142 protein-coding genes, 2 tRNA genes and 1 riboswitch (1 of these 145 only partly in view) are annotated in these 179,150 nt (G+C 50.2%); of the genes, 65 read left to right on the top strand and 79 right to left on the bottom strand.

All coding sequences use genetic code 11. The features are described from left to right. Window positions 1–133: 133 nt before the first annotated feature. The 12 genes from ADN00_RS01030 to ADN00_RS00975 all read right to left on the bottom strand — a co-directional run bounded on the left by ADN00_RS01030 (window position 134) and on the right by ADN00_RS00975 (window position 14,997). Window positions 134–1,408 (bottom strand): UTRA domain-containing protein, encoded by a 1,275-nt coding sequence (locus ADN00_RS01030; protein WP_075061089.1) that lies wholly within the window; start codon window positions 1,406–1,408, stop codon window positions 134–136. Window positions 1,409–1,536: 128 nt separating this feature from the next. Further along, window positions 1,537–2,529, bottom strand: coding sequence for an acetate and sugar kinases/Hsc70/actin family protein (locus tag ADN00_RS01025; RefSeq protein WP_075061088.1), 993 nt, complete (start codon window positions 2,527–2,529; stop codon window positions 1,537–1,539). After that, complete coding sequence (locus ADN00_RS01020; protein ID WP_075061087.1) at window positions 2,516–3,727, bottom strand: acetate/propionate family kinase; 1,212 nt, start codon at window positions 3,725–3,727, stop codon at window positions 2,516–2,518. Before ADN00_RS01020 ends, ADN00_RS01025 begins: the two co-directional genes overlap by 14 nt. A 109-nt stretch (window positions 3,728–3,836) precedes the next feature. Beyond that, entirely contained in the window at window positions 3,837–5,951 is a 2,115-nt protein-coding gene (locus ADN00_RS20460; protein ID WP_075061086.1) for an acetate--CoA ligase family protein, read from the bottom strand. Between the two features lie 236 nt (window positions 5,952–6,187). Then, a complete protein-coding gene (locus ADN00_RS01010) occupies window positions 6,188–7,264 on the bottom strand; it encodes a zinc ribbon domain-containing protein (protein ID WP_075061085.1) in 1,077 nt (358 codons plus the stop codon). A gap of 105 nt (window positions 7,265–7,369) precedes the next feature. Further along, complete coding sequence (gene htpG, locus ADN00_RS01005) at window positions 7,370–9,229, bottom strand: molecular chaperone HtpG (RefSeq protein WP_075061084.1); 1,860 nt, start codon at window positions 9,227–9,229, stop codon at window positions 7,370–7,372. Between the two features lie 113 nt (window positions 9,230–9,342). Further along, the gene (locus ADN00_RS01000; protein WP_075061083.1) at window positions 9,343–9,891 is read right to left on the bottom strand and encodes a hypothetical protein; all 549 of its coding nucleotides are present in this window, start codon (window positions 9,889–9,891) and stop codon (window positions 9,343–9,345) included. Between the two features lie 19 nt (window positions 9,892–9,910). Next, window positions 9,911–10,927 carry an NAD-dependent epimerase/dehydratase family protein gene (locus ADN00_RS00995; protein ID WP_075061082.1) on the bottom strand — a complete coding sequence of 339 codons (1,017 nt, stop codon included), beginning with the start codon at window positions 10,925–10,927 and terminating at the stop codon, window positions 9,911–9,913. Between the two features lie 198 nt (window positions 10,928–11,125). Continuing rightward, window positions 11,126–12,052: a protein translocase subunit SecF gene (gene secF, locus ADN00_RS00990; protein WP_075061081.1), complete on the bottom strand. Its 927-nt coding sequence runs from the start codon at window positions 12,050–12,052 to the stop codon at window positions 11,126–11,128. 12 nt (window positions 12,053–12,064) lie between these two features. Then, entirely contained in the window at window positions 12,065–13,405 is a 1,341-nt protein-coding gene (gene secD, locus ADN00_RS00985) for a protein translocase subunit SecD (protein WP_075061080.1), read from the bottom strand. Between the two features lie 131 nt (window positions 13,406–13,536). Next, entirely contained in the window at window positions 13,537–14,238 is a 702-nt protein-coding gene (locus tag ADN00_RS00980) for a PP2C family protein-serine/threonine phosphatase (RefSeq protein ID WP_160317447.1), read from the bottom strand. 228 nt (window positions 14,239–14,466) lie between these two features. After that, window positions 14,467–14,997, bottom strand: a complete 531-nt coding sequence (locus tag ADN00_RS00975; RefSeq protein ID WP_075061078.1) for a class I SAM-dependent methyltransferase — start codon at window positions 14,995–14,997, stop codon at window positions 14,467–14,469. Between the two features lie 107 nt (window positions 14,998–15,104). Between ADN00_RS00975 and rpmF the strand changes: the two genes are divergently transcribed. Beyond that, on the top strand, window positions 15,105–15,302 hold the full coding sequence (gene rpmF, locus ADN00_RS00970; RefSeq protein ID WP_075061077.1) for a 50S ribosomal protein L32: 198 nt from the start codon (window positions 15,105–15,107) through the stop codon (window positions 15,300–15,302). A gap of 67 nt (window positions 15,303–15,369) precedes the next feature. Here rpmF and ADN00_RS00965 read toward each other — a convergent pair whose 3' ends face one another. From ADN00_RS00965 to trmFO, 6 genes are read right to left on the bottom strand one after another with little or no spacing between them, the layout of a single operon-like run. Beyond that, on the bottom strand, window positions 15,370–15,579 hold the full coding sequence (locus ADN00_RS00965; RefSeq protein WP_075061076.1) for a phage holin family protein: 210 nt from the start codon (window positions 15,577–15,579) through the stop codon (window positions 15,370–15,372). Further along, entirely contained in the window at window positions 15,580–16,923 is a 1,344-nt protein-coding gene (gene hflX / locus ADN00_RS00960) for a GTPase HflX (protein ID WP_075061075.1), read from the bottom strand. It abuts the gene before it with no gap. Between the two features lie 9 nt (window positions 16,924–16,932). Beyond that, window positions 16,933–18,144, bottom strand: coding sequence for an aminotransferase class I/II-fold pyridoxal phosphate-dependent enzyme (locus tag ADN00_RS00955; protein WP_075061074.1), 1,212 nt, complete (start codon window positions 18,142–18,144; stop codon window positions 16,933–16,935). Next, the gene (locus tag ADN00_RS00950; protein WP_075061073.1) at window positions 18,141–19,388 is read right to left on the bottom strand and encodes a sensor histidine kinase; all 1,248 of its coding nucleotides are present in this window, start codon (window positions 19,386–19,388) and stop codon (window positions 18,141–18,143) included. Before ADN00_RS00950 ends, ADN00_RS00955 begins: the two co-directional genes overlap by 4 nt. 40 nt (window positions 19,389–19,428) lie before the next feature. Beyond that, window positions 19,429–20,367, bottom strand: a complete 939-nt coding sequence (locus ADN00_RS00945; RefSeq protein WP_075061072.1) for a M28 family peptidase — start codon at window positions 20,365–20,367, stop codon at window positions 19,429–19,431. Further along, window positions 20,364–21,725 carry a methylenetetrahydrofolate--tRNA-(uracil(54)-C(5))-methyltransferase (FADH(2)-oxidizing) TrmFO gene (trmFO, locus tag ADN00_RS00940; RefSeq protein ID WP_075061071.1) on the bottom strand — a complete coding sequence of 454 codons (1,362 nt, stop codon included), beginning with the start codon at window positions 21,723–21,725 and terminating at the stop codon, window positions 20,364–20,366. Before trmFO ends, ADN00_RS00945 begins: the two co-directional genes overlap by 4 nt. A 108-nt stretch (window positions 21,726–21,833) precedes the next feature. Between trmFO and ADN00_RS00935 the strand changes: the two genes are divergently transcribed. The 7 genes from ADN00_RS00935 to alaS all read left to right on the top strand — a co-directional run bounded on the left by ADN00_RS00935 (window position 21,834) and on the right by alaS (window position 37,941). Beyond that, window positions 21,834–23,243 carry an RNA polymerase factor sigma-54 gene (locus ADN00_RS00935; protein ID WP_075061070.1) on the top strand — a complete coding sequence of 470 codons (1,410 nt, stop codon included), beginning with the start codon at window positions 21,834–21,836 and terminating at the stop codon, window positions 23,241–23,243. A 2-nt stretch (window positions 23,244–23,245) separates the two neighbouring features. Continuing rightward, window positions 23,246–25,195 carry an ATP-binding protein gene (locus ADN00_RS00930; protein ID WP_075061069.1) on the top strand — a complete coding sequence of 650 codons (1,950 nt, stop codon included), beginning with the start codon at window positions 23,246–23,248 and terminating at the stop codon, window positions 25,193–25,195. Further along, complete coding sequence (locus tag ADN00_RS00925; RefSeq protein ID WP_075061068.1) at window positions 25,192–26,376, top strand: sigma-54-dependent transcriptional regulator; 1,185 nt, start codon at window positions 25,192–25,194, stop codon at window positions 26,374–26,376. Before ADN00_RS00930 ends, ADN00_RS00925 begins: the two co-directional genes overlap by 4 nt. Window positions 26,377–26,450: 74 nt before the next feature. Beyond that, complete coding sequence (locus ADN00_RS00920; RefSeq protein ID WP_075061067.1) at window positions 26,451–26,774, top strand: hypothetical protein; 324 nt, start codon at window positions 26,451–26,453, stop codon at window positions 26,772–26,774. 41 nt (window positions 26,775–26,815) lie between these two features. Continuing rightward, window positions 26,816–32,224: a tetratricopeptide repeat protein gene (locus ADN00_RS00915; protein ID WP_075061066.1), complete on the top strand. Its 5,409-nt coding sequence runs from the start codon at window positions 26,816–26,818 to the stop codon at window positions 32,222–32,224. A 32-nt stretch (window positions 32,225–32,256) separates the two neighbouring features. Beyond that, window positions 32,257–35,013, top strand: a complete 2,757-nt coding sequence (locus ADN00_RS00910) for a C25 family cysteine peptidase (protein WP_075061065.1) — start codon at window positions 32,257–32,259, stop codon at window positions 35,011–35,013. Window positions 35,014–35,205: 192 nt separating this feature from the next. Beyond that, the gene (alaS, locus tag ADN00_RS00905) at window positions 35,206–37,941 is read left to right on the top strand and encodes an alanine--tRNA ligase (protein WP_075061064.1); all 2,736 of its coding nucleotides are present in this window, start codon (window positions 35,206–35,208) and stop codon (window positions 37,939–37,941) included. A 103-nt stretch (window positions 37,942–38,044) separates the two neighbouring features. Here alaS and ADN00_RS00900 read toward each other — a convergent pair whose 3' ends face one another. The 10 genes from ADN00_RS00900 to ADN00_RS00855 all read right to left on the bottom strand — a co-directional run bounded on the left by ADN00_RS00900 (window position 38,045) and on the right by ADN00_RS00855 (window position 49,639). After that, window positions 38,045–39,190 (bottom strand): metallophosphoesterase, encoded by a 1,146-nt coding sequence (locus ADN00_RS00900; protein WP_075061063.1) that lies wholly within the window; start codon window positions 39,188–39,190, stop codon window positions 38,045–38,047. Between the two features lie 120 nt (window positions 39,191–39,310). Beyond that, window positions 39,311–40,774 (bottom strand): aminomethyl-transferring glycine dehydrogenase subunit GcvPB, encoded by a 1,464-nt coding sequence (gene gcvPB, locus ADN00_RS00895; protein WP_075061062.1) that lies wholly within the window; start codon window positions 40,772–40,774, stop codon window positions 39,311–39,313. Further along, window positions 40,767–42,116 (bottom strand): aminomethyl-transferring glycine dehydrogenase subunit GcvPA, encoded by a 1,350-nt coding sequence (gene gcvPA, locus ADN00_RS00890; RefSeq protein ID WP_075061061.1) that lies wholly within the window; start codon window positions 42,114–42,116, stop codon window positions 40,767–40,769. The genes gcvPB and gcvPA overlap by 8 nt, the downstream gene beginning before the upstream one ends. After that, window positions 42,116–42,508, bottom strand: a complete 393-nt coding sequence (gene gcvH, locus ADN00_RS00885; RefSeq protein WP_075061060.1) for a glycine cleavage system protein GcvH — start codon at window positions 42,506–42,508, stop codon at window positions 42,116–42,118. Before gcvH ends, gcvPA begins: the two co-directional genes overlap by 1 nt. A 155-nt stretch (window positions 42,509–42,663) precedes the next feature. Then, window positions 42,664–42,766, bottom strand: a riboswitch (glycine riboswitch). 141 nt (window positions 42,767–42,907) lie between these two features. After that, window positions 42,908–45,196: a WD40 repeat domain-containing protein gene (locus ADN00_RS00880; RefSeq protein WP_075061059.1), complete on the bottom strand. Its 2,289-nt coding sequence runs from the start codon at window positions 45,194–45,196 to the stop codon at window positions 42,908–42,910. After that, window positions 45,187–45,762 (bottom strand): 4Fe-4S single cluster domain-containing protein, encoded by a 576-nt coding sequence (locus ADN00_RS00875; protein WP_075061058.1) that lies wholly within the window; start codon window positions 45,760–45,762, stop codon window positions 45,187–45,189. Before ADN00_RS00875 ends, ADN00_RS00880 begins: the two co-directional genes overlap by 10 nt. Continuing rightward, window positions 45,759–45,977, bottom strand: coding sequence for a DUF2997 domain-containing protein (locus tag ADN00_RS00870; protein WP_075061057.1), 219 nt, complete (start codon window positions 45,975–45,977; stop codon window positions 45,759–45,761). The genes ADN00_RS00875 and ADN00_RS00870 overlap by 4 nt, the downstream gene beginning before the upstream one ends. Window positions 45,978–45,989: 12 nt before the next feature. Next, window positions 45,990–46,343, bottom strand: coding sequence for a DUF1257 domain-containing protein (locus ADN00_RS00865; protein WP_160317446.1), 354 nt, complete (start codon window positions 46,341–46,343; stop codon window positions 45,990–45,992). A gap of 46 nt (window positions 46,344–46,389) precedes the next feature. Next, complete coding sequence (locus ADN00_RS00860) at window positions 46,390–47,979, bottom strand: Hsp70 family protein (protein ID WP_075061055.1); 1,590 nt, start codon at window positions 47,977–47,979, stop codon at window positions 46,390–46,392. A 127-nt stretch (window positions 47,980–48,106) separates the two neighbouring features. Continuing rightward, window positions 48,107–49,639: an AAA family ATPase gene (locus ADN00_RS00855; RefSeq protein WP_075061054.1), complete on the bottom strand. Its 1,533-nt coding sequence runs from the start codon at window positions 49,637–49,639 to the stop codon at window positions 48,107–48,109. A gap of 144 nt (window positions 49,640–49,783) precedes the next feature. Here ADN00_RS00855 and ADN00_RS00850 point away from each other — a divergent pair, with 144 nt between their 5' ends. Next, window positions 49,784–51,946, top strand: coding sequence for an aldehyde ferredoxin oxidoreductase family protein (locus ADN00_RS00850; RefSeq protein ID WP_236691456.1), 2,163 nt, complete (start codon window positions 49,784–49,786; stop codon window positions 51,944–51,946). 65 nt (window positions 51,947–52,011) lie between these two features. Here the strand turns inward: ADN00_RS00850 and ADN00_RS00845 are convergent, their stop codons facing one another. After that, the gene (locus tag ADN00_RS00845) at window positions 52,012–52,677 is read right to left on the bottom strand and encodes a hypothetical protein (protein WP_075061053.1); all 666 of its coding nucleotides are present in this window, start codon (window positions 52,675–52,677) and stop codon (window positions 52,012–52,014) included. Window positions 52,678–53,070: 393 nt separating this feature from the next. Here ADN00_RS00845 and glmS point away from each other — a divergent pair, with 393 nt between their 5' ends. Beyond that, window positions 53,071–54,912, top strand: coding sequence for a glutamine--fructose-6-phosphate transaminase (isomerizing) (glmS, locus tag ADN00_RS00840; RefSeq protein WP_075061052.1), 1,842 nt, complete (start codon window positions 53,071–53,073; stop codon window positions 54,910–54,912). A gap of 62 nt (window positions 54,913–54,974) precedes the next feature. On the opposite strand, the gene ADN00_RS00835 is transcribed toward glmS, so the two are convergent. Together ADN00_RS00835 and ADN00_RS00830 are read right to left on the bottom strand one after the other, a co-directional pair. Further along, a complete protein-coding gene (locus tag ADN00_RS00835) occupies window positions 54,975–56,132 on the bottom strand; it encodes an iron-containing alcohol dehydrogenase (protein WP_075061051.1) in 1,158 nt (385 codons plus the stop codon). Window positions 56,133–56,140: 8 nt separating this feature from the next. After that, the gene (locus ADN00_RS00830; RefSeq protein ID WP_075061050.1) at window positions 56,141–57,481 is read right to left on the bottom strand and encodes a uridine kinase family protein; all 1,341 of its coding nucleotides are present in this window, start codon (window positions 57,479–57,481) and stop codon (window positions 56,141–56,143) included. Window positions 57,482–57,638: 157 nt separating this feature from the next. On the opposite strand from ADN00_RS00830, the gene ADN00_RS00825 reads away from it, so the two are divergent. From ADN00_RS00825 to ADN00_RS00765, 13 genes are all read left to right on the top strand, one after another. After that, window positions 57,639–57,989: a hypothetical protein gene (locus ADN00_RS00825; RefSeq protein WP_075061049.1), complete on the top strand. Its 351-nt coding sequence runs from the start codon at window positions 57,639–57,641 to the stop codon at window positions 57,987–57,989. Between the two features lie 12 nt (window positions 57,990–58,001). Continuing rightward, window positions 58,002–59,075 (top strand): Mrp/NBP35 family ATP-binding protein, encoded by a 1,074-nt coding sequence (locus tag ADN00_RS00820; RefSeq protein ID WP_075061048.1) that lies wholly within the window; start codon window positions 58,002–58,004, stop codon window positions 59,073–59,075. Between the two features lie 5 nt (window positions 59,076–59,080). After that, window positions 59,081–60,004, top strand: coding sequence for a PSP1 domain-containing protein (locus ADN00_RS00815; RefSeq protein ID WP_075061047.1), 924 nt, complete (start codon window positions 59,081–59,083; stop codon window positions 60,002–60,004). A 32-nt stretch (window positions 60,005–60,036) separates the two neighbouring features. Continuing rightward, complete coding sequence (locus tag ADN00_RS00810) at window positions 60,037–60,873, top strand: ABC transporter substrate-binding protein (protein ID WP_075061046.1); 837 nt, start codon at window positions 60,037–60,039, stop codon at window positions 60,871–60,873. 124 nt (window positions 60,874–60,997) lie between these two features. Next, on the top strand, window positions 60,998–61,702 hold the full coding sequence (locus ADN00_RS00805) for a FadR/GntR family transcriptional regulator (protein ID WP_075061045.1): 705 nt from the start codon (window positions 60,998–61,000) through the stop codon (window positions 61,700–61,702). Then, entirely contained in the window at window positions 61,702–63,573 is a 1,872-nt protein-coding gene (locus ADN00_RS00800) for a 2-oxoacid:acceptor oxidoreductase subunit alpha (RefSeq protein ID WP_407944708.1), read from the top strand. The genes ADN00_RS00805 and ADN00_RS00800 overlap by 1 nt, the downstream gene beginning before the upstream one ends. Continuing rightward, window positions 63,574–64,614: a 2-oxoacid:ferredoxin oxidoreductase subunit beta gene (locus ADN00_RS00795; RefSeq protein ID WP_075061044.1), complete on the top strand. Its 1,041-nt coding sequence runs from the start codon at window positions 63,574–63,576 to the stop codon at window positions 64,612–64,614. Window positions 64,615–64,724: 110 nt separating this feature from the next. Next, window positions 64,725–65,195: a low molecular weight protein-tyrosine-phosphatase gene (locus tag ADN00_RS00790; protein ID WP_075061043.1), complete on the top strand. Its 471-nt coding sequence runs from the start codon at window positions 64,725–64,727 to the stop codon at window positions 65,193–65,195. After that, window positions 65,192–66,109: a fructosamine kinase family protein gene (locus ADN00_RS00785; protein ID WP_075061042.1), complete on the top strand. Its 918-nt coding sequence runs from the start codon at window positions 65,192–65,194 to the stop codon at window positions 66,107–66,109. The genes ADN00_RS00790 and ADN00_RS00785 overlap by 4 nt, the downstream gene beginning before the upstream one ends. Before the next feature lie 25 nt (window positions 66,110–66,134). Next, on the top strand, window positions 66,135–68,231 hold the full coding sequence (locus ADN00_RS00780) for an acetate--CoA ligase family protein (RefSeq protein ID WP_075061041.1): 2,097 nt from the start codon (window positions 66,135–66,137) through the stop codon (window positions 68,229–68,231). A 16-nt stretch (window positions 68,232–68,247) separates the two neighbouring features. Next, window positions 68,248–70,089 (top strand): indolepyruvate ferredoxin oxidoreductase subunit alpha, encoded by a 1,842-nt coding sequence (gene iorA, locus ADN00_RS00775; RefSeq protein WP_082389782.1) that lies wholly within the window; start codon window positions 68,248–68,250, stop codon window positions 70,087–70,089. Window positions 70,090–70,101: 12 nt separating this feature from the next. Continuing rightward, a complete protein-coding gene (locus ADN00_RS00770; protein WP_201781124.1) occupies window positions 70,102–70,719 on the top strand; it encodes an indolepyruvate oxidoreductase subunit beta in 618 nt (205 codons plus the stop codon). Window positions 70,720–70,721: 2 nt separating this feature from the next. After that, window positions 70,722–71,093 carry a carboxymuconolactone decarboxylase family protein gene (locus ADN00_RS00765; RefSeq protein ID WP_075061039.1) on the top strand — a complete coding sequence of 124 codons (372 nt, stop codon included), beginning with the start codon at window positions 70,722–70,724 and terminating at the stop codon, window positions 71,091–71,093. A gap of 58 nt (window positions 71,094–71,151) precedes the next feature. Here ADN00_RS00765 and ADN00_RS00760 read toward each other — a convergent pair whose 3' ends face one another. The 11 genes from ADN00_RS00760 to ADN00_RS00710 all read right to left on the bottom strand — a co-directional run bounded on the left by ADN00_RS00760 (window position 71,152) and on the right by ADN00_RS00710 (window position 82,283). Beyond that, on the bottom strand, window positions 71,152–71,811 hold the full coding sequence (locus ADN00_RS00760) for a CBS domain-containing protein (RefSeq protein ID WP_075061038.1): 660 nt from the start codon (window positions 71,809–71,811) through the stop codon (window positions 71,152–71,154). A gap of 80 nt (window positions 71,812–71,891) precedes the next feature. Then, a complete protein-coding gene (locus ADN00_RS00755) occupies window positions 71,892–72,974 on the bottom strand; it encodes an LCP family protein (protein ID WP_082389774.1) in 1,083 nt (360 codons plus the stop codon). Window positions 72,975–73,041: 67 nt separating this feature from the next. After that, entirely contained in the window at window positions 73,042–73,980 is a 939-nt protein-coding gene (locus tag ADN00_RS00750) for a hypothetical protein (protein WP_075061036.1), read from the bottom strand. 8 nt (window positions 73,981–73,988) lie between these two features. After that, complete coding sequence (locus ADN00_RS00745; RefSeq protein ID WP_160317445.1) at window positions 73,989–74,744, bottom strand: GNAT family N-acetyltransferase; 756 nt, start codon at window positions 74,742–74,744, stop codon at window positions 73,989–73,991. A gap of 40 nt (window positions 74,745–74,784) precedes the next feature. Next, window positions 74,785–75,780 carry a tRNA dihydrouridine synthase gene (locus ADN00_RS00740; RefSeq protein WP_075061034.1) on the bottom strand — a complete coding sequence of 332 codons (996 nt, stop codon included), beginning with the start codon at window positions 75,778–75,780 and terminating at the stop codon, window positions 74,785–74,787. Then, window positions 75,777–77,033, bottom strand: a complete 1,257-nt coding sequence (locus tag ADN00_RS00735) for an MDR family MFS transporter (protein WP_075061033.1) — start codon at window positions 77,031–77,033, stop codon at window positions 75,777–75,779. The genes ADN00_RS00740 and ADN00_RS00735 overlap by 4 nt, the downstream gene beginning before the upstream one ends. A gap of 151 nt (window positions 77,034–77,184) precedes the next feature. Then, entirely contained in the window at window positions 77,185–77,631 is a 447-nt protein-coding gene (locus ADN00_RS00730) for an aconitase X swivel domain-containing protein (protein WP_075061032.1), read from the bottom strand. A gap of 2 nt (window positions 77,632–77,633) precedes the next feature. After that, window positions 77,634–78,929 carry an aconitase X gene (locus ADN00_RS00725; protein WP_075061031.1) on the bottom strand — a complete coding sequence of 432 codons (1,296 nt, stop codon included), beginning with the start codon at window positions 78,927–78,929 and terminating at the stop codon, window positions 77,634–77,636. An 18-nt stretch (window positions 78,930–78,947) separates the two neighbouring features. After that, window positions 78,948–81,209 (bottom strand): oxidoreductase, encoded by a 2,262-nt coding sequence (locus ADN00_RS00720; protein ID WP_075061030.1) that lies wholly within the window; start codon window positions 81,207–81,209, stop codon window positions 78,948–78,950. 140 nt (window positions 81,210–81,349) lie between these two features. Beyond that, complete coding sequence (locus ADN00_RS00715; protein WP_075061029.1) at window positions 81,350–81,880, bottom strand: metallophosphoesterase family protein; 531 nt, start codon at window positions 81,878–81,880, stop codon at window positions 81,350–81,352. Further along, on the bottom strand, window positions 81,873–82,283 hold the full coding sequence (locus ADN00_RS00710) for a hypothetical protein (protein WP_075061028.1): 411 nt from the start codon (window positions 82,281–82,283) through the stop codon (window positions 81,873–81,875). Before ADN00_RS00710 ends, ADN00_RS00715 begins: the two co-directional genes overlap by 8 nt. A 182-nt stretch (window positions 82,284–82,465) precedes the next feature. On the opposite strand from ADN00_RS00710, the gene pgm reads away from it, so the two are divergent. Further along, the gene (gene pgm / locus ADN00_RS00705; RefSeq protein WP_075061027.1) at window positions 82,466–84,118 is read left to right on the top strand and encodes a phosphoglucomutase (alpha-D-glucose-1,6-bisphosphate-dependent); all 1,653 of its coding nucleotides are present in this window, start codon (window positions 82,466–82,468) and stop codon (window positions 84,116–84,118) included. A gap of 335 nt (window positions 84,119–84,453) precedes the next feature. Here the strand turns inward: pgm and ADN00_RS00700 are convergent, their stop codons facing one another. Then, window positions 84,454–88,104, bottom strand: a complete 3,651-nt coding sequence (locus ADN00_RS00700; protein WP_075061026.1) for an ATP-binding protein — start codon at window positions 88,102–88,104, stop codon at window positions 84,454–84,456. A 162-nt stretch (window positions 88,105–88,266) separates the two neighbouring features. Between ADN00_RS00700 and ADN00_RS00695 the strand changes: the two genes are divergently transcribed. The 10 genes from ADN00_RS00695 to ADN00_RS00660 all read left to right on the top strand — a co-directional run bounded on the left by ADN00_RS00695 (window position 88,267) and on the right by ADN00_RS00660 (window position 96,370). After that, window positions 88,267–88,479 carry a hypothetical protein gene (locus ADN00_RS00695; protein ID WP_152966205.1) on the top strand — a complete coding sequence of 71 codons (213 nt, stop codon included), beginning with the start codon at window positions 88,267–88,269 and terminating at the stop codon, window positions 88,477–88,479. Between the two features lie 186 nt (window positions 88,480–88,665). Next, on the top strand, window positions 88,666–90,435 hold the full coding sequence (locus ADN00_RS00690) for an alkyl sulfatase dimerization domain-containing protein (RefSeq protein WP_075061024.1): 1,770 nt from the start codon (window positions 88,666–88,668) through the stop codon (window positions 90,433–90,435). A gap of 14 nt (window positions 90,436–90,449) precedes the next feature. Continuing rightward, a complete protein-coding gene (locus tag ADN00_RS19635) occupies window positions 90,450–90,653 on the top strand; it encodes a hypothetical protein (protein ID WP_152966204.1) in 204 nt (67 codons plus the stop codon). Window positions 90,654–90,667: 14 nt separating this feature from the next. Beyond that, a complete protein-coding gene (locus tag ADN00_RS00685) occupies window positions 90,668–91,327 on the top strand; it encodes a hypothetical protein (RefSeq protein WP_201781123.1) in 660 nt (219 codons plus the stop codon). A 41-nt stretch (window positions 91,328–91,368) separates the two neighbouring features. After that, entirely contained in the window at window positions 91,369–93,315 is a 1,947-nt protein-coding gene (locus ADN00_RS00680) for a CASTOR/POLLUX-related putative ion channel (protein ID WP_075061022.1), read from the top strand. 10 nt (window positions 93,316–93,325) lie between these two features. Next, the gene (locus ADN00_RS00675; RefSeq protein ID WP_075061021.1) at window positions 93,326–93,793 is read left to right on the top strand and encodes an MgtC/SapB family protein; all 468 of its coding nucleotides are present in this window, start codon (window positions 93,326–93,328) and stop codon (window positions 93,791–93,793) included. 52 nt (window positions 93,794–93,845) lie between these two features. After that, the gene (locus ADN00_RS00670; protein WP_075061020.1) at window positions 93,846–94,760 is read left to right on the top strand and encodes a DUF333 domain-containing protein; all 915 of its coding nucleotides are present in this window, start codon (window positions 93,846–93,848) and stop codon (window positions 94,758–94,760) included. 566 nt (window positions 94,761–95,326) lie between these two features. Then, complete coding sequence (locus ADN00_RS19630; RefSeq protein ID WP_152966203.1) at window positions 95,327–95,686, top strand: choice-of-anchor Q domain-containing protein; 360 nt, start codon at window positions 95,327–95,329, stop codon at window positions 95,684–95,686. Beyond that, window positions 95,673–96,191 (top strand): hypothetical protein, encoded by a 519-nt coding sequence (locus ADN00_RS19625; RefSeq protein WP_152966202.1) that lies wholly within the window; start codon window positions 95,673–95,675, stop codon window positions 96,189–96,191. Before ADN00_RS19630 ends, ADN00_RS19625 begins: the two co-directional genes overlap by 14 nt. Continuing rightward, a complete protein-coding gene (locus ADN00_RS00660; protein ID WP_152966201.1) occupies window positions 96,188–96,370 on the top strand; it encodes a hypothetical protein in 183 nt (60 codons plus the stop codon). The genes ADN00_RS19625 and ADN00_RS00660 overlap by 4 nt, the downstream gene beginning before the upstream one ends. Window positions 96,371–96,857: 487 nt before the next feature. Here the strand turns inward: ADN00_RS00660 and ADN00_RS00650 are convergent. The 13 genes from ADN00_RS00650 to ADN00_RS00590 form a co-directional block, all read right to left on the bottom strand. Beyond that, a tRNA-Asp gene (locus ADN00_RS00650) sits at window positions 96,858–96,931 on the bottom strand. 89 nt (window positions 96,932–97,020) lie between these two features. Continuing rightward, window positions 97,021–97,884, bottom strand: coding sequence for a RibD family protein (locus ADN00_RS00645; RefSeq protein ID WP_075061016.1), 864 nt, complete (start codon window positions 97,882–97,884; stop codon window positions 97,021–97,023). 79 nt (window positions 97,885–97,963) lie between these two features. Beyond that, entirely contained in the window at window positions 97,964–98,746 is a 783-nt protein-coding gene (folE, locus tag ADN00_RS00640) for a GTP cyclohydrolase I FolE (RefSeq protein ID WP_236691455.1), read from the bottom strand. A gap of 12 nt (window positions 98,747–98,758) precedes the next feature. Continuing rightward, window positions 98,759–99,280, bottom strand: a complete 522-nt coding sequence (folK, locus tag ADN00_RS00635; RefSeq protein ID WP_082389770.1) for a 2-amino-4-hydroxy-6-hydroxymethyldihydropteridine diphosphokinase — start codon at window positions 99,278–99,280, stop codon at window positions 98,759–98,761. Next, window positions 99,270–99,632, bottom strand: a complete 363-nt coding sequence (folB, locus tag ADN00_RS00630; protein ID WP_082389780.1) for a dihydroneopterin aldolase — start codon at window positions 99,630–99,632, stop codon at window positions 99,270–99,272. The genes folK and folB overlap by 11 nt, the downstream gene beginning before the upstream one ends. A 456-nt stretch (window positions 99,633–100,088) precedes the next feature. Then, window positions 100,089–100,161 (bottom strand) — tRNA-Asp (locus tag ADN00_RS00625). A gap of 99 nt (window positions 100,162–100,260) precedes the next feature. Beyond that, entirely contained in the window at window positions 100,261–100,716 is a 456-nt protein-coding gene (gene ndk / locus ADN00_RS00620; RefSeq protein WP_075061014.1) for a nucleoside-diphosphate kinase, read from the bottom strand. 30 nt (window positions 100,717–100,746) lie between these two features. Continuing rightward, complete coding sequence (locus ADN00_RS00615; RefSeq protein WP_075061013.1) at window positions 100,747–103,962, bottom strand: tetratricopeptide repeat protein; 3,216 nt, start codon at window positions 103,960–103,962, stop codon at window positions 100,747–100,749. 139 nt (window positions 103,963–104,101) lie between these two features. Then, a complete protein-coding gene (locus ADN00_RS00610; protein WP_075061012.1) occupies window positions 104,102–105,310 on the bottom strand; it encodes a sigma-70 family RNA polymerase sigma factor in 1,209 nt (402 codons plus the stop codon). A 167-nt stretch (window positions 105,311–105,477) separates the two neighbouring features. Next, window positions 105,478–106,845, bottom strand: coding sequence for a GldG family protein (locus ADN00_RS00605; protein WP_075061011.1), 1,368 nt, complete (start codon window positions 106,843–106,845; stop codon window positions 105,478–105,480). Continuing rightward, complete coding sequence (locus tag ADN00_RS00600) at window positions 106,842–107,564, bottom strand: ABC transporter permease (RefSeq protein ID WP_075061010.1); 723 nt, start codon at window positions 107,562–107,564, stop codon at window positions 106,842–106,844. Before ADN00_RS00600 ends, ADN00_RS00605 begins: the two co-directional genes overlap by 4 nt. A gap of 17 nt (window positions 107,565–107,581) precedes the next feature. Next, window positions 107,582–108,514: an ABC transporter ATP-binding protein gene (locus ADN00_RS00595; RefSeq protein ID WP_075061009.1), complete on the bottom strand. Its 933-nt coding sequence runs from the start codon at window positions 108,512–108,514 to the stop codon at window positions 107,582–107,584. Between the two features lie 185 nt (window positions 108,515–108,699). After that, window positions 108,700–109,386, bottom strand: coding sequence for an RluA family pseudouridine synthase (locus ADN00_RS00590; RefSeq protein WP_075061008.1), 687 nt, complete (start codon window positions 109,384–109,386; stop codon window positions 108,700–108,702). A 20-nt stretch (window positions 109,387–109,406) separates the two neighbouring features. On the opposite strand from ADN00_RS00590, the gene ADN00_RS00585 reads away from it, so the two are divergent. Together ADN00_RS00585 and ADN00_RS00580 are read left to right on the top strand one after the other, a co-directional pair. Next, window positions 109,407–109,712, top strand: coding sequence for a putative quinol monooxygenase (locus ADN00_RS00585; RefSeq protein ID WP_075061007.1), 306 nt, complete (start codon window positions 109,407–109,409; stop codon window positions 109,710–109,712). Beyond that, on the top strand, window positions 109,709–110,869 hold the full coding sequence (locus ADN00_RS00580) for an iron-containing alcohol dehydrogenase (RefSeq protein WP_075061006.1): 1,161 nt from the start codon (window positions 109,709–109,711) through the stop codon (window positions 110,867–110,869). The genes ADN00_RS00585 and ADN00_RS00580 overlap by 4 nt, the downstream gene beginning before the upstream one ends. 73 nt (window positions 110,870–110,942) lie before the next feature. On the opposite strand, the gene ADN00_RS00575 is transcribed toward ADN00_RS00580, so the two are convergent. Further along, a complete protein-coding gene (locus tag ADN00_RS00575) occupies window positions 110,943–111,782 on the bottom strand; it encodes a DegV family protein (RefSeq protein ID WP_075061005.1) in 840 nt (279 codons plus the stop codon). 119 nt (window positions 111,783–111,901) lie between these two features. Then, window positions 111,902–112,897: a P1 family peptidase gene (locus ADN00_RS00570; protein WP_075061098.1), complete on the bottom strand. Its 996-nt coding sequence runs from the start codon at window positions 112,895–112,897 to the stop codon at window positions 111,902–111,904. A 136-nt stretch (window positions 112,898–113,033) separates the two neighbouring features. On the opposite strand from ADN00_RS00570, the gene zwf reads away from it, so the two are divergent. After that, entirely contained in the window at window positions 113,034–114,548 is a 1,515-nt protein-coding gene (gene zwf, locus ADN00_RS00565; protein ID WP_075061097.1) for a glucose-6-phosphate dehydrogenase, read from the top strand. Here zwf and ADN00_RS00560 read toward each other — a convergent pair. Continuing rightward, window positions 114,545–115,057: a zinc ribbon domain-containing protein gene (locus ADN00_RS00560; RefSeq protein ID WP_160317443.1), complete on the bottom strand. Its 513-nt coding sequence runs from the start codon at window positions 115,055–115,057 to the stop codon at window positions 114,545–114,547. The two genes, zwf and ADN00_RS00560, sit on opposite strands and share 4 nt — an antisense overlap. A gap of 129 nt (window positions 115,058–115,186) precedes the next feature. Here ADN00_RS00560 and ADN00_RS00555 point away from each other — a divergent pair, with 129 nt between their 5' ends. Beyond that, complete coding sequence (locus tag ADN00_RS00555) at window positions 115,187–115,816, top strand: SH3 domain-containing protein (protein WP_075061003.1); 630 nt, start codon at window positions 115,187–115,189, stop codon at window positions 115,814–115,816. A gap of 11 nt (window positions 115,817–115,827) precedes the next feature. Here ADN00_RS00555 and ADN00_RS00550 read toward each other — a convergent pair whose 3' ends face one another. Genes ADN00_RS00550 through ADN00_RS00540 form a run of 3 tightly spaced genes read right to left on the bottom strand, consistent with a single transcriptional unit; the run spans window position 115,828 to window position 117,630 of the window. After that, window positions 115,828–116,562, bottom strand: coding sequence for an alpha/beta hydrolase (locus tag ADN00_RS00550; RefSeq protein WP_152966200.1), 735 nt, complete (start codon window positions 116,560–116,562; stop codon window positions 115,828–115,830). Beyond that, the gene (locus ADN00_RS00545; protein ID WP_075061001.1) at window positions 116,475–116,699 is read right to left on the bottom strand and encodes a hypothetical protein; all 225 of its coding nucleotides are present in this window, start codon (window positions 116,697–116,699) and stop codon (window positions 116,475–116,477) included. The genes ADN00_RS00550 and ADN00_RS00545 overlap by 88 nt, the downstream gene beginning before the upstream one ends. A 4-nt stretch (window positions 116,700–116,703) precedes the next feature. Continuing rightward, a complete protein-coding gene (locus tag ADN00_RS00540) occupies window positions 116,704–117,630 on the bottom strand; it encodes a patatin-like phospholipase family protein (RefSeq protein WP_075061000.1) in 927 nt (308 codons plus the stop codon). Window positions 117,631–117,976: 346 nt separating this feature from the next. Between ADN00_RS00540 and ADN00_RS19620 the strand changes: the two genes are divergently transcribed. Genes ADN00_RS19620 through ADN00_RS00520 form a run of 3 tightly spaced genes read left to right on the top strand, consistent with a single transcriptional unit; the run spans window position 117,977 to window position 121,377 of the window. Then, window positions 117,977–118,819, top strand: coding sequence for a response regulator transcription factor (locus ADN00_RS19620; RefSeq protein ID WP_152966199.1), 843 nt, complete (start codon window positions 117,977–117,979; stop codon window positions 118,817–118,819). Between the two features lie 19 nt (window positions 118,820–118,838). After that, window positions 118,839–120,353 carry a sugar transferase gene (locus ADN00_RS00525; protein WP_075060999.1) on the top strand — a complete coding sequence of 505 codons (1,515 nt, stop codon included), beginning with the start codon at window positions 118,839–118,841 and terminating at the stop codon, window positions 120,351–120,353. Window positions 120,354–120,387: 34 nt separating this feature from the next. Then, on the top strand, window positions 120,388–121,377 hold the full coding sequence (locus tag ADN00_RS00520; protein WP_075060998.1) for a GHMP family kinase ATP-binding protein: 990 nt from the start codon (window positions 120,388–120,390) through the stop codon (window positions 121,375–121,377). Between the two features lie 10 nt (window positions 121,378–121,387). On the opposite strand, the gene ADN00_RS00515 is transcribed toward ADN00_RS00520, so the two are convergent. Next, the gene (locus tag ADN00_RS00515; protein ID WP_075060997.1) at window positions 121,388–121,945 is read right to left on the bottom strand and encodes a D-glycero-alpha-D-manno-heptose-1,7-bisphosphate 7-phosphatase; all 558 of its coding nucleotides are present in this window, start codon (window positions 121,943–121,945) and stop codon (window positions 121,388–121,390) included. Between the two features lie 165 nt (window positions 121,946–122,110). Between ADN00_RS00515 and ADN00_RS20455 the strand changes: the two genes are divergently transcribed. The 15 genes from ADN00_RS20455 (at window position 122,111) to ADN00_RS00440 (ending at window position 144,423) form a co-directional block, all read left to right on the top strand. Next, window positions 122,111–122,875, top strand: a complete 765-nt coding sequence (locus tag ADN00_RS20455) for an acyltransferase (protein WP_330218339.1) — start codon at window positions 122,111–122,113, stop codon at window positions 122,873–122,875. 5 nt (window positions 122,876–122,880) lie between these two features. Then, window positions 122,881–124,053, top strand: a complete 1,173-nt coding sequence (locus ADN00_RS00505; RefSeq protein ID WP_075060995.1) for a glycosyltransferase family 2 protein — start codon at window positions 122,881–122,883, stop codon at window positions 124,051–124,053. Between the two features lie 37 nt (window positions 124,054–124,090). Continuing rightward, complete coding sequence (locus ADN00_RS00500) at window positions 124,091–125,746, top strand: B12-binding domain-containing radical SAM protein (RefSeq protein WP_075060994.1); 1,656 nt, start codon at window positions 124,091–124,093, stop codon at window positions 125,744–125,746. Between the two features lie 59 nt (window positions 125,747–125,805). Next, the gene (locus ADN00_RS00495) at window positions 125,806–128,484 is read left to right on the top strand and encodes a sialidase family protein (protein WP_152966198.1); all 2,679 of its coding nucleotides are present in this window, start codon (window positions 125,806–125,808) and stop codon (window positions 128,482–128,484) included. A gap of 212 nt (window positions 128,485–128,696) precedes the next feature. Next, window positions 128,697–129,635, top strand: coding sequence for a glycosyltransferase family 2 protein (locus tag ADN00_RS00490; RefSeq protein ID WP_075060992.1), 939 nt, complete (start codon window positions 128,697–128,699; stop codon window positions 129,633–129,635). A gap of 53 nt (window positions 129,636–129,688) precedes the next feature. Next, window positions 129,689–130,816, top strand: a complete 1,128-nt coding sequence (locus tag ADN00_RS00485; protein ID WP_082389767.1) for a glycosyltransferase family 4 protein — start codon at window positions 129,689–129,691, stop codon at window positions 130,814–130,816. A gap of 4 nt (window positions 130,817–130,820) precedes the next feature. Next, window positions 130,821–132,305 carry an O-antigen ligase family protein gene (locus ADN00_RS00480; protein WP_075060990.1) on the top strand — a complete coding sequence of 495 codons (1,485 nt, stop codon included), beginning with the start codon at window positions 130,821–130,823 and terminating at the stop codon, window positions 132,303–132,305. After that, entirely contained in the window at window positions 132,302–133,954 is a 1,653-nt protein-coding gene (locus ADN00_RS19935) for a hypothetical protein (RefSeq protein ID WP_075060989.1), read from the top strand. Before ADN00_RS00480 ends, ADN00_RS19935 begins: the two co-directional genes overlap by 4 nt. After that, window positions 133,947–135,488 (top strand): glycosyltransferase family 39 protein, encoded by a 1,542-nt coding sequence (locus ADN00_RS00470; RefSeq protein WP_075060988.1) that lies wholly within the window; start codon window positions 133,947–133,949, stop codon window positions 135,486–135,488. Before ADN00_RS19935 ends, ADN00_RS00470 begins: the two co-directional genes overlap by 8 nt. A 14-nt stretch (window positions 135,489–135,502) precedes the next feature. After that, a complete protein-coding gene (locus ADN00_RS00465) occupies window positions 135,503–137,023 on the top strand; it encodes an exo-alpha-sialidase (RefSeq protein ID WP_082389765.1) in 1,521 nt (506 codons plus the stop codon). Beyond that, on the top strand, window positions 137,023–137,931 hold the full coding sequence (locus tag ADN00_RS00460) for a glycosyltransferase family 2 protein (RefSeq protein WP_075060986.1): 909 nt from the start codon (window positions 137,023–137,025) through the stop codon (window positions 137,929–137,931). Before ADN00_RS00465 ends, ADN00_RS00460 begins: the two co-directional genes overlap by 1 nt. Further along, window positions 137,931–139,190, top strand: coding sequence for a glycosyltransferase family 4 protein (locus tag ADN00_RS00455; protein ID WP_075060985.1), 1,260 nt, complete (start codon window positions 137,931–137,933; stop codon window positions 139,188–139,190). Before ADN00_RS00460 ends, ADN00_RS00455 begins: the two co-directional genes overlap by 1 nt. Beyond that, window positions 139,187–140,437 (top strand): glycosyltransferase, encoded by a 1,251-nt coding sequence (locus ADN00_RS00450; protein WP_075060984.1) that lies wholly within the window; start codon window positions 139,187–139,189, stop codon window positions 140,435–140,437. The genes ADN00_RS00455 and ADN00_RS00450 overlap by 4 nt, the downstream gene beginning before the upstream one ends. A gap of 42 nt (window positions 140,438–140,479) precedes the next feature. Next, complete coding sequence (locus ADN00_RS00445) at window positions 140,480–142,102, top strand: tyrosine-protein kinase domain-containing protein (protein WP_075060983.1); 1,623 nt, start codon at window positions 140,480–140,482, stop codon at window positions 142,100–142,102. Window positions 142,103–142,662: 560 nt separating this feature from the next. Beyond that, window positions 142,663–144,423, top strand: a complete 1,761-nt coding sequence (locus ADN00_RS00440; protein WP_152966197.1) for an O-antigen ligase family protein — start codon at window positions 142,663–142,665, stop codon at window positions 144,421–144,423. Here ADN00_RS00440 and ADN00_RS00435 read toward each other — a convergent pair. From ADN00_RS00435 to ADN00_RS00405, 7 genes are all read right to left on the bottom strand, one after another. After that, complete coding sequence (locus ADN00_RS00435; protein WP_075060981.1) at window positions 144,417–147,242, bottom strand: outer membrane protein assembly factor BamB family protein; 2,826 nt, start codon at window positions 147,240–147,242, stop codon at window positions 144,417–144,419. The two genes, ADN00_RS00440 and ADN00_RS00435, sit on opposite strands and share 7 nt — an antisense overlap. A gap of 4 nt (window positions 147,243–147,246) precedes the next feature. Beyond that, the gene (locus tag ADN00_RS00430) at window positions 147,247–150,063 is read right to left on the bottom strand and encodes a PKD domain-containing protein (protein WP_152966196.1); all 2,817 of its coding nucleotides are present in this window, start codon (window positions 150,061–150,063) and stop codon (window positions 147,247–147,249) included. Window positions 150,064–150,127: 64 nt separating this feature from the next. After that, window positions 150,128–150,520 carry an aspartate 1-decarboxylase gene (gene panD / locus ADN00_RS00425; protein ID WP_075060979.1) on the bottom strand — a complete coding sequence of 131 codons (393 nt, stop codon included), beginning with the start codon at window positions 150,518–150,520 and terminating at the stop codon, window positions 150,128–150,130. Between the two features lie 33 nt (window positions 150,521–150,553). Further along, on the bottom strand, window positions 150,554–151,810 hold the full coding sequence (locus ADN00_RS00420; protein WP_075060978.1) for a glutamate-5-semialdehyde dehydrogenase: 1,257 nt from the start codon (window positions 151,808–151,810) through the stop codon (window positions 150,554–150,556). A gap of 19 nt (window positions 151,811–151,829) precedes the next feature. Continuing rightward, complete coding sequence (gene proB, locus ADN00_RS00415) at window positions 151,830–152,939, bottom strand: glutamate 5-kinase (RefSeq protein WP_075060977.1); 1,110 nt, start codon at window positions 152,937–152,939, stop codon at window positions 151,830–151,832. A 102-nt stretch (window positions 152,940–153,041) separates the two neighbouring features. Further along, entirely contained in the window at window positions 153,042–153,770 is a 729-nt protein-coding gene (pgl, locus tag ADN00_RS00410; RefSeq protein WP_075060976.1) for a 6-phosphogluconolactonase, read from the bottom strand. Between the two features lie 16 nt (window positions 153,771–153,786). Next, on the bottom strand, window positions 153,787–154,380 hold the full coding sequence (locus ADN00_RS00405; protein ID WP_075061096.1) for a lysine exporter LysO family protein: 594 nt from the start codon (window positions 154,378–154,380) through the stop codon (window positions 153,787–153,789). Window positions 154,381–154,769: 389 nt separating this feature from the next. On the opposite strand from ADN00_RS00405, the gene ADN00_RS00400 reads away from it, so the two are divergent. Then, window positions 154,770–156,071, top strand: a complete 1,302-nt coding sequence (locus ADN00_RS00400; protein WP_075060975.1) for a glycosyltransferase family 4 protein — start codon at window positions 154,770–154,772, stop codon at window positions 156,069–156,071. On the opposite strand, the gene ADN00_RS00395 is transcribed toward ADN00_RS00400, so the two are convergent. The 8 genes from ADN00_RS00395 to ADN00_RS00360 all read right to left on the bottom strand — a co-directional run bounded on the left by ADN00_RS00395 (window position 156,021) and on the right by ADN00_RS00360 (window position 166,740). Further along, window positions 156,021–156,797, bottom strand: a complete 777-nt coding sequence (locus ADN00_RS00395; RefSeq protein ID WP_075060974.1) for a Mut7-C RNAse domain-containing protein — start codon at window positions 156,795–156,797, stop codon at window positions 156,021–156,023. The genes ADN00_RS00400 and ADN00_RS00395 overlap by 51 nt on opposite strands. A gap of 40 nt (window positions 156,798–156,837) precedes the next feature. Next, window positions 156,838–157,824: a tyrosine-type recombinase/integrase gene (locus tag ADN00_RS00390; protein WP_075060973.1), complete on the bottom strand. Its 987-nt coding sequence runs from the start codon at window positions 157,822–157,824 to the stop codon at window positions 156,838–156,840. A 96-nt stretch (window positions 157,825–157,920) separates the two neighbouring features. Then, window positions 157,921–160,569, bottom strand: a complete 2,649-nt coding sequence (adhE, locus tag ADN00_RS00385) for a bifunctional acetaldehyde-CoA/alcohol dehydrogenase (protein WP_082389762.1) — start codon at window positions 160,567–160,569, stop codon at window positions 157,921–157,923. Window positions 160,570–160,847: 278 nt separating this feature from the next. Further along, complete coding sequence (gene nuoF, locus ADN00_RS00380; protein ID WP_075060972.1) at window positions 160,848–162,506, bottom strand: NADH-quinone oxidoreductase subunit NuoF; 1,659 nt, start codon at window positions 162,504–162,506, stop codon at window positions 160,848–160,850. After that, window positions 162,499–163,005 carry an NAD(P)H-dependent oxidoreductase subunit E gene (locus ADN00_RS00375; protein ID WP_075060971.1) on the bottom strand — a complete coding sequence of 169 codons (507 nt, stop codon included), beginning with the start codon at window positions 163,003–163,005 and terminating at the stop codon, window positions 162,499–162,501. The genes nuoF and ADN00_RS00375 overlap by 8 nt, the downstream gene beginning before the upstream one ends. A 30-nt stretch (window positions 163,006–163,035) precedes the next feature. Further along, window positions 163,036–163,878: a CBS domain-containing protein gene (locus ADN00_RS00370; protein WP_075060970.1), complete on the bottom strand. Its 843-nt coding sequence runs from the start codon at window positions 163,876–163,878 to the stop codon at window positions 163,036–163,038. Between the two features lie 217 nt (window positions 163,879–164,095). Then, on the bottom strand, window positions 164,096–164,773 hold the full coding sequence (locus ADN00_RS00365; RefSeq protein WP_075060969.1) for a response regulator: 678 nt from the start codon (window positions 164,771–164,773) through the stop codon (window positions 164,096–164,098). After that, entirely contained in the window at window positions 164,770–166,740 is a 1,971-nt protein-coding gene (locus ADN00_RS00360; protein WP_236691453.1) for a sensor histidine kinase, read from the bottom strand. Before ADN00_RS00360 ends, ADN00_RS00365 begins: the two co-directional genes overlap by 4 nt. A 738-nt stretch (window positions 166,741–167,478) precedes the next feature. On the opposite strand from ADN00_RS00360, the gene ADN00_RS00355 reads away from it, so the two are divergent. The 7 genes from ADN00_RS00355 (at window position 167,479) to ADN00_RS00325 (ending at window position 176,198) form a co-directional block, all read left to right on the top strand. Next, window positions 167,479–168,519, top strand: a complete 1,041-nt coding sequence (locus ADN00_RS00355; RefSeq protein WP_075060967.1) for a DNA gyrase C-terminal beta-propeller domain-containing protein — start codon at window positions 167,479–167,481, stop codon at window positions 168,517–168,519. Between the two features lie 12 nt (window positions 168,520–168,531). Further along, on the top strand, window positions 168,532–169,779 hold the full coding sequence (locus tag ADN00_RS00350) for a nickel-dependent lactate racemase family protein (RefSeq protein WP_075060966.1): 1,248 nt from the start codon (window positions 168,532–168,534) through the stop codon (window positions 169,777–169,779). A 17-nt stretch (window positions 169,780–169,796) separates the two neighbouring features. Beyond that, window positions 169,797–171,239 carry an MFS transporter gene (locus tag ADN00_RS00345; RefSeq protein ID WP_075060965.1) on the top strand — a complete coding sequence of 481 codons (1,443 nt, stop codon included), beginning with the start codon at window positions 169,797–169,799 and terminating at the stop codon, window positions 171,237–171,239. Window positions 171,240–171,300: 61 nt separating this feature from the next. Further along, window positions 171,301–171,657, top strand: coding sequence for an Asp23/Gls24 family envelope stress response protein (locus tag ADN00_RS00340; RefSeq protein WP_075060964.1), 357 nt, complete (start codon window positions 171,301–171,303; stop codon window positions 171,655–171,657). 6 nt (window positions 171,658–171,663) lie between these two features. Further along, complete coding sequence (nusB, locus tag ADN00_RS00335; protein ID WP_075060963.1) at window positions 171,664–172,107, top strand: transcription antitermination factor NusB; 444 nt, start codon at window positions 171,664–171,666, stop codon at window positions 172,105–172,107. Between the two features lie 82 nt (window positions 172,108–172,189). Further along, a complete protein-coding gene (locus tag ADN00_RS00330) occupies window positions 172,190–174,616 on the top strand; it encodes a hypothetical protein (protein WP_075060962.1) in 2,427 nt (808 codons plus the stop codon). A gap of 25 nt (window positions 174,617–174,641) precedes the next feature. Then, window positions 174,642–176,198, top strand: coding sequence for a phosphoenolpyruvate carboxykinase (ATP) (locus tag ADN00_RS00325; RefSeq protein ID WP_152966195.1), 1,557 nt, complete (start codon window positions 174,642–174,644; stop codon window positions 176,196–176,198). Window positions 176,199–176,224: 26 nt separating this feature from the next. Here ADN00_RS00325 and ADN00_RS00320 read toward each other — a convergent pair whose 3' ends face one another. Next, complete coding sequence (locus ADN00_RS00320) at window positions 176,225–176,977, bottom strand: prepilin peptidase (RefSeq protein ID WP_075060961.1); 753 nt, start codon at window positions 176,975–176,977, stop codon at window positions 176,225–176,227. Between the two features lie 210 nt (window positions 176,978–177,187). Here ADN00_RS00320 and ADN00_RS00315 point away from each other — a divergent pair, with 210 nt between their 5' ends. Beyond that, a protein-coding gene (locus tag ADN00_RS00315; protein ID WP_160317442.1) for a DEAD/DEAH box helicase crosses the window boundary here: on the top strand, window positions 177,188–179,150 show its 5' portion. 482 nt of this gene lie beyond the right edge of the window; the window shows 1,963 of its 2,445 coding nt (coding positions 1–1,963); its start codon is at window positions 177,188–177,190; the stop codon falls past the right edge of the window.

The following is a 179,150-nucleotide window of genomic DNA, read 5'->3' as shown; positions in this document are numbered from 1 at the left end:
AGCAGCGCTACCTGGTTCATTACATAGGGCTTAAACACGGGGTGGGCTTGTTTTCTTCTCATTCCTTTATTGAATCATTGCTTTTTAAAAATGTAAAGGGGCTGTCCTCTACTTTTTGGACAGCCCCTTTTTGTTACTCTTCGAGCAATAAGAGAATATCTTCGCGGGATTTCGCTTTGAGAATTTTGGCTCGTTTGATATCATCTGAGAGGAGCCGGGCAACCAGGCGCAAACCGTGGATATGCTGGCTATCATCCACCGCGGCGATGGCCAGAACGATGGAAACCGGATCGTTCTCGGTATTTCCAAAGTTGACTGGTGGGTCCAGCGTGATCAGAGAGAGGCAGGGTCGCAGGACACCATCTTCTGGTCGGGCGTGTGGAATGGCGACCCCTGGTGAAATGACAATATACGGTCCCAGCTGTTTGGCCATGCTCAACATGCTTTCGATGTACCGTTCTTCCACCGCTCGCGAGTCGACCATTAACCGGCCTGCAATGCGGATGGCATCGTCCGCATCTTCCGCGTATACACGCGTGCGAATACGGTTGGGTGTTAAAAGGTCTTTGATATCCAACGCGGCCTTAGTCTCGGCGCCGGGCTGGGTTTGATTCGCGGGACTGATTTCGCGTTTCAGGCTGGCGTAGAAAGTTTCATTTGGCCGCCGGTGAACAATGGTCCGCATGCGATACCGATCAGCACGGTACCAGCTTCTGGCCAGGTTGACTGGATTTTCCTCACTATCAAAAAGGATGTGCTCATTGTATAGAAGCGGATCGCTGAGCGGCACTTTCAAAGCGTCTGATAAGGAAGCATTCGCCCGCACCACGGCAATCGTGTGAGATGCCCACGCAATTGATATGTTATACCGCTTCTCGAGGGTTTCCATGAGTGAGTCTTTGGTGAAGTCCTCTCCCAGCAGTTCGTGATATTTCTTGCCAGAGAAGAAGTTTTCATGAAGAACGAGCGGGGAACCTTCCACCCGGCGCAGTCGCTTGAGATAAAAAACGGGTTCGCCAGGGTTGAGATTTAGCGCGTCGGCAATATTGGCGGGCGCGGGAATAATATTCTGCTCGAGCACTTCGGTTTCAAAGGGAATGCCCAATAACAGCAATTCTTCAGACACTCCCATCAGGTTGCCTGACCAGGATTGTTCAAATACAAACGGAGAAACAAACGTGCCGCGACCGTGAATCTGAACCAGCAAGTTCTTTTTGATTAGTTGTGAGATGGCCTTGCGCAGTGATCCGCGGCTGACCTCCAACATTCGCGCCAGTTCTATTTCACCTGGCAGGCGGTAATTGGGAGGCCATTCCCCAGTGGTTACTTTTGACTCAATCCAACTGGTGATTTGAGAATAGATCGGAACCGCGCTGGTTTTGTCGACTTCAAAATTGAAACCATTCATGTGATTATCAGCATTTCAAGACAAGATGTTTATAGATGTCCTCAATAAGTTAACATAGATAAGGTGGGTTGTCAAGAAAATGGGCACACTCATAAATCGGCGGGATTTTTGAGCGCAATACCATCCTGCTAGCTTTGGAGCGGTTGCGCCTGACTGAACATTTCATACGCAATTTTCCAGGGTGTATCTTCCATTAAAAAGACTTGAATGCGGCTTGCTGGTGAATTGAGGCGGGTGATTGATTCGCAAGAAATTGTCGAGGTGGGAATAAATCCGAAGGCAGTGAGCGGTTCCAGCAGATCAACCAGCCAGGCGGTAAGGGCAGGGGTGATTTCACCGGAAAAAACGATCGCTTCGAGGGCGTTGAGTGCCGAGGCCATGCCGCCGATCGTTTTCTTCAACTGATGGCTGAGGACTTTTGAAGCCAGCGATTCGGGTTGCTCAAAAATCTGCGAAAAACTGGCTAGCTCCGGCGATACACTGGAAAGTCCTGACTGCGCAGCCAGTAGGTGCTCAATGGCTGCGGGCGGTTCTCCTTTTTCTGAAAGCGTCAGGCACAAGGACGGGTCGATTTCTCCACAAGAGTGAAAACCGGGCAGCCCGTCCATCTGGCTGAACCCTGCGGAAAGATCGACTGGCTGGCCGTTTTTGATGGCAACCGCATTGGGAGCAGAGTTGAGATGAATGGAAATGAGTGATTTGACTTCCGGCAGGATCGATTTGGCTTTTATCCATGCCCATTGGTGGGTAAGTGCATCCCGGCCGGCGCGTTGAAACCGGGTCGCCAAATCAGCGGGCAGGGCGTAGCGCGTACTCAGGGGGGGAAGGTTCTGGTAAAAGCGATTTTCGCTCAATAAGCGGTGATCCGCCCGTGGATTCGCGCGCAGACAATCCCGGAAAATGGTTTGAATGTGAGGGGCTTGCTGCGAGACTGTTCGCTGTTCCTCTGGCGCGAGTTGTAGGTCATTCTGACCAGGTGAGATGAGATAAAGAATGCGTGATTCTTGACGGATGGTTTCCATGGGGATGGGCTTGCTGTAATGATGAATTGAACAGGTACTTGCCGTATCGTCGACGAATGACCATGCAGTTTCTGTGGGGTGAATATTAATGATAAGCATGACGTCCCTCCTGAAGCAATGCGAATCCTTCCTGACCAATTACCCATTCCTCATCGGTGGGAATGACCAACACGCGCGCGCGGCTGTCTGGGGCCTCAATGGGGGTGATGCGGTCATACGGCGCCTCGCGGTTGGCTGTGGGGTCAATGGCGATTCCGCACCAGGTGAGGCCCTGGCACACGGATTCGCGGAGTTGCCAGCTCCATAAGCCGATGTCATCGGTGAAAATCAGTGCGTCCAGCCCTCCCAGCAGTACCGCATAGGCACCAATGTATTTCACCAGGCGGTGCACCGCCATTTCAAAAGCCAGGTGGGCGTTGGGGTCTTGCTCAACCCTGGCGAGAATGTCCCTGAGGTCGCTTGAAAACTGCGAGATACCCAACAAGCCGCTTTTCTTGTTTAACAAGGTCTCGATTTCTTTCGGCGATTTTCCTTCTTTGAGTAATTGAATTGGAATTTGGGCATCCAGGTCGCCTGTGCGCGTGCTCATAATCAAGCCGGGAAGAGGGGTGAAGCCCATCGAGGTATCCAGGGGAACACCATTTTTCAGCGCCACTGCGCTGGATCCACCGGTGCCGAGATGGCAGGCGATGATTTTAGATTCTGAAAACGGGGTTTCTAAGAAAGGACCGGCTGCCTGGGTTACAAAATGGTAGGAGAGACCGTGAAACCCAAACCTACGGTAGGTATGCGTGTCTCGAATGGATTGTGGAACGGCATAGGTATATGCTTCGGGCGGCAAAGCGGCATGGAAAGCGGTATCGAAGGTAACATATTGCGGGCAGCCCGGTTGATGTTCCAGACAGGTGTAGATGACCGACATTGAATTTGGATTGTGGATGGGCGCCAGCGGAAGACATTCAGTCAGGCGGGCGAGGGTGTCTTCGGTGAGCAATGCTGATTCTTTGAAATACGCTCCTCCGTGGACAAAGCGATGGCCAACCGCGTCAATGGGTATCTGATGGTCACGTAAGTTCTGCAGCACGCGTTCAGCAGCCTGCGCGTGCGTTTCCAGTGGCTGAGTTTCTTTCACAGTTTGGTTGGATAGATGATGTTCGATGAAGGAAGGATCGCTCCCTTTGACTCCAACACGGTGAGCCTTGCCTTTCGCGGTGATTTGGGCGGTGCTGTTGGAGTCTCCAGAAAATACTTTGTAGTTGAGGGAAGAACTTCCACAATTGAAAACCAGAAGGTTCATGTCTGACCTCTATGGTATTTGAGCGGTGATCGTACGAGGCTGTTCGTTTGACCGGATAGGAAAGAACCACCTCATTGGAGGTGGTTCTTTGAACTTCTGAAAGGGTGGGTTATTTCTTCTTGAGAATCACGCGGGCGTCGACCACTTTGACGCCTTTGCCTTCTTCATACACCAATACGGGGTTGGCATCGGTTTCGCTGATTTCGCTGGCAAGGTCCACGATCATCTTCGAGTACAGGGTAACCACTTCGGCCATGGCTTTCTTGTCGCGCGGGGCTTCGCCGCGAACACCAGCCAAAATGGGCGCGCCGCGAATCTCACCCAGCATGCGCTCGGCCTGGCCTTTGGTTACGGGAGCGACGCGGAAGGTAACGTCTTTGAGGACTTCCACAAAGATGCCGCCCAGGCCAAACATCATGGTTGGGCCAAAGGTGCCGTCGTTGACGGAGCCCAGGATCACTTCAGTGCCCCAGGGAGCCATTTCTTGAATGGCAATACCGTGAATATTGGCTTCGGCCTTGTAGGCTTTAGCGTTCTTCAGAATGGTCTGATAGGCATCGCGCACGCCGGCTTCGTCTTTGATGTTAACTTTAACACCGCCCGCATCGGATTTGTGCAGGATGTCGGGGGAGACGATTTTCATGACGACCGGGAAGCCCACTTCTTTGGCCAGTTTCACGGCTTCATCTTCGGTTTTGGACAGGAGGGTGGTGGTTACCGGGAGGTTGTATGCGGCAAAAACCTGCTTGGCTTCTATCTCGGTCAGGCTGTCGCGGCCGTCAGCGCGGGCGTCGGCAATAATCTTGAGCGCTTTTTCGCGGTCAACTTTCACGTCAGTAGATCCATCTTCCGCCATCATGGAGCGCATTTCCGCGTATTCGCGCAAGGCAGCCATCGCGTTGATGGCGACATCGGGCGCACCGTAAGCAGGAATTCCGTTTTCAACCAGCCAGCGCATCGCCTCTTCAGAGCGTTCGCCGCCAACGTAAGAGATGCAGACCGGTTTATCGGTGATACCTGACTCATCCATTGCCTGTTTGATGCCCTGAGCGATTTCCAGCGGGTTGGAAACGGCGGTTTCGCAATAGAGCACGACAACACCATCTGTCCACGGGTGGGATAACGCATAGCGGAAAGATTCCACATACCATTCGGTGCCAGCCATACCGGTGATGTCTACCGGGTTCTTGGCAGACCCGAAATCGGGCATGTGTTTCTTTAATTCATCTTGCACTTCTTTGGGAGCAAATTTGAGGGGAATGCCGAAGCGTTCCGCCGCGTCGGTTGCCAATACACCCACACCGCCGCCATTGGTGATGATCAGGAGATTGTCGCCTTTGAGGGCTGGTTGGAGCGAAAGTGCAAGTGCGCGGTCGAAGAGGTTGTCGAGGTCTGAGGCTTGAACAACGCCCGCCTGTTGGAATGCAGCACCGTACACAGCAGCAGCGCCAGCCAGCGAACCGGTATGGGATGCGGCAGCGGCGGCTCCGTGAGCTGATACGCCAGATTTGAGGGCGATGATCGGTTTGGTGGCTTTGCGGCTCACATCCATGAACTGGCGGCCGTCTTTGATGCCTTCGATGTAGAGGGAAATACAGGTGGTTTCAGGATCTTCGCTAAGCCATTCCACGGTATCGCCAATGCTGACGTCGGACATATTCCCGATGGAGATCAGTTTTTCAAAGCCAATCCGGCGGGTATAGGTGGAGGCATCCATGGCAATCAACAGCGCACCGCTTTGTGAAACAAGCGAGGCTTTACCGGAAAGCGGGAGGAAGGGCGCAAAAGAGGCGTTCATCTTGTTCGAGTTGGACAGCACGCCCACGATGTTGGGTCCCAAAATGCGCATGTGGTAGCTGTTGGCCATATCCACAATTTGCTGTTCCAGCTCGCGGTTTCCAACTTCGCTAAAACCGGAGGTAATGATGATGAGGCTCTGAATTCCCTTTTTTCCGCATTCTTCGGTAACACCCAGAACGAATTTGGCAGGCACGGTGACGACAGCGGTGTCAATCGAACCCGGAACGTCTGCTACGGTGGGGTAGGCTTTGATGCCCTGAATTTCGTCTTCTTTGGGGTTGATGGGATAGATTTTGCCCTGGAACTTGCTCTCGATTAAATTCTTGACAACCGAATGCCCGATTTTCCCGGGTGTGTTGGAAGCACCAATGACTGCGATTGAATCCGGCTTGAAGAGACTATCAAGCTGCTTGCGACTTTCCACTTTTATTACCTCCTGATTTTTACTCGTTGAGATATTCAAAAAATAAAGACAGATGCCGTACCAAGCGCACAATACAATAGTATACCTCAATATACCTGATTGTAAGGTGATATTTTTCCTAACCTGCGCGGGTCATTTGTTACCATGGAAGCAGCCTTGATCAGACATTTCAAGACAATCAGCATCCAATATTTGATTGGCCTGGCACTTTTTTCACCCAGCATTGTGGTCAAAAGCTAATCCGCCGGCTGGATGGAAATAATGGAACCCAAAGATGGGTTAACCGTCAATACCCAGCGCGTGCCCGGTTGGCAGGCCTGGAAGAGGCGTTCATCGGAAGTTCGATAAGTGTATTTTTCACCATCCGCTTCAAAAAAAATGGTGTAACTGGCAGAACGTTCTCCCAGGCGCTGGTCAGCACTCAATTGGGGATTGGGCCAAATGGGATTATAGTCTCGTCCCGACAATTCAACCGGGCTGCCTGAATGCCATTCGTTGATCTCGTATGAGCAGTAATCATCATATATGTTATAGACACAATCTTGCACTACCTCGCCCTGACCGGTGCCGGAATCAACGATATATGCGGTTCCGCAGACTTCTTCAGCGCCGGGAACGTACTCATTCGAGGATGTGCGGAAGCGGGTTTCACAGCGCAGGTTTGATGCTTCCACGGGGACTTTGTCCTGCCAGTCCTGCCGGGTTACGGGGCCAAATTCTTCTACCAGAATGGCGCGCTGCCATTCTGCGCCGGTTACCCGGCCGGTCAGGTCCTCACGGCGGCCAAAGATCAAGAACATTCCGATAATCATGGCAAGGAGCAAGATAACTCCACAGCCGATGAAGAAAGGGTTCGCTTTGACTGGCGCCGCCTGCGGTTTTGGCGTCGCGATCTGTTCAGCGGGTTTTAGCGGTGCGCCGCAGTTAGCGCATTTAAGCTGATCAACCGCGTTGGGCTGCCCGCACGCGGGGCAAAGGATTTCTTTTTTGAGCGCATTGGAATAGGCCCCAATGACCTGTCCACTGGTGCGCTTTACACCTTGTGTCAAATCTCCGCCGCATTGTGTGCAAATTTCGGCGCCTTGCGGATTGCGCGCGCCGCAATAAGGGCAATGAATGTCTGGGCCTTTTTTAGCCGCTTCCAATTTCTGTTGGTCGGTGGAAATTTCCTGGCGTTCGGGTAGGATAAATTCGACGTCGGCGGGTTGGGCGGCTCCACAGGACAGGCACGTTTTCTGAGGTCCTGGGTTTCGATTGTTACAATTCGGGCAAATCCATTCAAGATCGATCGTGCCAACGGTTTTCTTTGCCATGAAAAAACCTCTTTGCTGTTATAAAAAAAAATAAAAAAAACAAAGATCCGGTAGTTACTTTGATTATATAGTAGACTACCGGATCTTGCGTGACGAATTCGTTTCTTATTCCAGCGCTGACTGCATAATTTTTTGGATGCGTTCAATCATCCCGGCTGGGTCGGGGTGCAGCCCTTCGATAAGTAATGCATTTTCATAAATCTGAGCAATAACCGCTTTGCCAATTTCTTCGCTCTCCGAAACTTCGGCCAGTTTTTGAATGATGGGATGATTGGGGTTGATTTCCAGAATTCTGGCTGGGGTCTCAACTTCTTTGTCCATCATCTTGTACACGCGCTGCAATTCCGGTGTGAGTGCTCCTTCGGCGTCTATCAGGCGGGCAGGCGACTGCACGAGCTGATGAGTAACGCGCACATCGGATATTTTCTCGCCCAAAACGGTTTTCATCCTGGAGATCACAGTATGAATCTTCTCCTGCGTTTCCGGTTTCTCTTGCTCTGCGTCTTCGGCCTGGGATTCAGATGCGTCGAGTTTTTCTGTAGCCGCGTTGACCAACTCAATGTCTTTATACTTTTTTGCACGCATTAGCACAAATGGATCAACTGGATCGGTGAATAAAAGCACATCCAGGTTGCGTTTTTTGTATACTTCCAGATGCGGGCTGTTGATGATGGAGCGTTCATCGTCACCAAGGATGTAGTAGATTTTTTGCTGGTCTACCGGTTTTGATTCAATATAGTCGTCCAAACTGATCCATTCGGTGGTGTTCTTGAGGGAATGGTAGCGCAGCAGCGGCATAAACTGTTCGTAATATTCTTCATCGGTGGCAATGCCCTCTTTGATGAAGACCGAATATGTTTTCCAGAATTTTGCGTATTCTTCGGGTTTCTCTTTTGCCAGCCGAGAGAAGGTGTCGATCAGGCGGTTGGTGATCAACTTTTTCAGTTGTGCCATCAGCCGGGTGGATTGGACCGATTCACGCGAGACATTTAAGGGCAGGTCCTCTGAATCAACCACGCCCTGAATAAACCGCAGGGATTTGGGCAGCAGATCTTGCGTGTATTCCTGGATGAGAATTTTACGGGCGTAGAGCTTAAGGCCATCTTGCTTACGCGGTGAGAAAATGTTCCGTTCGGGGTTGGCGGGGACAAAGAGAAGAGCGTACATCTGCAGCGGAGCGTCCACAGCCATGTGGAGATGCAGCAGGGGTTTTTCAAAATCCAGTGTGTATTGGCGATAGAAGTCTTCCAACTGGGTCTCTTCAACTTCCTGCGGCGACTGGCGCCACAAGGCTGTTTGCTGGTTGACCTTTTCCTCGCCTTCATTCAGGTAAATTGGATATGGTATGAAATCGGAGTGCTTGCGGATGATTTCGCGAAGCCGAAATTCTTCCAGGAATTCTGCCGCGTCCTCTTTCAGTTTGATTTTCACTTGCGTGCCGCGATGTTCGTATTCGGCCGGCTCTATATTAAACGTGCCGGCGCCTTCTGAAAACCAGGTGGCTGCTGAATCCTCAATACGGTATGAGCGAGAGGTTACTTGAATCCATTCCGCGACCATAAACGATGAATAGAATCCGACTCCAAATTGTCCGATGATATCGGATAGGTGGGCATTTTTCTCTTGAGCCGCCTGGATGAAGGATCGCGCACCCGATTGCGCAATGGTGCCCAAATTCTCGATTAATTCAGCTTCATTCATCCCAATTCCCGAATCGGTGATCACCAGGAGCTTTTCATCGGGGTAGGTGCGAATGTGGATCTTGGGTTCCGCTTCGGCCTCGAAAACTTCGCGGTTGGTCAGCAGTTCAAAATTTAAGCGGGTTAGTGCGTCTGAGGCGTTTGAAATCAGCTCACGCAAGAAGACTTCGCGATCATTATACAGCGAATGGATCAGGATATTTAATAGCTGAATGGTTTCAGCTTTGAATGGAATGGAACGATTGGCAGATTGCGGTTCAACCATTTTCTTCTCCTTAATAATAAATATTCCAAGAATAACAATAAACCATGAATATATGAATTTTATAAATAAAGCTCCACATTTTTGACCATGTGGAGCTTTTGATGGAAGACGAGTTAATTACGGTAGGTGAAGATGGCCGTTTGCTGGCGCGCTATTGCGTAAGGCACCTTCATGCACCCCAAGGCAGGCATGATGGGGCAGGTGATCTCCACGTTGTAAAGAGCGGTGAATGGTTCTTTTACCACATCCAGAAACCGGGCCAGGTTGGTGATGCTGGCGATGCGGATGGTAGCATCCAGGCGGTAATGGGCGGTCATCACGGTGATGGGCTCCATCTTGCGGTTCGGTTCCGATGGGTCGTAGTCCAGCGGGTCTGAATCGGGTGGAACGAGGTGAAAAACCAGGATCTCAGAGGTGGGAATATACAATTCGGGAAAGAGAATGGGTGTGGCTTTGCCGTTTGGCTGAACCTGAATCATGCGCGCGTTGAACATGCACACACGGTCTGGGGCGGCAGCGGTTCGCAACCAGGTGCTGACGCGGAGCTGCTCTTTAAGGATAATTTCCCCCCAGAACAGGCCGGAATTCGTGTAGGCAATCACATTTGAGACTTTTTCATCCGGCTGTATCTTATATCGTTGAGCAGAGAGATTGTTGTACACAATGTTTCCTTTCTGGTGGTCATGCGTATCTTTTTTGAATCACGGGAATCAGATATTCTTGAAAAGCGTTTTCCTGGTTATAATCTGGTTTCCACCCCCAGTCTTTTTGAGCCGCGTCGTCATTTACATCGGCAGGCCACGAGTCAACGATGCGCTGTCGGCTGGGGTGGGGGCGAAAACGGATTTGTGATTGCGGAAATGCGCCTTTTACAATTTCAGCAATTTCTCGCGCGGTTGGGTTAAAACTGGTTACATTGTAGATCAACTGGGAGAGGGATTCTCTTGGCGCCTCCTCCAGCATCAAGAGCGATTTAATCGCATCGGGCATGGCCATAAATGGAAGGCGTGTATCTTCACGGACAAAGCAGTCGTAGTCCTCGTTTTGAGCCGCGGCGTGCAGCATTTCAGGCGCGTAGTCGCTGGTGCCGCCGGTGGGAATTGTATAGGCGCTGATCAGACCTGGAAAGCGGATGCAGCGAAAGTCTATGGTCGCCTGGCCGCTGTCTGCAGCTAACTGGCGGTAATGGCGCGAATAGTAGCGGCCTAAATGCTCACAGTAGAGCTTGTTGCAGCCATACATGGTGACCGGGGCCAGCCATTCATCTTCTTTTACGCGCCCGGCAGCCTCTTTGCACTGCAAGTTTGGGATACCATAGGCAGCAATGGAGCTGGGGTACATGAATTTCACCGGCCGTCCCTGCCACTGCGATTGTTCCACAGCCAGCCTGAGCAGGTTGAGCGTGCCTTCAACGTTAATGCGGTGGGCAGTTTCGGGGTTATACTCCGCTTTGGTTGAAAGGATGGAAGCGAGGTGATAAATGGTGCGGATTTCGTATTCAACTACCAGGCGTCCCAATAACATTTGATCAAGAATATCCCCCTGGATAAAGCGGTGACAATGGTGAGTCAGCTTTTCGTCGAGGGGTTGAACATCCAGCGCAACGATCATGACGTCGCGATGCTTGCTAAGGTGATGGATCAGACCATGGCCAATTTCTCCATTCGCGCCGGTGATTAAAACCACTTCTTTACGCATAATTCTTCTCTCCAGACTATTTCGGATCAGGATGGGTTATCAGAATGGCAGAAGCAGTGATACCTGATATTTATTCTACAAGAAATTTTCTGTATGGCTAATGAGGTTTGTCCCTAAATCGAAAAGAGGTTCTGCTCAAAAAATGAGACAGAACCTCTTTTGTGTCGTTTTCTTAATCGTTCAATCGAACTGAATGGATCAGGCTGCGCTGGTATTCCCTTTTTTGAACCAGGTCTTCCATTCTTTGTTTTCCCAGATAACCAAAGTGGGAGCGGCAATGAAAATGGAAGAGTAGGTACCGCTCAGCAGACCAACCAGCAGGATAATAGCAAATTCGCGCAGGGTAACGCCGCCAAACAGCGCCAAGGCCAGCAGCATGAACTCTGATGTCATCAGTTGGGTATTGATTGAGCGGCCCAGCGATTGAATAATCGAGTGGTTGGCCAGTGTTTCAAAACTAATCTTGCGGAAGATAGCAGAGTTCTCCCGAATACGGTCGAACACCACAATTTTATCTTGAACGGAAAAGCCAATCACAGTCAGCAGGGCGGTAAGCGTGAGGGAATCGAACTGCCAGCCGAAGAATTTTCCACCGATGGCAGCCAGGCTGACAACAATCAAGACATCGTGGATCATTGCGAGAATGGCGCATACGCCATAGCGGAACGCATTTGCCACACCTCGGAAGGCCAGCGAAATGTAGATGATCACGCCCAAGGCAGCCACCGCGATGGCCAGACCAGCGCGGCTGGTTACTTCTTGACCAATGGAAGGACCGACCGAATCATACTGCAACAACGTGATGGTGTCGTTGAATTGTGTTTCCATCTTGTCCATCAGGGCGATCCGAGTTTCATCATCAATAAAAGTTGATTGGATGAGAAGCGCATCCGTGCCGCTGGTTTTGACGGTTACATCGGTGATGCCCATTTCATTGTATAGCGCAATGACATCGGCGGGTTGAGGAGCAGTTCCGGAGTCGAAGCGGACTTCCAGCAGGCTGCCGCCGGTAAAGTCGATCGACATATTCATTCCGCCGCCCAGCAGCAGAATGAGCAAGCCGGGAACGATCAGCACCAGCGAAAGGGCGAAATATAAATAACGTTTTCCAAGAATATCCAACATATCAACTCCTCATTAAGCCCCAAACCATTTACCAATGTCTTTTGGTTTGGTCAGGTTGATGGTTTCGTTAAGCAAGGTGCGGGTTACCACGATGGCGCAGAAAAGACTGACCGCGACACCAATTGCCAGTGTCAGCGCAAATCCTTTGACAATGGTTGCGCCGAAAGCAGAACCAAACCAGAAGAGGATAACGCTGGTGATGATGGTGGCGAAGTTCGAGTCGCGGATGGAGGGCCAGGCGCGCTTCCAGGCCAGGTCTAATGCCTGTTTGATGGTCCGACCTGCCCGCAGTTCTTCTTTCAGGCGTTCGAAAATGAGAATATTGGCATCCAGCGCGCCACCGGTCGAGAGCAAAACGCCCGCGACGCCAGGCAGCGTGAGAGTAACCGGAATGAGTTTGAAGAGGGCAAGGGTAATTAATGCGTAGGTGATGATCGAGATGATCGCGACACCGCCGGGTAGACGGTAGTAAATGGCCATGAATAAGGCGACGATGGCGAAGCCAATCAGGCCGGCGATAATCGATTTGTTGAGTGAGTCTGCGCCCAGGGTGGGACCAACCACGCGGCTTTCAACTACCTTAAAGGGGATGGGAAGCGAACCGTAGCGCAGTTGGATGGCCAGGTTGTTGGCTTCTTCGTTGGTGAATTGACCCTGAATGACACCAGAATCTTCAATCACGGCATTGATCACCGGCGTGGAGATGACAGTTTTATCCAGAACAATCGCCAAATATTTGCCCTGATTCTGGCTGGTGTGATCTTTGAAGATAACGGCGCCTTCTGGCTTCAGTTCAAAGGCAACTTCCGGCTGGCCAAGCTGATTGGCAGTAACCGCAACGGTTTTCAGCATGTCACCAGTCATTACAGTGTGCCAGACTTTGTCTTCCAGATTATCTGATTCAATCGGGTTTTCTGGAATGAGCGCATCCAGGTCGGTTTTAATGACGGTTCCTGCCGGTAATGGGGTGGAACCCATATCGACAAATTCCAACTGGCCGGTTTCTTTCAAAACGGCGATGACCTCGTCCGTGTTGACCAACCCGGGGAACTCTCCGACTATGCGGCGCGTACCAGCGACCTGGAAGGACACTTCGGATACGCCCAGGCCGTTGCTGCGGTTTTCAAAAATCGCGCGGGCATCCGCCATTTCCTGTTCAGTTGCCACGTAATCTTCGGGTTTGTCGACTTCAAGCAGTACCTGCATACCGCCCTGAAGGTCAAGGCCGAGAACAGTATCCAGATTCCGGCTGAAATCTCCGATTTTAATACCTGGATTGGTGGGAAGATCGATCCAAATAACCAAACCGATCAACAGGAGAATCAGAACAAGTCTCACAATGCGTTGATTCATGCGTGTCTAGCCTCCAAAGAACAAACAAATACCAGCCAGTTGATGGCTGGCGCAGGGCACATTATACCGCAAAATTGATTAGGCGCATAAAAAATGCCCTGCCGAAGCAGGGCGAGTGGAGCTTAATTGGGTTAATCGTTTTGATTTTTCAAAACCGGCATGCTGACACACATGCGGCGAATTTGATCCGTAGCTTGGGGAACTACGCGCATCACAACCAGGCTCATGTCTTCTGATGGGCGGTTTTGATCCAGGCGAATGGCCTGTGCCAGGATGGTATCGGCTATTAACTGGGGGGAAGGGTCTTGTTCTTCCAGAAAAGATTCCAGTAAAGTGCAGATGTCGACCGATTCGCTGGTGAGGGCGCCGGCTTTGAGCAGCCCATCGGTATACATCACCACCAGTGTGTTAGGTTCCAGGGGGATCTCGGAAATAGTGGGCTTGACAGAGCGTGAGGCCCCAATCGCTTCTGATTCGGCGTTCAATACCTCAACCCGATCGCGCTGGGCGATAAACATGGGGGTGGGGTTATTGCGTGAGATGACAATCGTATTGGTTTCCAGGTCGGCTGAGAGGATGTTGAGGCAGACGGGCTGGCCGCCGCCGCGTTCGGTAAAGAGATGGTCTGATGCGGCGCGGGATGCGGCGCCATCGCGGACACCTTCAGCCAGCAGGGAAATCACCTTGCGGACAACCATGCTGGATAGCGCCTTCCCTTCTTTGCCAGACAATTGGGCATCCGCCATCACAGCGGAAAGGCCGCCAGTGGGGCGTTCAATGATTTCCAGGGTGTCGCCGCTTTCAAGCGATCCGTATTTTTTGGTTTTTGCCACAGCAATTTGAATTTCCATGCCTAGATTTTAATACAAATTCGGGCCTTTGGAGCCAGCAATTTTGATTGAGTTTTTCTTTGGGCTATGTTTGGCTTGAAGGATCAGAAACGCGCAGTGGCCTGCTTTCACCCATTCCAGCGCAGCGACCAGACCGGCGGAATAGAATCGCTGGTAAATCTTTTCTAGGACCTCCGGGCCTGGAGTGGACTGGCCAAAGAAGGTGTAAATTCATTTCAGAATGACACCTCTGAGCGAGGTCTTTTCAAAATCCACAGCCAGCAAGATAACCATGGATCCGTCGGCTTTTAATATGCGGGCGCAATTCTCGAGCGTGGCGGGGTGAAAGATATACTCGGTGGGAAAGGTGGCGACGATGGTGTCAAACTGGCAGGGGGCAAAGGGCGTGTGCTGGGATATTCCGCGCACCCACGCGATCCGGCTGGCATGTGGAGAGAAGAGATTGTTTCTTCTGGCTAATTTTGACATCTGCGCGCTTTCATCCAGGCCGGTATAGAAAACATTTTGGTTTTGCACGATTTTGGCTGCCAGGTGCCCCGGTCCGTGTCCAAGTTCAAGAATGTGGTTGCCTTTCATGTAAGGAAGAACGCTTTGTCCCCAGCGCTGCCACTCCCCAAAGGAGACGATTGCCGCGACAGCGTCGTACATCCATGCAAATGGATGATATAACCACTGGAAAAATACCCGCAGAAAGGAGGCAAGCCAGTGATGGGATATGGAGTCAGGTGGAATTTGGTTCATGCGCATATCTTGACATAATGGGTGGGTGTTAAGTATAATTCGTTGGCTTTAGAAATAGAGAAAATTCAGCCTTCGCGGCAACAGGTATACTGACAGGAGTAATTAAAATGGCACCTCTTCCTAAAAGGAAATTGTCTAAAGGACGTCGCGACCGCCGACGTGCACACGACGCTTTGAAATCCGTGAACCTTGTAGCGTGCAGCAACTGCGGCGAAATGCGTCTTCCGCATACCGTGTGCCCCAGTTGTGGATTCTACCAGGGTCGCGAAGTCATCGCAGTTGAAAAAGAAAGCAAAAACCGGTAATAGAGTAACTTTTTGGCGGTAATAAAAAATGGGCCTGCGAGGTCCATTTTTTTGTTAACCTGACTCTCTACAGCGCCCAGGCGAGTAGGAATCCCAGCAGGGCAATGAGAGTGCCGAGGTGCAGAAAGAGATCGCTGTCTGCCAGCCACCCGCTGGATAAATGACGGAGAATAAAATTGACCACAATCAGGAGCATGCCCAGAATGGGTAGCAGACCTTTGCGGGCGGCAAAGAAATTAGATAGACGGTCGATCAAACGTGAAAAAACGTGAAGCATTTATTCTTCCTCGGGTTCAAGGTCGCCTGAATGGATAAAGGGCATATAGCGAGTGATATATCTGCCAGGGATGCTGCCGTCAATCATGACGCTGCCGCGCTGGTGTTCAATCCTTTCCACCTGCCCGGATTCGTGAAACAAGGAGATTAGCTGCCCTTCGGTGTAGGGAATGCGGACGGAAATGGGCAGAAGTTCTTCGTAGAGCCTTTTCTGCACCAGCGCTAGCAGTTCATCAATTCCCTGGCCTTTGAGCGCAGAGATGGCCAATGCGTCTGGAAAATTCTGCAGCACCTGCATTGCCGCTTGCGGATCGGGCAAGCGGTCGATTTTGTTTAATACAGTGAGGGCCGGGATTTGGTCGGCGCCAATTTCTTTTAGCGTTAGCTGCACCGCGTTCCATTGCGCCAGGGCGTTTACGTGAGTGATATCGACGATATGGAGAACCAGGTCAGCCTCGGCGATTTCTTCCAGCGTGGCACGAAAAGCCGCGATCAACTGCGTGGGCAGCTTTTGAATAAAGCCCACCGTGTCTGTGAATAAAACGACCTGACCACCGGGAAGTTCCACGCGGCGGGTAGTTGGGTCTAATGTGGCGAACAGTTGGTCGGCAACGTACACACCCGCGTTGGAAAGCCGGTTGAGCAAGGTCGATTTTCCCGCATTGGTATAGCCAACCAGGGCAATCACGGGGATTTGCGAGCGTCGGCGGTTGGCGCGGTAGCGAGAGCGGTGGGCACGAATTTTTTCCAACTCGCTTTTCAAATTGCTGATGCGTCGGCCGATTTCCCGCCGGTCGACTTCCAGCTGGGTCTCGCCCGGCCCGCGCAACCCGACGCCACCAACGCTCCCTGATCGCCCGCCGCCGCCGCCAGCCTGCCGGGCGAGGTGCGTCCAGGCGCGTGTGAGGCGTGGCAAACGATATTCGTATTGGGCCAGTTCGACCTGCAGGGCACCTTCGCGCGTGTTGGCGTGGAGGGCGAAAATATCTAGGATCAGTGCGGTACGGTCGATGATGCGAACGGCTGTGCCAAACTCTTTCTCCAGTTCGCGCAGGTGACGCGGAGAAAGTTCATTGTCAAATATCACCACTTCGGCCAGGCAGTCCTCTACCAGGGCTTTGATTTCTTCCACTTTTCCTGAACCAATATAGGTGTTGGCATAGGGGCGGTCAAGCCGCTGGGTGGCTTCGCCAACCACGACCAGACCAGCAGTATCTGCCAGCAGTGAAAGCTCTTCAAGCGAGTCTTCCAACGAAAGCAAATGTTCTTCGCTGCGAATCTCAACCCCTACCAAGAAGGCGCGTTCTTTGGGGCGGTCGGTTGTTTCTGTGCTTTTTTTTGCCATAGTATTCCGTCAGTTCTGTGTTTTCATCCACCCGGAAAGCCGGCTCATGGCCTGTTGCAAGCGGTCAGCGGGCGTGCAGAGAGATAGACGTACGAAACCTTCGCCATGCTCACCGTAAATGACACCCGGGGTTATGCTCAAACCGATCTCTTCTAATGCCCGATTGCAAAAATCCATGCTGTTGGAAAATTTTTCCGGCAGGCGCGCCCAGACGTAAATGGCGGCGGGGGGTGTGAGGGCAGTAAAGCCAACGGAGCGAATACCCTCAAGGATGATATCGCGCCGCTGCTGGTAAATGTGGTTGCGCTCAACCAGCCATTTTTGATCGTGAGTTAGGGCTGCCACCCCAGCGTCAAAGATGGGCGTGAATTGTGAGGTATCGAGCTGGCTTTTGTAGGTGTGCATGTAGCTGATCACTTTTGGGTTGCCAACCGCCATGCCAATGCGCCAGCCGGCCATGTTGTAGGTTTTTGAAAGCGAGTTGAACTCCACACAGACTTCCTCGGCTCCATCCACTTCCAGGATGCTCGGCGCGACGTACTCATTGAAGCAAACGTCTGTGTAAGGGGCATCGTGCGCGATCATACAGTTGTTACGGCGGCCAAAATCGACTGCCTTCTGGAAAAATGCCAGGTCCGCAACGGCGCCGGTGGGGTTATTAGGGTAATTGAGCCAGAGAATTTTTGATCTCTGAGCGATTTCACTGGGGATTGAATCCAGGTCGGGCAGGAAGCCATTTTCGGCCAGCAGCGGAAGGGTAACAACCTCGGCGCCGGCAATTAGGGCGCTGGCTTTGTATACCGGGTAACCGGGGTCGGGGACGAGGACAATATCACCCGGATTGATCAGCACCTGGGTGAGATGGAACAAACCCTCTTTAGAGCCGATGAGGCCTAATACCTGTGACGATGGATCCAATTCAACATTAAAGCGGTGGTGGTAGTACTCAGCAACGGCTTGCTTGAATTTTGCTGGCCCACCGTTCGGCCCATACCCGTGATGTTCAGTCGATTTGGCCGATTCAACCAGGGTTTCAATGATGAAGTCAGCCGGCGGTAAATCGGGTGAGCCAATATCAATCCGGATGATGTCTTTTCCTTGCGAGCGAAGCTGGTCAATCCGTCGGTTCAGCGTGGCAAAGTAATAGGGTTTGAATCCCGCGATGCGCTGGGCAGGCTCAAAGTTGACTGGGTGGGTGTTTGAAGAATTGGATGGTTTCATTGTAGTTGTTTGGGTACTTCCTGGTGGTAAGTTTTTGGACCGTTGGAAAAAAGATGCGTCATTTTGTCGTCGGAGAGCGCGCTCCGGGTGGGTAAGATCACATGAAAGGCAGATCCGGGTAATTTATCTTCGTCACATTTTTCGGATTCTACCCAGATCGCGCCGCCATGTGATTCGACGATACCCTTGGCAATATACAAACCCAGTCCCGGCCCGCCGCCCTTGAATTTTGTCTTGCCGCTTGAATGCAAGGCCACGTTACCGATGCGGCTGAATTTGTTAAAGATTAATGGCTGGTCTTCGGGATTAATGCCAATGCCTGTGTCGCGCACGATGACCTCGATGAATCCGGGCAGTTGTCTGCCTTCAATATAAATCCAGCCGTGATCGGGGGTGAACTTGATGGCGTTATTGAGAATATTGCGAAATACTTGCTCCAACCGATCAGGCGCTCCAAATGTCATTTCGCTAAAGCCGGGAAAAGGGTCGATTTCCAGCCGGATGAAGCGCTGATCCAACGCGGGCTGCAATTCTGCTTGAAGATGAGCAAACAATTGGTTCAGCCAAACGGGTTGAAAATTAAGCTTGAGCAAGTTGTTCTCAATTAAAGTAACATCGACCATATCATCGATGATCATTTTCAGCCGCCGCGTGCCATTCCGAATGCCGTCGATCAAGCTGGCCTGATAATCGTTGCCGTCGGGAATGATGATTTCTTTGAGCATCATTGAATACCCTTCGATGAGGGTCAGCGGTGTTTTTAGTTCATGGGCGGCCACAGCGATGAAGTCAGATTTGCTGCGGTCAATTTTTTCCATTTGCTGTTTAAGTGTCTCAATTTCTGCGTCCGAGCGCTGCCGCACAGATTTTGTTTCCAGGTCTGAGCTGATTTCAAACGCACGCGTCGTGACCGGAAAAGCGGCATCGAGAAGCTCAAGAAATGATTGCGCGGACAGTGTCTCGCGCCCGGTATGGTAAAAGGTGTCCACAAAGATCTTCAGGAATTGCGATACCTGGTTGGACTTGCCTTCGAGATCGGTGGATGGCAAGGCGGAAGAGAAATTCTCAATTTCCGGTTCAAGGAATGCCGGCTGGCAGTTGATGACAGCCTGGGAGAACTGAGCGAAAAAATGGGATACCAGCCTGATAAGATCCTCGTTGGTTGGGTCTTCAGGTGATAGTTGAATCAATATTTGATGAATCCATTCTGCTTGAATGGATTGGAGAGATTCCTGGATACTCATACCTGGCTTAAGTTTACGACAAGTTTGATCTTTTGGCTAATTATTGGCGCTGAATCAGCCAGAGGCGCAGTGTTTCTCCAACCATATACAGGGACTGCGGATCAATTTTGTCAAGCGTATCTTGGCTGGTGTGCCAATACGGGTAATCAAAATCGATGATGTCTACGGCAGGAATGTTCTTCTCCAGAAAGGGTGTGTGGTCATCCAGGATGGAGAAACCCGGTTCAGAGATGAAGTGCTCGTTCCATCCCGCTTGCGCGGCTGTTGCCCAAATTTCGGCAGCCAGTTCCGCGGTGGAGTTCTGTTCAAAGGGCAGGCGCAGATTTTGGTCTCCTACCATGTCGACGATCACAACTGCCTGGGGGGTAACGCTGAGGTGTTCGGCAAAGTACCGCGACCCTTGAATCCAGTCCCATCCGGTGATGCGGCCCTGATCTTCCGCGTCAAAAAAGACAAGCCACACCGAAGAAGCTACATCTTCCGGGAGGACGCGGGCCAGTTCCAACAGCACCGCCACTCCCGAAGCGCCGTCGTTTGCACCCAAAACCGGCAGAAGGCTTAACGCCGGGTCGGCGTCCTGGTCGGCATAAAAACGAGAATCGTAGTGCGCGCCGAGAATGATCTGCGGGGGCGCGTCAGATTTCTTGGCGATGATATTGATCAGCGGCTGCTGGTTATATTCCCCTTTTTGTTTCTCTACCTGCCATCCAGTTGATGTTAACTCGGAGGATATATACTCAATTACCTGGCTGTGAGCGGTGCTGGAGGGTGTGCGCGGCCCAAGGGCTACCTGCGCCTCCACATGCTGGTACGCGCGGGTCATGTCAAAGGTCAGGGGTTGCTCTGGCGTTATTGCTAAAGGCGCATCTGCCACCTGGGGGAATGTGGGGGGTGTCTCTGCTGGCTGGCAGGCAGAAAGTCCCATGCAGAGAATGGCCGTGAAAAGCAGTGATGTAAAAAAACTCTTTTGGTTGATCATGGTTGGACATCCAATTGATGATCTGTCAACCAGGTCTGCATATCCTGGAGCGCCCGGTCTGCGTAGGCGACAGCCCGCTCACGCTTATTTCGTGAGGGGATGGAAAGGGGCGGCAAGATGCCAAAATTGGCTTTCATGGGCTGAAAGTGATCGATCTCTGCCTGGGTTATATAATTGAGCAGTGCGCCAAGCATGGTGGTGGTGGGGGGGTGTAGCAGGGGCTGGTCGTTTAGAAAGCGAACCGCGTTCATCCCAGCCAGCAAGCCGGTGGCGATGTTTCCCAAATAACCTTCCACACCCGTGATCTGCCCTGCGAAAAACAAGCGGGGTTGTGTTTTGAATTGAAGGTGCGCATTCAACAGTAGAGGCGCGGCAATAAATGTGTTGCGGTGCATTTGCCCGTAACGAACAAACTCGGCATTTTCCAGTCCAGGGATCAGGCGAAAGACGCGTTCTTGTTCGGAAAATTTGAGATTGGTCTGAAAGCCAACCAGGTTATACAGATCGCCGGCAAGATTGTCCTGGCGAAGTTGTACCACCGCGTATGGGCGGTGATTGGTGTGCGGATTGGTTAATCCGACCGGACGCATAGGGCCAAACGCCAGGGCACGCTCGCCGCGCTGCGCGATCACTTCCACGGGCAGGCAAGACTCAAAAAACGGGTGCAGACCCGCACGCACGCCGGTTTCCAATTGAGTTTCAAAACTTTTTAGCTCAATCCGCTCTGCTTTGATCAGCTCAGAAACGAAGAGGTCGTATTGCTCGCGGGTGAAGGGGGCGTTGATATAATCGCCATCTGCTTGCACGCCGCGGTCATAGCGTGAGGCACGAAAGGCAATGTTCATGTCAATGGATTCACCGGTGACAATGGGGGCCAGCGCGTCGAAGAAGAAAAGGCTGTTCATGCCAGCCAAATTCTGAATCTCTGCGGAAAGAGCGGGTGAAGTTAAGGGGCCGCTTGCAATTACCGTCACCCCCGGAGCGATGGTCTTGACTTCCTCTCTGATGAGGGTAATGTTGGGGTGATTGACGATTTTTTCTGTTACCAATCGAGAAAACGCTTCACGACCCACGGCCAGCGCGCCTCCGGCGGGGATTTGTGTCTGTGTGGCGCATTCGAGGAGCAAGCTGTTCAACCGCTGCAATTCTAGCGATAAAACGCCATTTGCACGGTCTGGCAGGCGGGACCCAAGAGAATTGGAACAAATTAATTCCGCCAGGTCCGCAGTGGCATGCGCTCCCGTTTGAACAAAAGGGCGCATTTCGAACAAGTTTACTTTGACGCCGCGCTGGGCAGCTTGCCAGGCTGCTTCACTCCCCGCCAGCCCACCACCGACAATGTTCAGTATTTTTTCCATGCTGTAAGCCTTTATTCTGGTGGGTAATTTTATCACGAATGAGTTGGCACGAACCTTGCACCATACCGAAAAAGTCTATATACTAATCAAAACTCCAGGGGATGCTTCATGTTTCAACTGCACACACAATCCATCCGGCCGCTTACCACAGCGCATCTGGCACAGACAATGACGCTGCTTAGTTTAACCGTCGATGAATTGCGCCAACAAATTGATTCCGAATTGGCTGCCAACCCCGCCTTGGAACTGGTTGAGGAGCGGCGCTGCCCAACCTGTAAGCGGATTCTGCCAGACTCTGGCGCCTGCCCGGTGTGCAGCAGTCCCAATAACCTCGGGCAGGATGAACCTCTGGTGTTCATCTCGCCACGGGACGATTTTTTTAGCAAAGAAAAATCGTCTGAAGACGAGGCAGATTATGGGGCAGACAGCTTTTCAACGGTTGTTGAAGACCTGCCAACGTATGTTCTCCGCCAGATTGCCCCAGACCTTGAAGTCGCAGATCGTCGGGTGGCGGCCCATTTGCTGACGCATCTCGATGATGATGGATTATTGGACAGCAACTCCATTCCTGAGCTGGCTAGATATTATCATATACCCATTTCCCGAATTCTTGAGATTCAAAAACTGATCCAGCACGCGGACCCGATTGGGGTGGGTTCATGTTCACCCAATGAGGCCATGCTGGTTCAGCTTGATGTGCTGCAAGATGTGAGTGATATTCCACCGCTTGCCTATTCTTTAATTGCGGATGGAATGAGCCTGCTCAGCCGGCACCAATACGCTGAACTGGCTAAAAAGTATCACTCGACTGCTGCCGCCGTTCAGGATGCATTCCAATTTATCAGTGAAAATCTGAACCCATACCCGGCGCGGACACATTGGGGGGATGTGCGTCAACCAGCGGCAGACACGGCGGAGGTATATCATCACCCTGATATCATCATTGGGCACATCAATGAAGATACGTCCATGCCACTGGTTGTGGAAATCATTATGCCTATCAGCGGCACCCTGCAAATTAACCCGATGTTCCGAAAAGCTATTAAGCAGGTGGATGAATCCAAAAAAGAGGAATGGAAAAGCGATATTGAGCGGGCGTCATTGCTGGTAAAATGTTTACAGCAGCGAAATCACACCATGCAACGCCTGCTGTTGGAAGTTGTGCAGCGGCAAAAAGAAGCGATTCTGATCGGAGACCGGCACATGGTCTCTCTTACACGCGTCGAGCTGGCCCGGCAGTTAGATGTGCATGAGTCAACCATATCTCGGGCGGTCGCGAAAAAAACTGTTCAGCTGCCGAATAAAAAGATAGTTCCGCTTGCCTCTTTTTTTGACCGCAGTTTGAATGTGAGAACGGTATTGTGTGATTTAATTGCGCGCGAGAACCGTCCGTTGAGTGACGCGGAGCTGGTCAAGATGCTCGCAAAAGAAGGTTTTCAAGTAGCCCGCCGGACGGTTGCAAAATACCGCGCGATGGAAGGAATTTTACCCGCTCTCCTACGCCACAACCCGGTATAACTATGATCCAATCTGGCAATTATGCTTCGCTGCCATCCATTTTTCGGGGAAAACAGCCAACCCTGGAAGACTTTGGCAGTTTGCTCAACCTGATGCCCGAAGCTGCGCTTCTCGTGGATAAGAAGCGCAGCCTTATTCTGTACGCCAACAGCGAGCTATTGAAGGTCAGTGCATTTAGCCTGCGGGACTTAATCGACAGGCCGTTGAGCGATCTGTTTGATAACGCGCGGCTGGAAACCGCTGAACAGGGGGCGGAATTAAGCGCGGTGATGTTGCGGCGAAAACGAGACCCCATCAAAGTCCGCTTGCAGTTGACCGGCGTCGATGCCGCCGGTCAGTGGGCGGTTCTGCAGGTGGATATTCCCAAGAAGACTTCAGAATTTGGCAGCGCTGATCAGGACGCTGATTTACCGAAGCTATTGGAATTAACCCGCCTGGTGGAAAGCTCTGGGTTGGACCATCTGATGCAGGAAATGCTCAGGGTCATTGAGGGAATTTTAAAAACAGATTTGATTTGCGTTTATCAGGCTGTGGGCAGCTATCCGCAGCTGTGCAAAATGGTGAGTAGTGAGGCAGCAGGCATCTTTCCAGACAGTATTCCTTCGACTGATTTAATCCGGCTGGCAGCGACCAATATTTGGACTTCGGGTAAGCGCGTGCAAACCGAGCTGCACCGCGCTGGCCGGATGGCGAACCTCGCCCAAGTGATTTCAACCCGTTTGGGAAATGAGAATGCCAGTTTTGGTCTGCTGGTAGCAGGTTTTACCGAAAGGCAGTCTCGGCAGCAACTTGATCTTTTGTTTGAGTTTGTTGCCAATTATTTGAGCAGCAACCTTCAACACTTCACCCTGGTCGATAACCTGAAAAAAGAGAGAGACCAGTCGGCAAGGAAGTTGAGCATTCGCAACGATTTGCAAGACAATATCAAGGAGGGGGTGCTGGTGTTAACCCCCGATTTGCGTATAGCGGAAATGAATCCGGCGGCAGAATTAATTCTAGGGTATGCTGAAGCAGAGGTGCGCAGTCACCTGGCTGATAATATCTTAATCACCCCCGAAGGATTAATGCCAGCTTTGGAAGCCGCCAGTAGTGGCATGAAGATGCCGGGCTTGACGAAAGTAAGTCTGCTTAAGCGGGATGGGCAGCTTTTCCCCGCAAATATTCAAATCATTCCGACTTTTCAGGCGAACACAGTCCAGGCGATTCAGGTGGTCATAACCGACTTGAGCGAGAATGAACAGATTCGCGCGCGAACCCAGCACCTGGAACAGCAAGCAGCCATTGGTGAAGTAACCGCGGTTTTCGCGCACGAAGTGCGAAATCCCATTAACAACATTTCCACTGGCTTGCAATTGCTGGCAACCCGCATAAACGGTGAAGACCGGAACCAGGAGCTGATTGGACGAATGCAGAGCGATTGTATTCGCCTGAATGATTTGATGGAATCAGTATTATCTTTCTCACGGCCTATGGATATCCGTTTACAACCCGTCAACCTGGATTTGCTCTTGCGGCGGGTGATTGATCGCTGGCGTCCACGCATGACGCGCCTGCGTGTTGAAACCTATTACCAGTCTGTTGACCAGCTGCCGTTTGTAAGAGGTGATTCACGTTCCCTGGAGCAGGTGTTCACGAATCTAATCAGTAACGCGGTGGAAGTCATGCGCGACACCGGTGGAACGCTGGCGATCCAGGTCTGCATCAGCGAGCAAGTGACCAATCCGCCGCAAATAGAAGTTACGGTTACTGACAATGGCCCGGGAATACCGGATGAGATTAAGAGCCGGCTGTTTGAGCCGTTTGTTTCCAACCGTCCGCGAGGAACCGGCTTGGGGCTGGCTATCACCAAGCAAATTGTAACTGCCCATCGCGGCAGCATTTATGCCAGTTCATTCCCTGGGGGAACGGTGTTTCACGTTCTGATCCCCGTTGATAATGGAGAGAATTTATGAGTTTAACAATTTTGATTGTGGATGATGAAGAAAATGCCCGCCGCAACTATGGTGATTTTCTGGAGGCGAAGGGGTATGAAGTGATTGGGGCCGCTACTCTGGCCGATGCTCGAAAGTGCTTGCAGCGCGGCGATATTGAATTGGTGCTGCTGGATGTCCAACTTCCCGATGGCTATGGGCCAAATTTACTCCACGAGACCGCGCATTTGCCGAACAAGCCGCCCATGATCTTAATCACTGCCTATGGCGATATTGAGATGGCAGTGGAAGCGATGAAGAATGGGGCACACGATTTTTTGACCAAACCGATTGAGTTCGCGCGCCTGGAGGCTTCCATTGAACGTGCGGCAGAGCTGATTACCATGCGGCGGGAATTGGCTCATTTTCGGCAATCTGAGCAAAAGAAAGTACAGTTTGTGGTGGGGAAAAGCCCCAAAATGCAGGCGCTTGTCAGCCAGGCGCAGCGAGCGGCAGCGATGTCGGTCTCGGTGTTGATCACTGGAGAGACCGGCACCGGCAAGGAAGTGTTAGCGCGGTTTATTCATCAGAGCGGACCGCGTGCCGGAAAGTCGAGAATTTCTATCAACTGCGCTGCCATTCAGAATACCGTGCTGGAATCAGAGTTATTTGGTTATGAGGCAGGCGCGTTCACCGGGGCAGAACGGCGCAAGCATGGATTGATGGAGGTGGCAGATGGGGGTGTCCTGTTTCTGGATGAGATTTCATCCATGCCGATGGATACTCAGGCCAAGCTGCTGCGGGCAATTGAAGAAAGAGCTTTTCGCCGGGTGGGCGGAACCAATCTGATTCAGGTTGATGTGCAAATTGTGGCTGCTTCGAACCGCGACCTGGTTAAAATGATCCAGGATGGCAAATTCCGAGAAGACTTGTACTATCGCCTCAAGGTTGTAGACCTGGATTTGCCACCGCTGCGCGAACGGAAAGGGGATATTCCTGAATTGGTTGGTTTCATCCTGCGCGAGAAGAACAGCCAGATGGGCATGAATATCACCGATGTTACTCCAGTCGCGATGAAAGCCTTGATGGAGTATGATTGGCCAGGCAATGTTCGCGAATTGAGCAACGCCATCGAACGGGCGCTTTTATTCTGTGATGATGAGTCGATTGATCTGCAGCATTTGCCAGCAGATATTTCCAGCCGTAGTCATACCCAAATCTAAAAATGCCTATCCTGGCATAGTTCTTGCATCATTGCCTCTTGAGAATTCACGCGAATTCATTTCAGGAGGCAATGATGATTCCCATTACTGTACATGATCTGATCCTCACGATGGCCGTCTCGATGTTTGTGATCGGACTGGTTTCAATTGGCGCTGGTGTTTTTTTGCTGGTTACAAAAATTATCGGCGAAGACGTTAAGACAATTGCCAAGCAAACCACCCAGATTGCCCAAAAAGGGCTGGCGGATGATATCGCCGGACTGGTTGGGAACGCGTCTTCGTTGATTGAGGGGCTAAACCAGTTGGTCAAGACGACATCTGGAATTGGCACCTTTCTGGTTGTGGTGGGTATTGTAATTGTGGTTGCTTCCTTCCTGATGGCGTTGCAAATTCTTTAACCGTATAAAAACCTATTCACCCAAGATTAAAGGGGTATTCAATGCAAGAAATTGATTGGATGCGGCAAATTCAACGAAAGTACTCTGCCAGCCAGGCTTCATTTTTGGTTGCTGCGCTCCGGCAAGAAGACCTGATCTGGAAGGCGATCTTCGAGAGTGATTTATCAGACCGTATACTTGCAGCCAGTGAAAATGACATTTCCCGTTGGCTGCCTGCTTCGATTCTGATTGAGCAGATTGGCGAGCCTATTTCGGTGATGGATTTGAAATCCTACCCATTATTGCCCATTGAGCCCAGGTTGCAAAAACAGGCGGTTAGCCACTATGAGACGTTGCTGCGTGAATCTCGTTTGCCTTCCAATCTGACGGAAGCAGGGCTCGCGGCGCTTGCTTTGCGCGAGCGGCGGCGGGTAAAGAATAACTGGACCGGCCTGGTTCAAGAGTTAATCGGCTGGGAATCTGCTCACCAGCCTGAGCGGATTCGCCAGTGGAAGGGCGTGCTGGTTTGCCTGTATGGAATGGTTCCCGACCCGGCAGAGATGTTGATGAGTCTATTCTCAACCTGTCAACCACAGGACGCGGTGGACCTTGTTTTGCATATTCTGCTGGCTAATTGCCTGGATCAGGAAACCTTGATTAATCGGTTGACGGCCTTTCTGGTTGAGATTGAAGAATACCTGCCCACCCGGTGGCTGCGCCGGTTGATCGCTACGGGCCGGCAAGAATTGGCCCGCGAACTGGCTGGCACACTCTTAATGCTGCGAGCCAGACGCACGGAGGCATCGTCATTGAGGATGGATTTATGGCAACCTGCCTCTCAAGTTCTGGATTTGCACGAGAACTCTGGTTTGTTGGCGGCCTCTGGCAATACTGAAGAAGCTGGTTTGCTTCAAAAGAAATTGCAAAAAGACATTGAAAGCTGGCGAAGAGACATATTGCTGGAGGAAATCGCGAACCGGCGGACAACGCTGACACAAAATGAAATTCGAAATTATGTTGAAGTCTTCCAGGCAGACCCCGTGCAGCTTACAGAGCTTCTGATGCAACTGGCAGAGCTTCCAGAGGACAATTTACCCGCTTCAGTTATGGAGTCGATGCCTGCGGTTTTACACTTAAAAAATGCTCTGAATGTGATGAAACGGGACCGGTCGGAAGCAAATGAAGCCAGCGTGCGAAAAAGCCTGGATGATTTGCGAAGAGAAATGGGAATGTCAGGCAAGGCTTACGCCTCGCGATTGGATATGGACTGGCACCCTGAAGAGTTTTTAAATGATCTTCTCGCGTTACAGCTATATCGGGAAGCCGCCACTTTTGGAGAAATGCTGCTCAATGAACGGAAAAGTGATCACAGACTATGCAACGGTCTGTCGGCTGCTTATCAGAAATTAGGAAATCAATTTGACGCAACCAGTTATGGGTATCTTGCCAGTCTGCTCAAACCAGACCGGTTGGAGTATTTACGTTCTCTGGGCAACATTCTAGAGTGCTATGAGGATTGGGAGAGCGCTTATGAAATGCGGTTGCGCCTGGTGGAAACAGGCCAGGATGCGGGTTTGGAAGATTGGATTTGCCTGGCTGAATGTAGTTTGAAAACCAAGCGGTTTGAAAAGGCAGTCGAAGCTGGCCGTCAGGCGCTATTAATGGATGGGCAGAATGGTCAGGCTCACTATGTGGTGGGGCTGGCGAAGTTATCTGCTGGGGAGGTGGAAGATGGCATCGAACACCTGACCACCGCAACTCTGGTAAAGCCCGAAAACCCAGATGCCTGGTTAAGCCTGGCAGAGGCGTATTCCCAAACCAGCCAAACCCAGCACGCCCTGGAAACGCTGCGGTCAGCCGCATTGTCTGTGCCAGAATCAGCGGAAGTCAATTATCAACTGGCGGTTTTATACCAGCAAAACCAGGAATTTAGTGAAGCATTACCCTTTTTGAAAAAAGCGGCTTCCCTCTCTCCCCATTCTGCCGAGGTGGCCAGCCAGTTAAGCCAGACGTTGTTAAATCTTGGGTACCTGGATGAAGCTGAGGGGTTTTTGGAGCAGGCGAGAAATCAATGGCCTGGGAATCACAATATCGCGTATACCCAGGCGAAAGTTTTTATCGCGCAGAATCGCAAGAACGAGGCTTTGCTTCCCCTCGAAGTGGCGGTTAAAGCCAGGAACGCGCCAAAAGAGTGGTTTATGCTCTACGCGGAAACCCTGGTAGGGGATGCGCAACTTGTCTTCGCCCGCGAGGGCAAGGTGGATTACACCCGATTGGTGAACGCCAAGCAAGCGCTCGAGAAAGTGCTGGCGTTTGATCCTGATGACCGTGATGGGCAGATTCTGCTGGCAGAAGTTCTGATTGCTAAAGGCGAGTATGAGCCCGCGCTGGTGATTTACCAATCCTTAATGGAGGGAATGGATTCGAGCTTTAGCGGTAAAGACTGGCGTATTCGCACTGGATTCGGTAAGGCGGCACTTCAGTTAGGCAAGGTTGATGCGGCTTTGGCATCATTGCAAAGCGCGGCGAATAGCCAACCCAATCAGGCCGGGATTCTTCAGTTGTTAGCCGAAGCGTACCGGGCAGCTGTTTTGCCAAAAGAAGCCATGCAAGAAGCGAACCGGGTTTTGAAAATGAACCCAAATGACCCGGATACTTTAATCTGGTTTGCGCGTATGGCCTTGATGTTGGGAGATCATGAATCCGCAATCCACACATTGAAGTGCCTCACAGAACTGCGTCCAGAAAAATCCCATTTTTGGATCGAGCTGGCTGGTTTACAGGTGGAAGTGGGCAGGGTGGAAGAAGCCAAGCGCACGCTCAATCAGATGCTCAGCCACGAGACTGTGAATCTGGACGGGTTCAAGAGAGCAGCGAGTTTGTTCCTTCAAATTCAGGATTATCAGCAAGCGGCTTTCTGCCTGGAGCGAGCTGTGCTTTTGGACAACTCGAAAGACGCCGATTTACTTTTCATTCTGGGATGCCTTGAGTATCTGGCCGGTTATGATAAAGCCGCGCTTGGGCACATTCAGGTTGGTACGGAACTTGAGCCCGAATCAGCGCCGTTCTTTGTATTGGAGTGTGACATACTAAACCGCCTGGAACGCCATCAAGCGGCTGAGGCGTGTTTAGAACAAGCGGCTAAATTGGTGGAAACACAAACCGCTTTGGCAGTGCCGGCAGACGCGATGATTAACCACCTGCCCGAGGTTTTCATTCGATCCATAACGCTGCCTGAATATGTATACTTGCGGAAAGCAGAAGCCTTTCTTGCGGCTGGAGACCAGGTTTCTGGTGAAGGTTATTTGCAGCAGTGCCTGTCGCTGAACCCGGGGTGGTCAACCGCGCGGTTGATGCTGGTGGAAATGCGGCGCAGCCATCTGGAGACTGAAAAGGCTGTTGAATTGATCGATGAGATGGTGAATGACCTTTCCTTTGACCAGATTGTTGAAAGTGAAAGACGCTGGTGGGTTGAGCTGCTGTGCGCGAAAGTTGAAATGGAACTGGAAAAAGGCCATTATCAAGATGCCGCGCGTTCCCTTCAGCCTGCATTGGCTTTTGGTCCCGAATTTCCTCGGGTGATGGCAGCCCAGTCCCGCATTCTCGTTTCACGGGGTGAGTGGAAGACCGCGGAAGGGCTGTACCTAAGCGCGGTGAGGGGATTGGAACAAGGTTTTTCTGGATCAGCCGATTTTGAATGGGTTCTTCGTCACACGCCCAATCTCTTCCGGCTGTTGGATACCACATATTTATGGATGTCGCAGGCGGCAATTGATCATCACCGGTGGAGCCAGGCAATTGCGTGGTGCGAAGAATACCTGGAATCACTGCCAGCCCACCTGGGAGGCCAGCAGATTCTGGTCAACCATATTCTTACGCTTGTTGAGGACCGTGGTTTATATGAAGATCTTGGATGTGATTATCACGCGCCTGTGACCACATTACCCGACGCCGCGTATTCGGCCGCATTTGATCGGGCAGCCGACCTTCTTTTGCAATCCGAAAAATGTCCTCAGATTGAATTTCTGAAAGCGTTGGCAGAAGCGGCGTTCAAGCCATCCGCAGAGACAGTCGGTCTGGCTGTTTCTAAATTAGTAAACCTTGAGCGGGCATCTCTATTGCTGGCGTTGTTGCGGCGGCATGGTAACCAGGCGGGCGCGCTGCAAGTTGCAGTCAAACTACCCCAAACATACCGGACAGTGATCCAACAGGCGTTATGCTTCCTAGAAGAGAACACAGAAGTTGGATTGAAACATCTTGAAAATCGCTTACTGGCTGAACCCGAGAATCCACTCCTGATGGCGGCTAAAGCTGAATTGCATGCTGCCGCTGACCAGCCAGAATTAGCTCTCAGCGCGTTCCAGAGCGCGTTATCCGTTTGGCCTGAGGAGCCGAAATGGCAGGCGAGCGCAGCCCGAATGGCCGAAAAAATGGATGATATGGAACTGGCTTTACGTCACTGGCAGAGCGCGGTGCGCTGCCAGCCAGATGATGCCGGTTACCGGATGTCGCTAGCGGCGGTGTATCTGAGGCGGCAACTGCCTTCAAAAGCATTGGAAGTACTGGATCCCATACAAGAGAAGAACGCCGGGCAGGCTCAACTGTGGGCGCTTTATGCGCGGGCATTTTTGCAAATGCGGTATTTCGAAAAGGCATTGAGCTGCGCGCAAAAAGCGATTCAACTCGAACCGCGGAGTGGTGAGTACTGTCTGTTAGCCGCGCAAGTCGCGCGTGAATCCGAGAATTTGAAATTAGCTCTGAATTTTGGCGTGCAAGCATTTTCTCTCGAGAAAAATTCTCTCCCAATTACACAATTTTTGAGCCAGATTCATACGGAAAATGGTGATTATGAAAAGGCTTTGAAAGTGATTGAACAATCTTCGCCTGCGGTACAGCAAACAACCATGGCACTGCACGCGCGTGCATGGCTCATTCGCAACATCCATGGCGCTGCAGTGGCGCTGCCTCTGCTGGATGAAATCATCGAACGGGAGCCGAGGAATGTTGAGGTGATTGCAATGAAGGCGGAATTTTTGTTGGAAACTGGCGATTTGAAAAACGCAGAAAAGACAGCCATCGAAGCCTTGAAATTGGATCCTCGCCAGTCGCGATTGAATTTGTTGGTAGGGAAAATGAAACATAATTCCGGGCAGCTTGATCAGGCTGTGCAATTCTTGAGCGAAGCGATCCGCCAGAATAATGAGGAGATCGAAGCGTATTTAGAATTGGGGAAAACGTATCAGGAGCGCCGCGAAAATGGCAAGGCTATTCAAATATATCAACAGGCCATACGCGTGTCTCCCAATGATTTCCGTCCGTACTTCAACGCAGGGCTTATTTTGAGAGAAAGCAAAGATTATGTTGAAGCGGAGATCATGTTGCGCAAAGCCGCTGAATTGTCTCCCGATAATGTCAATATCCGCCGCCAACTAGGCGCGATTGTTGCACTGAATCTTGTGCATAATTCTTAGGAGGTTAGCAAGAACCTATGAGGCAACCACAAATGAAAGCATCTCAGACCTTGAAATCCATATCGCGTGAGCGCTTGTTTTTATTGTTGCGCACCGCGCTTTCAACGCAAAGCTATCGATTCGCCCGCCAGGCTTCTTTACTATGGTTATCCGCTTATTCGGGTGATTTGGAAGTTGGTTGTATGCTCGCCCAGGCGTTGAGTGGTGAAGGAAAGAGAGAGCAGGCAATCAAAATTCTGGAGAGACTGGTTGAGGTTGATCCTGAGTTTTGCGAAGCGCAAGACGCGCTATGCAAACTCGGAGATCAGGCTGGAATGGGTGTTAGCCAGCAGAGAAAAGAAATCCTTGCCGCTTTGGATGGTCTTTCCCATCCAACCAGGGCGGAGATGGATTCTTTCTTTACTGAGAGCGGCTTGATTGAAGATGGCATGGGTAAAGAAAGACAGATTGTGGAATTGATCACCCGCTACCCCAGCGAGGTTTTGCCCGCTATTCAGCATTTGTCTCTGGTCTATCAACGGAATAATGATGCCGAGACGGTCAATTTGGCTAAGATTTACCATAAACGCTGGCCCGAGTGCCTACAAATAAAACTCATTCTGGCAGACGCACTCATTGAACTTGGCCAGGATTCGCAGGCCATCCATCTACTGCACGAATCGGTTGCGCGGGATGCTGCCGCACAGGTGGCAAGAAGGTTATGGGGCAGTGATTTTAAGTACCGTCCTTTGTGGCCAGAAACCTTTGGCATAAAATTTGATTTGCAGGTGCCGCCGGAAGTGGCCCGCCAATTAGGATGGAACCAATTGGGGCAGGGTGACGCGCATGCGACAGCGGCATTATTGGTTGAAGAAACATCGCAAGCTCTCGCGCCAGAAGAAACTGTTGCAGACTCCCTGGAAAGTCTTTATGAGGCTGCGCAATCCGACGCCGAACCTGAAGAGGTATTGGAACCCAAGCCGGCTGATGAAGTCCTGGTAGAGATGCCCCAGGTGAGGACGGCGTTTGACCAGCCTGAAACGGCTGCATACGACAAGCAGGACGTGCCTCCTATCAGTTCTGGTGGGCCAAAAAAATCAGCGTCCCGAACTCGCACCGAAAAGAATGTTCGCGTTAACCCGATTGAAGAGACGTTTGAAAAATTGGCCAAGAAGTTTAAGAAACCTGAATTGGTGCGCAATGACTCGCGCTTTCCGATGTATGTCATTTTTTCTTCCAAGCTGGGATTGGAAAAGAAATATGGTTTACAAACCCGCATCGTATTGGAAAAAGAAATGAAGCGCCTGGAAGACGCGATTAAAAAGCGGCCGGGATGGGGGGCGATGGTCTTTATGCCGGATGATATTGAAAGCGCCAACCAGCTTCGGCTTCCCGCGGTGGATGAGATTGACCCATGGAAGTTAAAACTGGCGCTGGCTGACCTGGACCAGGCGCTAAGCAAAAAAGGCGCGATGATTGGCGCATTGCTAATTGTGGGTGGGCCCGATGTAGTGCCTTTCCACAAACTGCCCAATCCAACCGATGACATGGACCGTGAAGTGTATTCCGATAATCCATACGCGACGGTGGATGGAAACTATTATGTGCCCGAATGGCCGGTGGGGCGGCTTGTTGGTGAAGCGGGCACAGATGCCGGCATGCTGCTGGACCAAATCCGGCGGTTGACGAAAGCGCAGGCGCAACAGACATCTGAAATTCCTTGGTGGCAGATGTTCCTTCAGCCGATCATGGCCTTGCTGGAAACAGCTTCAAAATTCAAGCCGAAATCCATGCTCACCCGCAGCCAGCCCTTTGGATATACCGCGTCAGTATGGCGGCGGTCTTCCATGGCTGTGTTCCGTCCCGTTGGCGATGGGAAAACTCTACTTGTCTCACCGCCACAGTTCTCAGGCAGTTTTGAGGCGAAAAAGGTGGTTGAATCGCAAATTGGTTATTACAATCTTCACGGGTTGGAGGATACCGCAGAGTGGTATGGCCAGAAAGACGTCTCTGAAAATTATAACGGTCCCGATTACCCCATTGCGCTTTGCCCGCGCGACCTGGTGAAGAACGGCCGCGCGCCCAGCGTAGTCTTTTCCGAAGCCTGTTATGGCGCGCACATAACCGGAAAAACCGAAGATAAGTCCATCGCGCTGAAATTCCTCTCGATTGGCAGTAACGCCTTTGTCGGCTCAACGGGAATTGCTTATGGATCAGTGACTACGCCGTTGATTGGCGCGGACCTGCTGGCTTATCTCTTCTGGCGCTATATGAAAGAGGGGAAAACCGCAGGAGAGGCTCTGGTGCGAGCGAAAGTGGATCTGGTACAGCAGTTGAAGCGAAGTCAGGGATACCTGGATGGAGAAGACCAAAAGACCTTGATTTCGTTTGTTCTGTATGGAGATCCGCTGGCGACCATCAATGGGCAAAAAGGCGATATGAAAAATTTCGCGCGATCCAAAGAGAAAGTCAGTGTCTTGACGGTCTCGGATAATGGTGACCAATCACACGTCGAAAAAGTTGTGCCGGTTGAAATTTTACGGGAAGTCAAGGAAGTGGTTGAAGATTACCTGCCGGGTTTGTCGGATGCCGAAATTCAGGTGCGGCGGCAAGAGGTGCCGATGGTAATTTCTTCGCAGGGAGAGCGATTCCCGGACCCGGCGGCAAAGGTTCAGAGCGAACAAAGTGAAGAACAGGTATTGGTAACGATGAAGAAACAGGTAACGGTGGCGCATCACGTTCACCATCATTTTGCGCGAGTGACTCTGGATCCGAATGGAAAGATGGTTAAACTGGCGGTTTCGCGCTGATTTCCTCTCAGTAGAAAAGCGGTGAATACGATGGGCGGGTGCGCAGACCGCCCATTCTTTTTGTTTTCAGCGAGTTGAAATTCAAAAGGAGTTTATTGATTGTAAGGAATGGATCGCTTATAATTCTATTTCAGCGGAATTGTACAGGTTTATTAATATTTCAATGTGGAATGGTCAAAAACAGGAGAAAAGATGGAGAAGAAATTGACAGGTGCTGAGATTCGACAGTCCTTTATCGATTATTTCGTTAATCAAGGGCACACCTTTGTGCCTTCTTCGTCATTGGTTCCAGGGGGCGATGCTACCCTGTTGTTTACGAATGCCGGTATGGTGCAATTCAAAGATGTTTTTCTGGGAACGGACCATCGCGCATATAGCCGGGCGGTCAATTCGCAGAAATGTATGCGTGTAGCCGGGAAACACAACGATTTGGATGACGTGGGCCGCGATAATACGCACCATACTTTCTTCGAAATGCTGGGAAACTGGTCTTTTGGCGATTATTATAAGAAGGAAGCTATTACCTGGGCGTGGGATTTAATGACCAATGTGTGGGGGATTGATCGCAACTTGCTCTGGGCCACCTGTTTCAAAGACGAGTATGGAGAAATTCCGGATGATTCTGAGGCCAAAGAAGTATGGTTGAGCCAACCAGGAATGCTGCCTGACCATGTTGTTTTCAGCGGACGAAAAGACAATTTTTGGGAGATGGCGGATACTGGTCCATGCGGACCATGCAGCGAAATCCATATTGATTTAGGACCGCAACACTGCGATAAGAAAGATGATCCCAACCACGTTTGCCGGGTTAATGGTGATTGCAAGCGCTATCTGGAATTGTGGAACTTGGTGTTCATCCAGTATAACCGCAAGAGCCCAACGGAATTGGAACCACTTCCGGCCCGCCATGTCGACACAGGGATGGGTTTTGAACGGATCGTTTCGGTGTTGCAGGGAAAGCAGTCCAACTACGAGACCGATCTTCTTTCTCCATCGATGGACAAGGTGATGGAGTTAACGGGGGATTCGGCTGAAGAACGCGCTGCCAATCTTACTCCCTACCGGGTCATTGCGGATCACAGCCGCTCGGCTTCCTTCCTGATTGCGGATGGCGTCATCCCGGGGAATACGGGTCGCAATTATATCTGCCGGATGATTATTCGCCGGGCGGCACGGTTTGGCAGCAAGATCGGGTTGAATGAACCATTCCTGGCCCAGGTTGCCGAAAAAGTGATTGAGACGTATGGCGAAGCCTACCCGGAACTGGTTAAGAACCGCGAGATCATTCTCTCCAGCCTGACACGCGAAGAGAAACGGTTCAAACGGACCGTGGAAGCAGGCCTTACCTATTTGAATGAACTGGTTGGTGGCATGAAATCGCGCAAAGAAAATGTTCTGGATGGCAAAGAGGCATTTGAGCTTTATGCCACGCATGGACTGCCGCTGGAGCTGACCCGCGATATTTTGCGCGAGCAAAATTTGGACGTGGATGAAAGCGGTTTCCGCGCCGCGATGGAGGAACACCGGATCGCTTCTGGCGGTGGAAAAGCGATGGGTGCTCTGGGCGGTGAAGATGCCGATTTGTTCCGTGAAGTTTTTGAAGAGCTGCAGGCCAACGGAAAAGTTTCCAGTGATGGAATTGCCTATGACCCTTATCACGATTTGAATATGGAGGGCGAAGTACTCGCGCTGGTGAAAGATGGTGCGGTTGTTCCTTCCGCAAAAGTGGGCGAGTCTGTTTCCGTTATTCTCCCGCGCTCCATTTTCTATATCGAATCTGGAGGTCAGGTCAATGACACTGGAAAAATCACCTCACTGGATGGCAGTTCGTGGGAAATAGAAGTGGAAGACGTGCGCCGACCAGCGGCTGGTGTTGTGGTGCATGTAGGGAAGGTGGTTAAAGGCGAGGTGACAGTTGGCGATATGGCCCTTGCGGCAGTAGATGTGCGCCGGCGGCGAAATATCATGCGCAACCACACGGCTACGCACCTGCTGCATTCGGCGCTTCATAAAGTGTTGGGTCATCATGCCCGCCAGGCCGGTTCGCTGGTTGCGCCAGACCGGCTGCGTTTTGACTTTACTCACCCAGATGCGATTTCTGCTGAGCAACTGGAAAAAATTGAGGCGGATGTAAACGCCGCCATTCAAGAAAACCACACGCTGCGCATTGTATGGAAATCTCTCGATGAAGCCCTTCAAGAAGGGGCGATGGCCTTATTTGGCGAGAAATACGGTGAGCGCGTTCGAACCATTTCCATTGGAGACACCAGTACTTTTTCTTATGAACTGTGCGGCGGTACGCATGTGGAAAAAACGGGCGATATTGGCATGTTCCTGATTACCGCAGAATCGAGCGCCGCCGCCGGCATTCGCCGTATCGAAGCGGTTACTGGTGAAGGTGCGTATGAACTGGTCCACAAGCGGTTGAAAGCCCTGAAGTATACTGCTACTTTGCTGGAAGCTAGCATTGACGAAGTTCCCGAAAAAGCGCAGGTTGTCTTGAAACAGTATGAGCTGTCGCAGAAGGAAGTGGGCAAATATAGGCAGCAGCAAATTGCGGCGCAGTTTAAGCAGTACTTGGACGCACCGCAGACAGTCAAAGGGGTGAGTGTGGTGGCCGCCATTCTTGAAGACGCAGACGCGGATACCCTACGGCAGATGACCGATCGCTTCCGCGATCACTACTCATCCGGCGTTGTGCTGTTGGGAAGTGTGATTAAGGATAAACCGATGTTGATTGCGGCCGTTACGGATGATCTGGTCAAGCGTGGGTTGAGCGCGGGCAACCTGGTGAAATCCGCGGCTGAAATTGTTGGTGGAAGTGGTGGTGGGCGGCCTGTGCTGGCGCAGGCAGGCGGAAAAGATGCGAGCAAACTGCCGCAGGCTATCCAATCGGTTGTTGCATATATAGAAAATGCGCTAAAATAAGTACTGGAATCTATCTGCTTCTTTGGCTGCGCCGGTTCAAAGAGGCAAGAAAAAAGCGGTCCCTTGGGAGAGGAACCGCTTTTTATTTTCTACGTGGGTTTGGTTATTGGTCGCTGCCAGAAAGTTCCCAAAGAGTAATTTCTGGGGGGCAAAGGAAGCGCACGCGCGGAGCGCCGGCCCCTTCCAGCCCGATGCCCCGGCTCACGTAGAGAGTCGTCTGATCCAGGTGGTAGCGTCCCGCTTCAAACTGCTTGCCATACAATGAGCCGGTAACAATCGCGCCGTACCAGGGTAGGCGAACCTGGCCTCCGTGGGTGTGGCCGGCCAAGTGTAAGTCGATTTGATGAAGGGCAGCGTCGGGGGCTAAGTCTGGGCTGTGGTGGAGAAGGATGGAAAAACTTCCGTTTTGCGGGCTGATGATTTTCTCCAGGCGGGGAGCGTCTTCAAACGGCTTGTGGGTGCATGTCAGCCCAATGATTTGCAGCCGGGTGCCTTCTATATCCACTTCGGCTGTTTGATCATTCAGCCAGGTGATTGGCAGTCCTTCAATAATTTTTGGAAAGTTTTCTTCCAGGTCAACTGCAGGGCTGCCGGTTACAAGGTATGTGCCGTATGGCGCTTTCCATTTTTCCATGATCTCACGGGCTGAACGCCAGGCCAGATCATCTTTGAGGTAAGAGAGGTTGAGGATATCGCCGGAAAATAAGATCAGGTCGGGTTTTAACTGTTCGACCATGCGGTTGAGCTGCTTTTCGCGGTAAGTGATTCGCTCCACATGCAGATCAGCCAGATGAAGAATTCGTATCGGCCGGGAGGATTTTATTTTGGGGCTGCTCAGTTTTTGAACTCCGAACCGGATGAAATGCGGTTCCACCCAAAAACCATAAATTACCAACATCGCGCCAACCATTTGCGCGACCCAATTCCAGGGGGCGGGAATGAAGTTTAAGATAATGCGTCCAAGCGCAAGAATAACCAGCGGTGGTTTTGGCGGTCCATACGATAGACCGGCTCGCGGTAGTGACCAAAGCATTATCCAATCGAGTATAAAGAATGTGAACAACAGCGCTGCGTTGGTTATATTACCGAGATTGAGCAGGTATGCCAGTAAGAATAGCAGAGCGGCCAGAAGTAATGAGTTAATGTCCTGGATTTTCGCAAAGCGATGCAGCACCACATCGAGATCGTTGCCTGTGGTGCCGGGAAAATTTTTAACGGAACGAAAATCTTTCGGTTTGATGGATTCCATGGTTCACCTGTAATTCATGAGTACTCAATATATATCCAAAAAAGGAATAGATGTCAAATCAAAATAAAACGATAAGCCCGGCCTTGGTTGGGCCGGGCTTGAGGTTGGAATCAGAGTCTTTTAGCCGTAAGGAAGATCGCAGGAACACAGAATCAGGTCTTTGGCAGCTTTGACTTCGTTAAGGCGGCCCACCGGGGTGTTATGCGGCGCGTCTTTCAACAGCGCGGGTTCGTTTTTCGCTTCCTCGGCAATCTTGAGCAGCGCGTCCGCGAAGCGGTCCAGCGTTTGTTTGGATTCCGTCTCAGTTGGCTCTATCATCAATGCTTCGTGAACGATGAGCGGGAAGTAGTTTGTGGGTGGGTGGAAGTTGTAATCGATCAGACGTTTGGCAATATCCAAAGCGCTGACTTCGGGGGCTTCATTCCAATGACCTTCTGCAACAAATTCGTGCATACAGATGCGGTCGTAAGGCACATGATAGACCCCATTAACCAATGCGCGCACATAGTTCGCGTTCAATACCGCGTTTTCAGAAATTGTGCGGAGACCATCTGGGCCGTGCATGCTGATATAGACATAGGCGCGCACCATCATCGCGAAGTTTCCAAAGAAGGATTTCACGCGGCCAATGGAGTGCTCTGGCATGGTGAAGCCGAACAAGGGTGGAACATCTTGACTTCCTTCTTCAACCACCGTCACCACGGGACCGGGGATAAAGGGCGCAAGGTGCTGCTTAACGCCGATGGGACCAGATCCAGGTCCGCCACCTCCGTGCGGGGTAGAGAATGTTTTATGCAGGTTGAAATGCATCACGTCAATTCCCAGGTCACCCGGGCGCGCGATACCCAGCAAAGCGTTTAGATTCGCGCCGTCTCCGTAAACCAACCCACCAGCCTGATGCACAATTTCAATCGCTTCGATAATACCCTGTTCAAACAGCCCCAGCGTGTTGGGGTTCGTCAGCATAATTCCCGCCAGGGTGTCATCACAGGCTGCTTTCAGGGCGGCCAGGTCAACATTGCCTTTTTCATCGGTGGGAATGGCCACTGTTTCAAACCCGCACATGGAAGCCGTCGCGGGGTTGGTACCGTGCGCTGAATCGGGGATGAGCATTTTCTTGCGCTGCGAGTCGCCGCGGTGGAGATGGTAGGCGCGAATGGTCATAACGCCAGAGAATTCTCCTTGCGCGCCGGCGGCTGGCTGCAGGCTGATTGCGTCAAATCCACTGATTTCGGCCAGCCACTGCTGCAGCTCAAACATCAATGCCAGGTTGCCTTGAATGGTTTCGGTGGGTTGGAGCGGATGCGTGAATGCAAACCCAGGCAGGCGGGCGGCTTCTTCATTCACTTTCGGGTTGTATTTCATGGTGCATGACCCTAAAGGATAGAAGCCGGAGTCGATGGAGTAATTCTTTTTCGAGATATTGGTGTAATGGCGGACTACGTCCAGTTCTGAAAGTTCTGGCAGGGGCAGCGTCTCTCGCACCAGTCCTTCAGGCAAGGGCGTGGTGGGAACATCCGGATCGGGGTAGCGCACTCCCTGCCGGCCAGGGGATGACATTTCGTAAATGGTTGGCTCACGCATGGCTGACCTCCCGGAGAACATCGCAGAGCAGGTCGATTTCGCCGCGCGAATTCATCTCGGTTACTGCGACCAGCATAGCGTTTTTCATGTTGGGGTAGGCTTTCTTCAGATCATACCCGCCCAGGATTCCCTGGTCGAGCAGGTACAGGTTGAGTTCATCCACCGGGATGGGGGTTTCGACTATGAATTCATTGAAGAAGGGAGAATCTACCAGCACTTTGAAGCCTTTGATCTGGTTGATTTTTTTGGCGGCATAGTGGGCTTTGTGGTAGCACAATTCAGCCACTTTTCGCAAGCCGTTTTTGCCCAACAAACTCAGGTAAATGGCCGCGGCTAGCGCCATAAGCCCCTGGTTGGTGCAAATGTTAGAGGTGGCTTTTTCGCGGCGAATATGCTGCTCGCGCGCGGTGAGGGTGAGCACGTATCCACGATTTCCGTTTTTGTCTTCAGTTTCGCCAACCAGGCGGCCAGCTACTTTGCGAACCAGCTCCTTTCGGGTGGAGAAAAGCCCCAGATACGGACCGCCATAGGAAAGCGGCAGCCCCAATGATTGGCCTTCTCCAATCACAATGTCCGCGCCGAATTCGCCCGGGGGCTTAAGCAGACCGAGAGAAAGCGGATTAACCGCGACCGCCAATAACGCCCCAGCTTCGTGGACTTTTTCTGCAATTGCAGAATAATCAAAAATACGGCCGAAGAAATCGGGATATTGGACGACCACCAGAGCAGTCTGGTCATCAACCAGGGAGAGAAGATCTGCCGGATCTGACAACGGCGATTCAAGATTCGGTGTAATGACTTGCGCACCTCCCATTCCACATACATAGGTGCATAACACATCTCGATATTGTGGGTTGAGAGCAGGAGAGGCAATGAATTTTGTGCGTTTTCCGCGGAAATGATGGAAGGCCATGATGCCTGCTTCTGCCACGGCGGTTGCGCCATCATAGTGGCTGGCATTGGTTACTTCCATGCCCGTCAGGCCGGCGATCAGGCTTTGAAACTCAAAAATAGCCTGAAGCGTACCCTGCGAAACCTCGGGCTGGTAAGGCGTGTAAGCGGTATAGAATTCACCCCTTCGCAGCAAGTTGTCTACAGCGGCTGGTGTGTAATGATGATAAGCGCCGGCGCCCAAAAAACAAGCCAGGTCTTGGGCTGATTCGTTTGCACTGGCCAGTTCTCGGACTTGTTGGAGCGCTTCCATTTCTGAAAGCGCTTCTGGTAAGTCCAATTTTGGGAAGCGAACCTTTTCAGGAACATCCGTGAAAAGGTCTTCGATCTTGTCCACCCCGATTGTTTTGAGCATTTCTGCTCGTTCCTTCTCGGTGTGTGGAGTAAACATTAGCTTTCGCGCTCCTCGCAATACTTTTCGTAAGCGGCAGCATCCATCAGGGCATCCAGCTCAGCTGGAGCACTCATTTCTACTTTGAGCATCCAGGCACCGGCATAAGGATCGCTGTTGACTGTATCTGGGGCATCAGCAAGCCCTTCATTGACTTCGACTACTTTTCCGGAAACAGGTGCGTTAACGTCCGCGGCAGCTTTGACGGATTCGAGGGTCGCCACTGTGGTCCCGGCTTTGACCATATCATCCACTGAAACGGAGATCTCAACAAAAACTACATCAGAAAGATGGTCCTGCGCGTAATCGGTAATGCCGATAGTGGCAATATTGCCTTCCACTTTCACCCATTCGTCACCTTTTGTGTATTTCAATTCACCTGGTATTTTCATATTATTCTCCTTCTGTGTGATGTTAAATTGAACTGGTTAGATTAAAAAAAGAACGGCGCACGCAGAACACCGGCGTGTGCCTCTGTCGCTGACCTGAGAGATTCACCCCGATCGTGGGGTTTGCACCTTCGGTGTCTTTCGACTTTCCAGAGGGGTTTGATAACAGGGTCCTTTTACCTGAGAGATTCGCCCTGAGTTGCCAGACTCAGAGTTTGCCCCTTCGGTGCCGTGATCGACGGTCTCTTCCCCATCACCATAAAATATTCTTTACGTCTTTGATTTTAAGGAGTGATGTGCGGAATGTCAAGCAATCGGACTATCAATTGTCTGGCAAATTCAAATACCGGTCTGCAAGGCAGTGAAAACGCACACTGTTCATTCCGGCTCTCCAAAGTTTGATTATTCAATTTGGATGTCAAATTCGCCGATCGAAATGGCGGGGCTTTCTGAGATGACAATATCGTGCCGGTGATTATACAAAATCCCCGCCTTGATCAATTCGAGCCAACACTTTTCCTGGCTGGCTACCCCACTATGCTTTAGAAATTGATCCAGCTCTGGTAAAGCTGAAAGCGTCAGCCCGGCCAGCGGAGTTCTCGTCAGCAAAGTGGTTTTTAGCTCCCAGCGGATCAGATTGCCCTCAGCGCCCAGGCTGATTAATTCTGCTCTAAACGGATTGAAAAGCAGACCGGCCACACGCTGAGTGTGCGCCTGCCAGGCTGGTAATACTTCTTCTCCATTGGATAGGTGGTAGATGGCAATTTTTCCGCTGGCGCTGGCAACCACCAGATGCTGGTCTTCTTCGATGAGCTGAAGATGGGTGACTGGCAAAAGGGAGAGGGGAATCTGTATCTGGTTGAGCAGCTTTCCGCTGAGGTAATTCCAAACTTTGAGAACAGGCTCGGATGTGCTGGCTGATACCGCGATTTCACCGCCCAGGGACGCGGCTAAGGCGTGGACGCTTCCCTCATGCGCCGAAATCTCACGGACAAGGTTGGCTTGAGGCAGTTGGAAGATACGAATATTGTGATCTGCTCCAGCCGTCAGCAAGAAACGGCCAGCCCCGCTGATGGCTAACGTGTGCAATTCCTGTGCGGACTGCCACAGCCGTGCTGGCGCGGGCGCGGAAGGAAACTGCCAGGAATATAGGCTGCCGTCAAAGCCGCAGCTATACATCATTCGGCCGGTTGTGTCGATGGCAAGAGCTTTGATCAGGTTGGTATGCCCCTCCAATGTTTTGATGATGCGGCGCGGTTTTAGCTCAATGATGCGGATCTGATGATCGCCGCCCGCGGCTGCCAGGTACGCGCCGGATGGATCAAAATGTAGAGCACGCGTCCCCGGCACTTTTCCGAGAGAGATTGGTGCAGGCTCTGGATCTGATGAATCAATGGTGTGTAGAAAAATCTCTCCCGCGCCACCACCGAGAGCAATGGTCTGCGTGCCGGTATGCATCGCCAGACAGGTGGCGCGGTCTGTGAATCGTTTGGATGCGTGTTGGAGTGGAGAACGTCTGGTGTTGTCGGAGCATTGTTCGCACAACGTAAGCAGGCGCTGGTATTCTTGATTTTCCGATTCAGCCTCTGGATGCCATTGAGCATATTTAAGAACTTCTAGGATTTTTTTGCTCCAAACTGCTGATCCGCGAGTGGACAACTTCCACAGCTCCGCCCAGCGTTTTTGATTGGTGAGTGCTTGAACAACCACTTGCCAGTCGGAGTCGGTCAGTTCGGACGACCACAATGACTTGCGAGCGTTTTGCTGCGACACTTGTTGAATCCAATCCGCGTGTCCGCTCTGGCGCGATTGCTGCAAGATGCGTTTTCGCAGGCTGGGGCTGGCTTTCTGGTATGCCGAAACCAACAGGCGGTGCTCATAATCGGTTTCTTCGTATTCTGTCCAGGCATCTGCGAGAAAGAGGAAGAGCGCTTTCCGGTCATTGTCCAGCGGCCTGTGGCCGGAGCGAAGGATCAGGTTGGCTGCCTGCGCTTGCTCGTATTCAAACCACAGATCAGTTAAGAGTTCCACATACGGTTGCGGCTCTGATTCGCAAAGCCAGGTTTGCGCACGATCAAAAAATAGCTTTTCTTCCTGCGCTGAAAAACCGGGGAAATATTTCACCAGGAGAGAAAAATCTTCTGGAATACGCAGTTCGTGGGCGCGTGAAAGCAAAGCCCATGCGGTCAGGCTGTGTTTTTCGGCCGCGAGAATCAAGCGCGCTTTTTGGGGAGCACCGGCCTGATCAAAGTACGCGTTGAGAAGGGCGTAATGCGGATCAAATGCCAGAAATTGGTCTTTATCTGCTTGCATCAGAAGAAAGGCCGCTTTCCACTCTGGTGTGTCAATCTGGATATCGCGGATGTGGATCAGGTCGCCGGCTGCTGAAAGGTCGTGTTGAAGGTACAGGTCATACAACGCCCGTGCGGCCGATAACTGGCCCCCGGCTGCCATTGTTCCCAATGCCGCGAGTGCCTCACTGCGAATGAGTTGTAGCGGATTGGCAAGAACCGCCTGGGTGAGGATTTCCGCAGCGGTGTCATCACTGCGTCCCTGGAGTTTTGCGACAATTCCGAGATAGATTAACTCCACCTGTTCTGCTGGCTCTAAATGATCGGCGGGAGCGGATCCAAGCAGGCACTGCCGCAACGCTTCTGTATTGTCATACTGGGGAGCGGGTGTTATTTCCATTGGAGGGGGTCAATTCCACTAAATTGTAAGTTGCCGTTGGCGTCGATGATCACCTCAGCAGGGGGGATGGAGAAAAAGTTGGATGCGCGGTAGCGGTTGGTTAGAAAATGGAAAGTCTTGTTGGACGAGCCAGCCAGGTGTTGGGCGGCGCGAAGCGATTGCACAAACGGCCCGGCGATCAGCACGTCTACTTGCTCCAGCAGCGGCTCTACTCCTGGCAGCGATTGGATGTGCGGCCAGGCGTAACCCGAGAATACTATGATGGAAAGGTGGCTGGCTTGACACTTGATTTGCCGCAGCAAGTGGGCAAGCTCTGCCAGTTGCAGAAGCGGCTCGCCGCCGCTGATGGTGATGCCTTCGATTTTGTTTTGGCGGTCAAGGATTTTGCGCGCAATTGTATGGGTTGAAATCCATTTACCGGCTGTGAGCGAATGCGTCTCGGGGTTAAAACACCCCGGGCAGTTGATCGTGCACCCCTGCGTCCAGATCACGGTACGCGTTCCCGGCCCATTCACCTGGCTGAAGGCCTGAATGTGGTGGATGCGTAGTCTGTTTGTTGGGGTCATTTACGCGCCCGGTTTTTCTCTTGCGGACGGATGGCAGCTGCCGATGAGCTGGATTCAATTGCTTCGGGCGTGAGCTCGCGAGAAATCACTTTATTCCCTAAAGCAGCTTCCAGGTCACGGGTTAGGTCCAGGCAGGCTTCGCCTTTCACGCCACGTACGTGGAGTTCGACTTCACCATTTTTGGATATGGTAATTTCAATTTCTTGCAGGTCCATGATTGTATCCTGTTATGCCATGCGGCGCAGCACCAGACGAATGTTTTGGTTGTCTTCTGTTTTTTCTTCCACCAGCGTAAAGCCTTGCTCGGTGAGCCGGGCAATCGCGGCATGGTACGCGTAGCGCTGCTGAAGCTGCTGGGTGAATTCTTTTTTTGTCGTTTTCATCACTCCAAACCAATCGGCGATGATTTCATACTTGCCAGATCGAAAGCGTAAGCCGATGGGATATCCCACATCGAATTTCACCAAAACATCCACTTTACGCTGCGCCCCTTGAAAGCCGTCCAGGAGCAGGTCCTGGCCTTCGATATAGGGTAAGTTCAGGTCTTGCAAAGCGCAAAGCAGGAACTCTTTATCAACCATATTGGTTTTCAAACGTGAAAAATGAGACATGGTAGCCTTTGAGAATTCAGGTAAGGTGGATCACCGGTATTTGGCTCAGCACTAGCTGACCGGTTACCAGGTCGCGAGCGGTAAGGGTTAATTGCTTGTGCTCATCAACAAAGAATTGTACATCAAAATAAGCCTGTCCCCGCGCAACCGGTGGCGTGGGTTGGAGAAAAGTAGGACGGTTCTCGTTCATCCAGAAAAGCGTGCGGTCCTCAACTTCTTGCGGAGTTACCGGTACCATTCTGGCCGCGCCGTTGGGATCAAATACCAGCTCTAGCGACTCTGATTGGAGGAGTGAAGAAAGACCTCTTTCAAAAATGGCAAGTCCCATATTTTGCTGACCATCGTAAGCGGCTTTTATGGTCAGCCGGGCAATAGGACTGGAGGTTGGGTAAGGGGTACCTTTTTTGACTATGTCGCGGTACTCGTGTTCGCCGGTATCTGGGTTGATATAACGAATGGCATAATCGTGTTGGATGTGATCATAAAAGCCGACCCCCGCGACAAAGGCGGCCGCGCCGGTGGCAACTGCGTCCAGCGGGCGGTGTGTTTTGACTTTATCTTTGCCGAACATACGTTTGAGGGTGCGAATCACCGCTGGTATTTGTGAGCTCCCGCCGATGAGCAGGACTTCTGAAATGTGATCTTCGGTAAATCCACGCTCGTAAGCGGCATTGAGCGCGTGGCGGATGGTCTGGTGAATGGAGGTAAATAGTTCATGGTCTTCCAGTATTGCTTCAAAATCATCACGCGAGAGTTGCCATTCCAGGTCTGCGTCGGAGTCGGGATTCTGAATGGAGATGGCAGCCTGGGTTGTTTGAGTCAGTGTCTCTTTGGCCTGCTCGCAGGCCACGAGCAGTGCGTTGCTGATGGCCGCGGCAGCTGCTGAATTGGCGCCTAGCCCCCAACGCTTGAGCGATTCCTGGTAAATCCATTGATCCAGCGTCGCCCCGCCCACTGCGAGGCCGGATTTTCCCAATACCCGGCAGCGGCGGCCAACCAGGCGGGTCTGGTCGTCTTCGATCATGACCACAGAAACATCCATGGTTCCGCCGCCAAAATCAAAGATTAGAAGCACACGTCCGGGCTGAATGTGAATTCCATAGCCAAGAGCAGCGGCGGAGGGTTCGTCAATCAGGCGAAAGCGTGGAGCACCAATTTGAAATGAAATGCGTGATAGCCAGTCTTCATAATGCTCGTAGGCTTCGACCGGTACGGTGAAAGCAATTTCTTCATCGTGAATGCCCAGTTCCTGGACAGCAAACCCCAGCAGCGTTCCAACGAAGTCTTGACCGGCCGTGGAGGGGGTGATTTCCTGCCCGGCTCGTATAATTTTCAATGGGCTGCGCGTGCTGATGTAGCGTTTCATCCAGCGTAACGTGTGGGGCGATGAATACAGGCCGAGTTCCATTACCTGCTGACCAATCCATTTTTGCGAATTCTGGCCATAGTGAATCACGGACGGAATGATGGAGACGGATTGTTCGCCGGAAAAGACACGCTTGCCAAAGCTTTCCAAATGGTAAGAAGACGCCTGCCGGGCACTTTCGTCCCAGAGCGCCAGAATTGTGTTGGATGTGCCAAAGTCGATGGCTAGGCGGCCGGTCATTCTTGATTCCTCATCGCAGAGCGCGAATGATTATTTTACACCAGGAAGGGGGCGATATGAAGCTGATTGAAACGTTCAAAAAGCGCGGCACTCGTCCGCGCTTTTTCAAGTGGCGGCCATGAGAAGGTTAAGAAAGGTCCAGTTGAATGCGCACAAATTGGTCGGCGGCTTCTTGCGCTTCGCGGAAAGATGCGGATTGGGCCCGGCCTTCACGCAGCCAGTTGCGCAACGCTTCCACCTTCTCTCGTTGGGAAATGGAAAGCGGAACCTGTTTGTGGAAGGAAGTGAGGATATCGGCGCTGGTAAACTCGCGTTGCTGGTCGTTAAAGCCCAGGTACATTGCGTCGATGATGGCCTGCTCAATTTCTGCGCCGACATACCCCGCGCATTTTTGGGCTAGTTCTTCCAAATTGTAGTCTTGCGGCTGGCGGCTGCGCTTGCGCAGGTGGACAGAGATGATCTCTTTGCGCTCCTCCAGGGTTGGCAGATCGAGGAAGAATATTTCATCAAAACGGCCTTTACGCAACAGTTCGGGGGGGATGGAAGAAATGTCGTTGGCGGTGGCTACCACAAAAACTGGAGAGGTTTTTTCTTGCATCCAGGTGAGAATGGTGCCAAAGACGCGTGTGCTGGTGCCGCTATCCAGACCGCCATGCGCCAGGGCTTTTTCGATTTCATCGATCCATAAAATACAGGGAGCGACGGTTTCGGCGAGTTGAAGGGCGCGGCGAGCACGCTCTTCGGACTCACCTACAAGGCTGCCGAAGAGAGATCCGACATCCAGGCGCAGAAGCGGCAGGCGCCACAGCCCGCCAATCATTTTTGCGGTAAGGCTTTTACCCGTTCCTGGGATTCCGATCAAGGCTATCCCCTTTGGTGAGGGCAAACCATATTTGCGGGCTTCGGCGGTGAAGGCGCGCTCGCGCAGACGCAGCCAGTCTTTCAGCACGCCCAGACCGCCCACGTCATCGGGTGTTTCGCTGACGGCGTAAAACTCCAGCGCCTCGCTCTCGCGGATGATTTGTTTTTTCTCTTCGGTAACAAGCTCAATATCGCGGTCATCCAGCGAGCCAGACCGGACAATAGCGCGGGCGAAAACACGCTGCGCCTGCGCGGCGGTTAATCCGAGGGCCGCCTGAACCAGTTTTTCGCGTCCCAAATCGGTGAGGTTAATTTTAATACCTGCCGGCTGGGTAAGATCCAGCAGTACTTGCTCCATCTCCTGACTGTTGGGCAAGGGGAATTCTACCAGCACACTTTCGTTTTTAAGTTCTTCAGGGATGATGCCAGCAGGAGTGGTGATGAGGATCGATTTTCGGGTGTATTTGAGTTTTTGGCTCAGTGAACGCAGCTTGCGTTTAATGATCGGGTTCGACCACACCTCGTGGAAATCTTTGAGAATAAAAAGCGAGCAGTGATTCTCGTCTGCGGCCTCAATTTTTTCGAGGGCGGCCAGAGGGTCTTTGGCAACTGGAACGCTGCCAGAGGTTTTGGCTATCCATTGAAAGCCGTCGGCGGTATCCCAAGATTGGCAGCCACGGCCGGTTTTGTCGCACAGGGCGCGAATTGCCTGAATGGCACGCTCTTCTTCAGAACTGACCAAAATAATGAGTGTGAAACGGGCTTTAAGATAGAGGTCTAGCTGTTCAGTAAATATCATGGGTATGTCCAATTATAGGTCTATGGAAGCTAAATGATAAGCATCGTTGTAATCCGTGATAAACCTATCTTCGAATTCGGATGCACCTATTATATAATGACTACAGGTGATTTTAACCGACAGATTCTTAACCGGAGGAATAACATGGCTTATATCCGCCAGGAAATGAGCGAGCAGCGAGAAATTATTCAACAGTATTCCTATGAAACGAGAGCAGTACATCAAGGATATGCAAACCGCACCTTGTATATCAATTTATCAAGTTCTGAAATTAAGGAGCGGCCTGTTACCCAACAAATGAAGGATATTTTTACTGGCGGGCGCGGGTTCTGCTTATGGCTGTTGTGGAACGCGGTGTCTGAAAAGACGCAGTGGAATGACCCGGAAAACGAATTGATTTTGGCTAGCGGGCCGATTGGCGGCATCATCCAATATCCTGGCTCAGGGAAAACCACTGTGGTAACCCTTTCACCGCTCACACATAATGTGTACGACAGCAATGGTGGCGGCTATTTTGGACCATATCTTAAATTCTCTGGCTGGGACGCGATGGAGATCCAGGGTAAAGCCAATGAGGATGTGATCCTTTTCATTGACGGCGATACGGGGACTGTGCAAATTGAGTCCGCTGGAGATTTGCCCTCAGACACGCACCTTCTGAGCGAAATGCTCACCGGACAGTACGCCGGTTCCGAAGAAAACATGCGCAATATTTCGGTTGTTTCGGCCGGTCAGGGAGCGGAGAATTCTCTACTGGGTGGTCTCAATTTAAGCTTTTATGACAACAAACGCGGAGAGATCCGTTATAAGCAAGCCGCGCGCGGCGGGGTGGGGCATGTCTTTCGCGATAAGAAGATCAAAGCTATTGTGGTGAAGTACAGTCACCTAAGCGCGAGCAGCAATGGCCCGGCAAAACCGGAACTGATCCGCGACGCGGGGCGGCGGATCAATCAGGAAATATTGGGGCTGGATAATAAGCAGAATAATATGCGCACGCTGGGCACAACCAACCTGGTTGAAATCATCAACCATACCGATCTGCTACCAACAGAAAATTTTCGCTACGGCAGTGACCCACGCGCGAAGATGATTAGCGCCGAATACTGGCGTGACGTGTTTGATCATACCAGCCAGGATTCGTGCTGGTATGGCTGCAGTATGGCTTGCGCACATAAAGTAAATGATTTTGTATTGAAGAGCGGCCCGTATAAAGGGCAAAAAGTGCTGGTGGATGGCCCGGAGTATGAGACAATTGGCGGAATGGGCTCCAATATTGGCGTTTTTGACCCTGAAGCGCTGCTGGAATTCAACTTCTACTGCGACACCTACGGCCTGGATACGATCTCGATGGGATCTTCAATTGCCTTCGCAATGGAGTGCTACGAGGTTGGCATTTTGGACCAGCAAGTTACCGGCGGATTGGATCTGACCTGGGGTAATTCTGATGCGGTGCTGGAAATTCTGCACCAGATTGCGCGTGGATCGGGATTCGGTTTGGTTATTGGGCGCGGAATCCGCGAGATGAAGAAAATTTTCGCTGAGCAGCTTCATGCCGATCCGCAGTTCTTGCAGGATATCGGGATGGAAATTAAGGGGCTTGAAATATCAGAGTATATGCCGAAAGAATCCCTGGCGCAACAAGGCGGCTTTGCGCTTGCAAACAAAGGCCCCCAGCATGACGAAGCCTGGCTGATCTTTATGGATATGGTTAAAAACCAGATTCCGACCTTTGAGGATAAAGCGGAGGCCTTGCATTTCTTCCCCGTTTTCCGCACCTGGTTCAGTCTGCACGGTTTATGCAAGCTGCCCTGGAATGATATCATTCCAGAAGATAATTACCTGGAAAAAGAACCGGCGAAAGTGCCGTCGCATATTCGTAATTACCTAGCCCTCTATGAAGGGGTAACGGGCACGCCGATCACGCAGAAAGAACTGCTGGAGCAATCGGAGAGGGTGTATAACTTTCAGCGGATTTTTAACCTGCGCATGGGAACCGGCACACGGGCGCATGATTACCCGCCATACCGGGCGGTTGGGCCGGTGACGGAGAAGGAGTATTTATCGCGAGTGGAGCGCTATGACCGCGATCTGCGGGAAAAGGTGGGGGTAGACCCGGACAAAATGACACTCGAAGAGAAAATTCTCACCTTGCGCCGATACCGTATGGATCAGTACGAACAATTGGTGGACGCGGTTTATAAACGGCGCGGATGGGACCATGATGGCGTACCCACCCTGGAAACCGTGCGTAGGCTGGGAATTGACTTCCCTGATGTAGTGGCGTTAATCAAAGCGCACGGTGGATAGGCCGCCAGTAGTTGAATGATCAATCCCGTGATGAGAATTCTCATCACGGGATTTTTCTATTAAGGTTACTTTTCTGCCAAAATTTCGACAGTGTTGACCAATAGCGTGTTGCAGCCTGAGTCTTGCCACCAACCGTCTGACGATCCGTCGGGTTTGAGGGAATCAATGCGCAAGATCTCGCGCCCACTGATAGCGACCTGGTCTCCGCTGCGGATTTGTAGAAGCTGCTCATAAATCTCTTCGCTGGCGGGGACGGTATGCAGGAGGTTGATGGTTCCGCGGGGCTGCGTGCCGCTGTCACAAAACCATGTGAAGTGGTGATTGCTGACGTTGGTTCTGACCAGGGAAGAATCTGCAAAATCACCGCTGGTTACCAGAATATCGTGGGTGAGCATGGGAAACTTCCCCATGCGAATGGGCGAAACATGCCGCACCAGGCCTGAAAATTGAGTCGCGCCCGCAAACTCATAGCTGATTTTCCAGGTTTGTTCTTCAGTGCCTTGAATGGTTTGAAAGTTATCGGAAACGGTGAAGTGTTCAAAATCCGGCGCGGTCAGGCCCCAGAAATCGGTGTTGGTGGAATAGAAAACAATAGAGCCAATAGTGCCGGCTACCAGGATCACCAGAAAAACAAAGAGTGGAGAGGACTGGATCAGGCATCCAATGGGGGCAAAAAGGATGTCTGATAGTGAAAAGCGACGTGGATTTTCAGAACTCGGGGTTGATTCCATAAAAATTTCTGGTAATATTTTGAAAATCAGATATACTTACTTGATGATTATATCTATTATCGGCATAAGCGTCGGTAAGTGGAGGTGAAAGACAACGAAGTTTTTTGGAGCAGAAGGAAAGAAAAGCGCATGGTCCTGGCTCACAGGGGTGAAGCGCCAGGATGACGAGGATGAGGGTTCCCTGCCGCAGGGCGGGGTTAACCGGCTATCGCCGGGAAAATCGAGAGATCAGCGGAAGCCCTCCACATTCAACCAACGAGTGTGAACTTTCCTACCATTTCAAAAAGATTAAATTGCCAGCCGAGAATTTTTACTCGCCTAGCGGCTCAGGCTGCGCGTGCCTGTGTATGGCGCGAACAGGCTGTGTGTTTTTTATCTATCAATGGAGGAACTATGTGTGGAATTGTTGGGTACATCGGCGATAAAGACGCCACACCCATTATCATCAATGGATTAAAACGGTTAGAGTACCGCGGTTATGACTCCGCGGGATTGGCTGTGATTGAAAACTCACATATCGAAGTGCGCCGCGACGCGGGCAAGCTGGCTAACCTGGTTAACCGCGTGGCCGAACGCCCGCTGAAGGGCAAAATTGGTATCGGCCATACACGCTGGGCGACGCACGGCGAGCCGAGCGAGCGCAACGCGCACCCGCACCTGGGGCAAACCGGTAAAGTAGTGGTGGTGCATAACGGCATTGTGGAAAACTTCATGGAGCTGCGCGAGGAGTTGGCAGCCGAAGGCGTGCTGTTTAACTCGGATACGGACACAGAGACGATCGTGCATTTGATCGAGCGCTATATGGGCGCGGGATCCAGCCTGGAACAGGCTGCGCGCAAGGCGCTGGTGCATTTGCAAGGGGCGCATGGCATTGTAGTGATGTCTACTCACGAGCCGGATAAAATTGTCTGCGCGCGGATTGGCAACGCCGGCGGGGTGGTGATTGGCAAAGGTGAAAATGAGATGTTCATCGCTTCCGATATCCCCGCCATTCTTGAGCATACCCGCCGGGTTGTATTCCTCGAGTCGCGGCAGATGGCAGTGGTCACCCAGAATGGGTATGAAGTGACCACGTTGGAAGGCGCGAAGGTCGCTGTGCAAGAGCACACGGTGGGCTGGGATCCAGTATCGGCAGAAAAGGGCGAATACCGCCATTTTATGCAGAAGGAAATTCACGAACAGGTCCGCGCTCTCACGGATACCCTGGCCGGAAGGGTGGATTTTGAAGAAGGCAAGATTCGCATTCCACAACTGAACCTGACGACAGAAAAAGCAAAACAGATCAATAAGATCATCATCACCGCTTGCGGCACGGCCGCCCATGCCGGCATGGTAGGAAAAACCTATCTGGAACGCATTGCGCGCGTCCCGGTTGAAGTGGAAATTGCTTCAGAATTCCGCTACCGCGATCCGATTGTGGATGAAAACACGGTAGTGCTGGCGATCAGCCAGTCGGGTGAGACGGCGGACACGCTGGCCGCCATGGAATTGGGCCGTATGCGCGGCGCGATCCTGTGGTCGATTGTCAACGCGATTGGCTCACAGGCCATGCGCCTGGCAGATGGCTATATCTCGATGCAGACGGGACCGGAGATTGGCGTGGCTTCCACAAAAGCGTTTACTGCGCCGCTGGTGGACCTGTACATGCTGGCGATTGTGCTTGGCGATATGCGTGGATACCTGAGCGACGCAGAGCGCCGCAAACTGGTCAACGATCTTCGCCTGGTGCCCAGTCTGGTGGGCGAATGCCTGAACCGGGAAGATGCCGTGTTTGAAGTGAGCAAGGCATTAAAGGACGTGCAGAATTCGATGTACCTGGGGCGGGGAATCAACATGCCAATTGCCTATGAAGGCGCGCTAAAACTCAAGGAAATTTCGTATATCCACGCGGAAGGTTACCCGGCAGGGGAAATGAAGCACGGCCCAATCGCCCTGGTCGATAAAGAAATGCTGGTGCTGGCTATTGCGCCTAAAGACCCCTGGTACGATAAGATGATCAGCCAGATTGAGCAGGCCAAGGCACGCGGCGGGAAGGTGGCTGTGATCGCCACCGATGGCGACACCCGCGCGGCCGAGATTGCCGACTATGTTTTCTGGGTGCCAGACGCGCCCTGGTATCTGACCCCGATTGTTACGGTTATCCCGCTGCAGATTTTTGCCTATCATATTGCCACGCTGCGCGGGCTGGACGTGGACCAGCCGCGGAACCTGGCCAAATCGGTGACGGTGGAATAAAAAATGGAAAATCAGCGGAGGTAATCAAGACTCCGCTGATTTTTTATAACTCATTTCCCATATTAAACCGCTTGACGGACAATTTCAGCCGACACTTCCGGCGTGATATCCTGGTTTTCACCCCAAACCACGTTGCGCTCAGTAAAGCGGTGCTCAATTTCGCGGGCAGCGGCTTCAGCATCGACGCCAAATTCACGCAAATGAGTGGGCATGCCGATGCTGTTGAAGAAAGCCTCCGTTCGGTCGATGGCCTGACCGGCCAGCGCGCGCGGGTCAGGCATCTTCAAATTCCACAAGCGGCGGCCGTACTGCGCTAATTTCTCCATTTTATCTTCCAGTTTATATCGCAGCAGTGAAATCCAGATGGGCGCCAAAGATTCAGCATGTGCAAGGCCGTAGAGGGCGGTTAGCTCGTGGCCGATGCGGTGGGTAGCCCAATCTTGCGGCGCGCCGCAGCGCAGATGTCCGTTGAGGGCCTGGGTGGCGCACCACATATAGGCGGCGCGCGCGTCGTAATCCGCGGGGGTGCGCAGCGCGTCTTGGGCAATCTCGATCAGCGTGCTGAAAATGGCTTCTGCCTGCCGGTCCACCAGGGGGTTGCGGTTGGGGAAGGTCATGTACTGCTCGCCAGCATGGATAAATGCGTCCACCAGCCCGTTGCGGATCTGCTCGACCGGCAGGGTGTAGGTGGTCTGGGGATCGAGGATTGAAAATTGGGGGTATAGGGCATCAGAGGAAAAGGCGTATTTTTCCTGTGTGCTTTTGCGGGATATGACGCTGATATTGTTCATTTCTGAACCGGTAGCCGCCAGGGTCAACACCACACCTATTGGCAGCGCGCCACGAAGAGGCGCTTTTTTGCTGACAATATCCCAGGCCTCGACCTGCGGATTGCGCGCCACGGCTGCGATGAATTTGGCAGCGTCAATCACCGATCCGCCGCCTACGGCCAAAATGAAGCCGATTTTTTCGCGTAAAACCACGTCGGCAGCCTGCATGCAGACTTCATATTCCGGGTTGGAGGGCACCCCGCCAAATTCAATCACACGATAACCGGCGAGCGCTGCTTTGACATCATTGTAGATGAAGTTCTTTTTGATCGAACCGCCACCGTAGAGCATGAGGATGGATTGATCGGTTGCTAATTGTGTAGGCAGGTTGGCGATAGAGCCTTTGCCAAAAACGATGCGGGTGGGGTTGTAGAAAGAAAAGTTATCCATGCTTACCTCTATTGTTCGTAGATACTTCCGCCAATAAATTCACGCAGGACGGAATCGCCAGGGACGGATGAGTCGTCTGTAACCCCGATAACGCTTGAGAGTAAGCCGCGCACGCGCTCGGCGCGTTCGTAAGCATCCTGGCGCAAGGGGTTACCATGATAATCATGCTCCCACTGAGTGAAATGGGCCAGCAACTTGGGCCGGTAGAGCGCGATTTCGTAGGGCATGGCGGTATTGATAATATAGTCGGTGGTGTTGATGTAAGGAATAATATTCCGCAACTCACTGGACCGCACATAATGCCAGTGCTCTAAAGTCTGACGCGGATCGTAGGCGCGGTGCGTGGCGTCCCGTAGCATGCGGCGAATCAGGCGCAGATCGGTCCAGCGGATGTACTGGTTGTTGTAATCTTTCATTTGAAGCAGAGGTTCAAGGTAGAGGCGGAACTGGTTTTCCAGGGGTATGCCGGCTGTCATTTCGCGATACAGACCGTGAAGGCTGTCGATAAGGATGATTTCATTATTTTTTAGCTGCATAGGGGTGGCTTCCAGGCGGCGAGTGCCGGTCTTGAAGTCATACGAAGGCAGCAAAACCTTCTTTCCGTTAATCAAACTCAATAGGTGCTGGTTTATTAACTCCAAATCAAGAGCCTGCGGGGTTTCAAAATCGTAATCGCCAAACTCATCTTTGGGATGCATGGCTAGGTCGTAGAAATAATTGTCTACATTGAGGGTGGCAAGCTTAAAACCAGCGTGTGACATGCGCTGTGCAATCTTGGTGGTGGTGGTGGTTTTTCCAGAAGAAGATGGGCCGGTGATGATCACCAGACGCAGTTGACTGGATTTTTCAAAAATCAGTTCGACAGCGTTTTCCAGGTCGGCCTGGTAGGCGGATTCAGATTCCACTACGATTTGGGGAAACTCACCACGGCCAATTCGCTGGTTCATAGTAGAGATGGTGTGCAGATTGTGGTTGACTGCCCAATCGAGCACCTTCCAAATTTTTGACCAGGGAATATTTTCTGAAGGCTGTGAAGCCAGCTTAGCGGTTTCACGTCGGCGGCGGGCGCGCTCTTCGCGGTATAGAATGTAGGCTTTCGCGACTCTAGCATGCCCGTTTTCGATGAGGATTTTTTCCACCATATCCTGAATTTCTTCCACGGTGGGGTCTTTACCGGCTGGCGTTGTTTGCTCCAGCATTTGTACCACCTGGCGAGTCAGGTTCTCGGCTGTAGAGCGGTCTCGCCCTCCAACGGCGACCGCGGCGCGATAAATGGCGTTAGTAATTCGATCGGGATTAAACGGAACTCGCGCCCCGGTGCGTTTAATCACAAAATCTAGTTTTGACATAGCTCTTCTCCCTGTTCGCATGCCTTTACTACAAATCCATTATACAGACAAACCGGATACGTTAAATACGAATGGGCGGGTGCGCTTGACTAAAGGTATAAGGGTGATAGAATATACCAGACAGGCAGCTACTATAACGGATAAGGAAAGAACCTGAATGAACAACCCAGACACGGATTTAATCTTTCCCTTGCGAGTGATTCCGGATCTGGCCGATCTGCGTGGAGATAAATGGAACCATCTGGTGGATCAATTGATCACTCCTGATGCGGACCGAGTTTCTCAATGCGGTTTTGTGCTGATGATGGCCAGGCTGGGCGGCTGCGTTACCTGTAATTCGGATTCTTTCCGGGCAATGCGTGGCTGCACACAATGCGCGCAAAGGACGATCCGGCGCTTTAAGGGGGATGACGAAGAGTTGATCAAAGAGTATGAAGCTCATCGTGAGGAATATCGACAGTACCTCAATGAGCAGAGGACGAAAAGTAAACACCGGAAACGGAGTTGAAAGGAAAAAAGAATGTCTACTTCACTACAAGACCGCGTTTTAGACGCATTGCGAACCGTTCAAGAACCGGAGCTGCATCGAGATCTTGTTACCCTCGGAATGATTAAAGATTTAGTGGCTAATGATGGTAAGATCTCTTTCACCATTGAATTGACCACGCCAGCCTGCCCATTGCGCAACCAAATCGAGTCGGAAGCACGCCAGGCCGTGTCGATGGTGGACGGAGTGAAAGAAATCCAAATCAAAATGGGTGCGCGCGTGAGATCGGATGGCCAGAATCGTGATCAAATGGCATTGGCGGTCAAGAATATTGTTGCCATCGCGTCTGGAAAAGGCGGCGTTGGAAAAAGTACCGTGGCGGTGAATGTAGCCGTCTCGCTGGCACAAAGCGGAGCGAAAGTAGGTTTGCTGGACGCGGATATTTACGGTCCCAATGTTCCCACCATGATGGGCGTGGATGGTTTGCCGCCCCAACCCGGCAAGAAAATGATGCCGGCTGAGGCGTATGGCGTGAAGATGATTTCGATTGGCTTCATGGTTAAACCGGATCAGCCTCTGATCTGGCGCGGCCCGCTGCTGCATTCGGCTATTCAGCAGTTCCTGCAAGATGTGGATTGGGGCGAGCTGGACTATCTGGTGGTGGACCTGCCGCCAGGAACCGGCGATGTGCAGTTGAGCCTGGCTCAGCATGTGCCGTTGAGCGGCGGTGTGATTGTAACTCTGCCGCAGGCGGTTTCTTTGGAAGACGCCCGGCGCGGATTAGAAATGTTCCGCAAATTGAATGTGCCCCTTCTCGGTGTGATTGAGAATATGAGTTATTTAGAATTACCGGACGGGCAGCGGATGGACGTGTTTGGCAGCGGCGGCGGTGAAAAACTGGCCGAAGCGGCTAATGTTGATTTTATGGGTGGCATTCCTATGGATCCCTCGGTGCGAATTAGCGGTGACAACGGTGTGCCGGTTGTGGTCTCCAATCCAGATTCGGCGCCGGCTCGCGCGCTGCGGGGCCTTGCGGAGAAGATCGCGGCTGCTTTAAGCGTGGCAGCGATTCAATCGCACGGCGTTTCCATCCATTTAGGCGAGTAAACCTGATGTCTCAAGCGGGAAGTCCAAAACTAGTCGGGCTGCGGTTTTCGAAGGTAGGGAAAATCTACCATTTTGACGCTACCAATTTGCCTGAATTGAAAATTGGCGATCGCGTGGTGGTGGAAACCGCGCGCGGGTGGCAGCTCGGCGAAGTTATTCAATGGGTGAAGGACGATCAAGACGTCGGCGAAGGCCCTTGGAAAGCCATTGACCGCAAAGCCACACCGCGCGATCTGGTCTTGCGACAGGATTGGGCGCGCAAAGAAGAGCAGGTTGTTGAGCTGGCTCGTCAGAAAACCAAAGAGCTGCGGCTGTCTGGGGTGAAGATTGTGGTCGCTGAGTTTAGTTTTGATGGCAGTCGACTTTCGATACTCTTTAGCAACGACACCGAAGAAAAGATTGATGTCAAGAATTTACGCAAGGCTGTGCAAAAATATTACCCAGCCTCTCAGGTCGAACTGCGCCAGATCGGTCCGCGTGATGTGGCAAAAATATTAGAGGGAATTGGCGCCTGCGGGCTGGAAAAGCGCTGTTGCTCGGCATTCTTAACCGATTTCAATTCGATCTCGATTAAGATGGCTAAAGAGCAAGGAATTTCGTTGACCCCTTCGGAAATCACTGGCATGTGCGGACGGCTGCGCTGCTGTTTGAATTATGAATATGAGTTGTATTCCAAACTGCGTAAGACTCTGCCTAAGCGAAATAAGCGTGTCAGTACACCAGCAGGTGAGGGGAAGGTCGTAGAGGTTATGACCCTACGGGAAATGGTTGTAGTCGATATTCCTGAACAAGGCCGCAAGACTTTTAACAAGGACGAAATTCAACGCCTGGATGAGCGGGGCCGCCCGATCGAAAACCCGGTAAGCAGCCCGGAGGATGCTGAGACTGATGACGAAGGCGATGAAGGCGTAAGCAATTTGAACGAGTAATGCGGTTCGAAAGGGCTTTGTGAAAGATGAGAGTGATTTCTCTGGTTCCATCGGTTACGCAAAGCATTGTGGATTTAGGACTCGGTAACACTCTAGTCGGTGTTACCGAGTTTTGCCTTTCATCATCTGCCCTAAATCAACAGGTGATAAAGATTGGTTCACCGAAAAAGTTGAATATTGAGCAGGTTTTTAGCCTGCACCCGGATTTTGTCTTTGGCAACCCGGAGGAAAATTCACAAAAGGATATCGAAGAGCTGCAGGAATTGGGCATCCCTGTTGTGCTGCAATTTCCCAAGACCATCGAGCAGGCGCTTAGCGATTTGTGGGAAATCGCGCGGTTATTAAAGAGCCAACCGGCGGCAGCGCGGGTGGACATGCTAGAGAGAAGCTGGGAGTGGTTTCGGGCCAGCCGGGTTTCTGAACCTAAGCGGCGCGTCTTCTGTCCGATCTGGCAGTCAATTGATGAACTTGCGCAGCCATGGTGGATGGTCTTTAACGGTGATACCTATCCGGGCGATGTGATTCGCCAGTTTGGGGGTGAGAATATCTTTGAGACACGCCAGCGCCTGTATCCGCTGGAAGCAGATCTGGGTCTGAAAAAAGCGGAAGATCCTGGTCTTCGCGATGTGCGCTATCCACGAGTAACGTTGGATGAGATTGTTGAAGGTCAACCGGAGATCATTTTGCTGCCTTCGGAGCCGTTCGCATATTCTTCCGGGCATATTTCATTATTCTTGAAACTGTTTGTGGACACACCAGCTGGTAAAAGCCATCGGATTCGGTTGGTGGATGGCCGACTTTTGACCTGGCATGGAACTTTTTTAGCGCATACGCTGGCGGAACTCCCTGAAATATTTAATATTGAATGAACAAATGTGAATTGTAATTGAAACTACATTACAAACGTCTCATTGAACGGGACGATTAAAGATGTTATACTGGCTGCAGAGCAAATGATCTAATTAATCTGATGATTTGTTCTGAAAGCCAGAAATGATAAAAAAACAACCCGCATCACAGCCATCCCTATCCAATTTTTTGAGCTATCTGGCAATGCATGTGCGCCAGGATTCCCAGCGACTGCCCACTCTGTCTGAATTAAGCCAGGAGATGGGTGTAAGCACCGCCAGTGTGCGGGAGCAGTTGGAAGTAGCCAGAGCACTGAAGCTAGTTGAGGTCAAGCCACGAACGGGTATTAAGCCGCTGCCCTATAATTTTTCAGACGCCATTCACATCAGTCTCAATTATGCTATTGAAGTAAACCCGGAATTATTCCGGGATTTTTCTGATCTACGAAAAAAAATAGAGGCGGCTTACTGGTATGAAGTGGCTGCGCAGGTTACCGGCGAGGATATTCATTATCTAAACCAACTGGTCGATCGAGCGATGGAGAAACTCCGCAGCCGGCCGCCGCAGATTCCGCAATGGGAACACCGTGAATTACATATCACGTTATATAAGCGTCTGAGGAACCCGTTTGTGCTTGGGCTTCTCGAGGCGTATTGGGACATGTATGAGCAGGCCGGATTGAATTCTTTTGTTGACCTGGCATACCTGGAAGCTGTATGGCAATATCACCAGTCGATTGTCAGTGCTCTGGAGAAAGGTGACCTGGTTGGCGGTTATAAAATGCTTACTGAGCATATGAATCTTCTATACCAAAGACCGCACGATGACTCGCGTCAAAAATTTGAGTGATGAATCTATCTAAAAGGAGCAAATTCGAAATGTCTCCAATGAATGAGACTGAACCTTTTCAGGCTACGCCCGCCGAGCGCATTGTCAATGATTTTTCCATCACCTTCAGTACGGTAAATGGGTCCGGCAGCCAGACGGCTAACACAACGCTGCTGAGGGCGTTGTTCAAAATGGGGATACCTGTCTCCGGAAAAAATATATTTCCCTCCAATATTAAGGGACTGCCAACCTGGTACACGCTGCGATTAAGCCGCGAGGGCTGGCTGGCGCGGGTGGAACAGGATGATATTGTCGTGGCTATGAATGCATCCACCATTCAAAAAGAGTTGGATTACATTGTTCCCGGTGGCGTTCTTTTTTATGCGGATGATATTCAGGTACCGCGCACTCGTGCTGATGTAACTTACTATCCTATGCCAATCAAGCAGATTTCAAAAGATTCGAATGTGTCTCCAAAGATGCGCGATTATGTTGCCAATATGGTGTATGTTGGCATTCTGGCTCAAATGTTGGGGATTGACTTAGAAAAAATTCGCGTGGCTCTCGATTTCCATTTCAAAGGGAAACAGGCCGCGGTTGACGGGAATATGGCGATTATTCAATTGGCGGTTGATTGGGCGCGAGATAACCTGGTCAAGACGGACCATTATTTTGTTGAGCCCATGAATGGAACCCAAGATTGCATTATGTCCGATGGAAATACCGCTGCTGCGCTGGGTTCCATCTACGGCGGCGTGCAGTTTTTGGCCTGGTACCCCATTACACCGGCATCCTCTTTGCCGGAAGCGTTGCATGAATACCTGCCGCTCTTGCGAAAAGAGAAAGAAACAAAACGCTGCACCTATGCTGTGGTACAAGCTGAGGATGAACTGGCGGCCATAGGAATGAGTATTGGAGCGGGCTGGGCCGGTCTGCGCGCGATGACGGCCACCTCGGGCCCTGGATTGAGCTTGATGTCTGAATATTTGGGATTGGCGTATTTTTCGGAGGTGCCGGTGGTGGTTTGGGATGTGCAGCGCGTAGGCCCCAGCACAGGGCTACCCACGCGGACCGCGCAAGGCGACCTCACGCAAGCATTTTTCCACAGTCACGGTGATTGTCAATTCATCATTTTGATTCCGGGTTCAATCAACGAGTGTTTTGAACTTGGCTGGAGAGCTTTTGATATCGCTGAACACTATCAGACTCCCGTTATCGTTTTGAGTGACCTTGACATGGGAATGAACCAGTGGATGTCGAAACCATTTCAATACCCAGACGAACCAATAGACAGGGGAAAGATTTTATGGGAAGACGATTTGCAGAAAATGATCGATACGAACGGTAAATGGGGCCGATATTGGGATGTTGACGGCGATCATATTCCATACCGGACAGTGATGGGCAACCAGCATCCCGCGGCTGCGTATTTCGCTCGCGGCACCGGGCATGATGAATTTGCCAATTACAGCGAAACCGGTGAGGATTGGCAAAATTTGATGACCCGCCTGGACGCGAAATATCAATCATCGCGGGAGGCGCTGCCTGGACCAATCATCGAAACCATGCAAGGATCTGAGATTGCCATCATATCCATGGGCTCCGCGGAGTTTGCAATTCAGGAAGCACGCAAGCTGCTTAAGGATGTTGGCATTCCATCAGATTATTTACGAGTGCGTTCTATCCCGTTTTCGAAAAAAATCGCAGATTTTACCCGTGCCTATAAAAAGGTATATGTTGTGGAACTCAATCGTGACGGTCAATTAAAGCAGTTGCTCATGTTGGACATGCCTGAATTGGCGACCCGGTTTATCCAATTATCGCATTTAGACGGTTTGCCGCTGACCGCTAAATGGATCAAAGAGCAGGTCATTCGCGCGGAGGGTAAATAAATGGCTGATATATTAACTGAAAAAAGCGTCAACGCAATTGGCATGCAGCGTTCGGATTATAAAGGACTTCCTTCCACTTTGTGCCAGGGCTGTGGGCATAATTCTGTTTCGGCGCAAATCATTTCTGCGTGTTATGAGTTGGGTATTGACCCGGCCCGGATTGTTAAATTTAGCGGTATTGGCTGCTCCAGCAAAAGCCCCACCTATTTTCTGGGGCGCAGCTTTGGATTTAATGGGCTGCATGGAAGAATGCCGTCTCTGGCTGAAGGGGCTTTGTTTGGCGATACAAGGTTAAAGGGCCTCGGTGTGAGCGGTGATGGAGACACCGTCAGTATCGGCATGGGGCAGTTCAAGCACATCATTCGCCGGAACATGCCCATGGTCTATATTGTAGAAAATAACGGCGTGTATGGGTTAACCAAGGGACAGTTTTCTGCAACGGCCGAAAAGGACCTTGAATTGAAGAAACAAGGCCGTAATCTATATTCTCCGGTTGATATTTGTATGGAAGCCTTGATTGGAAATGCCTCCTTTGTTGCCAGGTCTTTTGCCGGCGACCCAAAGCAGGTGAAAGAATTAATTAAGGCCTCCTTGGTTCATAATGGATTGGCGGTTATCGACATCATCAGCCCTTGCGTAACCTTTCATAATTTGGAAATGTATATGCATTCCTATACCTGGGGAAAGAAGCATGAAGTGCCCTTGCATGACCTTTCCTTTGTTCCCATGGAAGAAGAAATTATGATTGAGGACTTTAACCAGGGTTCCTGCCGGGAAATTGAGCTGCATGACGGTTCCAAAATATTGCTGCGTAAACTGGCTGAAGATTATGATCCGACCAACCGTTGGGAAGCACTGCGCATGTTGGAAGAGGCTGAAAGAAAGAATCAACTGGTTACCGGGTTGATCTACTTTAACCCAGCTCCGACGAATTTCTTTGATATGTTCAAACTGACTGAAAAACCGCTTAATCGACTGGAGCCGGAAGAGATCCGCCCGGCAAGAGACACCTTGGAAATGGTCAACAATCTCATGTTCTAGTGGCAGCCCACGGCCAGCTTCAGACAGGCCGTGGGTTTTTTGATTCTGATTCTAAAAACGAGGTGGTTATTGTTATAATTGTTTCATCTTAATTCTTAAAGGTTCAACTGATGGAGAATCCAAAAATAAAAGTTGTATTTGTGTGCCTGGGTAATATTTGCCGTTCTCCGATGGCTGAGGCCGTTTTTAAGAGCCTGGTCAAAGAGGCCAGCCTCGAAGAGCAATTTGAAATTTCTTCTGGGGGAACAGGCGGCTGGCATACAGGTGAACGCCCGCACTCGGGAACCCAGGCGGTTCTCAAGTTAAATCAGGTATATCTCGATCCGCAAAAACGGGCTCAGCAGGTTAACTCTGTAGCGCTTCGTCAGGCGGATTATGTGGTCGCTTTGGACCAGGAGAACGCGGCCGCGCTAAAAAGACTGGGTGTTGAGTCCAGGCTGCTGTTGAGCTATTGCGATAATGGGCACCCGCTCGACGTGCCTGACCCCTATTATGAGCAGAATTTTGATGTGGTATACGATCTGGTGCGCGATGGCTGCCAGTGTTTGCTAAATGAAATTCGCGCCAGGCATGGATTATGAGCGATTTCCCCGTACCGCTGGAAGACAGAATTCGGGAAGCCTTGCAGCGCTGCGGGGATTTTTCTGCATGGAAGAGCCTTGTGCGGGTTGGAGGTGGGTGCATCAGTCAGTCCGCTAGGTTGGATACCGAAGAAGCCGTCTATTTTGTAAAATGGAATCCCCGCCCCTTTCCGAAGATGTTTCAGATTGAAGCTGAAAGCCTCGCCTATCTCGCCAGCACGCACAGTGTGAATGTTCCAAAGGTATACGCGTGGGGCGAGAAAGAAGGCGCCTTGCCGGGGTTCCTCTTAGTGGAATGGGTTGGTGGGGCGGCTGGCGGAGGGGTGGGGCATCATCACCGTTTGCTTGGCGAGCAGCTGGCTGTTTTGCATCGTTGTACTTCTGAGAAGTATGGAAATCGATTTGGCCTATGGTATGACAATTACATTGGCAGCAACCCGCAATTGAACACCTGGAGTGGAAGTTGGGTGGACTTCTTCAGAGATTGCCGGTTGAAACCACAGTTTGATCTGGCGGTCCGCCAGGGACGCATGCCGGGCAAGCGGAAACGTTTGCTGGAAAAAGGTATGGATCATCTGGATCAATTCCTGGGCGGCCGGGATATTCAACCTTCCCTCTTGCATGGAGATTTGTGGGGCGGTAATTTTATTGTGGGAATAAATGACCAACCCTATTTGATTGATCCGGCGATCTTTTTTGGCGACCGGGAAGCGGACTTGGCATTCACAGAATTGTTTGGCGGTTTTTCTCGAGACTTTTATGATGCGTATCAAACTGCCTGGCCATTAGATCCGCAATATGCTGAGCGAAAATCCATTTATAACCTTTACCATCTGCTTAACCATTTGAACTTGTTTGGCGAGAGCTACGGAAGTTCGGTAGATGCAATCCTATCGCATTTTTTTGGCAATTGAATATTAGCAACCCCGGAGGAAATGAATGATCGAAAGTTTGCGGCCTTTCTTTAATCCGCTTGGCGTGGCAGTGATCGGCGCCAGCTCCAACCCAGCGAAACTTAGCTATGGGATTTTGGAGAATCTTAAGCAGTATGGTTACAGCGGGGAGATTTACCCGGTTAACCCGAAAAGCGACGTGATTCTTGGTCTTCAATGCTTTCCCGATATCCGATCGGTTCCCGACCCGGTTGATCTGGCGGTGGTAGTGTTGCCAGCGAATTTTGCTCCGCAGGTTTTGCGGGATTGCGCGCAAAGAGGGATTAAGGCGGTTACGATTATTTCCGGGGGGTTTAAAGAGGTGGGAGATGAGGGAAGGGCGCTTGAGGAAGAGTGCCTTATTATTGCACGTGAAAATGGTATCCGGATCATCGGACCCAATTGTGTGGGAACCATGGACCTGTACAGCGGATTGAATACCACTTTCATTCGCGGCGTTCCCGACAAAGGCGGCATTGGCTTCCTTTCGCAATCTGGCGCGATTTGCGGTGGTGTTGTGGATTACGTGAAAGGAAAAGGAGTTGGTTTCTCGCATTTCATCAGCATGGGGAACGAATTGGACGTAACCGAAACAGACATGATCGCTTACTTGGGTGAAGACGAGCATGTGAAGGTGATCGCGGGATATGTTGAGGCCATTGAGGACGGGCAGCGGTTTGTTGAGGTGGTAAAAGAGGTGTCCAAGAAAAAGCCAGTGGTTCTCTTAAAGGCTGGCCGTTCGCAGGCGGGAGCCCGTGCGGTCTCCTCACATACCGGCTCCATTGCCGGTTCGCACGCCGCCTACCAGGCAGCTTTTGCCCAAAGCGGTGTGATTGAGGTTAATACAGTCTCGGAGCTGTTTGATGTGGCCCTGGCTTTTGACAAACAACCACTGCCGGTGGGCAAGAACACGGCCATTATCACCAATTCAGGTGGGCCGGCTGCGCTGGCTTCGGACGCGTTGTCGGCGCACTCATTTGAACTGGCAGATTTATCTATTGAAACTAAGGAAAAACTGCGCGCCATTCTCAACCCAAGCGCTCAGGTGGCTAATCCAGTAGATATGTTGGGCGGGGCTGAGCCGCATGAGTATGAAAACGCACTGAAAGCTGTGGTGCAAGATGATAATGTGGATAATGTGTTGACCATCCTGGTGCCCACCTCCCTGGTTGACCCGCGAGAAATTGCCCATTCGATTCTGGCTGCCTGTAAAAACCAGCCAAAAACATCGCTTTCGGTGATTTTTGGCGAAGAGAGTATCGCTGAACCGCGAAAAATTCTGCACGCGAATAATATTCCTATGTACGTGTTCCCAGAAACCCCGGCGGCGGTGCTGGGCGCGATGTCGCGGTATAAAGATTGGAAGAACAAACCGGCGGATGAACCGTGGATCGCGCCCGCATACCAACGCGAAATTGCCAGTCAACTGCTTGGGCGCAACAACCATTCGTCTTCGGTTGGTGAGGCGGATACCCGGCCAATCTTGAAGGCTTATGGCATTCCGGTTATTGAAGGTGAATTTGCCAGTTCTGGTAGCATGGCGGCTACTATCGCGGAGAAAATGGGTTTCCCAGTGGTAATGAAGATTGTATCCCCCGATATCTTGCACAAATCCGATATGGGCGGGATTCGATTGAATATTTCCGATCCAGAATCTGTGCTGACCGCTTTCTATGAAATGGTTGAGGATGTTCAACGTAAGATGCCAAAAGCTCACATCGAAGGCGTTTTGATCGAACGAATGGCTACCAAAGGGTCAGAAGTGATTATTGGGATGAAGCGTGACCCCAGCTTTGGTCCGTTGATGATGTTTGGATTGGGCGGCATTTATGTGGAATTGTTCAAAGATGTTGGTTTTTGTATCTCACCCTCCAGCAGAGACCAAGTTTTGGAGATGATCGATTCCACGCGAGCCGGCCAATTACTGGCGGGTTTGCGCGGACAAACCGCGGCTGACGTTGATGCGATTGTGGAAATCGTGATGAGGATGGCTGATCTTGCGCGAGACTTCCCGCAAATTCAAGAAATGGAAATTAACCCATTGAGGGTGTTTGACCAGGGCCATGGCGCGTTAGCGCTCGATGGAAGAATCATACTTGGTTAATGTGAAAGGGACGATGATGGTAAAAAGGCTTTTATCTGGTAATGAAGCGGTTGCCAGGGGGGCATGGGAAGCCGGCGCCAGGGTGGGTTCTGGATATCCCGGCACGCCCAGTACGGAAATTATGGAAACCTTTGCGACCTATCCGGGCGTGTATGCCGAATGGGCTCCCAACGAAAAGGTGGCAATGGAAGTAGCTATTGGCGCAGCCTACGCCGGACGGCGGGCTTTTTGCACCATGAAGCATGTGGGCGTCAATGTGGCCGCTGACGCGTTATTTTTTGGAGCGATGACAGGTATCGAAAAGGGACTGGTCTATATCAGCGCGGACGACCCATCGATGCATTCATCTCAAAATGAACAGGATAACCGCCAGTACGCCCGTTTTGCTAGAATCCCATGCCTGGACCCGGCCGATAGTCAGGAAGCCAAAGACTTTATGAAGGCCGCGTTTGAGATCAGCGAGCAGTATGATACCCCTGTGCTGCTGCGGCTGACAACACGGGTATGCCATACGTCTACTCCGGTGGATTTGGATGCGCAACATGAGCATGATCTCGCCCCTATTCAATATCCGCGGAACCCGGCAAAGTACTGCATGCTTCCGGCGAATGCCCGTAAGCGGCATGTTGTGATTGAACATCGCCTGGACGAGTTAGCCCAATTCGCGGAAGTTACGCCACTTAACCGGGTGGAACAACGCTCATCCGAGATTGGGATTATCACTGGAGGAATTGCCTACCAGTACGCGCGCGAAGTTTTCCCGGATGCCAGCGTTTTAAAGCTGGGGATGGTTTATCCGCTGCCGGTGAAGTTGGTTAAAGATTTTGCCAGGAGTGTGAAAAAATTAATAGTGCTGGAAGAGCTGGATCCCTTTATTGAGCAACAAGTGCGCTTGTTGGGTGTGGAGCTTTTCCAACCTCAAAACCTTTCTTCTCCCAAACGAGCCGATCAAAAATCGATCTTTCCGGTTTTTGGTGAGCTTAATACCTCAATTGTGCGCGCTTCGGCGGTAGAAGCCGGACTGATAGCGGGTGAAGCAGAACCGGTACCCGAAATTGCACTGGGCGATTTGCCACCGCGCCCGCCCACGCTGTGCGCTGGCTGCCCGCACCGCAGCACATTCTATATTCTTTCCAAGCTAAAAGTGCCTGTAAATGGTGATATTGGCTGCTACACGCTGGGAATTGCGCCGCCATTAAACGCGATGCATACCGTTGGTTGCATGGGCGCCAGCATTAGCGTGGCCCACGGTGCTGCAGTTGCTGGCGATGCTGAGCGGCATGTGGCGGTGATTGGGGATTCCACTTTCTTTCACACCGGTATTCCGGCGTTGATCAATGTGGTCTATAACCAATCTAATGTCATCACGGTGATCATGGATAACCGCATCACGGGGATGACAGGTCACCAGCAAAATCCGGGAACCGGAAAAACATTACAAAACAAACCATCTGTTCAGCTGAATATTGAGACACTGGTGCGCGCTTGCGGAATCGAGCATGTTAAAACGATTGAAGGTTACGATGTGAAAGCCATCGAATCCACTTTGAAAGAATGGATGAAGATGGATGAGCCGGCTGTTCTGATCACGCGAGAAGAATGCGCTTTACTTCCCTCGGCGCGCAAACGCTGGACTCCGCTGCAGGTGGTGGAAGAAAAATGCAATGGGTGTACGGCTTGTTTCCGCATCGGCTGCCCGGCAATTTTGAAATCATCCAAGATGGATGAAAAGTACAATCGTCCGCTGGCAGAGATCGATCCGTTTTTGTGCACCGGTTGTGAAATTTGTGCCCAGGTATGCCCGCGTGACGCAATTTTGTTCCGCAGTCAGCTTGCAAGACCATTAACTGAAGGGTAAAGGCAGGAAAGCGTGGAAAAAAAGAAACTGGATGCGACTGAAAAGCCTGTCCGCTTTTTTCTGGTAGGGGTTGGCGGCCAGGGAACCATTCTGGCCAGCGACGTTCTGGCTGAAGTGGGCTTGAAATGCGGTTATGATGTGAAGAAGGCGGAAATCCACGGGATGTCTCAACGAGGCGGAAGCGTGGTCTCGAATGTTGTTTGGGCCAGACAGGTGTTTTCACCCATTATCAGCGTGGGTGAGGCGGACGTGCTGATTGCTTTCGAGAAGTTGGAAGCGTTGCGATTTCTCCCGTTCCTACAGCCAGGGGGATTGTTACTTGTGAACGATTATTCTATCGCGCCAGTGACAGTGAGCGCGGGAGTAGCTCTATACCCTAAAGACGATGCTCTTTATTCCCAACTGCGACAGCGGAGTCAAAGTCAGACCTGGGTTAAGGGTGTTGAACTGGCAGACAGCCTGGGGAGCGCGAAAGCGGCTAACGTGGTTTTGTTGGGAAGCCTTTCGGCTTTGATCTCGGGGGACGCGGATGTGTGGTTGGAGGCAGTTCTGCAACGCGTTCCCGCGAAATTTGCTGATCTAAACAAAAAGGCGTTTGAAGCGGGAAGAGCAGTGGTGATGGAGAAATGACCATGAGCAAATCGGATCGGCTGGCGGAATTTGAATCGTATCGGCAGCAGATGAATGAGCGCATTGCTCAAATTGATCGCCTGGGGATCAAGCGCTTCTTTAACCTGGATTCGAGCGCGTATAAAGACGGCGCATTGAGCGGTAAAGAGAAAGAGCTTTTGGGGCTGGTCGCTTCGATGGTGCTGCGCTGCAACCATTGCATCGATTATCACATTTTGCAGTGCGTGGATGCCGGTTGGAGCGATGAAGAGTTGGTGGACGCTTTCAACGTGGCGCTCATTGTGGGGGGCAGCATCGTCATTCCTCATTTACGGCATGCTGTAGAAAGCCTGGATCTGGCGCGGTTGAGAAAGATAGAGGATAAAGACAAATAACAAGCATCGGGGGCGGCAAAAGGCCGCCCCCGAAATTGTTTGTTCTGTGCTAATTTGATTAATCTCTTTTGGATGACACACCGCGCACGTCGATAACTTTGACGACAAATGGCTTTATGGCTTCAACGGCTTGTTTGGGATCAACGCAATCCACCTTAACCAGGATTTCACCCGTGTCTGCGCTTTCACCCATAAATGTGCCTAGGGCCATGATGTCTCCCCCCAGCTCATGAATGGCTTTTGTAATCGAGGCCAGCACGCCAGGCTGCCGGGTTACCTCTGCTGTGATGCGGACACCCGGATCGCGCGCGCCCATCACTTCGAGGAAGATTTTGAAAAGGTCTGTCTCGGTGATGAAGCCGACTAATTTATCGTCGCGCATCACCGGCAAACCGGAGATGTGATTGTCGGTCATGATGCGTGCGGCTTCTTCCAGGGGGGTGTCTTCGGTAACGGTGATCACCTCACGAGTCAGAAACTCTTCAATGGTTACTTTTTTCATGATGGAACGCATTTCCCAGACGGATAAACTGGTCGCATCCGATGGGTAGGCTTTGAGAAGGACTCGTTCAGAAACGATACCAATTAATTTTCCACGGTGATCAACGACCGGGAGGCGGCGAATTTTTTCTTTATGCATTAAGTCCAGAGCATCTTGTAGAAGCGTATCTGGATAGACAGTGATGACAGGATGAGACATTCGGTTTCCGACTAGCATAGTGCTCCTCCTTGGGTGCAGAAAAAGTGTATAGACCTGGAATGATTGTACATTAAAACCAGATAGAAGTGATAGTAGCGTTAAGGCAATATACTATCTAGGCTGAATCCAGACGAAAACATTTCTTTCATCAAAGCGTTGATTTGGCCGTAATCTGGCAATAAAACGTTGGCACCTTCTGATGTTGTCCAGGGAGTAACCATCTCTCGCGTGATTGTTTGCGTATTCATACCGGTGACCGAGGCGCGAATTAGAGCGAGGCTAATCCGCGGCCATTCCCAGACAGGAAGATTGGTTTTGATTGCTTGAAAAACCGCGCTAAAAATCGCGGGGTAACGCGGCCAGGAAGCAGGGGAAATGCCCTGAAGGATGGCGGATTTCAGAAATACCTGTGTGTTTTTCATGCGGAAGAAGTCATCCGCTCCTTTGCGGTCGCGCACAAACGCCAGCGACTGATCGGCGTCGAGGTGATGGCTGCCAACCGGGTAGCCGGCCATGGGTTCATCCAACCGAACGGTTACACCGCCCATGGCGTTGACCACGTTTTTGAAGCCATCAAACTGTATCCGGATATAGTAGGGCACACGGATTCCAAAATTTTGTTCAATGGTTCGCCTGGAAAGGGTGGGTCCGCTGCCGGGCGTTTCGGCTTCGGCAAAGAAGTGAGCCGTGTTGATGCGGTTTTCACCGTAGCCTGGGATGGCAACCCAGAGGTCGCGAGGAATGGAAAGCCAGTTAACAGTGGGCAGCAACGGATTGACGGAGACCAGGATCATGGTGTCAGTTCGGCCCAGCGCGGTTCCATCGGGAGTGCGATCGACACCCAGCAGCAAGATATTGGTTCGAATCGGGGCGATTAAGTACAAAAGCGCAAGCAGCAGGAAACCTGTCAGCAGGCAGCCCAACGGCCCCAATTTTCTCTTATTGGATGACTTTGACGCCGCTGACGGCCGGGCGGGAAGCGCTGCCGCCGGCGTGGGTGGCTGTATGTAGACCGGTCGGGGAATCGGTTGAGCTTGCCCTGGTTGCGGCTGCGGGGAAGGCGGGTAAGTCGATGCGGGTATTTGCAAAGCTGGCGGCGGCGTGGGGATTGCACGCGTTACCGAATTATGGATGTTGACGGGTTGGGTAATTTCCTCAGGGTCGACGGGTTCTTCCCACATAAGTTCACCTATAAACTGGTTTGATTCCAGTGAATGATTATGCCATAAGCTGGCAAGTTAATCCACCTCAGCGTCTGGATTGGCGTTTTTTCTCTTCTTGCGAAATTCGCTGCAATTCCTGGGCGGCCTGTTGAAAATGCTCAAAACTCTTTTCGGCTTCCCTGAAACGGGCAGAGTGTGAGATGTGCCGACCATTAACTGATTTTGTGCCAAAGTACTTGTGCAGCAGCTCGTGGTACATGATGAAATCCAAAGTGTGCAAAGATACGGTCTGGTGATCCAGTGATCTTGAGACAGTCAGGATATCTTTTGTAACATCATAACATCCCATTGTGCGGTAGGTTCTGCGCGCTGACCAGGTGAGTGTGGGTTTTTCCAGCTTGTTATTGAAATATTTCCGGTTCACGCGTTCAAAACTGGCGTTCAGGTCGTGAAACGCGCCCTGGATATGGATCTTTTTGGGTTTGAGGGATGGATTTAATTGCGTGTAGCAATTTTGAAATGGGCGGGTAGCAATGAACGCTTTGATGACCGGATTATTTTTCGCGCTGGCATTCTTTTTTAACGTTTTTACGATTTCATTGAAGACAGAATCAGGGGCGTAAATGAAGCCTTCATGCAGGGTCGCATGGACGCTTTGTGAATTGTGATGGATGGAATAGGTATATTTGCAGTTGTAAAAGCGAATATCAAAATTTTGCTTGCGGGGCAGGGCGGTTTGAAAGGCTCGCGCTGCGCGAGCCAACGACCGGCAGTGCTGTTCGAGGTGGTCTTCTTCGACGAGATAAGCCAGCCATAAATAGGCCTGGCGCGCCGGGCTGGTCAGTTGGTTAAGGGGCGAATCGTAAGCCGATAATTTCTTGTGTATGCTGGTTGTCAGAGCGAGAATATCGTCCCTACTGGATTGGATGGCCGCCTGGTATTCTTTGCCTTCCAGGCGGGAGCAGCGGAAAAATTCCTCGTGCAGGGAATTTGTCAGTTTTATCAACCCACTGATGCGTAACATTGGAAGCCTTATGGTTCGAGGTAATAAAATGGAGCGGCGCCGGTTTGCATGAATCCCAGGCGGAGATAGACAGGCCGACCAGCAACCGAAGATTGCAGGACAGCTGTTTTGCAGCCTGCCTGATGAGCAAATTGGAGCAGCGATTGTGTGAGACGACTTCCTAATCCTTTCCCGCGCCATGCTGGGTGGACAGTGATGGAATAAAGCCCGGCGGTTTCTTCGAAGTAGTATAAAAGCGCGGTTGCTATGGTTTGCCGCGCGCTGGCGAGAGCAAAAATGAATAGTTTGGGGTCTTCGCAGGTGAATAACCCCGCAACAAAAGCACGGACGCCGTCGCTTATGGTTTCGGGGAGATCGTAACCGCTCAAGTAAGCTTTGGCCCAGGCTTCCGCATACGGTGGGTTTGGGCCGCGGGAAACTCGCAGAGAGTAGTCATGTGGCCAGGCAACCAATGAGTCTGGAATAATGGTAATGTCCGCGGCCATCCAGGCGGCTGAATACCCAATTTGAAAGCCGGCCTTCAGCAGGGCTGTTTGCAGATCGCGATTATGGGATGGAACCGAGGGCCACCATGAATAGGCGGCTGCCGCGTTGTGGTGGTCAAAAAACGCCTGTGCTTGGGCTATGAGGGTGTTTGTGTTGAAGTTCGCGCCAGCGTAGCTGAAGACAAAATTCATTGCGGATGAGTTGGCAGGTGTTTGCAACCCCATGCCCCAATCCGATTCGAATCCGCGGCTGCCGGGCAAACCGGCCAGGACTCTCATATAAGCTCTGACATTTTCTTGATTTCTGAGGTTCAGTTCTTCAGGATTCTGCATGATTGAGTAGGAGGTTTGAGAAGAATTGATGCGCCAACTCTTGAAATTCATTCAGATGGTTGGATGTGAGCATTTGTTGGCGGGTTTCACTGGAGAAAGCTGCATACGGACGCAAATACCGGTCTGCATATTTGCGGAAGAGCACCAACCCTTTTTCCGCTCCATAGAAGTCGACATTATACTCCAAATGGCGGAAGAATAATTGGGATACTTCTTGAATACTTATTTCGGATCGATCACGATACGATAATATCCATGGGTTGTGAATGGCAGCCCGTCCAATCATCACTCCGTCGCAGCCCGTCTGTAATTTCATACGGTGGATATCGGCGACCTGTTGAACATCACCGTTTCCGATGACGGGAATCTTCACGGTTTTCTTGATTTCCGCGATGGGCTCCCAAACAGCCGGCTGGAGGTATTTCTGACTGCGCGTGCGCCCGTGGACGGTAATCATTTTCCCGCCATTGTCTTCGATAATGCGGGCAATTTGCAGGTAATTAAAGGTGTTTTCATCCCATCCCAAACGGATCTTCCCGGTTATGGGTATGGGAAGGCTGGTTGAGAGCACGCGAAATATGTGGGCAATTTTTTGCGGTTCCAGCAGCAGGCCAGCGCCGGCTCCTCGATTGGAGACGTTCTTCACAGAGCAACCCATATTGATGTCGATACCATCCGGTTGGTATTCGAGAAGCAGGTGCGCGGCCCGGTAGATACGCTGGGGGTCGTTATCGAAAATTTGAATAAAGAAGGGGTATTCCATGCTGGAATGCACACATTTTCGCGGTACTTTGTGGTATTGATTAACCACGTCAATGGCGTTGACAAATTCGCTGAAGCTGATCGCGTTTCCGCATTCGGCGGCTAAATTACGAAACGGATAATCGCTGTAGCCATCCATAGGCGCAAGAACCAGATCGCCGTAGACGGCGACCTGGTCTATTTGGAAGGTTGGCTTTCTCGATTGTTCTTGTTCAATCATGGGCGGATTTCTGGTATTTCTGCGGCTGCCGTTTTTCGTTTTTCGGAAAGGTGCAGAAGATAATAGCCAAAGGATGCAAACATTCCAAGAATGCCTGCAATATACCACAGAATTCGCGGATCATGGTTATCGATGATCAACCCGGAAAGATAAAGGCCAAAGATATTGGGCAGCGTCCAGCTATAACTGAACACCGCCATGTACCGGCCGCGCTTATCTTCAGGGGCGAAGCTGGCGACAATGGAAGTACCAACCGGCGAAACCAACATTTCGCCGATCGTGATGATCACCATGGCTAGAAGGAAAAGCGGATAGACAGCGACAAATCCATACATGGCAAAGCCAACCGCGTACAGCAGAGTGCCCACGGTCATGACGATCATTGGAGGGAAATTGCGAATGCGGCGAGTGATGGGGAATTGGAATAAAACCACCATGGCTGCGTTCAAGCTAAGGATGTAGCCAAAATACAGCTCGGTAATTTGATGGTGATCGCGCAAGTACACACCCAGAGTGGTGTTCATTTGCATGTAAACCAGGACGACAATAATTTGGATAAACATGAAAACCAAGAATGCGCCGTCCTTGAATACATCTCCATATCCCTTAACTGTGGAGAAGAATGACTCGCTTCTGGCTTTGGATACCTCTGGCGCCTTGTGGGTCTCTTTGACCAGAATAAAAATCACAATTGATGTGATTGTGCTGGCGACGGCATCGGTGATAAAGAGATACAGGTATGAATAGGCGGCCAAAAGCCCGCCGATGGCCGGGCCAATCACCACAGCGAGGTTGGCGGAAACGCGCCAGATTCCGTAGCCTTCCGGCCGTTTTTCTTCGGGGAGAAGGTCGGCGACCATGGCGTGCCCGGCCGGGTCTCCAACGCTGGCAAAAAGCCCAGAGATTAATGCGACCAGGAAAAAGGCGGTAATGTTGTTAACAAAACCCATCAGCAGCATGCTGAAGGCGCTGGAGAGAAGGCCAAAAATGAGCGTGCCTTTGCGTCCCATTCGATCCGCCAGCGCGCCGCCAATTGTTGTTCCAACGATGCTGGATACGAAGTGAACACCGAACAGTAAACCGGCTTCTGAGAGGCCGACACCAAATTTTTTGGTGATGTACAGCGTGAAAAATGGGAAAATCAGCGCGCCGCCAACCCGGTCAATAAAGAACGCACCCATCACCAGCCAGAACTGTCGGGGATAGTCGTTGTAGACTGTCTTAATTTTTTTTATCTGGTTTTGAATAAACATGAGAACTCCGCTTTTCATGATGATTAGCAATAATGAGAAAACAAGTGTAACACCAGATGAAACCATTATCCGCTAGCCATTTGACCAGTTAATAAAAAAGGGGCGGGTGGATTTTATACCCCGCCCTAGAAAAACGAAAGAAAAATTGTGGTTACTTCACTGTTACTGTACCATCCTCGGCAATGGTAATGGTTTGTCCTTGTTGGACGGAGTGCAGAAATTCTTGTCCAAGTTGGTCTACAACAATGAAACGGTGGTTGTCCCAAATATCGGCTAGAATCACTCCGGCGGCGGCCAGCGAGTCGATATGTTCTGAAAACAAAATTGCTTTGGGGCCGTTTCCTAACCGGGCGATGGTCTGAAGAACCAGGCCACCGGTAGTGGATCCGATCGTCTGCGGTATGCATAAGATCTTGCCAGTCATTTCTTTTTGGAAGAGGTCGCTATTGTTCTGGTCAGAGCAAATCGCTTTCTTTGAACGTAAGATGACACTTTTTTGGAACGAAGCGAGCGTGTTAAAGCCCTGCCGCGAGACTAACGCCTCGCCCTGGCATGCGCCAGACAAAACCGGCCGACCTTTGAAGATTCTTTCTGTCATGGTTATTTTCCTCCTCGGGAGGGCAGCTTCCCTGTGACCGCGATTTGCAAGACATCTTCATCCAGATAAAAGCGTGCGGTTGTGTAGGTCCGAAGCTTATTGGAGTTCGTGACGATCGGTTTGCGGCCGCAGAGCGGATTGTTCATGTACATCAAAGGACAAATTGATGTGATATGAATTTGCTGGCTTAGCAGTGTCTGGTAGGTGTCTGGTTTTTCGGAAATGAAAGCTTTTTGAATGTCTGGCGCGGTAAACAGGTACACGGGGATTTTTAAGCGGTTGGCTTTGTGGTGGCGGAGCTGATTTTCCAATTGTTCAATCCAGCTTTCTAATTGATGGCGCGCCAGGTGTGGACAGCCCACAAAGATATAGTCAGGCTGAGTGTTGGCGTTTTTCCAGAGAAGAGGATATGCCTGATATACCCGTGCTAATTCGTGGTCATCAATGACGTAAGTCTGGTAGCCTGGCTTGAGAAGTGTTCGCCCGGATTCAACAGCTTCGGGAGTAATATTTTCCACATGGTATAGTCCAACTGCACCGTTAGAAGCGGTTGCCGCCCCCATGTCTTTTAAGTAGGCTTCGGTAGCTGGGTTGAGTCCCGTTCCAAGAAAGCCATCCATGCCGACGATGTAGGGCACATCTTCCATTACTTTCATACCAATTGCGCTGCCCAGAAGTTGGGCATTAGGCTTTGAGGAAGTTTTCACTTCAACCAACCAGGTAGCCTGCCGGCCCTCATCGGTGAGCAACCCAAAATAAGGCGCTTTTCCGATAATATCGCACATCAGGTCGATGCCTCCAGAGTTGCGGTTGGTCCGCGCGCCTAATACTGAATTGGCGAAGACCACTGCAGAAGACTCTGACCAGGCCAGGAAGTCGCCTTTCGCGGGTGTGTTTCCCACCTCAGGCAGGTAGCAGGTGCAGGTAAAGCTGTTTTCATCTTTCAGCCCAAGTTTTTTCAACTGCTGCTCATAAGCAGCCTGCTTGCCAAAAATCAGGTTAAAGGCAAGCTTCTCTACAAGACCGGGATTTAGCCGGTCATATTCCATTGGCCTCGGATCAACTGTGAACGGCTCTTTCGATTGTAGTCCGGCGCCAATTAACTCGTCCAGCATATCAAAATAAGGCTGGATGGTATTGGCGCCAAAGGAGGTAACCATGTGCGGAGAGCCGGTGATAGGGACGAGGTGGTCAGCCCCAAACGTCTCACCGTAGACGACGACAGATTTCATTACTTTTTGCAGAACTTCGCCTTGTTTTCCATCCAGAATGGCTTGATCTTCTGGGGTCAGTATCATGGTTTTGCTCCTTTTTTGCTAAAGGCTGCGGCCAACCGCGTAGCCAGCTTTAACTGCTTCGAAGACACGGCGAATCTGAAAGGCGTCACCAATCTGTAACACCTGCGGAGCAGCTTTTTTTTCAACACACTCATCGTAGATTTGCGTATTTGGCCGCAAACCCAATGCCAAGACCACCAGATCGGCCGGTAACACTTTCTCTTCAAGCTGCTGTCGTACGGGCCTTGCAAGTGGATTCTCAATATTTTCAGGCAGCAATGGCGTCCAGGTAATATACGGAGAAGGTACTGTGTTGGAGACATTCTGCTCTACGGTGATGGAGCCTGGCTGAACCGATTTTAATCGTGTGCAGTTCATAAGCGGAACATTCATTTTTTCTAATTCGTGGATCATGTGTCCGCGATTGGCTGTGCACAACCCAATCATAAAGGCATCCAACATTTCTATGACGGTTACCTTTTTCCCTAATTCAGCAGAGAGGAAGTGCGCGCATTCACAGCCAACGGCCCCACCCCCGACCACCACTACATTTTGGGCCTGAATTGCCAGGTCTGGATTGCGCAAAACATCTACGGCCTGAACTACATGCGGCAAATCCAACCCCGAAATCGATGGATGGACTGGCGTTCCACCCGTGCAGACGATGATTGCATCATAGCCCAACCGCTTAAGGTCGCCAGCTGAAGTCTCAATACCGGTTTTTACCGTCAGATTACCATTATCTACGGCAAGGTCTACCTGGTGTTGAAGGTATTCAAGATAATTCGCCACTTCGTATTTAATTCTTGGCTTGGAACCAGGCACAAGCATTCCACCAATGCGGTCTTGCTTTTCATAGAGGGTTACTTTATGTCCTCTTTTGGCTGCGATGGTGGCGCAAATAACACCGGCGGGGCCAGCTCCTACTACCGCAATTTGTTTGATGCTGTCAATGGGAGGTAATTCAGCTGAATATACATCCTCAAAACCAGTTCGTGGGTTGACGGCGCACTGCGGATGGCCACCCTCAACAAATTCATTGATGCAGGCTTCTTGATCGCCGATACAAGGGCGAATATCTTTAACCCGGCCCGAGAAGGCTTTATTAGGCCACTGGGGGTCAGCCAGAAGCGGGCGGGCGAGCATGATCATGTCACAGGCTTCGTCTCGTAAAGCCTTTTCGGCCAGGTCAGGGTACCCCAATTTTCCCACTGCCACAATGGGCACCGGCAAGCCGACATTGCTCAGAATATTTTTCTCGTTGAAATACTGCTTCACCAGGCGCGAAACGGGCAAGTAACATCCTGATGGCATGGAATTCGGAGGATGGGGCAGCCACCAATTATCATAACAACCGAGGTCTACATCAAAAATATCCACACCGGCTTTAACCAGGTTTTCCATGTAATCAAGGGTCATGGCAATGGTGCGCTCATTTTTGAATTTCTTTAGGGTAGAAACGGTATTCATGCGCTCGCCATATACTGCATTGAGCGCTAATGAAAGGTCAATGCGATACAAGATGGGGTACCGGTTGCCAGCTCGTTTTCGAATTTCTTTGACCATATCCAGCCCAAATGTCTGCCAGTTCGCATAACGTCCCATTTTGCGGCGATTAAAGGCTGAGTTTGTCATTTGCTCCAACAAATAGCCTTCATGGCCGTGGAGGTAAACTCCGTCGATCAGTGCCGCTTTGGCATCTGCGGCAGCTTGCCCCGCGGCCTTAATGATGCGGCGGCATTCGCCGTCGGTTAGCGGCCGGCAGGGAACAGAGGTGAGGTAGAAATTTGGATTCCAGGACGCGGAAACCGGCAGTTTATATTTCTTGATCATTGATTCGGGTGAACCGACCCGACCAAGGCCTGGGGTTAATTGGATGAAGAAATGGGCACCATGCGCATGGATGTTTTCAGCTAAATCGCGCCAGCCAGCAAAAACTGTACGAGAACGGTCAATTCGCGGGAAATAGCTTCGGTCTCCCAATTCGGTTACAGTTGGGTCTATGTTCTGGCTGATGGGAACAAGACCAGATGTAATGAGTCCAACGCCTCCTTTAGCACGCTCGGTGAAGTATTGAACCATCTTATTGGCTGGTCGTCCCATTTCTTCGGCCATTGAGATGTTGCCCATCGGGCCCATTACAATGCGGTTTTTTACTTTAATACTGTTGATTTGAATCGGGGAGAAAAGCTGATCATACGGGAATAGTTTGTTATCCAGACGGGCTTCAGAAAATTGACTTTCGTTTTCAAACCATTTTGGAAAACTGTCGAGCAGATCGGTCAAGAAGGATTCATCCATTTTTCTCATATCATTCTGTCCTTTTCCAACAGAGCTTGGTGGTGAGAGGGCTGCTGATATGAATTATAGGATGTGGATAAGGCACGATCTACTGTGTTGTGTACTGATTAGTAGGTGATGAGTGTAATCCTCATCTCATCTTAAATGATGAAATGCTGGCCATTGGGGACAGTAAAGAAAGCCACATGGCTTGAGATAATATCCAAAACTGAAATGGTTTGCACGCCAGCTCGCATGGCGCCTCCGGTGGTGCCAGGGTTGATCAGGGTGGTTTGGGAAGAGAGCCGTTTGATCGCCGGGCGGTGGGTATGACCGTGAAAAATAAAGTCGGGAGATGCGTTGCTTGATAAATCTTGAAAGACCAGATCATGCACAACCCAGATGGATTTGCCAGAAAGGTGTAGTTGTAGGTGATAGTCAACCTGGTTTTGCGGTTTGATCTGTTTTGCGCGACGGCGCAATTCTTCGGGGTGCTGGTCTGTGTTACCGATCGCCAGATACATCTCAAAACCGGTAAACAGATCGAGAAGATCGGGCTGCCCCAGGTCTCCGCAGTGGATAATGATGGAAATATCTCGCTGCCTGAAAAATTCAAGGGCGGCGAGTGTGTTATCTCTATTGTTGTGCGTATCTGACATGACGCCAATGAAGTGAAAATCAGGATTATTCATGATCGTTTTGCAGGCGAACGAGAAGGAATGCAGTGATTAGTAGGAGAACTCCGGCGGAATCAAAGAGAATAAAGCGTTGAAGCGACAGCTTAAGAATGGTGAGTTTTTCGGGCAAGTGAAGGTAAATAAGGCTTTCCCCCGCAACACCAATAATCTGCATGATGACCGCTTGAACCAGCGCAACCTGGTACTTAATCGGGTTGATGGCTGCAAAAAAGTAAGGAACCGTCCACATCAAAAACAGCACGCCCATACTTTGAATCACAAATGGGCCGGTATCCCCTGATAGTTGGAATGAAGGCACAAATCGCTGCGGGAAGATGAAGAAAAACACGGCAGCTTGCAAGTTTAGGAATAAAACCAGGCTGACGAGAACGCGTGCTAGAAATAGTTTGCGGTTCAAGGGAGCTGACTTTCGTGTTTTTGGATTCTTTTTTTGATTTCCATATCATAACATAACGCCAGTTTCGATAACCACAATTTCATGAAATGATTCATCAAACTATCCTATCGTTATTCAATATAATAAGAACAACAATGGTTAGGTCTTCTTATTTTCGTCAACATTGAACTGAAGGAGGAAATATGGCTCTGCATCCATTGGCGGGTAAACCTGCTCCGCGTGAGATACTGGTAAACGTCCCAAGGCTGGTCGCGGCGTATTACACTCAAAAACCAGATCTATCCGATCCAGCCCAACTGGTGAGTTTTGGTACATCCGGGCACCGCGGATCGTCGCTTCGTGGGAGCTTCAATGAGGATCACATTTTGGCGGTTTGCCAGGCGATTGTCGAATATCGGGTCGCGCAAAAAAACAGCGGCCCCTTGTATATTGGGATGGACACCCACGCTCTTTCTGAACCAGCTTTACTGACTGCTATAGAGGTGTTTGCGGCGAATGGACAGGATATTATGGTGCAGACCGGCCTGGGGTACACCCCGACCCCCGCAATTTCGCATGCCATCTTAACTTACAATCGTAACCGTTCTGAAGGCCTGGCTGATGGGGTGGTGATCACACCTTCGCATAATCCGCCAGATGATGGGGGCATTAAGTACAATCCGCCTGAAGGCGGACCGGCAGATACCAGGATCACCACCGCCATCCAAAACCGCGCCAACGAAATCTTAAGGGGTGGGTTAAGAGCCGTCAAGCGCTGGAATTTGCAAAAAGCGCTTAAAGCGGAAACAACACACCAGCATGATTACATCCTTCCGTACACTGAGGATCTCCATAATGTGATTAACATTTCCGCGATCGCTCAGGCGGGTCTTAAGATTGGAGTTGACCCTTTGGGAGGTGCCAGCGTGGCGTATTGGGAACCGATTGCGGAGCGATATGGATTGAATTTGGAAATTGTGAATCCGTATGTGGATCCCACTTTTGGTTTCATGCCGGTTGATAAAGATGGCAAAATTCGAATGGACTGCTCATCTCCGTACGCCATGGCGGGTTTGATTGGCTTGAAAGACCACTTTGATATCGCATTTGGAAATGACGCCGATTGCGACCGGCACGGCATTGTTTCGCGAAGCGCAGGATTAATGAATCCCAATCATTTTCTGGCGGTTGCAATCTGGTATCTGTTCCAAAACCGGCCCAATTGGGGCAAAGACGTTGGGGTTGGAAAAACATTAGTTTCCAGCTCGATGATTGACCGGGTCACCGCTTCTCTGGGCCGCAAACTTTTTGAGGTTCCGGTCGGCTTCAAATATTTTGTTGCCGGTTTACTGAATGGAACATTTGGCTTTGGCGGTGAGGAAAGCGCGGGAGCATCGTTCCTCAGACACGATGGCACCGTATGGACAACCGACAAAGATGGCGTGATTCTCGATTTGTTGGCTGCTGAAATCACAGCGGTTACTGGGCGAGACCCCGGAGAACATTACCAGGATTTGGTAGGCCGCTTTGGCAACCCCGTATATCAGCGAATGGATGTTCCCGCCGGGCTGCCGCAGAGAAAAGTGCTGGCAGATCTCTCGTCAGAATTGGTAAGTGCGGAAGAGTTGGCCGGGGAGAAAATTGTCTCCAAGCTTACCCGCGCGCCATATAACCAGGCCGCCATAGGCGGTTTGAAGGTGGTTACACAAAATGGCTGGTTTGCGGCTCGACCATCGGGCACGGAAGATATTTACAAAATTTATGCTGAAAGTTTCCGCGGCGAAGAGCATTTAACCCAAATTTTGAGTGAGGCCAAGGCGATCATCGCGGCTGCTTTTCATGCCGCAGGAATTTGATTTTGCAAGTTTGGAACAAAAAAACCTTCGCATTTGCGAAGGTTTTTTTGTTCTGGCGGGAGCGACGGGCATCGCCCCATGTGCAAGTAAATTCGGGGGGACAGACTTTCAGACCAGATGAGGGCTTGAAAGACTGTGGAAACGCGCTGTTCGGCGCGATTTTTGCTTTTTAAAGGGCTTTTTTTACCTGTTAGGGTCATTTTACATCGAGTTAAGTAAAACTGCAAGAAGGACTAGCATTTCTGTTAGGTGTAAAAAAGGGATGTCTAAGCTGGAATGAAGATGTTTTCTTAGGCACTACATTATCGTCATCGCATAATCGCTTCTGTTGAGCGTCACGCAACCTCTATTTTGCCAATCAATGCCGCAGCCTCCTGCATATCGGGGAATTCAAACCCCTCGGTAAAGCGCCCGAACACCTCCTTCAGGAAGGTTCGTGCTTCCGCCTGCTCCTCCGCGTAATCCTCCCCCTGCCTTATCTTCAAGCGGACCAGGCTCATAGCCGTCCGCAGCTGCCATCCGAATGCGCCAACCTCCTGAGCGAGCTGAAGCGATTGGCGGAAACACTCCTGTGCCTCCCCCGCCGCGGCCAGACCATCTCGCTCCAGCAGCAGCTCGCCCTGCAGGCGGTAGAGCTCGGGCTGGTAGCTCTGTCCGCACGGGACATCCGGACCAAGCACGCTTTGGATCGCCGCCAGCCCGAGTTCCAGCAGGCCGGAGCTCGGTGCATCGTCGCCCATCCGGCGAGCCGCGGCCAGGCAGCTATCTGCCAGGACCACGACCAGGCTGTCCGTGCCGATGGCCATACCCCGGGCTTGCCACCCGGCGATGGCGCGTTGTATCTTCTCTATACCGGCGATTTCCTCCCCGCGCATTGCCGCCAGACAACCCAGGAAGACTTCCGCAAATGGCTGCCACATCGCAAAGCCATACTGCTGGCATACCTGGTAGCACAGCTCGCTGCGCTCCTGCAGGGCGGCGGTATCTCTGCGCAAAAGGAACAGCACGATACAGCCAACCGCGGAGGCAAAGGCCTGTGCATACCGGTCTCCCTCCTCCAACGCGCCAGTCAATGCCTGGGTGCTGCGCCGCAGGGCCTGTTCCGGATACCCCAGGAACCACTGGTCTATCGCCGATATGATGAGTGTGTTTGCCGTGAGATTCAAGCCCACCATAGCCCGCAGCTCCGTCCGCCGCTGTGGAGTGATCCAGGAAAGGATCCAATTGAAGTGCTTTTCCGCTTCCAGCGAGTTGCCCATCGAATTTAAAATATGGCCGAACCGCCAGTGGGCGAGGGCGATAAAGGCCTCATCCCCCGATTGTGTCGCCAGCTGGAGTAACCGCTCCGCCGCAGCCAGAGCCTCTTGGAAATGTCCCTTCGCTGTCAGCAGTTCTCCTTTGGATAAGAGCATCTGCAGACCCGGCCGTCCGGGAGCGTCTCCAACACCAGCTTCGCTGGCCCGCCGGAATGCGTCTTCCAGTTCATCACTTCCTACTCCACCCAGATTGCGCTGAGGACCCAGCCGGGCCGCGCCTAACAACCGTTCGATCTCCACCCGCTCGGTAGAAACTGGAGCGTCCGAAAGCAGGGCCAGCCCGTGGTCGAACAGCTGCAGCGCCTCCCGAAAAGCTGAAAGTCGCGCAGCCTGAACCCCTGCCTCATGCAGGGCCCGGGCAGCCGGTAAAGCCAGGCCGGCTGCCTCATAATGCCACGCCAGCGCCGGCGCCAGCGACTGGGGTCGTTCCCCTTCGGCCGCATAGATCGCTGCCAGGGTCACCCCGGTTGCCTCATGCAGCTGCGCTTTTCTCACCGTATCCAGACTGTTGTACGCGCCGCGCTGCAGCAGGGCATGCCGGAAGCGGTATGAGGACAGGCGCTGCCCGCTCACAGCCAGCCGTTCCAGGCTGACCGCCTCCACCAGGCGGTGCTGCCGGCGCAGCGGACCGCTCAGGCGCTTGAGGACGGCTTCTTCGCCCCGGCCCAGTATGTGGGCCGTTACTTCCGCGACGAACTGCTCGCCCTGCACCGAGGCAGCTTGCAGCAGCTCGAGATCCTCGTCCGGCAGCCCAGCCAGGTGCCCGGCGATGACCGCCTCCACCTGCGGGGGGCAGTAATTCCAATCCAGCCCGGGAGCTTCCACCCAGCGCCCAACCGCGTCTTTTGCCAGCATGCCCTGGCTTTCAAAGCTGTGCAGCAGCTCGACGGTGAAGAGCGGGTTGCCGCCGGTGTGGTCGTACAGCTTATGCCGGAACTCCGCGCCCAGGTTGTTTGGCTCGCTGTCGATCAGCGCTTCGACGAAGGCGCGCCCGTCGGCCCGTTCCAGGTCAACCAGCACGTCGCCCCAATCGCGCCGCAGCTCGCGCACCACGGTCTCCATCCCCAACTTGGGCGCAGGTTCCCCTGGTCCAGCCGGCTCTACCGGGCGGAAAGCGCAGGTGAGCAGGATCCGGCTGCCGGCCAGGCGGCGGCCCAGGTGGAAGAGCAGCGCCAGCGTGCCGCCGTCGGCCCACTGTAGGTCGTCGATTGCCAGGAGCAGCGGAAATCGTAAGGATAGGGTGTGCAGCACCTGGGTGAGTTGGGCGAACAGGTCAGGCTGTGAGGTGGCGGCGCGCCCTGCGGAGCGAGCACTCAGCTCTCGCAATCGCTTCGGCCAGCGCGCGGCCGTGCCGGGCGCCGAAAAGCTCTCCAGGCGCTGCAGCAGCGCTTCGCCCGGCACGAAGCGGTCGATCAAATCCGGGCCATGCTCGGCCAGCGCGGCGCCTACTGCCGGCAGCGCCTCCCACACCCGCCGGGCCTGCTCCGGCGAAAGCGTCCCCCCGGCCCGCTTGCTCTCAACGTCGCCCGCTAGGGTCTGCAAGATCTCCCGGAACGGCAGGTAGGGATCGCCGGCCCCGCCGTGGGCGCTACAGCGCCCGCGCAGAGCGATCAAATCCGGATAAGCCAGCCCGGCCTGCCGGCTGAATGCATCCAATAAGGCGGTTTTCCCGGTCCCTGCCTCGCCCGCGATCAACGCCACCCCGCCCCGGCCGGCGAGAGCGCCCTCGAGCAGGCCATTTAATTTTGCCAGCTCGCCCTGGCGGGAGACGAAGGCTGCGACCGGCGCGGCCCCCGCGCGACCGCTCTCGGCCATTGCGGGAACTGCTTTGTGCGATTCCGCCAGGGTGAGCAGGCCGGGTTGGATGGGAGTCAGGCTCCCATCCCGGATTTGAACATACAGCGCCTGGGTTTCATCTTCCGGCTCGCAGCCCAGCTGGTTCGCCAGCAGGCGGCGGCAGGTTTCATAATGCGCCAGGGCAGCCGAACGCTCTCCCCCCAGCGCCAAGGCCAGCATAAGCTGGCGGTGCGCCGGCTCGCGGTAGGGTTCCAACTCGAGCTGCTTGCGCGCCCAGCGCGCCGCCTGGCCGGTCTCCCCGGCTCTCATCTGGAAAACGGTCAGGTGATCCAGCAGAGCCAACTGGCTGCGCTGGATTTCCTCCCCTTTCAGCAGCATCCATTCTTCGAATGCGGGGCTGTCCGCGATGGAGAGTCCCTCCAGGAAGGGCCCGCGGTACAGCTCGACCGCCGCGATCACCCGCTCGATCTCTGCCTTGTTGTTATTAACCCCTCCTGGCGGACCGCTGGCGATGAAGATTGGGCTTTGCCCAATGCTCGATCGCTCGAACTCGTTTACATCCAGCCAGTGGTCGCAGGCCTGGTTGAACTGCACGTGCGTGCGGGTGACCAGCAGAAAGGGGGATTCCGCCCGGCGATCGCCCAGGGCGCTGCGCAGCTTGGACAGGGCAAAGCGCAGCGAATTATGCGCTTCCTGGTCGGAGCGCTCGGGCCACAGGAGAGCGGCCAGCTGCACGCGGGGATGCTCTCGTTTGCTCTCCACTGCCAGGTAGGCCAGCAGGGCGCGTAATAAATCGGAATTCAGCCCGTTGGCCGCTTGGCCATCCAGAGTGGCCTGAAAGGGACCCAACAACTTCAGCACCAGGTGAGACATATCCTGCCTCCCAGCTCTATTTTTTCCCTGACACGGTGCTTTATTAAGTATAGCAAAAAATCCGGAAAATTTTACATGTTCTTTGATCAAGCACGTTCCAGGCACAATCCAGACACGTTGCCGGCACGTTGGCTGTGTATCATGGAACAAAGGATGACCGATATGAATCCGACGAGCGAAGAACGCGACGCCTACCACGCTTTCCTGCTGCGTTTGTGGCGCACCCAATCCCAGGGGAAAACCCAATGGCGCGCCAGCCTGGAAAGCCCGCACACCGGCGAGCGCCAGTCCTTCGCCAGCCTGGAGCAGTTGTTCGCTTTTTTGAGCGAACGGTGTGAGGGCCAGCCACCCGAGGACGATTGGCGTCCGAGGTAATGGACATTCTGGCGCCTAGAAAGGAGGAGCTATTGAAAGCTTACGAACCTGATCGAACTCACCCGAATCAGGGGCGAGGTTGGGAAGGGGGGACTATGGAGAAAGATAGAAACTGCTACACGGAAACAAAGTACGGCGAAATTTTCGTCGCGCATCAATCGATGTTCTAAAAATAAGGAGAAAGCAATGAAAAACGAATTTCAACTTCTGTCCCAAGCACCTGAAGCAGTACCGGTGCCTTATGAGCCCGAAACGGTACCAGTCCATGCTAGGTTGCTGCAGATGTATAAGGAGTTCTTTCCACCCACAGTGATCCGTGTAACCGATGGTGTCTGGGTTGCCCGTGGGTACAACCGGGACAATCCGGTGCTGATCGAGGGCGTCAACGGCCTGATTGTCGTCGATCCAGGGGAGAGCATTCCTGCGTCACAGCCCGTCAAGGATGCCTTTAATGCCCACTTGGATAACATTTTTGACAAGAAACCCGTCAAAGCGATTATCTACACCCACCATCACGACTGCCATATCAACGGCGCCTCGGTCTTTGCCGATGTGCAGACGGAGATCATCGGTCACGAGAAACTGCTTAGTTCGATGTTCAGCGAGTGGTTTGGCCCGGTCTTTCCGTCGAGAGCCGAGGGCGCGCTCAAGATGAGCGGGGTCCTGTTTCAGGACGCTCCGGTCGAGGACGGGGAAGGCTGGTATGTGGGCTGGGGCATTTGCGGGCCGCAGACCCTTGGGCCATCCGGCTTCCTGGCGCCGACAAAGACTATCAAGGAAGAGACAAGGATGACGATCGCCGGCGTTGACGTAGATCTCATTCCCGTTGCCGGTGAGACGCAAGATGTCCTCTTCGTGTGGCTGCCGCGTAAGGAAGTCCTGATCCAAATCGCCGTCGTCTACGAGGCGTTTCCGGCGTTGTCAACTATGCGGGGCAGCCGGCTGAGGGATCCGCTGGATTATGTGAACAGCCTGAAGATTGCCAGAGGCCTCAATCCCGAATACCTGGTGGCGATCCATGGCCCCAATCCCGTCACTAGCGGAAAAGAAAACGTCCACCAGTACCTCACCAACTTCAGCGATGCCATCCAGTTCGTGAATGACCAGACACTCTACTACATGAACAGAGGCTACACAGCGGGGGAGATGAAGGACCGGATCGTTCTGCCGCCCCACCTCGCCTCCAGCCCCTATCTGCAGGAGACGTATGGCCTCAAAGACTGGAACATCTTCCACATCTTCCGGTACTACCGTGGCTTCTACACCGGCTCAGTCAGAGATCTGTTTCCGCAGTCGACCCTGAGCGAGGCGCAAATGTCGGCCTTCCTCGTCAACGGCGACGGTGACCTGGCAAGTAAGGCCCAGGCGGCTCTGGAGTTCAACCCGGAATGGGCCTTACGACTCGCCGACGATGCACTCGTGCTGGAACCCGATAATCCTGTGGCGTTCGAGACCAAGAAGGCGGCCATGCTGGCCTTGGCAGCCACCACGATGACCGGTCAGGCGCGCAACATGCTTTTGGCCGACTACTTGTTGATGACTGACCAGGCTCACGTTGACTTAGGCTTTGGGGACCCGAAGCGTGCTTTTGCCAGGATCGACAACAACTTCGTCGAGTTGATGCCCATGGCGACCTTGCACCGCATCCTGGCCGTCAGTCTCAACGCATCGAAATCGATGGAGAAAGACATCGTCGTTGGCCTTCAGCTGACCGACGTCAAGAAGAATGGCTCCAACGCGCCAGATCACTACACGTTGAACGTTCGCAAGGGCATCCTCGAGGTGGATCCCCCATCCGCGATCAAGGGCCAGTTCGAGATCGTGACCGACTTGCTAACCTGGAAGCAGCTGGTTCTGGCGATGCTTAATCCTGAAGACGCCGTCGCGACTGGAAAGGTGCTTATCACCGGAGGGACTCCAGAAAGCTTCTATGCTTTCATGGACCTATTTGAATAAAGAAAGCTACGGAGGTGGCTAATATAGATCTGAGCTTGCGAGATGGGGTGACGTATTCACCACTTCACCCCATCTCCAAATCGCAGTGCCTGCTTCACCTTATCTCCCCCATTCACCAGGCAACTTCATTATTTCAGGTTGGTCAGCATGGCTCGCTGGTGTGCGAAGTTCAGACTTTCCGCCGGTCGGCCATCCAGAAGAACCTCGAAGGGACCTAATGATGAAATCTCAAATGACTCAATTTATTCACTCCGCCACGCCGCGCGCCGCTGCCATTGCCGGGATCCTGTTTTCGATCTTCTTTGCGATCACCATCATACTGATCCGCCTGTCTGTCCCTACTGACCCGACCACCGTAAATGACTGGACAGACGCCACCCGCAGCCAGGTCGGGCTGGCCCTGCGGTTGATGCCCTTTGCCGGAATTGCCTTCCTCTGGTTCGTCGGGGTTGTGCGCGACCGCCTGGGGGAGTTCGAGGATAAATTCTTCTCCACAGTGACCCTGGGCAGCGGGTTATTGTTCCTGGCAATGAGCTTCATTGCAATGGCGAATGGCGCAGGGATGCTCGCCATATACCAGGCGACTGGAGGCCAGGCGATGAGCGCAGAACTGTACGCCCTCAACCGGTCTGTCATGAACCAGATCTTCAACACCTACGGGCTCAAGATGGCCGGGGTCTTCATGTTCTCCATCAGCACCCTCTGGCTGCGCACTGGCGTGATGCCTCGCCTGCTGTGCTACTTTACCTACGCGCTGGTGGTGTTTATGTTGGTAACCACCAGCCAAAACTTGTGGATGGTGTTGATCTTCCCCGCCTGGGTTTTGATCGTCAGTATTTTAATTTTGGTCCTAACCTGCGCGGTAAAACTTCGGGAAGCAAAGATGGCTTGACTGCCAGTTCGATGGCACACTCGTGAAAGGCAGGAGACGGAATGAATCAGGCGACTCCAGGCGAACGACTGCGCTACGCGTTTGATAATTTCCTCTCTCGGGGTACAGCTGCCCTGGTGGCCGCCCTATTCACCATTACCGCATGTTTGATCCTCTCCACGGCCGGTGTCCTGGTAGCCGCTGGCTTGAAGCCGGGGGATCACCCGGGTCCGTTAGGCTTTGCAGAAGCCACCTGGCTGGCAGCCACACGGGTGCTCGACCCCGGAACAGTGGCCGACGATTCCGGCCGTTGGTATCGCCTGGTCGGAGTTCTGGTCACCTTGGGCGGCATTTTCCTCACCAGCGCCTTGATCGGTATCCTGGTCAACGGCCTGGACCAACATCTCGGTAAAATGAGGCGGGGCCGCACGCCTGTCGTCGAGAGCGGCCACCTATTGATCCTGGGCTGGTCGCCGCACATATACACCATCCTGCACGAGCTGGCCTGCGCGGACCGCATCCGGCGTTTGACCTGCCAAAACGGGCGGGTTGGAGCGCAAATCCATCGCCGAGCCTGCGTTGTGATCCTGGCTGACCAAGACCGGTTAGAAATGGAAGAGGAGATCCGCCTCAGAGTTCCAGATAGGCAGGGTATGCGCATCGTCTGCCGCAGCGGAGACCCGCTCGACCTGGATGTTTTGAAAATTGTCAGCCCTCAATCAGCACGCGCTGTCATTATTCTATCCCCGGGAGGGGACTATCCTGACCTGCCGGTCGGTCGGGCGCTGTTAGCGTTGGCTCGCGCGGGAGAGCAGCACCGGCTTCGCTCCCACATCGTAGCAACCGTTCAGCGCGCCGAAAACTTGCAATTGATGCGGATGATTGGCGGGGAGAGAGCGCAGCTCTTTCTTGTTGAAAAGCTGCTTGGATATCTCCTCGCCCAGGCCTGCCTCCAGCCAGGCCTTGGACTGGTCTATGCCGAGCTGCTCCGCTTCGGAGGTGCGAATATTCGTTTTGTCGACCCACCAGCGCTGACCGCTGAAACTTATGGGAAGGTGCTAGGTCGCCTGTCGAATGCGACCCTGGTCGGCCTGCAGTCTGCCGGCGGCGCCGTCCGCCTCAGCCCACCCCTGGACACCTCGCTCCAGCCCGGTGACCGGCTGGTTGTTATCCATACACCTGGAACACCCATCCAGATTTTTGCCCAGGCGCTGGGTGAACCCAGCCGGCCAGTGTTCCATCCTATCCCGACGGCTCCTGATGCTCCGCAAAGACTATTGATCCTGGGTTGGAACCAGCGTGCTCCCTTCATTCTAGAATACCTGCGCCTCGCCGCTTCTCCCGGATTCCAGGTGAAGGTTTTCACCGATGTTCCAGCCGGAACGCTGCAGGCCGGATGCTCAGGGACCGGCTGGGGTTCCCTGCGGGTAACGTTCGAGGAGGGCAATCCTCTGGACCGCCCTTCCATGGAGAGGCTGATTTCGGACGATTATCCGTATATCTTAATCCTTAGCCCAAACAGTCAGCTTGGCGATGTTTTCTCTGCCGCCTCGTACCTGCATCTGCGCGACATCGCCAATAAGACTGGCAGAAGTTATTCGATCCTGGTTGAGATGATATCTGGGAGGAAAGGCGACCTGGCGTTGGTTAATTGCCCTGACGACGCGACCATCAATAATAGTCTGATGGCCCTCATTCTGGCTCAGATTGCAGAAAACGTGGAGCTGGGCCCTATTCTGATCGAGTTACTCGGGCCGGGCGGCGCCCAGATCGTGCTCCGGCCGGCTGGAGACTATGTCAGTCCAGGTGAGAAGGTGACCTTTCAAACCGTTGTGACCGCCGCCGGCTGCCGGGAAGAAACTGCCCTCGGCTACCGCCTGTTTTCCGAGGCGAGCCAGGCCGGAGGCGCCTCCGGCGTGCATCTCAATCCGGAGAAGTCCATCTCAATTATTTTCACAGAACAGGATGAAGTGATCCTGCTGGCGACCGAAGGGCAACACTCGAGATAAAGGAGGCACTATGTGGAACGATATCTATCTCTCTGTTTTTGTAAGGGCGTGGCTGGCCGGCCTGTTCGGCTTTCTCATCGGTTGGGAGCGAGTGATGGTCGGTTCCCCGGTGCGAGCGCGCATGGTGGCGCTGGCTGCCCTAAATGCTGCCGCGATCACGGCAATTAGTATGGAAATGTTCCAGGCTGATACGGGCCGTATTTTGGCCGGCCTGGTGACGGGGATCGGTTTCCTCGGCGCCGGGGTGATCATGCGCGTTCCCACCGGAGAAGTCAGTGGCCTGACGACGGCCGCCAGTATCTGGGCAATGAGCGCCGTCGGTATCACGGTCGGCTCTGGGAATATTCTGCTTGGTCTCATGCTGACTGTTCTGGTTTATGTCACAATCTCCTGGAATGATTGGCCGGTCCTGAACCGGCTGCTGCAGCGGCAGGCGCAAAAGCAGACGCAGGACGCCGAAAGCCGGCCGCCGCTGTAGGTCTGCCAGACTCATGCGAGTGATTGACGTTCTTACGGAAAGGAAAAAAGCAATGGCCTCTCGAACCCAATTTTGGAGGATTTTCCTCGCGGTTCTACTACTGGCAGCCCTGCTGCTGGGCAGTTGCACCGCGACGACACCTGAGATTCAAGCAACTACTGTACCGACCCAGACTGAGCTGGCGCAGCTCCCGAACCCCGCTTCGGAGAACTGCACAAAACAGGGCGGCACCCTCTCCATCGAAGAGCGCGGGGAGCTCGGCCAGATTGGCGTCTGTTATTTCGAAGATAACCGCCAGTGTGAGGAGTGGGCCTTGCTGCGCGGCGACTGCCCGGTGGGCGGGGTAAAGGTTACCGGATATGTAACCCCTGCGGGGCGCTACTGCGCCATCACAGGTGGAACCTACGCGGTCACGGGCAATAGCGGCGCCTCGGATGAACAGGGCACCTGCACCTTCAAAGATGGCTCGCAATGTAACGCCTGGGATTTCTTTAACGGCACTTGTGCGCCCAGGGCCGCAGCCCCAGACGCAGCGACGATCCAACCGCTGGTTGTGGAGGTCTGCAACGGGCAGGCCCAGGCTATGGCCCACTTTCTGGATGTCATCGAAGTAACCCAGTCCGAAGCGCCGCTTAGCGATCCTGTCACCGGCCTCAGCGGTACCGGCTGCATGGCGACGGTCACGGGGGATGGGATGAATTTCACGAGCCCGGATGCGGCATTGAAATTGCTCGATGGCATGTTGAAGGACCAGGGCTGGACGGAAGACCCGCAGCTGGAGGCAGGCGGGCCGACCGGCATCGCTGCGGGGTATCGTAAAGGGGACCAGATTTGCCTGGCCAGTGCCGGGTGGCAGCCAGACGAGTCGGCCAACTGTCCGAAGGACCAGCCCATCTCGGCCTGCCCGGTTACCCCAGAGCAGCAGCTTTACACGGTGACCCTCAACTGCGGGGTGAAGACCCCGTAGGGACAGGAGGGCGCCAATGCCTGAGTTGATCCTGACGGCTGGTGGTCGGAGACACGTTGTGGGTGTTCTATTCGGGACATAAAAAATTATTTGAGAATGTAGGTAGTGAACCGATCTGGTACGGAAAATACACCTAAAACGAAAGCACCGGGACCCCCAATTGGGACCCATACGGTTGGACAGCAATTCCGAATGTTGATATCAATGAGCATTGCACCCTTTCGGCGGTTACGACCCGAGATCCGGTCGGATCTCCGTCTACTATTCCTCCGATAGTAAGCTCCGCTGGGTTTACACGGACGACTTTGGAGCCACCTGGTCTGATGATGCGCTAATCGGAGAAGGGATATATACTAAATAAGGTTACGTCAGCGCAATCTACTGGCCGTCTGATACCACGACAGCGCTCGTGGCGTTCACCGGACAGGTGATTGCGGTCAATAATGGCGAGCACCGCGGGTACAGAGGGAGGCTGATTAGCCCTTACCAACAACACCTTCTTTGGTAACAGCGTGGATTCCGATTATGGTTGGGGCGACGCGGTTGCTTCCTTTAGCCCTACATAAATGACTAACAACACTTTCGTTGGCAACAATGCCGTCGTCGGTGGCGCTGTCTTCTGCAGCGGTTACCAGCAGACCCTGTACAATAACATCCTGATCAAAGGCAGCACGGGTTCAAACTGCGGTTTCTTCCCCAATACGCCTGTGACAGCCGGCAACAACCTAGCGGACGACGATTCCTGCGGTACTGGCTTCACCAACTGCTCAACTCTATCCGATCAGATCAGCCCGCTGGGCGACCAAGGTGGGCCAAGCCAGACCTTCGCACTCCAGCCAGGCAGCAGCGCCATTGACGCCGGAGATGACAGCCAGTGCCCTGACGCGGATCAGCGCGGTGTAATCCGCCAGGATGGCAACCAGTGAATACAGCGGATATGGGACATTTTTATCCAGCGTTTCGGACATCTATATCCTAGGGGCTGCTACACCCTCAGGTGACTCTACCCCACTGATTATCACCCCGTATATTCAAGATGTGCTGGGCCAGAACAACTGGTACACGAGCTATGTGATCCTCTCCTGGACGGTCGCCAATAGCCAATCGGCAATAATATCCAAGACTGGCTGCGACCCGATCAGCATCACGAGCGATGAGCAGGAGACTGTCTACACCTGCACAGCCACCAGCGCGGGCGGCACGAATAGCGTCACGGTCAACATCAAGCGCGATGCGACTGCACCTACACTCAATCCGGTCGTAACCCCTGATCCGGTGCTGCTCAATGGCAGTGCTTCCGTAAGCCCGAATGCTATGGATGCCACCTCCGGGATTGCCTCTGCGACCTGCGATGAAGTCATTACCGGGAGCGTCGGCACGCACAGTGTCAACTGCACGGCGTGCTCAACACGGCCAAGGTCGGCCAGATGATCCCGCTCAAATGGCGGCTGCTGGACGGCTCCGGCAACCCGGTGACCAGCCTAACATCTTCCGCCGTCACCCTGACCGTCAGCCCGCACACCTGCCCCTCTGGCGTACCGGTGGACACGATCGAGACCTACACCTCCGGCACTACCGTGCTGCAGAATCTGGGCGATGGCAATTACTAGCTCAACTGGAAGACCGATAAAGCCTGGGCCAACGCTTGCAAGCAGCTCACCTTGAAGATCGGCGCCTGGACCGGCGACGGCTTCACCCCGCTGTTCCAGTTCAAGAAGTTAAACCTTTTCAAAAATAGTTGTAAGTGAGAATAGGATGGACCAACAAAGGATAAATTTTGTTGGTCCATCACGCTATTAATCCCAATATCAGTCTCATAATGTGGACTAAGTTCTACTAGAGATATAGCTATGACCACGGCAGTATAGCAGTAGATGATGGAAGACCTGCTATAGCCTGGGATATACGGCAGGAGGCAGAAGAAATTTATATTTTCGCGGGTGCGACGATGATTCTTAGGATCGCTCCCGCGATCAGAGATAAAAGAGGGGTTACCCAGGACCATACTGATAAATTGGAGATATAAATACAATAAACCATTGAAAAAAGAACTTAAAACAAAAAATCTGTTCGTTATTGAACAGATTTTTGTTGCAGCGGGAGCGACGGGATTCGAACCCGCGGTCTCGGCCTTGACAGGGCCGCATGTTAAACCACTACACCACGCCCCCAGGGGACTATAGTTTATCATGAAGGATTACAAGACGTCAAGGAAAATTGTGGGAATGCAAATCCTAAGACCGCGAATTTTTGATCATATCTATTGAGGATTCATTTCCGATTTTGGTATCGGTTGATTCGCCAAATTATAAGACATAAAGAGCTGCCCCAAACCATCCAGTCCATGTGAATCGAAATAAAGAGTGTGAAGATTAACACCTATGGGCGCATCAAACAAATCGCCTTCCACAATACTTGAGAACGGCTGCCCTCCTAACAGACGATTGGTCTGGGTTAAATATAACCGGTCTAAGACACCACCTTTGAGAAGCAAGTGCAAGATTTTTGGCCCTGCTGCAGAGTAGATGGTATGGTAACCCAGTTCATGCATTTGTTGAACCATCTTTTCCCCTGATACACTCGAGTCTCCCGCGACGAACACTTTTCCGGCTGTCGCTTCGATTTCTTTCACTCTTTCCAGGTCGGGATTGTTGGTAGTAAAGACAATCACCTTACGGCGGCTTTTGGTTAATACTTCTGGAATAGGAAATTCCAGACTGCTACTGATGATGGCAATATCCGGTTGGGGTGGTAAATTGTGATCCAACCGCCATCCTTTAAGGTCAGAAAATCGAGGATCGTCCACCCGCAGAATTTCTTGCGCGCGACCGGCCGCCCAATCCCGTAAATACCTCCCGCTACTGATTAGCAAATCCGATTGCGTGGCAAGTTCCTGAAACAACCTCCAGTCCCTTTCATTAGCTATGCTTGTTGGAACTGCCTGCCCGTTTCCGTCTTCGTGGGGGACGGCAATCCTCCCATCGAGGCTGACAATGAAATTCGCATATACAAACGGTTTCTTGCTCACATGGCTGTATTGACGAAGATTGTGGGACAGGTAAAGCCCTTTAAGTTGCCTCTCAGATGATGGGAGGGGATAAAGCTGAGTAATCAATTCATCCATTTTGGCTAATTTCCTTCAAGAAGCAAAGGGGATGAACAAACCGAAATATCCAATCGCATACAATAACCAGTCTCTTTACTCAGTCCATCGAACGTCGGCTGTTAATGTGGTCAATAAATTCAGTACGTAAATCCCGGTTATTCTTTAGTTGATCCAAATATGCGCTGGTGATCATGCTCGCTTCAGCCTTTTTTACGCCCCTCATCATACTGCACATATGCACCCCTTCAACAACTACCGCAACGCCTTTTGGTTGGATGGTTTCTTTGATGAAGTCGGCAATTTGTTTTGTCATTCTTTCTTGTACCTGCAATCGCCGGGCAAACATTTCAACGATTCGAGGTATTTTACTTAACCCAATCACCTTGCCATCAGGGATATATGCGACATGGGCGCGACCAAAGAACGGAAGCATGTGATGTTCACATAGGCTATAAAATTCAATGTCTTTGACAATCACCATTTCGTCATAGTCAACATTGAAAAGGGCGCCATTAATCAGCTTTTCTGTGTCAACGTGATAGCCTGCAGTCAGTTCATCATACATCCGCGCGATGCGGTCGGGGGTGTTTAATAACCCTTCTCGTTCAGGATCTTCGCCGATATTGGTTAACAAATCATGAACGGACATTTTTATTGCTTCATGACGATCATGGTTCTTTCCATTACCATTACCATTACCATTTTTTCCATTCCTGGATAATTGGTTTTTGGCGATATTTCCAAAATTTGGATGGTTTATCGTAGTCATTTTTACTCCCTTTTTTTGTTCAAGATTATCTAATTTTCTCAGGCCTAATCCTGGTTGGTTATTCTTCATCCAAGATGGCACCAGCAGAAAATCAGAAGTGGTTGGTTCCATAATTAATGCGTGTCATACCAATTTCACATCATCTCTTCGGAAAATCGCTTCTGCTTTAGGATAAAGTTGATGTGCAATTTCTTCTAAGGTTTGATTTAATTCAGGATGCAAATAGTCTGGCGCGATTTCCGCTAGGGGCATTGCAACAAACAACTGCTCCTGCAAATCTGGATCAGGAATGTGCCTGGTACCAAGATTAAGAACATCACGATTGAAAAGAATAATGTCTATGTCAATGGTGCGTGGCCCATTCTTGTTTTCTGTTCGAATCCGCTCCAACGAATCCTCCACAGTATGTATAGCTTGCCGTCGAAGCGCATCTGGAGATAAATCTGTTTCCAAAAGCATGGCGGCATTCAAAAAATCTGGCTGCTCGGTAAATCCTGCTGCCGCAGACTGCCAAACGGATGACACTTTCCTGATGTGTCCGTATTGGGAGAGCAATTTAACAGCTTTTGGCAAATTCTTTTCCGGCTCAATATTTGAACCCAGTAATAAAAATGCCTGGTTGATAGAGGAATACTTATTGTTCATTTCTTCCTCGTTCAATGGTTACACCAACAGACCGGGTAAATCGCAAAGCCCCTGGTTTTTCGACGCTTACTCGTACTTTTTCCACTTGAGGATTCTCCAGACATACTTTCGCGATTTCAGCAGCCATTTTCTCTACTAAATAGAAGCGCGACGTCTCAACTAGCGCGATGACTTGCTTGGTAATTGAGCGATAATTGACTGCGTCTGCAATATCATCCGATTCCCCAGCAGCTCGCGTATTCGTGAACAGGGTTAAGTTGATCAAAATATCCTGTGGATTAATGCGTTCATCCTCATTGATTCCGATGATGGTGCGTAGCAGTAAGTCCTTAATTTGAATTTGATCTGACATCATTTCACCCAGAGATCTTGTAAGAAATTCTTTCCGAATGTATTGAACTTATGTTAATTGAGTTTTCTGCCTTATGCAATAATGTATACAATCTTTGTACGAAATATCCACAAAATAGTCCTATGAGTCATTCTTATTGGGTATTCTTGGTTTTTAATGAGTAGAGACAGGTGCAAAATGTTGGGAATATCTGGAAAGTTAATGATTGTTCATCATAGACCGTTTTGATGAAGACGGTCTACAAGAGGTTGTCTATTTTTCAATCATTTGAGGATGGGGGCTTTGACGGTAGAGCCTGGAATGGCATGATGTAAAGGAAAGCGAAATTGATGATCTCAAATTCCGCAAGGAACAAAAGCTGAATCATTAAAGCAAGAAACGCCCAGATTCTTCTGGGCATTTCGCTTTTTTGGCTAAAGAGGAATGATTTTTTCCAGTTTAGCGTATGAAGTTCAGCGGGAGCGACGGGGTTCGAACCCGCGATCTCGGCCTTGACAGGGCCGCATGTTAGCCGCTACACCACGCCCCCGAACGATCCATAGTTTATCATAGGAAGGGGGAACCGTCAATGATTCATGAAAAAAAGGAGCAAGAATCCCTGCTCCTTTCTTTAGGCAATTTTCCAGGACTAATTTTTTCCGGTTATCCAATCTTCCACGCTGCGATCCCATGAAAGAACTTCGTCGCTTGAAAACCATAAAGCGATTTCAGCGGCGGCGCTTTCTGGCCCATCGGAAGCGTGGGTAAGATTGCGGCTGGTGACGATTGCGAGATCGTGGCGGATAGTACCGGGGTCCGCTTCCGCGGGATTTGTGGCACCCATTGTCTGGCGTACCAACGCTATCGCGCCAGGGCCTTCCCAGATCATTGCCATAACGGGCGCAGAGGTGATGTATTTGATGAGCCCATTGTAGAAAGGTTTTCCTTTGTGGGCGCCGTAATGTGTTTCTGCCAGTTCCTGGCTAACGCGCATGAACTTTGCGGCAACCAGTTTCAAGCCGCGTTTTTCCAGGCGGGAGATAATTTCACCCATTAATCCGCGCTGTACTCCGTCGGGTTTGATCAATACAAAGGTTTGTTCCAAAATGTTCCTCCAATAAGGTTTCGATGAGAGTTATCGCAGCAAGAGCTCTTCTGCCTTCGTGTAGGCATCCAAGGCTTCTTTGACGCGGTTAATCTTTGCGTATGCGTCGCCCAGCGCCTGTAAAACTCCTGCATTCAGCGGGTGGCGGTAGCTGGCTTCCGTCAAATCTTCAATGACTTCATCCAACTGGTCGCCATTTTCGATCAGGGCGGCATACTGCTCTAAAGCCGCGTCGATTTCACCTGCTGCCATTTGATGGCGTGTTTCTTCCAGGATGGAGGTGGGCAATGCGAATTCTTGCGTGGGCTCCGCTGATATTATTTCTGAAATTGAAATGATTTCCTCATCCGGAACGGTGGGGCTTTCGGTTAATTCCATGGAATAATCAGCGATTTCATCACCCACTTCATTATCCAACTGTTGCAGCCAATCTGGTAGATCGCCCGTGGGCACACCTTCTGCGGATGAGAGAGGCGTTAAGAATTGCTCTTCAGTGTCCAACAAGTCAGCTTCTTCTACGGCTTCTTCACTCAGGATTTCAGAAATCTCTTGGGGTGTTTCTTGGTCTTCCAAAGTAGGGATGGCGTTTAACCATTCCAAACTCTGGCCCTTTTCCTGGCCTGCTTCAGCACCGGGAATATCACCTTCCAGGTTTAGCCAATCCGGCAACTCTGCCGCACTATCTTGGGCAATCTCTTCTGTTGCCGGGGCGGCAGCAGAAATATCGCTTGACCAGGCAGTTGTTTCTGTCTCTTCGCGCTCCTCGTTGGGTGCTACGAAAATTTCTTCAGAAATCTCGGGCGCGGTGATTTCTTCTTCTACCTGCGCGGTGGGCTCTTCGGCTTCCAGTTCGCGAATCCAATCTGGTAGTTGGCTATCTGGTTCTTGTACGCGCGTTGGTTCAATCGCCGATGCTGCTGCTTCTTGGGTCTCGGTAAGTTCTTTAATCCATTCCGGCGGCACTTCAGAGCGAGTCGATTGGTCACTGACCAATTCGCCTTCATTGGCGCCATGTTTTGCTGCCAGGGCTTCCAGCCAGCTCAGCGCATCGTTGTCAATATCCAGGGGCTTACCAACTTCTGCCGGAGTCTCACTAACGGCTACTTCGCTTGGTGGCTCTATTGCGGGCTCTGGCGTTGTTTGCGCCTGAACTGGTTCGGATTCTTCATCAGCGGGCATCCCAAAATCGGCTGGCTCTTCCATCCATGCCGGCAGTGGGCTAATGGCATCTGCTGGCGTTTGTGATTCGGTTTCGGGGGCTTCTTCGGTAAACTCGGATAGCCAGGCGGGCGTTTCAGTCTCGCGTTCCTCAGGGTTGGTGACCAGTGTGGCTTCGTCGGCGCCCTGACGGGCTGCCAGGGACTCAAGCCAGGAGAAGGCATCATTCTCCTCTTCTTTGATCTGGCCAGGTTGGTCATCTACGAGCTGCTCGGCGGCGTCGCTGCTCCATTCAACATGGCTGGCTGCATCATCGATCAGCTCCGCAGCGGTAGGGGGGGTAATTTCCGCCGACTGGGGTTCTTCCACACCCAATATTGGGGCGGCTGTCTCGATTTCTTCTGAGGGCTGTTCAACAGGGGTTTCTGTGAGGAACGAGGAAAGCAGCCACTCTTCGGTAACGGCTTCTTGGTCTGCAGAGACTGGAGTGGAAGGTTGGCTTTCGTCCAACCAATCGGGGATTTGTGCCTCTTTAGCTTCTGCCGAAGCTTCTTCTTCCAGTTGAGCCTGATTAATCCATTCAGGCGGATTTTGCATGCGCTCCAATTCTGAGGATAGAATGGTCTCCTGTTCAGCGCCATGTTCGTCTGCGAGGCGGTCCAACCAATCCAGCCCTTCTTGAATCTCCTGTCCCTGTTCTTCTTCAAGCGGTTGCCCGGCTGGTTCCCAGGTTGTAAAATCTGGCGCAGGTGTGATTTCCTCTTTTTCTCCCTGAACGATTTCGTTCAACCAATCTGGTGTCTCTTGTGCGGGTTCGTTTTCGGCGGCGGTAGTTGCGGCAGCTGCGATGCCAGCGGCGGACGCAGGCAGGATTTTGTCGAGTAAATCCAGTTTCTCCAAATCTTCAGCTGTGTCTGTTTCCAATTCATTTTCAGGCGGGGCGATTTCTTTCAGCCAATCCGGTATGACACCGGCTTCAATTTCAGGAATCCCGGCCGATTCCTCTTCTGGCACGATTGAAACCCCGGCTGTTTCGATTTGCGATTCTTGTGCTCGGCTGTCGCTGATTTCCCATCCCGCCTGACTCATCCAGTCTGGAATGGTTTCTGTTTCTTCGGGGATGACTGCCGGAGGTGTCAATAAATCTGCGCTGCTTGGCTCTTCCTCGTCTTGAGCCGTTTCATCCTCCAGGAATTCTCCTGTTGCGTGGATACTCGCTTCCTCCGGAATGGCTGTAGCCCAATCGGGGGTGGCTTGCTGCTCTTCGGGTAGCTGAAGTCCCATGTTGCTGACCCATTCCGGCTGGATCGATATATCCATCGAGGGCTGCCATTCAAGCTGTTCCAGTGTTATGGCATTGTCGGGCACTTCAGACGCACTATTCATGCCAGGGCTAAGTTGGCCTTCATACGGATCGAGAGCGTTCACCCGCTGCTGATAGGTACGGGCTTCTTCTGGTTTTGTGAGCGCCGAGGCGATGATTTTATTGGCCTCAAAGCAGTTTGGCAACCGTTTTAAAATTCGCGTGCTGGTTTCCACAGCTTCCACTTTGTTGCCCATCTGGTTGTAACATTTGGCCAGCAAGATGGAAAGGTCCAGACGGTCTGGGTCCTCTGCCAAAGCACTTTTTGCCTCGGCTACAGCCTGCGGGTATAAGTCTCCTTTGACATAAAGCCGCACCAGCGCGCCACGGGTCAGGCGGATCTTATGCGGTTCAATGCCGTCTCTGCGCCCGTACAGGCGGCGCAGCTCTTCTTGAATGGCGGAATTAGAAGGCTGGATTTCGTACGCTCTTTCCATGTGCCAGATCGCCGCATCCAGATTGCCTTCATCCTCGCGAATAATGCTTAAACCGATTTGCGCGACAAAGTCATCTGGGACGACGGATAGCACCCTGGCAAGAATATCGGATGCTTCAGCATAGCGCTGGCTTTCAAGATATGCTTTCCCGAGAAGTTTGTAGGTCTCGATATGTTTTGGGAATATTTTTAATATGTATTTGCAGTGGCCAATGGCTTCGTCTGTTTGACCGCGATTAATTAATGTTTCAATTTCCTGGTTGTAGGCCCGCAAAGAAATTTTCGACATGATCTGCCTCCGAACTAAGGTTGCGCACTACCTGGCGCATCGAATATGGCAATAGCAATCGAAATCATTAATATTATATGATAAAAAAGAATATGCGACACAGCTCAGCTATGTCGCATTGCATCTCTTTAGCAATTCTCTATTCCCCCAAATAATCACGCAATTTCCGGCGAATCACGGGATGGCGCAGCCGGCTGAGCGCTTGCGCCTCAATCTGGCGGACGCGTTCTCTGGTTACACCCATTTTTCGTCCCACCTCTTCAAGCGTATAGGCCTGACCGTCTAATAGACCATAGCGCAATTGCAGAATACGCACTTCTCGCGGCGGAAGGGTGTTGAGCACTTCTTCCAGGTGCTGTCGCAGCAGATTGAAGGTCGCGCTCTCATCGGGGGCCAGGGCTTCATTGTCTTCAATGAAGTCGCCCAACACAGAATCTTCCTCATCATCGGTTGGCGTTTCCAGAGAGAGCGGCCGACGGGCAACCTGGATCATGTTCTCTACCTTCTTGGGAGAAACATCCAAAGATTTGGCCAGTTCTTCAACGGCTGGTTCACGACCCAAACGTTGTGTGAGTTGATGTTGGACGCGCAGCAACTTGTTGATCTGATCGCCCATGTGGACGGGGACGCGGATGGTGCGGCCCTGGTCGGCAATCGCGCGAGTAACCGCCTGGCGAATCCACCATGTGGCGTAAGTACTGAATTTGTGGCCACGGCGGTAATCAAATTTCTTAGTGGCGCGAATGAGACCAATGTTGCCTTCTTGAATGAGGTCCAGGAAGGGCACACCGCGTCCCATGTACTTTTTCGCGACGCTGATGACCAGGCGGGAATTAGCCGTGATGAGATGCTCGCGCGCCGCCCAGCCGTCTTCGATCAATGCGCGCAGTTCAACCCGACGATTGGTGCTCACATTTCCGCGCGCCAGTTCTTCTCGAGCCATACGCCCGCGTTCTATCCGCTGGGCCAGTTCCACTTCTTCTTCAGCGGTCAGCAGCGGTACACGGCTGACTTCTTTCAGATATAAACCAATCGTGTCGTCAGTATCGATATGCGCCAGATCATCTGGAGAGCGATCATCATCTTCTTCTTCATGCTCTTTTTCGCTTTCCAGGTCAAGCTCGTCTTCTGGCGGCTCTTCGGCTGATACGTCTTCTAGATAGGGGATACCGGCGCTCATTAAGGCCGCAAAAGCTTCTTCCAACTGCTCCACATCTTGCTCAGCTTCTGGGAAGAAATGCAAAATATCGTCAATCGTCACATAAGACTTTTGACGTCCCAACTCTATCAACCGCGCAATTGCAGGATATTCCTCGTCTTCAACAACACCAATCAAATCGTTTTCCATCTTAAAAGAACATTTCCTCTTCGATTTCGAAGTATTTTTTTTCCAAATTTATGACTTAACGCAAATGATTATTTTAGACACATTAATGGCATTTGTCTACTAACCAGAATACTATTTTTCATGGGCAAATACAATACTGGGTAGAACTGTCATTAGATGATAATCTTTTAACCTTTACGTTTACGACGATTCCAATTTATAAAGCCAAACAAAATGATTAATCCCGGTATCAAGAGGACGCTGCCAATGAATAACATAACCATGGACGTACGCGTGGGTGTTACCATTATGCGGACGGTCTGATTTTTGGGATTAAGATTCAGTCTGTCTTCTTGTTTTACAGCCCAACTGATCGCGTTCACCATCAAGTCGCCATTGCCAAAGCGATCAAAGTATTCATCATTGGCAAAATCCGCGTCGCCGATGACCACTATTCGCCCATCTGCGTTGAACTCTTGCGCTGCAATTCCTAGTGTAATCGGCCCCTGCGGATCGACGCCAACATCAGGTATGGCAGTGCTGTTGGTGATTGAGTCCATATTGGTTTCGGCCCAGGCGCTTTTCGATGTAACCGCCAGTACTGAATGGGATATGGTCTCTGGCACGCGCGCAATTTCGATGCTGCGGGCGGTAGGGAAGATTGTAGTCAGGCGCTGGTCGTTCAGAACATTCACAATAGGATGATCTTTATAGGCGTTGGTAATGGCGATGAGAGGCGGGTCGGCATTGGGGTCAATGATCATATTTGATCCAGCTGTGATACCCCATTCTTTGTCCAGGTATTCCACTACTGGATCTTGCCCATCTTGAATTTGGGTTAAACTGGGTGGCTCCAGCAGCAACACCAACGAACCACCATTGTTCAGGTAATTGGCGATCAAGTCAACTTCCCGGGTGGTTAACGCGGATTGGTAACCTGCAATGACAATCGCCTGGGCGTCTGTGGGTATTTTGGCTGCGTCCAACAGGCTTAATTCACGAACAATATAGTTCTTCGCTTGCAGAGTTTTGCGTAGGGCCGCATAACCGGTTACCTTTCCGCTGGTTTCCAGGCTGTATTCTCCATGTCCGGTGAGGAAATACACACTTCGCTCAGATGGGTCCAGCAAGCGAAGGATGGAGGCCAATAGTTCTTGTTCAGAGCCAAAACGGACCAATTCGCGTCGGTCTTGCATGGTGACCACAATCGTAGCATCTTGAACCACGTCCATTTCTCGCGCCGCCAATGGATTTCTCTGGTAGTCGATTAACTCGTAAGAGAATTTCCCCTGACTGTTCCGGGAAAAATTTTCCAGCAGCGCAATTACCGTTGTGGTCGGGTAATTCTTGCTATAAAACGCGCTCGCTTTAACAGGATGAGGCAGGCTTTGAATCACTTGAAGGGTGCTGTCGGACAAGGTGTTAAGTTTGTCTTGTGTAAGGTCCAACTGCCAGTCCAATTGAACCGAAATAAGGTTGGAAACACCAACGATTCCCGCGAAGAGTACCACTGTTAACAGCAAATTTACCCAGTGACTTTGATTAGATTTCTTCATGCGCGCCACCTCCGAGATTCCAAAGAGGTCACGCCGGCAAAAAGGCTGACGGCTGTAACGGATAAATAGTAAATGATATCGGTGCCTTTGATGACGCCTTGATAAAAGCTGTTGTAGAAGTGCTCGCCGAGGTCGAGCGCTTTGAGAAATTCCGGGCCTGTTTGGGCGGGAACATCCAGTAACCATAGAGCCATGATAATGGCAAAGGCCGCGAAGAAGCTGGCTATCTGATTAGAAAAGAAGGAAGATGCGGCTACACCGATTGCTGTAAAGGAAGATATTAACAAGAACATTCCCAAATACCCCGATATCGATATGCCCCAATCAATGCCAGGATCGACAAGAAAGTTCAGATAAACTAAAAAGATAACTGGGATTGCGGCGATGGTGGATAAAAACAAAAAGCTTGCCAGCCATTTTCCAATGATGATATCAACGGTCCTAAGCGGGGCGGTCATCAGAAGTTCGATGGTACCGGTCTTTTGTTCTTCGGAAAGGAGTCCCATGGTGATGGCCGGGGTGGTGAACAGGAAGAGCGAGATCATTGGGGTTAATATCGATCGCGGTTCGGGGACGGTAGCCTGCATAGCGGCCCTCGCGATGGAAGCATAGAAAATGATACCCGTCACCAACAGCACCATGAAGGCGACCGCGTAGGCGATGGGACTGTTGAAATAGTGTCGGTATTCTTTTCGGGTGATGATCCAAAGATTGCGCATTTGAAGTACAGACCTTTTCAGTTTGTTTCAGCGGGCAGCTCTTCTCGCGTTAGCTCCAGGAAGATTTGTTCGAGATCCATAACAGAGTGTTTGAATTCAAGAATCTCCGCGCCATTTTGAACCAGCTCGCGGATGATGTGGGGACGAATTTCTGTATCGGCCTGTAAGGTGATTTCCAGCCAATTGGGCGCAGTCTCTCTGGCCGACAGCACACCTGGTAATTGCTCCACGGTGGAGATGAGCTCTTGATTCAGATTCGCGATTTGTACTTTTACGCAAAGATTTCCGTGAAGTTGTTTTTGCAATTGCTCGGGGGTGTCTTCCGCGACTAATTTGCCTTTATTAATGATTAAAACGCGGTCACAGACTTGCTGAACCTCCGGAAGAATGTGAGTGGACAGCAAAATGGTGTGTTGCTCACCCAAAGATTGAATCAGCTTACGGATTTCGGAAATTTGTGCCGGGTCAAGGCCAACCGTGGGTTCATCTAAGATCAGAACAGGGGGATTGTGCAGGATTGCCTGCACCAGGCCCACCCGTTGGCGCATCCCTTTGGATAGGCTGCCAATCAGGCTGTTTGCGCGATTCTCTAATTGAACCTTTTCCAGAGTCTCCATGCAGGCGTTGCGATTCTTCTTCACCTGGCGAATTTCTGCCATGAACCCCAAATACTCCAAAACAGTCATGTCGGTATAAAGCGGCACGTTCTCTGGAAGATAGCCGATCAGCTTTTTGGCTTCCAAGGGGTGGGTATCCAGATCGTAGTCACCGATGTGGATTTTCCCATCTGTAGAGGGTATGAAGCCGGTCAGCATACGCATTGTGGTGGTCTTCCCCGCGCCGTTTGGTCCCAGGAAGCCGATAATTTTTCCAGCCTCGATGGAAAAGTTGACGCGGTCAACAGCAATTCTGTCCCCGTATGCTTTTGTTAGGTCAAAAACTTTAATCATCCGGCAAATCCATTGATGAGATTAGGCAAATAACGAGCGGATACGATCCGCCCGTTTAAGGTGGTTGTCCAAAGATGTCCACAAACCAAGTAACACTATACAACAAACGAGCCCTGTATGTCAATAAGAAATTATTAACAAAACCGGTAATAATGCATACCAGTTAGGGGAGCAATAGGAACTACTTAAAGCAGAGATTCGGTTGAGCAGAGCGGGGGAAGAAAATCGGCGGGAATAGGCGCAGTGAAGATAATATTATGGAAAGAAGCGGGGTGTGCGAATTGGAGCTGGTAGGAATGCAACATCAGACGTTGTTCAGGCGAGTGGGTTTGGCCATTTTTTTGCGGTTTATAAAGCGGATTATACAAGGGGTCGAACAAGACTGGGTGGTTAATAAAAGCAAGGTGAGAACGGATTTGATGCGTGTAGCCAGTGGAGGGATAAGCAGCAACAAATGAGCCAAAATCCCTGCTTTCCAATAGCCGCACTTGTGTGCCGGCTGGCTTTCCGCGTTGCGGATCGGGAAGAGTGCGGTGCTTGCGGTCTGCATTCACGCGCAGCGGAGTGGATACCTCAACTTGCTGTTGTTCAAATTCGCCTGAAACCCAGGCCAGGTAGACCTTCTTGACGTGACGGTTTTGAAATTGGGAGTTGATGATCTGGTGAGCTTCCGCGCTCCGGGCAAAAACCAAGATACCGCTGGTATCTTTATCCAGCCGGTGAGTGACATATAATTTGCCATAAGACTGCTGCAGAATCGCCAAGCAGTTCTCCAGATCTGGTTGGTAACCATCTGGAATCGACAATAATCCGCTGGGTTTATCGGCTACAATTATTGCTTCATCTATATACAATAGAGGTAAATTGGTCATTCTATCAATTGGAGGTCAAAATGCATATCGTATTGGTGCATGCCCGCGTTAAGCCAGAATGGATTGAAGATTTCAAGTCTGCATGCCGGGATAACGCAGAGAATTCAAACCACGAAGCTGGTGTAATTAAGTTTGACGTAGTGCAGCAGGCGGATGACTTGACTCACTTCATTTTAATTGAAATGTACAAAGATGAGAATGCTGCGAAGGATCATAAGACCACCGCTCATTATCTGCGCTGGAGAGATCGTGTCGCGGATATGATGGCTGAGCCGCGGCAAGGTATCATTTTTAATGAAGTCTATGTACGAAGAGAGGACGCATGAATTTTTCTTTACTTACCCCCGCGAAAATTATCTTTGGCGATGGAAGCGCTGATCAAATTGCTCCCATCCTCAAATCGTGGGACTCCCCTGTCTTATTTGTTACAAGCGCTTACCATCCTTCATTGAGTTACGTGAAAGAATTATTGTCGACGGCTGGGGTTGAATATTATGTTGAGTCTGTTCATGGTGAGCCGACCATGAGGAAAATAGAAGAATTAACAAAATTCGCCAAAGAGCATCACTGCGGCGCCGTGCTGGCGATGGGCGGTGGAAGTGTGCTGGACAGCGGTAAAGCGGTGTCCGCCATGATCAATAACCCGGGCAACATCTTGGATTATCTGGAAGTGGTGGGCGCTGGGAAACCTCTCCAGAATCCAACCGTGAATATGCTGGCTGTCCCCACTACGGCAGGTACCGGTTCTGAGGTAACCAAAAACGCGGTCATTTTGGTGGAAGACAAGCATGTAAAGGTCAGTCTGCGTAGCGATTGGATGGTTCCAACGATTGCGTTGATTGATCCGCTACTGACGATTTCTTTGCCGCCAGAAATCACTGCCTCTACTGGAATGGATGCGCTGACACAAGTGATTGAGCCGTATGTCTCCTGTAAGGCAAACGCGATGACCGATCTCTTTTGCGAAGCTGGCATTCAAGCCGCGAGTCAATCTCTGCTGGCGGCTTATCAGAATGGTGGTGACCTTGAGGCAAGGCGAAAGATGGCTTGGACCAGCCTGCTGGGTGGGTTGTCTTTAGCGAATGCCGGGTTGGGGGCGGTGCATGGATTCGCGGCTGTTCTAGGTGGTATGTATGACGCGCCGCATGGGAGTATATGCGCACGGCTGCTGCCGATTGTGTTTGAAACGAACGCATGGGTACTTGAAGAGGCCGGCAACCAGCAATTGTTTCTCAAGCGATTTACGCAGGTAGCGCGTTGGTTGACCGGCAATGAATCAGCGACGATCCAGGACGGAGTAAACTTCTTAGGTTCGCTGGCAGATGCAATGAGTATCCCTTACCTGTCTGAATTTGGCGTTTGCAGTGAAGACATTTCTGAGATTGTCGAAAAATCCAGGAAAGCCAGCAGCATGAAAGGCAATCCGATCGTGCTCAAAGACCATGTTCTTACCGAAATCATGGTTCGCGCGATGAGAAAGTAGAAAATTTTCGTACCCGTTGATAAAAAAAGGCTGCCCTCGATTGAAGGCAGCCTTTTTGTAGGAAAATTGCAGATCAATTCGTGAAGAATGAAACCCCGATGACGCCCGGGCCAGCATGCACCAGAAAAGCGGGCGGCAGGTTATATACTGGTACCTCAGGAAAGCCAAAATGCGCTTGAAATTCCTGGGCAAGTGAAGAAGCTAATTCAAGGGCGTCTCCATGCATCACGCCGAGCATTGACTCGGAAGTTGGCGGGCATTTTTCAAATACCAGCTCTTTTAAGCGGGCGACGGCGCGTTTTTGGGTCCGCTGGCTTTCAACAGGAGAGGCAGAACCACCCCGGTTTGTTAAGATCGGCTTAACTTGAAGCAGGCCACCGACCAGCGCCTGGGCTGATCCAATTCTCCCGCCCTTATGTAAGTATTCCAGTGTGTCAACCACAAAATAATTATCTTCGCGTAAAGACATGTTCTCGAGCCGCTGCACAATGGTGTCTGCTTCAACTCCCGCCTTCACCCAATCCAGCGATTTAAGCACCATGCTTGCCAGCCCGGCGCCTATGGATCGTGAATCAATGACACGAATGTCGGCGTTGGGGAAATCTTGGGCCGCAACGCTCGCAGAGCGAACCGTTCCGCTTTGATTTGCCGATGGGCAAATCACGATGATCGTATTACCTGGTTTGCCGTATTCCTCATAATAGGGCGCATATAAAGCGGGCGGTGGCGCGGCTGTTTTGGGTAATGCGGAAGATGATTTCAACAGATTGAGAAACATAGCCGTATCCAGCTCGGTATCGTCTCTGTAGGTCTTTTCTCCAAAAATGATTATTTGCGGGAGGTAGACCAGCCCCAAAGACTTTGCAACATCAACCGGAATGCTTGAGGTGGTGTCTGCAAATATTTTTATCATAATGAATTTTTCCTTTCGCGAGAATGAAAAAGATGGTGAGGTGGATAAAATAAATTAAGGTTGAATTAATCTTCCCTATTATACATTACGCGGTTGACTCTTTGATGAGAATCTAACCCTTAATTTCTGGTTTTGGCCGAAGGCAGGCCGCCCATTGGCTCTGCATACTTCACAGCATTGACAATTGCCTGACAAACGGCTTCCACTGCATAAGCGCCAATTAAGTTCACATCTGCATTTTTCTGGCCGGTTGCCAGGCAGAAAATCGTGTCGCCGTCGAACATGGTATGTGCGGGCCGGATGGTCCTGGCCAGCCCATTATGGGCCATTTGGGCTACTTTGTTGGCCTCTTCTTTATTCAATTTCGCGTTGGTGGCAATAACCCCAATAACGGTGTTTTGTGAACCGGCTATTTGGAGGATGGACTTCCCGGCAAAGGTGCGCATTGTGAACAGCGTATCGGCGAAGTAATCCTCTTTTCCTACCTGAACAGGACCTTTCTTGAGCGTTCTGGCCCCGGCGATGATCTGGTTGGTGTGTGGATCTACTACGTCACCGAAGGCGTTAACCGCGATCAAAGCGCCCACCATGAGTCCATTCCCCAGGTCAATGCATGCGCTTCCAATACCGCTTTTCATTGCCTGGTCATGTCCCAACATTTTTCCCACGGTGGCACCCATTCCTGCGCCAAAATTTCCCTGATCTACTGCCTTTTCGCTGGCCGCCTGACAGGCTGCGTAGCCCATTTTCGCATCTGGCCGGATTGATGGGTCTCCAATGGCCAGGTCTAGTAATATGGCTGCGGGCACAATAGGGACGCGGGCAACACCAATGTTAACTCCCACGCCCTTTTCTTCCAGAAATCTCATCGCACCGCTGGCAGCATCCAGCCCGAAAGCAGACCCGCCGGCGAGCATAATGGCATGAACTTTTTCAACAAGATGCATGGGACGCAGCAAATCCGTTTCGCGTGTGCCGGGCGCTCCTCCACGTTGATCCACGCCAGCGATTGCGCCTTTTTCACAAAGGATGACTGTGCAACCGGTAATGGCGGTCTCATTCTGGGCGTGTCCTACTTTGATCCCGGGAATTGCGGTTAGGGTATCGTTTTCCATTTCAGGTGCCTTTTTACCGTTGAATAAATTGAATTGTTCAATCCTTATCATACGCCATTTACGGATAAATTGTGGATGCTATAATTATCCAATATTCGTTATACCGATCTTCCATTGGATGAGGATGGACAAATTAATGAACAACAGTGCGCAAGCTGTTAGGACAGCATTCGTTATCTTTGGTGTTACCGGGGATTTAACCCGGCGAAAATTACTGCCGGCTTTATATGAATTGGATCTCTCAAACCGTTTGGATGGAGAGCTGCATCTAGTGGGTTTTGCGCGGCGAGATTGGAGCGATGAATTTCTTGTTGAAAAGATGCGCGAAGGGATTGATGAATTCAGTCGATCAAAACCTGTTAACGGTGAAGCGGTATCACGGCTGCTCTCACATTCTCATTATATAAAAGCCTCATTTGATGACCGTGAAGGTTATCTTTCTCTGAAACGTCTGCTCGAAACTGAAGGTATCCAGAATGTTCTCTACTATCTGGCAACCCCACCAGAATCCTATGTTGAAATCATCCGGCAGATTGGTGAAATTGGTCTCAATCAACGGTTTGGCGGTTGGACGCGAATAGTTGTGGAAAAGCCCTATGGCAGAGATCTCGAATCCGCCAGATATTTGGAGAATGAGATTCGGAATGTTTTTGAGGAAAACCAGGTTTATCGAATCGACCATTATTTAGGGAAGGAGACGGTCCAAAATATTTTGGTGTTCCGATTCGCTAACGGAATATTTGAACCGCTGTGGAATCGCAGAAACGTGGATCACGTTCAAATCACCGTGGCGGAAACGGTTGGCGTGGGCAGCCGGGCGGGCTACTATGATTCATCCGGGGTGATTCGGGATATGTATCAAAACCATTTGTTGCAGTTGCTTTCTTTGACCGCCATGGAAGCACCGGTGGCTTTTAATGCCGATGCTGTGCGAGACGAGAAAGTAAAAGTGTTGCGAGCGCTGCGGCCAATGTGCGACCTTGATGTATTGAAAAATACATACCGGGCGCAATATGTGTCTGGAATTCTGGACGGCAAGCGCGTGCCGGGATACAAAGAGGAAGAGCGCGTTGATCCCAAGTCTACAACAGAGACTTTCCTGATTTCTCGTTTGTTTATTGACAATTGGCGCTGGTCGGGCGTGCCATTTTATTTGCGTTCGGGTAAGCGTCTTCCCTCGCGGTTTACTGAAATTGTCATTCAATTCAAACAGGTGCCGCTCTCGCTATTCAACTGGCAAAATCTGGCCGGTGATGCGCCCAACATGCTGATTCTCAATTTGCAGCCTGACGAAGGCATTACTTTGACCTTTGGCGCGAAAGTTCCCGGGCCGGTTAACCAGATCTCTCCTGTAAAAATGGAGTTTCGATATAAAACCGCGTTTGGAAGAGAACCACCTGAAGCATATGAGCGGCTGTTGCTGGATGTGCTGCTGGGCGATGCCACCTTATTCACCCGCCATGATGAAGCGGTGGCGCAGTGGGCTTACACTAATTGTATTTTGGAAGGATGGAATACTCACCCCATCTCCAATTTACCGGTCTACGAAGCCGGCACATGGGGGCCTCCTGGAGCGGATGAATTCATCCAAAAAGATGCGAGGGCCTGGCGAAATCCGATATATGAATCTGATTCAGTTGACGAGGACTAGCCGGCGGTGATACGGTTTCCACAATTGGGACAGTAACTGGCTCCAGCGCGGACGGCGAAACCACAACGGGAGCAGGTGGTGGGTTGTTGAAGCCCAAGCGGAGCGCCGCACGCGATGCAATTCGGCTCGCCTACTGGGTTGGCGACGCTGCAATATGGGCAAACCAGTTTGCGCAGCGTGTTTGAAAGCTGATACGTCAACCCCATTCTTTTCGATGTCTCCTGAATCACTCGCCAAACTTCATCGGTGAGCTGAACATATTCAAGGTCTTGGGCAATATGATCCAGGCGCTGAAGAAGTGAGATTGGGTTGTGAAAGGCTGCCAGGGCGGTGATCCCCAGGCTTGCTGCGACCCCCAACCAGCTCTGCTGGCCGATCTGGATGGATACACCGTCTTCGACCTGCTGCATGGAAATGGTTAACGCTGTTTGCCCTCCGGCGCGGGCATACCGGTGGGTAGCAATCTGTACTGTGATATGGTCACCGCTGCCAAACTGTTGAACTTGCAAATTTCCGCGATTAAATTTCCCATGTAAAGCACGCGCAAAATCATGGGGTTTCGCTGTCCCGTGAAAGATTTTTTGCTCCATGAATTCGATTATAATCAATAAGCTTAAAATTCGCAGGATGGAGTGAGGATGAAATTTCGAACGATTATGCTTTCGGTAAGCATATTATTGGTGCTGGTCATTTTCTCTATCAGCGGTCTTTTTGACGTACAGGCCGGCACGCTCAATCAGATGCCCACAGTTGACATCGCCACAGTAACCGGAACGCCAACCGGGGTTATTGCCACCGTGAAAATGGATGTTGACCAGGGACAGGTCAATGTGCGCAATGGGCCAGGCACTTTTTATGACAAAGTGGGCGTGTTATTGGCCGGGCAGAAGGTGCCTGCCAAAGGGAAATCGGTAGCCGGCGAATGGATCATGATTGAATACCCAGGCGTTCAGGGTGGTATTGCCTGGATCTACTCGCCCTTAGTTGATTTATCGCCTGGAAACCTGGCGATTGTAGAACCCCCGCCAACGCCAACCCCTCTGGTGACGCCAACCATTGACCCAACCTTGGCGGCCCAATTTGTGATTACCAATGTGCCAACTCGGCTGCCCAGTTATACACCTCCACCTCCGCTGGCCATTCCTACATTTAATGAAAATATTCAGGGAATCGCGCTTTCTTCGAGGATGCCAGTTGGTCTTTTAATTATTGGCCTGGCTGGTGCGGGTATCCTGATCGGAATTTTCACCTTCGCCCAACGCGGCTGATTTGCACTGACTCAGTTTGAATTAAAGAACAGCTTTACCCCTTTCGCGCCATCCGGCCCAAGTTTATGGCCGGATGGTTCGATGATGGTTAACACCGGAACGCCAGCTTGTTTGAGCGCGTCCGCTGCCCGCCAGGCTTCCTGGACGGGGATCATCTTGTCTTCTGTTCCGTGGGTGATCAGGACCTGCCCTTTGAATTTAGAAAGAGCGCCTGAACCACTGCCTGCGTTTGGAGGTAAAAAGCCAGACATGCAGGCTGCTTTTTTGGCCCAATCTGGGAAGAGGTGAAGGAGCGTGTAGATTAATGCAGCTCCCTGGCTGAAGCCAGCCAGGTTGACGTTTTTTGTGGATGTCTTCAAAAATTGAAGTAATGCGGTGATATGATGGCGGAACTCAGATGCCGGGCGGCTGAACTGCTCAAAAGGAGATAAACTCTGCAGATCGGTCTGCGTCCACCCATAACCACCGGGCGACGCTGTAACTATTCCCCGTGGCGCAATCAGCCAGGCATTTTTTGGAAATAAATGCTGAAAAGCCTCCATGGAGTTTTCATCACCGGTCCAGCCGTGCACCAGGATAATTACTTCGTGAGACACCCCTGTTTCGGGTTCGCGTATTCGGTAAATCCAACCATTTTCTAATAAAGTGTATGGCTGTGTCATTTTTGATTGTTCTTTAAGAATTTGTCTAAAAGCCAGAACAGCAAAACAATGGCCAATATGGGAAACAATCCAAACGCGGCGCAAAGCAACCCCGATAGAGCTGCGCCGGAGCCATACAATACGTAAATCAGCCCACCGCCAACAATAAACAAAATTGCCAAACCGCCGATAATCAGCCTGCGATCCGTCTCTTTACGATACTCATTCAAATCTTTCGGCATGGGTTTATTCTCTCTTTGGAATTTCCAACTTTTTGCCTGGCAAACGGGCTTCGCCTGCCAGAGTGCGAGCAATTTTTGCAACAAATCGCGTAGATTTCTGAAGGGCGGGGATTATCTTGCACGCGGCTAAGTCTCCTTCCAGGATCAGCTCCTCAGGGTTCACATAATCCAGAAGGCCATATTTTTCTACGTCCGGCCGGATGATGACATCCGGGTTTTCAGACTGCATGCGAAGCTCAGCCATTTGTCTCGAAATGATATCCATGGACTGGGAGAATATTTGAAACGATTGCGCGATTCTCAATTTTGATATCTGCTCGAAAATTGGTTTGGGAATTGGCGAGTTAGCGGGTATTGAAGGTGGGGTGAGATGCGCCCATTTTTCGGGTTGGGGCGATAGGCATACGGCAACGACGGGCAGACCAGGATGCAACCAACGAGCCAATGCAACCGGAACAGGGTCTAAAACCGCGCCGTCTACCAGCAAGGCTTTCCCCACGCTGCGGGGTGGAAATATTCCCGGAAAGGCACTGGATGCCAAGATAGAGTCTAGGACAGACCCGGAGTTGAGGATAATCTCTTGCGAGGTGTGCAAATCGACAGCGGTACAAGCAAAGGGGATGGATAACTCTTCGAAGGTTTTGGTTCCCAAAATTTCACTTAAAGCATCAGTCAACCCGGTTACGCCTAATAAAGATGGGCCATCATTAGGTTTGCGGCCAAAGAGCTTAGTTTGATCAACCCCGCAGATTAGATTGGCGATTTGATCGGGCAAGAGGCCGGCTGCGTAAAGCGCGCCTACGATGCTTCCCGCGCTGGTGCCTGCGATTGCTCGGATGCGGAACCCGGCCTTTTCCAGACGGGAAAGAACACCGATGTGAGAGATTCCCTTGATTCCGCCTCCACCAAGCGCAATTACGATATCAGACATGAAACCAGTTTCCTCCACGTATTTTTGATCTAAAAATTATACTTTGATTGTTGTATATTTGTGTTATAGTTGAAATAGAGGAATTATTTCTAGTGCTATATGAACGAGGAGTTTCCATATTGTATTCACAAAGCAATTAGGATAAAATAAGTCTAAATACAGGAATTCAAAGCTAGATAGGTGTTGACAAACCGATTTATTAGCCATAGAATACTAAATAAATACTATTGTTTTCTTGGGGGCAAACAGTTGTAGAGAATTATTTAGACAATTTAATAAGCTTTACGTAAGGAAGCATTGATCTGGGTATTCTCATTTGGTCGCTTGCTCTAGGAAATAGGGCGGAATGTCCAGGGAGCTGAATAGCGAAACCGGCCGAAAGGCCGTTTTTTTGCTTTTTTTCAAAAATGGGGAAGGAAAAATGGAAACTAATCCGCATGCACGAGTAACAGACACCACAATGGGCCCCGGTATTGATCTAGACCAGGTGGATGCGATTGATCGTCGAAAGGTCTTGGTTGTGGAAGATGAAGTCGATACCATTTTTCTGCTCAAACAATTACTACGAATAGCTGGATTTAACGTACTGGGCGCTTCGAATGGGAAAGAAGCCATTAAGAAGATCATGGAATATGAGCCTGATCTGGTTTTGCTTGATCTAATGATGCCGGAGATGGATGGATGGGAAACAATCCATCACATGCGAAAGATGTCAAAAGTTCCTGTTATAATTATTTCGGCCCTAGGGGCAAAAGACGATATTGTGGGAGGGCTTAAACAAGGCGCTGACGATTATATATCTAAGCCGTTCTATAACGCAGAAGTTGTAGAGCGGGTAAAAGCGGTGCTTCGACGTGCTGGTAAGCCGAAAGAAATCAGCAGGCTGGTATTTCCGCAAGTAGATTTGGTGATTGATTTGATGACTCAAGAAGTTGTTTTGAGTGGAAACACGATTCGATTGACTCCAAAGGAATTCGCCATACTCGCTGTTCTTGCAAAACATTCTCCAGCGATTGTGAGCTACGAAACCATTGGAGACGCCGTGTGGGGAGAAGATTCGGCTGAGGTGCGCCGCAGAACCAAGTACCTGGTTTATTTGCTACGCAAAAAATTTACGGACGCTGCGCCGGATGTTAATCTCATTCTGAATTTTGACCGATTAGGGTACAAGTTGTTAACAGAAGAATAAAACAAAAAGTGGGGTGATCATGGCTTCCTCGTTGCTAGGTTCGGATAATATCGCGACCCGGCCGATTGAAAAACCACGAATAACCAGTGGCGCTCTTCGATTGCCTCGCCGGACACAATGGCGGGCTTTCACGATATTTCTCATTACAAGTGACATCATCATGCTGGTTCTGGCGTTTCAAGCTGCTTATTTTGTGCGTTTTGAACTGAATTTGCAGATCTTCAACCTGTGGGTCGTTCCATCGCTTACCTTTTACCGGATCTTTATGGTATGCCTGATTCCGGTCTGGTTGGCCATATTTGCCATCAAAGGACTGTACAACCGCGCATATTTGCTAGGTGGAACCGAAGAGTATTCGAGATTATTTAATGGGAGCACCATTGGCGCTTTCGTTGTCATTATTGCCAGCTTTGTATCTACGGAGCTTTACCTGGCGCGCGCATGGTTGTTCCTTTCATGGGCTTTTTCATTTCTGTTCATCGGTTTTGGCCGGTTTGTTCTGCGCCGGCTGGTATATTACCTGCGGGGATACGGCTATTTCCTGAGCCCGGCGGTGATTCTAGGCGCGAATGATGAGGGCTTGCTGCTGGCCGAGCAGCTGCTGCAGTGGAAGACCTCGGGGTTTGACATTAAAGGATTTATTGATAAAAAAATCAAACCCGGCACCATCGTCTGGAGAAATCTGCGGTGTCTGGGAGATTTGAATCAGATTGATGAAGTATTAAACACTTTTGAAATTGAAGAGCTTATCCTTGCGTCCAGCGCCATCTCCTCAAGAGATAAGATGGTTGAGATCTTCAAGCGTTATGGTGTTAACAGTAAAGTCAATGTGCGGCTTTCATCTGGTCTTTATGAAATTGTGACTACCGGCCTCACAGTCAACCAATTTGCTTATGTGCCACTGGTTGGCGTTAACCCAGTGAGGCTGACCGGGATGGATAAAGCGCTAAAAATGGCTTTAGACTACCTTATCACCATACCGGGAATTATTGCCATATCACCATTACTCCTGCTCATCGCGATCATCATTCGCCTGGATTCGGAAGGGCCGATTATTCACCGCCGCAGAGTCGTGGGCGTGAATGGTGTCAAATTTGACGCATTCAAATTCCGGACGATGCACGTCAATGGCGATGCAATCTTGGCCAGCCGGCCCGACTTGCAAGAAGAATTGGCAACCAACCACAAATTGAAAGACGATCCGCGAATTACACGAGTAGGCAAATACTTGCGAAAATTCAGCCTTGACGAGCTACCCCAATTATTTAATGTATTACGGGGTGAAATGTCTCTGGTCGGCCCAAGAATGATTACTGAACAAGAAATGCAAAAGTACGATAAATGGGATCTAAACTTGCTCACCGTACGGCCCGGGATGACTGGGCTCTGGCAAGTGAGCGGCAGATCGAATATCAGTTACGAAGAGCGCGTTCGCCTGGATATGTATTACATTCGTAATTGGGCTATCTGGCTGGATCTGCAGTTGTTAATGCAAACCATTCCCGCAGTCATTCGCAGCATTGGCGCTTATTGATTAGATATATGACGGCTTTCAACAAGGAAATAGTATGATTATCGTTCAAACACCACTGCGAGTGAGTCTGTTTGGCGGAGGCACCGATTTTTATTCCTATTTTTCGCAGCATGGGGGGTGTGTACTTAGCGCTGCGATTGATAAGTATATTTTTGTTACCATAAAACAGCGTTTTGATAAGAAGATTCGGGTTGGATACACCAAAACAGAGATGGTCGATACCATTGAGGAAGTCCAACATGAATTGATCCGTGAAGCGTTAAGAAAAACAGGGATTAAGCAAGGGATTGAGATCACCACGATGGGAGATATTCCATCAGCTGGTTCAGGGTTGGGGTCATCGAGTACAGTGACTGTAGGTGCTCTGCAGGCGATGTATACTTACTTGGGAGAAATTGTTACCGCAGACCGGTTGGCCCAAGAAGCCTGTGAAATTGAAATTGATATATTAAAGAAACCCATTGGTATTCAAGACCAGTATATTGTTTCGTATGGGGGATTAAGGCTGATTGAATTTACCAAAGAAGGGGTGATCACATCGCGGCGGTTAAACTTGGGTGAAAAAGGTTATCGTTTGTTGAGCAACAACCTGATGCTTTTTTTCACCGGCATAACGCGTAGCGCATCTTCCATTCTGCAGGAGCAAAATAACAAGGTAACAGATAATCATGCATATTTGCAGCAATTAAAGCAATTTGCTTACGATGCATTTAACCTAATTGAAAATGGGAATGTGGATTCGATTGGTGAAATGCTGCATGAGAGCTGGCAAATCAAAAAGAAATTAGCCTCAAACATTACTAACGGTCCAATCGAAGATTATTATGAAGCAGCCAGAAAAGCGGGCGCTATTGGCGGGAAGATCTCTGGCGCGGGAGGGGGCGGGTTCTTATTATTGTACTGTCCAGCTAATAAGCAGGAAAATGTACGGCAAGTCCTCTCTGGATTACAAGAGCTGCCATTTTCGATTGAACGCGATGGGACGAAAGTGATTTTTAATTACCGCAGAGTTGATATGCGGTGATTTTAACAAGCTATAGTTGACCTTTGGTGATGATTAATCTTGATGCGGTAAGTAGGTCATTACAAATGACGCAGCCCGAAATGGGTGAATCACGCAACATGGCTTCTTGTTCAGCACCGCGCCCAGTTCGAACCAAATAAGTATTCAAGATGCCTGCGTTTTGTGCAGCTTGAATGTCGGAAAGGGCATCACCAATCAGGATGGAATTAGCCAGATCAATTTGAAATTGATTGGCTGCTTGCAGGATCAGCCCCGGTTCGGGCTTGCGGCAGTTACATTGATCTGAGGGAAGATGAGGGCAGATATAGAAACCGTCCACGCGGCCGTTATTTTGGATGATAATTTCGAGAAGCCGTTGGTTAATTTGGTGAACCGTCTCAAGATCAATAATGCCTCTTCCAACGGCTGATTGATTTGTTACAACGAAGATTTTTACCGGAAGCTTGGATAGCATGGAAAGCGCTTGTAATGCTTGATGGTAAATGGAAACATCAAGCCACGAGCGAACGTAATCAGAGCGGTTCTCAATGATTACTCCATCTCGGTCCAGAAAGATTGCTGTATTCATTGGTTTATTATACATTCATACACGAAGTGCTTTCGGAATCGATGAACAAATAATCTGCAAGCGGAGCCTTGCCCCCGGGTCCGTTTGGAAGTAAAAACATAATGAATATGATAAGTGCCGTATTCATTGTGGGTTATAGAAATCACCCGTTCGATGATATGTCGAATGGGCGGAGCATGGAAAAATACTATGTTCAGGCAGTTGAAGACCTATATTGGCAGGCAAGCCCATAACCTGGTTCGATATTTATGGGAACAGTTCTGGTTTTTCTGCATTGGGTGGGTACCTACGCTGGCAGGGATCGGTATGCGGGGTATTTTTTACCGCTTGATCATGAAAATGCATGGTTGGGTGGCAATTGAGAAGAATGTCAGAATCCGATTCGCGAGCGGGCTGCATCTGGAGAATGGGGTTTACCTGGACGAGAACACCTATCTGCATGCGTGCCCGGCTGGTATCCATATTGGTGAGCGCAGCATTATCATGCATGGGGCTGTGCTGCATGTTTACAATTTCCGCGGCCTTCCGGATGCCGGAATATGGATTGGAAAAGACAGCCTGGTTGGCGAGTATTCTGTAATTCGCGGGCAGGGTGGGGTGCATATTGGAGATCGTGTTTACACGTCTCCTTTTACCCAAATTATTGCGGTTAACCATGTTTTTGATGATCCAAACAAATCTTTTGTTGATCAGGGGATTACCGCTGAGGGAATTGTTATTGACGATGATGTATGGATCGGATCTGGCGCGATTGTTTTAGATGGAGTAACGATTGGAAAAGGATCTGTTATCGCAGCTGGAGCCGTAGTTACCAAAGATATTCCACCTCACAGCGTGGCTGCAGGGGTTCCCGCGAAAGTTATTCGGAGTATCGATGGCACCGACCTTACTGGAAGTAAACATGTCTATTTCCACAACTCTGGAGGGTAAACATAATGACAATGCTTACAGTTGTTATCCCAGCATACAACGAAGAACAAGGCATAGCGAATATTTGCAACCGGGTCTTAAGCGTTCGTGACGATTTGAAAAAGATTGGGATTGAAGCTCTCGAACTTCTGGTTGTGGATGATGGATCAAAAGACCGGACTGCCGAGATTGTTAAATCGATGGAGGACGTTCGGTTGATTCAGCATGTTAAGAATAAAGGGTATGGAGGCGCCTTAAAAACCGGTTTCCAAGAAGCAAAAGGTGAGTTCATTGGTTTTTTGGATGCTGACGGCACCTATCCGCCTGAGTATTTTCCAAAATTGTGCCAGGCCGTGCTTGATGGATCTGACCTGGTGATTGGCTCGCGAATGGCGGGAGAAAAAAGTGAAATGCCGCTGGTGAGGCGGATGGGAAACACATTTTTTGCCGGTTTCATCAGTCTGCTTGGCCGCCAGCACATTACCGACAGCGCCAGCGGAATGCGTGTATTCCGAAAAGAAATTCTTGAAAAAGTCAGCCCGCTGCCAGATGGTCTTAATCTGACACCCATTATGAGCACCAGGGCGCTTCATGAAGATATTAAGATGGTCGAGATTCCCATCCCCTATGCTGAACGTGTGGGAAGGTCGAAATTAAACGCGGTTCGGGATGGAACTGTATACATTCAATCGATTACCTGGACGGTTCTTTCTTATAATCCTGTTAGAGTTTTTGGATTTTTGGGTATGTTCAGCCTGGCGCTGGCTGCCATTATTGGTGCGGGGATGGTGATTGCCCGTTTGACCGGCGTTACAGAACTTGGACCGTGGGGCATTGCGGCTCTGTTTGCGGCATTGGTATTTAGCTTGGCTGGTGTCAGTCTGTTTTCTTTAGGTGTAATGTTCAATTATTTAGTATCACTGTTTTATCAGCGCCCGATTCGCCAGGGATTGTTTGGTAGGCCAGTTTTCAAAACGCCTCTGGAGCTGAAGTTTGGTTGGATTGGGTTGGCTACATTGCTGGTCGGCTTGGCTGTTGCCGTTATTAGCATTCTGCTTGGTTTTTCGGGTTGGGATGTGACACGCATCTGGTTCTATTTATTGATCAGCGCGATGGTAATGCTGACAGGTATGCAGTTAATCATCTATTGGGTATTGATTCGAGTCCTTGGAGACTTGAGTACGATTTCTGTCAATTGATTATTGGTTCATAGACGGCTCACAAAGGAGAGTCAACATGGAAGACAAAAAAATTAATGGAAAGTTATGGGTAAATTTAGGCGACCGTCGATTACCCAAACTGCCGGATTCCAATTTCCCTAACGCAGATGATATTGTTTTACAAGGGTTGCGAGATATGCCGCGCTCCCCTGAAGCTGTGGACATTGTATTGGTAAACCCCCCGACGCCGGATGGCGAATATTGGATTCGTAGCCAGCACCGGGTTGGCCGCCGGACCAGGGAGAATATGGTGTGGCCACAAGTTTCTTTAGCTCAGATGGCTGCTATTCTTTCTCCGACTTTTACCTTAAAGATTATTGATGCCAACGCAGAAAAGATCAGCTGGAAAAAATTTTCGGAGCTGTTAGACCGGTACCAGCCAAAGTATTATCTTACCCAGGTTACCGCGCCGACGTTGGAAAATGATATGTATGGTTGTTTTTTGGCCAAAGCGCGCGGTGCAAAAACTATGGCGTTTGGCACGCATGTAACCCCTATCCCGCGTGAGACAATGCGCGCTTACCCCGCATTAGATTTTATTTTTGTGGGGGAGCCGGATATTACATTGCGAGATTTGCTGGACCACCTTGAGAATAAGATAGACCAGCGTCCAGATTTTGCTGAGAGAATTTTTGAAAACGAACCTGGCTATAAAACATCGTTTGGTGAAGACGGGCAGGTTGATATTGCTGGTATTCGCGGGCTGGCCTGGCGAAAAGATGGCAAGATCGTGATCAATGCTCCTCGCCCATTCATCCAGAACCTGGACGATTTGCCCATCCCGTTGCACGAGTTGCTGCCCTGGGAAAAGTACCGTATGCCCATGATTAACGGCCCCTACACATTTATTGTAACCAGTCGTGGCTGCCCGGCTGGATGCACATTTTGTATTAAGCATGTCAGTTATCAATTTGGCCTCCGAATCCGCTCGCCACAGCTGTTGATGGAAGAGTTGTGGAAGCTAAAGAAAATGGGTGTTAACAGTATTCACATGTATGCGGATTTATTTACTGTTCACCGGGAGCAGGTGATGGAATTATGTCAGATGATGATTGATCAAAAGATTAATATTCGCTGGACTTGCAACAGCCGCGTTGATTACGTTGATGAAGAAATGCTGCAGCTTATGGCGAAAGCAGGCAACTGGTTAATTTCTTGGGGCATTGAAAGTGGAAATGAGCAAGTCCTTAAGCATGTTCGAAAAGGAACGGACCTTGATAAAGTGAAAAGGGCATTAACCTGGTCAAAGAATGCTGGAATTATGAACTGGGGTTACTTCATCATTGGGCTTCCTGGCGAAACAGAAGAGTCCATTCAGGAAACAATTCAGTTTGCCAAGAATCTGCCACTGGATATTGCTTTATTCCATGTCGCCGCGCCATACCCTGGCACGCCATTTTTCTTTGAAGTGGTTCAACAAGGATGGTTCCGCAAGGGAACCCGCTGGGAATCGGTTGATATGGACAAAGGGACTGTGTTGGATTACCCAGGCTTGCCGGCCGAGCGCCTGCTTTATTGGCAAAAGCGCGCATTTCGAGAATGGGCTTTTCGCCCCGGCCCGATGCTGACATATTTCAGAATGTTGTTTTCAGATTGGGCCACCTTTAAGTCGGCGTTGAATGTGGGAATTCAACATCTCTTTTGGGCATCATCCAAGACAGAAAGCATATAGAATAGAGTGGTAGAAAAGGAATTGACCGAAATGGTTTTTCTTCAGGGAAGGAATCGATTATGCATGCAAAGAAGTTAAGATTCTTGAAACCTTTTTGGGGAATATTAGGCCTAGTACTTGTGTTTTCGATGTCCTTCCCTGTTGGTTTCGCTCATGCACAGAGTGGTTCTGGTGATTGGAGCGAGCCGATTAATATTTCCGTGTCTGGTGGTGCAATCAATCCTTCGGCGGTAATGGATTCAAAAGGGAACATTCATGTCATTTGGGAAGACATTTATTCGGGGTTTATGTATATTCAATACAAAGAAGGAATGTGGACAATCCCGGAAAGCGTATTTTTTCCATTTTTGCCGCTTTCATCTGATCAATCGAACAGAACAACGAATAATCTGCCCGTGTTTGTTGCCAATGGGAAAGGCTTGATCCATGCCTTCTGGCTGGATAGTCGAGGAGTGCTTTATCATTCCTACGTTATCGAGAGTTCTTTTAATCAATCGGCAAGCTGGCTGCCTCGCCAGGCGCTTTCAGAGTCAGTGACAAAATTTAATGTGATCAGTGATGATCAAGGGAATATTCACCTGGCGTATGTGAAGAGCTCTTCAAGCTCTTTTGAAAGGTCGGGTATTGTATATCGAAAGCAAATGAATGGGATATGGCAAACCCCCATTCAAATTTTTGAGTCCAACTATTTCCGACGGTTGACATCTGCAGAGGCAAATGTTCAAGTGGAATCGGTGAACACCGAGACAGGACAGCGCGTCTACCTGTTTTGGGATAATCAACCCAGCAATTCTGTGCTGGGCGCCTTTTCTGATGATGGGGGCCGCACCTGGAGCGATTATTATCAAGTCGATGGCCCGAGCTCTCAGCGTGAAACGGAAAGGTTTATCCAAGTACGCAGCAGCGCAAAAGATAAAAATATTATGCTGGTATGGAAATCAGATCAATTAGGGCAGAGTTGCACACAGTATTACCAATATAGTCAAGACGGCGGATTGACTTGGCAAGAAAAACAACCCATTATTCATTCGCTGAATGGGTGTGTTTCGGATTACGATGTCATAGCGGGCGAGAATGGTTTATTTCTCATGTCTTCGCAACTGATGGGCTTAAAATATTTTTCCATTTGGAATGGTGAAGATTGGAGTGAGCCCGGGCAGCAAGCCATCCTTGATAATTACATCGATCCAAGTAATTATAATTTGGTCACTTTTTCGTCGAACCGGTTGCTCATGTTGGGAGGGAATCAGATTGCGGTTGTGGCTAGCAGTTCGGACAACCAATTTCCCGGCGATATCTGGTGGTTGACACGTAATTTGGGGGAGATTGACGATTGGAAAGGTGTAGGCACTAACTGGACAACGTTTAACCGGATTACAGCTCCAAAGGCGCCGTTGCTCGACACGAGCATCGCGGAAGACGATAAGGGCAGATTCCATTTTATCAGCGTGGCTGATTCTTCTAGTGCAGAGACGCTAATTGATCGTGAAATCTTCTATTCCCGTTGGGAGGAGGGCGAATGGTCTGTTCATACCGGCGTGATCAGCTCACCCGAAGGGGATGCTGGCGCTGCTTCGGTTGATGTAGCAAAAAACAACCAATTAGGACTGGTTTGGAGTGATACAAGGGGAGAGAACCTTTTCTTTAGCCACGCTTCTGCTGACCGAGCTTTAAGCTCTTCAGCGTGGAGCACTCCGATAAAAATTTCTCATTCAGCCAGCACAGTCAATAACCCTCAGATCATCATCACTGATCAAAATGTGTACTTCATTGTTTATTCTTCTCCCCTTAATACCGGCAGAGGAATCTACCTGGTTCGTTCAGACGACGGCGGAGAAACCTGGCAGTCTGAAAAGACGATAGCAGAAGGTGAAGAAAACCAGTGGCTGAGGGTGGGCAATCCAAAAGTTGCGTCCAGCGATGGATTGAATGTTTTTGCTTTGTGGAAGGTGTACCCATTTATTGATAATGAGAATTACACCGAACTTTATTATTCATCATCCAATGATAGCGGCACAACTTGGGCCGTGCCACAAAAAGTGGATGAAGGGCAGATCTTTGATCACACCATTTTATCCGATGGGTTCGGGAATATTCACCGCTATTGGCGAAAAGTAGTTGGGTCCACCACGCAGCTTATCCATAATTATTCGGGGAATCAGGGGGTAAGGTGGGTAGTATCGCCAGCAATTTCTCTAATGAACCTACCTATTGATGAATCAACTCGTCTGGCTGTCAGCAAGGCAGGGAATGTAAGCCTGATTCAAGTAAATGAAGATCTGAATGTGGGCAATTGGGGCATCAATTCTTGGGATTGGGTGGATGGAAAGTGGCTTGTAGGTAGTTCAAACAGCATCAGGCTACAGGGTAATGAAAAAATCACTGATTTGGCAGTTGCAATAAATCCAAAATCTCAAAAGCAAATTGTTTTATTGTTTTCTTCTCCAACGAATTTCCGTTCCACTGAAAATGAGTATTCATTTTATTCCACATTTCGCGATGTTGAGAACTTAAAAGAACTGCCAGAAGCGGAGACCATTGAAGTCACCATTGTGCCTACGGTGGCAGCACAGCCAACAATCTTTACCGCGACTCCGACAGCAGTAGATCTATCTGAATACTCAACGAACACGCCTGCTGAGGCAAACACACTTCCGGGAATCATCATTGGCGTGGTGGGGGGGATGATTGTGGTCGGGCTGTTCTTGTATTTACAATTCCGTCCTAAAAAGCCCTAACAAAAAATTTGTTGGAGCGTGCCATTTCCTTGCATATCTCCTAAGTGTGAGGCAGAAAAGACAGTTTTTTTGATATCATAACTTCTGGCTGCTCCTTGTTATATCCGTTGAGCGAGTTGATTACCCAGTCTCCAAAACCAGGTTCATTTCTGGTAATTTGATTCGCTAGATGGATGATGAAATGGATGAGCTTGAATGGGTTTTCTTAATAAATGGCAAGAAAAAACGAATTCAACAAATCATATCCCTCTGTTTGGATCATTATCATTAATTGGAATCGTTGGACAGATACAGAAGCCTGTTTGAAATCTTTGGAGGATTTGACATATCCAAATTTTTCTGTGCTGGTTGTTGACAATGGCTCTACAGATGGTTCTGTTGAGCGGCTAAAAAGGCTTAATGGGATTAACACAATCTTGTTGAAAACAAACGAAGGCTTTGTTGGGGGGAATAATATTGGCGTCGATTACGCGCGAAAATACCAGCCTGATTACTTTTTGCTGTTAAACAATGATACGTTGGTGGATGCGCATTTCTTGAGCCGGTTAGTAACCGCATTAGAGAGCACACCGGACATTGGGATTGCAGGTCCGTTGATTTGTTATGCAGGATTACCCGATACAATCTGGTCTGCAGGAGGATCTATAGATTTGAGCCGCGGCGAGACTAGTATGGTGGGGATTGGACAGAAGAAAGAGCTGTTTGACACCCGATCGCCTTTCAGCGTTGATTTTGTTACGGGCTGTGCATTGCTTGTAAAAAGGCAAGTAATTGACGAAATCGGATTTTTGGATGATCGGTTTTTTGCATATTATGAGGAAACAGAGTTTTGTGTGCGCGCCAGAAAAAATGGTTGGGGCTGCGTGGTGGTTCCGCAAGCGTTGATCTGGCATAAAATCACTCCAGAGGCACGGGCCGCCTCTGAGAACGTGCACTATTATATGACGCGCAACCGTTTGTTGTTCATCCGGTTGTCGAAAATGGGCTGGTTGGTTTATTTACGGGCACTGGCAGAGGATTTACGCACTTTAGTTAGTTGGAGCATCCGATTGAAATGGAAAAACCAACGGCGGCTGCGAAAAGCCCACATTCAAGCTCTTATGGATAATCTCGGAAACCGTTGGGGAAAAAGGATTGTGCGAGCGTCTTGAATATTCTTTTTTTATCCCGTTGGTGGCCTTTCCCGCCCGATAACGGATCGCGGATGCGTATCTTCCAATTATTGAGACACCTCAACATATTGGGGCATGTCATTGATTTGGTTTCATTTCATCAAGCGGACCAGGGCACCAATGTAGAAACAGTTCAATACTGCAGAGATTCTTTTGCGTTTCTTTATGATTCATTTCAACCAGCTCGATTTGAATCATTACTCGGCTATCTCTCCCCTAAACCGAGATCGCTGGTTGGCACACACTCTCCCCAATTATTTAAAAAAGTAGAGGAATTGAGCAGTCGCGAGCGATATGACATGGCGATATTGAGCCAGATTGATATGCTGCCCTATAGAAAGGCAATTGGGAATATTCCTTGTTTCCTTGAAGAGATTGAGATTGGGGTCTACGTTGACCGGTTTGAAAAACAGCGTGGTTTGAAATCGGCGCGTGGCAAGCTCACTTTTTCCAAATTGGCTTCTTATCTTCGCAAAGAAAGCAAAGATTTGGTAGGAATGTCGGTTGTATCTGAACAGGAACGCGATCTGGTGCTGAGATGGGTGAAACCTTCCTGTCCCATTGAGGTCATCCAAAACGGCGTTGATACAGATGGGAACCAGCCATTCGTTGGGAAATTTGAGATTGAACCACTTTCGATGGTGTTCGCCGGTTCGCTCACCTACTCAGCTAATTTAGAGGCGATGGCATTTTTTACGCACCGGGTTCTTCCCATAATTCTGGATAAATTCCCAAGCGCGAAGCTATATATCACGGGCAAGTACCAGGGATGCGACCTGAATCAACTCAACTTGTGCCCTAGCGTTGTGCTAACCGGTTACCTGAGCGACGTGCGACCAAGAGTTGCCTCCAGTGTCGTGAGTGTTGCTCCGTTGTTTTCAGGCGGTGGCACTCGTCTAAAAATCCTCGAATCTCTTTCATTGGGTACGCCAGTTGTGTCTACAGAAAAGGGGGCCGAAGGGTTGGCATCTTTGGCGGAGAGCGGCGTAGTGATTGCTAATGAGCCCACCAAAATTGCCGACCAGATCGCCCGCCTCTTTATTGATCCGGCATGGAGGGCAGCGCTGAGCAAAAGTGGAAAAATGTCTGTCGAGAGTCAGTATAGTTGGAATCAAACATTGCGTCCATTCAGTCGACTGGTTTCAAAAATAAACAGGTAATACGATGACCATTAATCAAACAGAAATTCAAAGGAATCCGAAACGACTAGCGCAAAGGATTCAAGAATTTTATCGAACTCATATGGACTTCGTTGTTATTTTCATTACGATTGCGATTGCTCTAATCCTGGGTTTAAGCGCTTCGGCGATTAAGCCAATTGTGGCGGTTGCCATCAGCATCATTCCGGCTTTACTAATTGGTTTCAATTTTTACACACAAAATCTGCAATTTAGCCCGATCATTCTTCTCATTAGCGGGGGGGTGATCCCATTGTATGTCAGCACAGGAACAGCCAGCGTGGTAGTCGACAGCCTGTTGCTAGTAGTTATGATCAGCGGTTTGTGGATTTTAAGGTCGATCGTTTTAGAAAAACGCATTCAAGTTGAAAAGAAACCATATAACATCCCACTTTTTGCGTATATGACCATTGTGGCCATATCTTTGGTATGGGGTACGCTTTTCCGCGACCCGACTGTAATCACATGGTCGAGCTTTTTCAAAGTGCAATTAGCGGCTACAACGGTCATGATCATGCTTCCGGTGACGTTTTTAATCTCATCGAACTTAATCCGAGAAACGTGGATTTTGAAAGCCATGGCGATCATTATGATCATAATGGGGTGCTATGGATATTTATATGAAATTCGATTCACGCACCGCCTGATCTGGGTATTTTTTAATCGAACGGGGTTGATGGTAAGTAACCAGGGGCTATTCACAATGTGGGTGGTTGTGATCTGTGTCGCCTGGGCATTTTTTGATCGCGGCCTCAAACCATATTTTAAGCTGGGCTTATTAGCGCTTGCTGGAGTCTGGATTCGGTACCGATTCTTAATCAACATATCTTGGGTTACCGGTTGGCTGCCGGCCTTAACAGCTTTAGGTGTGTTAATCTGGATGCGTTCGAAAAAATTATTCCTTCTGCTGGTATTGGCGATTTTAATTGTGGGGCTAATAAAAATTGACTTTATAAAAGAAGCGCTTGCTCAGGAGCAGACGGAAAGCGGCTATACGAGGTTAGACGCGTGGGCAGCTAGCTTAACCCTGACAAAAGAACATTTTTTGTTTGGTACAGGCCCTGGTGGATATGCTGCCTACTATATGACCTATTTTCCTGACCAGGCAATGGCAACCCATAATAATTATTTGGACATTCTGGCGCAGACAGGAATTTTTGGATTGATCTCTTTTGTGAGCTTTTTTGCAGTGGTTGCGTTTGAAGGATTCAAATTATGTAGAAGGTTAAAGGGAAAGGGGGATTTTCTGGAGGCGTTAACAAATGCAGTTTTTGCTGGAACGATTGGGTGCATTATCGCAATGGGATTGGGTGACTGGATGGTGCCGTTCCCTTACACACAAGGGATTGCGGCTTTTGATTACATTCAATATAGCTGGATTTTCTTGGGAACGATTTTTGCAATTAAGTGGATTGTCGATCGCGACTCATCCCTATCATCAAACCTAAAAGCTGGGTTTAGAGCGAAATGAACAACATAAAAATTGAACGGAAAGAGCAGTTTTTTGTTGCGTTAACGGCTTTGCTCGCCCTTGCCATAACGGCTTTGCCTTATCTTTTTGCCGAAAAATTTGCACCTGAGTCAAAAGTCTTTATGGGGATTATGTTGGATGTTCCTGATCATGCCCAATATTTTTCTTGGATGCGGGATTTTCAGGAGCAACTGTTGGTTGAAAATAAATTAACACCAGAGGTGAACGCGCCCGTATTTTTCAACCTTTTGTGGTGGAGCCTCGGCCAGCTGAACTCTCTATTTCAATTTGGTTATTCGGGAGCAATTCAAATTCTACGCATTTTTGGCGGACTTGGTTTTATGGCAGTGAGCTATTATTGTGCCAGTGCGTACTTCACTGATCCATATAAGCGAAAATTAAGTTTTCTGGTTATTTCATTTGGTTCTGGTCTGGGATGGATTTGGGTCATTGATAAGTACCTGAACGGCCTGGCGGATATTCGTTTTCCTTTTGATGTCTTTATTGCTGAAGGGAACACATTTTTAGGATTGTTGGGGTATCCGCATTTTCTTGCGGCAGCGCTATACGTTTCTGTCTTCTGGTTTTTTATGCAGGCTTGGAAGCAAAAGAAACTTAGGTTTGCTGTTTGGGGCGGCTTGTTGGGACAATTCTGGGGTTGGCAACACGCGTATGATCTCTGGATCATTTACGCGGTGATGGGTGCTTTCTTCTTGCTGTTATGGCTGCGGGATAATAAATTTCCCTTTTTCTTGTTCAAGATAATCCTTGTTGTAGGTTTCTTATCCTTTCCACCGGGTTTATACTCTTTTTTGCTGACGGCTTTGGATCCACTGTGGAACCGGATATTAGCCCAATTTGCAAACGCGGGTGTGTTTACCCCTTCGCCGCCTCATCTTCTGATTCTAATGGGAATTCCGCTCATCTTAGCGCTTCTCCAGGTGTTGGTGGGGCGAATGTATGATTTGAAAGGAAAGTCGGATCTGCAGCTATTTGTCTTGGGATGGTTTTTGATCAGCTTTGTATTAATTTATCTCCCAGTTGATTACCAGATTCATATGTTGAACGGCTGGCAAATTCCCGTCGGCATTTTGGCTGTTGAGTTTTGGGTTGAAACCATGACGCTTTGGCTGACTAACAGACTGCGCGTAGTAAATAAAAAGCCTTTTCCCCGCCATCAAATATTGATGGGTGTGATCCTCATACTCCTTGTTGTTCCAACGAATCTCTATTTATTAGCATGGCGTTTCATTGATTTACAGCGTTTTTCCTACCCTTATTATTTAGAAAAAGCAGAGGTAGATGCATTAAAGTGGTTGGAACAAAATTCGAGTGGAGATGATGTTGTGATCAGCTCATTAACTATTGGCCAATATATCCCTGCCTGGAGCGGAAATAAGGCTTTTTTGGCTCATTGGGCCCAGACGGTGGATTACTTTGAAAAAGAGGAGTTTGTGAGACTTTTTTTCCAGGGTAATCCCCTAACACCTTCTCAAAAGGAGTATTTAAATTCATTTTCCGTGGATTATGTATTTCTGGGACCGGTTGAGAAATCTATGGGCAATTTTAATGTATCGGCTATTCCAGAGTTGCAAGAAGTTTATCGGCAAGGAAACGTACAGATCTTCCAATGGAGGGAGAATGACTGATCTTCCAGTAGGCCGGTCAAACGCTGTTACTGAAGGACTGATCGCTCTTGGATTGGGTGTGGTAACTGTATTGTCTCGCCTTCCTTTTATTTCACAAATTTTGTATCATTGGGATTCGGTCAACTTCGCGTTTGCCATTTCTGAATTCAACCTGCAGAAAGAGCAGCCGCACCCACCGGGCTATTTGCTATATGTGTTATTGAGCCGGCTGGTAAATTTGCTATTTGACAACCCGAACTCGAGCATGGTGGCTATTTCCATTCTTTCGAGTGGATTAGCCGCTGCTTTTCTCTATCTTCTTGCAAGTGCAATATTCAATCGGGCAACTGGTATCGCTTCCTCCCTGTTCCTAATCACATCTCCGCTATTCTGGTTTTATGGTGAAATTGCCCTTCCTCACAGTCTGGACGCGTTTCTGGTTATTACTTGCGCGCTGCTGCTGTATGCTGCTCAGAAGAATCCTACAGCTGGCTATTGGGCAGCCGGCTTGAACGCTGCCGCGGGTGGCTTTCGCCCGCAAACCCTGGTTTTTTTGCTTCCATTGGTGTTGTACACTGTTCTTCGATATCAACGTGCGCAAATCTTTCGCTGGGCAGCCATCGGGATTTTAGTGTGCCTGGCATGGTTTATTCCTCTCATTACCCTAAGTGGGGGACTTCGATCCTACATGAGCATTTTGGGCCAGTTCTCTGACCGTTTTCAATCTTCCACTTCAATTTTCTCAGGTGCGGGATTACAGGGGCTTGTGAGGAATAGCTCCAAGCTCGCGTTATATACTGCCTACGGTTTAAGTTTCTGCGGATTAGGATTAATTGGACTTCTTATCCGCGTAAGGGGTATCGCAAAACAGTATTGGAGCCAGGTTTTGTTTCTGTTGATTTGGATGGTTCCAGTCGGACTTTATTATTTATTGGTTCACATGGGCCAACAAGGGTTGGTGTTTGTCTTTTTACCGGCCCTTATAGTTCTATCAGGCTTTGGGTGGGTGTCGATTTTTTCAGATAAGCGGAATGCCTGGATGATTTCTCTCGGACTGATATGCGCGTTGAATGCCTCAGTATTCCTCCTTTTGCCGGAATATCCACTTGGAAAAGGGCAGCAGCGATTCCTAACGCGTGATACGATTGTTCAAAATGATCATTTCTTCCTTCAGAGGATATCCGCATTACAGGAGCATTCTGAGGATAGCCATATCGCCGTCATTTCTACAAACTGGCGGCACCTCCAGTTTTATTTGCCTGGCATTCCGCTTATAGGTGTGGAACCCGAACAGAAGTGGGAAGCCTCTTCGGGATTGCTTTTACTGAAAAAGGAAGAGCCATTGAGATCTCTCGATTGGCTGTCGGGATTGAGCCAGAGTGAGGATTCGATCCAATTGTTTGTGGCGGATCTGAATCCGAAATCATTGTTTACCTTTGAGATTCCTGCTGAATCTTATAAAATTTCAGAAAAGAGTGATATGCAGGTTGTTGAATTTTTCCAGCCGGTAAAGTTTGCTCTGCATTATAATCGCATCACGATCACGCAACCATAATGAGATGATAACAAATGCTTAAACGAATACTTAGCCTTTTGATCATTTTCTTAATAGCTGGTTTTGCGGCGCCAGTTCCCTGTGTCTTTGCTGAAGGTGGCACAGACTGGGACTCTCCGATACGGATTCCCTCGCCCGCTTATTCAAATTCGTGGTTCCCTGATGTGGCGGTCGATCGTCAGCAAAACGTTCATGTGATTTGGAGCGAGACTGGTGATTTTGGGGCGGGAATTACCGCCAGTGAAGCTTTGATGTATTCGGTTTGGAATGGCTCACAATGGTCTCAGTTTACCGATATTGTGCCTCCCCAAGCTGATATTATTCGCAGCGCAATGACGATTACCGAAGATGATATCATTCATGTCTTATTTGATTCAGACCCGCCTTTCAGCCTGTACTACAAGTCTGTGCCAGCCAGCTCGGCTTATTCTGCTGCTCGTTGGGGAAAGCCGATGGTTGTGAATGGGCGTGAACACACTTATATGAGTGATATTGTCTCTTGGGGAAGTAATTTACACATTGTTTATGATGACGGTCAATTCTACGAAAAAGAATGCGCTGGATGCGCAGATATTTTTTACCGCAGCTCACCGGATAACGGCCTGACATGGTCTGAACCAGTTGTATTACTCAATACCAAGCTAGGGTCTGCTAGAGCGCAAATTGAAGTGGATGGCGCAGGGAACCTATATGTAACCTGGGATGAGGGATGGGATCGCTTGACCGGCTTGGGCTCTGCTGATCATGGTATCTTTATGTTTTCCAGGGACCAGGGGCGAACCTGGAGTGTGCCTTTGTTGATTGAGTATCCCAATAATACTAACATTCAGCTGACGCCCGCCGGCAACGGGAAGGGCGGCATCATGCTGGTGTGGAGAACCATATCACCCAATTACCCGGCTATTTATTATTCATGGTCAACGGATTGGGGAAATACTTGGACGCTTCCGCAAACACTGCCTAATATTGCCAGCAGTCAGTTGGAAAACTCTTTTGATATATATGATATGGCCGTCGATGCCAGCGGTCATATTCATCTGGTCGCCACCGGATACCTGGCCTCTAACAGGATTGAATCCGCCGATTTTTCCAACCCCCCGGGGCTTTTCCACTTTGAATGGGATGGAGAGAATTGGTCACTTCCAAAGGTGATCTTCCAAAGCAGCTGGTACCCGCTGTACCCAAAAATTTCTATTAGTCACGGTAATCAATTGTATGTTGTCTGGCATATGCGCGAAAGTATTCATTCACAAATGGGATACCACCAATTGTGGTTTGCGCATGGCAGATCTTCAGCAGAGTATATTGAAGCTAATATTTCGGAGACAACATCTCCTCAAACAGAGGCCGTGATGATAAACACCCCCACAGCTGAACAGCCTCAGGAAACCCCCACCATTCTTCCGATTTCCAGTGAGCCAATGCGGGGGAACCCATTTTCTGAGATTGATGAATACTTGATTCTGCTGGTTGGCATTATTCCAGCTGCTATTCTGATTTGGATTGTGATGAGCAGGAAATCAAAAAATCCATAATGCAAGATTCCATTTTGCTATCCATTATTATAGTTTCCTGGAATGTGAAGCAATACCTTGAGCAGTGCCTTGCATCTATTCAGCCCTTCGCCCAGACGCATGCCTGTGAGGTGATTGTAGTAGACAATTGTTCCAGCGACGGAAGCGTTGCCTGGTTAGAGCAAAATGCCTCACATTGTACGCTGATTAAAAGCGATAAAAATATCGGGTTTGGTCCCGCGAATAACCTCGGAATTCGTATAGCGAAAGGACGTTATCTTTTCCTGTTGAACCCTGATACCATTGTTGTCGGCGACGCGATTGAAAGTATGCTCGCGTTTCTAGAAAGCAACCCGGGGACAGGGTGTGCAGGCGCGAAATTATTGAATCCGGACAGGTCGCTTCAAGTGTCAAGCTATCCTTTCCCCACGGTTTTTCGAGAGTTTTGGCGTTTATTTCATCTTGATCAGTTTCGGGTTATTTCGCAATACCCCAAAAAAACCTGGGATTCTCAACAACCGGTTTCAGTCGATGTGTTGCAAGGCGCGGCAATAATGATCCCTCGAGATGTGTTGGATCAAGCTGGTGTTTTTGATGAGCGCTTTTTCATGTACACAGAAGAAGTAGATTTGTGTTACCGGATAAAAAAGATTGGGTTTCAAAATTTCTGGCTGCCGAATGCAGAGGTCATCCATTTTGGTGGGCAGAGCACAAGACAGGCTGCCCTCTCTATGTTTTTGGAGCTTTACGCCAGCAAAGTTCGCTTTATCCGCAAGTATCATCAAGAGATCGGAGCAACCATTTATAAACTGGTGATCTTTGGCGCTTCTGCGGGTAGAGTATTCGCAAGTCTATTTTCAAGCACGCCAGGCGCGAAGGTTGTTCGCTCCAATTATTGGGCCTTGATGTGTTCTGTGGTGAGGATGTAATGCGTATCCTATTCCTTTCGCAAATCGTCCCCTGGCCTTTAGATGCCGGACCAAAGATCAAGAGTTGGAATGTATTGCAGCACCTTAAAGAAGCGGGGCACGAGGTGTGGTTTGTTTCATTTGTGCGGGCAGAAGAAGAGAAATATATACCCAAAGTGAAGGAATTATTGGATCATGCCTGGTTTGTGCCCATTAGGCGATCACGCATTAATGATTTATATTTCTTAATAAAAAGCCGTTTCACAGGGAAGCCTTTTTTGGTTGAGCGCGATCACCTGGGGAGTATGCGTGATCTGGTCAAAAAATTGATAGGAGAAAACCATTTTGACATTCTTCACGCCGATCAGCTAACAATGGCCCAGTTTTTTACCATGCCAGTTGGCGATAGTGATGGCGGTAGTAACGTGGATTCTCCGAAGCGGGTTTTTGACGCGCACAATGCCACCTGGAAAATTCTGGAACGCGCCGCAGATGAGAGTAAAGCTCCGATGAAGTGGTTTTATCAGGATGAAATGCGTCGCCTTCAACAGTTTGAGCGGAAAATCATTACAGATTTTGATCATACTTTCACCGTTTCTGAGATCGACAAAAGGTCGTTCTTGGAACTAAGTGATAATCCACAAGCCATCTCACCGAAAATTACACCGATACCCATTGGAATTAATTCGCGTAGTTATGAGCGCGCTACCAATGGATCGCCTTCCACTCCTAACCAGATCGTGACATTGGGGTCTTTGAATTATCCGCCCAACGCAGATGGCATCCGCTGGTTTATACGTGAGGTTTATCCTTTTGTGCTACAAAAAAAAACCGATGCGTTTTTGTGGGTCATTGGTAAAAATCCGCCTTCAGATTTTTTTGAGTATGAAAAGGAATATTCAGATCATTTGAAAGTTACCGGCTATGTTGATGATCTGGATTCTTATTTTAATCAAGCTGCATTGGCTGTGGTTCCGGTTAAAGTAGGGGGCGGTATGCGGGTTCGAATATTGGAATGTTTCGCTCGTAATGTGCCTGTGATCACAACCACCATTGGGGCCGAGGGCATTGAAGTGTCAGATGGTGATAATATCTTCATTGAGGATGAGGAAGAAAAATTTGCCCAACGAATAATAGATGTTCTTGGCAATGAGCCGTTGCGTCACAAAGTTGTTGGGAACGCGAAGGATCTTCTGTTAAAAAAATATGATTGGTCTGTTGTATTAAGAGAATTAGAACGGGTATATTGCGATTTGGTTAGTACACAGGTGGGTTCATGAGCTTGCGAGTCCTCTTTATTGTTCCTTATATTCCCAGCCTGATTCGTGTGCGACCTTACCAGTTTATTCGAACGCTATCCAACAAAGGTATAAAAATTATCCTGGCATCCATTATTACTACTTCGGAGGATCAACGCCTGGTCGAAGAATTAAAACCTTACCTCGAAGAACTCATAACCATTGAGTTTCCGAGTTATAATTCATATATACACTGTATGGCGGGTGTGGCTGGGACCAGGCCTTTACAGTCATTGTTCTCATGGTCAACAAAGCTGGCGGGGAAAATTGAACAGCGCATCAGCGATTGTGCAGGCGATAAAAAAATTGATCTGATTCACTTTGAACACATTCGCGGGGGGCGGTATGGTGAGTTTTTATTCTCTCAAATGAGCCGGCAGCGGATTCCATGGACGCCTCTTGTGTGGGATAGCGTTGACAGCATCTCATCGTTATTCCGGCAATCGGCTGGAATGGCACCCTCCTTGCAAACGCGGTTAATATCGAGGTTCGAGTTAGAACGAACTCGCACGTATGAACGAAAGCTTACAAAATTCGTAGACAGAGTATTAGTAACCTCTGACCGGGATAAAGATGCATTTGTGAAAATCGAATCTGATTTTGAGCATAAAATTACTGTGGTGCCGAATGGGGTCGATCTGAATTACTTTACGCCTGGTGAAGCTGAAGGGAGAATTCCTGGGACGATTCTAATCAGCGGAAAAATGAGTTATCACGCCAATGCTCGAATGGTTTATCATTTCGTAAATGAAATCTTTCCACTGATCCTAGAGGGCTTCCCAGACGCAAAATTATGGATCGTGGGGAAAGATCCCAATTCAACCATTCAGGCGTATGCTAATGATCCGAGAATTACAGTAACAGGCCAGGTTCCGGATATGCGCCCGTATTTACAGAAGGCCAGTGTGGCGGTTGCTCCAGTTGTTTATGGTACTGGTATTCAAAATAAGGTATTGGAGGCGATGGCATGTTCAACACCTGTGGTCACGACACCAGCGGCAGGGGTATCCATTCACGGAGAAAACGGAGTAGATTATTTTGTTGCGGAAACACCTGAGGATTTTGCAAACGATGTTGTTTGCCTGCTCAATAACGAATCCAAAAGACTTGCCATGGGAGCGGCAGGTAGGCGATTTGTTGAAAAAAGGCATGATTGGGACCTGATTTGCGATGAGTTGGCGCAAAAATATCGGGAAATTGTTAATGTTTTTTATCATTTCACGTCATAATATGTTAATAAGGCAGTATTTGAAGAAAGAAGGTGGTTAACAATGGAATTAAGCTATTACATTGCTCCCCTTAAAAAATGGTGGAAATTGCTTGTCGCTGCCGCATTGGTTGCGGCGGTTTCCAGTTTGCTGGCAACATTGCCCCAACCGAACATCTATGAGGCCAAGACGACATTAATCATTGGTCGAACATTGCAGGATCCGAATCCAAATGCAAATCAGATTATTACTGACCGGCAAATGGCCGCTATTTACGCCGATCTGGTTACTCGGGAAACTATTAAAAATGCGACCAAAGATGCGCTGGGCATTGACTGGCTTCCTAAATATGAGGCTGTGGCCGTACCAAACAGCCAATTAATTGAAATCACCGTTGTGGATAATATCCCGGAGCGCGCTCAGGCGGTTGCCAATGAATTGGCATCACAGCTGATGAAAAACAGCCCTGGAGGCTCGGAATCGATGAATCCAGAACGGGTGCTTTTCATCAATTCTCAATTAGACTCTTATCAAGAGCAGATTCAAATTACTCAGGATGAAATTTCTCGCCTGCAAGCAGAATTGGGTGAGCAGACCAGCGCAATTCAGATTCAAGACACACAGAATTCGATTGCAGCATTGGAAAATAAAATGGCCACTTTGCGTGATAATTACGCAACCTTGCTAGCCAGCGCACCTCAAGGAGCATCGAATATTATTACGGTTTTGGCGCCGGCTGAATTGCCAACCTATCCGATTGGTCCAAACCGAGTCTTAATTGTTTTGGTGGCAGCATTTAGTGGATTCGCGTTTGCGTCTGGTGCGGCGTATTTCATTGAGTTCTCTTCTAACAAGGTTAGCACTGTCAGTGAAGTTGAACATTTGTTGCAAATGCCGATTCTGGCAAAAATCCCGGAAATTAAAACAGAAAGCAAATGGGACCATGTAAAAGAGTATCCTTTTTCGCCTGTGGCTGAAAGTTTTCGCTCACTTCGCACCAATATCGAGCTCTCGTCTATTGACCAGCCCGTTCGCTCACTCATGATTTCTAGCCCGGGCACTTCTGAAGGAAAATCCACTATTGCGATTAACCTGGCTGTGGCGATCTCTCAATCTGAGAAGAAGGTCGCGATTGTTGGGGCAGATCTTCGAAAGCCAGTATTGCAGGAAATGTTAGGACTGGAAGGTAAAAAAGGCCTCTCTGATTTTCTGAGAAAAGAAACCTCGCTGGAAGAAATAATGTATCCCATTCAGGAAAATACTTTGTGGGCCATTCCAGCAGGCACGCTTCCGCCTAACCCAACAGAAATTTTGGGCTCAAAAACGTTTGGTGAATTCTTAAGAAAACTGCACGAAAAAGTTGATATTGTCATCCTTGATGGAGCCCCATTTATCGTTGCAGACGCGACCGTTTTGGCTGCCCAGGTGGATGGTGTTTTGCTGATCATTCGCCCTGATCATACAAAGAAAGACGCAATAATCTCGATGCGTGACCAGATCAACCGGACAGGTTGCCAGGCTTTGGGCGTTGTGTTGAACTTCACTGAAAATCACAATTCTTACGATTCTGCGTATTACTATGTGTATGAACAGGACGCCGGTACTTCAAAGAATGGCAATAAGAAGCCAGACGAAAAGGATATCAACACGATATTGGATAAAGTACGCGGTTTTTTTGATAACTAACGAAAATATGCCCAGTAATGAGTAGCGATTCGGTAAGCAGTGTGGCGAAAAAGGTTTGCCCGCGCAACCTGTTCTGGTGCATGCAAATCTAGCCATCGCAATTTGCAGTGTGTTAGAGATAGAAGATCGGCTTGTGATAGCGCAATAATGTGAAAAGACTGTAATTCAATCGGTTGCCTGACCTAAGAAAGCGGCTGGTTGAGAATATTCTCAGTCTGGGATGGATTGGCTCGCGTTCAAAGGCATTTCGGTCACATTTGGTCAATTTTCAACGAACTTCGTAAGCTTAGGGTATGAAGTTCGTTTTCTTCATTTGCAACCCATTCGCAGCTTTGTCGCGGATCTTTTTTAGGGGGATAGTTGGAGATTGAGGATATGGATGGACGCAAAAAATCGATGTGGAGCGCGATCCGCGGCGGATTCAAAGATGAATTTATCCCCTAATACTGTGTTGTAGCGAATGCCCTCCATTTTTTCTTAGGGATGAGTCTAATTGATCGAGTAAAAGAGATTAAAGTGCAAATTTGATTGAACTTGAAGCCCAGAATCGAGGCGGCCTGATGAATAAATTTCTCGCAACATTTAACCTGCAAAATGTCTATTCTCTCTCTGGATTAGCTATTCTAGCTGCGGCTGGCGTGGTGTGGGGCATGGGAATAGGAACTCCCATTACTTTAATTCTATTAAGTGTTTTGGGCATCATTGTGGTGCTCTTTACAGCCTATCAGCAAATTGATTTTAAGGCGGTGATCTTATTAATTGGCGTTGTTTCCGTCTTGATCATTGGAATTCGGGGTACTGCTGACAGTTATAACCATGCTTTTGGAGTATCAAAGTTATGGGGGTTGGGCCTGGCTGGATTAATTGGACTGGCGCTATTGCTACAGCCAAAGGACAACCATGTCTTTGTGCGGGATTTGTTGTTGATATCGGCAGTTGTAGCCGCTGTGGTGATTTTATTGACGTATGACTGGCAGCGTTTCCCCACCGACTATAATTTTGTCAATCGAATCGGATTGACCATCAATCGGCTATTCCCCATCGCGAAAAGCGCATATCGGATTGATGATACCCTAGGTGGAATTTGCGTGACGGTGATGCCAGCTTTTTACACCGAATTTGTTACCCGGTTGGAGCGAAAACAAAAGCGATTAACCTTCCTTTTCTTGATGGCGATCTTCTTTCTACTTTTCACTGTATTATTAACTGGCACCCGATCATTATGGATTGGGATAGTTGTCGGGGCTGGCGCATATGGCATTGGACATTTTTTGTTCCATGAAGATAAACGGGCGTCTGCTTACATTGTGGGTGTATCATCGCTATTGCCTCTCATTTCCATGCTCTGGCTTGCCGACCCTGGCGGGAAAATCTCGCAATTTTTAAGCAGGTTGGATTATCGCTTTGAACTGATATCCAATTCGGGCTGGCTTATTCCGGATTTCTGGCTGTTTGGTGGCGGAGCTGGTTCATATCCCGGATTGTTTTCGCGGTACATTCTGAATGAATCCCATTTCTTTATTGCGCATAGCCATAATCTTTTAGCCAACATCTCTATCGAACTGGGAATTATCAGCACAAGCATCATCATCTTTCTTTTGACTTTGCCGATTCTCATTTTCCTTAGCAACTACAAGCAGATAAACTTCTCTCGGTTTTCAGCAGAAAACGCTGGCGTCTTTGCCACCTTTGTCTTTATTTTGCTACTTGATGATCCATTTTGGGGGGGCGGATCCATCCCTTATCTGTTTGTCCCACTGGCATTTCTTTTGAAAGATCATTTAGGTCAATCTCGTGTGAACTTATTACGGACCACCATCACTGCGATCATCGCTTTTGTCGTTATCTTTTTCTTTAATCTTTCCTTGTTTAACCGCGGAATAAGCATACCTGCTTACCACGCTCATAAAGCGTATGCAAATTTGGAGTTAGCTGGTTTTCCAAACAATATCACTGGTTTTTACAATCCATTAGAAAAAGACGATGCCATCATCTCATCTTATGCCGCGATGAATCAAGAGAGCGAGTCGCCTTCTATTGATTACCGGTTGGGGCTGCATTTTTTACGGGAAAAAGAATTTGATCGAGCTGCTGACTATTTGGAAAAAGCCTACAAGAATACTCCAAGCCATCCAGGGTATCGAGAAAACTATGCGTTTTCACTAGTTTGGAAAGACGAACTTGAAGCTGCAGTTGAACCAGGCAAAAATACCAACAAGTTTGATGAAAAATTATCAGCATTTGTTACCTGGTGGGCGGAAATCGGAGAATTCCGCCTTTCCAAGCGAGCTCTCGACATGATTGATTTGATGGCTCAATAACGGGTTCTATCCATCCCCCGAGCAATATAAAAATCTTCAAGGTCAACCTTGCCATCCCCGTTTTTCTCGGCGGGGATGTTTGCTTTTAATAATGCGACCAAGTTTTGAAGGCGGTACAGATCAATTTTTCCATTTCCACCAGCATAAGGCAGAGGTACCATCCTCGCTAATTCATCATACGGTGTCTGAAGAATGTAAGCTTTTGCCTGAAAAATATCGGCGGCCAATGTGGGGTTTATACTGTCATCTTCATTCCCATTGATGGGCGAAGCGTGGGCATAATCGCCAAGATACCAGAATGGAAAAAAAGCCTCAATGGCATGAATATTTTGGTTAACAACATTCTGGAATCTTGCATCTTGATATATATCTGAATCAGGGAAAACGGGATGTAACCCAACCAGGAAGATAGGGTAAACATCATGTCCTGCAGATTGGTAAATGCCAACCAATTCACTTGCGTCATTAAGGGAAACTTCATAGACTTGAGGCGTTAATGCAAATGAAGACAAATCCGATAAATACGGATAGTAGTCAGCAGTAAGATCTATTGGATTTGCACGTTCGTCCAATTGCGAAGAATATGCCAGCAATTCCATCCGGGTGGGTTTCATTTGATCCAGTTTTTGGCTGAACCGTATGTAGGTATCTTCATCTCCTACTTGATTTGACATGCGCATGACGGAGGTCAGCATCCTTATTTGTAGGTCTGGCAAGAAGGGTCCAGCGTGCCAGGTTTCAAAAATATAAATGCCATTAACTTCATTCCAGTAACTTTCCAATTGTTCAAGTCGCTGTACGATAAAAGCCCAATTTTGTTTTATCAGGTCCCAGTCACCTGTCGCATTGGCATAATCATCGAGTGCAATAATTCGCTCGCTGACCAGATTGGGATTGCTCCAATACCATGTGGCCTGGATACCACCTAACGATTCGCATGGATCAAGAACCGTGTTTTGATCAAAATCCAAACACGCCGGGCGGTATTCATAATATGCTGGATTCAGTAAATCGGAGACAAGATAATCCTTCAAGAATTCATTTAATTGTTTCTGGGTGGCAGGCGTGAGATAGGGTAGAGCCCTAGATAGCGTGGAGACCCATTCTCCCGCATGCCAGAATGTGCCCATATCCATTTTCATCCAAGCCCACATGCGAGATTGAGGGGAAGGCTGTGCACCGGATTGTAAAAAGTCTTGAATCGTCTGCTCTACTTCATCGCGAGCCGCTGATGGGGAAATCGGATTAGCGGGAAGCTCCGCGAAATCTGCCACGCCGTAATCAATATTGACTGCGCCGGGTTGGGTTGACAAAGCCGAGATATGCCCCCAAGAGATAACGAAAGCATCTGAACCCGAGATGACCAGTGGACTGATCGCGTCGACCGCGCCCGCGAAGCCGGTTTGTGTAGACCCACCAAAGCGCGTGAAATATTCGGCAAATCCGCCGAATAAGCGGTTAGTTTCAACCTCCGCAAATTCGACAGGCAAACGATGATTCATAAAACCGTTTCCAAATAGACTGGTATTATTTTGTTTTGTTTTCAGGTTAAATAATGATATATCTTCACTGATTGTTTGGTAATAAGAATTGCCAGCTAATGTAGGCCTACCGACCTCATCAAAACGTGGGGCAAATTGATCTTGAGAGGCAACTTGAGCATAAGCACCTGTTTTAAGATCAATTTCCCATAACCGCATATCATGGTCAAGGGCGTGATCGCCGCCGCTTCCCGATGCCGGAAAATACGCGAACCCCTGCGGGTTAACCACCGGTGAGATCAGCCCCCAATAAGGAATGTACAACGGAGCATAGCGGGTAAGGTCAATCTCAGGCTGCCACAGGTCTTTTCCAGTAAGGGCATCAAAGAAGTAGAGGGTTCTGCGACGGGGATGCACCTGGTAATACCTGGCCCAGGCGTTCAGCACTGTTTCGGGATCGGCAGGCTGCCCCTGCAGCTCTTCTGGCGGGTTTGTAAGTTCTTCAGAATATTCTCCCCCGGCTTTGCGTGTGGTGAAAATGGCAACTCCATGTGAAACAACGATTGTATTCCTTTTTGTAAATGTGCCAGCCATACTTTGCTGCCAAACCAGATTGCCGTTCGCATCCAAAGCGTAAGCGATATTATTACCACTGGATAAGAAAACCAGAAAATCATCCGAATCGTCGTGCATCATCACCGCAGATGTGGATGAGATGGGGGCATCGGCCGAGAACTGCCACACGATCTCACCGGTATACATATCCAATGCGTAGAAGGAGTGGTCGAGGCTGCCGACCAGAACCTGCCCGCCGGCAATGGATGGTGAAGAAAGAACAGCACCGTTCAATTTTATTTGCCAGATAACGCTTCCATTCAGCGCGTTAACCGCGAAGAAATCACCACTGGTTGTTCCAAAATAGACGGCTGAAAAATCTTTTTCCAGTATGATAGAGGGCGTGTTGGTTATAGGAGAAAGAGCTTCAAAAACCCAGCGCGTTACACCTGTTTTGCGATCCAGGGCGTACAGCTTCCCATTCATCACCGCAACATAAACAAGATCACCCGCGACCAGTGGTTCCACTTCCACTTCGATGCGCTCCCCAAGAAATCGCTTCCACTTTGTGTACAGCCGCCCGCCCGCAGGGATTTGGAGGGTGTCGGCGGCATAACTGGTTCGTTGAAAATTACCATTCCAGGTAAGCCAATCTGTTGATATTTGATCATTCTCTGGCTTTTCAGTAATTTCTTGTGCAAATACAGTAATGTTTGGTAAAAAAAACGATACCAAACATACGAGATGCAACAACCATTTCTTGTTTGATTTGCTAATTTTCATGGAATTACTGCTTTCTGATTTTCACAGCTACGTCGGCGTCCGGATCCCAAATATGCAATTCCAATATCCCCGAAGAATTGCTTTCCATGTATTCAGTATATAGCAGGCGACTGGAAAGCGTATCATACCACCTGACTTGATATTTTTGAGAAGGCGCAACCTGAATATACACCTTAACAGGTCTGGATAATCGGCTGAGCCAGCTGGGAGGCTTTAACCGATGCAGCCAGATCGCAGCGTAATTGAAATTAGTACTGATTTGACCCACGGCGGTCCATTGGGACGACTCGATCTCAACTTCCGCGGCGGAGAAGCCACCCTGTTGAAACGGAATATCCTTCACAAAATTGTTGAAAGCCTGAGCGATGGGAAGATAATCAATCTGATTCAGGTGCTCATTCCACCAATAGGCAGGTGTGAATATGACCGTGTCTGCGAGTTGAGACCAGATTAGATCTCTGAACCACAGGCCTTGTGTATCCTGCAGAACCAGTCGGCGAAATTCTGGCTGGTCGGGCAAGAAGAACCCCAATTCTCCCAACATCACTGGCATTTCGACCGCAGAGCTGTATATGGTTGCGCCTAATCGGTTTTTCCACTCCACGATGTTTGAGAAATCTGATTTCTCAGTAACGTAGAGATGGTAATCAGCATAATCTATATCTGGATAGGATTCGGCGTCCTTCCAGAAGGATTCCTCCCAGCCATACCAGAACGATGTTGTTACCAGGTGGGGATGAGCATCTACGGAATGCATGAATTTGCCAAATTGCTGCGCAAGGTTGTAATGTTCTTGGCTATCAGGGGGGCCTTCATTCAACAACTCCCAGGAATGAATAGATGTTGAATACCCCCAGCGAGAGGCGACATATCGCCACCATTGGCGCAGAAGCCAGTTGGCCTTGGTGTTCTCTGGTTGAAAATATCCATCGCCTTCCGTTGAAAACTGACCGTTGGCCTTGAGGTGGTTCTGAATCCAATCGTTTTTGTCATGCACAACGAATTTGAAGAAAACGCCCGCCTCTTCGCCATTGGCAATTAATTGGTCGAGGTAGGCGGCCGCTTTGGATTCCACATACGTGTGGATGTTGGCATTGCTGTTAAAAATCACCTCACCGCTGGGGTTACCGTCTGAAGTAACCTTCCGAATGGAAAATTCATCGATAAAGACTTCTCCACTGGCCATGTTGGATAAAACCAAAGAAAAATAGGGAGCGGGTGATTGAAGTTGCCCGGGGCGATAATAAGCCAACAATGTATGCCAATCACGGTCTGTTTGGATGACCGGCACCAAAGATGGGTAATCTTCCCATAGAATTTTCGAATCATCATCGATCCACGGGTGATTGATAAGCATCAATCCATAAGGGCGGTTTGAGTCTAGCGGTCCCTGCATGTTGCGAGCTGAAATGCGCAATTTGACCAGATACGTGGCGCCTGTATCCAGCTGATAAGGAAACCGGTCTCCCTCAATCCAACCGAGCCATATTCGGTTCCCTTCTTCTGCGTCCAGCTTTTGGGATAATTCGTGCGCCGGATAATGACTTTCAGCAGTCAATGCTGCTTCAAATCCTTCATTGCCCATCTGTTTCGCGTTGGAAATCCAGCGGGAGAAGGTGGTGGAATATGCTCCAATAGGCGCCATCCAAACACGCGCAAAATTGATGCCGCTGCCGGGATACGCTGACAAATCTTCAGAGGTTACCGGTCCACTGGGAAAGAAGAGTTCGCCATTGGCAAAACAGAAATACCGATAATCTTTCTCACAAACTTCAATGTTCCCGGGCAGGTTGGAAGAAACAGCTGTGAACTTTCCGGCGTCGACTTCTACTTCACCTGACCGGTCTTTCGCCGCCAAAGTAATTTGATACTCACCCGTTTCAGGCGGCGAGAAGCGAACATACCAGACGCCAGTATCGCCCTCAATCATCCTGGGTTCATTTTGAGAGCCAAGATTGATCGCGGTTTTGGAATAATGGGCTGGTTGGTTTACGGTTATTCCCGAAGGTGTTAGGATGTGCGCAGTTACTGTTATCCCGCTGCGGGGAACGACCCCAACTGGCGGATCTTCATCATATTCATAGAAGAGATTGTCCGCGCTGGTCAATACATCAAAGGTTAATTCGAGTTTTGTATGGACAGGTATTTCGGTAGAAGAGAAAACGACATCGTGAATTTCGGGCTGTTTGATTACACGTTCAATTTGAATTCTTTTCGTACCGATGTTGGCATGCTCGTCCGTAGCGGTGAACAAGATCTCATTGGTGCCGGGCTTCAATGGAATACTCAGCTCCCAGGTGTTGTCTGAAGAGAGATTCTCAACAAAGCCTGCCCGGTCTGTGCTGACTTGATCCCAAACAAATGAGGCAATACCCACCTGATCATGTACTCGGATTTTTCCGCTCAGAGTGAGCGATTCGGCCTGGGTACGCGAAGGATATGGGTCAATGATAATGCGGGGGTTGGCAACTTGATCAATGACCAGTGGAAAATTACTCTCCAACACCAACTCATTCTCCAGCCGTGTTTGAAAGGCGATGTGATATTCTCCGCCGCTGATATACCGGTGAGATGGGTTGAACTCCTCTGAGAAGGTTCCGTCGCCAAAATCCCAGAACACATCCAGCGATTTCTCAAGAGATGGGGCTAAATTGGAAATAAACTGGACTTCAGCAGGGGAGATGCGGTCGCCAGGTAACGCGAAAGGCGAAGCCGTGATGGCAGCATTCCGGGAAGGCGACGGAATTTGACCTTTAGATTCTGGTTGAAAAAGACCGGTGAGCAGGGTTAGGCATAGCGCCGTTATGCAGACTAGATTCATGAATATAGTCTACATTAAAACAGGCGATGCTTCAAATAGTGTTGCAAATTTTCTTATATTGCGGCTAAGCGATTGCGTCCGGGTCTGGATGGCTGGGAAGCGCTCGGACTTCCTGTATCTGATTCTGGTCATTCACCAAAACGACTTTCGGTGAATGAGATTGCGCCTCGTCTGCCGTCAGCCAGCCATAGGCCATAATGATCACAATATCGCCCTTGCTGACCAGCCGGGCAGCGGCACCGTTTAATTGGATATCACCCTTCCCCGCTTCACCAGGAATGACATAGGTTTCCAAACGGGCTCCGTTGTCCAGGTCAACCACCTGCACTTTTTCCCAGGCAAGCATTCCGGCCGCGTTCATCAGATCTTGATCAATGGTAATGGAACCGATGTAGTTTAAATCACTGCCGGTAACAGTTGCCCGGTGAATCTTTGAGAGCAGCAAGTTTCGCATCATAAAAAACTATATTCCTATTCAGAAAACGATTTACTATTTTCGAGTCAGGTAATCCCCGCTGGCCACCCATTTATAGGTCGTCAGTTCTTCCAGTCCCATCGGGCCGCGCGCGTGCAGCCTTTGGGTTGATACCGCTACCTCAGACCCCAATCCCAATTGTGCGCCATCCGTGAAGCGCGTGCTGGCGTTGACATACACGACCGAAGAATCGATCGTTTTCACAAACCGGTCGGCGTGGCTGGCGTTTTCGGTCAAAATTCCATCCGAATGGGCTGTGCTGTGAGCCTGGATGTGAGCAACCGCTTCGTCCAGCGAGCCCACAGATTTTATACTTAAGTTCAATGACAGCCACTCGATGTCAAAGTCCGATTGTGAGGCGCGCAGGACATTACTCGTTTCAACCAGACCACAACGATCCATCAGGATTGAGTCAACATGGAAAATAACGCCGTCCTGGCACAATTGGTGGATCAGATCTGGTAAGAATTTCTGGGCAATACGTTCATGGATGAGAACAGTATCCAAAGCGTTGCAGACGGAGGGACGCTGGATTTTCGCGTTGCGAATCACATCAATTGAGGCAGGCAAATTGGCGCTCTCATCCACAAAAAGGTGACAGATTCCAATTCCGCCGGTGATCACCGGGATGGTGCTGTTTTCTCGGCAAATCTGATGCAGCTGAGCGCCGCCGCGTGGGATCACCATATCCACATATTGGTGCAATTTTAACAACTCAAAAACCAAAGCTCGGTCGGGCTGGTCGATGAATTGAACTGCGTCTTCTGGCAGCCCTGCCTGGAGCATGGCTTTGTGAATGATGGAAACAAAAACCTGGTTGGTTCGCAAGGTCTCTTTGCCACCACGCAAGATCACTGCGTTTCCAGATTTAATGGCCAGACTTGCAACGTCCACTGTAACATTCGGCCTGGATTCATAAATCACCGCGATTACCCCCAATGGAACCCGCTGTTTATACAAGTTTAAGCCGCTTGGTTGTACCGATTTCTCAAAGACTTTTCCAATCGGGTCTTCCGCATGGAGGACATTAGTCAAATCTGCGATGATGCCTTTCAAGCGGTCTTCATCGACGGTCAACCGGTCTATCAAAGCGTTTGTTAAGCCATCCGCACGTGCATGATTAACATCCTCGCTATTTGCTTTTAGTAGTTCTTCTCTGCCTTCCCATAACGCATCGGCCAGGCCGGTCAAAAATGAATTTTTCGCTGCAGTTTCCGAAAGCGCAAGCAGCTTGCTGGCTGCTTTTGCTTTTTTTGCCATTTCAATCAGCATGAGGTGACTCCTTTTCGTATCAGACCAGCATCATATTGTTATGATGGATGACTTCATCGCCATAGCTGTACCCCACGATATCTTCAATAAGTGTGGAGTTCTTTCCCTGAATCCGTTCCAGATCGTCGGATGAATAATTCGTGATGCCAATGGCAATCTCTTGCAGTTTCGCGGAACGCACGCGCACAATATCGCCTCTTTCAAAGCTGCCTGCAATTTTGACCAACCCGACTGGCAGCAGGCTGCCGCCTTTTTTGATCGCTTTTTCCGCGCCGGGGTCTATATATAGAATTCCGGTAGACGCCTGCACCCCCGCCAGCATATAGCGTTTACGGCTTTCCAAGGTCGAATTTGAAGGGAGAAATTTTGTCCCTCGTGCGGCGCCATTGACAATTTTAATGATGATGTCTGGGGTGTTGCCATTGGCGATAAACACCGTGGCGCCCGATTTTCGAGCCAGATCGGCCGCGGATAGTTTCGTGTGCATGCCGCCGGTTCCCAGGCCAGAGACACTCCCGCCGGCAGCCTGCCAGAGATCTTCAGGGATGTGTTCTGTGGCCACTTCGCTGATCATTCTGGCTTGTGGATCGCTGCGTGGGTCGCTGGTGTACAGTCCATCCTGATCGGTAAGCAAGACCAACAAATCCGCTTCCAGCACATTGGTTACCAACGCAGACAAGTTGTCGTTGTCGCCAAAACGTATTTCTTCCGTGGCTACGGTGTCATTTTCATTGATAATGGGAATCACACGATACGAAAGCAGGGCATTCAATGTATTGCGGGCGTTGAGATAGCGTCGCCGGTCGAGCAGATCGTCTTTGGTCAGGAGCACCTGGCCGACAATTAGATCATACATTCCGAAAATTTGCGTATAGATACCCATTAATTTCGATTGGCCAATTGCCGCCAGCATTTGTTTCGCGGGTATTTGTCGTGGAAGATCCTTTTGTGCCAAAATCTGACGGCCTGCGGCTATCGCACCCGAAGAAATAATAATCACTTCATAGCCCATCTGGCGTAAAATGCTCACCTGACGGGCCAAATCGATCAGCCCAGGGTAAGAAATCTTCGCAGAACCCGCCGTAATGGTTGAGGTTCCCAGTTTGATGACAATTCTTTTGGAGGACATAATCCAAGACCTGATAATTATAGGGGATAAATTTTTACCAATTAGCGGATCAATTCTACCATTTTATCCTGGGCAAAGAATACTTTCTTTACGGAGAGCCTGTCATTCACGCAGAGTCAGAATGTAGATTTCGCTTTGGCCAGACAAAATGCGCTTTGCCGGCAGCAAATCATCATTCATATCCGGTTCCAGCATTCGCTGGATTGCGTTGACCTTCTTTTCTCCCGCCGCGATCAATACGATTTTGCGAGATCGGATCAATGCCGCGGATGTCAGCGAAACACGCTGAGCGGGGCGGTCTTTGTAGACAGCAGTTACTGGGATCGCGAAGCGCTGCACTGAGTCGAGAGCAGCCTGCCCAGGGAAAAGCGAAGCGATATGGCCATCTTCGCCGATACTCAGAAAGGTAAGATCAAAGATCTGATTCTGCTGATTTTGCATACGGAATCGGGCAATGCGGTCAATCTCCAAGTTATATAAATCGGCGGCGGTCTGCGCGCCCAACTCACCGGCAATCCTGCGGACCTGGCTTTCATCCACCCCCAGCGGCCCCAGCAAAATGGACTTGGCCAGGTAATAATTGCTTTCATGTGAGTCTGGAGGCACACAGCGCTCATCACCCCAGAAAAAAATGGTTTTTTCCCAGAATGCTTCTGAAACGCGGGAGGCCAATTCGGAATAAACGGGCACAATGCTACTGCCGCCGGTCAGAACCATGTTAAACATTTCTGGCGCAGGTAAACTTTTATTACCGGTGGCAACCACTATATCCGCAGCAAATTGAACCAGTTGATTCTTGTCAGAAAAGCAGTGTTGAAACAGGCAAGCCAATGTTTTTGATCCTTTCTCACAGGAAGAGTGGAACTACCAGGGGTACCAGCAAAGAAAGCACAATTCCATTGAAAACCGCGATAAGCGTGTAACGGTTCCCTGAATAACGTTGGATCACCGGCAGGGATGTGTCAGATGTGGTCGCGCCCCCACTGGCAATGAGCGCCATTTCACCAAACAAACTGACAAGAAGCGGCGCAAAAAGAATGGTTGAGACTTCACGAAAGATATTCGCCATGAGGGCGATTACACCCAGCTCTTCACCGCGCAATTGACCGATTAACACACTGGACAAACTGTAATACCCCAGACCAGCACCGATGGACATACCCTCGTTAACGTCAATGCGGTTAATCAGAACGGAGCCAACTGCTCCTCCGATCAGTGATCCAGCGAGAATGGAGAAGGGAACCAGCAAACTGAGCAGATTGAGGGTCTTAAGATTGGCAAGCGTTTCTTCGTCGCTACCCACACTGACACCGATGAAGAACAGCAGCGCATAAATGAGAAGTGTTTGGGTCTGTTCAGGGAATCCGACGGCTGAGATCCATTCCAGCGCGCCGGCTGCCAAACCAGCTATAAATGGGAGAACCAGCAGCAAGCCACTCATTCTCTCCCCCTGAAAAACCGGTGATAAACAGGGTACAGAGCCAATATGCTGCCCAATGTAGCCAGGGTGGCAACAATTAATTAGCGCGTCTTTACCCAGGGAAGGGAGATTCCGCAGGATTGTATCGTTTGAGCCTGTGGAAATCCCCATAAAGAAAAGCAAAGCGAACACCGTCATGTTCTGCAGCCTTTGGTTGGCTTTCATCACCTTTTGACTGCGTTTTAGAAAATGACCGATCAATGCGCCAGCGGCAAAAAACAGAAGAATATATATCATACAGCCTCTAAATGTATGGAAAATGCGCGTCAGAATACTGGATGGATTATGTCCAATATCCTCTCATCCTGTATAATGATTATCATTCGCCAACAACCGAAAGGAGGGTGGGCGTGAATACAAACAATGGCAATACAAAAAAGCTTAACATCGGGTTTATTTCAACCCGATTTGCGGGCACAGACGGTGTGTCGCTGGAAACCGCGAAGTGGGCGGAAGTGCTGGAAGCAATGGGACACACCTGTTATTACTTCGCAGGGATATGCGACCGGCCCGCATCGCATTCCATGGTTGTTCCCAAAGCATTTTATCATCATCCAGAAATAGAAGAGCATCACCAGCGATTTTGGGGGGAAACGCGCCGTTCAGAACTGGACACTCAGTGGATTCACCAGATGCGGGAATCCTTCAAAAAAGAAATTTACCATTTCAAAAATGAGTTTCAGATCGATTTGCTTATTCCAGAGAATGTGCTTTCCATCCCTTTGAATATTCCTTTGGGGCTTGCCATCGCAGAATTCATCGCCGAAACCAACATCCCTACGATTGCTCATCATCATGACTTCACCTGGGAGCGCAAGCGTTTCATTGTAAATTCTGTTTGGGACTATATCACCATGGCGTTTCCGCCCACTATCTGGTCCATTCAGCATGTTGTAATCAATTCATCCGCCCGTCACCAGCTGGCCCGCAGAACAGGTGTCGGCTCCACCATCATCCCGAATGTAATGGATTATGAGCGGAAGCCCCCGGCTGTTGACGCTTATTCCGAGGACCTGCGCCAAGCGTTGGGTTTGGATCCCGACGAATTATTCATCCTGCAGCCCACCCGCGTTGTGCAGCGCAAGGGAATTGAGCATTCGATTGAATTGGTAAGTCGGTTGAATCGTAAGGCGCGCCTGGTCATTTCTCACGCCTCTGGGGATGAAGGCCAGGAATACGAACAACGCGTGCGTCATTACGCCGACATGATGGGAGTCAAGGCGTTGTTTATTTCCGATCTGTTTGATGAAAAACGCAGAATCAAGCCCAACGGTGAAAAGATCTACAGCTTGTGGGATGCCTACCCCCAGGCTGATCTCATCACCTATCCATCGCTGATTGAAGGGTTTGGGAACGCCTTTCTGGAAGCGATCTACTTTAAGCGCCCTATTGTGGTCAATAATTACACCATTTTCGCGATTGATATCCGCACCAAGGGATTTAATGTCATTGAATTTGATAACTACATCACACAAGACACTGTCCAAAAAACAGTAGAGGTGTTGGATAATCCCCAGCGTTGCATGCAGATGTGTGAAGAGAACTACCGCCTGGCGTGCCAGCATTATTCGTATTCGGTTTTGCGTACCAGACTTTCCAATTTAATCAGTCATTTCTTCGGATTTGGCGGAGGAAACGGAAACCAGTGTTAAAACCTCTGCAAACATTCGCTCTATGCGAACGGTATGAGAGCCCTTCCAGTAAACTTTTCCACACTCCTCGCATCGCCAGCAGCGGTCAATATTGGCGCGAGTTTCCGCCGGAATCTCGTTCTTAACAACGTGCATATCCACTTCCATGAGGCTTCCATTGCAGACGGTGCAGCGCGTAAATGGGTGGGATTGCTCTAATAAATGATAGCGCCGGGCGACTTCAACCAGCTGTTCGTGCGGCCAGGTGCTGTGTATGTAACGGCCGAACCGCACTATTTTCCGTTTGAGCAAACCACGGTCTCTGCTCAGCAGTATCCGCCCTTCTCGGGCTGAAATTTCTGCCAGGTCTTCATCCAGCAAATTACCAAAGTAGAGTGTGTTAAACCCCAATAGGCGCAGGTACACAGCCAGCCGGCCGAGGTGAACATCGAGAACGAAACGAGGTTCGTAAGGATATGGTTCTGAAACGCGTTGCTCGATGGGGATGGGTAAATTTTCAAAATAGGGATAAACGCTGATCCGGTCATTTTCAGCCACAATGGTATCAAAGCCAACGGCGTTGCCATTGACCAGAATGAAATCAATCTCTGTGTGGGGAATCCCTTGAGCCTCGATCAAATCTTTAATCGAGTCGCGCGCAACGATCTCAACAGGATATGTTCGTTGTCGATGTGATGCGGGCAAGAAGAAATTGAGGTCGCCATAAAAGCGGAGGAATATCTTCATTTCTCGGCTTTACTTTTTATGGGGGAGAAAACAATAAATCCTATTCCTTCTCAAAAATTGCTCTGTAACCCTGGTCCAACTCCTCATCCATCAGGTGCGCGTAGCGTTGAGTTACAGCAATATTTTTGTGCCGAGCCAGCTCCTGCGCCAGTTTCAAATTTCCAGAAGCTTTCAGCACCTTTGTTACAAAAAAATGCCGGAAGGAGTGAGGGGTGATCCTGCCAACCGCGTCCGGCCCCAGTGCTTCGGTGACACGTTCCTTAACAATATTGCGGCCTGTAACAGTACTGATGGGTTTGATCTTTTTCCCGGCGCCCCGGTCATGGCGGGCAAACAGCGGCAAAGATAATAGCTCTTTTCCGCTTATCCCGTCAACTGTGGCGCGCATACGCAAGTATTCGCTGAGCGCCTTTAGCGAGCGGGTGGAAAACCGAGCCACGGCTTCACGGTTTCCTTTGCCTATCACCAGCGCCTGGCCGGAATCCCAGTTAATGTCCCCGCGCCGCAAATTACAGGCTTCATGAACGCGCAGACCTGAATCGGCCAGCAAGAGCAGGAAAGCCCGGTCGCGATAATTGCGAAGCCTTTCCTCCTCTCCCTCCGCCGGTTTTGTGTTAAGCCGCTCAGCGTAATCCAACACCTTCTCAATCTCAAATGTTGGGAACTGCGGCAGGCGGATGCCCGGCTTGCGGGCGCGCTGGCGCACCAGCATGCGGATGCGTGGCAGGTTGATTTCCAGGATATTATCCGAAACCAGGAACTCAAAGAAATTGGTCGCCGCCGTCAGGTAAAGCCGCTCGGTGGCCGGCGCGTAGTCTTTCAACGCCGCGGTAAACCAGGTTATGCTATCTTCGGGGAGTTGTTCGATCCCAGCCTTAAAAGGGTCAATTCCATTCACGTCTAAAACCGATGCAAACACAGAAAGCCCGTTTTGATATGTGCGCGCAGTTTTTTCGCTGCGTGCCTGGGCAACCATATCGATATAATCAGATATCACTTGCTTAATCGTGGGTGTTTGCTCAGTCATAATGGAGTTCCTAATGCGATTATAACCGAACCGCATCGGTTAAAAAAAGAGGTTGGCTCAAGCGCTTGAGCCAACCTCATCTCAAAATCCAGGGGATTAATCGCCGTAGTAGGCTTTCAGATAAAGGTCCTTAATCTCACTGATCAGTGGGTAGCGCGGGTTTGCGCCGGTGCATTGATCATCAAATGCTTCTTCAGCCAGCGATTCGACCCGGGCAAGAAACTCGTTCTCATCGATGCCATAAGCCTGGATGCTCTTTGGAATGCCAACTGTTGCTTTCAAATCTTCGATGGCGGCAATCAGGCGGTCAACTTTCTCGGGTTTGGAAGCTCCACCCAGGGACAGGTAATCCGCGATCCGCGCGTACCGGGAGATGGCATCCGGATATTCATACTGAGGGAAGGAAGTCTGCTTTGTGGGGTTATCGGTCGAGTTGAATTTGATCACCCAAGAGATCAACAGACCATTTGCCACGCCGTGGGGAATGTGGAAAGCCGCGCCCAATTTGTGCGCCATTGAGTGGCACAATCCCAAAAAGGCGTTGGCAAAGGCCATCCCCGCCATGCTGGCGGCATTGTGAACTTTTTCCCGTGCGCGAATGTCTTCTGCGCCGGCTTCATACGCGCGCGGCAAGTATTTGAATAGCACGCGCAGAGACTCGAGGGCCATGCTGTTGGTGTAATCCGTTGCCAGAACCGAGGCAATCGCTTCCAACGCGTGGGTAACCGCGTCGACGCCGCCAGCCGCAGTCAGCGATTTGGGCATGTTCATCACCAATTCTGTGTCCACAATCGCGATCTGGGGAGTTAAGGCATAATCGGCAATCGGATATTTGAGCCCGGTGCGGTCATCGGTAACCACCGCGAACGGCGTTACTTCGGAACCGGTGCCGGATGTGGTAGGGATGGCCACCATGATGGCTTTCTTGCCCATGTTGGGGAATTCATAAATGCGTTTGCGAATATCCATGAACCGCAAAGCCAGGCCTTCAAACTTCACATCCGGATTTTCATACATCAGCCACATGATTTTCGCTGCGTCCATCGGCGAGCCCCCGCCCAGACCGATGATCACATCAGGTTTGAAGGCATTGATCAGTTCCAATCCCTGGTTGATTGTCGACAGAGTCGGGTCGGGCTGCACCTGGTGGAAGCATTCACATTCGATGCCAAGCGGTTCCAGCACCGAGGTAACCCGGTCAACATAACCCATGTTGAATAGCGCTGAATCGGTAACAATAAAAACGCGTTTCTTGCCAGCTAATTCTTGCAAGGCCACCGGCAAACAACCGTATTTGTGGTAAATTTTTGAAGGGACACGGAACCATAGCATGTTTTCCCGTCTTTCTGCGATTGTTTTGATGTTGAGCAGGTGCTTCACGCCCACATTTTCACTCACCGAGTTGCCGCCCCAACTGCCGCATCCGAGCGTGAGCGACGGTTCAAGCCGGAAGTTGTAAATATCACCAATTGCGCCTTGCGAAGAGGGCATGTTGATCAGTACGCGGCCAGTTTTTACCATATTTCCAAAATAGCTGATCCGGTCTTGATTCATGCTATCTGTGTACAATACGGAGGTGTGGCCAATACCGCCTAATTCCACCAGCAAGCGGGCCTTATCCACACCTTCTTCAAATGTTTTACATGAGATCATGCCCAGCAACGGTGAAAGTTTTTCCTGAGCAAACGGCTCTTCGAGAGAAATCTCGTTGGTTTCACCGATTAATACCTTCGTGTTGGCTGGCACTTCTACTCCAGCCATTTCGGCAATCTTCACCGCAGACTGCCCAACAATGGCCGGGTTTACCGTTCCACGTTTCCGATCAATGATGATCTGGCTTACTTTCTCTTTTTTCTCAGGGTAAAGAATGTAAGCGCCCCGGCGCATAAACTCTTCAACAACCTCACCATAGACTTTTTCATGAACAACTACGCACTGTTCGGAAGCGCACACAACGCCATTATCAAAGGTTTTGCTCATCAAGATTGAATTGACTGCCATGCGCACATCGGCTGTTTCATCGATCAGGGCAGGGGTGTTGCCGGCGCCAACGCCAATAGCGGGCTTGCCGGAGGAGTAGGCTGCTTTCACCAGACCCGAACCGCCAGTCGCCAGGATTAGAGCAATACCAGGGTGCGACATTAATCGATTGGTCAGCTCAATAGTGGGGTCACCAATCCAACCGATAATATCCGCGGGCGCACCAGCTTTTACGGCAGCGTCCAAAATCACTTTGGCTGCCCGAGCGGTTGACTGCTTGGCGCGCGGATGGGGCGAGAAGATAATGCCGTTGCGAGATTTTAACGCAATCAGGGCTTTGAAGATGGCAGTAGAGGTCGGATTGGTGGTTGGAACGATGCCGCAAACAACACCAACCGGCTCGGCCACTTTTTGGATGCCAAAGGAGGGGTCCGTTTCGATCACGCCACAAGTCTTGGTGTCGCGGTATTTGTTGTAAATGTATTCGGCCGCGAAATGGTTCTTGATTACTTTGTCTTCCACAATTCCCATGCCAGTTTCATCCACAGCTTCTTTTGCCAGGCTGATCCTTTCCGCGTTGGCGGCGATAGAAGCTTCCCGGAAAATGTGGTCAACCTTTTCTTGAGGAAAAGTGGAAAAGATGCGCTGTGCTTGATGAACCCGCTCAACCAGGGCGTCTAACTCTTCAACGGTTTGCGCGCCTAGAAGATAAGCGGCTTTTTGTGTTTCGACAGCGGTGTGCTTTTTTGAAATTTTCTCGCTCATTATTGTTCTCCACTCAGAGTTCTAAAAAATCACCAATAGATAGGTGTACAACGATAGAAGTGTTAGTATGTGAATATTTTCACAATCAAAAGTCAAAAAAATTTTTTCTTCCTCTTCCTCCTTCTCTTACGTTGTTATCACTAGGAATATGCTTTCTTTGAAACTTATTCGTGAATTATATCACGATATAGGATAAGCAGCAAGGTTTTTGAAGAGGGGAGAGCGGTTGCGCAGCCTTACCCGGAAACAACTGCGCAACCGTGTGCTCTCATTATCCTTTAGCCTGCAACATGCACCGGAGTCCCGGCCGGTGTTTTCTCTGTTGTGTCACCAACAATTCCGGGTTTCTTGATTTTTTCTTCATATTCATGGCGGAAGTAGCGCAGCGTGCTGAGCACGGGGTTGGGGGCTGATTTACCCAGACCGCACAAGCTAGCCGAAATGACCATGTGGCACATCTGCTCTAATTCAGCAATGTCTTTTTCTTCCGCTTCGCCCTTTGAGAACTTCGACAGCATATCATAGATTCTGCGCATACCAATCCGGCAGGGCGGGCATTTACCGCAGCTTTCTTCCATGCTGAATTCCACAAAGTACTTAGCCATGTCAATCATGTTCGAGGTGTCATCGATCACGATCATACCGCCCGAGCCCATCATCGAGCCCAATTCTTTCAGCGATTCGTAATCCACAGCGGTATCCAGGCATTCTTCAGGGATACAGCCACCCGAAGGGCCACCGGTTTGGATGGCTTTGAATTTATGCCCACCGGGGATGCCGCCGCCGATTTCGTAGACAATTTCGCGCAGCGTGATGCCCATTGGCACCTCAATCAGACCCGTGTTCGCGATTTTGCCAGTAAGGGCAAACACTTTCGTGCCTTTGCTTTTCTCGGTACCAATTGAAGAGAACCACTCGCCGCCCTTAAGAATGATCGAAGGCACATTCGCGAAGGTTTCCACGTTGTTGATCAGGGTTGGCTTGCCAAACAGGCCTTTGACAGCCGGGAAAGGCGGGCGGGTGCGCGGCACACCGCGGTCACCTTCCGCGGAGGAGATCAGAGCCGTTTCCTCGCCGCAGACAAAAGCCCCAGCGCCCAGGCGCATATCCAGAGTGAAATTGAAGCCGGTGCCACAGATATTCTCGCCCAACAGACCTTTCCGTTCAGCCTGGCGAATAGCCATCCGCAGGCGTTTCACCGCCAAAGGATATTCCGCGCGCACGTACACAATTCCTTCATTCGCGCCAACCGCGTAGGCCGCGATTGCCATGCCTTCCAGAATCACGTGCGGATCACTTTCGAGCACGCTGCGGTCCATGAACGCGCCCGGATCACCTTCATCGGCATTACAGAGTACATATTTTTTGTCGCCTTTTTCCTGCGCAACAATACTCCACTTGATGCCGGTGGGAAAGCCAGCGCCGCCGCGTCCGCGAAGACCCGATTTCTTGATTTCTTCGACAACTTCCTCGCGGGTCATGCTGGTAACCGCTTTCACCAGCGCTTTGTAACCGTTGTGGGCAATGTAATCGTCAATCTGCTCAGGATTAACCTCACCTGAATTTTCCAGAGTGTTCTTTTTCTGGCGAGCGAAAAACGGCAGTTGCGTGTCAATCAGCAGGCGTTCCACCGGATGTCCACCCAAGGCGTCCAGAATATCTTCAACATCTTCAGGAGCAACCGTCTTGTACAGAATGCCTTCCGGTTCCACTTTGACGATCGGTCCGGCGGCGCACAAACCCATACAGCCTACCTTCTTGATCATCACTGTGTCTTGTAACCCACGTTCCTTAACCAATTCCTGCATTCGTTTGATTACGTTTTCGCTGTCGGTCGAGATACAACCGGTGCCAGCACAAATATGAAGGCGATGCGCGTACTTTTCCTGGGTTTCCAGTTCAGTAGCGGCAATAATTGTTAATTCGTTGTTATCCATTGTTAATCCACTCCCGGATTTTATTCTGCATATCTTCTACCGATAAACGTCCAACGACACTACCATCCAAAACCATGACTGGTGCCAGGCCGCACGCGCCCACACAGCGAGCAGAGAGCAATGAGACCTTATTGTCCGCGGTGGTTTGTCCAGGCTCCAGGTCATATTCATTCTTCATGTATTCAAGAATTTTGTCGGTGCCTTTGACATAGCAGGCGGTACCCGTACAAAGCAGGATAACGTGCTCACCGGCCGGCTTCATGGTGAATGAGTTGTAAAAGGTCGTCACGCCGTATGCTTTACTGGGCGGAACATGCAGGCTGTCGGAAACATACTTCAAAGCTTCATCATCAATGTATCCAAACGCGTCTTGTACTGCGTGTAAGGTCTCGATCAATGATTTAGGTGAATAGTTATGTTTTTTCATGGTTGCGTCCACAATCTTCCAACGGCGGTCATCAGTAGGTGGTGCGTTTCTTTCAATGATGTCGGTTTTCATCCTTTTCCTCCAGGCCAGCAAAGCTGGTTGTTAATTGAATTTCTGCAAAATCATATGGAAGAGGTCGCTGTCAGTGATAATGCCTGCCAAGCGGTTCTCTTCGTTGAGTACCGGTAATGAATGGATCTTGTAGGTCATCATGAGCTCAGCAGCCGTCGACACAGGCGTATCGGGGTTGATCGTGATCGGCTTGCTGGTCATAATATAGCTGATCGGGGTGCTGAGGATCTTGCGGGAAAGATCCTGGCGGTTTTTCATAAATGCTGAGGGGTCAGCGCTCAAGACATCTGTGCGGGTGATAATTCCGACCAGAGTCTCGTGATCGTCAACCACGGGCAGGGCGCGGATGCGCATGATGCCCATCAAACGATGTGCTTCAAACAGGGTTTCATAAGGCGCGATAGTCTCAACCAACGACGTCATCAGCGAAGATGTTTTATAAAAGCTGTTGACATAATCGCTGTTCTCGAGAATAAAGCGAAACATGTCGGTAGAGGTAATAATTCCAATCATCTGCCGGCTGGTATCGGTTACGGGTAACCCGGAGAATTTATTCTCGTACATCACACGGGCAGCCTGTCCAACAGTGGCGTTGGAACGGATGGTCGTTACTTTCCGGCTCATGATATGGTCAACGGTTTCATTTTCCAGTCCGGAATACTCCGTCCAATGCGATTTCATCGCGGCAGAAGGATCGTAGCGCAGTAAGTCGCGGCGGGTTACAATGCCTACCAGTTTGCCTTCGTTCGTCACCGGCAGGGTGCGAATGCTTTTAGTGTTCATCAACTGTTTGGCATCATCCAGACGGGTGTACGGGTCAACTGATACAACGGGTTGGGTCATCCAATTTTCAACAATTTTGCTTGTGGTCATCGTTTCCTCCAGTGAGAGAAGTACGAGTAATGTGGGTATGTTCAAGGACAATTAGAGTATATCGACCACATCCCTTATCCGCATCCCAAATAATGATCAAGCTGGCACATCCTTTTTAATGATAAATTTCACAATCTTTTCTCATCCTTAATGATGAGGAGAAATAAAAATTGCCCCGGCAGTTCGCCGGGGCAGGGGACAGTTCGCCTGGTGAAGATTACTCTTCTGATTCGCCCAATGCAGACGAGAAAGTAATATATCCCTCGCGGATGGCAAACAGGGCGGCTTGCGTTCGGTTGGATAATTGCAGTTTGGAAAGAATATTGCTCACATGGGTATGCACGGTGGGTTTTGACACAACCATTTGTTCGGCAATTTCCTGGTTGCTGAGCCCCCTGGCAATATACTTTAGCACCTCAATTTCGCGGTCGGTCAGGTCTTCTTCCGAGCTTTTCTTCTTGGATGATTGCTGGGTTAATTCATTCAACAATTTCCGGGCAATCATGGGGTGCAAAGAAGATTCCCCCTTATACACCTGGTGGATGGATTTAACCAGATCTTCTGGGTCCGAGTCTTTGAGCAGGTAACCGGTAGCGCCGGCTTCAATTGCGGCAAACACCCTTTCATCACTGGTAAAACTGGTCAAAACCAGAATACGGGCTTTGGGTGAGGATTTCTTAATTGCCCGAATGGCTTCCACACCATCCAGCACCGGCATCACCAGATCCATTAATACCACGTCGGGCTTCAGCAGCGCATAGGCTTCAATCGCCTCCTGGCCGTTGCTGCATTCACCAATAACCGAAAGGTCGGGTTCGGTTTCCAGCATGGCGATGATCCCTTTGCGTACAACGATGTGGTCGTCAACCAGCAATAAACGGATTTCTGAACTCATATTTCCACCTCGACTGAAATTGTGGTTCCACAACCTAACTGACTGGTCATTGTCAGCACCGCATCAATATTCGCGGCTCTTTCTTGCATTGATTTCAAACCCACATAGCCTTCAATTTTCATCTTTCGTTCCACGTCAAACCCAACGCCATTATCTTGAATGGATAAGGTAACTTTGCGGTCTCGTTGGTGGATGGAAATCGTGATTTCTTTGGCGTTGGAATGCTTCAGTATGTTATTCAATGCCTCTTGCACAATCCTATACAGCTCTTCCTCGACGTAAAGGGGAATTTCTAAATGGTCATCGGCCTGGAAATGGCAGCGCACGCCAACTCGTTCTTCTACGGTCTTCAGACGGCTTTCAATCGCGGCTTTCAATCCACGTTGTTCAATCATCGGCGGATTGAGTTCGTGCACCAACATACGCATCTCAGCCAGGCTTTCTTTTGCGGTGTCAGTTAGGTCCAGCAGATTCTGTTTGAGTTTGTCATATTTACCGGTATCCAGGTGGCGCAGAGCCGCTTTAGCGTAAAGTGTAATTCCGAACACCGCCTGGTTTACAGAATCGTGCAAATTCCTCGCCAGGCGCTGCCGTTCCTGCCAGACAGCCAATTGCTCACCTTGTTGGTAAAGACGCGCGTTTTCTATGGCGATTGTTGCTTGGGCGGCAAACAATTTTATGATACGCACATCGTCATTTGAAAATGAGTAGTGCTTTTTAACCACATCCAGAATGCCCATTGTTTCATTGTTAATATGCAGCGGAACCGCCAGCAGAAAGGTCTCCGTATTTCCGCTAGAAGTGATATTTTCAACCACCGGTTTTTTTTGCCTGGCGGCAAATCCCTGTTGTGATCCCTCCACAGCCAGCCACTTTTGGCTTGGTCCGCCAAGTTCGCCTTCATGATGCGCCAGGTGTAGCCAGTTTTCATCATGCAGTAAATAAACAGAGCTGGCCTGGGCGGCGGTTAATCGCAAGGCCTCTTTGCACACAATTTCCAACACTTCTTCAAGGTTCAATTTTTGTAGAAGGGCAAAAGTAATCTGACGTAAACCATCGGTTTCAGCCAGTCTTTTCTTCTTCTCTTCGTATAGCAGTTCGTTTTCTAAAGCCAGTGCCATGGAATGCGATATGGTGTGGGCCAACTGCACCTGATCAGATAAAAATTTCTCGCCGTCCTCCTTGCCTTTGATAAACACCATAAATCCCAAATGCTGGTTTTGCGTGGAAATGGGTAGCAGCAGGGCTGAGGTAATCTCCAGTGTGTGGAAGAGATTTAGCGGGACTTGCACAGCTTCTTGCGCAGAAATTTGAAGTGGTTCCTGCTCAATAAAAAGCGAGCCAAGCCACTTTGCATCATCAATATTAACAAGTTGTGTATTAAAGGCCTGCTTATCCATCACTGTAAGAGGGCCAAGCGAAAAGAAAGGATAGAAGTTGTCTTCGTTCTTTCCCTTCAGGTAAACAAATGCCTGACTGGCCTGGATCGAGTTCATCAGGGTTAGAACCATATCTTTGAGAACCGAATGTACTTCCAGGCCTGCGTAAGTAGTGGGGACCGGATTTGCTTCGGCGGCAGAAAGCAATCCGCCAGTTCTGACACTCTGTTTTTGTGCCTGTTCAAGGAAGGATTGAAAATAAACCGTTGCCAGGCGGTTAAACACCATGTCCGCGGTTGGCAGGCTGGCAAACACCGCCATCTCGTCTTTAGCTTCGTTAAGAATATACTTAAGCAAAGCCTGCTTGCCGAGAAAGATGGCGTCCAAACCCGCTTCCACTGGTTTTCCGGTCAAAACCTGTTCAAAAGCGAATTCATCCATCAGTATTTGGGCGGGCAACATGTCGTTGTTTTTAAGTAATTTTTCAATTACTGTCAACAAGCGATTAATCCACTCGGGCCGCGCAAACAGGGCGGATTGGTCCAAAATTTCATTGCGGCTCAGATAGAGCGAAATCCAGTCTTCCACCAGGAATTGGTGGTAAGAGTCCAAAATGCGAGTTATGAGTTGCGTATAGTTTGACATTCTTTCGCCATCTTTCTGGTGAAGATTGTAGCACACTCGGTTGGGATTTTGCGCATGCTCTGTCAATGTCGCAGCGGCAGGTTATTTGGTCTGTTTACCACAACTAGGAGGTTGTAGCTCAGAAACAGCTATCAGATGGAAGGATGCTGTGGCTAGCGGAATAAGTAACAATAAAAAGGCCGTTTCAATGGAATTTCAATTAAAATTCCAAAAAACACTATGGTATCGATAATAATACTTATCGAAATCATATTACTAAATCAATGCCACCCTTCTGATAATTCTCATCCGAAAAGTCATTCAAGGCCAACCTGAGACTTGTTTCCAGTATTTCGTATCAGGTTGACAAATGAGTCGTAGCAGCGCTTTAAAAAATCTGGAGATTAAGTTAAGGCTCTCCCCTACCCCACACGCTGAGGACAGATTCTATCCCTGAATTGAGAAGTGGTGGCAGCGGAAAAAGACTCCCATTTTTCAGGGAAGTCTTTTGGATCACAATGCTGTTCTTCATAGCCTGAGCGGTTTGCGAACCCAATAGCTAAACGCAAATTTGGCTGCAATCGATGCCAGACATACCACCACCAATTTGATGAGTGGCTGTGTAGAATGAACGCATAGCGTCCAGAAAAGGATGATACAATTATTTTCATTGAGTATTGAGAAAATCGCCAAGGAGCAGGCATGGAACGACCTCCGATAGATCATATCCCGGTGGATGTGATTCAATATATTGAATATCTGGAAAGCGAACTGGCCAGGCTCAAAGGCAAAAGAGACCAGCGCGCCACCACGGTTTTGGAGGACAAAGCAGATTTATCCCCGGTAGATTACAAAGAACCGCCAACGTCTTTTAACCTGGTCACCTTCAGCCAGAAAGGCGCAGTTAAGCGAACCAATCGTGGCGAGTACACCCGCCAGCGCCGCGGCGGAATTGGCGTCTTTGATATCGAAACTGATCAGAACGATCATCCCACTTTGGTGGTCATCGCCGACGAACCGCATACCCTGATCCTTTTTTCCGATCACGCGAAAGCTTACCGCCTTCCTGTAACAAAATTGGAAGCCCATCAAATTCGCTCCAAAGGTGAATATCTATCTTCCAAAATAAATTTGACGCCTGGAGAGACAATTACCGCCGCCCTGCCCGAACAAGCCGCGGGCTACATCGCTCTGATCAGCAAAAGCGGAAAAGTCCGCTGCCTGCGCCACCACCTTTTCGGAGAGCACATGAAGCCGGGCACGGCCATGTACAAGTTCGAAGACTTTGGACCCCTGGCTTCTGTTTGCTGGACAACCGGCGATGCCGATCTTTTTGTTGTTACTCGCAACGGCATGGGGATTCGCTTTAGCGAAAAGATTGTCAATCCGCAGGGAACGCAGGCAATCAAATTAAGTGACGGAGACGAAGTGGTTTCTGTCGTCTCCGTGAATGAAGACGACGGCGTACTGGTGATCGGTGCGGACGGCAAAGGTACCATCCGGTTGATGTCCGGCTTTGCCCCGAACAAGTCCGCGGGCGGCAGCGGGAAAATCGTGATCAAATCTGATAAAGTCGCCGGCGCGCTGCTGGCTGAAGCGGATGCAGATATCTTTCTGATTTCCAAATTATCCAAGATTATTCGGTTCCATATCAGCGACGTGCCAGAGACCACCGGTGTGGTTCAGGGCGTTAATTGCATGTCACTGAGGGCGGACGAAGTGATTGCCATCGCCAAAAGTTAGTCCAAAATCAATATGATCAAATTAGCTTACGGACGCACTACCTTGCAGGCCCAGCTACCAGAAAACTGGCGGATTGACGTGATCAACCCGCCAGTTGTGTTAGGCTGCCTCAATCCCGCTGAAGAAATTCAACGCGCTTTGGATGAGCCGCTTGAGGGATTTTCCTTTGACAGTTTCATTGGTGCCAAAACTGTCGCTATTGCAGTGAACGATAAAACTCGCCCGGTACCGCACGATCTACTCCTCCCTCCCCTACTGAAGAAGCTGGAAAGCTGTGGGGTTTTCCCGGCTCAGGTTCACCTGATCATCGCCAGCGGCACGCATGTTCCCATGAAGGTAGACGAATTTTCCAATATCCTTCCTTCGGCGGTGCTGAATGCCTGCTATGTCAGCTCACACGATTGTGATAACATTCACAATCTTGTGCAATTAGGTATCACCCTGGCTGGAACGCCCGTCCTGGCGAACCGCCATTTTATGGCTGCCGACCGTCGGATTGTGATCGGAAATATCGAACCACACCACTTTATGGGCTTTTCTGGCGGCGCAAAGAGCGCGGCAATTGGCCTTACCAGCCGCGAAACGATCAACGCCAACCACAAGATGCTACTCCACCCCGATGCCAGAATGGGCTTGTATGAAGAGAATCCGATGCGCCGCGATGTGGAAGAGATTGGTGATCTGATGAAAATTGACCTGGCTCTCAATATCATCATGAATGATCAGCGACAAATTATTCACGCATTGGCGGGGACTCCGCGCGCGGTGATGCGTAAAGGCGTGCCGCTTTCTCGAGAAGTTTGCCAGGTGCAGGTAAACCAGCAATACGATGTAGTGATTGCCTCTGCAGGTGGTTTTCCCAAGGACATCAATCTGTATCAGTCCCAAAAGGCATTGACACACGCGGCGCAAATCACCCGGCCTGGCGGCACCATCATACTCTTCACAGCGTGCGAAGAAGGCGCCGGCAGCGATTCATATGTGCAAACCATGCGTGGCATGCGCAATTGGCAGGATGTGTTTGATCAATTTCGCCAAACCGGTTTCTCGGTTGGGCCGCATAAAGCCCTCCAATTCGCCCGCGAAGGGATACGGTTCAACATTATCCTCGTTTCGGACATGCCACCACAGCAGGTGAACGAGCTACTCCTCACCCCCGCTCGATCCTTAGCCGAAGCGGTTGCTATGATTCAATTGGAGAATCCCCTTGTCGCTGTGCTGCCCAAAGCCACAAATACAATCCCGATTTTGATGACATAATCTGGAGGAATCAAACCATGGAACGACCGCTGCGCTGGTTCGATACCATCACCATCAACATCTATTTTTTGGGCCTATCTGCTCTGTCACAGACCATGGCACCCCTGATCCTCCCCTTGTTGGTCCAGCAGTTTGTGGGTGAGAACTTAAAGGGAACTTATTATGGAAACCTTCGTCTTTGGTCATTGATGATGGCTTTACTGGTCCAATCGCTGATGGGGATGCTTTCTGACCGCCACCAATCGAAATATGGCAAACGCAGGCCATTCATTTTTATTGGCACGCTTGGCGTGATATTGGTTGTGCTGCTGATTGGCTTTGTTGCTGGCATGGAAGGCTTAACCGGATATTGGGTGCTGTTTGGCCTGGTCATCCTACAGCAAGTGGGCGCCAACACCGGCCACGGCGCGGTGCAAGGTCTGATCCCCGACCTGGTGCCGGAAAATATGCGCGGACGTTACTCCGCCATCAAGGCCATCCTGGAAGTGCCACTCCCAGTGATTCTCGTTTCGATGACGATAGGCAAGCTGGTCGGCGCTGGCAATCTGTGGGCTGGGTTATTTGTATTAATCGCGATCTTATTGGTGGCAATGATCATCGCCATGTTCGCGCCGGAAAAGTCTTCCCTGGATTCCAATGCCCTGAGCCTGGATTGGAAACCGTTCTTGCGGCTGGTAAGCATGACTGCCCTGTTCACAGCCATTATCTTGGGCATGGGAGAATTGATCAAATGGTTGTCTGCCTTCCTGGCCTTTACAAGTGATTTCTTAAACCTTGCCACCATTTCGGTTGTTGGCTTTCTTGCCATGGCTTTAGCCATCGCGGTGGGGGTCAGTGCCAGCACGCGGCTGGGCATTGGCGATGCCAACGCGCACAAATCCGCCTTCAATTGGTGGGTAATCAACCGCCTTGCATTCCTTGTCGGGTCCACAGGAATGGTCAGCTTTATGGTCTATTTTCTTCAAGGGAAATTTGGTTTTGTTGCCGAGCAAGCTGCCGCGCCCGCAGCCCAACTCACCATGATTGTTGGTGTATTCATTCTGCTATCTGCTCTGCCCAGCGGTTGGCTCACCGATCGCTTTGGGTCCAGAAAGATCGTTGCCGCTGCCGGCCTGATGGCGGCCCTTGGAACGGTATTGGTCATATTCGCGCCTGATTTGACCACCGTGTTTATCGGCGGCAGCTTCATCGGTATTGGCACTGGATTCTTTTACTCAGCCAATTGGGCGCTGGGAACAGAAATTGCCCCAAAAGAAGAAGCGGGACGCTACTTGGGAATCTCCAACCTGGCAGGGGCCGGCGCGGGCGCGGTTGGCGCGTATATCGGCGGCCCAATTGCCGATTATTTCACTGTGTTGGTGCCACAAACCCCCGGATTGGGCTATGTGGCCTTGTTCGCCATTTACGGCATCCTGTTCCTGCTTTCGGTTGCCTGCTTGCGCAGTGTCAAACAGGCATAACTTATTCGATGCAGGATGGGTTATAATAAAAAAACATTTATTTGAATGGACGGGAGTCATTATGAGCGACCTAACCCCCTCTTTAGGAAAAACCACCATCGCGCCTGAGGTATTAATCACTACGATTAAATTGACCGCGCTGAGTGTTACAGGCGTACATTCCCTCACCACTGCCCCGGTAAGGCTGGACAATCTGTTCAAAAAAGGAGCAGACGAAGGTGTGGTTTTGGATGTCGAAAACAATACCGTTTACGCCGACTTGTATGTCATTCTAGACAATGACGTCAACGTCCGTAATGTTGGGCGCCAAATTCAATCGAAAGTATCTCGCGCTATTTCTGAATTGGTCGGCATGGAAATCGGAAAAATCAATGTCCACATTGAAGACATTAAGTATCCTCAACCCAGTAAAGAGTAAATCCCTATGAAGTCACGGACAAAGGCGCGCAGCCTTGCCCTTCAGGTATTGTATGAAGTCGATCTCTCCGGGCATATGCCGGGCGAAGTGTTTGAAGAACATCTGAATACCACGCATTTAGAGGATGAGCTACTAGAGTTTTCGCGCCAGCTCATTTTTGGCGTCTATCCCATCATGCAAGCCCTGGACAGTTTCATCGCCCAGCACGCCCCTGAATGGCCGTTAGACCAGGTTGCAGTAATTGATCGCAATATCATTCGCATGGCCTTGTGGGAATTTGCTGTGGAGGGCTGCACTCCCATCAAAGTCGCGATAAATGAGGCGATTGAACTGGCAAAAATGTTTGGATCCGACAGCTCTCCCCGTTTTGTGAACGGTGTGCTTGGCAGCCTGGCCGCCCGACAAAATGAGATTAATGTTGCGTTTGGGCCAAAACCAGATAAACAATAGCCGGCTTGTGGGAAATTAATCGGCACATTTATTGCATTGACAACCGCATAAACTGGTCTCATTTTGAGATATGAGGAAACATATGCAGAAACGCACTCCATCCAAAATTCTCCGTATTAGCAGCGGTTTACTGCTTCTGGTATTCTTGTTGAATGCCTGTATTCCTTTTCAAATTCCTGGCACTGCCGCGCCAGAAGAAAAAGAAGCTAAACCGCAAAGCACAATTAATCAGGCAGACTATGCCGAGATCATTTTTCAGGTAATCGTTCCAGAAGACGCCAACAAATCCCCGGTATATCTGGACATTCTCGATGAAACCACCGGGCTGGCGCTTCGCCCTACCCGCTACAGCATGGAAGAGCAAAATTCGACCACGTACATCACCAAAATCCCTCTGCGCATGGGTAGCGTTATCAAGTACCGCTATCGCAAAGATGGTAACCCGCCCGCGGTAGAATTGAATAACCTGAGCCAGGTGGTGCGCTACCGCCAGTATGTTGTTTCAGGCCCTTCTGAGACGGTAGACCAGGTGATTGCCTGGAATGATACCCCCAACCCCGCGCCCACGGCCTATGGCCGGGTAGAAGGCGTCGCCAAAGACGCGCAAACAGGCGCGCCGGTACCTAACATGTTGGTGACCGTTGCAGGCCAACAGGTGCTGTCTGCTCCCGATGGAACATTCCTTTTTGAAGGTGTGCAGCCCGGTACGCACTTGATTGTAGCCCAGCATATCAATGGCGAATATTCCACTTTCCAACAGGGAGCTACTGTTGCGATTAATGCCACCACCCCCGCCATTTTGGCAGTGGAAGCAAAAAAACTGGTCAATGTTACTTTTCATGCCACCGTTCCCGCAGGCAGCATCAGCGGTCTTCCCATTCGCGTGATTGGCAGCACCTTTAACCTTGGTAATACATTCAGTGATTTACAGGGCGGGATGAGTGCGATTGCCTCCCGCGCGCCTTTGATGCAGGTGCAAGAAGACGGCACCTACAAGCTAACAATGCAATTGCCGGCTGGGGCGTATATTGAATATAAATACACACTGGGAGATGGGTACTGGAATGCCGAACAATCCGCTTCTGGCGCGCCTTATTCGCGCTTCATCATCGTCCCTGGTGAAGATATCACCATTGATGATGAAATTGCTGCCTGGGGCGCAGAAGAAAGCAATAATGCCATCACCTTCAAAGTGATTGCTCCAGATACAACCCCCGCGACAGACACGGTATCCCTCCAATTGAACGCCTTTGGCTGGTCCGCGCCAATTCCCATGTGGCCGCTTGGCAACAATCAGTGGATCTACATTCTGAATGGTCCGCAGCAAATGCTGCAATACCTGCAGCAATACCGCTATTGCCGGAACGACAATTGCGATTCGGGTGTGGAAGCAGATTCGTCGGGTGTGCCCTCCACCGGCCGGTCAATACCAGTCCAGCCGCTAACGGAGCCCATTCAAGACACCATCGCCGCCTGGAGCGCCATGTATAACACGGAAGCAGCCACAACTGTTCCCGAAATCGAGATCAAATCACGCCCGGAAGGATTTATAACCGGCGTTGAACTGGTAAAAGAATATTCGCCTTTCAGTCAGGCATATTTCGGCCCGGCGCTGAAATCCATCAAAGACCTGAATGCAGGATGGCTTGTTCTTTCCCCGGTGCAAACCATGACCGAGGTAGGCAATCCGTTGTTCCATGCTATCCCTGGCCAACACATTGCGCCGCTCGAATTGGCGCAAATAGCAAGCTGGACTGCGGCCAAACAAATGAAAGTGATGGTATTTCCGAAAATTGAGCTGCAGAAACCGGCTGAAGAATTTTGGATAGATGAAAATCGCGAGCCTGTGTGGTGGAGTGTCGCGTTTGAGCGCTATGAAAAATACCTGCTCGCACAGGCAGACCTGGCACGTATGGTCAATGCCAGCGCGCTGATCATTGGTGACCCGGCTGTTTCTGTCATGATGAATGGTGGAACTCTGCCGGATGGCAGCCGCCCCGAAATTCCATTTGACGTCAATTCATGGTGGAACAATCTGGTTACCAATCTGCGCGCGCGGTACGAGGGAAAAATCTACCTGGCGATTGATCCCACTACCACAGTGGACCCCAGCGCCGAATTAATCGCCGCCACTGATGGTGTTTATGCGTTGTACGCCCCCTCTGTCTCCACAGATGGTACGGAACCATCAGAAATTATCGCCGCAGTGGATAAAGAAATTGAAGAACTGCTACTGCCGCTCCACACCGAAGGCAAGGAATTTATTATCGCATTCCAATATCCGTCTGTGTACAGTAGTCAGGCTGCCACGCCAGCGAACCTCGACCACCAGGTTGCTGTCTACAACGCCATACTCACCGCGGTCAACAGTAAAGACTGGGTCAGTGGCATCGTCAGCCGCGGATTCGAGCCTGGATTAATCACAAAGTTGGATAACGCGTCGGTATTCGGTAAGCCTGCCGCCAACGCGCTCTGGTATTGGTTCCCAAGGCTATTAGGTCTACAATAATCAATCACAACTTTAAGGAGAGCATATGAAGCAGCCCGGTTTGGCTGGTAATCCACTAAACCAAGTAGAGCTGTCGTCCAAAGGAAAGATTTTTGAAAATTTAGGACCAGATCCATTAATCGAGCAAGCACTGCTTCGCGGCGAAGGTCGGCTTGTATCCAGCGGTGCGCTTCTGGTTTCCACAGGCAAGCATACAGGCCGAGCCGCAAGAGATAAGTACTTTGTCTGCCGTGGAGATGATTGGGAAGACCAGATTGCCTGGAGTGAGCTTAACAAGCCCATCTCAGCCGAGGTGTTTGACAGGCTATATCATAAGATGCTTGCTTATTTCTCAAATCGGGATGCGTTTCTGCAACAAAGGGTTGTCGGGGCACACCCCGATTTTCATTTTCCGGTCAGGGTCATAACGGATACGGCTTGGCAAAGCCTTTCAATCCGCAACTTGTTCCGCTCACCTCAAGAATTTGTGGACAGCCGACAACCTGGCTATACCATTTATTCCGCTATTGGCTGCCTGGCAGATCCCGTTTTAGATGGCACGCGTTCTGATACCTTCATCTGCATTGACTTCGCCCAAAATTTGATCCTGATCGGGGGCTCGGGGTACGCGGGTGAAATCAAAAAAGCCATGTTCACAGCCCTGCATCTGGAGTATCCTCTCCAGGGGATATTGAGTATGCATTGTTCAGCCAACATTGGGCCCAATGGAGACACGGCTCTGTTTTTTGGTCTCTCGGGCACAGGCAAAACTACCCTTTCTTCCACACCGGAGCGCTGCTTAATAGGAGACGATGAGCACGCCTGGTGTAACAGCGGGGTCTTTAATCTGGAGGGGGGCTGCTATGCGAAAACGCTCAACCTAAATGCTTCTGATGAACCCATCATCTGGGCAGCGGTCAACCAGCGGGGAACGGTGATTGAAAATGCCTTAACCTATCCGGAATCTGATGAGATTGATTTTCGGAATGATTCCATCACCGAAAACACGCGCGCGTCTTATCCCATTGACCGCATTCCCAACTTTGTCCGCGGCGGAAAAGGAAATCACCCGTCTAATATCTTCTTCTTAAGTGCCGATGCGTTTGGTGTTTTGCCGCCAATTTCACGCTTATTGCCGCAACAAATTGAGCATTACTTCCTCAGCGGGTATACGGCTAAGCTCGCCGGAACAGAAGATGGATTAGGCAAAGAGCCGAAAACTACTTTTTCAGCTTGTTTCGCTCTGCCATTTCTGCCCCTCAAGCCCAAGATCTACGCGCAAATGCTGTTGGAAAAGGTAAACCACCACAACAGCGCTGTTTGGCTGGTGAACACTGGCTGGATCGGCGGCAGCTATGGTGTGGGCAGCCGAATTCCGCTGGCCTTTACGCGACGGATGATCTCAGCCGCCCTCAACGGAGAATTATCCAACGAGGCTTTTTCCACCGAGTCCTATTTTGGTCTGTCGATTCCTCAAAGGGTAAACGGTATTCCCACAGACATATTGCGCCCCTCCACCTTATGGGCTTCTCTTGACGCGTATGAGGAACACGCGAAACAGTTAAAAGAAGCATTTCAGGCCAATTTGCAGCAGTATGAATAGTGAATTGGCAGGAGACCTGCAGAGAATTATTTCGTGGCAAATAATAAAATTGCCGTGCCAAGCAGCAGGAACGGCGCGTATGGAATCGCGCTGAACGGCTGGTAACGACGAAGCAGCTTAAGCACCAGAATATATCCTCCCGAAAAGACTCCGCCCGCCAGGATCGCGAAAAACAGCCCCGCTGCAATTCCTGGCCAGCCGAGCAGCAGCCCCAGCACACCGCTCAAATTGACGTCCCCAAACCCCAAAGGAATCTCCTCGATCTCTTCTCCGCGCGCTTTCCCAAGAACTTTTGCGAAGAGCCCGCCCAAATAATACAGTACAAACATCATCAGAAACCCCGCAGCACCGCCGATCAGCGTCGGAAAAATTCCGTGCATGCGCGTTCCCAGTACCAGGCCAATTACCGCTCCAGCCAGGCTGACAGGGTGCATAATCAGGCGATGCTCGATATCAATGATCGCGACCAGAAGAAAGAAAACGAGAATGACAGCGTTTTCCCAAAAAGTCAATCGCCCACTCGGAAAAATGTAAAGCGCCACCAGCAGCAGCGGTGTAATCGCGGCAATCAGCCCCCTTCGCAGCCATTGCTGGCGTCCGCAGTACGGGCATGCATGGAAAAGGATATAATCCTTCCATCCAATGGGTTCGTGGCAATCCTGGCAGATCGAATGGGTAAAACGCCGATAGACCGGCAGAACATCCGCCAGATAATTCAAGCAGAAACCTGCCAGCCCCCCTGCCAGCGTAATTAGAATGATGTTTAACTCAAATCTCATGCTTTTATCCAACCTATGGGATGATTAAAAAGTATAAACGTTTTTTGCCAGAGAGATATCTATAAAAATGCAAGGTTGAACGATTCTATGGTATTTGTTTGCATTATTAGAACGATTATTCGTATAATAGCAAGTATGACAGAGAGTTCAATCAGCCGTGTTCTCAAAAATTGGTCCTCAGACCCGCTTATATCCTCTTGTATCACGCAGGTGCAAACCAAACCAGCTCAGGCGGCTCAATATGCAGACCTGCCGGCTGTTCTTCACCCGCATCTCCGCAATAAACTCGAGTCGCTCGGCATACACCGCCTTTACACACACCAGGCAGATTCCTGGCAGATCGCGCAAGCAGGGAAGAACATGGTTGTAGTTACAGGCACAGCCAGCGGTAAATCGCTTTGCTATCAGCTGCCAATTCTTCAATCTTTCCTGCAAACCAACTACTCAACCTCCGCTTTGTGCATTTTCCCAACCAAAGCGCTCACACAAGACCAGTTGAATAACGTTTCCAAGCTCTTTCCCTCTACAGAACTACCCAACTCAAAAAGCGTTGCCGCCATTTATGATGGTGACACCTCACAGGATCAAAGGCGGAAAGCGCGTTGTGAGGCATCGATCATCCTCACCAATCCAGACATGCTGCACCTCGGTATATTGCCCTACCACACCCAGTGGGCTTCTTTTTTGCGTAACCTTAAGTGGATTGTCATTGACGAAATTCATATGTATAAAGGCGTGTTTGGCTCCAACATCGCCAATGTCATCCGCCGGCTGAAAAGAATTCTGGCATTTTATGGCAGCCAGCCACAATTTATCCTGACCTCTGCCACCATCGCCAATCCACAAGAACTGGCCGAAAAACTCATTGAAGAGCCGGTGGAATGCATTCATCAAGATGGGTCACCGAAGGGTGTGAAACATTTCATCCTGTACAATCCGCCCATCATCGATGAACGTCTGGGTATTCGTGCCAGCGCCCGCACTGAATCACTGCGCCTCGCGGGAGACCTGATCGCTTATGATGCCCAGACATTGCTATTCAGTCACACCCGCCCCGCCGTGGAAAAAGTGCTAAAAGAGCTTCGCCTTCAGTTCCCCGCTCTGGCAGACCAAATTTTCGGTTACCGGTCCGGTTATTTACCACAGGAGAGAAGGCGTATTGAAAAAAGTCTCAAAGAGCGCAAAGCCAAACTGGTTACCGCAACGAACGCGTTGGAATTGGGAATTGATATCGGCAGTGTGGACGCGGTGGTGATTGCTGGTTTTCCCGGCTCCATCGCATCTACCCTTCAGCAAACAGGCCGCGCAGGGCGTAGAGAAGAGGAATCTCTGTCCGTCTTAATTGCTTCATCCAATCCGCTCGACCAGTATATCATCCGCCACCCTGAATATGTCCTCGGCAGTGCGCCGGAAAAAGCCATCATCAACCCCGATAATTTATTGATTCTGTTGAAACACATTCAATGCTCATTGTTTGAGCTGCCATTTTCTCACAATGATCATTATGGAGCCTTATCACCGGAAACGCTCCAGGAATTACTGGATTTTTTGTGTCAAGCCAGCCTGGCGCACCAATCCAACGAAAAAACCTACTGGGTATCTGATCAGTACCCCGCTGCGCAAATTTCTTTGCGCTCTGCCACAGCAGAAACCATCCAACTCCGCGCACAAACCATCAATGGACCCAAAACCATCGGCGTGATCGACCAATCCAGCGCGTATTGGATGGTGCACCCTGGCGCGGTTTACCTGCACTCCGGCGAATCTTACCTGGTTGAAAACCTGGACCTGGATCACGCCTCTGCCAGCCTCATCCCAATGGAATTGGACTACTTCACAGAATCAAAATCACAAACCGATGTTGACCTGTTACGGGTTACCGCTCAAGAACAAATTGCTGGGGGCACAAAATCAACTGGCGAGGTCATCGTTACCTCTCAAGTAACGGGTTATCGCAAGGTCAGCGCGTCTTCACATGAACAAATCGGTGTGTACCCGCTGGATCTGCCCGCCACACAGCTTCGAACCATTGGACTTTGGTTTACCCTGTCTTCAGAAACCATTCAGCGTCTGGAAAATGCGGGCCTGATCATAGCCTCGCAGAATTACTATGGGCCTCATTGGAATGCGATTCGTGAGCAAGTGCGCTTGCGCGATCATTATACATGCCAGG

It is taken from the genome of Ornatilinea apprima (assembly GCF_001306115.1).
Lineage (GTDB): Bacteria > Chloroflexota > Anaerolineae > Anaerolineales > Anaerolineaceae > Ornatilinea > Ornatilinea apprima.
This window is presented reverse-complemented; position numbering and strand designations above follow the sequence as displayed.

Coding starts and splice junctions, on each gene's coding strand:
- ADN00_RS01030 (WP_075061089.1), bottom strand. CDS start 1,408: ATGAATGGTTTCAATTTTGAAGTCGACAAAACCAGCGCGGTTCCGATC.
- ADN00_RS01025 (WP_075061088.1), bottom strand. CDS start 2,529: ATGCTTATCATTAATATTCACCCCACAGAAACTGCATGGTCATTCGTC.
- ADN00_RS01020 (WP_075061087.1), bottom strand. CDS start 3,727: ATGAACCTTCTGGTTTTCAATTGTGGAAGTTCTTCCCTCAACTACAAA.
- ADN00_RS01010 (WP_075061085.1), bottom strand. CDS start 7,264: ATGGCAAAGAAAACCGTTGGCACGATCGATCTTGAATGGATTTGCCCG.
- htpG (WP_075061084.1), bottom strand. CDS start 9,229: ATGGTTGAACCGCAATCTGCCAATCGTTCCATTCCATTCAAAGCTGAA.
- ADN00_RS00995 (WP_075061082.1), bottom strand. CDS start 10,927: ATGCGTAAAGAAGTGGTTTTAATCACCGGCGCGAATGGAGAAATTGGC.
- secF (WP_075061081.1), bottom strand. CDS start 12,052: ATGTTGGATATTCTTGGAAAACGTTATTTATATTTCGCCCTTTCGCTG.
- secD (WP_075061080.1), bottom strand. CDS start 13,405: ATGAATCAACGCATTGTGAGACTTGTTCTGATTCTCCTGTTGATCGGT.
- ADN00_RS00975 (WP_075061078.1), bottom strand. CDS start 14,997: ATGAACCAAATTCCACCTGACTCCATATCCCATCACTGGCTTGCCTCC.
- rpmF (WP_075061077.1), top strand. CDS start 15,105: ATGGCACCTCTTCCTAAAAGGAAATTGTCTAAAGGACGTCGCGACCGC.
- ADN00_RS00965 (WP_075061076.1), bottom strand. CDS start 15,579: ATGCTTCACGTTTTTTCACGTTTGATCGACCGTCTATCTAATTTCTTT.
- hflX (WP_075061075.1), bottom strand. CDS start 16,923: ATGGCAAAAAAAAGCACAGAAACAACCGACCGCCCCAAAGAACGCGCC.
- ADN00_RS00955 (WP_075061074.1), bottom strand. CDS start 18,144: ATGAAACCATCCAATTCTTCAAACACCCACCCAGTCAACTTTGAGCCT.
- ADN00_RS00950 (WP_075061073.1), bottom strand. CDS start 19,388: ATGAGTATCCAGGAATCTCTCCAATCCATTCAAGCAGAATGGATTCAT.
- ADN00_RS00945 (WP_075061072.1), bottom strand. CDS start 20,367: ATGATCAACCAAAAGAGTTTTTTTACATCACTGCTTTTCACGGCCATT.
- trmFO (WP_075061071.1), bottom strand. CDS start 21,725: ATGGAAAAAATACTGAACATTGTCGGTGGTGGGCTGGCGGGGAGTGAA.
- ADN00_RS00935 (WP_075061070.1), top strand. CDS start 21,834: ATGTTTCAACTGCACACACAATCCATCCGGCCGCTTACCACAGCGCAT.
- ADN00_RS00930 (WP_075061069.1), top strand. CDS start 23,246: ATGATCCAATCTGGCAATTATGCTTCGCTGCCATCCATTTTTCGGGGA.
- ADN00_RS00925 (WP_075061068.1), top strand. CDS start 25,192: ATGAGTTTAACAATTTTGATTGTGGATGATGAAGAAAATGCCCGCCGC.
- ADN00_RS00920 (WP_075061067.1), top strand. CDS start 26,451: ATGATTCCCATTACTGTACATGATCTGATCCTCACGATGGCCGTCTCG.
- ADN00_RS00915 (WP_075061066.1), top strand. CDS start 26,816: ATGCAAGAAATTGATTGGATGCGGCAAATTCAACGAAAGTACTCTGCC.
- ADN00_RS00910 (WP_075061065.1), top strand. CDS start 32,257: ATGAAAGCATCTCAGACCTTGAAATCCATATCGCGTGAGCGCTTGTTT.
- alaS (WP_075061064.1), top strand. CDS start 35,206: ATGGAGAAGAAATTGACAGGTGCTGAGATTCGACAGTCCTTTATCGAT.
- ADN00_RS00900 (WP_075061063.1), bottom strand. CDS start 39,190: ATGGAATCCATCAAACCGAAAGATTTTCGTTCCGTTAAAAATTTTCCC.
- gcvPB (WP_075061062.1), bottom strand. CDS start 40,774: ATGCGTGAGCCAACCATTTACGAAATGTCATCCCCTGGCCGGCAGGGA.
- gcvPA (WP_075061061.1), bottom strand. CDS start 42,116: ATGTTTACTCCACACACCGAGAAGGAACGAGCAGAAATGCTCAAAACA.
- gcvH (WP_075061060.1), bottom strand. CDS start 42,508: ATGAAAATACCAGGTGAATTGAAATACACAAAAGGTGACGAATGGGTG.
- ADN00_RS00880 (WP_075061059.1), bottom strand. CDS start 45,196: ATGGAAATAACACCCGCTCCCCAGTATGACAATACAGAAGCGTTGCGG.
- ADN00_RS00875 (WP_075061058.1), bottom strand. CDS start 45,762: ATGACCCCAACAAACAGACTACGCATCCACCACATTCAGGCCTTCAGC.
- ADN00_RS00870 (WP_075061057.1), bottom strand. CDS start 45,977: ATGGACCTGCAAGAAATTGAAATTACCATATCCAAAAATGGTGAAGTC.
- ADN00_RS00865 (WP_160317446.1), bottom strand. CDS start 46,343: ATGGTTGATAAAGAGTTCCTGCTTTGCGCTTTGCAAGACCTGAACTTA.
- ADN00_RS00860 (WP_075061055.1), bottom strand. CDS start 47,979: ATGACCGGCCGCCTAGCCATCGACTTTGGCACATCCAACACAATTCTG.
- ADN00_RS00855 (WP_075061054.1), bottom strand. CDS start 49,639: ATGATATTTACTGAACAGCTAGACCTCTATCTTAAAGCCCGTTTCACA.
- ADN00_RS00850 (WP_236691456.1), top strand. CDS start 49,784: ATGGCTTATATCCGCCAGGAAATGAGCGAGCAGCGAGAAATTATTCAA.
- ADN00_RS00845 (WP_075061053.1), bottom strand. CDS start 52,677: ATGGAATCAACCCCGAGTTCTGAAAATCCACGTCGCTTTTCACTATCA.
- glmS (WP_075061052.1), top strand. CDS start 53,071: ATGTGTGGAATTGTTGGGTACATCGGCGATAAAGACGCCACACCCATT.
- ADN00_RS00835 (WP_075061051.1), bottom strand. CDS start 56,132: ATGGATAACTTTTCTTTCTACAACCCCACCCGCATCGTTTTTGGCAAA.
- ADN00_RS00830 (WP_075061050.1), bottom strand. CDS start 57,481: ATGTCAAAACTAGATTTTGTGATTAAACGCACCGGGGCGCGAGTTCCG.
- ADN00_RS00825 (WP_075061049.1), top strand. CDS start 57,639: ATGAACAACCCAGACACGGATTTAATCTTTCCCTTGCGAGTGATTCCG.
- ADN00_RS00820 (WP_075061048.1), top strand. CDS start 58,002: ATGTCTACTTCACTACAAGACCGCGTTTTAGACGCATTGCGAACCGTT.
- ADN00_RS00815 (WP_075061047.1), top strand. CDS start 59,081: ATGTCTCAAGCGGGAAGTCCAAAACTAGTCGGGCTGCGGTTTTCGAAG.
- ADN00_RS00805 (WP_075061045.1), top strand. CDS start 60,998: ATGATAAAAAAACAACCCGCATCACAGCCATCCCTATCCAATTTTTTG.
- ADN00_RS00800 (WP_407944708.1), top strand. CDS start 61,702: ATGAATCTATCTAAAAGGAGCAAATTCGAAATGTCTCCAATGAATGAG.
- ADN00_RS00795 (WP_075061044.1), top strand. CDS start 63,574: ATGGCTGATATATTAACTGAAAAAAGCGTCAACGCAATTGGCATGCAG.
- ADN00_RS00790 (WP_075061043.1), top strand. CDS start 64,725: ATGGAGAATCCAAAAATAAAAGTTGTATTTGTGTGCCTGGGTAATATT.
- ADN00_RS00785 (WP_075061042.1), top strand. CDS start 65,192: ATGAGCGATTTCCCCGTACCGCTGGAAGACAGAATTCGGGAAGCCTTG.
- ADN00_RS00780 (WP_075061041.1), top strand. CDS start 66,135: ATGATCGAAAGTTTGCGGCCTTTCTTTAATCCGCTTGGCGTGGCAGTG.
- iorA (WP_082389782.1), top strand. CDS start 68,248: ATGGTAAAAAGGCTTTTATCTGGTAATGAAGCGGTTGCCAGGGGGGCA.
- ADN00_RS00765 (WP_075061039.1), top strand. CDS start 70,722: ATGAGCAAATCGGATCGGCTGGCGGAATTTGAATCGTATCGGCAGCAG.
- ADN00_RS00760 (WP_075061038.1), bottom strand. CDS start 71,811: ATGCTAGTCGGAAACCGAATGTCTCATCCTGTCATCACTGTCTATCCA.
- ADN00_RS00755 (WP_082389774.1), bottom strand. CDS start 72,974: ATGTGGGAAGAACCCGTCGACCCTGAGGAAATTACCCAACCCGTCAAC.
- ADN00_RS00750 (WP_075061036.1), bottom strand. CDS start 73,980: ATGTTACGCATCAGTGGGTTGATAAAACTGACAAATTCCCTGCACGAG.
- ADN00_RS00745 (WP_160317445.1), bottom strand. CDS start 74,744: ATGAGAGTCCTGGCCGGTTTGCCCGGCAGCCGCGGATTCGAATCGGAT.
- ADN00_RS00740 (WP_075061034.1), bottom strand. CDS start 75,780: ATGATTGAACAAGAACAATCGAGAAAGCCAACCTTCCAAATAGACCAG.
- ADN00_RS00735 (WP_075061033.1), bottom strand. CDS start 77,033: ATGTTTATTCAAAACCAGATAAAAAAAATTAAGACAGTCTACAACGAC.
- ADN00_RS00730 (WP_075061032.1), bottom strand. CDS start 77,631: ATGACAGAAAGAATCTTCAAAGGTCGGCCGGTTTTGTCTGGCGCATGC.
- ADN00_RS00725 (WP_075061031.1), bottom strand. CDS start 78,929: ATGATACTGACCCCAGAAGATCAAGCCATTCTGGATGGAAAACAAGGC.
- ADN00_RS00720 (WP_075061030.1), bottom strand. CDS start 81,209: ATGGATGAATCCTTCTTGACCGATCTGCTCGACAGTTTTCCAAAATGG.
- ADN00_RS00715 (WP_075061029.1), bottom strand. CDS start 81,880: ATGAATAATCCTGATTTTCACTTCATTGGCGTCATGTCAGATACGCAC.
- pgm (WP_075061027.1), top strand. CDS start 82,466: ATGGCTCTGCATCCATTGGCGGGTAAACCTGCTCCGCGTGAGATACTG.
- ADN00_RS00700 (WP_075061026.1), bottom strand. CDS start 88,104: ATGTCTCACCTGGTGCTGAAGTTGTTGGGTCCCTTTCAGGCCACTCTG.
- ADN00_RS00695 (WP_152966205.1), top strand. CDS start 88,267: ATGAATCCGACGAGCGAAGAACGCGACGCCTACCACGCTTTCCTGCTG.
- ADN00_RS00690 (WP_075061024.1), top strand. CDS start 88,666: ATGAAAAACGAATTTCAACTTCTGTCCCAAGCACCTGAAGCAGTACCG.
- ADN00_RS00685 (WP_201781123.1), top strand. CDS start 90,668: ATGACTCAATTTATTCACTCCGCCACGCCGCGCGCCGCTGCCATTGCC.
- ADN00_RS00680 (WP_075061022.1), top strand. CDS start 91,369: ATGAATCAGGCGACTCCAGGCGAACGACTGCGCTACGCGTTTGATAAT.
- ADN00_RS00675 (WP_075061021.1), top strand. CDS start 93,326: ATGTGGAACGATATCTATCTCTCTGTTTTTGTAAGGGCGTGGCTGGCC.
- ADN00_RS00670 (WP_075061020.1), top strand. CDS start 93,846: ATGGCCTCTCGAACCCAATTTTGGAGGATTTTCCTCGCGGTTCTACTA.
- ADN00_RS19630 (WP_152966203.1), top strand. CDS start 95,327: ATGACTAACAACACTTTCGTTGGCAACAATGCCGTCGTCGGTGGCGCT.
- ADN00_RS19625 (WP_152966202.1), top strand. CDS start 95,673: ATGGCAACCAGTGAATACAGCGGATATGGGACATTTTTATCCAGCGTT.
- ADN00_RS00660 (WP_152966201.1), top strand. CDS start 96,188: ATGATCCCGCTCAAATGGCGGCTGCTGGACGGCTCCGGCAACCCGGTG.
- ADN00_RS00645 (WP_075061016.1), bottom strand. CDS start 97,884: ATGGATGAATTGATTACTCAGCTTTATCCCCTCCCATCATCTGAGAGG.
- folE (WP_236691455.1), bottom strand. CDS start 98,746: ATGGAACCAACCACTTCTGATTTTCTGCTGGTGCCATCTTGGATGAAG.
- folK (WP_082389770.1), bottom strand. CDS start 99,280: ATGAACAATAAGTATTCCTCTATCAACCAGGCATTTTTATTACTGGGT.
- folB (WP_082389780.1), bottom strand. CDS start 99,632: ATGTCAGATCAAATTCAAATTAAGGACTTACTGCTACGCACCATCATC.
- ADN00_RS00615 (WP_075061013.1), bottom strand. CDS start 103,962: ATGTCGAAAATTTCTTTGCGGGCCTACAACCAGGAAATTGAAACATTA.
- ADN00_RS00610 (WP_075061012.1), bottom strand. CDS start 105,310: ATGGAAAACGATTTGATTGGTGTTGTTGAAGACGAGGAATATCCTGCA.
- ADN00_RS00605 (WP_075061011.1), bottom strand. CDS start 106,845: ATGAAGAAATCTAATCAAAGTCACTGGGTAAATTTGCTGTTAACAGTG.
- ADN00_RS00600 (WP_075061010.1), bottom strand. CDS start 107,564: ATGCGCAATCTTTGGATCATCACCCGAAAAGAATACCGACACTATTTC.
- ADN00_RS00595 (WP_075061009.1), bottom strand. CDS start 108,514: ATGATTAAAGTTTTTGACCTAACAAAAGCATACGGGGACAGAATTGCT.
- ADN00_RS00590 (WP_075061008.1), bottom strand. CDS start 109,386: ATGACCAATTTACCTCTATTGTATATAGATGAAGCAATAATTGTAGCC.
- ADN00_RS00585 (WP_075061007.1), top strand. CDS start 109,407: ATGCATATCGTATTGGTGCATGCCCGCGTTAAGCCAGAATGGATTGAA.
- ADN00_RS00580 (WP_075061006.1), top strand. CDS start 109,709: ATGAATTTTTCTTTACTTACCCCCGCGAAAATTATCTTTGGCGATGGA.
- ADN00_RS00575 (WP_075061005.1), bottom strand. CDS start 111,782: ATGATAAAAATATTTGCAGACACCACCTCAAGCATTCCGGTTGATGTT.
- ADN00_RS00570 (WP_075061098.1), bottom strand. CDS start 112,897: ATGGAAAACGATACCCTAACCGCAATTCCCGGGATCAAAGTAGGACAC.
- zwf (WP_075061097.1), top strand. CDS start 113,034: ATGAACAACAGTGCGCAAGCTGTTAGGACAGCATTCGTTATCTTTGGT.
- ADN00_RS00555 (WP_075061003.1), top strand. CDS start 115,187: ATGAAATTTCGAACGATTATGCTTTCGGTAAGCATATTATTGGTGCTG.
- ADN00_RS00545 (WP_075061001.1), bottom strand. CDS start 116,699: ATGCCGAAAGATTTGAATGAGTATCGTAAAGAGACGGATCGCAGGCTG.
- ADN00_RS00540 (WP_075061000.1), bottom strand. CDS start 117,630: ATGTCTGATATCGTAATTGCGCTTGGTGGAGGCGGAATCAAGGGAATC.
- ADN00_RS19620 (WP_152966199.1), top strand. CDS start 117,977: ATGTCCAGGGAGCTGAATAGCGAAACCGGCCGAAAGGCCGTTTTTTTG.
- ADN00_RS00525 (WP_075060999.1), top strand. CDS start 118,839: ATGGCTTCCTCGTTGCTAGGTTCGGATAATATCGCGACCCGGCCGATT.
- ADN00_RS00520 (WP_075060998.1), top strand. CDS start 120,388: ATGATTATCGTTCAAACACCACTGCGAGTGAGTCTGTTTGGCGGAGGC.
- ADN00_RS00515 (WP_075060997.1), bottom strand. CDS start 121,945: ATGAATACAGCAATCTTTCTGGACCGAGATGGAGTAATCATTGAGAAC.
- ADN00_RS20455 (WP_330218339.1), top strand. CDS start 122,111: ATGGGCGGAGCATGGAAAAATACTATGTTCAGGCAGTTGAAGACCTAT.
- ADN00_RS00505 (WP_075060995.1), top strand. CDS start 122,881: ATGACAATGCTTACAGTTGTTATCCCAGCATACAACGAAGAACAAGGC.
- ADN00_RS00500 (WP_075060994.1), top strand. CDS start 124,091: ATGGAAGACAAAAAAATTAATGGAAAGTTATGGGTAAATTTAGGCGAC.
- ADN00_RS00495 (WP_152966198.1), top strand. CDS start 125,806: ATGCATGCAAAGAAGTTAAGATTCTTGAAACCTTTTTGGGGAATATTA.
- ADN00_RS00490 (WP_075060992.1), top strand. CDS start 128,697: ATGGCAAGAAAAAACGAATTCAACAAATCATATCCCTCTGTTTGGATC.
- ADN00_RS00485 (WP_082389767.1), top strand. CDS start 129,689: ATGCGTATCTTCCAATTATTGAGACACCTCAACATATTGGGGCATGTC.
- ADN00_RS00480 (WP_075060990.1), top strand. CDS start 130,821: ATGACCATTAATCAAACAGAAATTCAAAGGAATCCGAAACGACTAGCG.
- ADN00_RS19935 (WP_075060989.1), top strand. CDS start 132,302: ATGAACAACATAAAAATTGAACGGAAAGAGCAGTTTTTTGTTGCGTTA.
- ADN00_RS00470 (WP_075060988.1), top strand. CDS start 133,947: ATGACTGATCTTCCAGTAGGCCGGTCAAACGCTGTTACTGAAGGACTG.
- ADN00_RS00465 (WP_082389765.1), top strand. CDS start 135,503: ATGCTTAAACGAATACTTAGCCTTTTGATCATTTTCTTAATAGCTGGT.
- ADN00_RS00460 (WP_075060986.1), top strand. CDS start 137,023: ATGCAAGATTCCATTTTGCTATCCATTATTATAGTTTCCTGGAATGTG.
- ADN00_RS00455 (WP_075060985.1), top strand. CDS start 137,931: ATGCGTATCCTATTCCTTTCGCAAATCGTCCCCTGGCCTTTAGATGCC.
- ADN00_RS00450 (WP_075060984.1), top strand. CDS start 139,187: ATGAGCTTGCGAGTCCTCTTTATTGTTCCTTATATTCCCAGCCTGATT.
- ADN00_RS00445 (WP_075060983.1), top strand. CDS start 140,480: ATGGAATTAAGCTATTACATTGCTCCCCTTAAAAAATGGTGGAAATTG.
- ADN00_RS00440 (WP_152966197.1), top strand. CDS start 142,663: ATGAATAAATTTCTCGCAACATTTAACCTGCAAAATGTCTATTCTCTC.
- ADN00_RS00435 (WP_075060981.1), bottom strand. CDS start 147,242: ATGAAAATTAGCAAATCAAACAAGAAATGGTTGTTGCATCTCGTATGT.
- ADN00_RS00430 (WP_152966196.1), bottom strand. CDS start 150,063: ATGAATCTAGTCTGCATAACGGCGCTATGCCTAACCCTGCTCACCGGT.
- panD (WP_075060979.1), bottom strand. CDS start 150,520: ATGATGCGAAACTTGCTGCTCTCAAAGATTCACCGGGCAACTGTTACC.
- ADN00_RS00420 (WP_075060978.1), bottom strand. CDS start 151,810: ATGCTGATTGAAATGGCAAAAAAAGCAAAAGCAGCCAGCAAGCTGCTT.
- proB (WP_075060977.1), bottom strand. CDS start 152,939: ATGTCCTCCAAAAGAATTGTCATCAAACTGGGAACCTCAACCATTACG.
- ADN00_RS00405 (WP_075061096.1), bottom strand. CDS start 154,380: ATGAGTGGCTTGCTGCTGGTTCTCCCATTTATAGCTGGTTTGGCAGCC.
- ADN00_RS00395 (WP_075060974.1), bottom strand. CDS start 156,797: ATGAAGATATTCCTCCGCTTTTATGGCGACCTCAATTTCTTCTTGCCC.
- ADN00_RS00390 (WP_075060973.1), bottom strand. CDS start 157,824: ATGACTGAGCAAACACCCACGATTAAGCAAGTGATATCTGATTATATC.
- adhE (WP_082389762.1), bottom strand. CDS start 160,569: ATGAGCGAGAAAATTTCAAAAAAGCACACCGCTGTCGAAACACAAAAA.
- nuoF (WP_075060972.1), bottom strand. CDS start 162,506: ATGGATAACAACGAATTAACAATTATTGCCGCTACTGAACTGGAAACC.
- ADN00_RS00375 (WP_075060971.1), bottom strand. CDS start 163,005: ATGAAAACCGACATCATTGAAAGAAACGCACCACCTACTGATGACCGC.
- ADN00_RS00370 (WP_075060970.1), bottom strand. CDS start 163,878: ATGACCACAAGCAAAATTGTTGAAAATTGGATGACCCAACCCGTTGTA.
- ADN00_RS00365 (WP_075060969.1), bottom strand. CDS start 164,773: ATGAGTTCAGAAATCCGTTTATTGCTGGTTGACGACCACATCGTTGTA.
- ADN00_RS00355 (WP_075060967.1), top strand. CDS start 167,479: ATGGAACGACCTCCGATAGATCATATCCCGGTGGATGTGATTCAATAT.
- ADN00_RS00350 (WP_075060966.1), top strand. CDS start 168,532: ATGATCAAATTAGCTTACGGACGCACTACCTTGCAGGCCCAGCTACCA.
- ADN00_RS00345 (WP_075060965.1), top strand. CDS start 169,797: ATGGAACGACCGCTGCGCTGGTTCGATACCATCACCATCAACATCTAT.
- ADN00_RS00340 (WP_075060964.1), top strand. CDS start 171,301: ATGAGCGACCTAACCCCCTCTTTAGGAAAAACCACCATCGCGCCTGAG.
- nusB (WP_075060963.1), top strand. CDS start 171,664: ATGAAGTCACGGACAAAGGCGCGCAGCCTTGCCCTTCAGGTATTGTAT.
- ADN00_RS00330 (WP_075060962.1), top strand. CDS start 172,190: ATGCAGAAACGCACTCCATCCAAAATTCTCCGTATTAGCAGCGGTTTA.
- ADN00_RS00325 (WP_152966195.1), top strand. CDS start 174,642: ATGAAGCAGCCCGGTTTGGCTGGTAATCCACTAAACCAAGTAGAGCTG.
- ADN00_RS00320 (WP_075060961.1), bottom strand. CDS start 176,977: ATGAGATTTGAGTTAAACATCATTCTAATTACGCTGGCAGGGGGGCTG.